The following is a 230,686-nucleotide window of genomic DNA, read 5'->3' as shown; positions in this document are numbered from 1 at the left end:
TGGGTCCAGTTTTCGTTCAACGATACTTAAAATCCAGTCAGTCAAGATAGCCATCAAGGCAGTTGGCAATGCACCTGCCAAGATCAAGGATGTTCCATCTGTCGCGTTGGTACCGCGGATGATGATATCACCCAAGCCGCCAGCGCCGACGAAAGCCCCGATAGCAGTGATCCCGATAGCGACCACTAGAGCGTTTCGAATCCCAGCCATAATGACTGAAACAGAAAGCGGCAATTCAATCATATAAAGCCGCTGCCAAGAAGTCATTCCCATACCAGTTCCGACATCCAGGGCGTTTTTATCGACTTGGCGCATCCCGGTGTAGGTGTTTTTGATGATTGGCAGTAGCGAGTATAAGAAGACGGTCAAGATTACGACGTTTACTCCGAGACCTAATCCGATCATCAAAATTGAGATCATAGCTAGTGAAGGGATTGTTTGGATCACATTAGCGATCCGAATCACCCAATTAGCCAACTTGTAATGTTTAGAAATAAAAATCCCAATTGGAATTCCGACGATTGCCGCAAACAATACCCCGTAGATCGAAATCAGGAAGTGACGTACAAACTGACTGAAAACATAGGCACCATTGGTTTGGAAATAGTCAATAAATTGTTGGAACGTATTCATGTTTTCCATTGTTGCTTCACTCCTTCTCGAAATAGTTGTGTTGTTTTAGGAAATCTTCAGCAATAACAGAAGGTTCCACTAAATCATTATCTGCACGATAGTTTAGTTTTTGCATTTCTCTAGTATTGATTGTTCCTTCCAGACGTTTTAAAGCTGTCCGAATTTTTGGATTTTTCGCTAATACCTCATCGGTGGCGATCGCCGCTGCATCGTAAGGCGGGAAGAAATGTAAGTCATCTTCCAGCATAACCAAGTCGTAGCTGGCAATCCGTCCATCTGTTGAGTAGCCTAAAACAATATCCATTTTGCCTGCTTCAACGGCATCGTAAACGAGACCAATCTGCATCGGTAAAATCGAAGAAAACTCAAAGCCATAGGTCTCTTTGAAACCATCATAGCCATCGCCTTCTCGAGTGATCCAAGCAGTATCGACCCCGGCCTTCAATTCGCCGGCATGTTTTTTCAAATCGCTGACTTTTTTCAAGTTGTATTTTTCAGCCGTGTCTTTACGAACTAAGAAAACATAGGTATTGTCAAAGCCGTAAGAAGAAAACCAAGTTTGATGATATCGTTTTTCGAATTCTGTTTTAACCGTATCAAAGGCTTTTTTCGGATCTTTTTCCGCTGGCAAGCCTAAGGTAGTTGTTAAGTCTGTTCCGGTATAACGAGCTGCCGAAATGGAAGCGTCTTTGTTCATCATCGCTTGATGATTGATCGTTGTTGTGGCCAAATTATTAATAATCGTAGTATCTAGATCGGTATAATGCTTGATCATTCCAGAAACCAAGTTCGCTAAAATTTGTGTCTCAGAAGTAATTCCGCCGGTGATCCCAATCGTGTTTTCGCTATCGTTAGAAGCTAAACCAGGAAAGGAGCAGCTACTTAGAAATAGGAGTGAAAGACCGAGTAAGGCGAATGTTTTTAATTTTTTCATGCATTACTCCTCCTTCCTTAAAGCTGCAGGGGTCATGTGGTCTTCTAGGAGACCTAATAACAGATCGACAATTAAAGCCATCAAAATAACCGGCACAGTTCCGGCAATAATCAACGGCGGTTGGAAGTTGTTCAGCCCGCTGAAGATTAAATCACCTAAACCACCTGCGCCGATATAAGAAGCTAAAGTAGCCCACGCGATAACATACACGGCAGCTAAACGAATCCCCGCCATGATTGTTGGGACCGCGATCGGTAATTCCACCGTAAAAATGGATTGCAGATTGGTCATTCCCATACCCTTAGCGACATCACGATAATTGCGATCGACATTTTTCATCCCGATAAACGTATTACGTAAAATCGGCAATAAAGAATAAATAAACAGAGCGATGATCGCAGGAAGCTTTCCGACACCGAAGAATGGGATCATTAATGCCAGTAAAGCGAGTGACGGGACAGTTTGTAACACGCTGGCGATCCCGATCACGAGTCCTGAGATTTTAGGCAGCCGAGTTAAGACAATTCCTAAAGGGACGGCGACTAAAATGCCAAGTCCTAACGCAATAGCAGAAATATACAAATGTTCAGCGCTTTTTGTCAGCATTTGCCCACCATATTCATTGATGAATGCTTGCATAATTACGCCTCCTCACTTGTTATGCTTTCAGCCGCATCTCCGAAAGTATCTTCTTCACCCCAAAGAACATCATAGATGATATCCACGAGCGATACCCTCGTTAGGATGCCGACTAAATGTTTGCTGTCATTTACGACGGGAACATATTTTACGCCGCGTTTCAGGATCCGTTGCAAACTATCGCGGACCAGTGCGGATTCTTTCACATAGAAAACATTTGGATTGATAATATCGCCGATACTGGTGGCCTTGCCATGACGGCGTTCGCGGTCGATTGTTTCAACATCAACAAAGCCTTTTAAAACATTGTCTTCATCGACGATCAATAAGGTATCTACCCGTTTTTCCCGCATCAAACGAATCGCATTTTGCAAACTCTTCTCTGGTGTAATAGAGACGGCAGTATGCATCATGATTTCACCCACTGTTGTGGTATCTGGTTTTGCTTGCAGCAATCGATCTTCACCTAAAAGTTCTTCTACAAATTCATTGGCTGGATGCTGCAAAATATTTTCCGGCGTATCAAATTGGATCACTTTTCCGTTGTCCATGATAGCGATCCGGTTGGCCAATTTCAGCGCTTCATCCATGTCGTGAGTAACGAAAACGATCGTCTTTCCTAGACGTTCTTGCAAGTCCTTCACAAGGTCTTGTAAAGAATCACGGGTTATCGGATCTAAGGCACCGAAAGGTTCGTCCATCAAGATGACGTCTTGGTCCGCAGCGAGCGCACGAACAACCCCGATACGTTGCTGTTGTCCACCTGATAATTCATGGGGATAACGATCCAGCATATCGCGCGGCAGTTCAACTAAGTCAATCATTTTTTCGGCCGTCTTGTTTTGCTCTTCTTTGTCTACCTTCAACAAACGTTGTACGAGAGTAATGTTGTCACGAATCGTCATATGCGGCATTAAACCAATATTTTGGATGACGTAACCGATCTGACGGCGTAATTCAACCGGGTTTTTCTTTTGGATATCTTCACCATTGATAGTGATTGTGCCTTTTGTGGGATCGATCATGCGGTTAATCATCCGCATTGTCGTAGTTTTTCCGCTACCGCTGGTTCCGATTAGGCAAATGAATTCTCCCTTATCAAAAGAGAGTGTAATATCTTCAACTGCTACTTTATTTCCATTGTATATTTTGGAAACGTGGTCAAATTCAATCATTTTTTCACTCCTTCTTCATATTAAAAAACTAGTCGTTCTAATGAAAAATTATTCCTGATTCCAATCCGTATGCTGAAATGTTCTCTCGGCCGAACAAGGTCTGCACCTGCGAAAATGAGAAAGGATTTTACAAAATTTATTCTCAAAATCGATTGCATATAATCCAACGAATCTTGTAAAAATATGCGGCGAAAGGCGCATCCTGAAACTAGCAAAACGGCATCTTGAATGTAAAAAATTTAACATACTTATAATTTAAGTATGCAACAAAGGACGATTAAAAACAAATAGACTGATTTGTTTTGGTCAATACATCGCGATGGAAATCATTATTTTTGATCATTAAATAACGTTTTCTTTGTCGTGTTTACATGGGTTGTTTATCATAAAGGAAGATTGAATGAGAGAATAAAAAAACAATTTTTTAATAATCGAAAGAATTCTTTTCAAATGGGATCATTTTTTTTTAATCCATTCATGAGAAAGGAAACGCCGCTGTACTTTTCAATGGGAATGCTCCGTGATAGAATAGCGGAGGAAAAGAGGAGAAGCTATGTTAACCACAGAAGATTTTGATTTTGATTTACCAGAAGAATTAATTGCCCAGACCCCTCTAGAAAAGCGCGACAGTTCACGATTGCTAGTCTTAGATCGAGAAACGGGTCATATTTCAGATAAGCATTTTGATGAGATCCTTGAGGAGTTGAATCCTGGGGACGCTCTAGTCATGAATGACACACGCGTTTTACCGGCTCGTTTGTATGGAGAAAAGCCTGAAACGGGAGGTCATCTAGAAGTCTTGCTGCTGAACAACACACAAGGAGATGAATGGGAGACCTTGATTAAGCCTGCACGTCGGGCAAAAGTCGGTACTCAGATCGTCTTTGGTGATGGTCGTTTGCGAGCAGAAGTTATGGAAGAACTGGAGCACGGCGGACGAATCGTGGAATTTACTTATGAAGGTATTTTCTTAGAGAATTTGGAATCACTAGGTGAAATGCCGTTGCCGCCTTATATCAAAGAGCGCTTGGAAGATCCAGAACGTTATCAAACTGTTTATGCAAAAGAGAACGGTTCGGCAGCAGCTCCGACTGCAGGGTTGCATTTTACCCCCGAACTACTAGAAAGAATTGCAGCAAAGGGTGTGAAGTTGGTCTATTTGACATTGCATGTTGGACTGGGAACCTTCCGCCCTGTCAGTGTAGACAATATTTCCGAACATCAAATGCATAGTGAATTCTATCGTTTGACGGAAGAAGCAGCGGCTCAATTGAATGATGTTCGTGCTGCTGGCGGGAAAATCATTGCGGTTGGAACCACTTCGATCCGTACTTTGGAAACAATCGGAACGAAATTCGATGGCGAGATTAAGGCCGACAGCGGTTGGACCGATATCTTTATTACGCCGGGATATGAGTTTAAAATTGTCCAAGCCTTTTCGACGAACTTTCATTTACCTAAATCAACTTTAGTAATGTTAGTGAGTGCATTTGCGGGACGCGAAGAAACATTAGCTGCTTACCATCATGCGATTGAAGAACGGTATCGTTTCTTCAGCTTTGGCGATGCAATGTTTGTTAAATAATAGAAGAAAGGCCAACGAATTTTTTCGTTGGCCTTTCTGAGCAGCAAAAAAGCCAGGCTCTCGACTGCCTGGCTCTTAGAATATCGGAAGGATTAGTTCATTCGAATTTTATATTACTTTTATGATACATGCAAAGTATTACATGAATTTCTTGACTATAAACATAAATATTTGTTTTTACTACGTTTTCACTTTTATTCAGTTTTAAAGAAACTTTTCTAACTTACGTATCTTTTTACTTGTGTGTTTGATGTACTACTCAACCTGTGATACGCATTCACTATTTATAAGGAAATACTTCACACGCATACTATTAACAACTTTTAGGTGAATCTTGTATTACTAACAATTTTTATTGTTTACTTTTTTCTACTTTCTTATCGAGAAATCCTTCGAATGATCTAAGTTCCTCCTTCCTTGTATCTATAATATAGCACAACTCAGTAGTTTTTGGAAGCGATTACACTTAGTTATTTTGAATGTTTCTTTTTGTTACTTTTTGACGAAAGGACAAGGTGTATACTTTGAGTTCTGTGTCTTTTCTGTGTTATAGTAAATATATAAAGAGGTTTTTTATAACGCAAGGAGGAATAGGATGGAACCCTACAAAGAGACGGTTGATGCCGTGATCAGTGAATATCAAGCTGATTTAGATAATGGACTGACAGAGAATAGTGTTGAAGAAAAAATAAAAAATAACGGAAAAAATAAATTTGAAGAAGCGCCGAAGGAATCATTGGCGAAAAAGTTTTTCCATAGTCTGACGGATTTCACTACGATTATATTATTGGTGGCAGCAGTGATATCGCTGTACACCGCGATTGCTACTGATCATGGCGACTATTTTGAGAGCTTTTTGATCATTGCGATTGTCGTGATCAACTCAGTTTTAGCAATTGTTCAAGAAGGCAATGCAGAAAAGGCATTATCCGCATTACAGGATATGAACAAACAAACGGCCACTGTTATACGTGACGGTAAGCAGCAGGAGATTGACGCTGAAGAATTAGTACCAGGAGATACATTATTACTGGAATCCGGTTCGATGATTACTGCTGACGCTCGTATTGCAGAAGCATCACAGCTGCGAGTGGAAGAATCAGCATTGACAGGTGAAAGCGAACCAGTCATGAAAGACTCGGAATATCTGGGAGAAGCAGATGATGCATTAGGCGATCGTTTGAATATGCTTTATAAAGGTTCGACTGTAGTCAATGGCCGCGGTAAGGCGATTATTACTGCAACGGGCATGGAAACCGAGATGGGAAAGATTGCTGGACTCTTAAATAGCGATGAAAATCAAAAAACACCTCTGCAAAAACGATTAAATCAATTAGGCAAACGAATCAGTTTGATCGCTTTGGCAGCTGCGGCTTTTGTGTTTTTCATCGGAGAGATGCAAGGCGAACCAATGTTGGATATGTTCATCACGGCGATTTCTTTAGCAGTAGCCGCTGTTCCGGAAACATTGACCGTTATTGTGACACTGACTTTGGCATTTGGCGTCCAGAAGATGGCACAGAAAAATGCGATTATTCGTCGATTGCCTGCGGTGGAAACACTTGGTTCAGCCAATGTCATTTGTTCAGATAAAACTGGTACCTTGACACAAAATAAAATGCGGGTCCGTCGAGTATGGACGCATGGCGATTCTGTCGTAGATACTGAAGAGGGTATGACGGAAGAGGCAATGGAAGTCTTAAGTATTGCGGCTTTGTGTACCGATGTTGTTGTAGAAAATGATGACAATGAATTGGAAATCAAAGGAAATCCGACAGAAGCTGCGATTGTTCGTGCAGTAGAAGAAAATTACCATACGAAAGCTGAATTGGAAGAAAAATATCCGCGAATTGGAGAAATACCTTTCGACTCTGAGCGAAAGATGATGACGACAGTACATAAGCGCGGGAAAAAATTTATTTCCATCACTAAAGGTGCTTTCGATGTTTTACTACCAAAATTTCATTATGGCGATGTAGATCAGGCTGCGATTGTTAATGACCGCTTTGGGAAAAAAGCCTTGCGGGTTATTGCTGTGGGCTATGCGATCCATGAAGAAGAGCCGAAAGAAATTACCTCGGAAGCGTTGGAAAAGAATCTGCGTTTGATGGGTCTGATCGGAATGATCGATCCGCCGCGTCCAGAATCAAAAGCCGCGATTGCGCGTGCTAAAAAAGCAGGGATCAAAACAGTCATGATCACAGGAGACCATGTTGTAACTGCTGGAGCGATCGCCAAAGAACTTGGCATTATGAAGAGTCGTAAAGAAGCGATTTCTGGGGCTCAACTGCAAAAAATGACCGATGAAGAGTTAGACGGCCGAGTGAAGAACTTGTCTGTTTATGCACGAGTGACGCCGGAAGATAAGATCCGAATCGTTAAATCTTGGCAACGAACAGGTGCGGTTGTAGCGATGACCGGTGATGGCGTAAATGATGCGCCGGCTTTGAAAGCTAGTGATGTAGGTTGTGCAATGGGGATTACCGGAACGGACGTGGCCAAAGGTGCGGCCGATATGGTATTGACCGATGACAATTTTGCGACGATCGTTGATGCGGTAGCTCGTGGACGGTCAGTTTATCAAGGAATCCGTAAAGCGATCAATTTCTTGTTGAGCTGTAATATCTCTGAGATCTTTATCGTAGTCATTGCGATGCTGCTTGGTTGGGGAGCACCGTTTACAGCTGTTCAATTGTTGTTTGTTAACGTAGTAGCCGATGGATTGCCAGGTTTTGCCTTAGGTAGAGAACCGGCAGAAGCTGGAATCATGGATGAAAAACCGATTCCTCGTGATGAGGGAATCTTTGCTCGCGGGTTATGGCAGAAGATCGGTCTAAATGCTGCGATCTTTACGGTTGTGACTTTGATTGGTTTTTACATTGGGGCATTTGTTGAGCATGTCAGCTACTTTACACCACCAAGCTTAGAAGTTGGTCAAACAGTGGCATTTCTAGTGTTGGCGTTCTCGTCGATCTTGCATGTCTTTAATGTACGCAGCAGCAAATCGATCTTCAAAATCGATTTGGCAACGAACAAATCATTGGCACAAATGGCTTGGTTAGCGCTTGGGATCACAACAGCGATTGCTTTGATTCCGCAAACTCAGGAACTGTTCTATCTTGTTCCGATCAGCATGAATCATTGGGTAATTGCGATCTTGCTATCCATAGTTCCGATTGTTGTGACTGAATTGATCAAGTTCCATAAAGCACCCGAAGTAGATCCGGAAAATATTTAAACTAAAAAACCTTCGATGACGAAAATCATCGAAGGTTTTTTTGCAGTGATGACCACTGCTTAGGAGTAAAACGATCCTGCCGTATTACGCTTTGTAATCGTAAGCTGTCACGATAATTCCTTTCAATTCGCTGATCAATGGTTCTTTTGGATTGGCAGTTGTACATTGATCTTCATAAGCCAATTCAGCCATCCGATCTACCGTTGAATCCAAGGTTTCTTGCGTCACGCCTTGTGCTTTCAAGCTCATGTCGATACCGACCTTCAAGCCCAGTTCATAAACTTCTGTAATTAATGCTTCCACTAATTCTTCTGTTGTTTTTCCTTTCAAGCCTAAGAATTTCGCGATATCTGCGTAATCAGTGTCTGCACGGAAGTAGTCATATTTAGGGAACATCGCATGTTTTTGCGGATCTTTGGCATTGTAACGGATGATATGAGGCAATAGAATTGCGTTCGTACGTCCGTGAGGAATGCCGTATTCTCCACCAATTTTATGTGCGATTGAGTGACAAATTCCCAAGAAGGCATTAGCGAATGCCATACCAGCCATTGCTGAGGCGTTATGCATTTTTTCGCGAGCAGTCTCATCGCCAGTCTTAACCGATTCTTCAAGGTAATCGAAGACGATCTTGATGGCTTGCAAGCTTAAGCCGCGCGTATAATCTGATGCCATTACTGAAACGTATGACTCGATTGCGTGAGTCAACACATCCATCCCTGTATCCGCCGCGATCGACTTAGGTAAAGTTAAGACAAATTGTGGATCAATGATCGCCACGTTTGGCGTTAAGGCATAATCCGCCAATGGGTATTTCACATGGGTTTCGCTATCTGTAATAACCGCAAACGGTGTTACTTCGGCACCAGTACCAGAAGTAGTCGGAATACAAACTAATTGTGTTTTTTCTGGAGGCGCAATACCGTAAGTCCGTTTACGAATATCCAAGAATTTTTGTTTCGCGCCGAAGAATGACGTATCTGGGTGTTCAAAGAACATCCACATGCCTTTCGCCGCATCCATCGCAGAACCACCACCAAGCGCGATGATCGTGTCAGGTTGGAAGTTTACGATCATTTCTAACCCTTTGTATACAGTATTCGTAGAAGGATTTGGTTCAACATCAGAGAAGACTTCTACTTTCACATCATTTTTACGTCTGCCGAGGGCTTCCCGTACGATGTCAGCATAACCAAATTGAACCATACCTGGATCACAAACAAGCATGACACGTTCCACATTTTCCATTTGAGCCAGATACAATAGAGAGTTCTTTTCAAAGTAGATCTTTGGTGGAAGTTTAAACCATTGCATGTTTTTTCTCCGTTTCGCTACAGTTTTGATATTGATCAAGTCAAGAGCAGAGACGTTATGAGAGACTGAGTTCTTCCCATAAGAGCCGCAGCCCAACGTTAGTGATGGAATCAATTCATTGTAGATATCACCGATGCCGCCTTCAGAAGATGGTGAGTTGACCAATATCCGACATGCTTTCATACGCAAACTGAAATCTAATTCAACATCGGGATCTTCTGTATGGATTACTGCTGTATGACCGAGTCCGCCTAACTCCAGCATCCCTTCAGATAAATCAAGACCATGCTCGGTATTATTCGATTTGATCATTGCTAGAACAGGTGATAATTTTTCACGAGAAAGCGGATAATCCGGGCCGACTCCGTCTAACTCCGCAATCAGCATCTTGGTGCCTTCTGGAACTCCGATACCTGCTAAGTCAGCAATTGCTTTAGCGGAGAAGCCGACGATTTTAGGATTAACTGCATACTTTCCTTCGTTCATGACAACAGCTTCTAATTGACGCAATTCATTTTTCTTAACGAAGTAAACCTGATGTGCTTGGAATTCTTTCTTCACACCTTCATAGATTTCTTTGTCAACGATGACCGCTTGTTCAGAAGCACAAATCATTCCGCTGTCAAAGGTTTTTGATACAAGTAAATCATTGACCGCGCGTTTGATATTAGCGGTTTTCTCGATATAAGATGGCACGTTCCCTGGTCCTACACCTAAAGCGGGCTTCCCGGTCGAGTAAGCCGATTTGACCATTGCGCCGCCTCCGGTTGCTAAGACAATCGCAATGCCGGGATGATTCATTAATCCTTGGGTTGCATCAAGTGAAGGTGTTTCAATCCATTGAATACAATTTTCAGGAGCCCCCGCCGCAACAGCCGCGTCACGCACGATTCGAGCTGCCTCTGCCGAACATTTTTGTGCGCTTGGATGGAAAGCGAAGACAATCGGATTACGAGTCTTAATCGCAATCAGCGATTTGAAAACAGTCGTTGACGTTGGATTAGTAGTCGGTGTTACACCGCAAATAACCCCCACAGGCTCAGCTATCTGGACAAGGTGCTTTTGTTTGTCCTCGTAGATCACCCCGGCGGTCTTATCGTGTTTGATATTGTTCCAGATGTATTCGGAAGCATACATATTTTTGATTGCTTTGTCCTCAACAACCCCACGACCCGTTTCATCTACTGCCATTTTTGCCAACAACATGTGTTTGTCCAGTGCTGCCATCGCCATTTCGTGAACGATATGGTCCACTTTTTCTTGATCAAAGCTAGATAAAACCTTTAATGCGTCGTTTCCTTTCGTTGCTAGGTCATTGACCATAGCCTCAACATCGATTGGTTCCTTCTTCTTCTCTGCCGCTTTAACCATTTCTTACCTCCTAATATTTTTTTACACATCCATCATAATTGGTATAGCTCTAAATGTAAACGCTTCCTTTAATTAAATATTCATTTCACAATAAGGAAATGTAAATATTATAAAATTAGAATAATATTAAAATAATTCCAGTTAAATAATTTGGTATAGGCTAAAAACGATCGTGAGGGGATTTTCGATTGCCAATAATCTGTTTAAATATTATCGAAAGAGCGGAATGTGCTATTTTGTTTTATTTGAATAAAATTAAAAAAACAAACTTTGTACTATTATGAACAATACTGTTTTTCTTCCTATAGGAAGTCTTAAGCTGCTCACGGAAAGTTGCAAAAGCAGGTTAAAACCAGTATTATGATACAAGTTGCAAACACATACATATAGAAGAAAGTAGGAAATTAAATGACTGAACCTGCCATTTCTTATCGTTTAATAAAGAAAGAAAAACATACAGGGGCGCGTCTTGGAGAAATCATCACGCCTCATGGAACATTTCCAACACCAATGTTCATGCCCGTAGGCACGCTGGCTACCGTAAAAACAATGTCTCCTGAGGATTTAAAAGAGATGGGAGCCGGTATCATCTTAAGTAACACGTACCATCTTTGGTTGCGTCCTGGCGAAGATTTAGTTGCTGAAGCAGGCGGACTGCACAAATTTATGAATTGGGATCAACCGATCTTAACAGATTCTGGCGGTTTCCAAGTTTTCTCATTAGCTGATATGCGTAATATCGTTGAAGAAGGCGTTCATTTTAAAAATCACTTGAATGGATCAAAAATGTTCTTGTCACCAGAAAAAGCGATCGACATTCAAAACAAATTAGGCTCAGATATCATGATGAGCTTTGATGAATGCCCGCCATTTGACGAAAGCTACGATTATGTCAAAAAATCGGTAGAACGTACTTCACGTTGGGCTGAACGCGGCCTGAATGCTCACGCCAATCCAGCAACACAAGGATTATTTGGAATTATTCAAGGTGCCGGTTTTGAGGATCTGCGTCGCCAAAGCGCGAAGGATCTAGTAAGCATGGATTTCCCTGGTTACTCTATCGGCGGCCTCTCTGTTGGTGAACCAAAAGAAGAAATGAATCGTGTATTGGAATTTACTACTCCGTTGATTCCAGAAAACAAACCTCGCTACTTGATGGGCGTCGGTGCGGCGGATTCATTGATTGACGGTGTTATTCGCGGTGTTGATATGTTCGACTGTGTATTGCCGACACGTATCGCTCGTAATGGGACATGTATGACATCTGCTGGACGCTTGGTTGTTAAAAACGCGAAGTATGCTCATGACTTCCGTCCTTTGGATGAAAAGTGTGACTGCTATACTTGTCGTAATTATACTCGGGCGTATATTCGTCACTTGATCCATTGTGATGAAACCTTTGGTATTCGTTTAACCTCTTATCATAATCTATATTTCTTGATCAACTTGATGAAGCAAGTGCGTCAAGCGATTATGGATGATAATTTATTAGAATTCCGCCAAGCATTCTTTGAAGAATACGGCTTTAACAAGCAAAACGCAAAAAGTTTTTAAAGGATAGATAAAAACTCTAGTGAAAGATTGAAAACTTTGTTACAGTTAAAAGTGGAATTACTAAGATTGCGAGGGGAAATTTAAAAATGGGAAACTTTTCAATGATTATCTTACTTGTGTTGATGCTGGGAATGTTCTTCATGATGAACCGTTCTCAAAAGAAACAACAGCAAGAACGTCAAGGTGTATTAGATGCAATGAAAGTTGGCGACAGTGTTGTAACGATTGGCGGCTTGCATGGTGTGATTTCTGAAATCAACAGCGGCGACAAGACAGTTACTTTGGACTGTGAAGGAATCTACCTAGTATTCGATCGTTCTTCAATCAGAACGGTTCAATCAGGTGTACGTCCTGCTGCAGCGCCTGTTGAAACAAAAGTTGTTGAACCAGAAACAACAGAGCCAGTTGAAACCGTAGTTGAAGAAACACCTGAAGATAAAACCGAAGATAAGTAGGAATTATTTCTTACATTAATATTTTCTGCTGGGAAGCGCGTATTTTTATACGCGCTTTTTTTGCGTTGTATAAAAAACCAGATTACTTACTAAGACTAAAAATTAAGAAAGATAAGATTTGAAAAACAGCTCAGTTACCCCTCATTTTTTGAGAAAATAAGGAAAAGCGATGTGTTAGACAGAGATTCATTAAAGACTGTTCATCGGAACAATGAATTTCAGGATAAATATTCTATTTTTGACTAGGAGAGAGGGAATTTATGGGAGGGGAAAAGAATGAGGAAAAGCATTTTGTCTGTTCTGATGTTGATTTTACTGCTAGGGTCCTATGCGGTGACTATGGGAACGATATGTCCGATAGTCTCGACCGCTGCAAACGATATTTCAGATAAAATCAGTCTTATTGATCTGAAGCTGGTAAAAGATACTGGCGGCGAAGTTTCGGAAGAAAACAAGATCCATGTGGATGATATCGTTCAAATGAATTACACAGTAAAAATCAATCAAGAGAAAAATGATGAGATTAGACCAGGAGATACCTTTACTGTTTCTTTGCCAGATGATCACTATTTTAGCAGCCACGAAAACCCGCCATCACTCCAACTAAAAGATGGGACGACGAATGAAATCTTTGGACTGGGCTCATTAAGTAAAAATTATTTTACCGTGACACTAAATAAACAGGCTGTCAGTCAGACAATGCTGAACAATCTGAAATTAACGGTCAAGCTGAAAGCGATAAAGGCAGGTAATAAAATCAACTTAGGCGGAAATGACTTTCTCAATAGTTCGACATTAGAAATTGTTGATTTACGGACTCCAATCGATGATTTGATTCAGGTGGTAACCAAAGTAGAAGGGGTTGAAGCTCTAAAGGATTTTAAAAACTTTGAATATGTACTTGTAGATAAGAGCGAATCAATAAATCCTATCGCTTATGGAATTACAGAAAGAAAGCTGAGTCAAAAAAATGATCCAGTCAATGTAGTTTTTTACAAAAATAAAACAGCTCAAGGAGAGTATCTAGATAGAATTGACGGAAATACGGGGGCGATGGGGTGGTCTTCGCTGTTAAAAGATAATCACAGCTATTTGATTCGGGAAATAACCAATCCAAGTTATTCAACGGTGATTACAGGAGGAGCGGGAGAAGGAGATCAGTACGAATACCAAATTGAAAACACTCAAACAGCCCGCTTTTTGATTTTGAATCGACCGACAGTGAAAGAACAGTTTTCAAATGAGTTTGTGGCTGTCCCTGCGCTGGCGATTCCTCAAATGAGAAAAGAACCCCAAGAGAAACCTGCTGCAAAACAAAAAGCTAAAGAAAATGCAATGAAGTATCAGGCAGCACCATCATCATCTTCTTCCACCTCTGAAGAAGAGACGAAAGATGAGAAAGGAATTACTTTAACCAAAATAGATTCATCGACAGGCGATAAACTTCAAGGAGCCAAGTTCGAATTGAAAAATGCAGAAGGAGAGGAGTTGTATCTTCGAAAAGAACTAATTACCGATGAAAATGGAAAGCTTCATATTAACCCGCTGCCTGCAGGTAACTACTCTTTGGTAGAAGTAGGGGCTCCAGAAGGCTATCAACTTGATAGTGACCCGCTAGAATTTACTTTTGATAAAGAGGATCAATTCTTGGCACTGACAAAGGAAAATACAAAGGAAGGAAAAGCTGCTCCTGTGAAAAAAGTATTCCCTAAAGAAACGGAAACTAGCCAAAAAGCAAGCGGCGAACAAACAAATGAATCACCTTCAAATTCAACAAAGAAACAGTATCCGCAAACTGGTATGGCGGAAAATAAGTTTCTTTCACTGCTCGGTGGCGGCTTACTCGCTGTAGTATGGATCTTTCTCAAAAAAAAATAGTTAAAAACGAAACTGGTTAGCAAAGGACGGCTGATCAGTTTTTTTATATTTATCTTTTTTGAATCAGATAGAAATCTGTCTGGTAAAAAAAAACATTGTGAAAAAAGTTCTTTGGAAGTCTCTATCTTTTTTGAATCTCTCAAAAAAACAGATGTTCCTTACTCATTGTTTTAATGGCATTTGTTAATAAAAAATATTAGTGTGAAAAATATCACAAAAACTGTTTACAAACAGGAATCAGTGTTGTATGATATCTATGTGAAAAGTAACACAAAAATTTTTAGGAGGATACACATGGCTAAAGCGATTGAAAAGGAAAAAAACACGGTTAGTGTTGAGCAAGTGATTGACGAACTAGCGACAAAAGCAAATGTTGCTCTGAAAGAAATGGAAGATTTCGATCAAGAAAAAGTTGACCATATCGTTCACGAAATGGCAATGGCTGCACTAGACAAGCACATGATGTTGGCAAAAATGGCGGTTGAAGAAACTGGCCGCGGAGTTGTTGAAGATAAAGCCATCAAAAACATGTATGCATCAGAATATATCTGGAACAGCATTAAACATGATAAAACAGTTGGTGTAATCGGCGAAGACAAACAAAAAGGCTTAATTGAAGTTGCCGGACCTGTCGGAGTTGTTTGTGGGGTAACGCCTACGACAAACCCAACTTCTACTACAATCTTTAAATCAATGATCGCATTAAAAACAGGGAATCCAATTGTATTTGCATTCCACCCAAGTGCTCAAAAATGTTCGGCTGAAGCTGCACGTATCGTTCGTGATGCTGCAATCGCAGCGGGCGCTCCTGAAAACTGTATCCAATGGATCGAAAAGCCATCGATCGACGCAACATCAATGTTAATGAACCACCCTGGCGTAGCAATCGTTCTTGCGACTGGCGGACCAGGCATGGTTAAATCAGCATACTCTACTGGTAAACCAGCTTTAGGTGTAGGTGCTGGTAACGTTCCTTCATATATTGAAAAAACTGCGAAAATCAAACGTGCAGTAAATGACTTGATCGTATCAAAATCATTTGATAATGGTATGATCTGTGCTTCTGAACAAGCGGTCATCGTTGACAAAGAAGTCTACGAAGAAGTGAAAGCTGAATTCCAAGCGCATCAAGTATACGTAGTGAAAAAAGCAGAATTAAAGAGATTAGAAGACGCTGTAATGAACGAAGGCAAATATGCAGTTAACCCTGCAATCGTTGGTCATTCAGCTGAAGATATCGCACAACGTGCAGGTATCAAGGTTCCTGCAGGCACAAAAATTCTGATTGCAGAATTAGACGGCGTAGGCGCTGATTATCCATTATCACGTGAAAAACTTTCTCCAGTTTTAGCAATGATCAAAGCAAACGATCATGTACATGGATTCGATCTTTGCCAAGGAATGCTTGAATTAGGCGGATTGGGACATACAGCGGTTATCCATACTGAAGACGAAGACTTGCAAGTGAAATTTGGTTTGCGTATGAAAGCTTGCCGTATCTTAGTAAATTCACCATCTGCTGAAGGCGGTATCGGTGATATCTACAATGAAATGATCCCATCATTGACTCTTGGTTGTGGTTCATACGGTAAGAACTCTGTATCTAAGAACGTATCTGCTATTAACTTAATCAATGTTAAAACTATAGCGAAACGGAGAAATAATATGCAATGGTTTAAATTACCGTCAAAAATCTACTTCGAAAAGAACTCTCTATTGTATTTGACACAAATGGAAAACGTTGAACGTGTTATGTTAGTTTGTGACCCTGGTATGGTTCAATTCGGTTACGCTGACATCGTTCGCGAAGTTCTTGGACGTCGTAAAAATGACGTGAAAATCGAAGTTTTCTCTGATGTTGAACCTAACCCTTCAACAAACACTGTTTATAAAGGCTTAGAAGTATTCAACGACTTCCAACCTGATACAGTAATCGCTCTTGGTGGTGGTTCTGCAATGGATGCGGCGAAAGGTATGTGGATGTTCTTTGAACACCCAGACACTTCATTCTTCGGCGCGAAACAAAAATTCTTGGATATCCGTAAACGGACGTACAATATCGGCAAACCTGAAAAAACTCAGTTCGTATGTATCCCAACAACTTCTGGTACTGGTTCTGAAGTAACACCATTTGCCGTTATTACAGATAGTGAAACACATGTGAAATACCCATTAGCAGACTACGCATTGACTCCAGATGTAGCGATCGTAGACCCTCAATTTGTAATGACAGTACCTGCTTCAGTTACTGCTGATACTGGTATGGACGTATTGACTCACGCAATCGAGTCTTATGTATCTGTTATGGCTTCTGACTATACACGTGGTTTAAGTTTACAAGCGATCAAGATCGTCTTTGAAAACCTTGATAAATCAGTGAAAACAGCAGATCCAGAAGCGCGTGAAAAAATGCATAACGCATCAGCAATGGCTGGTATGGCATTTGCTAATGCCTTCTTGGGAATTTGTCACTCAATCGCACATAAAATTGGTGGAGAATACGGCATTCCTCACGGACGTACGAACGCAATTCTATTGCCTCATATCATCCGTTACAATGCTAAAGATCCGCAAAAACATGCGATGTTCCCTAAATATGACTACTTCCGTGCAGACACTGACTATGCAGATATTGCGAAATTCTTAGGACTTAAAGGCAATACAACAGCAGAATTAGTTGAAGCGTTGATCGAAGCGGTTTACAACTTAGGAACAGAAGTTGGGATTGACATGAACTTGAAAGCGCAAGGCGTGACTCAAGAAACGTTGAATACAACAGTTGATCGTATGTCAGAATTGGCTTATGAAGATCAATGTACAACAGCAAATCCTAAAGAACCATTGATCAGTGAGTTGAAAGAAATCATCGTAACAGCTTACGATTACAAAGCATAGAGCTTAGCAAGGGTCCTCAATATGAGGGCTCTTTTTTTTGATAAATCGGAAGAAAGACAAATACGATACAATTTTTTGCGTAAAAATCTAATGGTATAAGAACAAGTTATCAAAGCCTAAAATTGATATTCAGCGACTAATTATAAAAAATTTTTCATATTTTTTAGAAAAAAAATAATTCTGATTTTTTTTATTTAAAATGTTCAGTTTTTTTAGACAAAATGAATCTCTTTGATTGTTATAGCCTGTGAAAAACGATAGACTAGGATTAGGATGAGAAGAAAGGTTCGAGGGCATGGAGAAACTGAAACGTGAGTTAGAAGAATTAGGAAACTTAAATGCGCGACTAGGTGCATTAATTGATTATTTAGTAAATGAAAAAAAATTGATGGCCAGTAAAGCCAATCATATCTTTATGCTAGACATGCAAGATTATGTCGCTGCGATGAATCAATTTGCTCCTTCAGAGTCGAAAATTTCTGTGACACCTCCTGAAATCAAACAAATCAATCATCTGCTGACACAACAATACGAATTGTTGAAGCTTGTCGAAAGAGATTACACTCGTCTCGAAGCTTCTGGAAAATTACCAGAGGATCTGACGTTTGATGAGAGTAAGAAAAAATATTTTAGACGTTTGAAAATTATTAATCAATTATTACTGCAAGACAATATCTTTTTTCAGTCAATGCTGGATGCCAAAAAAATTAGTGGAAACATCCGGATTGGTGAAAAGAAAAGTTGGCTTCAGCGAATATTTAGAAGGTAAAGAAACTCATTTGTGGGTTTCTTTTTTTGTGTGCCAAACTATTCACAGATAAAGAAGTTCCTAATAGAATTGTAAAGCTCCTTTCGGAATGATATGATGAATTTAAAATACATCAGATGAATTTCAAAAGGAGGTTTTTATGAAAAATAAAAAAATGGTTCTTGTAGTATTTATTGTGGCGCTGAATCTGCGATTGGGGATTTCTTCGATACCGCCCTTGATCGGATTGATCAAACAAGATTTGCAGCTGAACAATTTTCAAGTGAGTTTGCTAACGAGTATTCCGGTAATTTGTATGGGGGTCATGGCCTTTGGCGTTAAACGGATGCAGCAGCAAATAGGCCGTGACCGCAGTATCCTGTTCTGTTTGTTTATTTTAGCCATGGGTACGGCGAGTCGGATTATTTTCTCTAATTATCTAAGCTTAGTTATTTCAGCAGTCGTGATCGGATTCGCTATCGCAATTATTGGGCCTTTACTTTCAAGTTTGATCAAGGAATATTTTCCACGGCAAACGGGTCTGCTGATCGGTGTCTATTCCATCAGTATGGGTGTTGGTTCGGCCGCCGCATCGAGATTCAGTCTTTCTTTGGCCGATTATTCATGGCCCATTGCATTGGGGATTTGGAGTGTGTTAGCGATAGTTGCGGGTGTTGTTTGGTCTTTTGTCATGGGAAAGAAGACGATCCAGTCGTCAGCTTCTATTACTTCGAGCGGGTTCCCGCTAAAAAAACTGCAGGCGTGGAAGATGGTTCTATTCTTTGGATTACAATCAGGAATGTTTTACGGCGTGAGTACTTGGCTAGTGGAGCTGCTTGTTCAAAAAGGTTTTTCTCGCGGCGAAGCCAGTCAGTATTTGACTATTTTTGTAATCGTTCAAATGATTTTCAGCTTTGTTATTCCAGTCTTAATGGACCATTGGGGAAATACGCGGCGTTGGATTTTGATTTGCGGAGGTCTGATATTGTTAGGAGTTGGCTGCCTATTAACGAATACTCTTTTCTTATTGATCAGCGGAATCGTTCTGATCGGTTTTGGTTTGGGCGGCTATTTTCCAATCGCTATGTTGCTGCCATTACAAGCAAGTGAAGATCCGTTAGAGGCTAGTTTATGGACTGGAATGGTACAATCTTTCGGGTACATTGTCGGTGGCTTGATCCCAATTCTTTTAGGAATAGCAGTTGATATTTTTAGATCTTTCAATGTCTTTTTATATGTTATGATTATTTTGTGTAGCGGGATCTTGCTGCTGACAATACAAGGAAGAGGCTATGAAAATGACGAAAAATCGCAATCTGGTGAATGAGACGATTCAGCAAGTAGAAAATTATATTCAGCAAAACGAATTGATGATCGGGGATAAATTACCGATTGAAAAAGAATTGGCCGAAATTTTCGGAGTGGGTCGTTCGACTTTACGAGAAGCGGTAAAGATTTTAGTCTATAGCAATGTTTTAGAAGTGAAGCAGGGCTCAGGTACATTTGTCAAAAATGGCAGTATTGGAGAATTTTCAACGACGGATCTTTTACGAGCACGTTCAATGATTGAGAGTCAGGCGATTGTTCTGGCAGCGATGTATCGAACAGATAAAGACATGCTGCGATTAAAGGAAGTGCTGTTTCAAAGGAATCGGTTATTAGAGGCCGGAAATTTTTCCGAATATATCGAGGCAGATTTGGCTTTTCATCAACAAATCGTGGCGATGAGCCAAAACCCATTCTTGATCAAATGGTACAATGAGCTGCTACCGGATATCAAACTGCATTTAAGCCAACAGGTCTTGCGGATGGAAGATTATCAAGACAATACAAGTTTGCATAATACAATTTATCGAGCGTTGCTTGAGGGGAAAGCTGAAGAAGCGCAAGCAATGGTTCAAAAGAATATCTTTACAGATGAAGAGGATGAGATCGGTTGATCTCATCCTCTTATTTGCTGGTTCAGATTTAGCTGCGCGTTGCTAATTTTTTATAATCAATTCCACGGGCCTGGCACCATTCTTTTGGTGCGCCGCTTAGAATGATTGGATTATGAATTAAATCAGCGGTCGTAGCTTTATCGGTCATTAAATACAATCGGCGAAGCTGTGTTTTCCAGTCCTCGATCATTTCGACTGTAGCATCGATTCCGTTACTGAGAAGGTGATCCAAAATAGCAGCAGAGATACCAACCGCTTTGGCGCCTAAGCAGAGAGCTTTGAAAATATCATAAGCATCCCGGATACCTCCAGAAGCTAAAAGTGTCAGCTCATCAACCTCTTGGGCTTCTAAAAGGGAGATCACCGTTGATTGTCCCCAATCGTCCAAGTAGTTCAGTTCCCGTTTTTTACGGCGGGCATTTTCGATTTGCGAAAAGCTTGTACCGCCGCGACCGGAAACATCCACCGCCTTAACACCAAGTGATTGCAGCTGCTGAATGGTTTCTTTACTCATGCCAAAACCGACTTCTTTAATGATCACTGGAACAGGTAGTTGTTGAATAGTTGTTTGAATATTTTCAGGCCACTCATGGAAATCACGATCGCCTTCAGGCATGACCAGTTCTTGCGGCACATTCAAATGGATTTGCATACCATCTGCTTGAAGCAGGTCGACGATTCTTTTGGCGTCGTCGCTTGTTCTGCCGGCGCCCATATTTCCTAAGATCAACCCATTCGGATTTACCTCGCGGACAACAGTATAAGAGTCAGCCACAGCGGGATCTTTTAGGGCAGCACTGACTGAGCCCGTTGCCATCATTAAGTTGGTCTCGCGAGCGACGATCGCTAAATCGTGGTTGATCTTTTTGGTTTTTTCGCTGCCGCCAGTCATGGCGTTGATGTAAAAAGGCGCACTGAGTTTTAACCCCAGAATTTCTGTACTTAGATCGATGTCTTCTGGTCGTGCAGCAACCAAAGAAGAATGAACCAAACGAATGGCATCAAAATCATTCTCTTTTGGCTTCTGATGAAATGCGCGTGCCAGAGAAACGTGTTCATCTTTACGATTCATAGCGATCCTCCGTGAAGTGATAGACGTGCAAAGGCAAAGGAGTAATGCCCGCCTTTTCCCAAGAACTCATCAGAGGCAAGATTCCGGCACGTTTATCCACGATGACGATTCCGCAGTCGCCGCCGCCAGCACCAGAAGATTTTGCGGCACCGCCGTATTTCTCAGCGAGATCATTCAGACGTTTCAATTCCTCTGTTTCAATCGATACGTTGCTTAAACTAGTTAATTGATTTAACAAGCTGCGATTTTTGCGAATCATTTTTTGAATCAGCGAGATGTCATTCTGTTTAAAGCCTTGAATCATTTGGTTGACGCAATCTGTGCTGTCTTGTAAAAAATTCTCGTAGGATGTTTTCTTCTCATTGCGGGATTGATGAACCTGATCAACTAAATCAGAAGTCGACGCGGGACTGCCGGTCCAGCCAATTAATAAACGCAAATCTTCAGGAACTTGCAAAGGTTCGATTTGCAGGTTTGGCCAATCGCTTTCAATCAAAGTAGACATTTTCTCAGATTCTAATTTAGCTAGAACCCATTCGTGATCAAACGTGGAAAAAGCTAGCCAGCCGCCGTAACAGCTTGCCGCAATATCGCCGCAGGAGCCATTTCCTTGGACGTTCAAATGAGCTAAAGTTGCCAATTTAAACAGTTCAAGTTGTGAAAGCTGCAGATCGTAAAAAGCATTCAGGGCCTTGACGGTCGCCACAGTTACAGCGCCGCTAGAACCTAGGCCATATTTTCGGCCGTTGGAATTATCTAATTCGCTCGTTACTTTCAAATCAAAGAAAGCAAGTTTTTTTCCTTTTTCCTGTGCGAACTTTTCAGTAAAGTGGATCGCCGCTAAAATATAATGAAAAGGATTGTCGCGAATGTCTAAAACTAGTTCATTTTTGCGACGAGTCCAACGAACGGGCATGTCGCTATATTGAGCGGATTGGATGCTGCCGCTTTTTTTGGCGGGGCCGATAGAGACCGAAATAAATTGATCAATCGCCACGATGATCGCCGGATGTCCCGGTTCCACTACCGCGTATTCACCAGCAATGTATAATTTGCCTGGTGCAGTTACTTCGATCATTTACGCTTCCTCCTCTGACAAAATTTCAATTGCTGGACCTGTATGAGCGACAACGACTTGTTGCGCGTCAAACTGATCTCTTAGAGCATTTAATAAAGCTTCTTCATTTTTTCGTTCAACCAGAATTTTGACATTTGGACCTGCGTCCATCGTAAAATAGCAGGGCAAACCATCGTTTCTAATTTGGCGGACAAGATTCATCGCCTTCATACTTTCCGCAGACCAATAAGTAAAGGGCGGTGTAGCTGCTAAAGTTGTCCCATGCATTTTTAAAGCACTGGCTTCGGTCACTTCTCCAAGAGCAATGAAGTCTTTCTCGGCGATGGCCTTTCTTGCTTTAGCTAAATCTTGCGGTACAGTTTGCAGCCAGCCACCATAAAAAGCAGATGTTTCAACCGTTCGCTGCATTCCGTCACGACTGGAAATATCCTTTTGAGCGTCGTTGACCACGACGAAAATCATGCTAAGCTGATCTTCAAAACCGTCACTAGCAATTCCTACTGCATAAGAAGTTTCATCAGAAGTCCCTTTTTGCCATTCTGAAAAACCACCATAGATACTGCGGCAGGCAGAACCAGAGCCACGACGCGCTAAACGTGATAGCTCTTCTGAAGAAAGATCCAATTTTAATGCTGCGCTGGCAGCACCTGCTAAAGCCGCCAAGCCGCTAGCAGAAGAAGCCAAGCCAGCAGCAGTCGGTACAAAATTTTGACTGCGAACCGTTGCATACAGCGTACAATCGGCTTTTTTGCGCGCTAAATCAAGAAAGCGACTCACTTTTAAGGTCGCTTTCGAATCTTGCAGTTGATTATCCAAATAGAATTGGTCTTCGGTCAGGTCTTTTGAAAAGAGTACTTGTGTTTCAGTATAAAAAGCATCCAATGTTAATGATAAGCTATTGTTCATTGGAATAATCAGTTCTTGGTTTTCTTTGCCCCAATATTTAATCAAGGCGATATTCGTATAAGCCCGAACTTTACCACTAAACATGTGCGTACACACCTAACCCTTCAATCCATGTATTTCGCGCGCCGGCATCTAATAAGATGCGTTGCAGCTGACGACCGCGTGTTTCATTTTCTGCTAAAGCGATCATGCATCCGCCACGGCCTCCGCCTGTTAATTTGGCGCCTAGCGCCTGATTTTCTAAGGCTGTTTCGATCAGGTGATCTAAGTGGCGGTTGCTGGTGCCTAATAGCCGCAATAAACTTTGCGCTTGATTCATGCAGTCGCCTAAAATTTGTGGGCGGTTTTGTAAAATCGCTTGTTGCGCTTGACCAGTCAGTTTGCCTAATGTCCGCATTTGTTTGCTGATTTCATAGGGCCGCAGCTCCATCAGTTTTGCAATATCTTTGACGGCCTTGCGTGTTTGACCTTTGACGCCAGTGTCGGCGACCACTAAAAAAGCATCCATATTTAATTGGAAGGGTTGGAAGCCGATTCCTTTTTGGTAAAGGATCGGTTCGGTGCCGCTGATCGTTGTGGCATCAATGCCGCTAGGATTGCCATGGGCAACTGCTTCGGCTTGGTTTACAAAATGCAGCACTTTTTCCTGTGTTGCTGGTTCTTCCATCCAGTCGAAGACGGCGCGTGTGATTGCAACGGCAACAGCCGCGCTAGAGCCCATTCCGCGTTCTGCTGGAATCGAGCTTTCAATTTTTAAATAAAATGGTTCTGGAATTTTAAAATGTTTCACTAAATACCAAAGTAAGACCGTAACATTTCGCATCGTAGTTGGAGCTTCTGAAAGCGGTCCGTGGAAGAAGCTGGATTCGATCCAGGATTCTAATTTATTTGCGCGAATCGTCGCTTGGATTCCTGTTCCTGAAAAAGGAAAGGCGATCGCTGGTTCCCCGTAGACAACCGAATGCTCTCCCATTAATATGATTTTCCCGCTGGCATAACCCGTGCCAATCGATTTCATTAAAAAAACCCCTATTTCGTTTTAGAGTAATTATTTTCCCCCAGAGAAAATAAAAGTGATTACCAACGCAGCTCACTACTGTCTAGTAGTGATTCTAAAGCAATTAATTTTTTAGCGAAAGCAATACGTTTTTTGTCTTCTACCTGAATAAACAGGGCCTGTTTTTTACTTAATAGCAGTTATCCTTTTAAGTCTCTTTCTCATTTTACTCAGAGAATGGGGACAAGTAAACGAAACGACTGAAAAGTTTTTGAAAATCAACGATTTTTTAAACATTCCTTAGAAGAAAAAATTGAATTATTTTAGAAGTATTTCGTTTGACGACACAAGATATTGGGGGTATATTAAATAAGTTGAAAAATTCGCACTATATTTTGTATGAAACGAGTTGGAGGTTTATGAGCGTGATCGTATTAGCAGGAACTATTGGAGCAGGAAAATCAAGTTTGACCGCGATGTTGTCAGAGCATTTAGGCAGTCAGGCTTTTTATGAGTCGATTGATGATAATGAGGTATTGCCGCTGTTTTACGCAGACCCAGAACAATATGCATTTTTATTACAGATTTATTTTTTAAACAAACGTTTTGACAGTATTAAAAAGGCGATGCAGGATGATAATAATGTCTTGGATCGTTCAATCTATGAGGATTCCTTATTATTCCATTTAAATGCTGATCTTGGTCGAGCAACCGAGACAGAAGTGAAAGTTTATGATGAGTTGTTGGCGAACATGATGCAAGAATTGCCATATGCTGCTCACAAAAAGCATCCTGATTTATTAGTACACATTCGTGTCTCATTTGAAACCATGATGGAACGGATTCAAAAACGTGGCCGAGAATATGAACAATTAGAATTTGATCCGACACTATATGATTACTATAAAGAATTGAACAGCCGTTACGATCAATGGTATGAAGACTACAATGAGAGTCCTAAAATCCAAATCGACGGCGATCGTTTGAACTTTGTCGATGAAGCAGCCGCACGCGATGAAGTCATTCGAATGATCGATGAAAAAATCCTAGAAGTCCAAGGTGTTCCCGTAGAAGCGGAATAAGAAAAAAGCTTTGCCAAAATCTGGCAAAGCTTTTTTTGCGGACTATTTTGAGTGGTTCTGACTGATCACGCGATTGTGCTTGTTCAAACCTAGTGCGATACCCAGCAGTAACCCTAAACCAAGCATTAAAAAGAAGACGATACCAATCAATTCACCGCTATATAATATTTGTCCGAAGATCCCGATGATTGCGCCGATTACGATTCCGATGAACAAATTGCTGGCGTAGCCTAAGCCGATTGATTCTTCGATTTGCGGATCGATCGTTTGATAGTAGGCTTGGCGTTCTTGATTTCTGATTTCTTCGTCAGAGAGTGGCCGATCAGCTCTAAAAGTAGCCATTGCCTTATTCAAAGCGTCTTCTTCGCTTAAATTTTCTTCAGCCATTAGTTGAGTCATATACTCTTTGATGTAACCAGCGATTTCTTCCGTTTCTTCCTTCCGGTCGGGCTTCAAATTGTTTTTTGTCTTTTCTTGCAGTTCTTGTAATTTTAGAGCCATTCGTTCGGGATAGCTTAGCTGATCTTTACTCAAACTGGCTTTGACCATATTGTCTGCAAATTTTTGAATTTTATCATCGATTGATGTACTCATTTTATTCGTCTCCTTTATAAAAACCGTCCATTAAGTCTTTAATGAATTGCCATTCTTGTTTTTTATGCTGTAAGAAAGCCGCTCCCTTTTCGGTTAAGTGGTAATATTTACGCCGAGCTGCTTGTCCATCTTGCCAGTAGCTTACGACATAACCATTTTTTTCCAAGCGTTTGAATGCGACGTATAAGGTGCCTTCCTTCAATTCAAACGTTTCATTGCTCGATTTCTTTGCTTGACGAGCGATGTCATATCCGTAACTATCTGCTTTAGCCAAAATACTAAGAATAATCGGATCGATATATCCCCGCAAAACCTCTTTATCAATTTCCAAGCTAATACCTCCTTACACTTAATACATCACTACACGAGTATAATAAGACGAGGTATTGATTAAGTCAACAAAAAGGTTTTTTGTCAGAATAGATTTACTGGCAAAACAGCCTGCAAGCAGAAATGAATACGGAATGAAAGTTTTTGTTATACTGAGAGTAGGATGAATTCGCACTAGGAGGTTTCTGATGGACAGCAGACAAACATTTAATCAAGAGATGTGTTCGTGGATCAATGTAGACAGCACCCAATCACATGAAATAAAAAAATTAAGAGCCAGCTATGCGATCAGCGATGAAATGCTGACGTATGCACTGGATGATAATGAACGGGCTCGGGTGGAGTATGATCCAATGGAGAAGGCACTGCTGTTGATTTTTAATGTGCCTAATCTGTTAAAAAAAGATAATCACTATGAAACCAGTCCGATGGCCTTCATTTTGAAGGATCATTACTTTTTTTCTTTTATCAATGAACGAACAGCGTATGTTGAAAACATTATCGAAAACATCTTGTCCAATGAGCCAAATCAAAGTACGGCGAGTTTGCTATTCCATACTTTATTTTTAATTTCCGACTATTATTTCCCATTAGTGGAGGAAGTGGATAGTCAACGGATTCACTTGAACAAAAAGCTGAGGGAAAAAACGACGAATAAAAATTTATTGGCTCTTTCCGACTTAGAGATCGGGTTGGTCTATTTAGTAACCGCGACTAAGCAGAATGCGGTGCTGTTAGAACAAATAAAAGCGCAATCGATTTTCTCAAGCTTTACGGATAAGGAAAAAGAAGAACTGGACGATGCCTTGATCGAGGCCAAGCAAGCGGTAGAGATGACGAAGCTTTCCAGCGAAGTGTTGGATCAGCTATCCGGGACCTATAATAATTTATTGAACAATAATTTGAATGATACGATGAAAATTTTAACGATCTGGTCATTACTCTTAACAATCCCGACAATCGTGACTGGTTTCTTCGGCATGAATATGCCGCTGCCATTCACTCATTCCGAAATCGGCTGGATTATAACGTTAGTCATTAGTCTGGGTTTGTCCGTATGGTTGATCCTGATTTTATGGCGCAGAATCCGTTGAGGTAGTTCAGAAATATTTTTATTTCTTCGGGTGCTGTAATTAGGAACTTTGAGTTTCGGATATTGGTAGATTAAGTGATAAATTATTTTGATTGACCATTTTAAATCAGCCTAGTGAGGTGTTTGCAACCTAACTAGACTGATTTATTTTATTTATTCACACAGATACTGTTTTTTGTTATTATTAATTGGTTCTTATAAATAACTTAAAGGAGTTTCAACGATGGACGAACAATCGAACAGAATTATCCCTGATGAGATAAAAGGCTGGAACTGGGGAGCATTTATGTACAATATTACTTGGGGGATCGGTAATAAAAGTTATTTGCCTTTATTGTGTCTCATTCCGCTATTTAATATTATTTGGATTTTTGTGTGTGGTTTTAAGGGGAATGAATGGGCATGGCAAAAAGGTGATTATGAAGATATCGATACTTTCTTGGCTGTACAAAAAACATGGAATCGCGCGGGATTAGTCGGCTTTATTCTTTTCATCCTTCTGATGGTTGTGTATTTTCTTTTCTTCGCAGCAATAATTACATCTATTATCACTAGTTATCATTCATACTATTAATATTAAATAAAGCACTATCCCGTTTTGACAGGGATAGTGCTTTATTAGTGAAGCGATGTAAAGTTGAATAATAATATTTAGAGAATAAACGTTTCAATAACCTCCGCTACGGCATGGTTTTCATGGTCTGCCAAGGTTGTATGCTGCGCAGCATCTTTTACCGCAGGAACGGCATTTGCGACAGCGACGCCTAATTCGGCGGCATGAATCATTGCTAGATCATTCGTGTTGTCCCCGATAGCGATTGTTTCCTCCATAGGAATACTCAGGTGTTCGGCCAAAGTTTGTAATGCTACTCCTTTGCTGACACCTTTCGGATTGAATTCGATGTAGCGATTAGAAGAATAGCTGATTTCCAGCAGATCATGCAGATCCGCAGGCATGTCTTCTTCTAGCTTTTCTAAATAGCTGCGGTCCAAATTTTGGAACAAGGCTTTGTAGCAGACCTGATCTTTAAGAAACTGAATATCATCATCCAAACGTTTTTCGTGCGGGATTGTCGTTAAGTAGGCGTCTTCCTCAGGGTTGCTGTGATAGACATAGGTTTGGTCAAAAGTATAAAGATGGATCGCTACTTCATAGTTTGAGCCAAACTCGAATAAACGCGCTAGAATCTCAAAAGGCATTGGGAAATCTTTGATGATGGTGGGGCCATGATTCTCAACCACCACACCGCCGTTAAACCCGATCATGTAATGGTTGGCCTTATTAGCGACATCCAATTCTTCCAGCGTTTGTTTAATAGAATAAAATCCGCGTCCGGTTGCTGGTGCGAATACGACGCCTTCTGCTTCGGCCTTTTGTATCGTATCTTGCGTCTTATCTGATACATGTCGACCTTTGTCCAATAAAGTCTCATCCAAGTCGCAAGCAATTAATCGGTACATAGATGGTCCTCCTTCATTTTTTCTTGTTCTCATTATAGCAAAAAACCGAGTAGGCTCACTCGGTTTTCTGAAGATACTAGTTAGTTTGAATGAAATTTTCGATTGTAAAACTCTAAACTGGTACTCATAAGCCATCCGGCTAGAAGACCTAATAGACTGCCAAGCACGATTCCTAAAAAACGAAATTGAATCAAGGAGTAGAGATATTGTTGCCGCACTAGCATTGAGAGCATCAATGCCATCGGAGTGGTAAAGAATTGAGCGATCGCGTAATTGCGCTTAACGAAATATTCAACCGTCACAAACAAAACGGTGATGATCAGCAGTGTCTCGAAAACCGATAACGGTAAATACAATAGAAAGGCCGCAATTGCCAGACCGATGATCGTACCGAAAATCCGTTGAACATTGCGATGAGCCATAGCCCGAAGATTGTCGGCTTGTAAAATGGAGGCGCAAGAGACGACTAGCCAATACGGATTTTTCAGCTGCAAGCTCATACTCAAGTAGACGGCAAAAAATAGAAAGCCACTGTATAGAAGGCTGTCGATTACTACGGCGGGATCGTCATCGATACGCGATTTCACTGTCTTTCTTGCTTCAATTGCTGGCAACGGCTTATTTTCTACAAAATGCAAAATGGTAGCTACTAGCAAGGAGAAAAGTACACCGATGAAAAAGTAACCGCTCATTACTGGAATTCTAGTCAATGGTATTTTTGTACTGGCACCCATGGCTGTGACCATCACGATGAAAAAGGGACCTGGTTTAGCAATACCATATAGACGGAAGAAGAATCTTCCTAAAAAGCCGACAATCGCGACTACGATTGGGGCAGTCCAAGCGGCATGAGTAGAAAGCATCCCAAGAAAATTTGCCACAGTCAAAAAACTGCCTACGATAGACAAGCGCATGATTAATTGTTTTAGCGGAAGTCTTTGATAATAGAGAAAGGTGAAAATACCTAAAGAGCCGAAGCTAGAAATGGCTAGCTGGTGGGTTAAGTAGCCGGTGAATAAAACACTGATCATACAAAGGCCGGCGCCGAGCAAACGAAACGGTGATTCCTTTGGTTTGTTGTAATGAATCAATTCTTTAAAAAAAGATTGTTCCATCCAATCACTTCCTTTTTCTAAGAACTCATTTTTCGAAAAACCTGAAAAATAATTCTGAATGAATCTGAGAGGGTCATTGCATAGCAAACAGACACCCTTTTCATATATAGGTTAGCATACAAACTAAAGAAAGTTCAATAGAAAGTTTCTGAAAACGACTAAAAATAGGTTTGAGGAGGTTGACATTCCTTAGAATAGCTTGTATACTATTAAAGTTGAGAAATGAAAGCAGAAGCACCCGCTTCTCGCCTTACGCGAACATCTCGCTGGGCTAGATAGTTAATGACTGATCTTTTGGATAGTCATACTACGTGCGGGTTCGTAAAGAACTCGTTTTTTTATTCGCTTTTTTTCTCTCAAAAAATTTGGAGGTGAATGACCATAGCAAAGGATATGATGGTTAACGACGGCATTCGTGCTCATGAAGTGCGTTTGATCGGCCAAGATGGCGAACAACTAGGTGTGAAGTCGAAAGCAGAAGCATTAAGAATCGCTGAACAAGCAAATCTTGATGTTGTACTTGTGGCTCCAGGCGCAAAACCACCGGTAGCGCGTATTATGGATTACGGGAAATATCGTTTCGAAATGCAAAAGAAGAATCGTGAAGCTCGTAAAAAACAAAAAGTGATCAACATTAAAGAAGTTCGTTTAAGTCCGACAATCGATGTAAACGACTTTAATACAAAACTTCGGAACGCACGTAAATTCCTAGAAAAAGGGGACAAAGTGAAAGCTTCGATCCGTTTCAAGGGCCGTGCCATTACCCATAAAGAGATTGGTCAGAAAGTTCTTACTCGCTTGGCTGATGAAACAGAAGACATTGCGACAGTAGAACAAAAACCGAAGATGGACGGACGTAGCATGTTCTTAGTGCTTACGCCGAAAGAGAAAAAGGACTAACAATAATTTTGAGAATGCTCTTTAGCCTTAGTTGAAGAGTGTGCGAAATGAAAAGTAGGAGGAAATTTAGTCATGCCAAAACAAAAAACACATCGCGGTTTAGCAAAACGCGTAAAACGCACTGGTAACGGCGGTTTGAAACGTTTCCGCGCGTTCACAAGTCACCGCTTCCACGGAAAAACGAAAAAACAACGTCGTCAATTACGTAAAGCGTCTATGGTATCTAAGGGCGATTACAAACGTATCCGCCAACAATTGGCACGCATGAAATAATTGCGCAACCCGCTTTACAACTTAAAAAATTCAATGATCTATTTATTAGGAGGAATTAAACATGGCACGTGTTAAAGGTGGAACAGTAACTCGTAAGCGTCGTAAAAAGACATTAAAACTAGCTAAAGGTTACTACGGTTCTAAACACACTCTATTTAAAACAGCTAAAGAACAAGTAATGAATTCATACAACTACGCATATCGCGATCGTCGTCAAAAGAAACGCGACTTCCGCAAATTATGGATTGCACGTATCAACGCTGCAGCTCGTATGAACGGCTTGAGCTACTCAAAATTAATGCATGGTCTTAAAGTTGCCGGTATCGAAATCAACCGCAAAATGTTAGCTGATTTAGCAGTTAACGATGCAGCTGCGTTCACTTCACTAGCTGACCAAGCAAAAGATTCATTAGCTAAATAAGCTTATAAACGTTGATAAATCAACGTTAACCCCGCCTTTATTGAGCGGGGTTTTTCTTTTGACCCAGAGATTGACCCAGATTTTTACCATTCTTCATATAATTTCCGAAAATATCGGCAGTTTCTTCTTTGCCTTCTTTTGTTACATGGGCATATACGTTCATCGTTGTTTTGATGTTACTGTGACCTAATCTAGCTTGTACTTGCTTCATGCTTGCACCAGCTTCAAACAATAAACTACAGTGCGTATGTCTAAACCCATGCGGCGTTATCCGTTTCAGTCCTTTATGATGATTATAGAAGGTTTTCAACCATGTTTGAGGCGTTCTAGGGTAGATATATCCATTATCCTCAATTTTTGAGAAAACAAGCTGATTGACTGATGGCATAATGTTTAGCTTCCTTAATTCCTCTTTTTGTTTGATACGCCAAAACTTTAGTAACTCTATCGTTGAGCTATCTAAACTAATGGTTCGATTACTTGCCTTTGTTTTAGGTTGTTGAATCAATAAAGTACCATTTTTACCAGTAGCAAGGGTTTTATCAATAGTGATTGTTTGATTACTAAAGTTAATATCACGCCAAGTTAATGCCAAGGCTTCACCTTTACGTAATCCAGTATATGCGAGTACAGAGAACAGGGTATAACGTTTTGCTGGGAAATTATCTTTCATCTTTTCCAAAAAATCGAGCAGCTCATCTCTATCGTAAAAATTTTCTTCTTCAATATCGGTTGCGTTGCTACTGACTGATGGTATTTCAATTCTTTCAATGGGGTTTGTTTTGATCTCATCAATTGAAACGGCATACTTGAAAATCATACCAGCATAATTAATGTACCGTTGGTATCTATTAGGCTGCTCAGCCGCCCATTGGTTCGCTTGTTTTTGACAAGCAGTGACTGAGATTTTTTTTATCTTATAGCTCCCAAAAGCTGGTAGAACATGCTTATCAAAAGCTATACGAGTGTTCCAGTACGTGCTTTCTTTGACCTTGTGCTTGTACACTAATTCAAACCAATCATCAAATACCTCTTGATAACTTCGATTTGTGGGGCGCTTGTTGATTCCACCCTCAGCAATTTCAACATCTAGTCTTAATAAAGCTAATTTAGCTTCTTTGATTGATGAAAAACCTCGACGTGTCGTTTCTTTCTGTTTTCCAGTTAACGGGTCAACCCCTAGATATTTTTTGAACATATAGGCGGTTGAACCGTCTTTTTTTGTGTATTTTTTTATCTGTGTTGCCATTGTGTTTTCCTCCCAGTACCTAACGTGGGGCGATGGGTATGTATGGAGGGTGCAGCTATATCTCAACACAGAAAGTGAGTAAGTATTTTGGAAATCAGTGTCGGTTTAATTCACTAGGATTAATTATTTTATCTTCGTATTCCGATACCTCAGAAGTTGAAATATCGTATATGAATTCAAGCTTTCTTTTTGAATGCTTTTGATTGATTTCCCATAATATCTTAAAGTAAGCCACTGATGCCTTTTTGAAAAGTTCAATTTGTATTATTTTGTCTTTGATCAAATCAAAAATTATTTTTGTAATAATTTTTATGTTCTTATCAGGTTGTTTAGAAGTGTCACTTTCAAAGATGTTTTTATCTGGAAAACTCGTAAATTCAGGAGGGTCATCTACTGATTCTAAAAATTCTTCTGTTTTCTCTTTTGTGAAAAAAGTTGTCTCTGCTATCGCCATAGCTCCTTTATCATATCTGTTATCAAAAGAGAAGCCTGTGATATTGATTTGAAGTAGCGAGTAACGTATCTTGCTACCAATTTTCTTACCAAATAGAAACGTGTATTTATTAAAGTCATCGTTATACCAATAAGTTTGAATGAAATATTTTGATTTTTCCTGTTTAAACTCTAGCAGTTCGTCCAAAGATATACCAAAAAAATCGCATAAAGTATCTATTGTTTCGATTTTTAACCCTTTTACAGTTTCAGGATTATTCACTAAAGGGGTTAAGGTGCTCCTTGCAATACCAGTAGCATCACTTACTTCACTAATATTTAAATTATATTCTTTTAGCAAGTCTTCTAATTTTATTAAAATCATTTCTGCTATCTCTTTTCCTTTTTTTTCTATCATTATACATTGTTGTTGTTGTTTTGTGAAGCGTTATCGAATCACTAAGATTGATTTTGAAACGCTACTCTAATTAATAGAAATATTGTTGTTGACTCGCTACGTTTTTGTATGTATTATAATTGTATCGATAACGCTACAATTGAAATCGGAGCGTTATCGGTGATTTAGGAGGTGAGTAAATGAAAGCCAATCAAGAAATACGCGATCGTATTTTTATGAATCGATTACGAAATTGGGAAGTGGCGGAAAAACTTGAGTTGTCTGATAGTCGTTTTTGTGTTTGGTTACGAACACCATTGAGCAAGGACCGGAAACACCGTGTAGAAAAAGCAATCGATGAATTGTTAGCAGAACGAAAGGAGGGCTAAGTGATGCAGGAATTAGTATTTATTGAATCGGAAGACTTGAATTGTGAACCATTCACTACTGATGAGGTCATAGCGGAGTTTTCCGGAAATAGTCGTGATAGCGTCACACGGCTAATTAGAAACTATCAAGATGATCTAAAAGAGTTTGGGAAGCTCGGATTTGAAATCCGACCTATGCCAAGCGGTCAAAAAGCAAAAGTATTCCATCTCAATCAGCAGCAAGCAACTTTGCTGATAACTTACCTTGATAACACAGAGCCAGTTCGATTGTTTAAAAAAGAGTTAGTTAAACAATTCTTCGCAATGGAATTTGAGTTGAACGCTAGACGTTTGGAACGATCAAACGGCAAGATTAAACGGATCAAATTAACTGATGCAATCAAGCAGGCAGGGTTCAGCGTTCATTTTTACAAACACTTCACTGATTTAGTCTACAAAAAGGCGTTAGGCTTCAATGCTAAACAGTTACGTGAGGCAAGAGGAGCAAAACCAAAAGCTACACCGCTAGATTTTCTCACTACTAAAGAACAGGCGGCAGTCAATCAGATCGAGGAGTTAACAACAGGTCTAATCTTGTTAGGTCGCTCATATGATGATATTAAGCTGATTCTAAATGTTGGGGTAGTTATCTATCAGACGACACTCAAAATACCTGAGAAGGCTCATTAGGCGGGTGATCGTATGAAATTAAGTATTGATGAACTAGATTTATCACCAGCCATCTTAGAGATGGTCAAAGAAGCCGCTGCAGAAGAAGGCAAGCAACAGGCGATTATTTTTATTGATGAGTATAAGAAGAAGCTAGAACAGCCTGTAGCGATGAATTACACGCAGGCGGCTAAATATCTGTCAACGAGTTACAACACGCTTAAAAAGCTCATTAACAGTGGCTTAATTAAAGTAATTTTGGTTGATGGATACGAACGCATCAGCAAAGAAGAAGCTGATCGATTTTTAAGAGACAATGCAAAATAATTCCTAGCGTGGGGCGAAGGAACACTCCTTAAATCGAGAGCACATAAGTTGAAATGTCACTAAGTCAATCGTTAGTCACTAAAGTTAATCGTTCATAAAACGAACGAATTGTAATTGTCCAAAAAAATGGACGAATTGAATTGTGCACCAAATGCACGAATAGATTTTGCACTAAATGCAAAAATAGGAGGAATGTACCGATGGAAATTATTTATCCGCCGTTGGTGGAACAATCGTATCAATTTATTACACAACAGGGAATTAAGGTATCTAAAGCAGAAGTGTATCAAATGATGGTTCAAGAAGGAATGCTGACACAAACAGGCGAGCCGACTAAGAAGGCATTGGAGCAAGGGATTGTCACAGAATACAAGCAGCAACATCGCACCTTGAAAGAATTTAAGCAAGCGTATCCGATATTCAAAGGGTATCCAGTCAAAGAGTTTACGCAACAAGATGGTATTTGGTATGTGTCTCAAGATGTGATTGCAGATATTCAAGCGATTCTTGATGCGAACAATTGTGACGTTGACATCTTCAATCAGATCAACACGTATTTCAATTTCAGAAACTACGATAATCCGCACGGAAGTATTGCAGAAATTAAAGGTGTTTATCATCCGTTGTACACGCCTTATGATGATTCAATGTTCCAGTTTGTTAATGGACAAGTAGCAATCCCAAAAGAAGTCATGGCGGATATTATCCAGCGATGCGATGAAGGCAAGCTAGATGTTGATAGAGATACCGTAGAAGGCTTTAAGCACTTGTTAGCACAAATGGAACAGGAGCAATGATTATGATGCAGGACAAAAGAAAAAAGCCAATATCACCAATCGCCGTCCAAAGCAGTGTGATAAAGGCAATTAACGTAGGCAAATAGCCTGTATTCTTTTGTCCTTCAATTATAGCACATCTATTTATTGGAGGAAATTACTATGAAAAAAAGAACTAATTTAGTAATAGGAAGTATTTTAATCGGCTGGATTCTCAGCTTGTTACCGTTGATAGCAAAATTATTTATTTTTACTGGTTTAGCAGTCTATCTGTTCTTTGGATACGACGAATGGGCCTATAACCGTGATCACAAACAATCTGCTGGAGGTGCTGAGTGATGCATATTTTAGATGTAGGGACTCCCTATAACAATAATCTGAACGATTTCTTTCTACACAATAGAATGGCTCATAGTGGCTTGACTCAAGCTGTCATTCAACGAGTCTGTTTGGATCAGGGGATAGATTGGCATGAAGTAGATATTATGCTTGCTTTAGAAGTCGGTACAAGGATATTGAGTGAGTTAAAGCAAAACAATCGCATCACCTATACAGAAAAAGAACTTGTTACTATTCAAAAATATGAGAAACAAATTTCTTCATGTAAAGAGACGGTGACTGCAAATGTTTAAAGCCGGCGATGTTTGTAAAGTAAAGAAATCAAAATATCTTGCACCAGGATCACTTGTAAAAATATTGCTAGAGCTTCAAACAGACATTTATCTATGTGGCAACGAATCAGGTAACACGATTGTAGTTGCTGAAAATTTAGAATCGTTGGAGGTTGTAGCATGAAAAAACAACAAAATGAACATGTTATGTCGTTAGCTGAATATTCCGGCGAAGAATGTGCAGAATCAATTAAAGAGCTATACGCACAAGCGATGACGGCAAATCAGGAAGAACGTAAAGAAATAGCAAATTGTTTGCGCGAAGAAGCGGACAAACAAATTAAGGATACTGTACGTATTACTTTAATCAAGATTGCTGAACAAATCGAATCAATGGAGGTGTCCGAGTGATTTATATAGGAAACGCATCGCCTTCGGATTTGAAAGAGCCATTAAAACTACCTTTGCTGGACTTTTTTAGCAAGTACAAACCGCAAACGGTGAAAGTCACTGATGATAAAGAACAAATGATCGCATACAAGAAATATTCGGCACTAGGTTTCATTAGTGGTGAAATGAGTGAGCTTAAACGCACGAATAAGAATCTTATCCGACGTGATGCACTTATTCTTGATCTTGACGATATAGGCGACATCACAGAAAACGACTTAAAACAGAAGATACACAACATCTTTTATGAAGTTGATTATGTGCTCTATCCATCGGTCAGTAATGGAGTGAAAGGCGTGCGTTATCGGTTAGTATTGCCAATAACTGAACCAGTGGAAGAACAGGATTATAAACTACTTATCCGTTTTGTGACACATAAGATATTAGCAGACATTATTAAGAAGCCGGATGCTAGTAATGAAACGTGGAGTCAGCTTATGCTATTACCGATTGTGACGCAGTACAACCCGAGAGAGAGCCTGATTACTGTTTTTAAAGGGAAACAGCGATTCCCAACAGCAGACGGTTTGGCAAGTGCTAAGGCGTGGGAGAGAAACAATAAAACTACGGTTCGGCGGAATCAACAACGTGCAAACAATTACATGGGTGGTCGCGCTTCTTATTTAAATAATATGTTTGCTGAAGTGTACGGCGGCTGTGATGAAGGTGGTCGGAACAACCGTATCGCATTTTTAACAAAAAAGTTTGTTCGCCAGGGGGTGAAACCATCACTCATGCTTGAGGTGGCGTTAACAGCAAATATGTATTTTCAGCCGCCACTATCAGAAAAAGAAGTAAAAGACACCGTAACAAGTGTTTGTAAAACGATTTTAGGCATGAGGGAGTGAACGCCAATTGGATTTGGAAGAATTAGACAAAATACAATTAGAGCAGCGTGGAGTGACTAAAGGAGAGTTGGAGCCATTTCATATTGGAATAAAAATGAAAGAAATTTTGGAACAAGCCCATACGATGGGAATTGAAGCTGGTGGAGACTTTTTAGTAAAAGCAGTTGAAGAAATTAACGAAAAAACACCAGATTGGTATTGGTGTGTTGCGGAAGTAGGCGACAAGGAGCTTAGTTATTATGATAGTTTCGATCATGAAAAAATGGGTGATGAATTAATCAAGAAGTATCATCTTGTACGATTTCCTAAGCTGTTAGAGGGAGCGGTTTACGATTCCAGCCGTGGTTATTGGCGGTATTTTGGGAAAAATGAAATGAAAACTTTTGCTGAGAAAGAAACACTTGAGACGTTACAAGCATGGGGTTTTTATAATCAAAAATACATCCCATCAACACGTACCTATGTTTGGCAGAAAACTTATAATAAAAATTATCCCGATTCTACGCCTTTTGAAACAAGCAAGCCTGAGTTAGTTGTTTTCAAAAATGGTACTTACAACATTTTAAATGATACGATGCGGCCAAATGACCCGAACGATTATATTTTGAACGCTTATAACTACGATTTGGATATGAGCAAACGAGCCACACCGAAAACCATTGCACTATTTAGAGGCTTAGTGGGTGAAAACGCATTGTTTCTTATGCAGTATATCGGTTATATCTTTTATCGAAGTCATGCGCCCGCGCAAGAAATGCTCTTCTTAAAAGGAAAAGGTGGGGAAGGGAAAAGTACTTTCATTGGCTATATTATGAATCACATTCTAGGAAATGATAACTATTCCGTTGTGACGCCGCAGGATTTATCAAATGATCGTTTTCAAGTCGTCGAATTGTTAGGGAAGTCGGCAAATATCAGCGCAGATATTAAAGATGATTATATTGAGGATTCAAGTATTATCAAACGACTGACCGGAAATGACCGAGTCTATGCGCAATTTAAAGGCATCCAAGGGTTTCAGATTTTGAGTTATGCCAAAATGATTTTTAGTGCAAACAAATTGCCAAAGTTTCGGGATCAATCAGAGGGGTTTTCTGACCGCTTGGCAGTTGTGCCATTCATTAACGGCAATCAGCGTATAGAGGGTGCGACTTTTTGGCAACAGCATGATATGGACAAGGTAGAAGAGGAATCAGCAGCATTCGTTTATGCGTGCATTCAAGAGTTTAGAAAAATATTCGATGGCAAAAAAGCACAATTCACTAAATCTGAAAGTATGGAAAGGGAAAAAAGTAAGTGGCTTTTGGATAATGACCATATTGCCGAATTTGTCATTGAATCAACAGAAATAGATTTAAGCGATCCAAGAGGTGAAATTGCGACAACTGTTCAAAAAGAGTATACCCAATTTTGTAGAGATAACGGTTATCGAGTAAAAAATCCGCAAGCGATGCGTGATTATTTAGAATCGATAGGAGTTCCTAAAATAAAAAGTCGTCAGGGGTTTTCTGATGGCGGTAGCAGTCAGTGGCGTTATCAAGGGTTAAGGCTCACCATTTCTTATATTGCACAATTTGATTTTAATTCTGAGTAGTGTTCCAAAAGTTCCAAGGTGTTCCATCAGCGTTCCATAAAAAACATTGATATACCGCGCTTGTTCCAAAAGTTCCATAAATCTTCTATTTCTTTAAGGATGAAATAAAAAAAGAAGAAAAAAGTAAATATATAAAGGATATAGTGAAAAACATGGAACATTGGAACATTGGCTTCATATCAACGTTTATAGCATGGAACGGCATGGCACACAATGGAACACTTGGAACGCCGAATAAAAAAAGAGAGGTGTAACAATGAAAGTAAAAATATTTTCTGATTGTAATAAAGAAATTTTAACGAATATTGTAAACGAGTTTCTGGACTATTGTGTAGCTGATGTAAAACATGTTCTGCAGTCAGAAACATTATTAAATAATTCAGAAACAAAAATCACTATTTCAATCTGGTATGAATATGAGGAGGATTGTTAACATGAACCAATTATCCATCATCGAAAGAGCAGTAGCTGAATTACTCCCCATTGGTGGGGAACGCAAAATCAATATTACGGATATCACTAAGCTAGTAGACCTAGACCGTCGCGAAGTCTATGCGGTTATTCAATCACTAAGAAGCAAAGGCGTGCCGATTGTAGCGACTCGTGGCAAAGAAGGCGGCATCTTTGTGGCTACCAATGAATCAGAACGCCTACAAGGCCTACATCCGCTGAGAATGCAGCATATGACTACAGAAGAAACGATCCGCAATATTGAGCAAGCAGATTTAGAATCATGGAAGAAATTGCTAGCATAAATAAAGCGTAACCAATGTTTCAATCTGGTATGAGTAAATTGTTAATGATTGTTAAGGTTCACAATAAAAACAGAATCAATTGAAATTGTAAGGGATACAGCTATTGAGCGAAGGAATTTATCTAAAGCTCAGCGAGTAGATATTGTTTTAAGAAGTGATGATTTGATTGGCAAAATTCGCAATCAAGCGAAAGAAAATCAAGGTACACGCAATGATTTAACTTCTAGGTCCTTGGACCCAAAAGTTAAACAATATAGCACTAGAAAAAAATTAGCTGATATTGCAGGGATAAGTGAGTCCACTATGAAACGAGTTATGAGAGCTAAAAAAGAAGATGAAGAACTTTATAAGAAAGTCGTATCTGGAGAGGTTAGTCCAAAAAAGTCCCAAAAAATTTGCGGTCAGCATCTGCAGGTCCGCACGATAAAAGTGGCCTGTAAACAAAAGTTTAGACGACATTGCTTTCTCCGTCGGGATCTGTTGAGCCCATCGGAGAAAGCAATAGAAATACGACCAGTTAGTTGCCTATAAATCGCAGGTTAGAGACATGCCCCAGCTTATAGATCAAATTGAATCGGCTGATTTAGAGGGATGGCGCACATCGCTGTAAGAGAATAACTAGCAAAAAAGTACGATAAGTATTGGTTTCTCTAATGATTTAGGCAAATTCTGCATCTATGGTAGCAAGTGCAACAATGAGATTGGTAAAAAAGTGGTGAATATTATGTCGAATGTTCGAACAGCAGAAAACTATTTTAGCATTGGTATCAAGCAGTTTAAAGAATTACTGAAGATCGATAAAACGGTGAGATTTCCATACACTTTTACTAGGAGCCGAACGCGTGGCGGAGAGAAAGAAATACTCCATCAAGAAGAAGTCGAAGTAATACTTAACGGGGAAACGAACTACATGTTTTTAGGCGGCCGTAGAATTCTTATAGAGACGACTCCTTGCAACTATGGTAATAAGCGCTACTGGTTTGGTTGTCCGATTTGTGAAGGGCGAACCACTAAGTTATTTCTTCATGGTGGAGCTTATGCAATTTGGAAATGCCGAAAATGTGCAAATTTGGTTTATCGTAGCCAGCAAGAAACAAAAGGCGATTTTTGGACGTGGTATGACAAAGCTCAAGCGATCGCTCGGGAATTGGATTCGGATTATTGGGAGGATGGATTTTCTTATTTGTGTTCATCTCCGCATATCTTATTCCCTAATAAGCCTAAGAATATGCATTGGAGTGTCTATGAAAAGAAGCGAAAGAAATTTTTAGAGTACGTAGCCCGAGGAAATAAAATCAATGCGGCGCAACTTGGGGCGATAGTCAATAAACATCGAATAAAGGAGTAGATGAAAATGGATAAAGTATACATCGATAATACCCAGTATAAAGAAGCGATAGAATTCCAAGTTATGGTAAAGTGAAACTGATCGTAAAAAAGGTTGCAACGGAGCACACAAAAAAAGTGTACAGGATTACTGGTGCAATAAGTATTAGTCCGTGTAACGCAGAACGCAACGTGCAGTTTTCCTCTAGGGATTTAGGCAGAAAATCGGAGTGAGTAGAAATGAATGAACGAACTATCACGCAATACCCAAAATTGAATATAAAAGAAGCCACTAAAGTAGGGGAACTGCTAGAATCCGACGTGTTCCTTTTCGGAAAAATGTTCACTATCGAATATGTGGCAAGCAATCTAGGCATAGGTGTTGTTCCGTTCTTTGTCTGTCCGGAGTGTCAGCAGCGGCGTAGAGACTTATACAAGGTGCGTAAAGAATGGAAGTGCTGTAAATGCCACGATCTAGTTTATCGGAGTCAGCAACGTTCTAAAAACGATGGGTGGTATTGGTTCAATCGTGCCATTGATCAAGCAAGAAAGATCGATGAAGATTTCCGATTTAACAGTTTCAGCGAGCTATTAAACCATCCGCTCATGTTCCCGATGTTCAAGCCTAAGTATATGAAGCAGTCAGAATACGACAATATCCGATTTTGGTATGACATGTACATGTTTCGTAGTATGAAAATTATGGCGGAAGATATGCGCAAAGGATTGGCAAGGATGAGGAGAGGAATTGGTATACAAGATAAGGACTAAAGGGATTAGATTTACAGTAATTTAACTGTTTGTTGATATTCAAATTTTAATGGTGTTGTAATCGTTTTATCTAAAAGGTATAATTCCGTTGGTATGATCTTTTTGGTATGGGCGTTTGGAGGCGAGACTATGAACAAATTTCTGACATGATGTTGAGTAAAATCTATTCTTAGAGTTGCTAAGACCAAGTTTCGTTGTTTTATGAAACCAATAGTGAAGTATCTCACTATTAGACTAGTGAGAAAAGACGAGAGAGTACCATTAGTAAACTACCTTTTTAGACATACTGTGCGTTCAAACTACTAAATAAAAAGTATGGTAAATAATATGCAAAATATTGATTGGACATTTTTTTTGAAAACAATCCCGATAGCTTTTTCGGGTATTTATGTAACACTTTATGTATCAATAGTAGCTTTTTTGATAACGGTTGTTTTTTCAACTATTATATCTTTGATTCGTTTTTTCGATGTACCTATACTGAGCAAAATCTTAGGTGTTTTTATTTCATTTTTCAGAGCTACTCCTTTTATTGCGCAACTTTTCTTTTTATATTTTGGGTTGAGACAAATAATACCAATCTTTCAAGGACTATCGCCAACTTGGGTTTTGATAATGGCATTGATGTTAAATACCACAGCTTTTATGGCTGAGAATTTTCGAGCTGCTATTGAGGCGGTAGATATAGGACAATTTGAGGCCTCATTTGCTATGGGATTGACATATTTACAAACAATGAGAAGAATAATTTTGCCTCAGGCTTTTAAAATAGCTTTACCATCTATTGGGAATAACTTTGTGATGCTTTTTAAAGGAGCTTCTATGGGATTTACAATCGGTGTGATAGATATTTTATCCAAAGCGAAAGTTGAAGCTTCATTAACGGGAAATTGGTTTGAGGCCTATTTAGTAGCTATGCTAATCTACTGGGGAATCATATTAATTTTTGAGCAAATTCAAAAATTAATAGAGCGAAAGTTATCGAAAAGTTAAGGAGCACAACTATGATTGAATTAAGAAACCTTAGCAAAAAATTTGGCGAAAGAACTATTCTAAAGAATTTATCTATGAGAATTAATGAGGGTGAAACGATTTCTATTATAGGCCCCTCTGGTGCAGGTAAATCAACTTTTTTAAGGTGTATAAACCTGCTAGAGACACCCGATAGCCTTGAAATGGATATTGACAATTTATCAGTATCAGTTCCAGGCATCTCTAAGAAACAAACTTTAATGGTTCGCAGAAAAACTTCTATGGTTTTTCAACAATATAATCTATTCAAAAATAAGACAGCTATTGAAAATGTCATGGAGCCTTTAATTACTGTAAAAAATCTACAAAAAGAAGTTGCATATGATATTTCTTTGAAGGCATTAAAAAGCGTGGGAATGCAAGAGAAAATTAATTCGTTTCCGAAGCAGTTGTCCGGGGGACAACAACAAAGAGTTGGAATAGCTCGAGCAGCAGCAATTGAACCTAAAATAATGCTGTTTGATGAACCTACATCCTCGCTAGATCCGGAATCAATTCAAGGAATATTAGAGCTGATTAAAGAACAGCGCGACAAAGGGTATACAATGTTGATTGTAACGCATGAAATGAATTTCGCGAGACAGGTATCTGATAGAATATTTGTGATGGAAAATGGTTCGTTTATTGAATCTGGTAGCCCTGAAGAAATATTTAATAGATCAGATAATCCACGTATTAAAGAATTTTTAAAACAAGCAGATTAATGGGGGATTTAGAATGAAAAATTATAAAAAAATAGTAACTACAATTATCGTAGCTTTTACAATAGTATTTGTATTATCAGGTTGCCAAAAAAAAGATTCGAAGGAGTCTGATTCAACTGAAAAAAAGGATCCGCAAACAATTAAAGTCGCTATAAACAATAACGTTCCTCCATTTTCATATATGAAAAATGATAAAGTTGTTGGAGCAGAAGTAGATATTTGGAATTACATTGGAAAGAAACTAGATAAGAATATTGAATTTGATCCCGCTGGATTTGATGTATTGTTTGGTAAAATCGATAATAAGGAAGTAGATTTTTTATCTAGCTACTTGGCTATTAATCCAACAAGAAAGGAAAAGTATAATTTTACTGAACCTTATGCTCATGGTTTTATGAAATTACTTGTTTTGAATAAGACTAAAGATATTTCTGGTTTAGAAGATTGTGGTGGAAAAAAAGTTGCGGTTACTGCCACAAGTAACGCTAGGGAGTTCTTAGAACGGTACATTGAGGAAAAGAAAATTAACATCGAACCAGTCATTTTTGAAGATAAAGACACCGCCGCTGCAGCACTAAATAATGGTGACGTAGTTGGGTTCTTTGAAGGAGCAGGAACCAATATAGCATTGATTCAAAATAAAGTAGTGGATGGAAAATTTGTAGGCAAATCTGAAGATATCACTGATACAGCATTCTTATATAGAAAAGGTGACAAGGAGATGGATAAATTAGGAAAAGAAGTTTCTGATGTTATTATTGAAATGAAAAAAAATGGTGAATTGAGTAAAATTTATGAAAAGTGGGTAGGTGTAGATATTACTGATCCTTCAGCAGATATGAGTTATATTTCTAAATAAATTGCATTGGCGGCCAGAGATTTGGCTGCCTTTTTTTATGAGAGGGAGTGATCGTAATGCAACCAAGAGAGAAAAGAAGACGAGTTGATTGTATGCTGCTTGCTTTAAGCACAAATGAGTACCGTCTGAACCGTTCTGCTGGGAAAATAGCACTAACGATCCCGAAGAAACGAGGCGCGCCGTACGGCAATAAGAACGCCATAGGGAACAAAGGTGGCGGAGCACCCATAGGAAATATAAACACAGAAAAGCATGGATTTTATACCAATTTTGGTTATCGATTCCAAATGATGAAAATAGAAGAATCGCTTATGGAAAGTGGCCAGTATAATGTTGAACTTGTTCGGGATATTGCGGAGAAAGTAAAAAGCGGTGAGGTTCGAATAAAGTTTGATTTTAGCCCAGGGGGATAATTCCCGGGGCGTGAATTATGATAAACGGACGTATTTAGTCATGTAAGCTAAAGCGTACAAATTATTTAGTTTTCTTTAGTTGTGTGGGCTGTTTAAATTGGCGCACAAGCTTATGTATCAGCCGCCCTGAGTGATTTATAGCTTCGCAGACTAAAAGTAGTTGTTTTAAAACGACATCAGATTCGCTGTGATTCAAAACCGTAACAGATTTTTTGTTGTCACACAGAGTGATATCAGTTCGTTATGAATTAGAGCCAGATCGAATAGATAGCTACTGTAGTTCTAAAGTCACGTAACGCTACTTTAGAATATCCGTCAAAAGGGTGTCAAAATAACTCGTAGTCGATCCGAACGGCCACTATTTTTGGTTATATCTCAGAAGGATAAAAATGTAAAACAGATGGGGCTAAATCATTTTTTCCTGATCAATCAAATTGCCCCTAGAAGTGCGTAAAAAAGAACCTACTGTTTCCGCAGCAGACTCAAAGAATATAGTCGTTGAAAAGGTAGTTTATCATTTGGTTATATGGCTAGCAATACAAAAATACCCCCGAACTGCTGGGTTCGAAGGTAAGAAAGGAATTTCTAAGACAAGGTTAACATCATCCAGATACGCTTGCAACATAAAATAGAAAATACTCTGACAATTCAAACGGTATTTGGTGGTATTTAATAAAACTTTTGTCAGTATTGATATACTTGTGTACAATTAGTTGGCATCATTATTCTTGTTCATAGTAAGGAGCTGCTATATGGGGAAAAAACTTTCAATAAAACAGTACATCTATATAGGATCAATGCTTTTTGGTCTTTTCTTTGGTGCGGGGAACTTGATTTTCCCTGTAAACATGGGGCAATTAGCAGGAAGTAATATAGTTTTAGCTAATCTAGGATTCTTGGTTACAGGCATTGGATTGCCATTTTTAGGTATAATAGCGATTGGTGTTTCTCAAAGTAAAGGTGTTTACGATTTAGCGTCAAAGATTGGCAGAAAATATGCCTTTATTTTTACTTTCCTAATTTACTTGGTAATAGGCCCATTTTTTGCCCTGCCACGCTTGGCGACAACTTCTTTTGAGATTGGGATCGCGCCTTTTGTTTCAGGGAAGCATCTAGTTTTTGCTTTAGCAATGTTCAGTGTGTTGTTTTTTGCAACGACATGGTTATTTTCGCGCAAACCTACAAAAATTTTAGATTATGTGGGGAAATTTTTAAATCCAATTTTCTTAATTTTATTAGGAGGGCTACTTTTTTTAGGATTTACGCAACCACTAGGGTCAATTCGAGCAGCACCAGTTCAACCGGTTTATCAAAACGCAACTTTTTTAAAAGGATTTACGGAAGGTTATAATACTTTAGACGCTTTGGCATCTTTAGCTTTCGGGATCATTATTGTTACTACGATTCGTTCTATGGGAGTAACAAAACCTAATCAAATCGCTAGAGATACGATTAAGTCCGGGGCTATTAGTATTGTTTTGATGGGTATTATTTACACCTTGTTGTCCTATTTGGGAGCAATGAGTTTAGGCAAATTCGCCATTAGTGAAAACGGGGGAGTTGCATTGGCACAAATTGCGAATTATTATCTCGGGACTACAGGAAGCATATTACTCGCAGTGATTGTTATTTTAGCCTGTCTAAAAACCTCTATTGGCTTAGTAACAGCCTTTTCTGAAGCTTTTGTTGAGCTATTCCCTAAGCGTAGCTACCGTTTCTTTATCATTCTTTCTAGTGTGCTACCGTGTCTTTTTGCGAACATTGGTTTGACCAAAATAATTGAAATATCTTTGCCAGTACTGATGTTCATTTATCCTTTGGCCATGACATTGATTTTATTGGCAATTATGAGTCCATTATTTAAACACAGAAAGCTTGTTTATCAAACAACCACGTCATTTACAGTTATTGCAGCTCTTTTTGATGCTTTAGCAGCAAGCCCATCATCACTTTTAACTATTCCTGCGATAGAGTCATGGCTAAGTTTTGTTGGTCAATACCTCCCATTTTTTAATATAGGTATGGGCTGGGTATTGCCAGCTTTAATCGGATTCTTGATAGGATTAATATATTCACGATTTAAGGAAAGAAGCCTAGTTAGCTAAAATTATTATCAAGTCCATCATTTGGATTGGCTTTTTTGGTATACTAGTTTATGCTTGTAAAATGGATGACTAGGGGAGAATAACATGCGAGGAAAGCTTTCAAAAGACCAGCGAGTTTATCAATATGAGTCGCCTTTTTTAATGCAAGGAGAAAACGGTTTGACTTTAAGTAAATTGAGGTCAATTTTTATAAGAAGTTTTTTGAATAACCCACAAGCAAAGTATGTTTCAGAAAATTACGCACTTGAAAAAGAACAGCGTCAAATCCGTGTTTGGCGAAAAGATGGAAAGGTTCTTTCGGAAGATGAGATACTTAAATTAGACATTGTTGTTCCTCAAATCTTTGAGATGTACTAAACGATCAAATGATCTACTACTAGACAGGATTATTAATAGAGTATGAGGAGTTAACGCGATGAATTCATTAATAAATAAATTTAGGCAGAAATATAAGGACAGTTACTTATTAAGAACTGTTTTACTCGTAACTTTAGTTGCAATATTTGTGTCGGGATATGATGCATTATTCAAAAATTTTAGCTTTAGCACTTTACGAGTATATGTTGTATTTGTCGCTATATTCATTTTCTTCTATGTAATGACAATACGGTATAGAATCCGGTTGTTTTACCAATAGATTGAGGGATTTGCTCTTATTTTGATGTATTTTATAGGATCAGGTTATCTTAATAAAAGTACCGTCGACTGGACAAGTTATGTGATTTATATTTTAACAAGTTTAGCACTTTCCTTTTTGCTGATGTTGATACCCTTGGCAATAAAACAAGACAACAAATAATGATAGGTATGATAAATAAAAAATATCTTGGCGTTGGTGGTCTGTGAAAAGGTCTGTGAGTGTAAGTGAAACTATGTATAGCGCCCCACGCTAGATGAGAAATTTTTGACTAAGAAAAAGTAATAATTGAATCAATTTGACCCAGAATTGACCCAGATTGATTTTAAAATCTGTGAACGATAGTAAAAGCGTAATCAGCTAAATTTGTTGATTTAACAGCAAATTGTTACTCGTACAAATTTCAATAAAAGGACTTTGCTTGCTGACCAAGCTAAAGATTCATTAGCTAAATAATGAATGTTCAACCTCACTTATTTAAGTGGGGTTTTTTGTTTACCTTAATTGATCGCTAATCACGCAATATAAAATCGACCTATGACATAAAATTGAGTATTCACGTGGATCATGCCCGCTTAACTAATGGTTGACGAGGATGGTGATCAATCCCGTGAAGAACGACGCGAGAACTTAGCGAATAAACTTACTCAAAGTCGTGTCACCTCCCATCCGGATTAGGAGGAATAACGACTAGATCAGGCTTTTCTACGCATATTTAGCTTGAGAAAGGTGGAATTTAGTTGTTTTTAGATTTATCGGACATCATTCAAGAAGGATCTTCTTTATTTTTTCCTCTCTTGCCCCAGAATCGGGCGAATCTTTGCCTAAGACTATCGCCGTTCTTTTCAAGCGATTGATTCGGCGGCTGTAGAATTTTGTCAGAGGTCATATCATTCACCTTTACTGCACTATTTATTGATTTCGAATCATTACTTGTTGTTTGCGGCAAGCGAGTTGGAATACTAGAAACCTTTAATGTCGGCAGTGAGACAGCAGGGAAACTTGCAGAACTATTTTTACACGTCAATGTAGTTAATTCATCGATTTTGGGTGTGCTTTTTGTTAATAAATCGGGATCAACTTTCGCATTTATCGATAATGCTTTTTTTTCTGTGGTCACTGTCTCAATTTTTATGGGCAAATCATCGCGCTGTTGTTTTTTCTCTATTTTAGGATCGTTTTTTACATCGAAAATTTCAGTCTCCTTAGTCGTCACGATCTTCGCGGTGACAATAGAATCAAATAGTTTTACGCCATCTTGTTCAAAAATATCTAAGTTCGTCAGTAATTCGCAAGCATCTTTGATTACAGGAGTCGGCAGATCGGCGTTCACGTCTTTATATGTCCAATTGTGTTCTTTTCCAAGACCATTTGTAAATGTCGCAACTAAATCGTGTTTGTCATTTATCATTTAGATTGTCCTCTCTTTAAGATTTTCTGGATAGGTAGGTTATTTCAAGGTTCGTTGGTTTCATCAGGACGGGCAAATGACAGTAAGGAGCGGAAGAGTGTCATAGCTTTCTGACCAAAATTTCTTACAGGAAAAACCTTCGCGGTTAATGCGCGCCACTCAGGTGCCATGAAGTAATCTTTGAAGTAATAGAAAAAACGTTTCATGGTACGAGTAGTCTTCGTATTCATAAAAATCTTTCGGACAAGATCCTTCAGAAAGTGGGCAAACTCCTCCGCACCAAGCTGGTGCCTTACTCGTAGTGCTAGGATATATTTGATGGTTAGGCTGCTGTTTTGTGTTTCGTAATAATAGTTGGTAATTCTTTTTTCCAGTGTTTTTGATTTCAAATTGAAAAGTTGTCGATGAGACAATGTTTGTTCATTCATGAGATTCTTATCCTCCTTTTTTTAGTGAGAGGAGGCGATAAGATTGTCGCCATCCTCAATTACTTCCGTTAAAAATGTTTTTTGTTGTTTCGATATCCTTAGTGATGATGATTTTGTTGAAGAGTTTCTCATCGTCTTTTCAAATGGATGTAACAAAGCGAATCTTTCCAAGCTGCCTAGGATTTCTTCTTTCACCGTGATCGCTGTACTCCATATTTTTATTCCGGCCGGTGATTAAAAGATACTCGATTTTTTGAAAAAATACGAATCGCAATTTAACCGCTACTCCCCCCAAATTGACACGTTTTGGGGTGAAAAAGCCTGTTTTTGCGTTAAAATAGGTCAATTTTGGGGGTGTAAGTGTCAAATTGCGATTTGAAGATTATTTTGAATTGGTTTATAATAAAAGTTTTGCTGTCCTTCTCTTAACTACTAAGTGAAGGTAAGTTAAGTAATTGGATGTAAAATATATTGTAGTAAGCATATTAGAAGATACATCTACCTACTTGTGCTAGGATTAATTCATAGAGTAGTCGGAACAAGATTCTTTAGAAAAAAGCATGGGAGGTAGTCAGTATGAAATCATTTGTTAAGTTCGTAGTTGCTAGTACATTGATTGTCGGTGGCGTTTTAGTGGCAGGTACAATTTTGACGACTAAGAAGATCGATGAGTATGGCGATGATCTGCAAAACTTTTTACACTAGTCTTTCTATTATTGAATAGCCGCACTTCATTTAATGGGAGTGGGGCTATTTTTTGAATTTTGAAACACAATTATTTCAGTCCTCCATGAAATTATCGACCTTAAAAAATGTTATTTATCCGTATACTTAAGGTATCAAATAAATGATATGGAGGAACACATATGAAATGGTATAAATTATCAACCGAAGATATTTTACATAAAGTAGCATCACAAACTACTGGTTTAACAAAAGAACAACGTAGCGCTCGTCTAAAAAATAATGGGCCGAACAAAATGGAAGAGAAGGAGCAAGTTAAATTATGGCGTAAAATCGCCAAGCATTTTACTGATTTATTGATGGTTGTTTTGATCGTTGCGGCTGTGCTGAAATTTGCGACAGGCGAGGCGGTTGAAGGCGGAATTATTTTCTTAGTCGTGATCGTCAATGGTTTTGTTGGCTATTGGCAGGAGCGCAAGGCGGAAGAATCGTTAGATGGATTGAAGCAGATGATGGGCCAGGAAGCGACGGTGCTAAATGAAGGGCAGCCGCTTAAACTGGATTCAGAAGAGCTGGTTCAAGGGGATGTCGTGATCTTGAAAGCTGGCGATGTTATCCCTGCGGATCTGCGGTTGATTGAGGTTCATGATTTGACGGTGGAGGAATCGATCTTAACCGGTGAATCTGAGGCGGTCGAAAAGACAGTTGAGGTGATTTCGCAAGAAGCGATGGCCGGCGATCAGCTAAATATGGCTTTTTCGGGAACACTTGTACAAACAGGTTCCGCCCGCGGGCTAGTGGTGGAAACAGGCGATGCGACAGAAATCGGAAAGATCAATCACGCCTTGCAGTCGATCCAAACACAAACGACACCGCTAGTTAAAAAAATGCACCAATTAAATAAACAGATTTTTAGAGGAATTTTGGCTCTGATTGTGTTCTTACTATTCTTTACCAGCTTCAGATACGGGATGGACTGGAGCTTGATGTTCTCAGCGAGTATCGCGTTGATCGTTGCCATGATTCCAGAAGGACTTCCGGCTGTTTTGACGATGATCCTTTCGATGGGTGTCAAAGAAATGGCTGATGAAAATGCAATCATCAAAGGGATGCCGGCAGTAGAGACATTGGGCTCAATGACTGTAATCTGCTCGGATAAAACAGGAACCCTTACGAAAAATGAGATGACTGTACAGGAAGTCGTGACGGAAGAACTGCCGCTAGTAAAAGAGATCATGAATAATTGTCAGGAATTAAAGACGAAAGATGATCAGAAAATTGAAGAGATCCATGGCAACCCAACAGAACTTGCTTTATTGAATTATGTAGCGGAAGAAGAGCAGCAGTTGAAACCTGTGTTAGCAAAGATTCCTTTCAGCTCTAGTTACAAATATATGGCGACGATGCATGCGGAGGGTGAGGACCAAATCATTTTTGTTAAAGGTGCTCCTGAAGTGTTATTAGAAAAGGCTGATGCAACGAATGAAGAGAAGGCAAGATGGGAGCAACGCGGCTTAGAACTAGCTAGTAAAGGTCAGCGTGTGCTAGGATTCGGTTACAAAAAAGTTTCCGCAACAGAGTTAACCCATGAGTTATTATCGGGACTGACATTTGCCGGTTTGGCCGGAATCATCGATCCGCCAAAAGAGAGTGCTGTTCGAGCAGTTGAACAGGCGCAGCAAGCGGGGATCTCAGTGAAGATGATCACTGGCGATCATAAAGCAACGGCCCAAGCAATCAGTAAGCAAATTGGGTTGAAGCACACATCTAAAATTTTAGAGGGTGCCGATATTGACAGCATGTCTGATGAGGAATTGGTTGAAGTGGTTGGAAAAGTAGATGTATATGCTCGGACGACGCCGGATCATAAGCTGCGAATCGTAACGGCGCTTCAGAAAAAAGAAGAAATTGTAGGAATGACTGGTGACGGAGTGAACGATGCTCCTGCCTTAAAACAAGCGGACATTGGTATTGCAATGGGAATCAAAGGCAGCGAGGTTAGTAAGCAAGCAGCGGATATGGTATTAGCCGACGATAATTTTTATACGATCGTAAAAGCTGTTAAGGAAGGCCGCAGAATCTTTGATAATCTGCAAAAGACAATCAACTTCTTCTTGCCAACAGCGTTAGCACAAGGACTGATTGTAATCCTAGCTTTACTGATGAATCGGCCATTGCCATTGACTCCGATTCAAATCTTGTGGGTCAACATGGTAACGACAATCACGCTATCTTATGCTTTAGGTTTTGAAAAGGCAAATCGTGATACGATGAAGCGCCCACCAAGAGACACGAAAATGGGTATTTTATTAGGCTATAGTTTCTTTAGAATCCTGTATGTTTCCTTACTGATCATGATCCCGGCTTACTTCTTGTCCATGCATTTTGAAGGGACTGCTCTGCAACAAACGATTCTTTTACAGAGTATTGTTTTAGGGCAGGCGGTTTACATGATCAATTGTCGAGAGATGTTCGATCCAGCGATCAACCGTCGTTTCTTCGAAAATAAATTCTTGTTCATCTCATTAGGAATCCTCTTCGTTCTTCAAATGGGTGTAGTCTTCTTACCACTAGGACAACAGCTGATCGGAACAACGGCGCTTAGTTTGGCACAACAATTGGTCATCTTAGGCAATGCACTGCTGCTGTTTCTAGTCGTTGAAATCGAGAAGAGAGTCAGCAAAGGTATTTTCAAAAGAAAAGAAAAAGCGGTCAGCCACTATCAGAATGACTAACCGTTTTACTTAAAGATACGAATGGGAAGTGAGTTCAGTCAATTGGCTGAGCTCATTTTTTGTTGGAATGGTGGATAGATAGACAACGGGCAATGGCGCCGAATCCAACGGAATATTGGAGAGGATCAAATCTCCGGTTTGAATAATTTCAGCTCGCAGTTGGGACACCTCAAGAGAGACTAAGTTGACGCGTTTACCTAAAAGATCCGTCAGTTCCTGTTGTAAGAATGTTTTCCAAGCAGGTTCACTTTGGAAAATGAAGAAAACTGTTTTCGTATGTGGCTGGATCGAAAAAATCGACTGCTGACTTAAAAGGGAAAAGAGATTAACGAAATATGTCGTATCTCCAATCGTTGAAAACTGCGGCAGGCTATTAAAAAGTGCAGTGCTTTTTTCAGCTAAAACAGCATATTCTTCATTTCGTTGCAGCAATAATTCTTGATACTCTAGCTGAAATTGTTTGGACAGCGCCGGTGATTCAGCATATTTTAGTAGCAACAGTAACAAATTTGTCGATAAGTTTGTCTGCAGCAAGGCTTCCAAGTGCAGCTCTTCAGCGATTTCCTGCACTGTTTGCTGTGCTTTTTCCCGCAGGAGCGGATAGTCTTCACTCAATACGTCAGAAACCTTTTTTCCTAAAGGATTGTTGTAGTTCCAGCTTTCTAAAAAGCAGAAAAAGGCAAAAAAGATTTCTTCATCTTGCAGATAGACGCCTTCTTTTTCATATAGCTCTTTCAGAAGAGGGGCATAAAGAACAAATAATGGGTCATTTAGTTCAAAGCTGAAGTCATCAATGGGGCAACCGGCTTTGATACGAATACTATTGATAAAAAACCAGCAGATTCCAAAAATTTGTTCCGTATCCGCAAACAGGTCCTCAGTGAGTTCTTTCGTCAAGAAGCGCAAATAATGTTCCTCGTGGATCGAGTAATCTTCAAAAAAATAATTGTTGTGGGTGAAGGGCAGCAGCAGTCGATGGAAAAAAATTCGAATGGCGCTTTCTTCTCCAACTAGGTGTGCCTGTGTTGAGGTCAAACGAATTTTAATCTTAAACGGTTGGATTTGACGATTGATTTTGGTCCGTTGCCGTTTGAGTGTTTCATAGGAAACGCCGGTTTCGTCAAGAAAACGCGGGACATTCAGTTCTTTTGTAAATAATAATTTTTTGACCAGCTGCAGGCTGACGGAATGGGGCAGAAAAGCTTCCCAAATATCGTTGGTAAATGAATTATCCTGTGAAATTAAGCGGATACCGCTTTTGTCAGAGTCCAATTCCCATTGTTCTGGCAGATAGTCGCGAATCAGCTGCAAATCAGAAAAAATGGTGCGTTCGGTGGTGCCGATTTTTTCCGCTAATTCTTTAGCAGTTAACTGTGAATGATTAAGCAGCTGCTCTAAAAGCAAAATCTGACGATAAATGTCTTTTTCAGTAATGATTTTTTTCAGCATCGAATACATATAGGGACCCTCCTTTAAAAGTAAGCATACGAAAGAAAGGACGGCTGGGTCAAGTGCCAGCCGTTTCTAGTCTTGATAAGTCCGGATTCTAAGCGCTAGGGATTCTTTTTATCAGCGAAATAGTCTATACTTCTATAGGTAAGAAAAAATGTTTTATCAGAGAGGATGGACACGATGTTACAACGAAAAATCGGCAACAGCTACTGGGAAACTTCAGCAATTGCTTTAGGTATCATGCGAATGTCAGCGCTAACTTCAACTAAGGCAGCAGAGGTTTTGGATACGGCTTTAGAAAATGAGATCAATTTCATTGATTCAGCAGATATGTACGGCGACGGAAAATCAGAATTGGTTTTTGGTGCCGCTTTGAAAGAAGCCAAAATCTCTCGTGACAAATTTTTTATTCAATCAAAAGGCGGCATCGTAACTGGTGATGACAAACGCTATGATTTCTCAAAGAAACATTTATTAGCTTCTGTGGATGGTATTTTAGAAAGAATGGGTATCGACTATTTAGATAGTTATTTGCTGCATCGTCCTGATCCATTGATGGAGCCAGAAGAAATTGCAGAGGCCTTTGATCTTTTACAGGCGAGCGGGAAGGTCCGTCACTTTGGTGTATCAAACTTTAATCCAGAACAATTTCAGTTGCTGCAATCTCATGTGGATCAAAAATTATTGATCAATCAATTGCAATTCTCGATCATGCACACAGGGATGATCGATTACGGAATGCATACAAACATGACCGATACACGCTCATTCGATCATGATGGCGGCGTATTAGAATTTTCTCGTCGGAACGGTGTAACAATTCAAGCGTGGTCACCATTCCAATATGGATTTTTCGAAGGTGTCTTTGTAGATAATGAAAAATTCCCAGAATTGAACGAACTTTTGGCTAAGCTAGCTAAAAAATATGACACGAATAAAAATGCGATCGCGACTGCTTGGATTTTACGTCATCCAGCCAACATGCAGGTGATTCTTGGAACAATGAATCCAAAACGAATCAAAGAAAGTGCAGCAGGCGGCGATGTGACCTTAACGAAACAAGAATGGTACGATGTCTATTTCGCAGCAGGCAATGATTTACCTTAGATAAATAAAAAATAAGCCATGACTAACGATTTTCCATTAGTCATGGCTTATTTTCTCTCTTTTGTGGACTAGGAACAAAAAAGCAGTTTCGATTGTAGGGATTTCAGCTTTCCTTTTTTTCTAACAGAGACAGGAATCGATGTCCCGTTTTCTAAAGTGATCGAATCAAAGTTTTTGGTAATCGAATTGATCGCTTTGTTATTGACCAGAAAGCCTCGATGACAGCGCAGAAAACTATCTTGCAATTGTTCTTCCAAACTATTCAATGTCGTTTGATAAATTAAATAGCTGTTGTGCTTAGTATGTAATGAAAGAACGTGTCCTTTGTTTGATGAAAAATACAAAATATCATCAATAATAAAGGAAGCAATCTCATTTCCTGTATTTAACTTGATGGTTTGGCTGCTAGTCAATGAATCTAACCGCTGCTCAATTGTCCTTAGACAAGTATGAATACGTTCGCGAATATCTAAAGTAGGATCTTTGATAATAAAGTCTAACGCTTGAACGCGGTATTGGAAGGTCAAAAAGCTTAACTCAGACCGAATCGTGATAAAAATGATAAAACCAAACGGATCAAATTTTCGGATTTCTTGAGCCACGGCAAGACCATTGGCCATCTCCGCTTGTCCATCCAAATTAATATCCAAAAAATAAATGTTCCACTGATTTTTTCGATCGATATTCTTTAAAAATTCATCTCCAGAACCAGAGCTGTGAGCTAGTTCCAATTCCCAATCAGAAAATAATTGATAATTCATGATTGCCTGCTCCAGATTTGTTCGCTGTTCTAGGTTGTCTTCTACAATATAAACTTTAATGGCCATGTAAGTACTCCTTTTTTAGAAATAATGTTTGAGAAAATTCTTGTTCGTTTTGGGTCGTTTTCAAAGTAAGCTGATCAGAATGATCTTGTACGATGGAATGAACGATGCTCAATCCCAATCCACGATCTTTTCCTTTAGTAGAAAAATTTTCTTTTTGTAAAAGCAATGGAGAAATTTCGTCGTTCTTGGTTGCGTTGACTAAAATAAATAAGTATTGTTGTTCATCTTCAATGATTGCTAAACGAACATAAGGCTGCTCACTCTCTTCCGCAGCTTCTAAGGCATTATCGATTAAAATACCAAAGATGCGGGATAAGGTCAGCTGGTCAATAGGCAATGACTCAATCGGTTGTTCAATTTCTATATCGAATGGAATGTCCTTTTTTGTCGCGGTCATTATTTTTGTAAAAATTAATGTTTTTAGTTCAGGAATGGCCAAATTTTTTAGTTTGGATATCTCTAAAAAGTAATGATAATCTTCTTCAAAAGTCTGGGTCACACTTTCAAAATATTTTTTTAAATCTTCTTCATCAATAGGGGATTGATAAATATATCCGCCTAAAGAGAATAGCAAGTTGCTAAAATCGTGGTGGTTTTTCCGAATATTTTGAGTCACATTTTCTAAACTATTTACATATTGAGTCAACTCAAATTTTTGTTTTTCTTGTTCTGATAATCTCAATTTTGTCCGCTTGTTTAGAAAAAGTAGAAAAACGAAGGCGCCGATTGCCAGAGTATTGTGTATGACGAGTGTAGTAGCCAAATTGAAGAGCCTATCTACAGGTTCAACAATAAAATAGGCAGACGGAGCTAAACTTCGGATTATTGAGCTGCCTAGATAGTTATCAGATAAGAAAATTACGGAAGAATATCCCGGCTTATTCAATGGTTCTGCAATAGAACAAATTTGAATAAAAAGGAAAAATAGATTCAAAGCGATTGATACTGTCCACAATAAAATCAGGGCGGCTGTTGAGAAGTTTATGACAAATCTTTTGCTCCATACTAAAATTTTTTTTATTAGCGGCAGGAAAATTAATGAGAATAGAAAATACCAGTTGATTATATTTATAGAAAACAAAGGTGTAGTAGAGATATTCAACAAAAAAACGCGAATATATTCAAAGCCCGCGGCCGATAGAATAGTGAAGCAGGTGACTATAAGCAAATCCACTAGAAAAAGACGTTCGCCACGATTAAAAACGATGTAGAGAATCAGTACCATAACAAATTGACAGATAATACTAAAAATATTATGGATAACTAGTATCTCTTGAAAGTATCGGCGAACGATATCATTAAAAATCCACCCCAAGTTATAAGCAGGAATACTTATTAATAGGACGGAATACCTTGAGAATTTAGTAGGAAAGCAGTACTTCAATGTCACCAAATAAACAATCAAAGAAGGCGTCGTTTGAAAAAGATACGTCAAAATAGTACTACTTGTAGACATGTGCTCAGTATAGAAATAAATCATATATAATTCCTTCTGTAATTAATAATAGAAAAATCAAGCTAAAAAAACTTTTAATGAATAATAAGTGATTATCTTTATTGTATAACAGTTAGACTGAAATGAGTATACTTAACAACCATAAATAACTATAATATTTCATTAAAATGACACGACTATTAAAAAAGAAGATATAATTATTCAAATTAACTTAATGATAAATAAAAAATATGATAAAAATTAAAAAAGTGAAAATAGACCTGCGAATAACCAACGTTTACGCTGCATAAACGTTGGTTATTTGTGTTTTTTCGAACGCTTAAACGGCTATATTGCTATTCGCGAATATTTGTAAAGTTCATTAATTAATATTTTATAATAATTCTGAATTAGAAAACATTACAATTTTACGGATGAAATGGGGAGGTAGATATGAAAAAGAATAGAATTAAAGTTCTTTCAATGATAGTGCTGATTCTCAGTACGTACATCATCGGATTTTTCGGTTTGAATTCAGATAAAAATCTAGCAGCGACGACTCTGCAAGACAGTCTGAATATCACCGCTTATACAGCTGAAAAAAGCCCAGGCGGCGGCACTTCATTGGAGACTGGTCAACGCTTGAAGGTCCATATGGAATTTGAGATCGATCCTTTACCAGAAGGAACCAAAGCAGGCGATACCTTTGAAATAAGTGTACCGGATACATATTTGTTTGAATTTCTTGGGACGAAAGGGGTTTTGGGGAATGATCCGTCTGATCCTTATCTCACATATGAAATCAAAGATAATAAAGTGATTTTTACCATTTGTGATGCGGCAGTCGAAGCAGAAAGATTATATGCAGGGGTGCTAGATCTTACGGCGATTGCTCGAAGAACGGGTACAAATATTGATGGTGGAGGAAATGGAGAAGGACCAATCCTAGAAATTACACCAGCACCAGATCCGACCGTCAATCCACCGGAAGATCGGCCTTATCCGGATGAAAATAAGTACCTATATAAGGATGGAAAACAAATAGATGGAGAAAACGGAATTGCCTGGGCGATGCGGGCGAATTACCAAGATTATGGTGCGGCATTCGACAACTACACTAAGGATCAAGGACAAACGAAAATCGTCGACAAAGCTAATGGATTGTTGGTCGATCATTTAACACCCGGCACACATTTTAGAGAAAATTCCTTATGGGTGACTGTACCAAATTACATCATCACAACAGAGGATGCAGGTTCTCGTATGGGAGATCGTCAGTTGGGAGCAAATATTTCAGGTGAAAAACAAAAGGTTCCTTTTGCCGACTTTGTCATTGAAAAAGAAGGAAATGGGAATGCATTTGTAAAACTTGAACAAGGCAGTCGAAGTTATCAGGAGTTTCAAGATTACATTCAAGCTTTCCCAGATGCAAATAGCGGACAACGAGCATACGGGGTATTCAAACATGATGATGGGACAGAGACTGTTTTGATTGCTTTCGGAACAATTCCTGGATCGAATCATTATTATGAAGATTTGCGGGAAAACTTTACTGAGTTTGGTGAAGCAGGAATTCATGATGCAATCGATGCCGATGAATCTTTGTCGTCAAAACAAAAAGAGCAGCTTCATGATATTTATGGTAAAAGTGAGAAAAGTCCTTCGAACGGAGCGATTATTGCTTACGATGTTGCTTTTTTCGTTGATGTGGATGTACCAGAGTATGGTTCGGGGAAATACACGAACGATCTGAAATTTATCTATAACGACAATGATTCAGAGGATACACGCGGAGAATCGGATTTTGAAGCGATCTGGGGCGATGTCAAAGCCGACTTCTTGAAGGTTCGTAAAAAAGTCTCAGGTGATGAAGGGAAAGAGCTCTCAGAAGGAAAAACCTTCACCTTTAAAATCAGAGACCGTTATAACAATGTTGTAGCTTATGGAAAAACGAAAACCGCGGTTACTCATAAAGGGATCGAGGTCGAAGTCGTTTTCTATCGCGACGCTGCCTATACCATCCCAGTAGAGAATGTTAATGAATCTGATCCGAATCATTGGAGTAACTTTTTAGTCGACGGACGTTGGTATTATATCGAAGAAGTCGATGCGGATGGTTATGAAGTGCATATCCAAGATACAAGCGGAAATAAAACAAATCAATTTAAATACGATAGTAAGATCGATCGACATTGGAATTTTATTATCATCAATCAGGAACCAATCAAGCTGGAGGCCGAAAAGAAAATTATCGGAATCGGCAATCTGGCGTCCGATAAAGATTTCGAGTTTGAATTGAGGAGAGATACACGTGATGGATCAGTGGTTGCTTATGGTAAGACAACGATTACGACGACTGATGGAAAAAACAAGAATAAGCCGATCACTTTTTACACAGACAATACGTACACCGAAGAAATCACAAATTGGAAAAAAATGACCATCAATGGTGTAGAGACGGTCATTTTAGAAGACGGTGTGACATATGAATTAGTCGAAGTGGATAGTCAGGGATATAAAGTGACCTATTATACAAAAGATCCTTCTGGCGGTGACCCGGTTGAGGGGAACACTTACACAGCCGATTATGAAAATGGCGGGAAAATCAGCTTTGCGGTTACCAACCAAGATACGTTGGATTTTGAAGCCAATAAAAAAGTGGAAGGAACAGGTTTGCTTACACCGAACAAAACTTACGCTTTTGAGCTGAAGGATCTTTCAAGTTCTGGTAAGCCGGTTGTCGCTTACGGAAAAGTGACGATCAATGAAAAAGGCAAGAATCAAGCCATTGAATTTTTTACCACTAGCGATTACAGCGTAGCGAACAAGATCACCGATTGGGCGAAAATTTTGCACGAAGGCAAAAACTATCAACTAGTTGAAACGGATACGCAAAACTATCAGCCAATCTACTCTGGTGGAACGGGCGACAAGAACAATGAGTTTCAAGTTGTCTACAATGACACGTCCAAAAAAATCACTCTGAATACAGAGAATCAAAATACTTTTGATTTTTCTGCCAAGAAAAAAGTAGTCGGTGATGGTGTGTTTGAAGGCGAGATATTCAAGTTCCAATTATTGGATAGTAAGAATCAAGTTGTTGCTCACGGTAAAGCCGAAGTGACGGCTAAAGATGTCGATGTGCCAATCGTCTTCTATCAAGATCTAGATGATGAAAGTACAAAAATTACTGATTGGACTGACATCTTGACTGAAGGCGAGACGTATCAGCTGAAAGAGGTTGATGATTCAGGTTATGCAGTGACCTATAAAGATCAGGATGGAACGGAAACCAATCAATTCAACGTTCAGTTCAATACGGGGAAATCGATGAGTATTCAGGTAGAGAATCGTCGTGGAAAAGTACCACTTCCAGAAACTGGCGGCGAAGGATTAACCCGACAAGTAACTGTGGCTAGTGCCTTTCTTATCTTGCTGATCCTTATTGGTGGAATCATTGAGTATCGCAGAAAGGCGGGTGCTTAATATGAAGAAACTATCTATTGTACTCTCATGTTTCGCATCACTCATTTTTCTAACCATGAATCTATTTGATTCTCAACAAGCGGAAGCGGCAGAAGCTCAGACCGTTTATCTGCATAAACAAGCAACAAAAACAGATCAAACGAATCAGGGAATGCTGACGGAAAAACAAGGAGTGAATGGCGCGGAGTTCACCGTAGTCGACATTACGCATTTTGTTCGGACGCATTCAACTTCTCATGAAGAGGCATTAGAACAGGCCAAAGGAGTTGCCAAGTCCGAAGTCGCTGGATTAGAGCTTGGTCAAGCAGTACCAAATCGATTAGGGATGGAGGTCGTTGCCAAAGGGACGACGGCAACAACGGATGTTCCGAATAAACAAGGACAGAATGAGGCAACCGATGGTGTATTGAAATTAGCGCTGGCTAAGAAAAATAAGTCTCATGACGCAAGTTACTTATTTATTGAGACCTCTTCTGTGAGTCAGGCTGGACCTAGCGACAATATCATTACGCATTTACCTGTGTCTAATGAACTAAATGATGAGACATCAGCGGATGTACTCCACGTGTATTCGAAAAACGACAGCTTGCTAGAAATACCTAATAAGCCAGATATCAACAAGCAGCTGGCAGAGGATCATTCTGATTTTACTTATGGTGAAGCCATCAACTACGAGATTCAGGTAACAGTTCCAACGGCAATTGGAAACTACCAGTATTTTCAAGTAATTGATACACCGGATGCTGCTTTGCTAGCGGATATTGGTTCAGTAAAAATCATCGACCAAAAGGGTCAGCCAATCGCTGCGGCTAATTATCAAGTAAAAGCAAAAGATAATGGATTTGTCGTTGATTTTGTTCCGAGTGGGCTAGCGGCTTACCGCGATACAAAAATAAAAATTTTCTATCAATTGAAGATCAAGGAAGGTGCCGCGGCAGATACAGATTTTTACAATCAAGCCTTTCTGCACTACCACGATTCATTGAAGGAAGAGGAACTAAAAAGTTCGTCGAAAGAAGTTTTAACAGGGGGTTATCGCTTTGTCAAAGTCGACAAGGATAATCATCAATTGAAATTAAAAGCTGCGAATTTTTTAGTGAAGAACCAAGCAGGCTTCTATTTAACGAAGGAGTATAAGTGGAAAAAATCGGATACCCCAGCAAAAGACGAAGAACTGCTGAGGCTGGTTTCAAATCAGGAGGGCTTGTTCGAATTGAAAGGGTTGGCTTATGGCGACTATCAATTAGAAGAGATCGTCGCACCAGAGGGTTACCGTCTTTTGGAGAAAACGATTGATTTCAAGATTGAAAAGAATACCTACGTGGCTGGAGAAACGACTGGTTTGCTAGAAGTCGTAAATAGTAAATCAACCAAGAATCAACTGGCCGATACCGGAAACAAACAGACAACTGGCGGTGCTGGCAACACGAACCAGGTATCAGGAAGTCTTTCCCGCCGGCTGCCAAGTACCGGGGATCGAAGGTTAGATGTTGGTTTATTAGGACTCTTATTGATGCTAATCGTTTTTGCTACGTATGGTATTAGAAAAAACAGCAACAAGGAAACAACTAAATAGATAAATGGAGGAAATGAAATTGAAAAAGAAATTATTGGTTTTAATGGCGAGCCTTGCAATGGTTTTACCGCTTGCTTTAGGGCTTGGATCTTCGTTAACTGCGGAGGCAGCAGGAACGACGGTGGATATCAAGTTACACAAAAAACGTTTTAGCAGTGCACAAACAGAGATTCAAAATACTGGGGAAGAAATGACACAGTTCAATTCAGCTGCCGGCTTTGGCGGTGTGGAATTCAAAATTTACGATGTGACAGACGCTTTTTATGCATTGCTAAATACAATAAATCCAGCTACTACCGAAAAATATACGATGGATGAAGCTTTGGCAGAAGTTAAAGGAAAAAATTATAGTTCTGAAACACCTGTTGATACGCAAACCACTGCGACCACTGGAACAGTCGGTGACCTGACTTTTGCAGATGTGGATGCTAAAGTTAATGGCAAAAATGCTGTCTACGTAATTGTTGAAACGCCAATGGCCGGTGTATCGACAGCAGACAACATGGTGGTTGCTTTACCAATAAAGAACGCAAGCGATACAACATTAGATACGATCCACCTATACCCTAAAAACGTTGTTGAAACAGCAGGCATCGAAGTAGAAAAGATCTCTAATTTGAAGGATGAAGATGGCAACAAAGTACCGTTAGAAGAAGTGAAATTCGTGATTCACCGTAACGGTGTTTATAAAGCCAGTGGAACGGAATACTTAAGCGGATTTGATGGTTCGGGAACACCAACTTGGTCAACTAATTCGGCAGATGCGTATGAATTTGAAACAGATGCAGATGGTAAGTTCTCTGAAGATCGTTTGTTGTACGGCACCTATTATTTGACTGAGGTTTCAACCATTCATGGTTATGTGATCCAAAATGGGGCAATCAACCAACAATTTACATTAGATGCAACAAATAAATCAAAATCATTCGCAGGTGCGAATGCTATCGAAAACGATGATATTGAAGTGAAGAAAACTAATACGGGCGGTTCAGTCAATGTTGGCGATAAGATCGACTATAAAGTTGAAACAGTCATTCCAAATGGGATTAAAGATCAAATTGATAAAGATGGTGATGGCGTAAATGATGCACCACGCTATGTTAAATATGAAATCAAAGATACGCATGGGGCACATTTAGAATTAGATAATACGACATTAGTATTAACTGATGGCACGACAACCTTTGCTTCACCCGCCCACTATACTCTGGATGAAGCAACACCTGGTGAATTTACAGTGAAATTTACCGCAGCGGGGATTGCGGCAATGGCACCAAATGCGACGTTAACGATGACTTACAAAATGGAGTTATTGCAAACAATCGCACCGGGTGCAGAAGTGAACAATACAGCAAAAGTTGAAACGGATCACGATACAGATACTGGTACCGGTAGCGAAGTTTATACTGGCGGATACAACTTTGTTAAGGTTGATGGTTCAAATGATAACGAAGCATTGGCAGGAGCGGAATTTGTTGTACGCGACGGCGATAGCGATGCAGCGAAATATTTGAAAGTTGACACGAATGGCGAAATTTCTTGGGTAACGAACAAAACGGATGCGAAAGTATTCACTTCAAATGCTCAAGGTTATGTAACAATCAAAGGTTTGAAAGATGGCACCTATTATTTAGAAGAAACAAAAGCACCAAATGACAAATATGTATTACTAGCAAGTCGTGTGGAGTTTATTGTTAATCAAAATTCATTTGATAGTACCGACCCATTGGCAACAGGTACAGCGGAAACAGTTGTTAATAAGCAAAAAGGCAGCTTACCTTCAACTGGTGGTTCAGGAATCTACTTGATGATGGCAGCAGGGGTTGCTGTAATGGCAATCGTAGGGGTAGCTTACCTACGTTCACAACGTAAAGAAGCGTAAACGTTTCGCAGCGAAGGTTTTTGAAGACAGTAACGAAGAACTGTAAAGTCGTTGCTGTCTTCCTTTTTCAAAAAAAATACAACAGTCGTTATTAAGGAGGGGAGTTTTTATGACGAAGCGCAAAGAAAAATCAAAATCGTTGGCCGTGATGATCCAGCGACTCGTTATGCTGCTCTTCTTTCTTTTTGGGCTTGCTTTACTGATTTATCCGTTGGTCAGCCAAGGAATCAATGATTACATTGACCAAAAAACGGTCGAAAGATACCAAAAAGAAGCCTCTCAAAAGAACAAAACAGAGATTGAAAAGCTGCAGAAGCAAATGAAAGCACAAGACGAAAAAGCACAGAAGGAAAAAAATCCCGGATCTGATGGTGAACCCTTCTCGCAGCAGCGCAGAAATAAAGAGAAGAAAAGGAAACCATCGAAATCCTATGTTCAAGAGCACACGACTGGAACAATCATTATTCCAAAAATTGATGTAAAGCTTCCGATTTATGATGTGACGAATGATTTCTTCTTATCAAAAGGGGCCACCGTTTTAGAAGGGACTTCTTCGATCAACGGGGGAACAGGTTCTCACAGTGTCATCTCTTCTCACCGAGGATTAAAACAGTCGAAGCTGTTCACTGATTTGCCCAAATTGAAAAAGAAGGATCAATTTTATCTTGAAGTATTAAAAGAAACCCATGCTTATGAAGTGGACCAAATCAAAGTGATCGAGCCAACAGAGACAAGGGATCTTTTGATTGTTGAAGGGATGGATTATGTGACGCTGATGACGTGTACACCATACGGGGTAAATTCCCATCGGTTACTGGTTCGTGGTCATCGAGTTCCTTATACCAAAGCAATGGCAAAGAAAAAGGACAAGGTAGATGATCGAAAAAAACTTAAGCAAATAGTCATGCTGACGGCGATGATTCTTGGTAGCTTATTGATTGTTTGGATTTTTTATCGGATCATTCGAACCGCACTGATTGGGCGTAGAGAGTATCAGCTTATCTTCTATTTATTGGATCAAAACACGGAGCAACCGATCGTAGGTCAGCCAGTTTATTTGTCAGGCAAGCGTGGAAAAAATCCAATCATAAGTGAAGGGAAACCCGTAGTGGCATTGTCAGATGAAACAGGGAAAGTGGCGTTCTCAAAAATTCCGGGCAAGACTTACGGTTTAAAATTCTCAGAGGATACAGCTGTCTTTGCACAAACAAAAGTGAAGAAACTCAAAGCGTCTTATTTTTCATTAAAACCAAAAACGAAAAAAATCGTCATCAAGGATAAGGATCAAATCTCTGTTTTCAGGAGTGGTATATGAAGGCAAAACTAAAAAGACCGATCATTATTTTACTGTTCGGGGTTATTTTGCTGATTTTAGGACTTAGCTGGTGGAATAGTCAATGGATCATGAGAATCAACGGCCAGAAAATGACAGAGGATGAATATAGTTTTTATCAAAAAAGCAATCCACGGTTAAGTGAAAGAGCTTTGCAGCAAAAGATTGTTGAAGAAAAAGTACAGCTACAGCAAGCAGAAAAACAAAAAATCGATGTGATTTTAGATTATAAATCATTGAAGCGCGAATTGGACAAGATCAATCAGGAAAACGAGCAAAAAATCAAAGAGAACCAAGTCGTGTATGGGTTAAGAAAGTATGATGAAAGGACCTTCTATCGCTACTCTCTAAGTTTGGCTGTCAATGAACTAGAGAAGAAAGAGGCTCAAGAAATCACCGCTAGAATGGCTCGAAGCTACTATAAGAAGCATCAATCAGAATTTAAAGAGATCAATGCGAAGGAACTGTATCGTGTGTCTGGTAAACAAACGACGATTGAACAATTACGCAAAGAAGCAGTTACACAAGAGCAATTGACGGAACGTTCAGATGTTGATGCTGAATCCGTTTCTTTGAACGAGACGACTTTACGAGATTGGATAAAATATCGAGAAGTTGAATTATCTGTAGTAAATGATCTGAAAACAGGTAACTGGAGCGGCATGTTTGAAAATGCCGACAAGTCATGGAGTTATTATTGCTTATCAGACCAAGCAGGTGAGCTTCAATCTTTTGAAACGGTCAAGGAAAAAATTGTCTTGAAATTAGAAAAAGATCACTATCAGGCAAAAGTGAAAAAATGGGTGAAGCAGGCAGAAGTGGAAGTTAAATAGGGAGAAATGAATGAAAAAGAATCAGATATGGTCAGTCGTAGGATTACTGACACTGGTTATTCCAATGCTTTTTGGAATCTTACCGGAAAAAACAGAAGCTGCCGGAGCAGTTTATTATGTAAATGCTAATGACGGAAGTGATAATAACACAGGCTCCTCGCCAGATCAGGCATGGGCCACTTTAGACAAATTAGAAAAAACAAAATTCGAACCGGGGGATACGATCCGTCTGCATGAAGACAGTGTGTTTGAAGATACGCTTGTATTGGATGGAGAAGCGAATGGTGAAGGAGCAGAAGGCGCGCCGATTATTTTAGAAAGTTACGGTGATGCTGGCGGCAAAGCAGCGATCAATGGTAATGGTAAAGGTTATGTCGATCAAATGGAGAAGAAGGATATTTATTCGACAGTTACTTTATACAACGCGAGCCACTGGACGATTCGAGATTTGGCGATCACTAATATCGGTCCGGGTGAGGATATGAATGAGATGTCCAATAAAGATCGTGTTGGACTTTATGTATTAGCCAAAAATAATGGTTTAACGCAAGACATTCATGTAGATAATCTAGATGTCAGTGATGTGAATGGCAGTTGGAATGCCAAGGACATCGGCAATGGGGGAATCTTCTTCACTGTTACAGGAACACCCGCCGGTGAAGTCACGCGCTTCCACAATATCTCAGTGACTAATTGTCAGGTTGAAAATGTGACGCGTACAGGGATCTCTGTTGGGGCGACCGTTTATGGGGATATAATTACTCCTGAAAATGAAGCGACGACGATTGAAGAGAGTAAGATCCAGCAATATGGACATACAGATATTTTGATTGAAAATAATTATGTGAAGCAAAGCGGCGGTGACGCGATCGTTCCACAATTTTGTTACAAACCACTGATTCAGTATAACGTATCAGACACGGCGAGTTTTAGTCACTCAAAATGGGATTTAACCAGTAAAGAGAATGGAACTTGGCAAGTGAACGCAGGGATCTGGCCATGGCTGTGCTACTTCCCGAATTTCCAATACAACGAAGCGTTCAATACTGTCGACAACTATGATGGCGAAGCCTTTGATTGCGATTCTGGTACTGGAACGATCTATCAATACAATTATAGCCATGACAATGAAGGCGGATTTATGCTGATTTGTTCACCAAAAAATTTCGATAGTTTGATCCGCTATAACATCAGTCAGAATGACCGAAAACATCTTTTCCTTGTTTCGAATAGTTTGAATCCAGATTACAACGATCCTCGTTATCCGGGAATTTCAGAGGAAGAGACCGCTAATGTTTATAACAATACGTTCTATACGGGCGGAGGTTTGGATGTCACGGTGATGAGCCAAGAAGAACCAGGCTATGTACGAATGAAGAATAATCTCTTCTATAATGAAGGAACAAATACGACACCATATTGGCAACCCGCCCATTATGGGGATGAACATCCGGCAACGGTTAAATATGATCACAATCTTTATTATGGTTATACTAATCTGCCTAATAATGAAGAAAATCCGATCATCGTTAAGAGTCCGTCTGTAGAATTAACGGGAGCTTATAATGCCATCTCAATTCCTGGTGAACCTCAGCATGAACGAGGTGCAACCGAAGAAGAAGCAGTTGAAGGACAAGTAATGACAGCTCCAGGAACTGGTGGAAATGGAATGAATAGCGTAACGGGGTATCAATTAACCTCGGCGTCACCAGCAATCAATGCAGGAACATCACTTGCTGACAATGGGGGATACGATTATTTCGGAAATGCGCTAGCCGACGGACAGACAGATATCGGTGCACACGAATACAACGGCGAAATCACACCGCCAACAAGCAGTACAGAAGAAAGTAGTTCAACTGAAGAATCATCAAGCAGCGCGGAAGAAAGTAGTTCAACTGAGGAATCATCGAGCAGTACAGAAGAAAGTAGTTCGACTGAAGAATCATCAAGCAGTACAGAAGAAAGCAGTTCGACTGAAGAATCATCAAGCAGCACGGAAGAAAGTAGTTCAACAAAGCCATCTTCATCAAGTACGGAAGAGAGCAGCTCGACAAAACCATCATCAAGTAGTACGGAAGAGAGTAGCTCGACGAAACCTTCATCCAGCAGTACAGAAGAAAGTAGTTCAACGAAGCCATCTTCATCAAGTACGGAAGAAAGTAGTTCAACGAAACCATCTTCAAGTAGCACAGAAGAGAGTAGTTCGACAAAACCATCTTCAAGTAGTACAGAAGAAAATAGTTCGACTGAGGAATCATCAAGCAGCACAGAAGAAAGTAGTTCAACGAAACCATCTTCATCAAGTACGGAAGAGAGCAGCTCGACGAAACCATCTTCAAGTAGTACAGAAGAAAGTAGTTCAACTGAAGAATCATCAAGCAGCACGGAAGAGAGTAGTTCAACGAAACCATCTTCAAGTAGCACAGAAGAAAGTAGTTCAACGAAACCATCTTCAAGTAGCACGGAAGAAAGCAGTTCAACGAAACCATCATCAAGTAGCACAGAAGAAAGTAGTTCAACGAAACCATCTTCATCAAGTACAGAAGAAAGCAGTTCAACGAAGCCATCATCCAGCAGTACAGAAGAAAGTAGTTCAACGAAACCATCATCTAGCGGCACAGGCGGAACTAGCAGTTCAACTGTAGATTCTTCAGAAAATAGTGATAAAAAGGAACCAACAAATGATTCCAAAGGTAAAATAGGCGGAAATGGTACACCGAATACACCGGCTGGAGGTAACGGAGCTAAGGCAGGAAATGCATCGGTTCGGAATTATTCTGTAAACGAGGCATCTGAATCAAGTAAAAAAGAATTGCCTAAGACAGGGAACTCAAGTAATTATTTGCTTATCTGGTGCGGTGTTCTATTGATTATCGGGAGTATAGCATTGATGAGAAAGACAAATATAGTTCGAAAATAATGGTAGAAAGAAATGAGGTACAAAATGGAAAATGAAAACATTCCGCGCTGGTTTTTAGAATTGAATGATGAAGAAATTAAATTCGTAAAAAACTTCTTATTAGCTTCAGGATCAATTAAAGAATTAGCTGGGAAATATTCAACCAGCTATCCAACAATTCGAAAAAAGTTGGATAAACTAATTCAAAAAATTCAGGTAAATGAAAGAAAAGACAATGATACTGTTGTGAAATTGATCAATCAGTTAGAAGAAGAAGGGAAAATCGATCAAGAAATCGCAAAGACAGTTGTACTTGAATATAGTAAGTCATTAAACTGTCTAATTATTGATTAAAGCATAAGGCATATATTATTTCGATGAGTTAAGAACTGTAGACAAATCAAGCTTTAAATCTCGTATTTAGGGATTTAAGCCTGATTTGTCTTTTTTTATAATCCTAAATTAAATTTGTTTTTATTGTTGAAGATAGCAGCTAATAAAAGCTAAAAAGTTCAGCTTACAGGAAAACTTTTATATATTTTAAGGATTTTTTTAGAAAAACAGTTGAAGTAAGTTAACTTATAAATTATAAATAATTCATAATTAATAAAAAAATATAGCCTAAATGAATTTTATTAAATTTTGGAAAGAAAGCAAGATTATAAGTAAGTTGGAAATAATCCTATTTAGTTTCTTTAGTTAAAAAAGGAATAAGAATGCTTGTTTATAAAATAACTAAAGTTTTTTATAGAGGGGGAAAATGAGATGGTAAAAATGAAAAGGAATTACGCTGTTCTTTTATTTGGTCTTTTTTGTGGTGCTCTTTTATTTGGAGCAACAGGGCAAACAGCTCTTGCGGATGAAGTAACCGTGAATACAATAACTGATCTTCAGGATGCAGTGAAAAATGCTCCAGAAGACCGAAAAGTAATTTTGGGAGATTCTTTTCCAACAGATATTGGTGCAACGATTGCATTTAATGAATCGCCTTATCAAGTGGAGGTTGATGGTGGCGGCAAGGCGCTTCAATCTACTGCGGGAAAACAATTATTTTCTTATGGCGGTGGGACGGGAACAACGAGTTCAATCCTAAAACTTAAAAATTTCAATTTGGAAGGATTAGGTAATTCTGCTCGGGCACTAGTTGTTTCTGGCTATAAAGGAGAATTCATTTTAGAAAATACAAAGGTTAATAATTTTCGATCTTATGACGATGGCAGTGCCTTTTATACAGCGGGGAATACAACGCTCAATAATTGTACGTTCTCGAATAATGTAAATAACGCATCGGGATACTCTGGAGGTGCGATCGCATGTAAAGGGTACTCATCTAATTTTAAAGCATACAATTCAAAATTTATTGCCAACGAGACATTGCAAGCTGGAACGGGAAATGTGGGGGGAGAAGGCGGAGCGATCTATTTCTTCCAGCCAAGCGCTTCGGCCAAGTTCACTTTCAAGAATAATTATTTCGAAGGCAACAAATCTGTAGAAGATGTATCTGGCGGCGGCAAGGCCAAACTGGCTGACGGCGGAGCCATTGCCTTTTTCAATACAGTAAACGGCACAGATATTCTATTTGATGGCAATTCATTTGTTGGAAATATTGCCGGTGATGACGGCGGAGCGATCTTAATTCAAACGAATGACAATATTTCGAGTGCTGCTACTTTTAAGAATAATACTTTTTATCAAAATAAAGCTTTAGGGCAAGATTTGTCATCAAATAACGGCGGTGCTATTCAAATTTATGCGAATGGCGGCATCACTGAAGGCAGAAAAGCGGTTGTTGATTACATAAACAATAGTTTTGTTGAGAACACAGCAGCCTATGATGGCGGGGCCATTGGTAGTTCTGGTTACGTTACGAACCTTTCTGCTGGCCGCTATGCCAATAATTTATTTGCAGGGAATAAAGCTCGTACCGCTAGTAAAAATAATATTGCGGATTCCAAAATCGATGGTGCTGGTAATATTGAATCCAATCTTGGTTATGATAATGGCACGGCAACTTCAGTGACAATGGCAGATGCCTTTGGTACAGCACCTGTTGGTTTAGTGGAAAACTATAATAAAATCAAGGCGGGAACTTCTGACGATGCGATCATTTTACCAACGGTCCCGATCGCACCAGAAAAACTAGCAGATGATCAAGTTGAAAATTTGAGAGATGTGAACGAGGATCAACGCGGTTTGCCGAGAACTGCGAAAGCTGATATTGGTTCAGTTGAAATTGATTGGATCAAGTATGATAGTAATGGCGGTATCTTTGATTTAGGAACAGAACTTTCCAAATATGAGGGTACGATTTATTATGAAGGAACGCAACCAGAAACTTATTATCAAGTTGGCTATAAAGAGTTGAACCAAACGATTCCAGCAGGTACAGAGTTGAAGGCTACGCGGGAAAGTTATCAATTTGCAGGCTGGTCTAAAGATAAGGATGCCAAGGATCCTGACGATAATTTGGCAGCTGGACAAACGATGACAATACCAAAAGGCAACGAGACACTCTATGCCGTTTGGAAAAAATCAGAACCTGTCATCGTTCACTATATGACTTATGATGAAGACAAGCAGCTGGTTCAAATCAGTCCAGATGAAACCTTGACGGGGAGTCTGGGAGAATCCTATCATGCACAAATCAAGCAAATTGATGACTATGCTTTTTCTGGGGTGAAAGATGGGGATTCGATTACGGGTATTTTCAGTGATGAACCGAAAGAAATCACGTTGATCTATACAAAAGTTGCCAAAGAAAAAGGCATCGTCTTAGCTCAGTATCAAGATGAGTCTGGGAAACCTTTAGCTGGTGATGAGGTCTCCATGGGAGAAATCGGCAGTGATTATACGACCGTTCAAAAAAATATTGACGGTTATACATTTAAAGAAGTAAATGGTAATGAGGCAGGTAAATATGCGGCCGGGATTACACAAGTGATCTATATTTATACTAAGAATCCTGCTCAACAAGGAAAGGTTACCGTCCATTATCAAACAGAAGATCAAACTCCTTTATGTCCAGATGTGGAGCTGACAGGCGATGTTGACGATTACTACTCAGCTGAAGTGAAATCTTTTGATGAGTATGCGCTAAAGGGAATTCCAAGCAATGTTAGTGGGAAATATCAGACTCAGGATCAAGAAGTCACGTTGATTTATGAGAAGAAAGGGACTGGCATTGAAAAAGGTGTTCTGATCGTAGAATATCAAGATGAAACAGGCCATCCACTCCAAAATAGTGAAGTATCAATGGATGCGGTCGGAGAAACATATACTACGAATAAAAAAGAGATCGAAGGATACAGCCTTAAAGAAATCAACGGTGCCGAAACAGGCCAGTATATAGCTGGAATCACTAAAGTTACTTATATTTACAAGAAGAATGACGAGCCTGCTAAATCAGGAGAGGTAATCATTCACTATCAAGACGAAAAGGGAACAAAACTAGCGGATGATTTTTCTGAGGTAAAACCTGTTGGAACGTTGATCCCGCTAAACCAGTTGAATAAATCAATTGAAAATTATGTAATTAAAGAAGTCAAAGGTTTTACTACTGGTACTTATATAGAAGGAACGCAAGAAATTACCGTAGTCTATCGTAAAGTGTCGGGCAATGTGATCGTAAATTATATCAGTGATTCTGGGGAATCATTAGCTAAATCGATCACGATGAGCGGTGATGTAGGTACGGAATATGAGACTGCAAAGAAAGAGTTTAAAGACTATCGATTTAAGGAAGTTTTAGGCAACCCAACAGGTAAATATACTTCTGAACCACAAGTCGTTACTTATATTTATAGCAATAAAGGAACAATTACTATACGTTACGTGGACGAATCAGGAAATGAGTTGGCCCCAGCTGAACAGAAAGTTGGAAAAATTGGCGACGCATATGAAACTGAAGCGAAGACAATTGATGGCTGGAAGTTGAAAGAAACACCGAAAAACGTGAAAGGAAATTATCAAGCTAAAGAGCAGATAATTACTTACGTATATGTAAAGGAGAATAACCAAGGAACTGGTGGCGGCTCTGAAGCAGGCGGCAACACTGCTGGCGGACAAACGAGCACAGCTCATGTCGGTACCAATACCTATACGAGAACAGGAACTTTACCAAATACAAAACAAGAAAGCAGCAATAAACTTTTACCACGAACCGGTGAGAAAACGACGATGTCTACTACTCTAATGATAGTAGGTACAATAGTTATTGGATCGGTTGGATTAGCTTTTAGAAAAAGAAGAGTATAATAGCAATTTATAGGAAGGGTGTACCAATTCTATTGGTGCATCCTTTTTGTTATTCCTAAAATCAACATGAGAATAATAAAAAAACGACAAAAAGAAAACGCTTAAAAATCAGGAGGGAAGTTATCGAAGAAGAAGATGGATCAGAACAGATAATTTTTTTTTGAGGAACGACTCTTCTTTTTTTTATAGAAATTCGCTCCTTTTTTATAAAAATCGAGTAAAAAAAATGAAATTGTAGATTTATATGAAAATGATAACGCTTTTTATTTGAAAATGATTAGAATTTTATTTCCCTATTTAAATTCTCTATTTTGTTCCACACAGATACAAAGAATTATCCATTGTGAGTAAAAGATCTTACGGTTTGATGTTAGCAGGGCTGTCAGATAACTGTTTTTATAGAATCAAAAGCTTTTTTATTCTTTTATCATCAGCCTTTGTGAAAGCGCATACTTTAAATTTCAACGCTAAATTTGGATAAACAGTTTCCGTAAATTTAACCCAAAAAGTAAATAATCAATTATTAAATAAAATCGATTAGAAAGATTCTAACTTCTATTATAATTCAAGGAATTGTCGAGGCTATAAGTTGTAAACGTTGTCAAATGTGGATAAACTAAGCATGTAAAATACAAAAGCGCAAAAAAATAAGTATGCTATTCACTTTTTAAAAGCAGAAAAATAACAGCCTTAATTGCGCAATAATCAGTATGGAGGGAATAGTTATGAGTTCAAAGGTTCTTGACCAATTTCTAGAAACGAACTTGGCAGATTTAAAAGAAAAAGGGTTGTTCAACACAATTGACGTTTTGGAAGGAAGCAATGGTCCTATCATCACAGTTAATGATAAGAAAATGATCAACTTAGCTTCTAATAACTACTTAGGATTTGCTACTCGCCCAGAATTGATTGAAGCAGACGTGGCAGCAACGAAACATTACGGTGCTGGTGCTGGTGCGGTTCGTACAATCAATGGAACATTAGACATTCACCAAAAATTAGAAGAAAAAATCGCTGAGTTCAAAGGAACTGAAGCAGCAATTGCATTCCAATCAGGTTTCAACTGTAACATGGGTGCCATTTCAGCTGTAATGAAAAAAGGCGATGCAATTCTTTCAGATGAATTAAACCACGCTTCTATTATTGATGGCTGCCGTTTATCCGGTGCGAAAATTATTCGTATAAACCACCAAGATATGGAAGATTTGGAAGCTAAAGCAAAAGCAGCAACTGAAAGTGGCGAATACAACAAAGTAATGTACATTACAGACGGTGTGTTCTCAATGGACGGCGACGTTGCTAAAATTCCTGAAATCGTTGAAATTTGTGAAAAATACAATGTTATCACTTACGTGGATGACGCTCATGGAACTGGTGTAATGGGTAAAGGCCGCGGAACAGTTAAACATTTTGGTATGCAAGATCATATTGATTTCCAAATGGGTACTTTATCAAAAGGTATCGGTGTTGTCGGCGGTTATGTAGCAGGTACAAAACAACTGATTACATGGTTGAAATCTCAAGCTCGTCCATTCTTGTTCTCAACTTCATTAACACCTGGGGCAGCTGGAGCTTGTATCGAAGCAATTGATTTGATTGAAAATCATCCTGAATATGTTGAAAAACTTTGGGACAATGCAAATTACTTCAAGGCTGAATTAAAACGTATCGGTTATGATATCGGTCATGCAGAAACACCAATCACACCAGTTATTGTTGGTGATGAAAGATTAGCACAAGAGTTCTCTAAAAAATTGATTGAAAACGGCGTTTACGTGAAACCAATTGTTTTCCCAACAGTACCATTAGGAACTGGCCGTGTACGTAACATGCCAAATGCTGGTCATACAAAAGAAATGCTAGACGATGCAATCAAGGTTTATGAAACAGTCGGTAAAGAATTAGGAATCATCAAATAAAAAAAGAGGAACAGAGAGAGGACGACAAAGTCATGAAAAAAGTATTGATTACAGGATCATTAGGACAAATTGGATCTGAATTAACTGAGAGATTACGTAAAGATCTAGGTGTTAAAAATGTTATCTCTACCGATATTCGTACGATTGAAGGCAGCCCAGTTGTTGAAAATGGACAATTTGAAGAATTAGATGTAACAAACTACGATCAATTCTTAGATATTGCTAAACGTTACGAAGTTGATACTGTCATTCATTTAGCTGCATTGCTTTCTGCTACAGCTGAAAAACGTCCAGCATTTGCTTGGAACTTGAATATGACTGGTTTAATGAACGCTCTAGAAGTAGCACGTGAAATTGGACCTGAAACTAAATTCTTTGCACCATCTTCTATCGCAGCCTATGGACCAGATGCAGAACCAGACAACACACCGCAAGATACAGTGATGCACCCAACTACTATGTATGGTGTAACTAAAGTTTCTGGTGAACTATTGGAAAATTACTACCATACAAAATATGGTGTAGACACTCGTTCCGTACGTTTCCCAGGCTTGATCTCATATAAAGTAGAACCTGGCGGCGGTACAACAGATTACGCTGTAGACATTTATTACGAAGCATTGAAAAACAAATCTTATACCTCATTCATCGAAAAAGGAACTTACATGGATATGATGTATATGGATGATGCAATCGAAGGAATCGTGAAATTAATGAACGCGGATGCTAGTCGTTTAGAACACCGCAATTCATTCAATATCACTGCAATGTCTTTTGAACCAGAACAAATTGCTGCATCTATTCGTCGCCGTATTCCTGATTTCAAATTGAGCTATGATGTGGATCCTGCACGTCAAGGAATTGCAAATTCTTGGCCAAACTCAATTGATGACAGCGATGCTCGCAAAGAATGGGACTTCAGTCCAAGTTTTGATTTAGATAAAATGACTGACGAAATGTTAGAAAGATTATCAGCAAAATTTAAGGCAGAAGGAATCGAAACTAAAGTCTCTTTTGGGAAAGTTAATTCATAAAATTAGAAGTATTTCTTAACGTAACATGAGGAGGAAATAAGAAAAAAGGAAATGTTTAAAATAACGTTTCCCTTTTTCTTTCTCCATGTTAAAATAATGTCCGAGCAAATAGGTGAAGTTACTAAATAGTTGTTATATCGCAATTTTTTGTTCTATTTCTTTTATCTAATAACTTCAATTATTTGTTTTGCAAGTCAAGTTAAGAAGTGAACAAACAGTCGCTTCACAACAAGGAGGAAAAATTATGGCAGTCAACGAACATGATGTTGTCGGTTCAAATGAAGGTGAACTGAAACGAACAATGACGTTTTTCCCGGCCCTTTCGACAGTAATGGGTACTGTAATTGGTGCAGGGGTCTTCTTTAAAGCAGCAAGTGTCGCTGCAGTAACAGGATCGACCAGCTTACACATGCTCTCTTGGTTTTTAGGTGGTTTGATCAGTGTCTGTGCGGGTCTTACTGGTGCGGAATTAGCAGCAGCAATTCCAGAAACTGGTGGTATGTTACGCTATATCGAACGCGCTTACGGAGAATTTTGGAGTTTCTTACTTGGTTGGGCACAAGTAGTTATTTACTTCCCAGCAAACGTCGCCGCTTTAGCAATTATTTTTGCCACTCAGTTCAAGAACTTATTCGGTATGAGCGATGCAGCGATTATCCCAATCGCGATCGTAGCAGCAGCATCAATCATGTTAATCAACTTCCTAGGCTCAAAGGCCGGCGGAATGTTCCAATCAATCACTTTAGTCTGTAAATTAGTTCCTTTAGCATTAATCGTTATTTTCGGTTTAATCCGTCAAGGCGATGTATCTGTTAGTTTGTTCCCAGTCCAAGCTGGTACACAAGTTGGCGGATTTGCTTCAGCATTAGGTGCTGGTCTATTAGCAACAATGTTCGCTTATGATGGCTGGATCCACGTTGGGAATATCGCTGGAGAATTGAAAAATCCAGCACGCGACTTGCCTCGTGCCATCGCTGGCGGGATCTTAGGAATCATGGCTGTGTATTTATTAGTTCAATTTGCTTTCTTGCGCACATTAGATATCTCTGCATTAGCAGGAAACGAAAATGCTGCTATGGATGTTGCTGGAAAAATCTTTGGCGGCATGGGCGGGAAATTAGTAACAATCGGTATTCTAATCTCTGTATATGGAACAATCAATGGCTATACAATGACTGGTATGCGTCTTCCTTACACAATGGGGCTTGAAAAACAATTACCATTCTCTGACAAGCTAGTAAAATTAAACAAAAACCAAATCCCTTATATCGCTGGTATCTTAGAATTAGTGATCGCTATTGGTATGATGATGGTCGGCGGATTCGATATGTTAACAGATATGTTAGTATTCGTTATCTGGATCTTCTATACGTTAGTATTTATCGCGGTTATTAAATTAAGAAAAACAGAACCAGATTTGGTTCGTCCTTACAAAGTGCCGCTTTACCCAATTATTCCAATCATCGCAATCATTGGTGGTGTATTCATCTTAGTGATGACATTGATCAACCAATTCCAATTAGCAATGGTGGGTATCGTAATCACTGCACTGGGAATTCCATTCTACTTGTATTTGAAGAAAAAATATAAATAATTATATGAGCTAGCAACCGTTGTTGCTAGCTTTTTTGTTTGTCTTGAGGGCTTCTGCATAGCAACATCTAAGGTAGTTTGACACGCTGCCTTAGATGTTTTTTGCTGTGCAATTTTCGCAATCTGGGCACCTTTCTTCTATATAAAATAGAGGAACCAATAAATTGCCACAACGTTGTGGCAATTGTCTGTGTTCTAAATGTAAACGCTATCTCGTATGATGAAGATAGAAAAAGAAAGGATGGTAAATTTATGGCAGGATTTCCTAAAGACTTTTTGTGGGGAGGTGCAGTAGCTGCGCATCAGCTTGAGGGAGCTTGGCAGGAAGATGGTAAAGGAACGAGTGTTGCAGACGTGATGACAGTTGGTGGTCCGGGTATTTCACGAAGGATCACTGAGGGTGTTCTTGAAGGAGAGTATTACCCAAATCACGAGGGAATCGATTTTTATCATCGCTACAAAGAAGACATCGCGCTTTTTGCTGAAATGGGTTTTAAATGTTTTCGAACATCAATTGCTTGGACGAGAATTTTCCCTAAAGGTGATGAAGAAGTTCCTAATGAAGCCGGCTTAAAATTTTATGATGATCTATTTGACGAATGTCTGAAGTATGGTATCGAACCAGTGGTCACACTTTCTCATTTTGAATTGCCGTATCATTTAGTAACCGAGTATGGCGGATTTGCCAATCGTAAGGTAATTGATTTTTTTGTTAAGTTTGCGGAAGTTTGTTTTACGCGCTACAAAGACAAAGTCAAATATTGGATGACCTTTAACGAGATCAATAACCAGGCCAATTACAATGATCAATTTTTCCCATTTACGAATTCAGGGATCGCCTATAAAGAAGGGGACGATCGCGAGCAGATCATGTACCAGGCAGCCCATTATGAGTTAGTGGCTAGTGCTAAAGCAGTTCAGATCGGAAAAGCGATCAATCCAGATTTTGAAATTGGCTGTATGATCGCTATGTGTCCAATCTATCCAGCGACGTGCAAACCATCAGATGTCTTGATGGCGCAAAAGGCCATGGAAAAACGTTATTATTTCACAGATGTTCATGTGCATGGCACTTATCCGGGTTATATGATGACATACTTTGCTAGAAAAGGTTATGATTTAGATATAACATCTGAAGATTTAGCAGAATTAGAAAAAGGAACAGTCGATTATATCGGTTTTAGTTATTACATGTCCTTTGCAATCACACATAAAGAGGACAATATTTACTACGATTACCATGAACAAGAGGACTTTGTGCGAAATGAATACATCGGTATCTCCGATTGGGGCTGGCAGATCGATCCTGAAGGTTTGCGTTATGCATTGAATTGGTTCACTGACCATTATCGTTTGCCATTATTTATCGTCGAAAACGGCTTTGGTGCAATCGATGAAAAAGAAGCAGACGGCAGTGTTCATGATACTTATCGAATCGACTATTTCTGCGACCATATCAACGAAATGAAGAAGGCCGTTGTAGAGGATGGTGTGGATCTAATGGGCTATACCCCTTGGGGATGTATCGATTTGATTTCAGCTGGAACCGGCGAGATGAAAAAACGTTACGGATTCATTTATGTCGATCGAGATAACGAAGGAAATGGCACCTTAGAACGCAGTAAAAAAGATTCATTTGATTGGTTCAAAAAAGTTATTGCCTCAAATGGTGAAATTTTATAAAAAAAACGAACTCGATACAATTTTAAATTACGTTAAACTTAAATTAGAAGGATAAAAAAATAAAACGAATAGGGAGGAACAAACGATGAAAAAAGCATTAATTATCTGTGCCGGAGGAATGTCATCATCAGTAATTGCTAAAAAAACAACAGAAAGTTTACAAGGAAATGGTAAGGAGATCCAAGTAGATGCAACTTCTCAGTCTCAAGGAGCAAATACAATCGCGAAAGACGAGTATGATTTATACCTAGTCAGCCCGCAAACCAAAATGTATTTTGACAGCTTAGAGAAGAGTGCGAAGAAATACAATAAACCAATTGTTAACATTCCACCACAAGCATATGTACCGATTCCGATGGGTATTGATAAATTATCTAAAGTGATTCTTGAAAATATTGAGTAAGGATTGATAACTATGTTGAGCAAACGAGAAACACAAATCCTAAAACTTCTTTTTGATCATAAACACACGTATTTAACGAGCCAAGAGATTGCTTCAGGAATTGATGTTTCCAATCGAACAGCTAGAAAATATCTTCATCTGCTGGAAGATGCTTTAAAGAAAGAATCAATCGCCACTATTGAAGCAAAACAAGGAAATGGGTACCAGTTGAAAGTTGAGGACGCAAAAAAATTTGATGAGTTCTATCTTGAAGAGGTTAAGGATCAATCAACTTCAAAGGATATCACGACGATTCAAGAGTCAAATGATCGACAGTACTATATTTTAAACCGCTTGTTTTTTGAGCAGAGTGAAGTTTATGTGGATTCGATTGCCGACGAACTGTTCGTTTCTCGCTCAACCATATCAAACGATCTAGTTGAAGTAAAAAAACTGATCGCTCCTTACCAAATCGAACTTCAGAGCAAAAGTAATAAAGGAATTTTCATAGTAGGAAATGAACAGAATATTCGTCATTTTATTATGAACTATTTCTTTATGGAACGTTTGCATGACAATTTATTTGCTTTCTCAATGTATGCCAACCTGTTAGAAGGCATCAGTGTAGAGGAAATTGTCATTATTGTTTTAGATGAGTGTCGTGAATCGCAATTAAAGCTTTCCGATTTCATCGTTTATAATTTAGTACTCCACATCGGTTTGGCGATCAAACGAATACAGAATGGTTTTTTGATGGATATCCAAGCACCGATGACCTTTGATGAACGTTCGATTGAATATCAAACCGCACTAAAAATATTAGCAAGAATTGAAAACGCGATGGGAATTACGTTTTCTTCCGAAGAGGCCGATTTTATCGCACTTCATTTAAAAAATAAAATTACGGCCAAGACGATTTTTAAAAAGGCAGATGCTACAGAAGAAGAAATACGCACACAGTTAATTGAAACATTGAGGGCTATTGATCAAGACACACCGTTTGATTTGGAACACGATACAATCTTAGTTGACGGATTGATGATTCATTTTATTCCGCTGCTAACGAGGCTCCAAAATAACTCGAGTATTGAAAATCCATTACTTACGGAAATCAAGACCCAGTATCCTGATTTGTTTGAGTTGACGGTCAACTATTTTTCAAAAATGTCATTGTTCAAATCGTACCAAGTAACTGAAAGTGAGTGGGCTTATCTAGCGATTCATATAACGGCAGCGGTCGAACGTTACTTTAATGAACAGAAGACCCATGTATTAGTTATTTGCGCGACTGGATTAGGAAGCTCGCAAATGATCAAAAATCGTTTGGAACGAGAATTTGGAACGAGAATATTGATTGAAAAGGTCATTAGTTATTATGAAATAGCCGAACAAGATTTAAGTCAAATCGACTTGATTATCTCGTCAATCAATTTAGGAAACGTCGTTTTAAACGCACCGATCGTTAATGTCAGTGTTTTCTTAGGGAAAGAAGACATTAAAAAGATCAATCATGAAATATCTAGTAATAAGGGTGGTCATTTCAAAGGGTTTAAGGAAAATAAACAAACCGAAATGGTCGAAGAAAACGTTGAATTAATTAAACGAAGTTTCAAACCTGAGCTGTTTTATTTTGCTGAAGGTCAATCAACCAAAGAAACCGTGTTAAAGGAATTGATCGGTAAAATCGAAACAGTCGAAGAAACCGACTTGCAGGAAAGCTTTTTGAACCAGCTAAAACTAAGGGAATCCTATAGTTCAGTGGTATTTTCAGAATTTATGGCTGTTCCTCATCCAATTGAGGCCTTGACTAAAGAGGGGCATGTTGCGGTAGCAGTAGTACCCGATGGCATCGTTTGGAGTGAAAAGTGTCAAAGTATTCAGTTAGTTTTCTTGCTGTCACCAGATAAATTGGGGAAGTTTGAGATAGAGAAGGTTAGTCAAATGTTGGTAGAAATCATGGAAGATGATAACTTCAGGAAGGCATTGGCCTTCAGCGATACTTTTGATAACTTTATCCAAGCGTTTATTGATCAATTTGAAAAAAAAGCATAAAAGGAGAAAACAATGGACTCAGAAAAATTACAAGAAGCAGCATTTGAAATTATTTTGAGTAGTGGGGATGCCCGAACTCTTGTACATGAAGGCTTTAAAAGTATGCGTGAAGGAAACTATGAAGAAGCCGAGGTACATTTGAACGAAGCAAATGATTCACTAATCAAAGCACACAAAGCTCAAACCGAACTTTTACAGCAATATGCGAGCGGCGAGAAAATTGAGATGGAAATTATTATGGTCCATGCACAAGATCATTTAATGACAACTATGACATTACGCGAAGTCGCAATTGAAATGCTGTCGTTATATCAAAAAGTATCTCAATAGAAATTCAATACCTTAACACGAATAAGGATGTCAGTTGCCAGTTTTACTTCCTGCTTTAGCTGGTTAGTAAAATGGTATGCGAAACGACAATTAGATTCATTTTTCTCGATTTTAGAAAAATGATTTCTTAAATAGGAGTTAGCTTGGTCAATGAGTAACAAAATGATTTTTTGCCAAAAAAATCATTAGCTTAATATGAACAAGGATGTCAGTTCTGCTTTTCGCAGTGAAAAAGTTCGAATAAAACATCAGAAATTTTGAGTAATTTAGGAACGAGCACTTAAGCAGAATGATATACGGCGTGAGCAACAAACTGATTTTTTGTCAAAAAAATCATTAGCTTAATATGAACAAGGAGAGAACAGAGGATGGATAAAGAAACTGTTAGTCAATTAAAAAAAGAAACGGCACTAAAGAATTTTAGATTTAATCGTTTTCTTTTGCTTCGATATTTATTAGCCGGTTTTTTCTTTACTAATTTATATTGGTTGCTTTCTTTAGCTATGAGCAAAAGTATGTGGTCATTGTTGCCGCTGGGATTAATTGTACTTTCAGTCCCTGCTATTGCAGAGCATTTACGTCTGTACGGCTATCCATCAGATGATGTTCGCAACCAGCTAAAATGGCACAGACTGTATCAGATAACTCAAACGATAACAAATATTGTTTTAATGGTGTCTGTTTTGACCAATTTAGGGTTTGAACAAGTCTTTCCGTTTTTCACAAATAATGTAACGAGCAAAGGGTTTGTCAGTTGCATTCTGTTAGTCGGCATTTTGTTATCAGGCGTTATTTTGAAACGAATTAACAGCATTTATAGTCAAAAAGATAAGCATGCAACGTATATTACAGAATTTAGTAAACTAAATAATTGATAAAGGGTGATTAAAAAATGGACGGATCAAATAATAAAGTATTTGCTTTCTTAGAGAAAAACTTGATGGGCCCTATGGGGAAAATCGCATCACTAAAAGTAGTGCGGGCGATCATGGGTGCTGGTATGGGCGCAATTCCGTTTACGATCGTTGGTTCGATGTTCTTAGTATTCAATATTTTACCGATGACCTTTCCGTTTCTAGAAGACATCTTCAATGCAACATTTTTCAAATTCAGTGACCTTTATATGTTAGCCAACAGTACTACGATGGGGATTTTGGCATTATACTTTTGTGTTGGTTTAGGGTATGAATATACAAAAATCATTGCTGAAGAAGATGAATTGAACATGGCGCCGATTACAGGTGCGTTATTAGCGATGTTTGCATTCTTCCTTTCTATTCCTCAATTAGTATTGGATAACGGAACAGTGGTTCGTTTAACTGATGCTAAAGAAAATATCATCAACGGCTGGGCGATTGGTGGCGACGGTGTTTCTCGTCTAGGAACAGTTGGTATCTTTACAGGTATTATCATGGCAGTTATTGCCGTTCAGCTTTATCGTTTATGCGTATCAAAAAATTGGGTTATCAGAATGCCAGAACAAGTTCCTGAAGGTGTTTCTAGAGCCTTTACAGCATTAATTCCTGCATTTGTTGTTGCTTTTGTCATTTTAATTATTACTGGCGTATTAGTCTTCTTTAATACTGATATTTTCCAATTGATCGCTATTCCATTTGGTTTCGTAACGAATCTGACTAGTAGTTGGATCGGGGTTATGGTCATCTACTTCTTGATCCATGCTTTGTGGATCGTGGGTATTCACGGTGCCAATATCATTTCTTCCTTGATCGCTCCGATTACTCTAGGTAACTTAGCTTTAAATGCTGATGGTGCACATATTCCGTTGGCTGGCGAATTCCAAAATGCCTTTGTAACGATCGGCGGCTCTGGTGCAACTTTAGGTCTATGTATCTTCCTAGTTTACATGGCTAAATCAGAACAGTTGAAAGTATTGGGTAAAGCAGCGATTGTTCCATGTTTGTTCAATATCAATGAACCATTAATCTTCGGTATTCCATTGATTTACAATCCGTTTATGGCAATTCCGTTCTTCTTAGCACCAATGGTTTCAGCATCCATTGCATACTTCGCGATTCAATTAGAATTGATTCGTCCAGTAATCGCGAACATGCCTTGGCCTTCACCAGTTGGTGTCGGGGCCTTCATTAGTACCGGTGGTGACTGGAAAGCGGCATTGGTCGCAATTATCTGTGCGGCTGCAGCATTCGCAATTTATCTGCCATTTGCTCGTGCATATGATAAAAAATTGGTTGATGAAGAATCAGGCGCTGCAGAAGAAACAGCTGGAGAAAGCATTTCAGCATAATAAAAAAACTTAGTTAATAAAGAAATAGCCGTTGGCAATTGCCAGCGGCTATTTCTTTATTGTTCTGATTTTGTGGTTTCATAATAGTCCAAAAATAATTCATGCAGGGCAGGATGTGTTTTTCTCAACTGCACTAAACGATTCGTTTCATAGGACATGAAGCAGTGCTGGCTGGTTCCAGTAGTCACCAATTTTTCTCCATTATAAACCAAATATTCAAAATCTAAGCGAGTGCCAGTATATTTGGTGACGATGGGCTTGATCAAGACTTCATCACCGAAGCGGACCATTTCTTTGTACTCACAGGTGACTCCTAATACGGGGATCATAATACCGTCTGCCTCGATTTTTTCAAAGGGCCATTCCATGAAACTCAACGCGTCAACGCGGGATTCTTCAAACCAGCGAATGTAATTGGAGTGATGAATGATACCCATCTTATCGGTTTCATAATAAAAAGGCTTGCGCAAATAGCCGGGATATTTTTCCATAATTATTTCCTTTCGATTGCGTATTTTTTCATATAGCGGGGCAGTGCCTCGCTGATCGTAGTCGGCAAGACAACATAATTCTTTTCTGATAGGTCGTCACCGATCAGGCTGTGAAGATAGACAGCAGCGCCAATCGTATCCATTCCTTTTTCAAATTGTGCTAAAAATCCAGTAATCATTCCCGCTAAGGTGTCGCCCATACCGCCTGTGGCCATGCCGGGGTTGCCCAACGGATTTTGATAATAGGAGACAGCATCGTCATAAATCGTTGTACGATGGCTTTTCAATACAATTTTGGCTCCAATGAGCGCTTGCTGGGCACGATTATTTTCATCGGTCTGTTCAATAAAAGATAAGCCGCTTAATCTTTCCCACTCAGCTTGGTGAGGAGTGAAGACTGTCTGAGAGGGGAACTTCAAAGACAGGTTGTACTCGCTGAAGAGCGAGATAGCTGAACCGTCGATCACTAACCATTGCTGCGCCTTTTGGGTTTTTAAAACGCCTTTTAAGAGCGTGATTGCGGTTTTATCCAAACCAAGTCCTGGACCAATCAAAATAACGTCCGCTTGTTCCAATACTTGGTAGATCATCGTGGTTTCCCAAAAGGCCAAAACCATCGTCTCTGGTAAACGAGCATGAAGCGCGCTATGATTTTTTTCAGCCGTAATGACGGTGGTGAGTCCGGCACCGCTTTTGATACATGCTTCGGCACTCATGATGATCGCACCGCCGTATTGCTGATTGCCGCCGATCAAAACAACTCGTCCGAAGGTTCCTTTATGAGAAATTTCCGGTCGCTTCTTAATCACTTTATGTAAAATATCTTCGCTTAACTGAACCATAGAGTCACCTGCTTTCATCAAGAAAAATATCGGTTTATTTTTGCGAAAAGTAATAGTAGAAAAATGTATTATGGGTACCATTATAAGGGAAAAAGGAGAGCCTGTCCCAGCATTTCTTAAAGAGTTTTCATTTTTATTCTATTGAATAGAATGCTATCATGATAGTGGTTTTAATTAAAGGAGGAATCTTTCAATGACAATCGATTTTAAAAAAGAAGTCGAAGCACGCAAAGATGATTTGTTAGCAGATCTATTCACTTTATTACGCATCAAAAGTGAACGTGAAGACGACAAAGCAACCAAAGAAGCACCATTCGGACCTGGACCGGTCGAAGCATTAGAAAAAATGCTTGAGATCGCAGAACGTGATGGCTTCAAAACAAAAAACGTCGACAACTATGCCGGCCATTTTGATTACGGTGATGGCGATGAAACCTTAGGGATCTTTGGTCACTTAGATGTGGTACCAGCTGGCGACGGTTGGGATTCAGATCCTTACGAACCAGAAATTCGCGACGGCAAATTGTATGCTCGTGGTTCAAGCGATGACAAAGGACCATCTGTTGCAGCTTACTACGCGGTAAAAATCATTAAAGAACTAGGCTTGCCAATCTCTAAAAAAATCCGTTTCGTCTTCGGTACTGACGAAGAAAGCGGCTGGGGAGACATGGATTACTACTTCGAACATGAAGAAAAACCTGATTTTGGGTTCTCACCAGATGCCTATTTCCCAATCATCAACGGTGAAAAAGGGAATGTAACAATGATCCCTCACTTTGATGGCACAAATGGAACTTCTTATGTTTTAGTAAGTTTCGAAGCTGGATTACGTGAAAACATGGTTCCCGGCAATGCAGTCGCAGAAGTAAAAGTTGCGGATGCAGATGCTGCAGAAAAATTGGCTAAAGACTTTGACGTTTATGTAGGAAACAATCCAATTAGCGGAAAAGCGGATGTAGACGGATCAACCGTTACTTTACACTTAGATGGAAAAGCAGCTCACGGTGCCAGCCCTCAACTAGGTACAAATGCAGGGACATTCCTAGCAGTCTTCTTGAATAACTATGATTTCGATAAAGGGGCAAAAGCCTTCATCGAAAATAGTGCGAAATATATCCATGAAGATGTCTATGGTAAAAAATTAGGCGTTGAATTCAATAATGAAAAAATGGGCGAATTGACAATGAACGCTGGGATCTTCAGCTTCAAAGACGGTCAAGACAACGACAACCATATCACATTGAATTTCCGTTACCCTAAAGGTACGACAGCAGAAGACATCAAAGCAAAATTAGAAGAACTATTTGGTTCAGATGTTAAAGTAACTCAAGGCGGACACCACATGCTGCCTCACTATGTACCAGCAGATGATCCATTGGTAGCTACTTTATTAGATACCTTCGAAGAACATACTGGTATCAAAGGGGAAGAAAAAGTAATCGGCGGCGGAACATTCGGTCGTTTGCTAGAACGCGGTGTTGCTTACGGCGCTCAATTCCCAGGATTTGAAGATACTATGCACCAAGCCAACGAATATATGTCTGTTGAAGACATTTTGAACTCTGCGGTAATCTATGCAGATGCGATCTATCGTTTAGCTAAATAGTTTTAAAAATAGGGTCACGCTCAATTTGAGCGTGGCTTTTTGATTTAGTTGTTAGAAACTCGCGTGAGCAGAATAATTTCAATCTGCGCCATTTTCCTTTAGGGTTATAGATAGGAAGTGAGGAGATACAATGAACGAACCAAACTTAATCGATCCAAGAAATCTATTTCATGGCAGTCAATTTAAGAAGCAAGATCAAGAAACTCCTGCACTACAGGACGAAATGACACCTAAACCAGATTGTGGTGAGGAGAGCTATGTGGGAAGTAAAAAATTAGAAAATCGCCGTGTGTTGATCACTGGCGGAGATTCCGGTATCGGTCGTGCGGCAGCTATCGCTTATGCACGTGAAGGAGCCGATGTTGCAATCCACTATTTTCCCGGTGAGGATAAGGATGCAGAGGAAGTAGCGGACTATATCGAAAAAGCTGGAAGAAAAGCGTTGTTATTACCGTATGATCTGCGAGAAGACCATGCACCAAAAGAAATGGTTGCCAAGACCGTTGAGGCCTTTGGTGGATTAGATACCTTAGTCTTGAACGCCGCGCAGCAAATCTCGCATGAATCAATTGAGAAGCTGCCAGTTAAACAGGTCGAAGATACATTCAAGGTAAATATTGTTTCAATGTTTGCTATCGTGCAGGCAGCCTTGCCACATTTACCAGCAGGCAGCAGTATCATTACGACGACCTCAGTCCAGGCCTTCAACCCAAGCGATCATTTAATGGACTATGCCTCAACGAAGGCGGCAATTGCGAATTTCACGGTCAGCTTGGCGAGTCAATTGGCGAAGAAAGGGATTCGGGTGAACGGGGTTGCACCAGGCCCGATTTGGACCCCATTACAATTAGATCAAGGACAGCCGAAAGATGCTTTGCCTGATTTCGGTCAAAATTCATTATTAGAACGGGCTGGACAGCCTGTAGAATTGGCACCAGTCTATGTTTTTCTAGCATCAAATGATGCCAGCTATGTTACTTCGCAAATTTATGGAGTGACTGGCGGAGAACCGATCAATCTATAAGAGCAAGTCAAAAAAAAAACGTATGTCGATATTTTCGACATACGTTTTTTTTGCTGAAAGACTAATCATTAATGATTCGATCAATACTCAAAACAGTCCCCGTTTTGGCATCTGCTTTAAATTCGTAAGCGACTAAGTGATCGTCTTCCGTGCGGGTAATTCCGCCAGAAAGAATGTTCATTGTGATGGCGAATTTTTGCATGTGTTCAGTATCAAAAGAGATCCAAGAACCTTCAATCGGACCTTCTTTCAAAAAGGCTTTTTTGATTTGATCCAAGACCTTGTCTGGAGACATGTCTTGTTTTTTTCTGTAATAGTGATTTGCTGCAATGCCTGCAGCTAGTCCAATCGATGAACCGATGGCGAGACCTTGAGCAAATTTTTTGGCTTTGTCCATAATGCAAACCTCCTTGTTCGTGTGTTCGCTTTATTTTAACATAAAGTAGGAGGATTGCTGATAAGAAACAGTACGAGTTGCCTTCTTTCTCAAAAAGTCCGAAAAGTGTATAATCAGGGTAGTAAAAGAAAAGGTCGTGACGGAATGATTATCCCTAAAAGTATTGAAGAGTTAGCCGGCTATGCGGAAAAAGGAAAGAATGTTTTCTTCTTTACAGCTGATTGGTGCGGCGATTGCAACTTTATCAAACCTCAGATGCCCGAGATCGAAGCGGAATTTCCGCAGTTCAAATTTATTCAAGTCGATCGAGATGAGTATATCGACGTGGCAGCCGAGTGGAATATCTTTGGAATCCCTAGTTTTGTCGTAGTGAACGACGGCCAAGAATTAGGTCGATTAGTCAATAAAAACCGAAAAACCAAAGATGAAATTGCTGGCTTTTTACAACGAGTAGAAGGGTAGGAGATCAAGATGTTCACACAATCATATCAAAATGTTTTAGTTGGGATCGATGGCAGCGAACAAGCAATGGAAGCTTTTAAAAAAGCGTTGGCTGTTGCCAAACGAAATCAAGGGACTGTTTATGTCGCAAATGTGATCGATCATCAAATCTATACATTCATGAGCTATTCTCCACTGAATGAAAATATTATGGATCAATTAGCTGCGGATGCAAAAGAGTTGATTAACCAATGTAAAGCAATTGGAAAAGAATTTGGCTATACTAAGATTGAAGGTATTGTTGCTTATGGTTCTGCCAAAGAAGCAATGGCAAAAACATTACCAGAAAAGTATGACATTGATCTAATCATGGTAGGTCAATCTGGTTTAAATGCTGTGGAACGCTTTATGACCGGCAGTGTTGCCAGCTACGTGATCAAAGAAGCTCTGTGCGATGTACTGATTGTTCATCCGAGTGCTGAATAAAAAGCTGGCTTGCCCAGCTTTTTATTTGGAAAAAAAACGATTCTGAAGAATCGTTGCTTCTTTGACTAATTTAGAAATGAAAAAAATCTCATGCAAAAGTCCCATTAGATTTGTTAAGATACGAGAGGACTATGACTGGAGGTAAAAACGTGATTTTTGCGTATAATAAACAAAATGTTGGCGATACATTGATGGTAATCGTCAAAAATGATGAAAATAAAGAGAACAAATCCGAAAGAAAAGGTGCTGTTGCTCGCATCCAAACAATTGATGGAACAACCGTTGCTTGGAACTTTTTCAATGTTTCTGATTATTTAACAATCCACGGAAATGGACAAGTGGAATTAACAGAAAAAGATATAGATACATTGAATGAGCAATTGAAACTTGCTGGTTTTGAAGAACGTTTAGTAGCAGACCTTTCACCAAAATTTGTGGTGGGGTATGTGAAAACTTGTGTGGATCATCCTGATTCAGATCATTTGCATATTACTGAGACGGAGATCGATGGCGGCGAAACATTGCAGATCGTGTGCGGTGCATCAAACATCGAAGCCGGTCAAAAAGTTGTCGTAGCAAAACCTGGTGCGATGATGCCTGATGGTCAAATGATTTGGCCAGGAAACTTACGCGGCGTGGACAGCTTTGGTATGATTTGTTCAGCCAAAGAATTGCATTTGCCAAATGCACCAGAGAAAAAAGGAATCCTAGTATTAGAAGATGATGCTAAGGTTGGCGAAAAAGTTGAAATAGGTAAATAAAAAAATCTCCGTTTTGAAGTTCTTTTGAATTTCAAAACGGAGATTTTCTATTAACCATTAAAACAAAGACAAGAGAACAAGTCTCTGTCATTTAGGCTGTTTTTTCTACCATTTGGGATTAACCAATTCTATTCCTTTTTTTGAATGCTAAACTAAAAGCAATCATATATTACTTTTAGTTGGAAGGAGGAAAAAATTTGCTTTTACTTTTACTTGTATTATCCCTCATTAGCTTAGCTCTATCTTTGATTATGAATACGAAACTGAAAAGGGCGGCTTCAGGGGCACAATTTGGTATCCTGACTTTAATTCAGGGCGGGAGTCTAGGAGCAACAGTCGGTATATTACTTGTTTTATTGATCAAAGGACGTACACTTGGATAAAAAAGAAAATTGATTCCACCCAGAGAGAATGTTTTCTCTGGTTTTTTTGTAAAAAAAGCCACCGAAATGATGAAAAACAGTCATTTCGGTGGCTTTATCAGTATTCGGTTTTATTGATTACTTTGTTGCTGTGAATTTGATTTCAGTGAATTCGCATCAATGCTCAATTTAACTGAAACAGTATTTTTCTTGTCTTGACGATAGTAGGTAACTTTTACTGTGTCGCCAACTTTGTGTTTGTACAATTCAGATTGCAGTTCTACACCTGTCGAAACATCTGTATCATCAATTTTTGTGATGACGTCATATTTCTTCAAGCCCGCTTGATCAGCAGGAGTTGACGCTTGAACTTTTGCTACTACGACTCCTTGTGTAACTGAACTTGGTACTTTGACGATTTCACTCAACTGTTCAGTTGATAGATCAGAAAGATTAACCATCGAAACACCTAGCGCAGGTCGAATAACTTTACCGTCTTTTTCAAGTTGGTTGATGACATTTACAACATCGTTACTTGGAATGGCAAAACCAATTCCTTCGACGCTGACATTTGATTCTGTTTGAACGATCTTGCTAGAATTGATCCCGATTACTTGACCCGCCATGTTTACTAATGGGCCGCCTGAGTTACCAGGGTTGATCGCCGCATCCGTTTGAATCGCATTAATATTGACCGTTTGTCCATCTTCATTTTGATTGACTACTTGGCGATTCAAGGAAGAAATAATCCCTGAAGTTACAGAGTTCGCATATTGTGAGCCCAAAGGAGAACCTAAGGCAATCGCTGGTTCACCAACTTTTAAGTTACTGGAATCACCAAAAGTAGCAGGTTTGATGTCTGCGACTTTATCCGATTCGACTTTTAGAACCGCTAAGTCTGTATAAGAATCTGTACCGACTAACGTCGCTTTGACTTTTGAACCATCTTTCAATAGAACCTCAAGTCCATCTTGTTTTTCTACAACGTGATTATTCGTAACGATATACGCGGTCTTGCCTTCAAGTTTGTAGATGACACCAGAACCTTCGGACGCTTCTTCTAGCTGTCCGTTCTCATCTGATTGTGATTGCTTGTCTTCGTTGCCGTTACCGAAGATATCAGAGAAACCGCCTAAGCCGCTTTGTGATTGCTGCTTCTGCAAGTTGATGACAGAAACAACTGCGTCTTGAACTTTGCTGGCAGCATCAGTAACATCAGAATTCACGTCGACTTTCATGTTGCTGACTTTTGTGTTGCCGGCACTAGGCGAACCGCTGGCATTTTGATTATTTGGAGACAGCAGCGAACCATTCCCTACATAAAAAATCCCAATTGTTAAAACAGCACCAAGCACACCGCCTAGTAAACTAATCCCAAACCGTCTAAAGAAACCAGGTGACTTTTTGGGTGTTGGTGTAATATTTTTTCTAACCATATTTTCCTCCACCTCTACTATAATTTAAGTTATATTGAGTATAGTATTATTTTGTAAGATAAGTCTACTACACCGATTTGACTTTTTTATGAAAAAGTTTTGGAGGAAATTGTAGATAAATGATAAAAAAACTTGTTTTCCACAACAATGGTGGAAAACTAAGGAAAAAGTTTGTTAATTGTCCAAAAGGATTTATCCACACAAATGTGGATAAAGTGGATAACTTGGTGGAAAACATACGTTTGTATATAAAAATACCCCGAAAATGGGAAAGGATAATCCAAAATCTGGGGATAACCCTGTGATTAGTGTGCATAACTTAGTGGAAAAAGGTTAGCGGGTCCATTTATCGTAGTCCTAATCAGTGGAAAAGATTATGAACTAATTGAATACGACCAAATAAAAATAATTTAGTAGAATGATATTCGATTTGAAAAATGAGTAATTTCTTCTCGAAAAAGTTAATTTCTTTAAATAAAAAAGGGGTATAAGGATGAACATCAAAATTATTTCTGTGGGAAAATTGAAAGAGAAATATCTGGTTCAAGGAATCAGCGAATATACGAAGCGATTATCAAAATATTGCAAGATCACATTAGTTGAAGTACCCGATGAAAAGGCGCCTGAAAAACTCAGTGATGCCGAGATGATTCAGGTAAAAGAAAAAGAAGGGGAACGTATTCTTGCTAAGATCAAAGAACAGGAATATGTCTTCGCCTTAGCTATTAATGGAAAAAATCCCAGCAGTGAAGATTTTGCGGCCACACTGGATCAGCTGCAAACTAGCGGCAAGAGTCAATTCGTATTTGTCATCGGTGGATCACTCGGTCTGAGCGACGAGGTTTTAAAACGGAGTAATACTCAGATCTCATTTGGCAAGATGACCTACCCACACCAATTGATGCGCTTGATTTTAGTAGAACAGATTTATCGAGCTTTCAGGATCAATCAAAATGAGCCGTATCATAAATAGGGAGATTTTTTTGCGATTTATTATTTTAGGGCTGAATGAAACACAAACCGATTGTGTTGCGTTAGTTGATAAGGGGATATCTTACTAAGGTATAAATAAAGGAGCAAAATAATGGAGGAATTAACAGGATATAATTTACCAGAAGGTAGTTACTGGGTAAAAAAAGTACAACAGGATGAGAAGGGAACCCTGATAGTATTAGAGAGCAAACAATTTATGGTGAAAATTCTTTTTGCAGGTTTTGTCTACGCCATGTTATGTTCAGATGAATCTGGACTTCAAAAAAGAAATCATCAATGGCTCGAAAAATTTGCAGAAGTTAGTTTAATAGATGTTGCATTTTTCAAACTAACGGATTCAAAGTTCATTGACTACATTAAGGATCAAACTTTTGGTTATTATGAGGATTTCGACTTCAAGCATTTTGTCGCATGGACTGAAGACAATATTATTGAGATAATTGCCCACTATGAACCAGAAATAGAAATTCAGGAAAAGAAATGAGAATACAATATAAACTGTGTAAGTAACCATCAATCCTAGATAGATGGTTGCTTCGCGGTTTTTATTTTTCTAAAATAAGATCGAGTTGTGGTCGGATTAATTTTGGTAGTACATTTAGTGTATTTTCTGTTTGGAGAAGCTTAAAGTGAAGGTGAGTTGATAGAAAAAGATTTTCGCGAATTATGATTCAGTGGCTTTATTTATTATTGACTTTAATAAACTAACAATACATGGCTATTCAGTTAAAAATAAAACAGTGACCTTCTTGTGAGATGTCCATTACACTTCAAAAGATGGTAGTATAGGTAGACAAGATTTTTAGCTGGTTTGTTTCCAGAGAACGATTCAATTAGAAAAAAGATAATGGAGATAGTAGATGAATAATAATGATAGATTACTGCGTTTGAGATATGCGATAGATATTAAGGATACCGATCTGGTTAAAGCGTTTGATTTAGGCGGTATCACAGTGACCAAAGAGGAAGTACGAGAGATGTTAACAAGGGTGAAAGATACGGAACAAGAGGAAGATAATGTTTATTTAAAAGCCATCAACAATCAAGTCTTCGACTCATTTCTAAATGGTTTTATCATTCTTAAACGCGGCCCCAAAAACAATAAAACACCTGAGGAAACACCGCTCAAGAGTAAAGAGATCAAAAATATTAATAACATTCTCATTAAAAAATTGAAGATTGCCCTATTCCTGACAAGTGAAGATATGTTGGCCATTTTTGCCGAAGCAGGAGTCTATCCTTCAAAAGGGGAACTTGGAGCAATTTTGAGAAAAGAAGGTCATCGCAATTTTAAACCTTGTGGCGATAAATACATGCGCAACTTTTTAAAGGGACTAGGATTGTGCTATCGAAATGAAGAGAATAAGGATAATCGATAATAATTATTTCAATTGTTTATAGGATGTGGCTCAATAAAGCGAAGAAATGAATCTCAGGTGAAACAGGCAAAGCGATCCTTTATTTAAAAAATCTTTTATTCTTCTTTGCTGATTAATTTTATATTTGAATGAATAGATAAAAGAATTGGTGATATCGCCAATTCTTTTTTAGTTAATATCGACTGAAAAAGTGTGTATATTTGTTGAATTGGCGGGATGCTACAATATGTAGCTAGGTTTTTTAGCCCTTTTTTATTAGGCTTAAGTTAAAGGAGGACATTATGGATATCGGTTCAAAATTAAAACAACATCGAACACAGCGACAGTTGACCCAAGAAGCAGTGGCTGAAAAATTACACGTTTCTCGTGGAACGATTTCTAGTTGGGAAACGGGAAGAACATTTCCAGATATCGAGAAATTGATTTATCTCAGCGAACTATATGAGCTTTCTTTGGATCAGCTGCTAAAGGAGGAGCCTATAATTATGGAGACGATTGTTACAGAACGAAAGAAGTTGAAACGGTATAAATGGGTTAAGACTATTGGACTAGGATTACTTGTGTTTTTCCTACTGTACAATATCTATTGGTTTACAATAGTTTTTCCTCACAATGCAAAATTGAAAGACTGGACCCATACGTCGAGCAATAACTATTTGGAAAGAGATGGGTATATTTTCCAAGCACACGACCTCAAGTATCCGATGTTTTTACCAAACGGAAACATTTCAGTGGCTACTTATAAAAATGGCCCATTTTGGATCAGCATTGATGGAGATCAGGTTATGGTATCAGTCAATGAGAGTGATCCGTTGATAAAAGGATTGGAAAACAAAGAAGACTTTGGAATGATTCGAATGAACCGAAAGGATTTGAATAGTGCCGAATATACTAACTTGGATGGCGAAGATGGAAATTTAACTAAGCAGTTGTTAGCGAAGCACTCTGTGGAGTTCACTAAAGCCTATCAAGCGACCGAACGTGTATGGAAGGAAGTTAATGAGTAAAGTGAAGCGAACTTTGGGAGATTTAGAGACAGTTTAATAGACTAACTGAAATTTGAAGTCCAATCATCTTAATTGATGGTTGGACTATTTTTTTAATCTAACAGGAGGGATCAGTGCTGCTTAGAATATAAAAATAGTGAACATACGGGGATAAGAAAGGGTAAGTTGTCTCGAGAATAGTTGAATTCTATTGAGTATTTAATAGCTGTTGACCTAAATACAACATGAGAATCAACGTGTTGTTATGGTGTTGATCTCAGACAATGTGTTAATGAAATGGTTGGATAAAAAAAATATCAGTAATTATAAAACAAACAATTTGTGGATACTATATAAATAGATTATTATTATTCTAATTTGGGAAGAAAGCCCTTTACAGCTATTATTATGTGATTTCCTATTGGCTGTTTTGTGAATGAATGCATTTGAATATATCAAAATGCTTATGGTTATTACATGATTTTTTGCTTTAATCAAGCAATTTTATCTAGAAGTTAGTTGTCCGTATCTAACAAATTGGAGGAGAAAGTATGAATAGGAAAATAGTTAATATGTTAAGCAAGTTAGCGATAGTGACCATGATAATGAATGGTGTATTATCAACTTCGCTTTCACTTTCAAGGACAGTTTACGCAGAAACGAATACGACGGCTAAACGAACGGATTCATCCTTAAAAAACCAAGTAGATTTGAACAAAAATGAATCCCCCGCAAAAACAACTACTGATAGCACGGTACCAGATGCAGTACAGCCAACATCCTCTTCTTCTGAGAAGGAATCAGAAACACCGGCCGACTCGGACGTAATGACCGAAAAGAATGAAGCAAATGCATTCAAACTGAATAAATCTGCCGCGGCTAAAGTTGCGATTGGAGATCAACAGACCACCGGGGGGTTACATGTCTCAAATATGGATTTTTTCTGGGATGGCCACGCACTGGTCGCTCCTACAAAAGAAAATCCAGCGAATGTAAGATATACATTGACTCTCGACGAAGCAAATCGTCAAACAGGAACGACTCCTTTTAACGAAGATAATGAAGCGGGCCATGATAATGATGCATCAAATGCAATAATTCGTACAAATGATACTCTGGACTATCAAGTGAAAATCTCTATTGCGCGAATAGATGGAGGGACAGAACAAATTACCAATCTGCCTACTTTATATGCGGTTCCTATTTTTCAAGATGACATTCGTGTGGGAAGTAAAAATTATCAACCAACAGGAACTTTTAGAAATAGTACCTATAGTAATTCCAAAGGAACGGTGACCTTTGCTAAATCCGATGGAGAAAAGGTTTCTGGGTCTATAAGTACAATACGTGGAACGGATTACACAACGACTACTTCAACAGGGACCGCTGTGACCAGAGATGTGAAACTAAAGGTTGGCGTCTTGCCTAATGATTTTAGCTTTTCAGTCGGAATCGTTCTGGCGGCTAAAGCAGACAATCTAGCTGCCGATTCTACAATCTACGGTCTTGCAAATGACTTAGAGCCAATCGCAGTTTCACAAAAGAGCAGTGCTAGTTTATCTGGAGTCTCCGCATCAAACTTTACCAATACAGATTCATGGACAAAAGATGATAAAATCGGGCCTAAAAATGTTAAGTACTCTTATCGAGTATACTTTGGACCGCAGTCTTCATTAGGAGGAGGCTCGTTAGGATTTAAAATCAATAATATGGAAGTGGATCACACAGGAACCTATGCTTTCGAAAATCAAAAAACACAAGAAATACCTATGGATCCTAAAAGTAATGCTGAAAGATATAAAGGATATGTTCCAAGCGACTCAAAATCAGGAAACGTTACAATACAATATGCGTCTGATGATTTGGGGAATGATCCCGTAGGTTCTCCAGTAAATTTCACGACATCTAATGATGATTGGTTAAAAAAATCGACATGGGTACCAACTGATCCTGCCAATGTATTAATAAATCAATCAGCAATTTTTGCACAGATTACCTACGTGTTTAATGATTTGGACCCATACAATATCGGTGGCGAGTTAAATCCTGAAAATTTACGAGCTACTACTACCCGGTCGTTGACTTTATCACAGATAACTGCGAAGGACTTCTTTGACGATCCAGTTGTAGTAGAAAAGCAGCCGACTGTTACTACCTCTTGGACCTCCAATACACCAGGGATAATTGATGGAGCATTGCAGCTTACTAAAGATGATAGTAACACCATGACTTGGGATAAAAATACCGATGAGTATGGTAGGAATGTTCTAGCCTATTCAAGTAGTTCACAGCTTGCTCGTGTCGGTTTTTTGTACGCTCCTGAAAACTATAAAGAAGGAATGGAAGTTAGTGATGGAGTCCTTAAAGATACTGTTTTATGGGGAGCCTATAATAATGAAAGTTATTCACTGAACGAAAGGGATACTACACACAATTTTTACACAAAAGATGCTGATGGCAAGGTAACCGGTGAGGCTAAAGGAGTTTATGAGTATGGCGTACCGAAAGATCCTCAACAAAAAATTACTGACGAGTTTTTGCATAAGGCGACGCAAGATGATTTTATTTGGAAATATAAAGGTGATCCAGCTGGCGCAAATGGGGATAATCGAGTTGCGGCTTTCCGTGTGACATTACCAGAAACGGTATATGTTCAGTTCAAAAAATATAATGGAGAGATCAATCGTTGGGGAGCCTCGCCGCATATACAACCACTAAAGCCAACTCCAAAATTTATTGGTAATTCGGATAAAGAGGGAGTAACAAATCTAGTTGTGGCTTATGCAATTACGGCTTTTAACGGTGGCGAATCGAAAGACTATTTACGTCCCGACCCATCTACTCCTAAACAATATACAAGCTTTAATGCTGTTAAGAATAAGAATCCCGACACTTGGCTAAGTTCAAATAAGCAAACGCCAAGTAATTATTGGATTGATTGGCTTGCATATGGCGTCACTGCCTTAAATGTAACAGTAGGCACGAATGCAGAAAAGCCATCTGTCACCTTGGGAGATTCCGATAAATTCAATTACTCGATGAAATTATCGACAGATTACCTTGAAGGATTTAAATCGCTGTCAAAAGAAGATCTGAAAAACCAATTGGCTAAAACAAAAATTACGATTACTTCATATTCAAAAACGGATGATAAACAAGATAATTACACCTATATAGGTAGCGATGGTGAAAAACATCAGATGTCTGTGTCTGTGGGACCAAGTAACACAACAATAAACTTTGATGATCCTAAAAATGAAGACTTGTTAAATTATTTGACCGATTCGATGTATCAATCCTTTGTCACTGGGGATGCCGGTACTGTTACGCTAAATTTTTCAGGTGGAGAATTTGTCACTACGAGGGCAGAAAATACCTCATATATCAATAGCACGATTAATTTCTTTGGCAATTGGGATCATGATAATGCTTGGTCAAGAGTTACGGCTACTACGCCCAATGGATTTAGGTGTACTAGAAAAAATTGCACCAAAAACAGTAGGCAAACTAAGTTCAAATTACCAGATTCAGGTTTTTCCATACACCTTTAATGGTGGTTCGGAGAATAATATGCGCGGAATTGTTCCATTACCAGTTTCCAAACAAGATGGCAGTGATTTTGCCGGTGCTTCTACGTTGACCAACATCACTAACGTTAATAGCAATGGGAAAACAGTGACTTTTTATTACTCTCAAAAGCAGAATCTTGATGTGAATCCTTCAGAACCAATTCAGGAAGGAAATGATCAAGGGTGGATCAAATGGGATGGTAAATCTGACAGTCTAAAAAAGGCAAAGTCGATTGCTTATCAGATTACTGGACCAACGAATAATGAAATGTTGCAATTCAATCTTGATTTTCAAACTTCTGGGAATCAATATTGGGATCGGTATCGTCAACGTTCGTATGTCAATTCGGATTCAAAATATCATGAATTAGTTCCTTCTAACTATGTGCAATATGTTGTGTTCGAGCATGGTAATGTAGAACTAAGCAAGGTAGATGCTAAAACGAAAGCTCCACTCGATGGTGCGGAGTTTGTCATTACTTCGAGTAAAAGTGGATTGTCCAATATACAGAAGCGGCTTGCACAATATCAAAAAGAGATAGTGACATCACCTGAAAAAGCCACAGATCTTAAAGCTGCTTTGCTGAAAGATTTGGTTCCGCATTTAGTGCGCGGTGATTTAGCAAAATTATTTCCAGAATTGAATAATGAAGTTGTGAATTCAGATAATCTAGATCGGATGTGGCGTTACTTATCTAGTGATACTCGTTTGCAATCACCTAATAAACTTGATTTTAATCAGGACGGCGTGGTAAATGAGGCAGACAAGGCTCTCTTTATTGATGGAGCAATTGCGCCATATGTTGTGACCACAGCACAAGGAAGAGCCACTTTTGATAATTTGGAGGTTGGAGATGGAGGAGGTAGCAAAGATTATTGGATATTTGAAATCAATGCGCCAAGTAAGTATGTTAATACCTCAGAGCCGACACATGTGCTAGTGGATAAGGATGGTACAGCTAAGATTGAAGTTAACAATTCAAAATACTCCTTCGATGTTGAAAAAGAATGGAAAGATGTTCCCGCAGGAATCCAAACGCCGGAAATCACTGTCGATTTGTATGCGAACGATCAGAAAACTGATAAATCTATTCAATTGAATAAAGAAAACGGGTATCATGGTTCATTTAGTGATTTGGATGTAAGGGATAGCTCTGGAAATCTGATCCATTATACGGTGAAGGAACAAACACCGAGCCAGTATAAGGCAGACGATCAGCAAGGTGAAATTATCGACGGTATTGCTAAGCTAACGAATACCTATATTACAGAAAAGATTACGATCAATGGACAGAAAAAGTGGGATGATCAGAACAATCAGGATAATAAACGGCCAGCTGAAATTACCGTTAATTTGTTGGCAGATGGAAAAATAATTAGTTCTAAAAAGGTAACTAACGAAGATAATTGGACCTATGAATTCACCAATCTCGATAAATACAAAGCGGGAAAACCGATTGATTACACAGTGACTGAAAATCAAGTTGATGGGTATACAGGGACAGTTACTGGGACCACAATTACGAATAAGTACACTCCTGAGTTGACGACGATAAAGGGGACAAAAACGTGGCATGACAAAAATGATCAGGATGGTATTCGTCCTGAAAGCATCACGATCCATTTAATGAATGGGAATAAAGAAGTAGAAAGCCAAGTAGTTACGGCAGATAAAAATGATGAGTGGAAATATGCATTTGATAAGCTGCCGGTATATGAGAATGGCAAACAAATTTCTTATACAGTAAAGGAAGATTCAGTAAAAGGTTATTCTGAAACGAATAGTGGCTATAATATTGCAAATACCCATAGTCCAGAACTTACAAAAGTTGAAGGAACGAAAACTTGGAAGGACAACGAAGATAAATATAGTACTCGTCCCGATCAAATTAAAGTGACACTTATGGCTGATGGTAAAGAGATGATGGCCAAAGTAGTTACTGCCAAAGACAATTGGAAATATAGTTTCAATGATCTTGCGAAGTTTAAAGACGGCGGAAAAAAAATTAAGTATACAATTAGTGAAACACCTGTCAATGGCTATCAAAGCAAAATTAATGATGGAGATTTGACTAATACATTGCTGACGACTAACGTAGAAGGAAAGAAAATTTGGGATGATAAAAATAATAAAGCGAAGGTTCGACCAGAGTCGATTGATGTCGCCTTATTACAAAATGGAAAGCAGATTGATTCGATCGTTGTGAAATCCGAAGACGAATGGAAGTACCATTTTGTGAATCTACCCAAAGTGGATAAGGCTGGAAAAGAATATGTCTACTCAGTGAAGGAACTGAATGTTCCAAAATTCTATACCACGAGTGTACAAGGGTACACTATTAAGAATACCTACAAACCAACTGTACCGCCAAAAACATCAAAACCTCCTAAAGGGCCAAAAAGCAAGAATCACCCGCCTGAAAAATTAAAAAAACAGCACCAAAGTTATCCAAAAACGGGTTCTGTTGATAATCATTGGTTGGTTATTCTAGGTGGTATCATCGTTGTATTGTTAGTTTTCCAAAATGCTATGAGCAGACGCCGTAAAAAGAACTAAGGATTAATAAAGTATGTGGTGCAAAATTGCACTGCATGCTTTTTTGTAACGAAAGGTATGAAACTACTGTCTGTACGAAGGGAAGATAAGTTCAGCACAATGGTCAGTAATCTAATGAATAAGAAAAAACGTGAATACGACCGCACAATTAAAATAGCGGTTGTATTCACGTTTTTATATATAGAAATAATCAGCTGCTTTTCCTTAAGTAAGACAAAGAGAGCAGAAATTGAAAGAGTCGAGTTGGGGGACTGGTAAGCAACAATTTTTTCCCAGTTTTTTGTTCGATAAATAGTCCTGCTTACTCAGAATAATCAATTGTTTGTTGCAGAGTACCATCTTGTTTGTAGATTTTGACAGAAGAGTGCTTGTTTTTTGAGATTTCTTTTGCACGTTCAACCGCCTGTTCCTTTGTCTCGAAGGAATCACTGGCTTGATCGGCTTTCTCTGAACGAACCAGCCATTTGTCATCGTCATAGGTCACTTCAACATCGGCATTCATTAATTTTTTAGCATTTTTATTGGTAGTGTGGGAGTCATTCTTTTGCGGTGTCTTTGCTCTCTGAAAGTCTTTCTTTTCGTCTGCTGAAGCATCTTTGTACCATTTTTCTGCTTGGCTTGTTGCAATTGGAATCGCGCGATCATCAGGATAGCCATCGGCCAGTAGCGCATTGGCAATCGCAATCGCTTTTTTACGAATCAATGGGTCTAGGTTCTTCATCGAGGCAGGGTAATCAGTTAGGTTCCAAGGCATAAAACATCCTCCTTTAATTTTGTCTGTATCTCCAGCTTACTATATAAGTACTTGATTTAGAATTTATCTGTTTTGCTAATAGTAGAAAGGAAGAATAGTTTTCGTCACCTAGAATTTATTGTTTTCTTCGAGGGGGAAAAAATTCTTTTTGAAGACGTTTGCTTGCATTTGTCAAAAAATAAAAAATATTAGCTGATTATAGGAATTGATTTTCAAGACCTTTCTTTTCATTTTCATTTGCAAAAGGACTAGAATGAATTCAAATAAAGAACCTCTTTACTACTTTAGTTTATGAAAATCAATTTCTGAAAATAAAAGCTGTTTAGTAATTGTCTTTGATTGCTAAAAGAAAAATAATGATTCTTTTGTTGAAGAGGTCGCTTTAAGTTGATGGCTCAGTCGGGAAAACAGTAAGGGAGAGTATTGATATGGATAAGAAAACTCAAATGAAACTATCCAAACAAACAAAGCAAAGGGTTTTGGCAGGAGTGACGATAGTTGGAGGAACCTTATTAAGCTTGAACTTTTCTGCTGATAATGCTCATGCGGCCGAAAATGCCAACGTAAATGAACAATCAACCGCACTCGTTTCAAGTGAAAAGACGACTCAAACAGAATCTACAAACGAACTTTCGTCGAATAAGACAAGTGGGAATAGTGAAACTCCTGAAACAGCTACTGTTCATCAAGGAAATCAAAATGATGTCTCAGCATCTGGGAATACAGCAGCAAGTGAAAAAGTTTCAAGTGATCAGGATAATAGTGCGGTCTTGAATAATTCTGCAAACAGTTCAGCTGTCAATGATGAAGCAAAATCAACTCAAGACTCAACGGTAGTTCCAGACAAATCAACAGATCAAGATTCAACTGTATCTTCGGCTAATAATGGTCAAGTTGAAAATTCTAGCTCTAGTCAAACAACACAAAGTGGGAAAGTAAACTCAAATACTGTTAATACAAACGAAAAAAAAATCAGTTGAACAGTCATCCGATACTGAAGCTAATTCGTCTCAAAATAATAATACGGGACAAAAAAATACCGATTCATCGAAGAAGGCACAAAGTGATGATCGTTCTAATGCCTTAGAATTAATTCAAGCAGACAAGGCTGGAATTACACCTGAACCTGTTCATCAAAATTGGTCCGCATCGTGGACGCATTCTGTTGAGGGCCAGGAATATAAATATGTTTTACAAATAAAAAATGGGAAAGAAACCTATTCAGGACAAATTGTTACACATGGGGTCGGCTTGGATTGGGAACCAACGAATGACCTGATTCCTAAGGATGCAATTTTCAGAGAAGCAGGCTCTGCTGTTGGGAAATATCGTCTGTATTTAGGCGCTGACTTTTTAAAAATGCTGCAAGATAATAATCCGAATTTCAGTTTGATGTCTGATGAATGGATGAGTCATCCTGAGCCTGTTTGGTATGGAACATATTTTACTATTACACCTAGACCTGTGACGATAACAGTAGGCGATTATCAAAAATATGTCGGTCAAAAGGATCCTAGTTTTGCAGCTAACATAGAAAAAGCGGAGGATACTTCTAAAGCCAATACGGGACTTGTTGAAGGGGATCAATTGAACTATCAGCTTGTTCGCGAACCTGGAGAAACTGCAGGTACGTATAAAATCAATGTTGTACTGGGCGAGAATCCCAATTATATAGTGACAGTCAATGCAGGACAATTAACGATTAAGGCTACTCAAGTTGTTCAAGAAAGCAAAGATGTTACTCGGACCATCAACTATCGTGTGGAAGGGGATGCACAAGCCCCTAAGACGGTCATTCAAAAGGTTCGACTTGTCCGGGAAGTTACTGAAGACAAGGATACACATGAAATAATCAGTGCTGGTCACTGGTACGATGAAACGGCTACTTCTTGGGATAAGGTTTTGGCACCAAAAGTTGATGGGTATACACCGGACATTTCTGCTGTTGCACTGCAGGAAGTCAATGAAGACACTTCCGATACAGTGGTTCTTATTACTTATAAAAAGGACCCTAAGAACGAAGTACCAAATAAGGTGACCAAGCCCAATAAACCGGTTGAGCCAAACAAACCAAACAAACCAATTAAACCAAGTACCCCGGCAATGCTGGTTCATTCGAATAAAAATCAAGAAAACAGTAATCTTACTCAATTCTTGAACTCTTCCCAAAAAACGATCGGCAGAGAAAGCAGTACAAGTAACAGTGGAATGACCAAGCTTGCGACTGAAAAAGAATATCCTGCTACAGGGGAAAAAGAAAACAATATGACGATCATTGGTTTACTGTTTGTCTCGCTAGTTGGCCTTTGGGGTTATTTCAAAAACAAGTTAAAAAATAATTAGTTGAATTAAGAATAACGAACAGAAAAAAAGACAAATAAAACTGCGCGTCCATAGTGGATACGCAGTTTTATTTTATAAAGAAGTGTCAATCTTTTCGAATTTTTGAGACATGTTTGCTGCGTCCGCCGATTCTTGCGGCGAACTGATCAGATTCTCGTTTGCTTTGGAATACCCAAAGCTTCTCAGGGTCTTTTTCACGGGTGCGTTGACCTTCTTTACCAATGTAACCATGGAGTACTTTGACAACATACATAAGATCACCTGCTTTTTGAAGTTTAGCTTATAGTATACGGATCGGTGATATGAAAGCAATGTTTCTGCCTATTTTCTAACTGCGACATGTGCACATGCACAAATGAAGCTGTAAATATACCAATTTTATTTATTGGGCAGATCGTTAAAATGGAAACGTAAACAAAAAATAAGGAGATGTTTCACATGTCAGGTATTACTATCCCTTGGTATGCAGCGATAATTGGTTTGCTTTTCGCGATATTCTCAATTTTGAGAAAAATGAATCCGGTTTATTCATTATTTTTAGGCGCAATTGTTGGATGTCTGATTGGAGGAGCATCTTTAAGTGACACAGTAAATATATTGATTGCTGGTACACAAAGTATTATGGGCACGGCGATACGAGTGCTGGCAGCTGGAATGTTAGCTGGTGTCATGATGGAATCGGGCGCGGCCGAATCGATCGCTCATGCAATCGTCAACAAGCTTGGTGCCAATAAGGCGATTTTATCATTAGCATTGTCAACAATGATCATCACGGCAGTGGGTGTTTTTATTCCAGTAGCAGTATTGATTGTCGCACCGATTGCTTTATCCGTCGGTAAACAAACGGGTATCAGCAAATTAGCATTGTTGACTGCCCTATCCGGCGGCGGGAAAGCCGGAAATATCATCTCACCAAATCCAAATACGATTGCAGCAGCGAATGGCTTTAAGTTGGATTTGAGCAGCGTAATGATTGCAGGTTTCATTCCAGCAGTATTCGGCTTAGTTACAGCAGTTGTCATTGCTAGCTTGATCAAAAAGAAAGGGATGATGGTCCAGGACAGCGATATTGGAGAAGAAGGTGAAAAAAAATTGATGCCTTTAAACAAAGCGCTGATTGCCCCTGTTCTATCGATTGTTTTACTGTTGATCAATCCGATCGGGACAATGCTTCATATCCATGTCTTAGCTAATTTAAAAATTGACGCGATGTATATCTTACCTTTTGCCTCGATTGTTGGTACGATTGCGATGGGACATGCACATCAAATTCGAGAATATTCTAAGGCTGGAATTTATCGAGTAACCGATACAGTATTGATCTTGATTGGTGCTGGAGCGATTGCCGGACTGATCTCTGTTTCTGATTTATCGAAACAAGTTGTTCACTTGATTGCTATCACAGGAATTTCTGGAACCTTCTTAGCACCGATTTCAGGTATTTTAATGGGATTAGCCGTCGGTTCAACTTCTACCGCAGTTATTTTGGCGACCGGCTCATTCGGCCATGCGATATTAGCGACGGGAACTTCTTCCTTGGCTGCTGCGGTAATGGTTCATACAGGTGCAACGGTGATTGATAGTGTTCCTCAAGGAAATTATTTCCACATTACTGCGAATAGTATGCATATGTCGATTAAAGAGCGAATGAAAGTCATTCCTTATGAAATATGTGTTGGTGGTGTAATGATGATTGCGGCGACGATTTTATACGGATTCATTTTGAAATAAAAATGGCAAAATTGATTAACACAAACTATAGAAAAGAATTTTGAGTAATAGAAAATGTAACAGTATGCTGTATAGATAGCGAGTAAGTTGATTTTTTAAGTAGAGTAAGGAGAAAAGCGATGAAGAAAACTTTTGTATTAGCACCAGATTCATTTAAAGAAAGTATGAGTGCAAAAAGAGCCTGTGAAGCAATGGAACGTGGTATTCGTAAAGTTTTACCTGACGCGGAAATCCTTCACGTTCCAATGGCTGACGGTGGCGAGGGAACAGTCGATGCGCTAGTTGACGGCAGCAAAGGAACTAGAGTCGAAGTAGTTGTTTCCGGACCGCTCCCAACAGAAAAAGTTACAACTTACTATGGTTTGTTAGCAGATCAAAAAACGGCCGTGATGGAAATGGCAAAGGCAAATGGAATCGAATTATTGGCCGAAAGCAAACGCAATCCTTTGTTGACCTCTACTTACGGCACTGGTGAGATGATCAAAAGTGCTTTGGACCATGGTGTTGAAAAGATCATCATTGGAATCGGTGGGAGTGTCACGAATGACGGCGGGGCCGGAATGGCGCAAGCGTTAGGTGTTCGGTTGTTAGATGAAGCCGGTCGCGACTTGTCAGTTGGCGGTGGTGCATTGGCTAAATTAGCTAAAGTAGATATAACAAATGTTGATCCTCGTTTGAAAAACACTGAGATCACTATTGCAAGTGATGTGACCAACCCATTGACGGGGCCTACGGGTGCATCTGTTGTTTTTGGTCCGCAAAAAGGTGCGACACCAGCGATGGTGAATGAGCTAGACAGCAATCTTGTTCATTATGCTGAGGTTATAAAAAAGGATTTAACGATTGATGTCAAAAATCAGCCGGGAGCTGGTGCAGCAGGCGGGTTAGGCGCGGGATTGTTAGTCTTTACAGGTGCTAGTTTGCGGTCAGGAGTCGATCTTGTAACCGAATTGACGCATTTGGAAGATAAAATCAGTCAAGCTGACTATGTATTTACAGGCGAAGGTGGTATGGATTTTCAAACAAAATTTGGTAAAGCACCTTATGGAGTAGCAAAAGCCGCAAAAAAATATAATAAACCCGTTTTTGCTTGCGCCGGTTATATTGGCGAACAAGTCGAAGTTCTATATGACGAAGGTATAACTGCAATTTTTGGTATTTTAGGAAAGTCTGGTTCATTGGATGATGCCTTACAGGCGGGAGAAGCCAATTTGGAACGAACAGTGGAAAATATCGTTCGTGTCTTATGTGTTTGAGCGGTGCAAAATTTTTGTCATCTATCGGAATTTCGTTAAACTAAGAAACAAACAGAAAACTCTTAGGACGGGAAATCGATGAGTAATTTATTAACGAAGGAACAAGCAAATCTGATCGTACAGAAATTGATGGCTGATATTCCGTACAATATAAATATTATGAACGAGCAAGGCTATATCATCGCAAGCGGGAAAGAACATCGAATTGGACAGCGGCATCGTGGTGCAGAGCGTGCAATTAAGCAAAGACAAATGGTCGAGGTTTTTAGAGATACATCTTTAGAGAAGCGTGGGACTAATGAACCGATTATTCTAAAGGGTGAATTGTTGGGTGTCGTAGGAATTTCAGGTGAACCGGAAGAGGTTCGGCCGTTTACCAAACTAGTGAAATCTATTGTGCTGCTTCTAGTCGAAGAATTGAATGAGTTCAGTAAGAAAGAGAAGAAGAATCAACAAAAAAATGAGTTTTTAAAAGAGTTGCTTTTGGATAAAGAACACCGCAGTGAAGAGCTGATTCAAAGAGCGTTAAACGATTATGGCATCAATCTACAAAGACCCAATCGCTGTGTTTGGTCAACTGAACAAGAAGAATGCCGAAGTTTATTTCCTTTGCATGAGGTATTTGAATGGAATGGAAATTATTTGGTTTTTGTTGATATGGAAGTCAAGATTGATACAGGACCGGCGAAGTTGCTTGTTAGTCCTCCGCGTTTAAATGCAGGCCGGTGTATTAAGGAAGTCGAGAATACCTTTTTGTATTTGCAATTTTTGCAAATTCCAATCACACACACTTTTTTTACCGAAACCTATTATTTTGCTCAATTGTTTGATTTTCCAATGGAATTGGATCAGGCATTAATCAAAAATGTTGAAGCCATTTATGAAGAATATCATGAGACCTTAATTTGTTTTGCTAACAATAGCACGAATATAAAAGCGGGAGCAGAACAACTCCATATCCATCGGAATACGTTAAATTATCGAATTCAACGTATCTATGAGTTAACTGGAAAAGATCCGAAAACATGGTCCGATCTGTGGGTTTTGATGTATCATTTCGCTTACTGCTTTAAAAAAAGGTTAATTTAAAGAAGTTGTATCTCAGTTAGAAGATACGACTTCTTTTTTTGTTATTATAAAAAAATATATTCGTCAATAACATTAAATATACCACTTATTTATAGTAAGCGTATTCTCTCACATGAGTTTTTACAGTATTGATATTGTTTTAGCGAATAACGATTTTTTAACATAATTGAAAAAGTAAAAGCAGTAGATGGAAAGGATAAAAATGAGTTTAATCCGCTTTTATAAGTAATTTTTTTATATTTAATGACTAGAAAATAACAAAAGATTAATCGTTACTAAAATAACAATCCATCTGTTATTATTAGTAAGGAAACTAAATTATAGTCATTATTTCCTTTTAATCATTATATATAAGCTTATTGATATGGTTATTTTGTTTTTATTATTTTATGGCATATAAAACCGAAAAGGAGTGTTCTGAGTGCGAGGGGATTTTTTTAAGGAAAAGGATTGGAAACTAAATTTTTTTGGCTTACTAACTTTCATCGCGTTAACCATTGCTTTTTCTACACATGTGCTCACTGTTCAAGCTGTTACTGGAAACCCATCGGTCCCTAAAGGTGCGATCGTGGTGGACGGAATTTTTGCACCGCCGAATATCAAGATGAAGCCTGGCGGCAGTGGTGGGAATACTGGTGTAGTGCTTGGACCAAGCGATCAAAATAACGGGGTCCCGTTCTCGGAGGTTGTATTGTCTGGAAGTCAGAATGCTGTCTCTATTTGGGCGGATGACAAATACAAAATGGATTTTTCTAAAAGCTTTAACGGTCGTGAGTATGTCAATTTTGGTACTTCTCAAGCGGATGGTTTCGCTTTTGTTATGCAAAATGATGACAAAAAAACGACGGCTATTACGAACGCGTTGGCGAATACGGATGGACAGAACTTAGGTGTGTATGGCGGATCTGGTTCTTATGGTGCATTTTGGAATGTAACTACGCCAGAAAGTTTTGCTATTAAGAATTCGATCGCAATTGAATTTGATTTATATGCGAACAATAATGGCGGTTCAATGTATGATGCTGATTTTCCAAAGGTTCCCCACATCGCTTACAGCTTTCCAGGGAATTTAGCAAAGGGCTACACCCCTGTTGGATCAAATTGGCAGGGAATTATTGGCACAGGAGCAGTTGCTAAAATCCATCATTATAATCCGCAAGTCCTAAATGGAGTTGTTGGCGATAACATTCAGGATGGAACATGGTATGAGTTTCGGTATGACTTTGATAAAGCAACCTCTTCTTTTACTTACTATCTGTTGAATCCTCTAACTGGGGTAAAAACTCAGACGTTTTCGATTCCTTGGGCAGACTTAAGTTCTGAACTAAAATTGTCTGCTAATGCAAATAAGGCCTATTGGGGATTTACTGGTTCAAACGGCGCGGCCAACGGTCAGGTGAAATTTGTTTTCACACAAGTACCGGTTGATCTAGATGCGGGTGTGAAAAATGATGTGATCGATAACGCGGCTTCAATTGTTGATACGAATAATAGTGAAGAATACCAACAAAATATGCCGGCGGCGGAATATGGAGATCAAGTTACGTTGAAAAGTTCTTTCTCGCTAAAAGCTGGGGAAACATCATTGGCCGTCAACAACTGGGAAACTACGATCAATCCAGAGGTGTTTGATTTGGCAAAACCGATAACAGAGGTTAAAGCAGTAACAGACAATGTAGCGGTAAGCGGGAGTGCAACGGTAGATAGTGCTACAGGGAAGGTTCAACTAGTTTTTCCAGATTTAAAAATTGCCCCAGGCAAGACCGTTGATTTTCAATATACTGTTCAGACAAAGGCTGGCGGGAAAACTACAAAGACTGTTTTTTCTAGTTTGTTCCATACGACTGAGATAGGAAACAATACTGCAAAATCATTTCCGAGCAATCCTGTTCCCTTTTGGGTATTTATGGATTCTCCAACGAAATTGGCGTGGGAACAAAATTCAACGGAACAAAACAAATCGATTAGTTTGGATAAATCGGAAACTACTCAGGATTACCCAGGAAAGTTTCTTTGGAGTGATACAGACAAAAACGAAAAGCTGCAATTTTATCTAAAAAAAGGCAGTGAAATGATCCAAAAACTATCTCAAGTGTCAACAAGCGGAACGACGGATTTTCAAGAGGCTGCATTTACAATTCCAAAAGACAAGATTTCCTATGGTGAAAATGATTTTACTATCGAAGCGTATCATCTGGATCGTAATTCAAAGGAAGTCAAAGAAGCTGCAACACTAAATTTAAAAATAATCGTCAGTGGAAAGTTGATCTTTCAATCAGCGCCCAATGAACTTAAATGGACGAACCGACTGGCTGGGGATTCAAAAGGCACCTTGAGTCGCGATAGTGGAAATACGATGCGCTTGAGTATTATGGATAGCAGAGAAAAGGATCACAACTGGTCTCTGGGAGTGACTGCAAAAGCCTCAACGAATATGCCATTTGAGCTGGTCTGGCAAGGGAAAAACGAGGCTGAGAAGCAGACGATCACTGACAAGCCGTTAACAGTGATGAATTCAAGCAATGTTCCGGCTAATAACTATGTCTATTCCGAAGAATGGGGAGAGACGGAAGGCGTCCTGCTGCAAAGTAAAGAATACATGCATGTGGGCGACTATAGCGGGAAGGTCATTGTTCACTGGAATCTCTACGATACGGAATCACCAGAGTAGGAGGATGGATATGGATAAAAAAAAGGGAATACTATTAGTTCTTTTATTTGGGATTCTTTTCTTTAATGGAACGAAAACCTTTGCTTTAGACCAACCAAACTTTGATTCTGAAGAACAGACAGTGGTTTTTCATTTGATTGAAGAAAAAGGTGGTAACGCTTTTATGGATAAACAACCACCATCAGATCCTAATCAAAAAAATGAAGCATCCTCTAGTGAGTATGCTCTTAATAAAAAGAAGTCGATTTTCCAAAGGTGGCGCATGTTTCCTAGAACGAATGATACTAAGCTGCTGATTCTTTCCTTCATTGGTACATTATTTGTCGGTCTCGCTTTTTTGATCTTATGGAGTAAAAGGAGGGAGTCCGATGAAATGGAAAAAAATTAATTTTCTCCTATTAACTGGAGGTTGCTTTCTGCTGATTTTCTGCACTGCTGAAGTTGCTGCCCATGCACAGGTCGAGACCCCGGTTGCGATAAATATTATCGAAACACCAATTCGATTGGTAAAGGTGAGGGCCCCCACCTTTGAGACAGCTCATGTATCTTCAAAACGACAGACGCTTAAAGCCACAGGAAATTTTGAGATTCAAGTAAAGGATCTAAGGCAAAGTAAAACAACACCGTGGAAATTACTCTATCAGCTGACGAATTTTTCTAACGGTAAAAAGTATTCGGCAACGATTAATCTAGGAAAAGGAACTGTACGTGCATTAGGCGAAGAGAGTAAAATCACTGCGATGCCACATGCCGTATCAGTAGGTGCGAATGAAACAGGAACACTTGTGACTGCTCATTCCGCGGAAGCTTCTGATTACCTTTATCGGGTCGATAAACAGGCAATAGCTTTGACTATTCCAGGAAATCTTCCGGCAGGAAAATTTACAGGTAAGCAAACGGTTCTATTGCTAAACACCCCTGAGGTTAATTAGCTAATAAGCTGATTAATATAAAATAACTATTTAAGTATGAGGAGATGTGTAAAATGAAAAAATCAACAATCTTAGGTTCTTTAGTATTAGGTGCGCTATTAATAGCGGTAGGAAGTACTGGTGTACAGGCTGCCGAAGTTGCAGGACAAAAAGGTGAAACAACAACGATCGTCAAGATCAAAGACAATTCAGATCCGACAAACCCAACAGACCCATTAAATCCAGCGGCACCTGATCAAAAAATGCTGACATTGGAAAAGGTACCAAGCGGCTATACATTTGAATCTAAATTGCAAAATAATCAATATACAATCAGCAGCGGAACAATCACTGACCCTACAGTGGATGTCTTTAATGATCGAATTGATCGTGAATGGTCTGTAAAAGCGGCAGTCTTAAATAATAAAATCACTCGTTCTGATGCGAAAGACTTCACTGTTGATTCGTTCAAAATTAATGATAAAGAAATCTCTGCAACTGGAGCTGATGGCGTAGTAGCGAAAGCTCAAACTAGCAAGACAGAAGCGAATAACACTGGGGTCGTTAAAACACCTATTACAGCTATTGCAATCGGATTTACGGATAAGGACAAAGTTTTAAAAGTTGGGGATCAGTTAGATGGGAAGATTCAATACCAATTGTATAATACGGCAGACGCAAAATAAAACCTGTACTGACCGTTCTTCCATTAACAAGGAGATAAGGTAGATGTTCAAAAAAACAACGATTCGATTAGCAGGGCTTATTTTCTTGGCTTCCCCCATTTTATTTCCATTGGTATCTTATGCGGCAGATACTAGTGGAGAGGTTGGCTACAATATCCAAGCGGTCATTCCTGAAAACCAAGGAGATAAGACGAAAAGTTTTTTTGATCTGAGAATGACTCCGGGACAAAAACAAACGGTTTCTATTATGATCAATAACACGTCGAATCAAGATTCAAAATACCAAATCAATATTAATCAAGCGTATACGAGTGATCAAGGCTTTATCGATTATAGCGAGTCGAAGAAAGCACAAGAAAATAATTATCCTTATAAAATCAATACTATAGCTAAAACCGATAGTAAAGTTGACGTTGCCAAAAACAGCAGCAGAGAAGTACCAATTACTTTAACGATGCCAGATGAAAAATATGATGGTCAAATTTTATCAGCGATTCAAGTTGTTAAGGACAGCGAAGAGACTAAATCGGGTATTTCCAATAATTACGGCTATCTATTAGGTTTGAAATTGACCGAATCAGATACAGAGGTTCATCGTCAATTAAAGCTGAAAAAAGTGGAACCCGCTGAAAGTTTCGGCAAAACAAGTATTGCGGCTGTGTTGGAAAATCCAACGATGGATGCATATGGACATTTAAAATATGAAGCAACTGTCAAAAATTCAGCCACAAACAAAGTGGTTCGCACGGTTTCTTACGACAAAGATATGCAGATGGCTCCAAATTCCCGGTATCGTTTCGCAATCGATTGGGAGAAAAAGAGATTAGAAGCAGGGGACTACAGCCTGCATTTAAAAGTATCTGATGCTAAAAACAATGTTTGGGTATTTGATCGGAAATTTACTATCTCAAATAAACAAGCGAAGGAAGTCAATGCTGCGACTATTGATGCAGCAACTGAAGATAGCTTGCCGACTTGGGTCTTTATCGTGATTGGAATTTTATTAGCAGTCATTTTGCTGGGAATAATTTGGCTTATCTTAGCGAAGCGGAAAAAGGATAAAGAAAAAATGTAACTCATAAACAAAGAACCGCAGACTTGGGACGTGTTTGTCCAAGTCTGCGGTTCCCTTTTTTATGCTGCAACAGATAAATCTAAATTTTTTTCATTAAAGGTATTTCCATGATCTAAGTCCCCATATTTAAAACCGCGTTTGAACCAGTCGATTCGCTGCTGACTAGTACCATGAGTAAAGCTATCAGGGACAACATAGCCTTGATACTCTTTTTGCAGTGTATCGTCTCCGATCGCATTTGCCGCAGTGATAGCCTCATCGATGTCGCCTTCCTCCAAAATCGGCTGTCCCTGATAGGTCTCGCCAGCTAGATATTTAGAAAAACATCCGGCCAAATAATCGGCTTGCAATTCTAAACGAACACTGTACTTATTGTATTCGGTCTCTGAAACTCGTTTTCGAATTTTATCTAATTGAGCTGAGATTCCCAGTTCATTTTGCACATGGTGACCAACCTCATGAGCAATAACGTACGCCATTGCATAATCACCTGTTGCGCCATATTTGCTGGACAATTCATCTGCAAAGCTCAAATCTAAGTATACGTTTTGATCTGCTGGACAGTAAAAAGGTCCGACTTGTGAACTGGCCTGACCACAAGCGGAGCTGACACTATCTGTGAAAAGGACAAGTTTAGGATTTTGATATGACTCATTAAGCTGATCGAATTCGCCATTCCAATAATCCTCCAAGTGAGCAAAAACGACCGCCGCAAATTCTTTTTGATCGGTATATTCTTTAGTTGAAACATTTTCTGTTTCATAAGTTGCTGGTGTGATGTCACCACCCAGAGTATCCGTGACCGTACTTAAATCTCCCCCGGAAATGAAAAAAACAAGAATAGCAATTAAAAATACACCGATTCCACCACCGGCCGCTATTTTACCCGCAGGTCGCCCGCCACTGCCTGAACGATCTTCTACATTTGAACTTTGCCGATCTCCTCGCCAACGCATAGTGTTTCCTCCTTCTGTCTTTTATAATTATTTTAGACGAAAGGGACAACGAGCCAAAGAATAATGCTTTAAGAGAGCTGTGACTGTTCGTTGACAGGTTTATCTTTAAATTTATTTTTCACTTTTTTCAATCGGTCATGAAGGATGAAAAAATGGGTATTTTTTCTGTAAAACACTTAAATGGCGGCAATATGGAGGAAATATCGATCGTATTTCAATAATTTAAAAAATAATATTGAAATGTATTTGTAACATTCTTTTTATCTGCATGATATATCACTGTGTTAGAATTACTTCTGACGTTATGCGATCTATCATTTAAATCAACATAATAGCCGGAGGAATAATTAGTGAAAAAAAGTATATTAGCAGCATTGTTAGTTTGTACAATCGCTGTATCAGCAGTACCGAGTATTGCTTTAGCAGATAATTATGATCAGCAAATCCAAGAAAAAGATCAAAAGATCAGTGACCTACAAGGTAAACAATCGGATGTTCAAACACAAATTGACGGATTAACAAGTGAGATTGCAACGGTTAGTGGAAAAGTTAAAGACTTAGAAGCGAAGCAAGATCAATTAAATAAAGATACAATGAAGTTGCAAGATAAAATTGCTACATTGAAAGTGCGTATCGCAAAACGTAACGAAGTGATTAAAAATCAAGCGCGTGATACTCAAGTAAAAGGTCAAGCAACTAATTATGTTTCAGCTGTTTTAGAAGCTGATTCATTATCAGATGTGGTTGGTCGTGTACAAGCGATGTCAACTATTGTAAAAGCGAATAAATCTTTGATGGAACAACAAAAAGCCGATGAAAAAGCGGTTGAAGAAAAAGTTAAAGCTAATGAAACAAAGGTTGCTGAAATCCAAGCAAACCAAAAAGAGTTAGAAACACAAAAGAATGAAATTGCGAATAAGCAAGCAGAGCTAAACGTTGTGAAAGCAAATTATGCTGCAGAACAAGCAACTGCTGAACAAGATAAATCTAAATTGAAGAAACAACAAGAAGAAGCGAAAGCAGAACAAGCACGTGTCTTGAAAGAACAGCAAGAAGCTGCGAAAGCACAAAAAGCTGAGCAAGAACGTCAAGCGAAGGAAGCTGCAAAAGCGCAAAAAGCTTTTGAAGATTCTCAAGCGAAAGCTGCAAAAGCACAAGAAGAACAAGCGAAAGCAGCTACTGAAAGCTCAACAGCATCTTCTACTGAAGCATCATCAAGTGCCAGTGAAGAAAGTTCAACTTCATCTTCTTCAACAACAGAATCAAAAACAGAAACGACTACGACTGACAATAATGAAACTCCGGCGCCAACACCTGTACCAACACCAACAGGTGGAAAAACTGACCACACTGGTTCAGGTAATATGTACGCAGTAGGTCAATGTACTTGGTATGTGAAAAATGTTGCACCTTGGGCTGGAACTTATTGGGGGAATGGTTGCCAATGGGGAGCTTCAGCAGCAGCTGATGGTTTCCAAGTAGACGGCACACCAACTCCTGGTTCGATCGTTGTCTTTGGCCAAGGTCAATCAGTTGGAACATGGAATGCGGATCCCTCCTATGGACACGTAGCGTATGTTCAATCATACAATGCTTCAGACAACACAATCACTATTACTCAAGGTGGTATGGGCTTCCCATCACCAACTGGACCAAACACTGCAACATTGAGTGCAGCTGGGTTACAATATATTCACCCATAAGAAATAAAATAGAAACGAGTTTCCGAATCTTCGGAAACTCGTTTTTTTGCTATAAAGAAAGATCTTTTAGGAAACAGTCTTTTTTGAGCCGTTTATAATAGCGTAAATGGACAATAGTAAACAAATAACTGCTAGAAAGGCCATTATCCAAAAGATATTATGAAAGGCACGAATAAAATCCATCCCTAACTTTGGTGTGATATAGCGCACATTAGGCAGCTGACCGAACAGAACCGCAGATGAGATACTGATTCCTAAGCTCATTCCGATTGTTCTAAAAAAAGAAGTCAATGAACCAGCGACACCAGTAAATTCTTTTTCAACAAAAGACATCGCCATCGAATTATTTGGTGATAAAAAGCTTCCCATCCCGATACCATTCAAAATAATCGGAAATAATACTAGTGGCCAGCTAAAATGCAGTGGATAAAATGTATAACCAATTTGTGAAGCAATCAGGACCAGTGTCCCGATAATTATTAATTTGCTTGAACCGATACGGTCTGAGAGACGACCAGCAATGGGAGAAATTATCAACATTATTGCAGACTGCAGAATCATGACTAGCCCACTAATCAGTGGACTGATCCCATTAAAGCTTTGAAGATAAAAGGGCAGTAAGATATTGGACGCCACATTGGTAAGCATTGCTAAGAATAGGGCAAACATGGAAAGCATGAAGTGTTTATTCCTTAAGACACTTGGTGAGATCCAAGGATTCTTACTATGATCATCTTGGATAAAAGAATAAATAGTTAGTGCCGTTCCGCCGAAAAAGGCGATCATTCCTACTAAGAGCCGTCCATGTGTACTCTGAAAGAACAGACTGGAAAGTGATAAGCTGATGATTCCGATGGAAAAGAGTCCTTGTCCTAACCAATTTGCTTCTTTTAAGGGGCCTTCAACGGTAGCTTTAGACAGTTTTGGAAGTGGAAAAACTTTATATCCGATAATACTGAATAGTAATCCGATAGGTACATTAATCAAATAAATCCAGCGCCAAGAAACAGCGGATAAAACAACGCCGCCTAAAGCCGGCCCTGAAATGGAACCAACGGAAATGAACATTGAGATTATCGACATCGTCGTTCCACGAGTTTTAGGCGTTGAGTATTCTGTTGTGATTCCGAGTGAGTTGGCCATAATCATGGCAGATCCGATGGCTTGAACAACACGACCAATTAAGAGGATCAGAAAATTAGGAGCGAACCCATTGATTAGTGAGCCCACGGTAAATGATACACCGCCTAAAAGAAAAATAAACTCTTTAGAAATAAGATCGCCCAGATGACCAAAGGCTACCAGTAAAATAGTTGTGGTGATCAAACCGATTTGTACGATCCAAGTCGCTTGGTTATTAGAAATCAATAAAGCCCGGCTGATTGTTGGCAATGCCAAATTGGTACTTTCACCGGATAAAGCAGTAATAAAAGAAAACAGTCCTAAAATAATTATTTCTTTGCTAAGTATTTTTTGTTTTTCCATAACAATCCCTCCTAAAGTCGAGGATTCCAATTTTTCTTAATTATAGTGATTGTAGAATAAAAATACGAATGAAACGTTTTCTTTGAATTTTTAATCATTTGTAAAGAAAATTTCGCTGATTTTAGAGTGAAAGTACTTTTGTTTGAGCGAGGAGAGTCGTGGTGCTAATATGATTGGTGTGAATGAGAGAAAATGTTTTTTAGCTTGAAAGAAGGAATCACTCATGAAACAAGTATTAATATTAGGCGCTCATGGAAAAATTGCACAACGTGTCACAAAGAATCTTTTGGCACAGGACGTTCATCAAAAACTTTTTTTGCGTAACTCGGCTCGTTTGAGCATTGATGATCCGGTGAAAGAATCATTGATTGAAGGAAATGCGACAAGTCTATTCGATTTAGAACAGGCATTAACGGGAGTCGATATTGTTTACGCAAACTTAGCGGGAAAAATTGTAGAGGAAGCCCAAAATCTTGTTGCCGCTATGAAGGCTAAAAAGGTCAAACGTTTAATTTGGATTTCAACCTTAGGAATTTATGATGAAGTTCCGGGTAATTATGGAAAATGGAATCATGAACAATTAGATGGGGGCTATCTAGAAGCATATAGCAAAGCGGCCCGTGTGATTGAAGATTCTGGCTTAGATTACACAATCATTCGCCCCGCATGGTTAACCGATCAAGAAGAGGTCGATTATGAACTAACTAAAAAGGGCGAAGTGTTCAAGGGGACTGAGGTTTCTCGGAAAAGTATTGCGGACCTCGTTACAAAAATTATTGATACCCCGAATTCATTTGTGGGTGATTCTTTAGGTGTAAATAAACCAAATACCGATGGTGATAAGCCAGCTTGGTATCGTTAATAGGAAAACGGCCTGCATTATAATGCAGGCCGTTTAGCTTTGTAATCACAAAATCAAAATTATTAAGAGGCTGATTTATTATAAGTAAAATCTAGAAAACGGAAAATGAATAACTATAAACAACGGAAAAACGAAAAGAGGAATCCTTATTATTTTAGTGAGCTTTTTGACGACTCCAATATAAATAACCAATAGTTAAACTAACACCAAGGACAAGACACAAAGCAGAGATGAATAAGATTTTTTGGCCGGCTAAACTCCCCGTACTGGGCAATGTACCTACATGAGGTTCATTTTTAACAGTTACTTCAAGCTTATTTCCTGAAGCAGTGATCCCACCGATTCCTTCAACTTGCGGATGTGATTCAATCACGACTGTTCCTTGTGGAGTAATTCTAATCTGAATTTTTTTGTCCAGACCAATAAAACCATTGGGTGTCTTGGTTTCAGCCAGCTCGTAAGTGCCTGGTTCTAGTCCAGTGAAGGTAAATGTTGGACCGTTCTCAAGCGTTTTATTATACGTATTTTCGACACCTGTTAAACGGAAAGCGGCTCCTTTAAGGGCAGTATCCGTGTTATCAGTTTTGTGTACAACTAGTTCGAAAGGTTTTAGTTTATTCGTTTTTGTGACATCGGTATTTTTGCCGTCAATGGTTGCTTCGACTCCTGAGCCATCGTCTTTTTCAGAAACAGTGATCGCAAAATCCTTTATTTTGATATAGCCAGTAGGTACCGTTGTTTCTTCGACATTAAAAATACCAATAGGAAGATCTTTAAAAGTGACTGTTCCATCATCAGTTGGTGCCACATCTTTTTCTGCCACAATGTTTTTTTCTGTTAAAGTGGCGGTAAATTTCGGTTTATCATTTCCAGTGAAAGGCGTACTGCCATCATGACCGACTTTCTTAAAAGAAGTATCGGTTGTCATCAACCTGTTTTTGATAATGACTCCTTCTGTTGGCAAATCGTTTGAATGGAAATTATTGGGAGTGTAAGCTGGCTTAGCATATCCGATTACTTTATCTGAATTGCCGACTCTTTGGATCACGCGATAATTGATTGCAGGATCGCCTGGAACATCCATAAATTTTCCTTTCGTGCTGGCATCATTCTTCAAAGTAAGTTGTTTTTGATCGGTCCAGTTTGCCCCTTCTTTTTTCTGTAAGACGGCAGTTACATCCTCGCGCATCTTCCAATGATCTGCATTATCGTTTTCCCATTGTACTTCTACTGGTATATCGAAATCCTCAAACTTGATTGGTGCCTTTACTGAAGGAATACCAAAGTCTAATTTATCGGTTGTCCGTTCGGGTGTCGGACTAAAAGTGGAGCTCTTGTTAACTTGATACCAAGTTCCCGACTTGAAATTTGTATCGTCAGTTTTTAAACGAACACGATAGGTGAGTTGAACTTCTTGTCCGTCAGATAGATTGAGGTTGCTTACATTAATTGTTCGTTTGTTGTTTGCGGTTGCGATCTTCGGCATGTCGGTAGCAGTAATGTCTTTTTCCTGCCCATGCTTAATTTGCTTTGGATTTTCTGGATTTCCCACAAGTTCTACCATGTCGCCTAAGTCATCCGTGATTTCTCCTTGGTCAACGGTTCGAACGATGGTGTTGTACCATTGTTTTAAGTAATCTGCTATTTCTGAACTCCTTTTAGCTTCATAGAAGAAATAATCATTTTGTGTATCCCCTGCAGCATCGCGTTTTTTTGATGCCATTTTGTATAGTCCTCTTAGTAATTCGGCATCCGAATGCTTTTCATTAGGGTTGCTTCCCTTTGCAGAAATTTCAAGTGCCAGAGAATGAATCTCGATGTCTGACTCCTTAAGCGATTGCGCCATTGAGTTTGCCGGAGTCAGATGACTAGTAATTCTCAAACTGTTAGGTGGTATTGGCGGGTTTTGCGGATTATATGGAACTCTTATTTTGGTGGTCATTTCTAAGGGCAGATTTCCATTACCGAGAGTGGTGCCCACGCGATACTGATTCCCGACTTTATCGTTTACCTTTGTGATCCGAATCGGATCGAAATACATGCTATTATCAGCAATAGCTTCTGTAGGGGTCCAACTATGTGTCGGTCCGCCATCTGTTAAGAGAAAAAGTATTTTTTTTCGTTTGCCTGTCGCATCTGCCTTTTGAAATAAATCTCGTGCAGTGGCCAAGGCTCTTTCCGTATGTGTATTCCCATCAGGTTCAAGATTCCGATAATTAGTGTCCAAGGATTTCCATTTTGCCGGTGAGTTTGATATGTCGACAACTGTCTGACTATCGTTCCAGCCGATTTCGGGTTGGTAGGCGGCAAAGATATTCCCTCCTATTCGAATATTATCGGTATTCGCAACATGCATACTCTCCAATTGATTAATCAGACTGGTAAAAGCATTGGATGCGTCCGGTTTCCGCTTGAGCTCTCGCATCGAATAAGAATTATCTAACAAGAAAACAAGATCCACTCCAGGGTCGTAATTAAGATATCCGCGAATGTCCATTTGGACATCGAATTCATTTTCTACGTTTGTTTCCTTCACGAGTTTCCTTATAGATAAATTTGGCTTGGTCATCTGACCGTAGTGGATGTATGATTTGGTATGATCGTCTGCGGCTACATCCCAATGATCTACACCATCCCAGACATCCGCAGCTTGTTTTTCGTACCCGCCTTGGTGATTTATGACATTCAGCTGATTATTGGGGACCCAAGAATGTTCTGGATAATCGCCGATTGAACTGCCAAACAGATACTTCGGAAGTTTATTTTTGTACAAATCATTTTGTCCCGAAAGTGATGCTTGAGCAGTTGCTGGAATTTCTGGCCCAGCTTGAAGAAGTTTAGTTTTCTCCAATGAAATTGATGCATTTGTACTTTTTTCTGTCTCTTTATTTGGAGAGTATTGGTTTGAATTCGTTGCGACTTCTAACCAATAAGATTCAGTTTGGGCCAGAATATTTTTGTTTACTTTACGTTCATCTTGATTTGTGGGGTGTTTGACCCGTTCGTCCATTTCAATAAACATTTGCAGTTTTGTTTCCTCTTTTGGAAGAACGATGGGTATCTCTTTTTTTGCAGAAGACGTGAAGCCTTTTTCAATCAGCCAATCTTCCTCTTTCTCCATTTCATTAATTGGAGAGTAATCGATGACTCTTCCAGTTTCGCTTAAAAGTTTTATTTTTAAGCGTTGTTGAGTATTTTCCGTGGAAGCCCTGTGATCGAATTTTATTCGAAACACATTTTCTTTGTTCGACGTTTCGGTGCTGTAGGAAACCTTTATACCGCCCTTATCCATTAAGCAGATTTCTTTCGTTTCAGCAAAAACGATTGCAGTAATTGGTAAAATTTCCAAGCACGTTAGAAAAATAATCGCAAATACTGTCATTATAAAGCCGATTTTATTCCATACCATGATTTCCGCCTCTTTCATTTTTTATAAATAGTCTTTTTTATAGCATTCTCATTATAGAAAAAATGAAAAAAAATTTAATTTCTTAATTAAAACGATAGTTCGTTATTTATATGTATCAAGTGATTTATATAGTACTATTCGTTTGTGAGAAAAAATGAGATATGGTTATTTAAAGCGATTTGTTTATTTGGAATTAAGTTTTGGGGATTAATTTTTACCATAATTTCTTAAAAGAAATGATTTTTTATAAAAAGGTCGATCTTCGTTGCTATTTAAAAATAATGATTACTCCTTTTTTTTATAGCTTATAAAGAATGTGTTCAGTCTCCAACACGAGAAAAGAGGTATTCTTTGTTAAACTATTAATTAAAGGGTAATTATTGGTCATTTAATTTTTTACTATCACTTTGTCAGTTTTTTTAGAGGAGGGTACTTATGAAGAAAAGATGGATATGGTTTGGTGCGACAACAGCAGTCTTGCTATTAATTTCCGCGTGTGGAAGAGAATCTGCCGATGATTCTTCCAAGAAAAGTGATCATCAAACAGATGCTTTAGTCGTTGATACGAGATATGGTCCTGTAAAGGGAAGGAAAAAAGCAGATGTGATCAGCTTCAAAGGAATTCCGTTTGCAGCACCACCAGTTGAAGAATTACGTTTTTTACCTCCAGAGACACCTGAAAAATGGACGAAAACATTAGACTGCACTGAATTTCGGCCTTCCGCGATTCAGGTAGCAAAAAAGGAGGACGGTATAACCTACGATGAAGATTGCCTCTATTTGAATCTTTGGAAGCCTGCTAAACCGAAAAAAGAGAAATTACCGGTTTTAGTATTTATTCATGGAGGGGCATATACTCAAGGAAGTCCTGCAAAGACGATGTATGATGGTACTCGTTTTGCTAAGGACAATGTGATCCAGATTAATATTCCTTACCGGTTAAGTGCGCTTGGAAATTTGGCTTTTCCGGAAGTAACTGAAAAGTATGGAAACGTTGGGAATCTGGGAACGCTAGATCAAATCAAAGCGTTAGAATGGGTCAAAAAAAATGTTGCGGCTTTTGGCGGTGATCCGGAAAATATTACGATTAGTGGAGAATCGGCTGGTGCCTTCAGCGTTTCAAATTTAGTAATGAGTCCATTAGCAAAGGGACTTTTCCAAAGAGCCATTCTTGAAAGCGGCGGTATTGTAGGGCAACCCATGGTAGTACCAAAAAGTACAGGAGATAAGCAACAGGCATTAGCGAATGCAGAGCTTTTTCGTAAGCATCTGCAGGTTGGGACATTAGAAGAAGCTCAGCAATTGGATGCGCAATTACTGGCTGAAGAAAGTCAATTCAGTATTGATATTACAAAACCGACTGATTACAATCTATGGCCTACTTTTGATGGAAAGGTGATTCCAGAAAATCCTTATGAAGCATTGCAAAAGGGTGACTATAATTCAGTTGATCTGCTCGCTGGCTACAATACAGATGAAGGAACACTCTTTGTACCAGAAGGAATTTCCGAAGCGGAGTATCAACGGACGATTCGCTTGACCTTTGGAGACCAAGCGGAGGAAGTGCTGGCGAAATACCCTGTAGATGAAACACACAATGCAACACAACGTGCGCGTGATATTTTCTACTATGCTATGCGGTTAGGCAGTGAAAGTTTTGCCAATGAAATGGCTAAACAAGGTAAAAACGTTTATTATTATAATTTTGATCTGAATATGCCAAAGTTAAATGAACAGGGTCTGGGAACAGCTCACGCTATGGAACTATTTTTTGTCTTTGATACGATTCCAGAAGAAGTCGAATTGACGACAGAAAAAGAGCAGTTTAAAGAAGACTTGCATAATCGTTGGTTAAATTTCATTGTTTCAGGAGATCCGAATCAGGGTGAAAAGACCAGTATTGAATGGCCCAAATATTCTGAAGAAGAACAAGAAATTCTGGTTCTTAATGAAGACACCCAAGTTCGTGAACGTCCGAATCAAGCAGATGTTGATTTCTTTTTAAATAAATTTTGGTAGATCTAGCAACGGCCTGCTCGAACGAGAGTAGGCTCGTTTATACATTAATTACTATCAAAAATAAATGATTCCGTTATAATAGGTAAGTATGATTTTTTTTACATAGAAGGGACCATTTATTGATGCTTACTAAGCTTTCAAATTACATAAAATCAGATTTAATCGAAGCAGATCCAGAGGAAGATAAAGATACTTTGCAGCAATTGATCGCTAAAAACAGCGGTAATTCTTTTAGTGATGAACAGCTGGCGGCGATTCGATTTCCAATGCAGACGCATTTGCGGATTATTGCTGGTGCGGGAAGTGGAAAGACGCAAACGATTTGTGCGAAAGCCGCCTATTTGGTGCTGGAAAAATCAGTTGATTCCAAAACAATTCTAATGTGTACTTTTTCTCGTAAGGCAAAATTAGAGATGGAAGCTCGAGTGAATCAATACTTAGGCGGCTATGCCAAGATCAAAGTCCAGACCTTTCATGGCTGGTTCAATGCGGAATATAATGAGTTGATTCGACAAGCGCCTGAATTGAAGCGCTGGGGAATTGAAGGAACGATCAATGAGGGATTGTACTTGGAGACAGTCAATCAATTGATTAAAAAGTATCGTTTATATAATTTTGATAAATATGAGGATCGCAGTATTTTAACGCGCATCAGCTATTGGCGTAATCTAGGATATTCTGATCAAGAAATGACTCATTTTATCGCGAAGTATTTTGATAGCAAAGACTTGTTGCCTAACCAGAAATTAAGTGTTGTCTTCAAGCAATTCATGGCAGAATTATCGGCGATAAAAAAAGAGCAGCACTTCATTAATTTTGATGATATGCTGTTCAACTTAAAATTGATCTTAGAAAACGATGTCCAGGCGCAGCAAGAACTTCAACAAAAATATCGGTATATTTTTATTGATGAGTTCCAAGATATCAATCCACTGCAAAAGCAAATCGTGGCTCTGATTTGTCCACCTGATAAAAACACGAAACAAAAATCGGCTAGTAAGCTGATTATCGTAGGGGACGACGATCAAAGTATTTACTATTTCCGTGGAGCAGAACCTAAATACATCAAGGATTTTGATCAAGAATATCGACAAACATCACTGACACTGATGACGAATTATCGTTCGGAGGCGCCAATTGTCGCGGCTGGAAATCAATTGATCAAAGGCAATGCCCACGATCGTTTGGAAAAAACGATGACTGCCTATAAAACGGCGGGAGAGCATGACTGTTACAGCATCGGTTTTCCAGATGATGAAGAAGAGGCGGCTTGGATCGGTAGAAAAATTCAAGAGCTTGCTTCAAAAACTCCGACTGCTGCTGGTCAGCCAGATTATACGAATACGTTAATTTTATATCCAACGCGGGTTCAGCTTCGCTCATTGTTAAAACAATTAGCGAAAGAGAAGGTACCCTTTGTGACTCAAGCCAACGATGATTTGTTGGGGATTTTTGGGATTCCGTTATTCAAAAATCTATTCGAACAATTAAGAACCATCGATGGAGCGAAAACTGTCGAACAGAAGAACAATGCTTTAAAAAGCATCATTCAGCAATATGCTTTTTATCACTATGTAAAATTTGGGACAAGTGAAAAATTTACAGCAGAACTGTTTAGTAAAAACAAGTTCAAAATCAATGATCTGGTCGATTTTTTGATTGGTGAGAAGAAATTGAATTCAGCGGCACAAAGGTTAACGAAGGAATTTTTTAAGCAGATTTATCTGTTTTATCAACAGAAACAACTAAACCTGGTCGCTTTAGCGGAAGCACTGTTGGCAACACCAAAATTTAAGAAGGACTTGAGTGAAGAGGAAGCCGAGTGGTTGAATAAGGAGTTATCTGCGGCAGCCGATTGGCAAGGGTTGTTGGCGAATTTTGAGCATGCCAGCAAACAGACGCAAGGGATGAAGCAACGTTTAAATGATTACGATCAACAAAAGCTAAATGCTGTCTATCTTTTGTCGATCCATGCCAGCAAAGGTTTAGGCAAAAAGAATATCTTTATCAAAGGTGTTTATAATGATGCGTTGCCTAATCATCATACGGTGAAAAAAGCAGATTGTGATATCCAGGCGGCGATAGAAAAAGCAGATCCGCCAACAACGATGGAAGAGCAGCGTCGCTTGATGTACGTTGCGATCACGCGTGCAAAGGAAAATCTCTACGTGACTTTTCCTAAGGCAGTCAACAATAAAGTAACAGAGCCTTCTCCCTTTATAAAAGAGGCTGGATTGCCTGTGAAGGATTATCAAAAAACAAAATAACTTTTATACTCGTTCAGTTTTCAGTCAAAATAGTATAATGAGTTAAACAGGAGGGCATATGGAGGACTTAAGATTAGAAGTGGGCACTGCGGTTCACTTGCGGGCAGCAAGTAGTTATATTCGAATGAGGGTCTTTGTCTTGGAAAAATCATTGGCATTGACTGATGAGTTTGATCAAAATGACACTGCTGAAACAATCTACAGCGTTCTTTTTGATGGGAATCTTCCCGTTGCGACGGCCCGGTTTTTATTCGAAACAGACGAAGTTGCTCGCATCGGACGTGTAGCGACTTTGAAGGAGTATCGTGGAAAGCAATTGGGGAGTCAGGTAGTTAAAGCCCTAGAAGCTTTGGCAAGGAAGAAACAGATCAAACAGATTGTGATCCATGCAGAATTGACAGCGGCCGAATTTTATGAAAATTTGGGCTATTTAAGAGTTGGACAGCCTTATGAGGAAGATGGCGTACCTTGTATTACACTGGATAAAGGACTGTAAACTGAAAGGGTGAGCGAATCATGAATCATCAGGAGCAAGCGATGACTTATTTTCAAGCCGGTCGAAACTGTTGTCAAGCGATTGTCTGTGCCTATTGTACTGAAATGGGCATCACCGAGGAGCAGGCACATGAGCTTGCTGCCGAGTATGGTGGCGGGAATTATCAGGGTTTATGCGGGGCATTAGTAGGAAACTATATGGTGATTAATGCCTTAAAGGGAACAATGGAAGCGACTGATCCAGCCAAGTGTAAAGATGATGATGCTGGAAAAATACTTGTGGCAATGACGCAAGATTTTGAGCAGACATGCGGCTCACTCTATTGTACAAAACTCTTTGGAAAGCGTCCGTGCGCTGAATATGTCCGTGCAGCCTTAGCGATTCTTGAGGAAAATCTACCAGAATAAAAAGACAAGCAGATCAATCATTAGCAGAGTGGTTGATCTTTATTTTATTCATAAATCAAAATGAATTGGTTAAAAAAAGAGTTTGTAAAGCACAAAGCTCTATGTTACGATTTTCACTATCCAGATAGTAAAATTGACTGACAATTCTGGATCGTGGGGGTTAGTACATAGAATGGACAAGGAAACTATTCAAAAAATTAAAGAAAAACTTGTGGACTATTTGTTTAAATGGAAAAAACAAATTGCGGCAGCCTTGATGATTATTGGTATACTCCTATTACTAACCATCATTAACAAGCTGACACCTAATAATACAGCCTGGTTACAAGGGAGCTGGAGGAACCAATCAAGTGATTATTCCTTTAAGGCTACGAATGATCATTTCGATAGTTGGACGATTAAATGTAAAGGCACTTTAGCATTGAAGAAAGCGAAAATAGCAGTAAACTCGACCAAGAAAAGAGTCGTAATGACAGATGACGGAAACAATATTGAATATCATGCTATCCGAACGGGACGGAAGCAATTGAAGTTGAAAATAGTTAAAAATGGCAAATCAGAACGGACGATAGAACTAAAGAAAAATGAGTAAAGATCAATCATTTAATGAAGATGATTGATCTTTTTTATATGGCGAAAATCGCTAAGAACAATTCTTTGCTGGTCTTTTGAAAAAGGAGTACTATCAAAAAAGAATGACGGTTGTACGTTCTACTTGCTGAATCAATACTAGATCATAAATGAAGATAGCATGTGGATTGATATACGGCTTGAAAATATATTACGAGGAGATGTTACCGTGAAAATTGTAGTAATTGGCGGAGTTGCAGGCGGACCTTCATTTGCCACGCGTTTGCGTCGTTTGAATGAAGAGCATGAGATTGTGATTTATGAACGAGGGGAAAATATTTCTTTTGCTAGCTGTGCCTTGCCTTATTATTTAGGCGGTGTGATTGAAGATTTAGATTCGTTGATTGAACGAACACCAGAAATTTTAAAAATAAAAAACAATATTGATGTCCTTATAAAGCACGAGGTAGATGCGATTGATCCGGATAAAAAGGAATTGATCGTAAAAGATTTAACCACCGGAGAATCAACTACTACAAATTATGACAAACTAGTAATTTCTGCTGGTGCAAGACCAACTTTACCGCCAATCAAAGGTGCTGAAACGGCTAAAAATGGTTTTGTCTTGCGCAGCGTGACCGATGCGGCTGATATCAAATCGTTTATTGATGAACAGGACCCTCAGAATGTTTTAGTCTTAGGTGCTGGTGTGATGGGCTTAGAATTGGCTGAGAACTTTAAACACCGCGGGATGGATGTGACCCTTGTCGATCAATTACCGCAAGTGGCCTTTCCATATGATGAAGAAATTGCAGATTTGATTTATGACAAATTGATTGAAAAAGGTTTGAACGTTCGCTTGAGTACGCGGATAGAAGAAATCCATCAGGCTGGGAAAGAAGTGTTACTTTCTGATGGAACCAGTCTTTATCCGGAGATGATCATTTTTGCGACTGGAGTTGCGCCGAATAATGAGGTCGCAAAAACTGCGGGGATTGAACTATCCGATGATGGACAAATCATCGTCAACGATCAATTGGAAACGAATGTATCAGATATCTATGCGATTGGAGATATTATTAAAACGACTAGTGTCGTAACAGGTCTAGCGACATCCAGCATGTTGTCTAGTGCAGCTAATCGTCAAGGGCATATGCTTGCGGATATGATCAATGGAACACCAATGCGTTATCGCGGCTATATTGGTGCCGGTGTGGCGAAGATTTTTGATTACACGGCAAGTTACGCTGGGATGACCGAACATGCGCTAAAAGCTGCAGGGATTACGAATTATAAATCTGTTTTTGTTACCCCATTTGATCACGCATACTTTTATCCAGGGGCAAAGCGGTTGAATCTAAAAATTATTTTTGATGCAGCGAGTGGGAAAATTTTAGGTGGACAGGCCGTTGGTGAAAAAGGTGTCGATAAACGGATGGGTGAATTATCTGTTGCCATCACTGGAAATCTAACTGTTTTTGATTTGCCTGATTTAGAACTGCCTTACTCACCACCGTATTCAACAACGAGAGATCCATTGAATATTGCCGGTTATGTAGCGATCAATCAAATGACGAATGTCGTGGAAACAATCAAAGCGGCTGATATTCCGGCAGAAGATTTAGCAAATGCCTTTTTCCTTGATATTCGCGAACCAGATAAGGCGAAATCGGGCAGCATTGAAGCGACAAAAAATATCCCGATGAATGAATTACGTGAACGGATCAACGAGATCCCTAGAGATCGGAAAGTCTATATTACCTTTAGAAAAGGATTGAACACGTATACCTCGGTTCGTATTTTGGCTGGGTTTGGCATTCCCGCTGTCTTAATCGAGGAATAACGGATGAATGATTTTAAACAAGTCTTTAGCCAATCACAACAGTTTCTGATTTTGCAGGCCTATATTGATTCGCAACTCTCGTCGGATGAATTGATGAATTTTACATTATTGGAAACTGTCGACGAAATACCTGTCGTTTTCTATTCTGCCGGAGTGATGATCATTGATCCTGCCATCGACTTGGATCAGTTTACGCATGTGTTCTTTCCTATCACTAAGTTGGAGCTGCAGCAAAACGAAACAAATCTGACTTTAATTTTGTTTGATCGAAAACTACAGTTTCAATTTTCCGAGGTAGAAGAGACTAAACAAGTCGCAGAGGATCTGATCTATTTATATTCGAATAGGGAATAGTTGCCGTCGCAAAATCATCGTAGTAAAGTGAAGAGTAGATACTAAGAGGAGGATTTTGCTATGAAAAGTACGCAACTATTGATTGAAACTTTGGCACGTGGTCAAGAACGTCTAGAAGATACATTGGATCAAATGACGATTGAAGAAGCCAATACGATGCCTGCTCCATTGATCAAATCTGTGACTTGGTTGATTTGGCACACGGCTCGCGAGTTGGATCTGCAAATCTCAGGGCTTAATGGCAGCGAACCGCTATGGTTGAGTGAAGGCTGGTCAGAAAAATTTTCGTTGGACTTACCGAATGATACCGAAGATTGGCGCCATACCCCAGAGGAAGCAAAAAAAGTCGTTGTGAAAGAAAAAGAGCTGCTGTTAGGCTATTTATCAGCAAGTGTGGACTTTACGAATGTTTATCTAGACAGTCTAAAAGAAGACCAGCTTGATGAGGTCATTGATACCAACTGGACACCACCAGTTACTCGTCAAGTCAGAATTATCTCGGCAATTGATGATGCTGTGATGCATTCGGGACAAGCAGTCTACACAAGACGTTTAGTGATTGGAAAATAAGAATGAGATTGGAGCAGATAGATCGTAAAAGATCTATCTGCTTTTTTTTTGAAAACCGTTTAATAATTGATGAGTATTCTAGTAAGAAGTGCTTTTGATTGTCAGAAAAAATGGATAGTGCTATTCTGTCCTTGTAAGAGGGATGGTGCTCCCTCCTAACTGCTGAATTATTCAGCTGATGGCGCCTGTTGTAAGTTAAATACTTTTAATACTCCGATTATTTGTTTGGAGTGTTTTTAGAAGTCTTTAACTTGTAACAGGCTTTTTTGCGTCTTTAATTTTTCGCAGGTGTCAAAAATGGATGGGAGCGAAAATTGTGAAAGTAGGACATCGTTGAGATTTTTACGTTGACGTATAAGCAGGAAATACTGTTTTTAATTTTAAGGAGGAAAAAACATGACAGTCGTAATCGAAACAGTGAAAGCAAGAGAAATTTTTGATTCACGTGGAAATCCAACCGTTGAAGCGGATGTTATTCTATCTGACGGTAGCTTAGGACGAGCAGAAGTACCAAGTGGTGCCTCAACAGGGGATCGTGAAGCAGTCGAACTACGTGATGGCGGTGATTATTTGATGGGAAAGGGCGTTATGAAAGCAGTTAGAAACGTCAACACTGAAATCAATGATACATTAAAGGGTGTATCGCCATTTGATCAAGCGAAGGTCGACAAACTCATGATCGATTTGGACGGAACGCCGAATAAAAGCCGGCTGGGTGCCAATGCGATTTTGGGTGTTTCCATGGCCATTGCTCGTGCAGCAGCCCAAAGCCAAGGAATACCACTGTATCGATATCTTGGCGGAGTAGATATTGAATTGCCGCAGCCTTTCTTTAATGTAATTAACGGAGGCGTTCACGCCGATTCAGGAATCGATGTTCAGGAATTCCTATTGACACCAGTGAAACGCGACAACTTCCGAGATGGTGTAGAAAAAATCGCCAACACCTATAATACGTTGAAGAGTGTTCTTAGCAAAGAGGGATATGAAACGGCCGTAGGTGACGAAGGCGGGTTCGCACCTAAATTGGGTAGTACCGAAGCAGCAATCGAAATGTTGTATCGGGCCATCAAAGAAGCCGGTTATGTGCCGGGTGAAGAAATTGCTATCGCATTGGACCCAGCATCAAGTGAATTTTATAATGACAATACGAAGAAATACTCATTTGAAGGCAAAGAGCTGTCTTCAAATGAAATGCTGATATATTATCAAGAGCTAGTAAGAAAATATTCGGCTATCATTTTTATTGAAGATGGATTTTCAGAGCATGATTGGGAAGGCTTCAAGAAAATGACTGAAAAAATGGGAGATAAGATCCAATTAGTTGGCGATGATATCTTCGTAACGAATCCAGTGATTTTTTCTGAAGGAATCAATAAAAAGGTTGCCAACTCCATTTTGATTAAACTAAACCAAATCGGGACGGTGTCAGAATCAATCGAAACGATCAAAATGGCTCGTGCTAATGGATATACAACCATGATCTCTCATCGTTCTGGTGAAACTGGTGACACATTCATCGCAGACTTTGCAGTAGCAATGAATGCTGGACAAATCAAAACGGGTTCAATGGCTCGCAGCGAACGAGTTGAAAAATACAACCAATTCCTGCGGATCGAGGAAGAACTAGAAGGATATGCAAAATTAGCTCGTTTTCCTAAAAAATAAATAATACTTCTTTAGTGTTGAAAATCCGAACCTCCTTGTTGAGGCTCGGATTTTTTTATTAAAGGTCAGTTGAGTAAAAAAGGCGGCTCAAAAACTTACTGACATGATTAAAATTAGATGAATATTTCAACTTAATGGGGCCTAACTAACTAGGAGGTCCATGATTATTTCAAATCATTCATTTTTATTGTGAGGGTGTCTTATGGTTGTTACAATTTTGAGAGCAGTAGGTTATTGATAAAAAGAGACACGTTTTGCACTTGTGGTTGGAAAAAGTTCAACTTTTCTATTTGGAAGGGTTTTCTTATACTAAACGTGTAAATGATTGCGCTTGCAAAAAAAGCGATCTTAGTGGAAAAATAATTAGCACGAAAATAAATAGATGATTTATTCCTCATTGAGGAGAAAGGAGAGGTAGGATGCGAGAAGTACAAATACTGAATGCCTTAAAGGAAAACGACTACTTAAAAATCGATCAACTAGCGAAAATGATCGGTGTCTCCTCTCGCACGATTCGTAATGATCTACAAGAATTAGCGGAAATAGAGCAAGGTTTCACGATTGAAAAGTCCGCCAAGTTGGGTTATCGGCTGAGTATATCGGACAAGGAAAAGCTTACTTCGTATCTAGCAGGTTTTTCTGAGACGACGATTGAAATGCAAAAGGATCGGATCGAATCTTTACTGAGTCTGCTGTTGATCAACGAGAATTATCAAACAGTCAAACAATTAAGTGATGAACTGCTAGTCAGCGGCAGTCAAATAAAAAAAGATCTTTCAAAGCTTGAGCTATATCTGAAAGGAAGTTCCTTAGTTTTGGAACGAAAAGCACACTACGGGATTCGGGTTATCAGTGAATTAAAGAATCGACTTTTACTGTTATTAGATTGTTTTCAAAGAGGCAACGGAAAGTTATTGGAGAAATTAGAAACAGCTTTCAATTTTGAAAAACAAAAACAGTTAAAGGATAGTCTCTATCATCTGATCAGTCATCACAAGTGGGAAATTGATTACGTGGAGTTTCGTCGATTAGAAGAAGAACTATTTTTACTATTATTGATCAAAGGAACGGACACTCAAACGGAAGAACCGAAATCCTTTTTAACAGAGGTTCTGCAAAGCACTACAATTCCTGTTCCTAGACAAAAAGAGATTCATGAGTATTTTGAAGCTAGCTTATTAGCAAAAACGAAGAAGCTGGAAATCCTAAGCAATAAACAATTGTTGAAGGAAGAGATCACTGATTTTTTTCATCAGATGGATGAGGAGCAAAAAACACATTTTTCTGCAGACCAAGAATTTATTGATCTAGTTTATCTTCATGTAGCGGCGTTGATCGAACGATCGCGCAAGAATGTGAATTTCAGCAATCCTTATTTAGAAGATATCAGCAAGGACTATCCAGTAATTTTTAATTTTGCGGTGATCTTTTCTAAATGGCTGGAAGAAAAATTTCAATTAAAAATCGCTTCTGATGAAATTGGTTATCTGGCGACACATATGACGGTCCCTTATCATAAATGGCAGCAAAGCTTGATCGAAAATATTTATCGAATCGCAGTCGTTTGTTCCTCAGGAGGAGGAATGGCTTATCTTGTGGAAATGAAATTACGAAGAATTTTTCCTCGGGCGAAGATTCAGACCTTTTCGATGTTCGAAATCGAGAAAATCCAAACGTATTACCCTGATTTGGTTTTTTCAATTATCGAATTAACGATCGAGATCGATTGCCCGGTGATCTTGATGAGTGAGATTCAAAGTGAGTTGGACTATTTAGAAGTGAGTGAAAATCTTAGTCTATTGAAAAGTGATGAAAATTTTTCGATTGAACGGGCTTTTTTCGAATTATTTTCCGAGTCTTTGTTCCGCATTGAAAAAGAGCGAGCGTATTCCGAGATTCTACTGGAGTTGGCCGAACAAGTCGAGCAAGAGGTCGGCTTTACAGGATATAAAGATTCATTAATGGAACGGGAAAATTATTTATCAACGATCTATCAAAACGGGATCGCGATTCCCCATCCATTAATTATGTCTGGCAGGGAAAATCGGGTAGCCGTATGTCTCCTGCCGGAGGGTGCAAAAGAAACGGATCGAACGGCGAAAATCATTTTTATGGTTTCTTTGAAAGCCGAGCAATTAGACATTCATCAGATCATCTCAAAAGAATTGAGCAAGCTGATGAATCATCCAGCGGCGATCAACGCCTTAGTTGAAAGCGAAGATTATCATGAATTTTACTATACATTAAAACGAGTTTTAGGAAGAAGGAATCAGAATGAACATTGAATTTTTGAAAAACCTCTCTAATGCGGATGGGATTGCCAGCAATGAAAAAGAAGTCCGACAAGCAATTTTGACCGAGCTGGATGAATTATCTTATGAAAAAGGAACGGACGGTCTTGGCAGTTTGATCTTTACTAAAAAAGGAACAAGTCCAAAGAGCATCATGATCTGTGGACATATGGACGAAGTTGGCTTCATGGTTCGCAGTATTAGTCAGTTGGGCTTGATCCACTTAATGGTAGTCGGGGGAGTAAAACCGCTCGCTCAACGTCTGCAAAAAATTCGTATCACAACCTTTGATGGAAGAAAAATCAGTGGTGTTATCAACGGCGAGTATCGCGATGGGAAAACAGAAAATCTTTATTGTGACATCGGAGCCACGACTGCTGAAGAAGTCGCTGAGTTGGGAATTGAAGTTGGAAACATGGGTTGTTATGCGACTGAGTTTGAAGATTTTGCGATAAAAGATATCTATGCTGGAAAGGCTTTTGATGATCGTTTGGCCTGCTTTGTAATGGGCGAGTTGATGAAAAAATTAGCCGAAGAAGAATTACCATTGACTGTCCACTTTGCGAATACCAGCAGCGAAGAAGTTGGGATCAGGGGAGCGAAAACGGCTGTTCAAGCGATCAATCCAGATATTGTTTTTGTTATTGATGTGGCGACCTTCAGTACTGAATTTGTTCGTGATCATACCAATCAGCGGCAAATCGGCAAAGGACCGATCTTAACACATTTTGACCGAACATTAGCACCGAATTTGGAAATGGTCCATTATGTCAAAGAAACTGCGAAAAATCTGGAAATCCCATTGCAGCTGGATATGTTTAACTCTGGTGGGACCGATGGCGGGGAGGCGCATAAAGTGAATGAAGGCAAACCGACTGTCGTGACGATTTTACCCGTTCGCTATGGACATTGTGCTTACTCGATCGTAAATAAACAGGATATCCAAGAAATGATCGACCTGTATGCAGCTATGCTTAAAAATTTCACAGAAGAAACCTATCACCGCATGGTGGATTTTATTTAGAAGACCATTTGATGTAAAAACATTTTGAAAAGAACTTATTACATTCGTATGAACGAGGAGACGTTAACATGACAAAAGAAGAACAAGAAATCGTACAACTAATTTCAATTGCTGGTGAAAGCAAAGCCAAAGCTTTTGAAGCGTTGAAATGTGTGAAAACCAAAGATTTTGATTTGGCAAAGGACCTGATTGCGGAGTCTCGCAACTTAGATTTAGAAGCGCATAATATTCAAACGGATTTAATTACTCGTGAGTTGAATGAGGATGTTGAATCATCAAATGTTGGATTGCTGATGGTCCACGCACAAGATCACTACATGACGAGTCAATTAGCACGGGATTTAATCGAAACATTGATTTCGGTATTGCAATAATAAAATAAAACGATAAAGGGGAAAAAGATTATGAAAATTTTACTATGCTGCGCTGGAGGATTCTCTACCAATATGTTGATGCAAAATATGCGAAAAGTAGTTCAACAAAGCGAAAAATTAAACGAGGCGGATTTTGATTTTACTGCGATCCCAGCAGATTCGATTGAAAGCCAAATAGACGGCTGGGATATTGTTTTAGTCGGACCGCAAATCACTCACAAAATTGATTTCATTAAATCAATAATAGAACCGAGAGATATTCCCTATGCGGTGATCGATAAAGATGTTTATGGACAAATGGATGGGGCAACAGTAATGAAGCTTGCTTTAGTCACGCATAAAAAACATCAATTGGCTAAACAGGCCATTTAAACAAAATAGAAAAGAAATGCTCGTTTAACTTCATACAGAAATTAGAAATAGATACATTAATATGAACTAGGATGTCAGTTCCACTTTTCGCAGAATCATAAAACTTAAGGCTTTAGTGGAATGATATACGTGGAGAAAAACAAACCTATTTTTCTTGGAAAAATAGATACATTAATATGAACTAGGAGGAATACCATGTTCGCAAAATTCGAGGCTTTTATGAATCGTTTCTTCGTCCCGCTGGCGCACAAAGTTGATAATCAACGACATTTGAGTGCTATCAAAGCCGGGATGGTTGCTATGACACCATTTACTATTTTAGGAAGTTTCTTTGCTATCTTGCCGGCGTTGCCAAACATGTTGGGAGAATCCAACGCGTTTAGTCAGTTTATTCTTAATAATGCGGAATTATTTAATCTCCCGGTAACTTTATCGACAGGCTTGATCGGTCTCTATGCCTGTGCGGCGATTTCGTATAATCTAGGAAATCATTACAAATTATATATTCCCGGTGCTGTGACGCTATCACTTTTTGGTTTCTTGTTTATGACAGCGACCTTTGATAAAAATGGAATGCTGGATATTACTAATTTTGGTGCTAAAGGATTGTTTACATCAATGTTTGTCGCCTTGATCACCGTAGAATTATACAACTTCTGTAAAAAACACAATATGACGATTCGAATGCCAGATGGCGTTCCCGATTTTGTTTCGAAATCGTTTGAATTGATTCCAGTAACATTGATCGTCGGTGGAACCTTTATCATTGGGCGCTTTGCGTTGATGCAAACGGCTGGAGAATTGCCGCCAACAATCTTGACGCGCTTCTTGTCACCGCTGGTTGGTTCGATGGACAATCCTTGGTCCGTATTGGCGCTGAATTTCTGTATCTGTCTGATCTTCTTCTTTGGGATTCATTCGTCAGTATTCAGTCCGATCACGCGTCCAATCATGGTAGCTTTTATTGCAGAAAATATCTCAGCTTTCCAAGCAGGTCAACCGATTCCGCATTTCTATACAGCGGGCGCTTCAAGTGCATTCTTCGGATTTACTGGCTGTGGCATTTCGATCGGCTGTATCGTGGCTTGTTTGTTTTCAAAATCAAAACGGTATCGTCAAATTGGAAAGGTCTCTTTATTCCCAGCCTTGTTTGGGATCAATGAACCAATCTTGTTTGGTGCACCAATCATTTTAAATCCGTTGATGTTCGTTCCACATGTGTTTGGCGGAGCGATCATCGGAACCTTGCCGATGTTCTTCATGCATTGGGGCTGGTTGAACAAACCAATCTTTGATCCGCCGTATGTGGGTATCTTCTTGGAGGGCTTCCTGACGAATGGGGATTGGCGAACGATCCTAGTCAATGCTTTGCAGCTGGTTCTTGCAGTAGCTATTTATGTACCGTTCTTCAAGATTATGGAACGCAACGAGTTGAAAGATGAAGCGAAGAAAAAGGAAAAGAAAACGATCTTCGACCAAGGCGATACGGATATCCTGGATGGCTTGGATCTCGATTTCTAAAATTGGAGTGTGTCAGATGAGAATTGAAAAATTACAGCAACTTTTAAACGAGTCGGGTAAGGACGCAATCATCATCAAAAATCGCGAGAACAAAAAATACTTTGGTTCATTAGGAGGCAGTGGCATCTATTTAGTTGTCACGCCTTCTTCTCAAGTTCAGTTTTTTGATGGGCGTTACCGCCAAGAGATAAAAGATTTAACAAACGGTTTTGAAAATGTTGAAGTACCGCAAGGCAGTTATCTGCCGAAAATTTTCGATTGGCTGAATCAACAGAAAATGACAGATTTGGCGATTGAACCAAATGGATTGTCGATTCAAGAATATCGTGCGTTGGCTGATTCGTTTGACGTTGAGATTTGGTCGAGCCAAATTCAAGAACTTCGTGCAATCAAATCACAGGAAGAAATCCAACTGATCCAAAATGCTTGTGTGGTCACGGATGAAATTTTCGCCGAACTCATTCCTGAAATTAAGGTTGGGATGCAGGAAAATGAGCTTGGAGCTTTGATCCATTATCTTTCATTGAAAAAGGGTGCTACCGCGATGGCATTTGATCCAATCGTTGCCAGTGGGCCGCGAAGCGCATTGCCTCATGGTCGTCCGACGCAGCGGGTGTTTACAGCAGGTGATTTTATTACGATTGATTTTGGGATCGTGCTGGATGACTATCAGTCGGACATGACTCGAACTGTTTCGTTAGGTGAAGCAACCCAAGAATTAAGAACGATCTATCAAGTAGTAAAAGAAGCCCAGCAAGCTGCTTCTGATTTTATTCGTGAAGGTGTAACGGGTCAAGAAGTTGATGCGGTGGCACGAAAGATTATTAGCGCAGCTGGTTACGGTGATTATTTTAGTCATGGCTTAGGACATGGGATCGGAATGGGCGGCGATGTGCCGATTTTGAATCCGAAGAGTCAAATGGTCTTAAAAGAACATATGGTGATGAGTGTTGAACCGGGAATTTATCTTCCGGGTGTCGGCGGTGTGCGAATTGAAGATGATGTCGTGATCCGAAATGGTATTGGGGTTCCGCTAAATCAAACCACAAAAGAACTGTTAACAGTAGGTGAATGCTATGTATAATTTGGATAAGGTTATCGACCGCAAACAGGGAAATGCGCGGAAGTGGAGCAATCAGGTGTTGAAAGAAAAATTTGGCTTGAATGAGGATGCGATCCCGATGGATTTAGCGGACATTGATTTTGAAGTCGCACCAGCGATCCAAAAAGCTTTGATGAAACGTGCGAGTATTGGGGGTTACAGCTATTCTTATGTGCCGGATGAGTTTTATGAGGCGGTGATTGATTGGAATCAACGTCGTTATGATACGTACATCGAAAAAGACTGGATTAAGCTGACCTTTGGAACAGTTTCAACATTGCATTATATTGTGCAAGCCTATACGGAAAAAGGCGAAGGGGTTTTGATCAATACGCCTGCGTATGATCCTTTTGCTGAGGCGGTCGAACATAATGAACGAAAATTATTTTGCAGTTCGCTGATCAATCGCGACAATCGCTACTATTTGGATTTTGAAGATATGGAGCGGCAGATGATAGAAAATGAAATCAAGCTGTTCATTTTCTGTAGTCCGCAGAATCCATCTGGTCGAATTTGGACGAAGGAAGAGCTTTTTCAATTAGCGGAATTATGTATTCGGCACAACGTTCTTTTGGTGTGTGATGAAATTCATCGTGACATTGTTTATAAAAATCAAACCTTTACTTCGATCTGGAACGCTCACCCAGAAATTTCACAGCATAGCGTGTTGTGTCTTTCTCCGAATAAAGGATTTAATTTAGGCGGATTAAAAACGTCGTATGTCGTGATTCCAAACCCGGCGATCAGAGAAACGTTGCTGCTGCAACTGCAAAAAAATTCGATTACTTCTCCGCATGTGTTTGCTGTACCTGCAATCGTGGCGGCTTATAACGAGAGTGAAGATTGGCTGGATGAGATGATTGATTATGTAGAAGGAAATATGCAGATCATTGATGATTTCTTTGCAGAAATTCCAGAGGCTAAAGTGATGCCGTCAGAATCTTCATTCTTAGCATGGATCGATGTGCGTGATTGGTTCAAGGATGAAGCAGAAATGCAGAGATTTTTCCGTCGGGCTAATTTGACAATGGTGGTCGGCAGCTACTTTGTCCAAGATGGCGAAGGATTTGTCCGTTTGAGTATCGGAATGCCAAGAGAGCTATTGCTAGAGGCTTTAAGTCGAATAAAAAAAGAATACAACAAGAGCGTCGAACTTGTTTAACTTTAAAAGTCAGACCACTTTTCGGAGTGTTCTGGCTTTCTTTTTATCCTCTACACTAGGGCATCTCAGCGTTCTGTGGTACATTGGTTCAGTGTGAAACTTTAGAGGAGGATTTATCCTATGCGAAATATTAAATTAACCATCGAATACGATGGCAAGCGTTACCTTGGCTGGCAGCGGCTGGGTGATTCAGAGAAAACGATCCAAGGGAAAATCGAAAGTGTGATCGAGCAGATGACTAATGAAAAAATCGAGATTATCGGTTCTGGTCGAACAGATGCCGGTGCACATGCGAAAGGTCAAGCAGCGAATTTCAAAACCAATTCAGAAATGGCACGAAATGAAATGCTGGCGTTCTTCAATCGCTATTTACCGGGTGATATCGTGGTGAAAAAAGTAGAAGAGATGCCTGAACGTTTCCACGCACGTTATAATGTGAAGGGCAAACAATACAGCTACTATGTTTGGAATGATCCAATTCCAACGGCCTTTGAACGGTATCATAGTTTTTACTTTCCGCAAACGTTGGATATGGACAAAATGACTGCGGCTTGTGAGAAACTGATTGGCAAGCATGATTTCGCTGGTTTTTCGGCATTGAAAAAAACGAAGAAATCAACGACTCGAACGATTGATGACATTTCAATCGAACGCGAAGGCAGCATGCTGCATTTTACTTTTGTCGGCGACGGCTTCCTGCATAAAATGGTTCGAATTCTGATGGGCACGATTTTAGAAATTGGTGCGGGAAAATTAGAGTTGATAGTAATCGACGAAATTTTTGAGACAAAGGTTCGGGAAAATGCTGGAGAAACAGTACCGGCGCATGGTCTGTTCCTAGATGAAGTGTATTATTAGATTGAATAAAGCTAGTTTTGAACGGAAAAACGTTCAGGGCTAGTTTTTTTATTTGTTCTTTCGATAGCCGAGAGCGTTTATAATAAAGTTATGGATACCGGAAAAGAAGCGGGGGATCGCAGATGAAACGAATGTTTTTAGTGTCGATGTTTCAAAATGTTTCGGGGCTGCTAAAATCGGTTGAGGACGTTAAAGGACAAACAGTCACCTATATTCCAATTGCCAGCAAAGTTGAAAAGCTGGGCTTTTTTGTCAGAATCGGAAAATGGGCTTTGCGTTTCAGCGGAATGAAGGTAGAGGAGCTGGATATTGGTAAAGTGACGTATGAACAGAGTAAAGCTACATTAGCCAAGAACGAGATCATTTATATAGCTGGTGGAAATACATTCTTCTTATTGCAAGAATTACGCAGAACAAGAACGGATCAGCTCATTATTGAAGAAGTAAGAAAAGGAAAACTTTACATTGGAGAATCTGCTGGAGCGATCGTAGTTTGTCCAGATATAGGTTACTCGGCTGTAATGGACGATCCAAAACAGGCGCCTGATTTGACGGATTATGCTGGTTTAGACCTGATTGATTTTTATGTCGTTCCACATTATCAAAGTCGAGAATTCAAAGACGCGGCGGATAAAATGGTTCAATCAAATGAAGACCAGAAAGAAACAGTGGCGATCAAGGATCATCAGGCAATCTGGATCAATGATGATGAACGTAAAATTTTAGGGGAATGAAACACAGTTATCATTTTTAAAGTTCTTAATACAATGAGCAATCATTCTTTTTTTAGTTTGCTTATAAAAGATTGTGTTGCTTTATGACTCGGGAGATGATAAAAACAAGCTAACGACTCTTTGGGGGAGAAAACTATGAGAATTGATACTATTTTTGAATGTCTGTATACCTTCCATCAGCAGAATGAATTAGCCTTAAGCCAATTAAAGGGTTGCACCGTAAAAGATATTTGCGAGGTGACCGACTATGCTCGGACTGCGGTCAGTGAAGATTTATCAAAATTAACCAATAAACATCAGGTCATCAAAGTTAAATCACGTCCAGTTTTATTTTTTGCTCGTTCGGCTTTAGAAAAAACTTTCTTTTTTTCTCCGCGGAAAGATGAATACGCTTCACTTGAAGAATTGGAAATAGAGATCCGCCAAGAGTTAGAGAAAAAGGAGCAGCAGAAGCAAGAGTTTCGAAACAATCCATTTTCCAAAGTAATCGGCTACGATGGCAGCCTGGCAGATAGTATTAAAAAGCTGAAGGCAGCAGTCTTGTATCCACCTAAAGGCTTGAATATTATGCTGACAGGTGAATCTGGAGTAGGAAAAACGTTATTGGCGGAACATTTACATGAATTTTTTGAAGCCAAAACAGCGCAGAAAGTTCCTTTTATTTATTTTAACTGTGCGGAGTATTTCAATAATCCAGAACTGCTGACCTCCCATTTATTCGGTTATAAAAAAGGAAGTTTTACTGGTGCGGATAACGATCATCAGGGATTGGTCGAATTGGCGGATGGGGGATTCTTCTTTTTAGATGAGGTTCATCGACTGACTAATGAGGGACAAGAAAAGCTATTTACGTTGCTGGATAAGGGCTATTTTACCCGAATGGGCGAGGCTGAAAAGCAGCGGCATGTTTCAATTAAATTCATTTTTGCCACAACAGAAGAATTGGAAAAAACGTTTCTAAAAACGTTTTTGCGACGAATACCGGTAAATTTACATATTCCCAGCTTGTCCGAACGGTCGATCAAAGAGAAAATCCAGCTGATCCTGACCTTTTTCATGGAAGAGAGTCAGGGAATTCAAAAGGATATTTCTATTTCTTATAATACCTTGAAATATCTCGTTTTCTCCAAGTACAAAGCGAATGTCGGTGAATTGAAGTCAGAGATCCAGTTTATTTGTGCGCAGGCGTATCTTGATGCGATCGACTACGAGATCCAAGAATTGAACATCGAGGTACCGTTGGGGATGCTGGACGAAAACACGGTGGATACGAAGGATATCGTTGTATTGAATGAGTATGTTCCTAGTCGAGGGATCAAAATCCAGCATGACTATTTTTATCCTCATGTGGAGCAGTTGCTACAGGTGAAGGACAAGCAGAATGATCGTTTTTATAATTTCTTGTTAAAGGAGTATGCCGATCTTAAGAATGTAAATATTTCATCCAAAGATGCGGTAGCCATGATGCAAAATAAACTGGACCAGCTCTACGATATGGATCTTTTCAATCAATCCTTTTCCGAAGATCACGATATAGACGAGCAGTTCTATGAACAAATAAATCAGATTATTCACTATATCGAACAGGAGTTGGGCATTCTTCTGCCTGAGAATTTGAAAGATGTTTTAGCTGCGCATATTTACTCTAGTGTATTTTATTCGGCACAGATAAATGAAGATTTTTTTGATCTGACGAAAAATATTTTCTCCGGCAAAATAGAAAATTATCAGCTTGCGGAGAAAATCGTGGATTACATTGAAGACTATTTTGCCTTGAAGCTGCCGAATACAGAAATCATTTTTTATGATTTGTTTATACGGAAAATAAAAGCAACGGATCGCCGCTATGAGTTAGATGAAAAATGCGGGATTGTTGTGGTCGCTCATGGAAGTGCAACGGCATCCAGCATGGTAGAGTATACGAATGTATTATTTTCGACGAGTTTAATGAACTCCGTTAATATGCCGATCAATCAGTCCGTGGAGGAAACCCTAGATAAGGTTCGACAAGTCGTACGAGATAATGGCTACAGCAAATTGATTTTGATGGTTGATATTGGTTCATTGGTTTATTTCGGTAATGTAATCAGTAAAGAATTTCAGATAGAAGTGCTATTGATCAGCAATATCAATTTGCTGACTTTACTGGAGGTGGCTCGCGAAGCCATTTATGAATCAACTAATTTTGAGTATCTTCTGCCGGTTCTAAAGGAGAAAAATCATAAGGCGCTCATTTGCCGTAGAGGGAATTTTGAGGATTCCAAGGTATTAGTTATTTCTTGCTTAACCGGTTTAGGAACAGCATTGAAAATTGAGAAACTATTGTTAAATACTTTCCCGCAAGAATTATTGACCAACGTCAGAATCATCACGCTTGAGAAAAAAGAATTGGAAAATCTTAGTCGACTGCTTTCCTTTGTTCACGAAGATGAGAAGTTAGTGGGTATTATTGGGACTGTGAAGACGGAGATTCCGGATATTCCTTTTGTTTCGTTGGATAATTTATTGTCTGATCAAGGAATTCGGCTGGTGTTCCAGATGTTAGGCTTCGATCTAGCCAAGGATGAAAATCAAGCGGTGCTAAAAAAAGTTTCAGCCAAATATATCCAAGGATTGTCGATCGAAGCAATTACAGATCTATTGAGTATTTTAAATCCCAAAAGTATCACGATCGAATTGTCCAAGATTTATTCGGATATTTGTATGCAGACTAAAAAGAAAAGTGATGAGAAACGGCTGCTGCGCTTCATCATTCATTGCGCATGTATGATCGAACGGCAAATCCAACATCCAGAATATGATCATACTTCCTATGAACTGTCATATCGTGAGCTGCCGGAGCTGGCATCTGTCATCAAAATGGCCTTCCGACCGATCGAAGTGTCATATAATGTCATCATTCCGCCGTTGGAAGTGAAATATATTTATGAATTGTTGTTTGAGGTCAACGTGTAAACCGCGAAGAATAGCCCTTTTTTAAAGGGCTATTTTTTTGGCACAGCACTTGCTTTATAGAAAGGTGAAAACAATGTAAGGAGTGAGGGTATGGAAAAAGAACCGATTTTAATCTTGACTCATAATGGATGGGGAAGAGAGCTTTTAAAAAGTGTTCAAATGATTGTTGGGGAGATTCACAATGTTTATGAAGTTGCTTTGAATGCGGAAGATTCGTTGCCTGAGTACTTAGAACGAGTCAAGGCACAAATTGACCAACTAAAATGGAACGATAAATTATTGATCTTAACGGATATCAAGGGCGGAACACCCAGTAATGTCGCATTACGTTTATCAAAAGATTATGAAGTCGTAGCGATATCGGGATTATGTGCTTCGATGTTGCTGGAAGCAGTAATGAAACAAGGCGTCGGAGGATTTACACGAGAAACAGCAAAAGAAATTCATGCGGCCGTCATCGACAGCTGCCAAGTATTGGAATTACCAATAAAAAAGTAAAGGATGAGGAAAATGTCAAAAATCGTATTAGCTAGAGTAGATAGTCGCTTGATCCATGGTCAAGTTGTTACTAAGTGGCTGCAGCAATCCGCGGCCAATGAAATTATCGTAGTAAGTGATGAGCTGGAGCAGGATGAATTTTTGCAAAGTATTTACTTGATGGCGGCGCCTCCCGGTGTGGAAGTCATTATCAAAGGAACCGAATCAGTCAAAGCCTATTGGGAAAATGAAGCGGCGGCTAAAAATAGTAAAGTGCTGTTTCTAGTACCAGATTTAACAACGCTGCGGGAAATGGTCGAAGCGGGAGTTGTCAAAGAAGCGATTCAAGTTGGCGGACTTGGCGGTGGTCCCAGTCGTAAAAACGTAGTAAAAAATATTAATCTATCCGAAGATGACGTCGAGATTTTAGAAGGACTCTTAGCGAAAAATATGGAGGTTTATTTCCAAGCCATCCCAGAAGAAACACCAGTCCCAATTCATAAATTGATTGAAAAGTATAAGACATTATAAAAATAAATACAATAAAAAGAAAAAGGATGTCAGTCTAACTTTTAGCAGTCTGTTTAGTACGAACTGAAATTGAAATTATTCAATCAAAGACAAAAGAAGAACAGTTTAGTTAGATGATATACGGCTTGAAAATCAAACTTATTTTTCTGCAGGAAAAATAAATACATTAAAAAGAAAAAGGATGTCAGTCTAACTTTTGGCAGTCAGTCTAGTAAGAACTGGAAATGAAGTTATTGAACCAAAACAAAAGAAGAACAGTTTAGTTAGATGATATACGGCTTGAAAATCAAACTTATTTTTCTGCAGGAAAAATAAATACATTAAAAAGAAAAAGGAGTGTTTGAATTATGGGTGTTCTAGGTATTTCAATCGTGATGGGGTTGTACTATTGGTTTGCTCGGCTGCGTTTTGGTTATACTTTCTCGGGAATGCTGTCTCAACCGTTATCTGCGGCATTGGTTGCAGGGATTGCGACGGGCAAATTATCAGAAGCAATGGTGATCGGTGCGGGGATTCAGTTGGTTTATTTAGGAGTAACGTCTACACCAGGCGGGAATGTCCCTAGTGATCCAGCGCTGGCTTCAGCTATTGCGATTCCAATCGCTTTGGGTGTCGGCATGAATGCAGAAGCAGCGATTGCTTTAGCTGTTCCATTCGGTGTATTAGGCGTATTTATGGATCAACTACGCCGGACAGTCAATGCGACTTGGGTTCATATGGCAGACAACTATGCGGAGGATTTAAATTATTCAGGGATTTATCGTGCAGCTTTTCTTTATCCAGCAATTGCAGGTTTTGTTATTCGCTTTCCGCTAGTCTTTGCTGCGAACTTCTTTGGTCAATCGATCGTCAATCAAGTTTTGGATGTGATTCCAGAATGGTTGATGCATGGCTTTGAAGTAATGGGCGGCATCTTACCAGCACTTGGATTTGCTTTAACGATCATGGTGATTGGCAAGAAGCATTTGATTCCTTATTTCCTAATTGGTTTTGTGGCTGTTGTTTACTTTGGGGCAGAAGTTATGGCCGTAGCAATTATTGGTATTTGTGTAGCATTCTTGGTTAGAAACAAGGCGTTAGAAGAGGAGGCAGCGTAATGGAACAAATGACAGAAAAAAATGAACAGCAATTGGAACAAAAGAAAATTACCAAAAAAGAATTGTCTCGCTCGTTTTGGATCTATCAATTAGGGTGTGAATTATCCAATTCCTATGAACGATTACAGAGTTTGGTCTTTTGTGCTTCAATGATTCCAGCTGTAAAGAAATTGTATGCAGATGATGAAGAGGCACAGCGAGAAGCATTGAAACGTCATTTGAATTTCTTTAATACGGAAGGAACGATCGGCTCCTCTATCCAAGGGATCGTTATTGCGATGGAAGAAGAAAAATCGAACGGCGCGGCGATTACCGATACAGCGATCACTTCGATTAAGACTGGTTTGATGGGACCGTTGGCAGGAATTGGTGATTCGATCATTTGGGCAGCAGTTATGCCGTTGATCATTTCCATCTTTATTCCAATGGCTTCTAATGGGAATGCGATCGGCGGGGTTGGTCCGATTGTGATTTATACAGCCGTTACAATGTATATCAGCTGGCTCTTGATTAATAAATCGTATACGTTAGGTCGTAACTCTATTTTAAGTTTGTTGAAGGACGGGAAAATCAAGCAAGTGATCTATGCTGCGAATGTTCTTGGGATGATGATGATGGGTGCTTTGAGTGCGAGTTATGTAAATATCACCAGCCCAATGAAATTCAAAGTTCCAGGTGGCGCTACGATTATTTTACAGGATATTTTTGATCAGATCGTGAAGGGATTACTGCCGTTAGCTGCGGTATTTGCCATCTACTTCTTCATGGTCAAAAAAGGACCGAGATATGGGATCATTATTGGAACGATTGTTGTAATCAGTATTGTCGCGTCATTCTTTGGATTATTATAAAAATTATTGAAGGTGTAAAAATGATCAGCTATGAAAAATTTGGTTTAAAGGAAGTCATCAATGCTTCCGGACGGATGACGATTTTAGGTGTTTCCAAAGTATCGAAAAATGTATTGGCTGCCCAACGTTTTGGCGGGGAACATTTTTTTGAGATGAGCGACTTGATGATTCAAACAGGTAAATATCTCGCCGAATTATTGCAAACGGAAGACGCACAAATCGTTTCTTCTGCTTCGGCGGGAATTGCGCAATCCGTTGCGGCTGTGATTGGGGAAGGGAGTCTGTATCATGCCTACCATCCCTATACGAATAGAATAGCCAAAAGAGAGATTGTCATTCCTAAAGGGCACAATGTTGATTATGGCACACCGGTAGAAGTTATGATCCAGCAAGGCGGCGGCCGAGTCGTCGAGACTGGTTACGCTAATATGTGTTCAGCGGAGCATCTTGAGTTGATGATAACACCAGAAACAGCGGCGATTCTATATGTAAAAAGTCATCATACCGTTCAAAAAAGTATGTTGAGTGTTGAAGATGCAGTGAAAGTAGCTAAGAAGTACAAGCTGCCATTGATCATCGATGCAGCGGCAGAAGAAGATCTGTTTCATTATACGCAAGCAGGTGCGGATTTGGTTATCTATTCTGGAGCAAAAGCGATCGAAGGACCTAGTGCTGGATTGGTTATCGGCAAAAAGCAATATGTAGAGTGGACTAGGCTGCAAAGTAAAGGCATCGGCCGCGCAATGAAAATTGGCAAAGACAATGTTTTAGGCTTTACGCAGGCAGTGGCGGATTATTTAGCTCTTGGAAGCGAGTCTGGCGAAATGATGCAGCAGCGATTGGATCCACTCATAGCAAGTGTGAATCAAATTGCCGGCTTAGAAGCGAAAATCGTACAAGATGGTGCTGGCAGAGATATTTACCGAGCAAGTGTGAAAATTACTGGAGAAAAAAGTGCGCAGACGGTCATTACTGAACTGAAAGCAGAAAATCCCGCCATTTATACGCGTGAGTACCAAGCGAATAATGGCATCGTTGAATTTGATGTTCGTTCAGTCAATGAACAGGAACTAGAAAAAATTGTTCGGCGTCTGCAAGAAATTATGAAATAGAGGAGAGACGGTATGTCATTAACACCAAGCTATTTAGAAAATCGGATCTGTTTGAATGTGTTAGCAAACTCAGTTGAAAATGCCAAAGAATGTTACGAGGCGGCTGAAGGACATGTTGTGTTAGGAGTATTATCGAAAAAGTACGCGACGGATGCAGCAGCAATCGCAGATATGAAACGGTATCAAGCGGCAACAAATAATGCCTTATCCGTCGGCTTAGGAGCGGGCGATCCGAATCAAAGTCAAATGGTTTCGCGGATTTCAGCTATTTTACAACCGCAGCATGTCAATCAAGTTTTTACCGGAGTGGGGAATTCGCGCGCACTTTTAGGACAGAATGAAACAATTATCAACGGGTTAGTTTCACCGACTGGAAAAGTCGGGTATGTCAATATTGCGACTGGGCCATTAAGTTCGTCGGCACCAGAAGCAATCGTACCGATTGAGACAGCCATCAAGCTGCTGCAAGATATGGGAGGTAGTTCGGTGAAGTATTTTCCTATGAAGGGTCTGGCACATAAAGCAGAATACCAGGCTGTGGCGGAAGCATGTGCGAAGTATGATTTCTATTTAGAGCCGACTGGCGGAATTGATTTAGCTAATTTTGAAGAGATCGTTCAAATCGCTGTCGATGCGGGAGTCAAAAAGGTCATTCCGCATGTATATAGCTCGATCATTGATGCGGAGACAGGGGATACAAAAACAGAAGATGTTAAAACATTGTTGGGGATAATGAAGAAAATATTGAATTAGCATACAATAAAAAAAAGAGTTTGAGCAGTCAATTGCTCAAACTCTTTTTTTGTTTTAGCTTCTTAATCCACGACCGCGGTCGATCAAATACCAGCAGACGCTGTAAAGAACGACGATGAATAATACTAAAATAGACATCGAAACAACGATCGATACATCCATCACACCAAGGAAGCCGTAACGGAAACCAGAGATCATATAAACGATCGGATTGATTTTTGAGACGCCTTGCCAAAATGGCGGCAGCATAGAGATAGCATAGAAAACACCGCCGAGATAAGTTAAGGGTTGTAAAACAAAGGTCGGAACGATCGAGACATCATCGAATGATTGGGCGAAAATCCCGTTCAGTAAACCGGCTAAAGAAAATAAAATAGCGGTCATTAACAAGGTGATGACAACGATAAACCATGAGTACACATGCAGTGGAACGAAAAATAGTGAGATGATCGTCACTAATGTTCCAACTAAGACGCTGCGGCCGACACCGCCAATTACGAAGCCCCAAATAATGATGTGCGTTGGGACGGGAGCGACTAAGATCTCTTCGATATTTTTTTGGAATTTTTGCGAGAAAAACGAAGAGGAGACATTCGCATAAGAACTTGTGATGGCTGACATCATGATCAGCCCAGGCACGATAAATTCCATATAAGAAAAGCCGGCCATATCACCGATTCGTCCGCCGATTAAGTTTCCAAAGATAACAAAATATAAAGAAGTAGTGATAACTGGCGGGACTAAGGTTTGAACCCAAATGCGCATATAGCGATTGGTTTCTTTGACCGCCAGACTTTTAAGCGCGGTAAAATATAGATTAAACATGTTTTTCCTCCGTGATTTTTAGGAACAGTTCTTCTAAGCGGTTGGATTTATTTCGCATGGAAAGCACTTTGATTCCTTGATTCGTTAGCTGTTCGAATAGTTCATTGATTCCTTGATCGCGAACAACTTCGACTTCCAGCGTTTGCTCATCTGTAAAAGTATGGGCAAAGCCAGTGATGTCTGGTTCCTTATCAAAGGGCTCTAAGTCAAAAATAAATGTTTCAAATTGCAGCTTCGCCAATAGAGACTTCATACTAGTATTTTCGATTAATTCGCCCGATTGAATGATGCCGATGTTGCGGCAAAGCATTTCAGCTTCTTCCAAATAGTGGGTCGTTAAGATAATCGTCGTGCCATTCGCGTTCAATTCTCTTAAAAATTTCCACATTTCGCGGCGTAATTCGATATCGACTCCAGCCGTTGGTTCATCTAAGATCAGCAGGCGTGGCTCATGCATCAAGGCTCGAGCAATCATCAAGCGCCGTTTCATACCGCCGGAAAGCATCCGCGCTCTTACATCACGTTTCTCCCACAAGTCGGATTGTTTTAAGTATTTTTCGCTGCGGACTAATGCTTCTTTTCGCGGCACGCCGTAGTAGCCAGCTTGGTTGACGACGATTTGTTGGACCGTTTCAAACGGGTTGAAATTGAATTCCTGCGGCACCAATCCAATTTGCTGTTTGGCCATCACTAGTTCTTTGTCCAAGTCATAGCCGAAAACTTTTACGTTGCCGGAGGTTTTGTTAACAAGCGAAGTGATGATCCCAATAGTGGTAGATTTTCCAGCACCGTTTGGTCCTAAAAGGGCATAAAAATCACCTTCTTCAACAGATAGATCAATGCCTTTTAAAGCTTCGACACCAGTAGCATATACCTTTTTTAAATCGTTTATTTCGAGTGCGTAGGTCATTTAAGATGTTCTCCTCGTTCTTATTTATTTATACATTCGTTTTGCACGTTCCATTATCGTATTGAAATAACAATAGAACGTGTAAACGGTCAGCCTTATTTAGTGTGATTCCCCTATTTTATCATTCATTTTCATGAGCACAACTGGAAAAGCCTATTATTCCCCGATTCTTTTTTGTAAATAACTCTCGACAGACGTGCCTTTTAATAAGTAGAGCTGTTTAGCGTGACTCGCTGGACACATTTGTTAGAATGAGAATAAGAAGCGGAGGGGAAATCATGTATTTAGAAAAGTTGAAATACTTCATTGATCTGGTTCAAACAGGCAGCTTTACGAAAGCGGGCAAAAAGAATTTTGTCTCTCAAGTAAGTATTACCCAGCAGATTCATTTTTTAGAAGAATATTTTGGCTGTCAATTAGTCGACCGCTCGACAATTCCCGTAAAGCCGACGGATGCTGGAAAAATATTGTATCAAGAAGCACTTCATTTGGTGCAGCAATACGATCGTTTGACTCAGCGGATGTCTGATTATAAAGAGCAGCAGAATCGTATTCGAATCGAATATACCTCCATCATGGATATCCAATTGTTTTCCCAGATCATTCAGGAGCAGCAGATTGAACAGGAAAATATTTTATTAGATGTGGAAAAGGTACCATTAAAGGGAGTCGCAGAAAATCTTAGGAACCAGCGCTATGATCTGGCGATTAGTTTTGACTCGGAATTTTTTGAAGAGGAGCAGATCAGCACATTGCCTTTATATTATGGAAATTATTGTGCAGTCGTTGGTAAAGAGCACCCGTTTTTTGAAAAAGAGATGCTTTCAATGGAAGAGCTGTATAGCCAACCGATTATTATGCTGTCACCGGAGACTATCGGTAAATCCTACTATTTGATGTTGGAGAATGCTTTGAAGGATGGCTACGCCCCTAATATCGCGAAGGTGACCGATGATGTCGAGACCGAAATCTTTATGATTCAAAATAGCAAGTTGGTCGGTTTCTTCCCAGAAAATTATCCGGGAATTGCGGATGATATGGATTTGAAGGCTTTACCGATCAAAGAGTCGCATCACCAATTTGAAATTGTATTGGCGTATTTAAACACCGAGCAGAATTCAACGGTGCAGCGATTACTGGAATTGTTAAAGTAGGCACCAATAAGTTTTGCTTATGGGCTATTAAATAGATGTATTGGAACTTGATCAATAAATCACATATGATTAACTTATCAAAGATGAGGAGGTTTCATTCAATGAATAAGTTAATTTTGACTGGCGTAGATGGGAACTTAGGCGGACAAGCGGCTGAGTATCTATTAACGATAGCGGAAAAAGAACGTTTAGTTTTTTGCGGGTACGATGCAGCATCCTTAGAAAAGTTTTCTGCTCGCGGTGTTGAAACCCGCGAAACCAATTTCAATCATTTAGATGGTTTAGCTGAAAAATTTGCTGGCGGCGAAACAGTGGCACTGATCTCTATGCCATTCGTTGGAGAGAGACGGCAAAGAGCACATAAGAATGTCGTTGATGCGGCCAAAGCAGCCGGAGTAAAGAAAATCATTTATACATCGTTAGTTAATGCGGCAGATCCAAGTAATCCCAGCATTGAAAAAATTGACCATGCGTATACCGAAAAATACATTGAAGCAAGCGGACTTGACTATATTTTCTTACGCAATTCCCAATATGCAGAAGCGATGGTCACTAATTACTTCACCTATGTTAAAGGCGACGGTGTCCTAACTAACAGTCAAGGTGACGGGAAAATGGCCTATATCTCAAGAAAAGATTGTGCCAAAGCAGTCGCCTATGCATTGATCAATGAAACCTTGCATCACAAGATTTTGAATATCAATGGGAAAGACTTGATGACGATCAGCGAGTTTGTTGCTATCGGAAATGAAGTAACCAATAACCATGTGACTTATAAAGAAATATCAGACGAAGAAAACTATGCTGTATTCGATGCGATGGGCGTGCCTCGAACAACCGAAGGCAAATTCAAAGACGATTCGGAAGCACCGTTCTCTTCCGAGGGAATGGTCACCTTTGCGCAGGCTATCCGTGAAAATAAAATGGCTGAACATACGAATGACTTTAAAGAATTGACTGGGGATCTGCCAGTCTCTGTCCGCTACATGTTTGAACACGCCGAAGAATTTCAAATCGGCGAAAGACATTCAAAAGATGTTTAACTAGTAAAACGAGTACCTCCGGTGTGATTGCCGTGAGGTATTTTTTATTTACGCATATTCTAACTACCCCTTTTCGATGGTAAGATTACTTTATAAATAAAGTAGATTGTGAGGGTCAGCTGGTGGGAGTTATCGGGGTTTATGGAATTGTTTTCGGGATTGTTGGGCTCTTTTTTCTGTTCTATTTTTATTATGTGTATCGGCGAAATCAAAAAATCAAAGCTCAGATCAGAGCTGAGTATGGGAAAGTACCGGAGTGGAAACTGGATGGACGGGATTATGCCAGTATGAAAAAGTACTATCATCAAAAGCAGTTTGAAGGAGCAGTGCTTGATGATATTACCTGGACAGATTTGAATATGGACGAGATTTTCAAACAGGTGAAAAATACACAGTCCAGTATTGGCGACGAATATAGTTATTATTTTATTAGAAGACAGAAAAATCCAGATTTGCAGCATTTTGAAGAAGCTGTCCAAAGTATGGATGAAAAGGCCGAAGCGCGTGAACGGCTGCAGTTTGCCTTTTATCGAATTGGGCGCAAAACAAATAATCAATTGATTGATTTACTCGTAGATCCAAGCAAGTTTCCTAAAATATCGATGCTGCTGATTTTTTTAGCGACGATCATAAGTATTGGAAGTCTAATCTGGCTGGCAATTGATATTGATTATGGAATTTTAGCTGTTTGTCTTAGTTTTTGTTTAGGCATGATTCTATTTTCTATCGTATTGCGAAAAATTTATCAGGCTTTTGAAGCGCTGGGAATGTTTACCCGGATGGTTCGCGCGGCAAAATTAATGGTAAAACTAGATCCTCCTGTTTTTGAGAAAGAAACGGAGCTGATGCGTAAAAATCTTAATGTGTTTAAGAATATTACCGCCTTAGCCGACTACATCATTCAAGTTTCTGGATCTTCGAACAGTTTAATGATGATCATCACTTCTTATTTTTCTTTGTATGGGTATGCTTATTTTGCGATGGTCAAGCTGTTTCGAAAATATCGAAGTGAAGCGCTGGAACTGTATGAAACTATCGGGTATGTCGAACTGTGCATTGCGATTGCTTCTTATCGAAACAGTCTGACGTATTATTGCCAGCCTGATTTTACTGATCAGAATCAAATCGAGTTTGAAGAAATCATTCATCCGTTGTTAAAAAAAGCTGTCCCAAATACGCACCGTATGGATAATAAAATTTTGATCACGGGTTCAAATGCAAGCGGCAAGTCGACTTTTGCTCGAACTTTGGCAGTCAATGCCGTTTTGGGACAGCTTTTCAATACTTGTCTGGCAAAAAGATATTCTTTTAAGCCCTGTGCTATTTATAGTTCCATGAATCTTAAGGATGATATCGTTACAGGTGACAGCTTTTATATGGCGGAGATAAAATCACTGAAGCGTTTGTTAAAAATAGCAGAATCGACCGAATATGCCATGATTTTATGGATGAAATGTTTAAGGGCACCAATATGATCGAACGAATAGCTGCAGCATCAATTATCCTGAAAAAATTTGCCGCTTTAAATTGTTTCATTTGTTTAGCGACACATGACGTTGAATTAAGTCGAATTTTAGGCGATCGTTATGAAAACTATCATTTTCGCGAAGTGATTACAGCGGAGGATATTCTATTCGATTTTACGCTGCGTGAAGGTGTGACAACCGGCAGTAACGCCATCAAACTATTGGCTTATTGTCACTACGATCAGGAAATTGTGTCTCAAGCTGAGGCATACGCCGAAAAATATCGGGCTTCCGGAGAATGGAAAATTCTATAGAAATACTAAAGCCGTATCCAATAAAAGGATACGGCTTTTTTTGTTTTTAAAAACAGTTTATTTTCAAAGAACTATTATTTATTTTTAAGCAAACTACATAATTATCTTTACATCGTCAAGATAATTAAAAATTAATTTGAATAGAAATATATTCATCAACATAATAAATGTTTTAAGAGTTTATTCTTAAATTTAATCAAAAAAGAATGTTTTTATGACTTAATTTTAACCTCTTATTCTGTTCTGACGCATCTTGTTCCAAAAATATTGTCTTACAAAAATAGTAGAAATATAATAAAAATGATTCTAAAATGATTTTCTGTATTTATTTTCGTAAGCCGTAAAATTGAATATTCCTATTAATGAATAATCAAAATCATTTTATTGTTAATGGCTTTGAAATGGATGCATTAGGAGATGGAGTGGGGGGAGTGCTGATCGAAGGATTTAAAAAGCTATAAATGAAAGGAGGGTAATATGAATAAGTTCAAAAAACATTGGTGGTCGCTTCTTTCAGTCTTGCTGATTGTGTTATCCAGTTTTCCGCTTCAAACAATTGCTGAAAATTTATCAAGTTCAGAGGAATGCCGCGTCAATAATATGCAGCTAACGACGCTTGAGGGAAAAGCACTTCCGCAAGAAAATGATCCAAAGGCTTCAATTGTGGCACAGTTTGATTTAGTAGTTCCTGAAAATAAGAAGACGACATTCGGACTTCCTGCAGAAATTATAGCGAATAATCAAGAACTGTATCACCAAAACGAGACCATCGTTTCGATTGAAGAAAATCAGTTAAAGATTGTGAATGACAGCGACCAGCCAGCTTCACTTGAAGGAGTGAATTTTGAATTTAAATTGGCTGAGCCGGCACGTTCGCTAGCTGAGGTAACGTTGAACTTTTTCAATGAGTTTGAGTTCAAGCTGAACAATAAACAGACAACTGCAGCAAAAGACGCAGCAAGTAAAAAAAGTTCAACTGAGAGCGGAAAACAGTCGAAGGGGTCAAATGGTGAGATCACACCTTTTGCGGCCACTGATAAAACTAGTGCAATCGATGATATGAAGTTGAATGATATTTATATCAAGAACGGAAGTAATCCGCCAGCCTACATTGTGAAGAATGGCGTAAAACAAAATCCGCAACCGACCGTAAAAGTTGGAGACGGTGTGTACTTTGATTACACCTTTTCCGTTCCGTCGGCCGCAAACTTAAAAGAAGGCGACTATATTTATATTGCTTTGCCGGAAGAATATTTCACCTTTTCTAGTGTGAGTAATTCGGTCCCATTCTATGAGAATTCTGGTGAAAAGATTGGGGATATGACGTTAGAAACGATTTCAGGAAAGAAATTTTTGAAAATCACTTTTAACGACGCGGTCGAAACAAATTGGAACGGTCTGCAAGATTGCTTTGCTACTGCTTATGGAACGGCCAATTTGGAAAGCAGCGGCGGATCTACGGGAAATACCGAAACAGGGCGTTTTCCAATCGAGATCGAACCTAAACCATCGGAGTCGGTTTCCGATACACCGATCGGTGATCAAAAAACGTTCACAAAAAACGGCTCTGCTACGAACAATAGTAATGAAGTCTATTGGAATATGCCGCTGATGATGGACAACTACAAAAAGGCTCTTGAAGGCGACACACCTGCGTTGTACAAAAAAGTCGTCCTAAAAGACCAGCTTGATCCATCGCTAACATTATCCAATTATGGTATTTACATGAATATCTATGCGGTGAATGACGATGGGAAAATGACAAAAGATCCCATCGGACAAATGCAGATGATGGGCCAAGACAATGCGCCAAGCACGATGCCTTTAAAATTGCTGGAACAAGGTGATTCTGAATCTGATAGTGATTTTGAAGCACGAATTGAAAGTCATAATTATCCTTGCTATGGGGTAACATCAGGCAATAAATTAATTATGAATTTTAAGGATCTGCCGAATCTGACCAATGATAAAAGCAACGGCCTGCTTTTATTTGGTAATGGGACAAAAGATGCGAAAGAGCGGATTTGGGATATTATCCAAGCAGCGGTCGATCAAGGGAAAATGACTGCTTCACGTGGAGATAAGACCAAAGAAGCTTACGAAAAATATTTTAGCCATGATAGTGGAGACACTTATGATAATTATCCATTTAACTTGGTTACGCGAATTTATGCGCGAACTACTTTAGGGGAAGGCTCAATCATCGAAAACAAAGCGACACTATACTGGGAGACCAATACGGCCGGTGAAGATAGTGAAATCAGTAAAGTCACTGTCAGCAACTGGGGCGGCGGTGCAACCCGCGTACCGCCAACCACGTTCCGTTTGAAAAAAATGGATAAGGATACTCAAGTGGCGCTAAAAGATGTTGAGTTTGAGCTAAAGAAAGAAACACCCGCTGGTTCAAATACGTATGTCACAATTTCAGGCGGAAAAAAGAAAACGGATAGTAACGGAGTCTTGCTCTATGAGAACTTGACCGATGGAAAATATTGTTTGGTCGAGTTGAATAATCCTGATCCACACTACACAGACAAGCTGGAGATCATTCCACCAGATGGGATTAATGAAGCAGGGAAATATTACTTCACGATCAACAAGAATGCGGAAGAAGGCGTTGCAGTCAGTGCCTACAATCATTTGGCCAAAGGGAAAATTACTTTGATCAAAAAAGATGAAGATACCGGTGAGAAATTGAACGGTGCCAAGTTCACCTTGCGTAAGAAAAACGGGGACGAGCTGGTAACTCCGCGAGTCGTATTGGAAACAGGCAAAAATTATCTTTATCAATACAATACAACAGACAAGAAATACGAGTTGGTAGAAGACACTGGATCAACGGGGCAAAAAGGAAAAATCACCGTATCAGGTCTGCCGATCGCAGAGTATTATTTCCAAGAAGAAGCAGCGCCAGATGGCTATTTGTACGACGACAACGGAAAATCTGATCCTGCAGAAATTACCGCGGACGGGGACACGGTCAGTGTAACAAGAGAAAACCGGCAAAAAGTCGGAAAACTAAAATTGACCAAGAAAAATCCGGATGGTGAAAAATTAGATGGTGCGGAATTTGAGCTCTATTTGGTTAATCCAGATAGTTCAGAAAGCAAATTGGGCACGAAATTTATTACTGGTAAGGATTATGAGTATAAGTACAATACCACCAATAAGAAATATGAGTTTATCGAAAGCTCAGGGACTAAAGGGGAAATCAATATTACCGGATTGCCTTTAGGAAAGTACTACATGCTAGAAACGAAAGCACCAGATGGTCACAAAATTGTCGGTGACGGCAAAACAACAGTCGGTGAAATTGCTGATGAGGGCTTAACGATTACTTATGAAGCTGTCAATGAGCGAGCTGAAGGCGGCGTGACACTGGAGAAAAAGGATGCCACGAATGATAAGAATTTGAAAGGCGCGAAGTTTAAAGTAGCCACGGACAACGCGGGAATTACTTGGTTTGCTCCCGAAGAATTGGAAGTTGGCGATGGAACAGCTGCCAAAGGAACCTATAAAGCAGTCAAAACGGGTGCCAATTGGAGTTTCCAACTAGAAAACGTCGTGACACCTGCCGGAAAATTAGTGATTACTGGTATGCCGGAAGGGGATTACTATTTCGTAGAGACCCAAGCGCCAACGGGTTATGTAAAACCTTCAACAACAGTCAAGTTCACGATCACTGGCGGACAATTGGCAGCTGTCAATGTGGTAACAGTCAAAAATGATCCCAAAGGAACCCTGCCAGAAACAGGTGGCAATGGTCATTCGTTGATTTTCGCTTCAGCCGCCGCTTCTTTCTTAATTATTATCATCTATTTTGCGCTCGAACAATTTAAGCAAAAAAAGGTGGGTGATGGACGATGAAAATGAAGCATCTTCTTTCCTTGCTGCTGGTGTGTATGGTCGGCATTTTCTGGACACAGACAGCTGACGCCGCAGGAGCAGAAACGCAAGTCCATCTCCATAAACGTTTGTTTGTGAATCAAGAAGCGCCTAGTCAAATCAATCAAGGTGGAGAAGTAGGAAATGCCGCTTTGCTGAAAGATTCTTATGGAGTTAATGATTCGACCTTTGCGATCTTTGAGGTTGGCGAGTATCTTCGGCGTTTGAACCCCAATTTGGATCAAGCGAAGGAAATGCTTGCCGATGAGGCAACCGTTTTACGCAGTGAGCTGGAGATTTTGGCAACGCCTGGACATGCGGAACTTACAGCCATGCAAGATCGCTATCAAGGCATTAAGTTTGTTCAAACGAAAAAGACTGCCACTGGCAGTTTTAATGATAGCACTGGCAATATGGTGACTGAAGACGGTTTGCTGACGGTTTCTTTAAAAGCGGATAAGCAGCAAATCTATCTCATTGCTGAGTTAGACAGCGGTGACAGTTTACCAGTTGATCAAGCTGGGTTGTCCAATTATCTGGTTTTGGATAGTGGACTGTTCACAGCAGGAACAACGCACGTCTATACCAAAAATAAAGGCTATGTTCGTGAGCCTTACTTCGTCAAAATGGCAAAAGAAAGTGACGGGTCCACGAGACCATTAGCTGGTGCCAGCTTTGTTTTATCGAAGAATGAGAATGGTGAAAAATTCTATTTGAGAACTACGGCAGGTTCAGTCAGCGATTGGCTTTCCGAAAAAGAGATCAGCGATTCACCCTTAAAAGATTCACGTGTGAAAAAAATGGTTTCTGATCAGGAAGGTATCGTTAGAACCAATCTAGGACTAAAAAGCGGCAGATATCTCTTTGAAGAGGTCGCCACTGCAGAGGGGTATGAAATTTCTGAGCAGGCGCGTCAAATAACGGTCGAGATTCCTAAAGATCAGCGGCAACTGATTTTGATCAATGGGACCGAAGTAGGGGCATTGACGCAAAAAGACAAATTACCAGTCGTATATAACCAACGCGTAGCAGGAAAGAAAAACTTCCAAAAAGTCGATGAAAAATCCGGCGAGGCGTTAAAAGATGCGAACTTTGTCGTCTCAAATAAAGACACGCATTATCTAACGAAACAAAAACAATGGGTCACAGCTGACTATGGCAATACGCATCCAGAGGAGTTATTGCTTTTGACTTCCAATGACCAGGGAATTTTTGAGTTAGCCGACATGGAATACGGCAGCTATTCCTTATTAGAAGTTAAGGCACCAGAAGGCTACTTTTTACCAGAAAATCATTTTATTGATTTTGAGATTAATGAAGCCAGCGGCGGAACCAAAGAACCGCTGAAAATCGTTAATAAAAAAGGTGAAAATAGAGAATTGCCGACTACTCGTACAAGTGAACAGATTGCTTATCATCTGCCTAGTCGACGGTTGCCGCAAACTGGGATGAAACATTCGATGTATCTGCTAGTTATCGGTTTCATCTGTGTGCTCGCAGTAATGGTTATAAGAAAAAGAATAAGAATCTAACTTATGAATGAAAAAGGATGCCAGTCCAACTTTTCCCAGTTCATATTATACAAAAGCAACAAAAGAAACAATGAGTATAAAAGACTAGGAAACCTAGTTGGATGGTATACGGCTTGAAAATCGGACTTATTTTTCTGAAAGGAAAAATAAATACATTAAAATGAAAAAGGAGTATGAGGCATGAATTTTAAGAGAAAAGTTTTGGGGTTATTGGGTGTTCTTATCTTCATGGCGAGCAGTTTTGCTGGATTATTAGGCAATGGGCTTGTTGCAGAAGCGGCACCAACAAATGTCGATGTAAATATCTATAAAGGGGCTTATGATACAAAACCTACGGATATTCAGAATACCGGGGAAAAGAATGAAGCTTGGCATACTAGTCAAGGTGGTCGTCCGTTGAAAGACGTTGGCTTTACGGTTTATGATGCGACGGAATCTTTCTACACATTAGCTGCGGCAAATCCATCTTGGACAGTCAATCAATTGCGCGATGCAATTGCAACAGCTGGTTCTGCTGGGCTAACTGAAGCGAAGGCGGAACAAACAACAGATGCGAGCGGTCACACGAAATTTACATTACCAGATAAAGTGACTGTCGGAGCAGCGGAAAAAGATGCGGTTTATCTATTTGTGGAAACATCCGCACCAAGCAATGTCACTACAAAAGCGGATAATATGGTAGTGATTTTCCCAGTCTACAAGATGAACGCAGATGGAACGCCTACGAATGATAAACTTTCTGAGCTTTTCTTATATCCAAAGAACGTTCAAACAGATGATATCGATGTAGAGAAAGAAAAAGAAATTAAAGACGATTTCACTGTCGGCGAACCAATCGAATACAAAATCACGTTTGATGTACCAGTAGGGATCGATGGTTTGGCAAATAATGATCCTTTGAATCCTGTATATCGCTATACGCAATTCTTCTTACGCGATGAATCACAGCCGAACTTGCACTATTTAGATAATCAAGGGTTGTATGTTGTTGAAACAGATGGTTCGTTGACAACAATCAGCGATGTTGATTTCTCGGTAGTAGCTGATCCAAGCGGCACACCAATCAAAACAGGTTATGACAATATTTTCCATGTATTCTTCAATGATAAAGATAGTTTGGCAAACCAAACACCAGATGTAGCAAAACTTGGTAAATACGCTGGGAAAAAATTAGTATTCAAATACCGTATGTATTTAGATGAAAATACAACTCCGGATGAATGGATCGATAACCAAGCAACATTGCAATATGAAAACAATCCAACCAATGGTTTAGAAACTTTGCCTTGGACTGGTGACGACGTGATCACTTATGGTCGTCGTTTTGAAAAGGTTGACCAAGATAATGGCTCTTCATTGGATGGCGCGGAATTTATCGTAAAACGTAAAAACAATGGCGTGACTGAATACATGATCGCTAAAGCGACAACTACAAGCCCATCTCGCTGGTCTACGACGAAAACAGATGCTTTAGTATTAACTTCTGCAGGTGGCGGTCTATTCACAGTTGAAGGTCTTGAAGGAACAGTTAGTCATGACTCAGCAGGGACAGCATTACCATTAGAAACAGTACCAGGCAGCTCTTCTGTTGGTGATCCATCACATCCAGCAACTGTAGGAAAACCATTGGTTCAATACTGGTTAGAAGAAACAAAAGCACCAAGTAATCAATATGTGGCATTAACTTCAGACATTCCGTTTACAGTTGACTATGGAACATACACCGCAACAATCAAAGTTGGCGATGAAACTGAAGTAGAAAACAAACGTAAAGGGACTTTACCAGGTACAGGGGGCAATGGCATTTACGCGATTATCGCAGTTGGTGCTGTAGCCGTGCTTGCAGTTGGTGCATACTTCTTGCGCAACAAAGAAACAGTTGAAGATTAAAACGAACAACTGATTAGTCATAGGCCGGGATATCAATCACTTGTGATTTGAATCTCGGTCTTTGTATTAAAAGAGGTGGAATGGCTCAATGAAAAAATGGCAGAGAAAAATCATCATCGACGTCATTATGATGTTGATTCTAATTTTTGGGATTGGAGCCATTGCGTATCCTTTTGTCGGAAATACCGTCATGTCTTATCTTGATCAGCGAATCATTGAAGAGGCACAGGATAAGGCAAACCGGGAAGATCAAATAAACTTGGCGTCGGCTCAAAAGAAGATGCAGGAGAAAAATGCGAAGCTGGCCTTAGAGGGAATCAATGCGGGCGGCGACCCATTTTCCGGAAAAGAGGAAGAAAAGGATTTTTCCAAAAATCCTGATTATTTAACGGATCATACGATTGGTACGATCTCGATTCCTAAGATTGATGTTAGCCTGCCGATTTTTGATCGAACCAGCGATTTTTTCCTTGAGCGGGGGGCCTCCTTGTTGGAAGGAACCTCATATCCGATCGGCGGGAAAAATACCCATTCGGTGATTTCAGCACATCGAGGCCTGTCAAAAGCCAAGTTTTTTACGGATTTGCCTGAACTTAAAAAGAAGGATCTTTTTTATATTGAGATTGGCGGGAATACCTTCGCGTATAAGGTCATGAATGTTCAAGTGGTCAAACCGGAAGAAACCGAACAGCTGCGGATCGAAGAGGGAAAAGATTTAGTGACGCTGCTTACCTGCACGCCATATATGGTCAACTCACATCGTTTATTGGTGACCGGTGAGCGAACGAAATTGCCAAATCAGGCGAAACAAGAGCTTGCTGGCTTGAAGCAAAAGCAGAAGTGGCTGTTACTTGTGGTTGTGATTGCAGGGATTATTGTTCTTTTAGCCATCTTGTATCTTTTTTGGCGGCGTATCAAAAGACGCATTATCGCACATCATTACTACGATGTTTCAATTGATAATGCCAAAAATGATAATTATAAGTTGTATTATAAAAAAAGAAATAAATTAGTTCTTGAAAATAAGGAACCAGTTATATTACAATCAAACTCTGAATCAATGTTGATCAAGCCCGGCTTAAGGGGCGGAAAGTACGTATTAAAAGGCGAAAATCAACATTATCTGCTCTGGATAGACAAAATCAATCAAGCGGATTTTTCATATAAAATAAATAACTAAAATAATTAAAAGAATAATATTTATTTTTTATGTATAATATTCTGGTAAGGTTGGGAGGTTTTTTCTATCAAAATTAAAGTAGATATCATTGATCAAGGAGAGGAAGAACTTATCCTAAAAGTGAAATCACTAGATGATGATTTGCTGCGCTTAATCAATTCTCTGCAGGTGAAAAATGCTTTTTTATGGGTAAATAAGGATGAACAGCTGCATAAGATCACATTGAAGGATGTGTATTACTTTGAGGCTGTAGAGAAAAAGGTTTTTTTATACACGAAAGATGAAGTCTTCGAAATCAAAGAAAAACTCTATCAACTAGAAGAAAAATATAAAGATACGCAGTATATCCGAGTCTCTAAGTCTGTTATTCTTAATATTGAAAAAATTGAGCTGATCAGTCCGACATTTAATGGCCGACTGATTGTAAAGTTGAAGAACAATGAAAAAATTTCTATTTCAAGAAACTATGTTCGAAACTTAAAAAGTCAATTAGGGATGGAGGAGTGAGTATGAATAAATGGGTAATTATTCGGGAAATAACGATCATTTTCTCCTTCATATTTAGCTTGAGTATCATATTTGCGCTCTTTACCGGTGCGAATCTAACAAGCGAAAGTGTTTTTTCCATCCTGGTTTTCTCAATAGTATTAGGTATCGGCTGCACGATCTTTTATATTGATCCTTTAGTGGATTTCTTAGGGATTTTTTGGGTGCAAGTAGTCTATCTCTCTTTGATCTTCACGGCATTCATCGTTTGCAGTCAGGTTTTTGTTTGGAATGTTCCGCCGATGATCATAGGATTGGCTTTTGTCGTAATGGTAGTTGGCTTTTTTATCGGAAAAACAATTTTGTTCAGCGTCAGTGTGAAAATGACCGAGCAAATGAATAGACAACTAAAAAAGAAATTTCAAAAACGGGATAATGAGTAAATCAATGGAAACTCAAGGTATACACCAAAGAAGAGGTGAAAGAATGATATCTGTACTACTTTTAACGAAGAATATTTTAGTGGAACAGAAACTCCAAGAAAAATTACAACGATTAAACTATGAAGTTTTTTGTTGTTCAAACATGTTTTATTTAATGACTCAGCAAACGAGAAAGCTGCCGATGATCAATTATTTTGATTACATCATTCTTAGTGAGACGATCACTGAAAATGAGATGCGGCAAATCTTAGCCGTTCTGCCGGAGTCAAAAATTGTTTTGCGTAAACTGGAGAAAGATCCAGAAAGACAATTAGAGGGAATTCATGGCTGGATCAGTGAAGAGTCCACGGTTGAAGAGCTGCGAGAAGGACTTTGTCAATGGGAAAGACGTCCTATATCTCAAGAAGTTATTCTCTCTCTTGTAGGAAACAGAATTGGTAGTGAAGGGGAAGGCACTCCAACTGGATCGCTGACCTTGTCAAAACTAGAGCGTCGAGCGCTAGAAAAACTGTATCAAGCAGAAGGAAAAGTGATTTCCCGCGAGGATTTATGTGAATATTTGTGGAAGGATGGGGCAACAAAATCTCGTCTGGCACAGCTGTCGATCTTGATCAAGAAGCTGCGGATCGCCTTTAAAAAAGATGGTGTAGCCGGCGAGACCGTCCAGACCTCTTGGGGAGAAGGATATCTACTAACGACGACGGCACTGGATTATTACGCACAGGAGAAAGAGCAGGAAAGACTTCTTTCGTAAGCTAGATTTCCTGAATTAGTTAAAAGGTCATTCTCAGTTGAGAGTGACCTTTTATTAGTATAAAAAAAAGCCGATGAAACCGGTTATGACCATTAATAAGATTGGATTGGGCTTGAATTTTCGTAAGAGTGTTAAGGATATCGCGAATAAGATAGCGGCCTGCCAATCGAAGGCAGCAAGTCCGATCGTTGATAAATCGGATGATTCAAAAAAGGTCAGCAGCAGGATCGTGAAGCCGGCCGACATGATTAAACCAACGGATGAAGCCTTTAAACTTTTTAAAGCGCTTGAGACGTAAAGCGATTCGTGATGCTTTTGGAAAAATTGATACAAGCTGATCGAAATGACACAACCGCCTAGAATACAACCAATTGTTGCCACTATGGCACCGGGTATCCCATCTATCTGCATACCTACAAAGGTCGAGGTATTAACCGCCAGTGGTCCGGGAGTCATTTGTGAGATGGTGATAATATCCGTAAAGGTCTTTTCAGTCAGCCAGCCTTGCTGATGGACGACTTGTTCTTGGATCAAAGGAATGATGGCATAACCTCCGCCAATACTAAATAGTCCGATTTTTAGGAATGTCCAAAATAGCTGCATCCTTAAACCTCCCTCGTGTGTTGAAAGTAGGTCTGAATAAGACAGACACCAACGCTAAACAATAAAATGTAGATCACATTTAGATTAAAAAATGCATTAGCGATAAATGCGATTGGAACGAGGATGCTTAATAATTTCGAGTCTTCCTGCCGAATCAGCTGATACATGTCGATGACAAGATCAATGATCAAGGCAGTTACACAGGCCTGCATGCCTTTCAGAACGGCCATAACTGTTTGGTTTGCGGCAAAAGCTTCGTACCAGTTAGAGATTAGTCCCAAGATTATTAGAGGTGGAAGGATCGAACAAACGACACTGATCAGTATGCCCAGTATTCCTGCGACTCTTTTTCCCGCTAGGACGCTCAAATTGATCGCGATAGCACCGGGTGAAGATTGAGCAACTGCGGACATCTCCATCAACTCGTCATTGGAGAACAAGGATTTTCCTTCTACATAGTATTTACGAATCATCGGGACGACGACATAACCACCGCCAAAGGTAAATGTGCTGATGAATAAATTAATCATGGCCAACCATAAATAAAACCTGATTTTCGTCATAAAAACAACCTTTCTTTCCATTCTATCTATAGTATAAAGTTTGGTTTGGCATGTGTGAAATGATAATATTAAACCATAGACATGAATACAATTCATAGGAAAGGAGCCATTATGAACTTTAAACAATGTATGATCTTTCGTGAAATCACGAAAACGAAAAATTTTACGAAGGCAGCCAATAATTTGTATTTAACTCAATCGGCCGTTTCTCATGCGGTTAAGGATTTGGAAGTTGAAGCAGGTACTCAGCTTTTTGAGCGGCTACATCGCAGTGTAAGGCTGACTCCTGCCGGCGAATTATTTTTACGAGAGATCCAGCCAGTGTTGGAGGAGTTTGAGTCTGTCGAGGCTCGTTTGACGAATTTAGAAAAGCGCCCGCCATTAAAAATTGCGTCGTGTATTACTTATGCGCAAACGGAATTGCCCCAGCTTTTGCAAAAATTTAACGATCACTATCCAGAGGCCCATTTCAATGTTCAGGTTTTTCCAGCAGCAGAATCTATTGCGCGGTTGGAAACGGGGGAAGTCGATTTAGCATTTATTGAAGGTCATATTCTGCAGCCTTCCTTCAACGCGAAAAAAATCACTGATTATCGATTGTGTGTTGTAGCGGCTCCAAGTGTTGTTGAATCAGAATTGAGCTTTCCAGAACTATTGAAACGCCCGCTCCTGTTGCGAGAGCATGGCAGCGCGGTGCGAGAAACTTTTGAATCAGCCGCCGTTTTACAAGGATTCAAACTTTTTCCAGTTTGGGAAAGTGTCGATTCACAGGCGCTGATTTCAGCAGTCAAGGCCGGGTTCGGCTTTTCCGTGCAGCCCTATCGCTTAGTAAAGGAAGAAATTGTGCAGGGAAAGTTAAAGGAAATCACCATCACGGATTTGCAGTTAACCAACGATATTACGGCTCTAGTTCGAAAAAGCCGCTACCAAGCCAGCTGGCTCAGAGAATTTTGGGAAATGTTGAATCAGTCGAAGTGACAATTTTGGAAGCCTCTTTTAAAAGACTTTCGAAAAAAGATACTATATAATAAAGTATTCAATAGAAAGGGGTTAATTAGTTATGAAAACAACTGCTGAATTAAAAGCAGAGGCGAAGGAAGCGCTGAGAGGAAAATGGGGACAAGCGGTCATCATGAATCTTATCCCGACGTTATTGACCATGGCTGTGCTATTTTTTGTCGTATTATCTGGAATTATTTGGTTCTTTATTAATGGGTCAGGCGATGGAATGATTGCTTCCGTTTCGGACTATCAGCAAAATCATGCCGGCGGCAGCGGATCAAGTCTCGTTTCTTCCATTATCAGTGCCTTATTTATGAGCGGGATCTCTTGGACTTATTTGGATTTAATTCGTGGAGAACGGACAGAAATTGATCCATTGAAGGATGCGTTTCGCGGGTTTCAAGGTGTATTTATCGGCGGAGTCATTCTGCTGTCGCTGCTTACCAATATCTTCACTTCTTTATGGATGATCCTATTTATCATTCCAGGGATCGTAAAGGCTTATGCCTATTCTCAAAGCTATTTCATCTATTATGATCAAATTCAAAAAACAGGTGAAAAGCCTAAAGTGTTAGATACGATCACAGCGAGCCGCCGTTTGATGGACGGTCATAAAGGACGTTTGTTCTGGCTTGACTTGACCTTTATCGGCTGGTATTTATTGACGGCGATCACCTTCGGAATTGCTTACTTATGGGTAGCACCATATACGTCTGCTACTAAAGCGGCATTCTATGAAGATCTGCAAAATAATATCTAAAAAAAGTCTGACTCATTCAATGTTGAGTCAGACTTTTTTTTAGGAGAATTTCTTTTTGTTTTGAAGAGACAGCAGTATCGGCAAGAGATCTGTTTCATAGTTAGTATTTAGAATGTTTAATAAATAATAGGAGGTATTTTGTGTCGGCAGCAGTTCTTTAAAAGTCGTGATGAATAAATCGATCTTATCGCTTGATTGAGGCTGAAAGACAATTTCAATAAATTTCAAACTTTGTAAAAATTTGACGATATGCTGCAAATAGAGGTAGTTGGGTATGGATAATAAGCCGACGCGAATCTTCTCATCGTTGACGACAAACAAAGGTAAGAGATTCAAACAGAGTGTTTTTGAGAGAGAATCACTGACAGGGGCCAACCACTCTAGCTGTTTTCGCCGGCTCAATTTTTTGACCGCCTTTTTAACTGCCGGATAGAGTTCACTATATAATTCCGATTGCAAAAATTTTTCTTTATTGCCTGTTTCAAAGAGCAGCGGGATTTTTTTCTTCTGAATCGAGTAACCTAAAAAGGTTCGGGCAATATTATTCAGTAATATTTTTTCCTCCTGCTCACCTAAAATATTCTGCAGCAGTTCCCTTGAACAATAACGATAGAAGCTGTCGATCGCTAAGCATAGGGGGTCGCGTTCTTCGACATTTTTGGAATAGTAAAGCATCAAAGGATTGATCATTTGCGGATTTTTCTTGATACAATATGGATAGTAATAAAACAGGTAATTGAAAAATTCGACATTCCTTTTAACCTGTACAGAGGACTCCAAGGTCTTGGATAGATAAACCTCAAGCAGCGGCGTTGTCTGCGAAAATAGCAGGTCATCAAAAGGTGCCTCATTGAGGTATCTTTTTTGATCATTACGCAATCTGCAGACACAAAGCATCAGGCGAATCAATTTTGTGTGGATTGGCAAAGGAAAAACCGACATCAAGTCTCTGAGCAGATTCTCTTCAGCTGTGAAATCCAACTCGCATTTTACCAGATCGTCACCTAAGGATGCTGACCAAAGTGCTTTGATATAGAATAAACGAATGACTGCTTCGTGACCGGTGAGTTCCATTTTTGACAGGTTGACTCGAATACTGCACTCTGCTAAATAATCGATTACTGGGCGCATTCTGCGTAGAACGGTGGATTCACTGACGAAGGTTTCTTTACAAAAGTCGGCTAATTCTTGCTCGGGCCGATATAGCGTAGTCAATAAGAAGCGATAAGGAAGGGAACGTTTCACTTGTGTGATCAAAAATTTATTGGACCGATTAGAATCACTTTCCCAATAAATGTCTGAGGTGGTGACGAACAGGGGTGTTTCGTTCAGTTTAATGAGCGTTTCATTGATCTCCTGTAGCATTTGCAAGAGAGACTGATAGCTGCAATCTAGTTTTTGACTGAGAGTACGGACTGAGTATTCGCCTGCGGGGTATCCTTCCATTAATTTAAAAAAATGGATTTTTTTCTGTTGCCGTTTAGTCAAGAAAAGTTCTCTAAACATACGAGCCACACCTTTCTATTTTGATGGTTTCCGATGAAAGCTGCTGAGAGATTCAGTGGCGTTGTTTTTACAAAGTGACTATTTCTTAATAAAGAAAGGTTATTTATAAGTTGATTTTAGCATAGCTTTAATGATTGAAATTTCATGGAAATGGTCATGCCAACAGTGATTATTCGGTAATTGGCTCGATAATCTATAAATATCGAAACTTGTTTGGGGTTAAATAGTCATTTTTCAATAAAAAAAATCGTTTTAAATCATTAAATGTTCGGATTTGAAAAATGAACCCAAAAACATTACGTTCGGTTCGAAATATGGGATTTATTGGAAAAGTGATGATATCAGCCTTTATTACGGCTAACAGCGTGTTTGTCAGTCGATTTGTGCTTCTGGAAATGATAATAATTTGATAATTATGATAAGTATGGATGTTTCTTTTGTTATGTTTTTCAGGATAGGCTGTATTGTCTGCCAAGGGATTTTTCAAAGCATCCAGAAAGGACTGGGGGGTTCTTTTGAACAAGTAATATAAGAGAAATCGCTCCTAAATTTCCTTGGATGCAAACGTTTTTTCGGCTATACTAAAACTAATTAATTGAAGGGATGGTGCAGTGTGTGATTGATCATTTGAGTATTGGTGTCAGCGATTTAGCAAAGAGCAAAAAGTTTTATGAAGCAGCACTGAAACCGCTGGGGTATCAGGTGAAATTTGAAATGGATCATGGTGTTTGTTTTGGTTCTGACGATGGTGACCTTTGGATCATAAAAAGTGAACCAAGCAAGATCCATCTGGCTTTTCGCGCAGAGGAACGAGCGATTGTCGATCAATTTTATCAAGCAGCGATGGCGGCTGATGGTGTGGACAATGGAGCGCCGGGCTTACGACCCCAGTATCATGAAAATTATTATGGAGCTTTTGTCTTCGATCCTGATGGTTACAATGTTGAGGCGGTTTGCCGCAAAGAAAGTTAGAGTAAATGCTGGCTGAAAAGCCAGCTTTATTTGTATGATAGGAATGGAAAAAAGGAGGTGATATGGACAATGAGTAAATCTCAATGGTATAGCGATCAATGGGGGACAAAAACGCAGGATGATCAGATGCTGTTCCTATTACTGACGGTAGGAGTATTTCAAGCGGGGTTAAGCTGGCAAGCAGCAGCCAGTAAACGGGAAGCCTTTGAAAGAAATTTTTGCGGAATGGATTTTCGCAAAGTGGCGGCTTTGTTTCCGGAGGATATCGAACGGATCGCTAAAGATCCTGAGATGATTCGCAATCCGCGGAAAATCAAAGCGGTCGTTCAAAATGCCCGCGCAATCGTGACTCTCCTTGAAGATTATGATAGTTTTGCTGATTATCTCTGGGACTTTGTGGGCGGAGTGCCTATTGTTCGGGATTATGAGCTGGCGGAAGATGTGCCGAACACATTGCCGGAGGCCACTGTGATTGCTAAAGATATGAAAAAAAGAGGTTTTACTTTCGTTGGTCCTGTAGTCACCTGTATGTTTTTGAAAGCAGCCGGGATCATTCAAGACCAAGTATGGAGTAAAAATTAAAAAGGATTTACGAGTGTGGTTCTTTTTAGGGACTTTTTCGCAGTTTAATTCTATCTATAGAGATTAAAAATATAAGTAATAATAGCTATTAAAAAAACGTTTATGATCCTGCGTAGGCAGAATGATAAACGTTTTATTTGTCATAAACCTCACCAAAAAAACTTTTTACTATATATTCTAATTATTTTCACTCGTAATAATATACATCCAGTAAAATATGCTTGCTATAATAATGAAATGTTATAGAAAGTTGTTTTGGGAGGAAGAAAGTGGATAAATTAGGAAGAGTAAAAAAAATCAATCGTTGGCTGCCAGTACTTGTTGCAGGAATGGTGTTGAATAGTGTCTTTCCTGGACAAGTTCTTGCAGCAGAAAGTTCAACGGACGTTTCTGGAATTGAAAATAGAGTACAGGAGACAGAACGATCTTTTGAACCAGGCGCAGCAGGTCAATCAACTACTACCGGTGAGGAAACGAATTATTCAGAGCAGAAGACTATGGCTTCGTATCAAGCGGCGGCTGTAGAAACCTGGATGCCTGATGCTAATTTACGTAAGGCAGTCGCTTATTATCTTAGCGATAAAGTCAATACCATCAATCCAGAGGACATTACGAAGGAGTCCATGGCAAAGCTGAAAAACTTGAATTTCAATTTGTATTTATTGAATATTGCTAGTGGAACGGTGGTCGATCTGACCGGACTGGAATATGCTGGGACGCTTGAAAGTTTTGACAGCAGCAATATAGTTGCTGAAAATACCCCGACTATTCAAATGATGGATGGCGGAACGGCGACTGTGCAGCCCAATGTGCTCCCTTATCTTAAAGTGAATGGCCGGTTGAAACAATTATCCTTGGGAACTGCTTATGGTGTTGGAATTCCTGCCGCTGAGCTGACCGGGGTTGCAGCAGATATCAATCGTTTAAATCCGACTGATGTCATTCGTGTTTATTCGGCGGATATGCTGGATTTTTCGACTTTGGGAATAACAACTGAGACCGAGACGGGGGTTTTCAGCAGTTTGAGTTACAATGCTCAAACACCGTATCAGCTTCCGCCGTTGACTATCGTTGAAGGACAAACGGGAGAAGTTTCGTATACGCAGGATGTTTTAAAAGCGTATGATGGCGCACCGCTTATTTCTAATCAAGTGAGTGTGAGTAATCCATTATATGTGCGATTTGTTGATGAAAACATGCAATCTGTCGGGGATAGTCAATGGCAGTTAACGGACGAAGGGATCACCTTTGCTCAATTTCCTCAAAATGTTGCCTATATTGTGTTTAACTATTTAGCACCGCCAATCAGATCAGCGATACCAAAAACAAGCTATTTATTGAGTGCGATGATCCCGATTGTGCGGGCGACACCAGCGGAAGATGTAACTGTCAGCTATCTGAATGAAAAGAATGAGGTAGTTCGTCCTGCGAAAACCATTAGCGGAAATGTAGGCGACAGTTTTGATGCAGCGACCGCCGAGTACAAATTCGATGTGATTGGTGACTATGAGTTGGATACGACTAAATTACCGACGAACGCTGCGGGAAATTTTAGTGCTCAAGCCCAAGCGGTTGTCTATCATTACAAAAAAAGAACAGCTGCAGACGTTACCGTGAAATATGTGGATGAAGCAGATAAAGAAATTCGTGAAGCGAAAACGATCAGCGGGAAAATTGGGGATAGCTATGATGCAGCGACCGCCGAATACAAATTGGGAACAATCGATGCGTATGTCCTAGATGAAAGTAAACTACCGGCAAATGCTCAAGGTTCATTGGATGATACAGCGAAAACAATCGTTTATCATTATAAGAAAGAGAGCAAGCCGGTTACCAGCAAAGTCAGCGTGGTCTATATCGATGAAGCCGGAAAAGAAATTCAAGCAGCGAAAACGATCAGCGGCAATGCAGGGGAAACCTATGATGCGACGACCGCGGAATACAAATTGGCCGCGATCAAAGAGTACATTTTAGATGAAAATAAGCTGCCGACCAATGGAAAGGGAACGTTTGCCGCAGCCGATCAAACCGTGACCTACCATTATTATAAGAAGAACGTGGTACCAGCCGCGAAGAATGTGACTGTGAAATATGTTGATGAAGCAGGGAAAGAAATTCGGGATGCTCAAACCATCAAAGGGCAAACGGGCGAAGCTTATGATGCCACGACTGAGAAATATAAACTAATTCAAATTGAGGATTATCAGTTAAATGAAGACAAATTACCAAGCAATGGCAAAGGTCAATTTAGTGAAACCGATCAGGTAGTGACGTATGTTTACCAAAAGACTGGGAAGTTAGCTATTACATCGACTAAATATTCTATTTATGGCACACGCTCAGTAGCAGCGAGAGGACATGCAGCCGGTCAGAAAAATTTACCAAAAACAGGTGAAGAAACTTTCTTGGCAAATATCTTGGTGTTGCTAGGCAGCGTTATTCTTGTTTCAGCCTTGATGGTTTTAGTGAGAAGGCGCAAAGTCTAAAATAGATCGAAAAATAAAAAGCAAAGAGTTGGGACTAGTCCTGAACTCTTTGCTTTTTTGCGTTTGCTGATTTTAGAAAACGGGATTAAACACTCTCGATCCGTTTGATTCCATTTTTATACATCTCATCAATCAATTTTTGCTCTGTTTGATTATCCGTAATAAGCAAGTCGATTTGATCAATCGGAAGAAAGGTGTACAAGGCTCGGCGCCCGATTTTTGTATGATCGGAAACGACGATTTTTTTAACGGAGGCATCGATCATATTTTTTTTGGTCGCAATCAGTAATTCATTGAAGTGGGTCAACCCTTTTTCCACATTAAGAGCCGGCGTTGCGATAAAAGCCTTATCAACACTCAGCTGGTGCAGTGTTTCATTGGCGATCTGCCCATTTAGCATGTAGCTGTCGTGAAAAAGCGTTCCGCCAGTCACGATTGTCGTGATATTTCGGTTGGATCGCAGAACAGAAGCGATATTAACATCATTAGTAATGATCGTGATGTCTTGAAGCTGCGGCATATCATTTAGTGTTTTAGCGATCTGCAAGGTAGTGGTTCCCGAATCTAAAATGATCGCTTCGCCGCTCTTTATATATTTAGTCGCGTATTTACCGATCCGAGTTTTTTCAAGCATGTTTTCAGTGGCTCGATCTTCGAAGACTGGTTCGTCATGTTTAATACTTGCTGGAACAACACCACCGTGAATTCGAACTACTAAACCTTGAGATTCTAATTCGTCGAGGTCTCTGCGGATCGTTGTTTCATGGACTTGAAAGATCTCCGATAGCTGGGCTACAGAGATAAATTGTTTGTTTTCAATGGCTTCTAATAATTTCATTCTTCGTTCTTCGGTTAACATTTCATTTCACCCTCTCACTTTCTCAGTTAATAAGAGCTATATCAACATTCTTGAAAGGCGTTCTCATCCTTTAGTCTAGGGAAAATAGCTGGAAGTGTCAATATATACAGCTAAGTTTCGTGCATAAACGAGCTGTTTCGAGCTTTTGTTTAAGGGCAACGACAGTTAAGGTTTATTAGGTATAAAGTACCATAATAAACTCGAAGAAATGAAGAACTTTGTTTTTTTAATCTAGTTAAAGGTATCATGTCTAGCGATATAAAACAGAATCGAATGCTATTTTAAAAATAAAGCGTTTACAAAAGTGTTTCGCGGTGATATACTCGTAAACGAGCAACAAAGAGTGTAAACGAGCGCTCGAAAATGAGGAGGAAAATGAAATGAATAATTCGGTTGAATCAAGAGTTTTTAGTCTTGTTAAGCCAGGTGTCATTGAAGAAGTTCATAAAACCAGAACGATTCCAGATAGATGGGTAGCGGTAGAGTCGACGTATGCAAGTATCTGCCACGCTGATTTAAGATATTTCGCTGGCTTGCGGCGTCCAGAAGCATTGGCTAAAAAATTACCAATGGCACTCTTACATGAAGGGATCGGAATTGTAAAAGAGACGCGTTCAGAAAAATTTTCGGTAGGCGATCGGGTTGTCGTTGTTCCGAATATCCCCGGGCAAATCTTACATCCAGAGATTGATCAGAAACCGGATGTTCCCGTGAACTATTCAAAAGGAAATGCCTTCTTAGGCAGCGGGTATGATGGACTGGCTCAGAGCCGTCTGGTTCATCCAGAGGAATGTTTGGTGAAGATCCCGGATGAGATTCCGAATGAGATCGCTGTTTTGGCAGAACTTTCTTCCGTTTCCCATCACGCGCTTAGTCATGTGGAAGACAAGTTGAAACAAGCGGATACTCGGGTCGCTCTTTTTGGCGATGGACCTGTCGGTTACTTTACCGCAGTTATGTTGAAATATTTGTATGGTGTCGATGCAGAACGTTTCGTCGTTTTTGGTGCGGCGGATGACAAGCTAGCTCATTTTGATTTTGCTCGAACCGAGAATGTATTGACTTATGATTTTGATCATTCACAGGAAAAATTTGATGTCTTGATCGAATGTACGGGCGGAAAATTCAGCGAGAGTGCATTAAATCAGGCGATCAACAGTGCGGATTCGTTAGCAGATATTATTTTCATGGGTGTGACAGAAGAGCTGGTTCCAATCGATACACGCGATATTTTGGAAAAGGGAATCACTGCCCATGGAAGCAGTCGTTCATCAACCGTTGATTTTGAAGCCGTTGTCGCTGGGATGGAGAAACCAGAATATCGAGCAGCATTGAGCAAAATCTTGCCGGAACAAATCGTGGAGATCGCGACTGGTGATGATTTTAGAGCAGTTATGGAAAAATTTGTAGAGAATCCTGGCTGGAATAAGACCGTAATGCATTTTCATTGGTAAGGGTCGGAATGTTCAAATTACAGAAAGAGGTGGAGAATGTGACAGGAATTCTAGTGGTCACTCATGGTGAAATGGCGACGGGCTTGATGGACAGTTTGAGTCTTATTATGGGTGAGCAGGAAGATTATCAAACATTAGGGTTGAAGCATGGCGACGATATCGTTGAATTTAGTGAAAAGATTCAGGCGGGTATTTGTCAATTGGATAAGGGTGATGGGGTCTTGGTTTTAGTCGATCTATTTTCGGCAAGTCCTTATAACCAAACGGCATTATCGTTTAACAAATTGAAGGATCATAGCTATCGTTTGATTTCAGGCGTGAATCTGCCAATGCTGATCGAAGCGTTTAATCAGCGGATGATCGGTGCGGATTTGGAGACGATGTACCAAGCGGCAATGGCTGCTGGAAAAGAAGGCATCAAAGAATTTTTAGAAGAAATGGCAAAGCTGCAAAATAATTCGAACAGATAAAAATTAGGAGTGTGCAGAGATGGGACAAATCGTTTTAGCAAGAATCGATGATCGTTTGATTCATGGTCAGGTCATGACGGCTTGGCTGCAATTTACTGGAGGCAATCATATCGTGATTGTGGATGATGCGACAGCGGGGGATGAATTCACTAAATCAATTATGTCGATGGCAGTGCCGAATGGGATCAAATTGTCTATTTTAGGGATTGATGATGGCGCGAAACTGCTTGCTGATATTCCAGAGCGGCATAAGATCATAGTGCTAGCAAAGGAGCCGCAGACATATTGGCAGCTGATTGAAAAAGGTGTGAGGTTTGATGAGATCATTATTGGCGGAATGGGTGCACGAAAGGATCGTAAAACCTTCCATAAAAATATCTCGGCCTCAGAAGAAGAAAAAGAGACCTTCCGAAAAATTGTTGGTCAAAATGTCAAAATGAAGATCCATGTAATTCCTGACCAAGGTTCGCAAGCAATTGAAGGATTGCTTTAAAAAAATAGTTTAGCAAAGGAAGTGTAGGAATGAAAATAAGCCTAATCCAAGCAATTTTAATCGGTGTCGTTTACTATCTTGGGATCAATGGAACGCCTTGGCTTTCGTTAGTCGGGACACATGGTTGGATGCGTCCGTTAGTGAATGGGACTGTTGTAGGGTTGATCTTGGGAGATCCGGTGCAAGGATGTATCATTGGTGCAGCAATCAATTTACCGTATTTAGCATTTATTTCAGCCGGAGGAACAGTCGCAATGGATCCGGCACTTGCGGGAACTCTTGGAACCGCTTTAGCAATGGCTGCGAAGGTTGAACCAGCGGTTGCTGTAACGTTGGCCGTGCCGATCGGTTTGTTGGGAACATTAATCTGGGTAGCTCATATGACGGTCGATATCACCTTTGTTCATATGGCGGATAAAGCTGCTGAAGAAGGAAAAATTGATCGGATCAATTGGCTGCACATCGTACCGCCGCAATTATTTTTACTATTAATTACAGTTGTGCCTGTTGCATTGGCTGCTTATTTAGGCGCCGATGCAGTCGAAGGAATCGTTGATGCTTTGAGCGGTCGTCCGCTGGATGTTCTTTCAGCAATCGGAGGGATTCTGCCCGCGTTAGGGATCGCAATGAACTTACGCGCAATGAATGGCAAGGGGACATTATTATTCTTTACCTTTGGCTTCATGTTCGCTATCTATTCCGGTCTGCCATCTGTGCCGATCGCTGTATTTGCCCTAATTATCGGGTATGTCTTCACTGAATTGTACTTGAAAGACAAGAATGGAGGGTTAATTTAATGGAGCAGACTGCGGAAGTAAAACAAGATAAGCTGTTGACTAAAAAGGATATCGTCAAAGCGTTTTGGCGCTGGACCTTCTTTTCTCATGCAAACTACAACTACGAACGGCTGCAGGCTACGGGGGTCGTCCATGCCTTCAGTCCAATCTTGAAAAAGCTGTACGGCAAAGACGAGGCTGAGATGAAGGCCGCGTTGGAAAGGCATATGCAGTTTTTCAATACCGAACCCTCATTTGGCGGTCCGATCTTATCTATGACGATTGCGATGGAAGAAGAGCGGGCGTCGGGTGCGGATATTAATGACCAAACTATCAACGGTTTAAAAACAGGTCTGATGGGTCCGTTGGCCGGAATCGGGGATACCTTGTGGCAAGGAACATTAATTCCGATCCTGCTGTCGTTTACTCTGCCATTCGGGGCTAAAGGAAATATTTTTATGGGGCCCGTTTTATTCTTTGCGCTTCACTGGATCATTATGACTGTTATCGCGTACTTCTTATGGATTCAAGGGTACGAGCAAGGCAAAGAAGGTATTCAGAAAATGATGGCCGGCGGACGGTTGTCGTATATCATGACGTTCTCGCAAACGCTGGGTGCGATCGTCATTGGTTCGTTAGCCGCGAATTTCGTTAAGATTGCCACACCGCTGAGTGTCCATCTGAGTGGAAAAGAAAGTTTGTCGATTCAGACGGATGTGCTGGATGCTTTGGTAAAAGGAATCTTACCACTAGGCGTGACCCTGTTAACGTACTATTTGTTGAAGCATAAAAAATATACACCGACCAAAGTATTGGTCATCCAAATTGTCGGCGGCGCGATTCTCGCTGCATTTGGACTGATCGTCAATTCGATATAAAAGCAGTCGACGCTAGAGAAATTCTGGCGTCGCTTTTTTGTGTATTCGCTAATAGATAAGAAGAAGGCTGACTTTGCGGTCAGCTTTTTTTGTGCGAGAAACATCAATTAACCAAAGGGTTTAGCAGCTTTTTGAGTAGGATTGCGAGGTTTAAAAATAAATTTTCTTTTTTGATGTTGTTTTATAATTAACATTAATTTATAATGTATTGATTGATAATAGTTATATTTTAATTATTTATATAAACAAAATTAAGTCATAAATAACTGTTATAACGAGAAGGTGTTCATTGATGTTGCTGTGATCGCTTTCGTTCATTAAGAAATCAGGAAAGGTGTTAGTGGTTATGAAAAACAAATTAGTAGTTCTTGGGTTGGTTGCGTTACTTGTTTTACAAATTCTCAGTCCTGCTTTTGTCTATGCAGAAGGCACGACAGACTCGACAATAAATTCTACGGAGGCCAAAGAAGCAGTGTCTTCTTCAGCAAAACCGTTAGTACCAGCGATCTCTTCTTCAAGCAGCGAGAAAAAAGCAACGGAGGAGACGCACACGACAGCCTCTAGTGAATCTGCGAAGGCGACAACAGAGACGGAAAAGAAAGAAACACCGAAACGACAAGCACGCGGGGCAATTGCTGACAATATTTTCAGTTCAGTAAAAATGTATAAAATCAATGGCGATGAAGTACAGCCGAATGATACTCTGCCGAATATGACAGGGGTAAAATTAGCACTGAAGTTCTCTTTCTCAAATAAGGATTATCAGACTGGTGATACCTTTACTACCCAATTGCCTGCGCAAGTAGCAATCGCTAAAGACTTGTCTGGCGACTTTAGTCCGATGACTTCAGCAAATTGGTCGATCAATGCGGCGACTAAAGAATTGACGATTACTTTTTTAGAAGATAATGTTTCCTCCGAAGTCTATGATCTAACCTTGACCACATCCTTAGAAAAAGTGACGGGGGTCGATGAAGAAAATCAAAAAATTATTTTTGATACGGCACCAACGCAAACCGTCTTCTCAATCGAGATGACTTCAAGCGTTGATCCGGGAAAAACGACTACCACGACAACGATAGATACACTGAATCCAAAAAAATCTGAAATTACTTCCGTCTTTAATTTGGATCGTACGGATAATGCCAACCGCACGTATCAAATTGAGGCGTATAACAGCACTAGTAAAATCAGCTTTGATTCAATTAAAGTCTATTCGAACGACGTTGATTTTAACGGAGCACTTTCTGGCGGAAAAACCCTGTTAACAAAAGGGGACGATTATGAAATCGCCTATAAGAATCCCGGGACGATTCGAGCGACCGCAGAAATTAATCTGCTTAAGCCAATCGCAAAGAAAGCCATCATCGCGGAATCCGTTGTTTCTGGAGTTGATGGAAAAAACTATGTGGATGAATCAATTGCAGGGAATGAATACAACTATTTCTATGCCTATTCTTATACGAATGTGAATGGGACACAATTAAACTATTCCAGTGCCAGCAAAAATTTTGTGACTTTGCAGCCGTTGGAAGCCAAAGGGAAAATCAATCAAGATACTGGCGCGATCGATTGGGAGATCAAGTATAACTTCAATGAACAGCCGCTGACGACTGCATCTCAAGTCGTTACGGATTTAACTGATCAAGGCGTCGAACTAGTGCCTGGATCGGTCAGTATTGAAAAAGTCGGTTTCAACTACACTAGCGGCAATAGCTACGATGTGGTATCGCAGGGTGACGGAAGCGGGGACTTTACGGTTTCGCCTGACAGCTCCGGCTCAATGACGTTCACTTCTAAGGGAGATACGACACAGGCTTACGTGATCAAGTATTCTACCAAAATTACTGATCCAACTGAACGCGTGATCAAGAACAAGGTAACGAATGGAACGGTCAATAAAGAAGCACAAGTAAGTCTGATTCCGAATCTATTATCAAAAGAAGCAGGCACGATCGATATCTTCAATCGGACGATGGAGTGGAATATCACCATCAATGCCGAAAAATATACGATGAAAAAACCGGTTGTGCATGATTACTTTATCGGGGCGGTCAAAGACTACACTGGATTGGTCATCAATAAAAAAGTTTCCGATACGGAACTGGTTCCTTTAGTTGAAAATGTTGATTACAAAATAACTAAGTTTGACGAAAATGGTTCGCCGGTTGGTGCGCAGCCGAATGTCAACGGCGCGCCGGATAGTTTTAATGGCGGTGTCCGAATCGATTTTCTCGGTGATTATAACGAATTGAAGGATACGTTAGTGATCACGATTAAAACGAAGATCGAAACCTCCGATCAGAAAACAGAAATCAAAAATAAAGCAACTTTAAACTACGGAGATACTCCAGGCGTAATCGAGTATGAAGCAAAAGGAACGTTCGTCGATCCTTATTACACTGGTGGGGCAAAACTAGCGAGTAATGCGACGACTACTGGCAACTATTTGTATCAAAACTGGCTAGTCTTTTTAAATTCTACTGGGGCGAACTTCAACATGACCAAGATGGAAGACAGCTTGCCGGCAGGTACAGAACTGGTTCCTGGCTCTCTGCGTTTTGAAGAGGTCACGAGTCAATCAATGATCGACAACATGCAGCGTTATCTAGCAACTGATTACAATCTAGTTCCTGAAGGTTCGGATGTTTATCCGACAAAAATCGATACAACGAACAACCAAGTCAATTTAGAATTTGGCAAGTTAGGCGCGAAACGAGTCTACGTGAAGTACAAGACACGGGTCAAACGAGATTGGTATGTCTACAGTCGATTAGATAATGTCGCCAAAGTGACCTATGATACCAAAGCGCCAGCAGAATACAAGGCATCACTTTATGCGTACAACTATGAATACGCGCTGTTAAAATCAGTCGCGAAAGATCCTGAAAAAGAAAATGTGGCAAATTGGACCGTTACGACAAGAAATATTTCTGCCGATCTGCCTGTCCAAGATCCTGAAATTACGGATACCTTGACACCAGGAACGACAAATGCGGCTTATGACCCAACTTCCTTTGTGGTTACTGATACAGCAACTGGCGAAAAGATCAGTACGGATCATTATCGTTTGACGATCACAGGGAACACATTCAAAATTGCCTTTTCTGATTACAAGGCCGAGAGCAACATCCAAGTGAAATACAATACCGTCAGTGAGTTCCCAGGCGGCGTTAGAAATCTTTCTCAAGTGAACTCCACAAGCTATGGCAGTTTGTATACTAGCTATCGTCAAGCCTCTGCAATCGTCAATTTGAGTTTTACCAGCGGAAGCGGAACCGGGGTAGTGAAGACAGCTGATCTATCCGTGCTGAAAGTGAATGAAAAGGATGAGAAGTTAGCAGGAGCGACCTTCGAGATTCTTAAAGCGGATGGAACTGAAACAGGACTGAAGGCCGATACGGATGATACTGGTGAAGTAACCTTTAGCGGATTGCCTCTAGGAGAATATCTGGTAAAAGAAAGCAAAGCGCCGAATGGCTATGAGGTCAATTCCGAGTACAAAGATGGAAAAGCAATCACTTTGACTGAGGATATGGATACGATAAAAGTAGTCAATAAGGAGACTATTCCAAATAGCGTTGAGCTGACTAAAACAGATGAACAAACCAAAGAAGTTCTAGCAGGCGCCAAATTCAAATTGGAAAAAGCGGATGGAGAACTAGTCAGCGATGACCATATAACAGACATCGATGGACAATTCACAGTGACTGGACTGCCGATCGGTGATTATCAATTTGTCGAAACTGAAGCACCAACTGGTTATGAAAAAGATCAGACACCGGTCAAATTTGCGATCACTGAACGTCAAGGACAAGTCGTCAATCTTAAGAAGACCAATAAATTAACTACTGGCAAAGTAAGATTGACAAAAGTTGATGACCAATCAAAACAAACATTAAAAGGTGCGATCTTTGAGTTGCAAGATAGCAGCGGGAAGATGCTGCAAAATGATTTAGCAACTGATGGAATGGGGCTATTAGAGATAAACGATTTAGCTCCAGGTGATTATCAGTTTGTCGAAACTAAAGCGCCAACTGGTTACGATAAGGATCAAACACCAGTTGAATTCACGATCACAAAAGCCCAATCAAAGGCTGCGGAAGTGGAAATGACGAATACAAAAACACCGTTGAAACCAGGCTCAATCATTTTGACAAAAACGGATGAACAAACCGGCGAAGCATTATCTGGCGCTGCCTTTGACTTGCAGGATAGTAAAGGAAAAGTTTTAGCATCTGAGGTTACTGATAAATCAGGGAAAGTGCTATTTGAAACATTAAGCCCGGGAAGTTATCAGTTAGTGGAAACAGCAGCCCCAACTGGCTATGAGAAGGATTCAACGCCGGTCAAATTTACAATCAAGGATCAAGCAGAAACGATCGAATTGACCAAGACGAATAAGGCAGTCGATAGCGTTATTTTAGACAAAATCGATGAGACCACCAATCAGCCGTTAGCTGGAGCGGAATTCATTTTGCAGACGCAAAAAGGCAAAACGATTCGGACTAAGAAAATGAGCACAGATGATAATGGTCGTTTAGCGATGAAGAAGCTAGCTCCAGGCGACTATCAATTTGTAGAGACCAAAGCTCCTGCTGGCTATGAACTGGATGCCAAACCAGTGACCTTCAAGATTAAAGCGGATCAAACAAGTCCTGTTCGAGTGAAGAAAACGAATAAGGGCAAAGCTTGCACAGTCGTGCTGAGAAAAGTAGACAGCAAAACCGGTGAAGGACTAGCGGATGCTACGTTTGCTTTGCAAGACCAGCAAGGCAAAGTCTTAAAAGACAAATTGAAGACGGATAAAACAGGATCACTTGTCGTGTCGGAAATGAAACCGGGCAAGTATCAATTAGTAGAAACAGAGGCGCCTAAGGGTTATGTACTGAATACGAAACCAGTCACTTTCCAATTGACCAATGCGAAGAAACAAATGGTGACAGTCAAGAAAGAAAATGTGAAGGAAGCAACGAGCGGGAAAACTGGAGGAACAAACAGCTCCCGAATCACTTCGAGCACGATCTTCACTGGACGTGGTCATACGTATCTGCCGAAAACAGGTGAACAAAAATCGACTGTTTTAGTTGTAATCGGCGTAATCGTACTGATAGCACTTGGTGGATTTATCTACTTTAAACGTAAAAAATAAGCTTTGATCAATCCGGTTAGCGCATCTGCTAGCCGGATTTCTTTTTGCTCTTCCCCTCATTCTATTTTATAGTTGAAGGATAAAATGAAATGAGGAAGGTGTCGAAATGGGAAATCAGTTTGTTCGGATTGATCAAAAAAATTGGAAACGTGCGATGCATTGCCAAGTGTTTAGAGAGAGTGTGGAGCCGGCTTTTTGCGTGACCTTTGAGCTGGATATCACGAATTTCTTAAAACGAATAAAGGAGAAAAAGCTGTCCTTCACTTTTTCAATGATTTACGCTGTGACTGTTTGCGCCAATCAAATTGAGGAGTTTCGTTATCGATTCGTGGATGGCGATGTAGTGCTGTTTGATCAGATCGATACGGCGTTTACGTATCTCGATCAGGAGACGGAACTGTTCAAAGTAGTGAATGTCCCGATGGAAGACACAATTGAGGCGTATGCGGCTTCCGCGGCGAAAACGGCGGAGGATCAGAAGGAATATTTCACGGGACCGTTAGGAACAGATGTCTTTCAATTTTCACCTATGCCATGGGTATCCTTTACTCATATTTCTCATACGAACGCTGGCAAAAAGGATAACGCAACGCCGCTGATTGATTGGGGAAAGTATTTCCAACGAGGGGATCAGATCATTTTGCCATTTTCAGTCCAAGCACATCACTCCTTTGTCGATGGTCTGCATATCGGGAAATTGGCGGATGCTCTACAAGCTTATTTGAATGATTTCTAATATAATTGATAGCGATGAAAAGCAAATCAACTACTGGTGAGGAAAAAATGATCATAAACATTGAAGAATTATATACAGCGTTTAGTCAGATAATGACACACAAACGCTGGTGGGACACGGATAATAAATGGGAGATTCTGCTTGGTGCGGTGCTGGTCCAAAATACCAATTGGCGCAATGTTGATTACGCGTTGGTCAATTTAGAGGAAGCAACCCAATTTCTGCCGGAAAAGGTTTTGGCATTGGATAAGGAACAGCTGCAGGACTTAATTCGACCAAGCGGTTTTTATAAAGGAAAAGCCAATACGATCATGGCCTTATTAACTTGGCTGGAGGGCTATCACTTTGATTTAGCGCAGGTAGCGCGCAAAGAATTTTCAGCGCTGCGGAAGGAACTGTTGGCAATCAAGGGTATCGGTGAAGAGACCGCCGATGCATTATTAGTCTATGTTTTTGACCACTCGACCTTTATCGCCGATAAGTACGCCCAGCGAATGTTTGAAAGATTTGGCTTTGCTGCTGCAGGCTATAAGCAATTAAAGAGTCAGATAATGTGGCCCGAGACGATGGATACACTCAAAGCGCAAAATCTTCACGGCTGGATCATCGAATATGGTCAAGTCTATTTAAAAAATGACGAGCTTTGGCAGAGCGGACCTTTGAAAGATTTTAAGCTGAAATTAAGAACGACGAGCGATTAATGACCTAAAAGTGTCTACACTTTCCTTCAAAAACATTTCGTGGTATAACATTTCAGTGTTGTGAGTGAATAATAGATAGAAGAAAAAATGAAACAAAAAAAGATGTCAGTCCCTCTTTTCGCAGATATTTTGGCTCAAAGTTGACACATAAAGATTTTCAGAACCGAAGCCAGAAAAGTTTAGAGGAATGATATACGGCGTGAGAATCTAACTTATTTTTCTTGAAGAAAAATAAATACATTGAAACGAACAAGGAGCGATTAAATGGTCACATTGAAATCAAGCAGAGAAATTGATCAAATGAAGGAGTCCGGCGCTATTTTAGCTGGTATCCATAAGCAATTACGGGATATTATCGTTCCGGGAATCACGACGAAGGAAATCAATCAATTCGTTCAAGAAAAGGTTGAAGCGGCCGGAGCAACTGCCGCACAAATTGGCTTTGAGGGCTATGAATTTGCGACTTGCACAAGTGTTAATGATGAGATTTGTCACGGCTTTCCGTCAAACTATCGTTTAAAATCAGGGGATGTCTTGAAGGTTGATTTTTGTGTTGATTATCATGGAGCAATTTCTGACAGCTGCTGGACCTATGCAGTCGGAGAGATTACCCCTGAACATCAAGCTTTGATGGATGTCACCAAAGAAGCGTTGATGATCGGGATCGCACAAGCTCAAGTCGGCAACCGAGTAGGAGATATCGGTCACGCTATCCAAGTATATGCGGAAGGCAAAGGCTATGGCGTCGTACAAGATTTTCTAGCACATGGCATTGGACCAACGATCCACGAAGAACCCTTTTTCCCGCATTTTGGGACAGCAGGCAAAGGTCCGCGACTGAAAGAAGGCATGACAATCACGATCGAGCCGATGATCACCACAGGAACATGGGAAGCTGGAATCGATGGCAATGGATGGACTGCTCGTACCTTAGATGGCAGCTTCTGTGCACAATATGAACACTCGATTGCGATCACTAAAGAAGGTCCGATCATCATGACGGAACAAGACGCCTAGTATTTTTTATCAGTGAGGATTCAGAAAAAATCTGAATCCTCTTTTTTGTTATTTTTTTTGAGATCGAGGAAAATTAGCTAGATGAATCATCTGGTTTATTCAAAGCGTTAATAACTTATTAAAAATAAAGGTATTTCGATAAACTATTTACATTCTAGTTATTTTAGTTATATTATAAGCATATAAATTTATGGAAGCGATTTCCAGAAAAGGTGAGGATGTGAAATATGGGTGGATCGGACTTAGGGCAAAGACAGATATTCTTGATGAAAAAGGAGAATTTAGCTAAAAGGGTGCAGAATTTTTATGAAACGAATAAAAATAGTGAGCATTTGATTCAGTATATGGTGGCTATTCTTGTACGCAACGCACTTAGTCAAGGTACATTTACTGAGCAGCTGAAGGATCTAATTCGTGAAGTGTATCTTACAACGGAGCCTAATGACACGATGCGTCAGTATAGTCCATTTTTCAAGACTTGCTTTAACGGAGGCGAATGGAAGACAATCATTAAAAGATTATTCAAGAAAGAGTCAAATTATTACGCTGCTACAGAGGAAGCGCGTTTTTATAATAATTATTTAGAAAAACAAGGGACGCTCGATAATCGCAGAGAGGGTCTTGTTTATCATGTGGAATCTATCTTTGAGGATGCCAGCGGTAAAAAGCATAAATTAACCCTTCGTGATACGGATCCGACAAAAGACGAGGAGCTGACTGCGAATATTTTGCGAACCTTGACGACACTGACCATTTTTGAAAATACCGGAGTAAGAAAATTTGTCGAATTGATCAGCTATAAAACACCAGGAGTGGTCATCGCAACTGCATACAATTGCCGAAAAGAAGAGAAGGCAGCGGCTCAAGCTTCCTTAGATGAAAAGGACTCTATTGAGGCTTCACCAAAAGTTTCACAACGAAAAATAATAGAGAAACAAGCCGTTCAAAACGGACCAGCGAAAAGCGGAGCGGGTCAAACATTATTAGCTGAGCGTGATCCTGACAAGAAACAAAATGCTGAAATAACTCCTGTAAATGAAGGGCTGCCAGAGACTCCTTTGACTGAATGCGTCGCATCACCAACAAGTCAAGATACAAAACGAACCCGCAATAAATCTACTTCTTCAAGTAAAGATGATTTATCTGATAATAGCAATTTGCCTAAGCCCCAATCAATCAAGGGCGACTCAAAGAAAAAATCGACTAACGCAGCCACATTGATCCAAAAGCCAGATACTGCTTATAAACGTATAGGGAAAACGGCGGAACAAATAGCGAAAGGGAGGGAAGATAAACGGATTAAGCGAGAAGTGGACAGGCTGAACGGTAAAAAGAAGAAAAAGAAAAAAAGAAGTAGCTGTCCTTTTTGGGATAAGAGCTCTTAAGTAAGGCATGACGAAACACGGATATAGTCAGGCTTCTTTAGCGTGGAAACGAATCGAGGGAAACAAAAGAGTTTCTTTGAGGTGAACTGAATACGGCATGATGAATACTAAATGTTAGGAGGAATCCAGCATTTAGTATTTTTTTTTCGGAAAAAATATGCTATTGCGCGTAATAGTCAGGGTTTTTAGACAAATCACTTAAATAGTCTAACTTTTGCACCGGCAGGAGGCGTCTTGTTTTCAATTATTTTTTTGAATTGGTAAGCTGAAGATAGTAAATTGAAGGGGGAAACATCATGAGATATACGAATGGAAATTACGAAGCATTTGCTAGACCGAGAAAACCAGCGGGCGTTGATGAGAAGAGCGCTTATATCGTGGGTGCAGGCTTAGCTGGATTAGCGGCAGCAGTTTTTCTGATCAGAGATGGCCAAATGAAGGGTGAAAATATCCACATTTTTGAGGAACTATCTTTATCCGGCGGATCATTGGATGGAAAATTTATTCCTCACGATGGCTTTGTTACACGCGGCGGACGTGAAATGGAAAATCATTTTGAGTGTCTATGGGACTTGTTCCGCTCTGTGCCATCACTGGAAGTCGAAGATGCCTCAGTCTTAGATGAATTTTATTGGTTGGACCATGATGATCCCAACTCATCAAATTGTCGGATCATTCATAACCGCGGTGAACGTGCGGCGGATGATGGCGACTTCACGTTATCGAAAAAAGCGCAAAAAGAACTAGTCGAACTCTTTATGACTTCGGAAGATCAATTGATCGGCAAGAAAATCGAAGACGTTTTTGGCGATGAATTCTTTGCCTCAAACTTTTGGTTGTATTGGTGCTCGATGTTTGCCTTTGAAAAATGGCATTCAGCGATCGAAATGCGCCGTTATGTGATGCGTTTTATCCATCACATCAAAGGGCTGCCAGACTTCACGGCATTGAAGTTCACGCGTTACAATCAATATGAATCCTTAGTAAAACCACTATTATCATTTTTAAATGATCACGGAGTGGATTTCCAATACGAAACGAAGATCAACAATATTCAAGTTGAAGCAACACCAGATAAAAAGGTTGCGCAAAAGATCTTGCTGACGCGTGCAGGCAAAGCAGAAGAAATCGCGTTGACAGAAAAGGATTTGGTCTTTGTTACAAACGGCTCAATCACGGAAAGTTCTACTGAAGGCGACCATCATACACCAGCACCGATCACTCATGAATTGGGCGGCAGCTGGAACCTATGGAAAAATTTAGCGAAACAATCAGCTGAGTTTGGTCATCCAGAAGTCTTTTGCGATAATTTGCCAGACGAAAGCTGGTTTGTTTCAGCGACTGTAACTTGGGAAAACTTTGACATTGAACCGTATATCTCACGCTTAACTAAACGGAAACTACGGACAGGTAAAGTTGTGACCGGCGGGATCATTACGATCAAGGATTCCAATTGGATGATGAGCTTCGCGACACATCGTCAACCGCATTTCAAAGAACAAAAAGACCAACAAACAGTAACTTGGGTTTACGGACTTTTGTCTAACACACCCGGAAACTATATCAAGAAACCGATCGAACAATGCAGCGGGCAAGAAATCGTTCAAGAATTGATGTATCACTTAGGTGTCCCAGAAGACGACATTAAGAAATTCTCTGAAGAATCTTGTGTAGTGGTTCCTGTCTACATGCCATTTATCACATCGTACTTTATGCTACGCGAACCTGGCGATCGTCCTTTAGTGATTCCGAATGGTTCAGAAAATCTAGCCTTCATCGGAAACTTTGCCGAGACAGAACGTGATACGGTCTTCACCACAGAATATTCTGTTCGGACAGCGATGGAAGCTGTTTACTCATTCTTGGATATTGAACGAGGCGTACCAGAAGTTTATGCTTCCGCCTATGATATAAGAACTTTAGCTAACTCGGTCTACTATTTAAGCGATCGCAAAAAACTTTCCGAAATGGATCTGCCTTTTGTTGAGAAAAAAGTGTTGGAACACTTTGTGAAGAAAGTCGAAGATACGTATATTGGTGATGTATTGAAAGAGAATCATTTGTTGCAATAGCTTCTGATAAGAGCGGATCAATTAATTTTGGTCCGTTCTTTTTTTATCAAACCTCTTGCCCTAAACCATAGTTTAGGGTTTAAAGTAAAGAAAAATTGATGGAGGTCTTCACTATGGCAGACAAAGTATTGGTAACAGGCGGAACAGGTTTTTTAGGCATGCAAATGCTTTTACAACTATTAAATAAAGGCTATGATGTTCGAACAACGGTCCGTTCATTGAAAAGCAAGGACAAGGTAATCAATACCTTACGCAAAAACGGTGTCACAAATTTTGAACAGCTTTCATTTATCGAAGCAGACCTTTCAAAGGATGACAATTGGACTGAGGCGATGGTGGATCGCGATTACGTATTGAGTGTCGCTTCACCCGTGTTCTTTGAAATTCCTAAGGATGAAGCAGAAGTGATTCGTCCCGCAGTCGAAGGAATCCTTCGCATTTTGAAAACGGCTAGTCGTACGAAAGTTAAACGAGTCGTTATGACATCAAACTTTGGTGCAGTAGGATTTACTAATCAGGATTGGCATTCGGTAACGACTGAAAAAGATTGGACTGATGAAAATGCCAAGGGTCTTTCAGCCTATGAAAAATCTAAACTGCTGGCCGAAAAAGCCGCATGGCGGTTTATTGAAACGGAAGGTAAGGGCTTGGAATTTGCGACGATCAATCCAGTAGCTATTTTTGGCCCTTCCTTAGATAGTCACGTTTCCGGCAGTTTTGATTTATTGAAGGGGGTTGCCAGCGGTTCGATGAAGGTAATACCGAATATTCAGTTGAATGTGGTGGATGTACGAGATGTCGTTGATCTGCATATTCGAGCAATGAGCACACCAGAAGCTGCGGGCCAGCGTTTTATCGCCTCAACGGATGGAATGATCTCAATGCCGGAAATCGCGGAGCTGTTGCGTAGAGAACGTCCTCAATTAGCAGCTACTTTGTCGAAAAGAGTCATGCCCAATTGGATGTTAAAAACGGCATCTTACGTAAATGCAACGGCCAAAGAGGGGCAGTTCATGGCTGAGATAAACCGTAATGTCAGCAACGCCAAAGCGAGAGAAATCTTAGGCTGGAAACCGATTGGAACCAAAGAAGAGGCTGTATTGGCAGCCGTTGACAGTTTGATTGAATACAACCTAATTTAAAAGGCGGACCAAGAAACAAAGAGTTCCTTGGTCTTTTTCATTGTCGGTTCTAAGTTATCAAGCTGTAAAAATATTAGAATGAGATTTTCTTAATATTCGCTATTTTTTTGTAGTATAATTTTAATAAATAGTATTAGGAGGAATTGCGGATGATCAAAATTGCGATTGTAGGTTATGGAAATTTGGGACGCGGCGTTGAACGAGCATTGAAACAAAATGCGGATATGGAATTGGTGGGAGTCTTCTCTAGAAGAGACCCGGCAGCGGTTCAAACAGATGGCGCGTCCGTTTATGTATTAGATGAGTTAGAAGCGCAAAAGGAAAACATCGATGTGTGCATTTTATGCGGTGGTTCAGCGACGGATTTACCGGTTCAAACGCCTGCGATTACCAAGAATTTTAATACGATCGATAGCTTTGATACCCATGCGAAAATCCCAGAACATTTCGCCAATGTCGATCAAGCAGCTAAAGAAAATCAGACGGTTTCGATTATCTCGACCGGTTGGGACCCAGGCTTATTCAGCTTGAATCGTTTATACGCGCAAAGTATTTTGCCGGAAGGCGAGACCTATACATTTTGGGGCAAGGGTGTCAGTCAAGGACATTCAGATGCGTTGCGAAGAATCGATGGCGTCGCCGATGCGATCCAATACACGATTCCTAAAAGTGAAGTGATCGAGAAATTGAAGGCCGGCGAAAAAATGACGTTGACGACCAGAGACAAACATCTGCGGGAATGTTTTGTGGTCTTAGAAGAAAACGCTGATGAAGCGGCGATCAAAGAGGAAATCGTGACGATGCCGAACTACTTTGATGAATACGATACGATCGTTCATTTTATTTCAGCTGAAGAATTAAAGCGGGATCATCACGCGATGCCTCACGGCGGAACCGTGTTGCGTACGGGAACTACCCACGAAAATACGAAACAAGTGATTGAATACAATTTACAATTAGAAAGCAATCCTGAATTCACTGCCAGTGTTCTTGTAGCCTATGCTAGAGCCTGCGCTCGGTTGGCCGCAGAAAAACAATTCGGGGCATTTACGGTATTAGATATTGCGCCAAAATATCTATCTCCCGTCGATGATGCGACCTTGAGAAAAGAATTATTGTAAGCAAAAAGCGAAGTATCCTCTTTTAACAGAGGTGCTTCGCTTTTTAAATATCACTGATTAATACGACTAGTGAAAACAGCTCATCATCATAATGAATATCTAAGGTTCCATTGTAGCTTTCAACGATGGAGCGGACAGCCTGCAAGCCGATGCCATGCTCCTGCGGTTTGGTTTTCGTTGAGAAGAAACGGGAACCATTCTTTTTTATCTGATGTTTTTTCGTATTTGTAATCTCATAACTCAGAAACCCGTTATAATATCTAGCCTTCATTGTGATTTCTTTTATCGGCGCTTGTTTGGCGGCCTCGATCGCATTGTCTAGGGTATTGACAAAGAGGGAACACAAATCGATGTCATCGATCGTGATCAGGGTGTCGATATCTAACTGCATCGAGCAGTCGATCTGATAGTCCTGCATCACTTGGTATTTGGCATTCAATACAGCGTTGACGATCGTATTTTTACAGAAAATGTGATTCGAGAGAATGTGCTGCTCGGTTAAGTTTGCCAGATAATTCTCTACTTGCTCCGGCTGCTTTTCACGAATCAAATTCAACATGACACCAAAGTGATTATTCATATCATGGTGAACTTTGCGCAATTGCTTTTGATTGCCTTCCAACTCCTGATAATAATCCTTTTGCAGCTGCAAGTTTTGATTTTCTAGTTTATAACGAAAACTTTTCGCAATATGAGCGGTCATGTAGAGACTGCAAATACTTGTTAGGATACAAGCAAAAGCAGTAGGATACACAATTCGTGTCTCCGCTGGGGTAAAAATGATGAAACTAATCATAGCAAATAACGGGGTCAAACAAATTAAGTCAATGACCACCCACAGCTTCGTAGTGATCTGGGTCTTTGAATATGGAACGGCAAAACGAAAGAGCTGATACATTCCAAACCAAATAAGCCCGCGCAGCAAATGCATGCTGCCGTGTAGAAAGAAGTCTAGCGCAAATCCCTTGCCGCCAGCCTGCCAAAGTCTTAAGCCGATATCTTCCACCAAAAAATTGAGTGCGATGATAAAGGGAAATAGAATAAGGGTCAAGGAGGCTTTATGAATGAACGGACCTTGCAAAAAGAGCAGGTTAGACACCAAAAAAAAGAGAAAAAGAAAAGTCACATTTGATAAATCATTTGGGTAAATCGGCAGCGCGATGGAGCAAAAAAGTATGAAGATAAAGATCAGCTTAAAAAAAGAATTCTTTTTAACAGCAATGAATTGTCTGATTAATTGGTACAAAAAGTACGTGCCGATTACACCGAATAGCTGGTTGAGTACGCCCACTACAAAATTCATTGAACCACCTAACCTAACATATTTTTAGCAAAGCTGACCATGAGCGACTGGCGATATTTTCGACTGATGGGCAATTGCTCTTGGTTGCAGGTCAGAGACCCTGCTTCTACTTGATCCACATAATGCAGATTGACGACATAACGATTATGGATGCGGAGAAAGTGATCCGGCAGAACCAAGTCATTCAATTTTCCATAAAAGGTGATGGGATCTTTGGCAGTCACAATCGTTACTATGCGGCGATCACTGGTAAAATAGCAAATCTCTTTTAGCGCCACTCGAGTGATGCCTGATTTTTGCTCAATCACAAAATACTTCGGGTGAGCCGTTTCCAGCTCATCTAATGCTTTATGTAGGACCTCAACGATTTTTTTCTCACCATAAGGCTTCAAGATATAATTTAAGGCTTTCACTTCATAGCCTTGAAAGACAAAATCCGCAAACGCTGTGACAAAGATGATCACAGCATGTTGATTAATTTTTCGTAATTGCTTGGCCGTTTCAATGCCATCTAAAGCTTTCATCTCAATATCTAAAAAAAGAAGATCAATCGACTCCAGCCGACTGCTGAGTAATTCTTCCCCCGAAGAAAACTCACGCAGCTGATACTCAATACCTTGCAGCTGCAACTCCGGCTCGATTATTCTCATCAATGCTTTACGCATTTCTTTTTCATCGTCACAACAGACAACCTCTAACATTCAACCACCCTCCATTTTTTTCACCATTATATCATTAAAGGGATGCCAAAAATGACGGTAAACGAGTCAAAGTTTACAAAATGCCCCATGGGTAAGTGAGGCGGAGTTGCTTAGAATAAGGGTATAGAAAACAAGGGGGAGTAAATAATGTTAACAGTGGATCATTTGTATAAAAGTTTTCATACTGGTGGGGTTCAGTATGACGTGTTGAAAGATGTATCTTTTACAGTGGATGAGAGCGAATTTGTTGCGGTGATGGGGCCGTCAGGAAGTGGAAAAACGACCTTATTAAATTGTATTTCTTGTTTTATTCCATATGAAAAGGGTGAGATTCGTTTAGATGACACTTTATTGGCGAATCTCGATGAAGAGGCGATGGCCGAGGTGCGCAATAAGAAACTCGGTTTTGTCTTCCAAGATTTCATGTTGTTGGATGGTCTGACAATTTTTGAAAATGTTTGTGTACCAAAGGTGATCACTCAAGCACCATATCGTCCAATGGAACAAAAGGTCAGCAAATTACTTAAATTATTTGGAATTGACTCAATCGCCAATAAGTATCCGGTCGAGATTTCCGGAGGACAAAAGCAGCGAACCGCGGTGGCTAGAGCCCTGATGAATGATCCGCTGATCTTATTGGCGGATGAACCAACTGGAAATTTAGACAGCAAATCAAGAGACACAGTGATCGAAGCGTTTATAGAAGCCAAAAATACTTTAGGAGCGACGATTTTCATGGTGACTCATGATACTTTTTCAGCGAGTTATTGTGATCGCGTATTAGTTATGAAGGACGGCACTATCTTCACAGAGCTGGTACGGACGGGGACCAGACAACAATTCTTCGATGAGCTGCTCCATGTCCTGAAAGAATTGGAGGGGAATCCTGATGAAGCTATCGCTATCTGATTTATTAAAAAAGCTGCGAAAATACAATCAGCGGAATTACCTGCAATTTATTTTCTGTATGACGTTTTCAGTGTTGCTGATCACTTCGTACGCTGTGATGCTTTACAGTACGATTGTTCAACAAACATTGCCAGTCGGCGGGGACAGCCGTAAACAGGTAATGATGATTTTTGCGATCGCGATCGCAGGCTGTTTGATTTTCATCATGTACGCGGCCAATCTGTTTCTAAAATATAAAAGTCGAGAAACAGGTGTCTTTCTAGCCTTAGGCGCAAAGAAAAAATACTTGTCGCAAAAACTGACGATCGAGCTGCTGCAATTGATGATCGGCTGTATTGCGGCAGGCGTAATTCTTGGGATTGGTCTAGCTTTTCTGATCTGGCAGATTTTCCGGCTCATTTTGGTGAATCTAGGTGAGATGTCGTTGGGATTGACCGTCGAAGGTATCGCGATTGGTCTGGTTTTTGGACTCGTTTCGATGATCCCGGTATTGTTTCAGTTGTACAATTTTGTTCGCCGCACCGATATGATGGAGATTTTATACCATCAGCATAAGAGTGAACCACTGCGGCCAGCCACTGCTAAATATGGCGTGTCTGGAATCATCTTATTGATTGCAGGGATTCTGCTGGGTTTTGTAGTACCTAGTATCGTATCCAATACGATGGGAGTATTGCTTCCAGGTATATGGAGCGCTACCTACTTGCTTTCATTGATCGGAATCTACCGTATCATGACGTACACTATTATGAAGAGCAAACGAGGAAGAAATCCGCAGAAGTATTATAATGACCTGATTGCTTCCAACATGATGAAATTTCAGGGCCGACAAACCGTTCGGAATATGTGTATTATCGCTTTGCTGCTGTCGGCCAGCTTATTCGCTTGTTTTTATCCGCCGCAGTTGGCTAGTTCTACCAATGCGATTGCCAATAGCCCAGCAGATTACGAGCTGCACTATAATCATGCTGAAGATGAAGTAGACCAGCAAGACCTTTATCGTTTGGCAAAGAAGCACGATGTGAAAATCAAGAATTATCAGGAAATAATTTTTTCAGAACTGCTGGCTAGTGGGGTAGAGCGTGATTGGACGGATGATGGCAAATTGATCGAGGATTATAGGAAAGATCATCGGTTAGCCGATTTTATCGATGCTGCTACCTTTAATCGGGAAACGAATAATACGCTCGAAATCCCTCAAGGCCACTATTATCGAGTGAAAGGACAAGAAGAGGCAGAATCCTTTTTCGAAAAAGATGACGACATGGATCAAGTGACAAATCCGGTCACAAAAGAAGCGTTTCCGTTGAAGTTTAAGGGAATCGTTCGCTGCCAGCAGCTTGTCAGTCAAGGAAGCCGCCGGTATGTTTTGAACGATCAAGACTATCAAAAAGTCAAAACAAACCTTACTCAAGAAAATCAAACGAAACAGATTTTGTTTAATGTTGCGGATGTGGAAGCCTCTTATCCATTCGCTCAGGATGTTTATCAGGAGTTTATTGAGAAGGCGTCACCTAAAATGGCGGTTTACAATACCTATGATGCCTATCAGTCGGCAAAAGCCAAGGCAAATAATCAAGACTATGGGTATGATAGAAAGATTGAGCTGACACCTAGCAACACTGGTTTGATGGATGATTGGAAGTATTATCCAGCAATGAAAGTGCTGGTGGAAAACACCTTTTTCCAAAGTGTCGCAGTTTTCTTCTTAGTCTTCATTTTTGTTGCGATCATTTGTTTAGCCGCGGTTGGCGTGATCTCTTATACTCGCAGTATCACGATCGGTTTATCTAACCAACAGCTTTTTGAAGATTTAAGACGCTTAGGCGCAAACAATCACTACATTCGAAAATGTGTGGTCAGTCAATTGAATAAATTATTTATTCTACCGACTGTTCTCGCTTCGATTCTGATCTATGGATTTACCCTGTTGATGTTCAGTACAAATGATGGTCAATTCACCAGTAATGAAATGAACGCACTGATGATGGATAGTGTGCTGCTGATTTTAGTCATTCTTTACCAAGTGATTATCTATGGCGTGTCATTCCGGAAAATCAAAGGGATTTTGAAAATTTAAGATTGAGATTCGATTGAAATATCTTTATATTCGATTAAAATTAGAAGCTCGAGGAAAAACCAGATAGGTTTGTTCCTCGGGTTTTTCTTTTTGCATAATTTTAATGATTTGGGTACGGTACAAGTAAGAAATTTAGAAAAGGAGGAAATGGTATGAAGTACGAAAAAATATCGCCAACAGATAATTATCCTTATAAAATTTTTTCATTCCATTCGAAGTCATCAGATCGTTTGATTCCACCTCATTGGCACGAAAGTTTAGAGCTGCTTTTTTGTTTTTCCGGAGAGTTAGAAGTTATTTTTGCTGGACAAACCTATCACTTGAAAGCGCAGGAATTCATTATTATCAATTCGAACCATGTTCATTCAACAAGAAGTCCCGTTTTAGGTGAATGTCTGGTGATCCAGTTTCCTTTGGAATATCTGCAAAGGATCACTGAGGAGCAATACTTAAAAAAATTCCTATTCAAAGCAATTCCAGATCAGCAAAACTCAGAGGTGCTCGCTTGTTTACTGTATATCTATCGAAATTTTTCTTCAGAGGAGCTAGTGAATCATTTATATGTAAAGGCCAAGATATATGAACTATTAGCGATTCTCTGTGAAAGTAATACATTTTCTAGTACAGACATGTATGAAATCAAATCATTCAAATATTTAGACAAAATGAAAGTGGTCAACCAGTATATTCAGGATCACTATACGCAAAATTTGATGATCGAAGAGGTGGCAAAAATATTTAATTATAATCCCTCCTATTTTTCGCGCTTTTACAAAAAATTCATGGGTATCACCTTTACGGAGTATCTCAACTCCATCCGGTTGGATGCGGCCTATAAAGAAATGCGAGACACAGACAAAACGATTCTGGAAATAGGTTTGAATAACGGCTTTGCCACGAATAAAACGTTCTACAATGTTTTTCGTAATAAATTCGGAATGTCACCGCAAAAATTTCGTAAGCAATTTCTAAAAAAAAGTAATTAAGTTTCCACTTTGTCGTAAAAAAGCGGAACGACTTAGAAGGCCTAACGCCTCTATAATGAAAGCGTTATAACAATCGTTTGATGAGGAGGAGAAACATTGAAAGAGAAAATTACAAATTTATTTAACAAACTGAATCCATGGTTTGATAAGTTGGGAGCCAACCCATATCTACAAGCGATTTCTGGCGCTATGATGGCAACCTTGGGTCCACTTTTCATTGGTTCAATGTCAGTATTAATCGTTGTTTTGATGGGGATGGTTCCATCATTGGCCAAATTGGATAAAGTAACTGATCTGTTGTCTAAAGTAAATACGATGACACTTGGGGCATTAGCTGTTTATATCGCTGTTTTGATCGCCTATCATTTAGTTAAAAAATTAGATGAGGACGAAGATCCGATTTCTGCATCAATTATCTCATTGGTCGGTTTTCTGATTATCACCCCTTTAGGTAAAATGGCTGATGATTCAATGGGGATTCCAACTAATTGGCTCGGTGCTCAAGGGGTGTTCTCAGCTTTGATTGTCGGAATTGTAAGCGCTCGTTTATATTTAGCAATTAAGCATCGCGGCTGGACGATTAAAATGCCGGCAGGAGTCCCTCCAATGGTGACAAAAACATTTGAGGCATTGATTCCGACGATTTTGATTGGTCTTTTATTTGCAATTGTTGATTTATTGTTTAGTTTGACTGCGTTTGGTAGCATGCATCAATTTGTTTACAGCATCATTCAAGAACCTTTGAAAGGGATAGGCGGTTCGATTGCAGCGATGATTTTATTAAGTCTTTTGCAGCAAGTGTTGTGGTTCTTCGGGATTCACGGAACAAATGTTATTATGCCGCTGGTTACACCGTTGTGGTTAGCAATGGACGTTGAAAACTTGAATGCCGTCCAAGCCGGATTAACTCCACCAAATATCGTTGGGTTAGCATTCTTTAATATCATTACTTGGAGTGGTTTAGGTTTAGGACTGGTTTTGCTGATGTTGCGGGCTAAGAGCAAGCAGTATCGCCAAGTTGGGAAGATATCAATCGTTCCGGCTTTGTTTGGAATAACCGAGCCGGTCATTTTCGGAACTCCTTTAGTACTGAATTTTGATTTGGCGTTTCCATTCATTACAAACAATACAATTGCATTGATCATTGCCTATGTATTGACAAAACTGGGGATCGTCGCCAAATTTATTGGGGTTCAGGCAATCTTTGGCTTGCCAATTGGTTTCCATGCGGCCGTTGAAGGAAGTATATCAATTATCATATTACAGTTATTTATTCAATTAGTGTTGTCGCCAGTTTTGTGGTATCCGTGGTTTAAACGATTAGACTTGCGTACTTACAAGGATGAACAAGCAGCCGAAGGAGTTGATGAGTAATGCAAGAAGCAAAATTAAAAGAACTATTGGATTCGTTGACTTGGACGGAAAAAGTCGGACAATTGGTTCAGTTATCAGGTGATTTTTTTCATAGTGAAGAGTTAGCGGTTGGTCCGAAAAAGAAGTTGGGAATTACTCAGGAAACGATTGACGTTGTTGGTTCTGTCTTGAATGTGACAGGTGCGGAGACGACACGAGACGTTCAGGGAAAATACTTGAAAAATAGTCGGCATAAAATTCCTCTGCTGTTTATGGCTGATATTATTTATGGCTATCGTACGATCTTTCCAATCCCGTTAGGTTTAGGGGCAACTTGGAACCCTGAGCTGATTGAAGAAGCTTATGGTGTTATTGCTCGAGAATCACGCTCGGCAGGTGCTCACGTAACCTATGCACCGATGGTGGATCTAGTTCGGGATGCTCGCTGGGGGCGTTGTTTAGAGTCAACAGGAGAAGACCCTCAGTTGAATGCTGATTTCGCAGAGGCTATGGTTCGCGGATTACAACAGGAGCGTGGCGGGAGACTTGAAGGAATCGCATCTTGCGTGAAGCACTTTGCTGCTTATGGGGCTGCAGAAGCGGGACGGGAATACAATACCGTTGATATGAGTGAACGTCGATTAAGACAAGACTATTTAAGTGGATATAAGTCAGCAGTTGATGCAGGAGCAAAATTAGTTATGACATCCTTCAACACCTATGATGGGATGCCTGCGACAGGTAACGAATTTTTATTGAAAGAAATCTTACGCGAAGAATGGGGCTTTGATGGTGTGATCATCTCTGACTACGCTGCTGTTCAAGAATTAATTGCACATGGTGTAGCAAAAGATGAACGTGAAGCAACACTTTTAGCAATGCAGGCAACAAACGACATTGATATGAAAACGGGTTGTTATGCCAATGAATTGGAGCCGTTAATCAGTGATGGAGCGATTGATACTGATCTAGTCAATGATGCGGTATGGCGGGTCTTGAAATTGAAGAATGATTTAGGCTTGTTTGAAGATCCCTATCGAGGTAGTACTATCGGGCAAGAACAACAGACCTTGTTAACAGAAGAAAATAGAAGACTGGCTCGAAAAGTTGCACAAGAGTCAATTGTACTATTGCAAAATAAAGAAGAACTGCTTCCGTTGACACCAAATAAAGAAAGAATCCTATTGGTCGGACCATACGGTGATGAACAAGATCTGATTGGCCTGTGGGCAGTTCATGGGAAAAGTTCAGATGTTGTTTCGATCAAATCAGCACTTGAAAAAGAACTTTCAAGTGAAACATTCTCATTTGAAAAAGGCTGCGGGCTATTAGCGGATTATCAGTTTTTAGGTGAGTTTGGAGCAACCAAAGAACAGATTCATTCGTTAGGAATGTCGGATGAAGAACAAGGTATTGCTTTAAAACAAGCCCTTGAGGCAGGCGAACAAGCAGACATTATCATATATGCGATGGGTGAACACACGATGCAAAGCGGAGAAGCAGGCAGTCGAACAGATATCTCTCTTCCTACGGTTCAAAAAGAATTTATGGAGAAGATGGTTTCATTAGGCAAAAAGAATATTTTGATTGCAATCAGCGGTCGGCCTTTGACGTTTGCAAAAGAAGTCGAGCAGATGGATGCAATCATTCAAGCGTGGTTCCCAGGAACTGAAGGTGGAAATGCATTAGTAGATATTTTATTTGGAAAAGTAAATCCTTCGGGGAGACTTAGTATGGGATTTCCAGAAAATGTGGGTCAATTGCCAATGTCCTACAATGAATTCAAAACAGGCCGCCCGTTAAACAGTAGTACGCACAGAGGTCGGTTCGTTACGAAGTATTTAGACAGTGCTAATGCGCCGTTATTCCCTTTTGGATTTGGATTAAGTTATGGGACAGTTGTTTATAGTGAATTAACATTAAACTCAAAACAAATGACTGAGGACTTGAACATCTCGATTAAGTTGAAAAACACTTCTTCCTATGAATATCTGGAAACTGTTCAATTGTATATTCAAGATATTACCGGCTCAGTAGTTCGTCCGGTCAAGGAGCTGAAAAAATACCAAAAGGTAAAATTATCACCGAATGAAGAGAAAATTATCGAGTTCCAACTTCAACGAAATGATTTATATTACTATATGAAGGACATGCAGTTTGGCACTGAACCTGGTGATTTCATCGTATTTGTTGGCAGAAATGCAAATGATACACAGCAAGAACAATTTGAATTACTTTAAATTTTAAAAGAAGAACTGCAAATTTTGCGGTTCTTCTTTTTTACCCAATCCAACTATTCGATTATTCAAGTAAATTGTGGTAAATTGCAGATGATTTCAGACATTTATCATCGAGTAAGGGGATGGAAACAATGCAATTGACTCAAGAAGAAGTGCTGCAAAGGATTTATAATCTGATCTTGAATCCGAATACTCGTGAGTGGGAGCGCTACTTATTAACGACGACTAAAAACGCGTTAGCTGACCAAGGAAATTTCAAAGAACAATTGGCGAAGCTGGAGGCAGAATTGCGTCCATTGGCTTTACGAAATAATTTGACACCGGATGTAACGGACTTTTATCAAGAAATCACTGGAAATGATCCGGTCGTCGAGGAAGCTGTGAAGGAGAAGCATTTTGTGACTGATCCGGCTTATCAAGAGCGGGCAATTCTTGCTGGCGGCTGTTTCTGGTGTATGGTGGAACCTTTCGAAAACCATCCGGGAATTGTCTCCGTTCTTTCAGGATATACCGGCGGGACGATCGAAAATCCTAGTTATGATCAGGTCAGCAGCGGCGCCACAGGTCATGTTGAAGCGGTAGAAATCATTTTTGACACACGCGTTGTGCGCTATCAAGAATTGATTGATCTATATTGGCAAATCACTGATCCAACGGATGACACTGGTCAATTTCAAGATCGGGGTGCTCAGTACCGCCCGATCATATTTGTAACAAATGACGAACAAAAGAGGATTGCGGAAAAAACGAAACAAGCTGTGATTGACTCTGACAGATATAGTAAACCGATTGTTACAGAAATTAGAGCAGCGGAAACTTTTTGGCCAGCAGAAAATTATCATCAAGAATTCTATAAAAAGCAGCCTAAGCGTTATAAGGCAATCAAGCGAGAACGGCAGCAGTTCCTAACCTATCAGCATCTGAAGGGGAAACTGCGAGTAGGTTTGCGGCGAAAAAAATCGTTTTAAATGAATTTTTCAAAAATTGTTGACAACCAAGGTGAAAGGGATTATATTATATACATACCAACCGAATGTATGAATAGGAGGCAATCGTCTTGGCACGTAATAAATATCCTGAAGAAACGATCAATAAAATTTTGGATGTGGCCGCGCAGCTCTTTTTAGAAAAGGGATACGAACATACTTCGATTCAAGATATCGTCAATAATCTTGGCGGCTTATCAAAAGGGGCGATCTATCATCACTTCAAATCCAAAGAAGATATTTTGGATGGTGTGATGGACAAGCTTTATCAAAATAATGAGAACGAGCTGGAACATATTAAACGGCTTGAAAAAAATAAGAATATGACCGGTTTGCAAAAACTACAAGCCTTGTTCACTTCAGCATTAGAGAATCCCCGCCAAGAGGATATGTTTCAAATGGCACCGGATTTTCTTAAAAACCCGCAGATGCTGGTTATGCAGCTAGAAGGGATTTTCAAAGAATCGGCGCCGCATTATGTTCAGCCGATCATTGAAGAAGGAATCGCGGATGGCTCCATTCAAACAGAGTATCCCAAAGAATTGGCCGAGGTCATCTTATTACTCATCAATATTTGGTTAACGCCATTGATCCATGATGATGATCCAAGCAGTGTCGCTAATCGTTTCGCGCTTTTTCAAGAGATGATGGATAAATTAGGAATTGAAGTATTTGATGCTACTGCCGTCAAAAAGCTGGAACAATTCCGCAAGTTATATGAACAAAAAAAATAATCTCTGCCTGCACAGGCAGTTTTATTTTAAAGTTATACATACCATCGTTCGGTATCTAAAGCTGGAATCATCGTTTTATTTATAAAACCTATAAAGCGAATAAAAAATAAAAAACAAAAAAAGAAGGAGTGTTTAAGATGGAACAAAAAATGAACAAGCAAAGTAGTTATGGTGTTAATGGAGGAAATAAGGAGGAGAGAAATATGTTTGAAAGAATTGGTAGTGGTGTAGCGGTGGTCTTTTCAGGAATCTTTATCTTGCCGATCTTGTCCGTTTTAACAGGAGCTTTTGGTATGATTGGTGTCGCTTTGCCGGCGATTTCTATGCTGAATCTTTTTGGCATTCTGCATATACCGTTCAACGTCTTATTCGTTACGTTGACTGGACTTCCGCAAGTTTTCGTTGGATTTTTAGTTGGTTTGATCTTCTTGGCCTTATCATACGTCTGCGGAAGTATCTTGAAAAAATATATCACGATTGCAAAACGAACGTTTTAATCGAAATGTGCGATCGGGTTACACTAAACAGGAAACAATACTTTCAGATTTCTTAGAAGCGCCGCCTTTTTCGCTGAATAGATCAAGAACTTGAAAAAATAGTTTCACTTTGGCAGAAATCTATCAGGCTTTGAGTATATTTATTACTGACGAAAGTCAAAAGGAGGAGCTAGTATGTTAAAAGTGTTGTTGGTATTATCAATCGTTGGACTTGTCCTATCATTTATTTTGAATATCTTCGCGAGAGGCAAAAAAATCAATGGAATGTATCTTGTATTATCTCTGCTTCAGGGAGCGTGCTTAGGTGCGATGGTGGGACTCTTGGTTATCTTATTGATCAAAGGCAGAACATTAGTATAAAAACAAAAACAGAGGAATTTCCTCTGTTTTTTTGTATTCTAAGCCAAGAATCCTACCAAGAAGGCCAAGGTATCGAACATAAAATGAACAAGAAAAGAGGCCCATATGGATTTTGTTCGAATATAGGCAGCCGTTTCAATTGACCTGCCTAACCCGATCACAAAGATGACCTGCAGCCAATTCCATTGGTAGGTCGGTAAGTGCAGCAAACCAAAAATAATCGAAGATAAGAGCAACGCCATGGCGATACTTTTATTACGAGACCAATGCGCTCTTTGGTAGAAGAAATACAAGAACGCCAAGAAGGGCAGCAGTGCGAGAAATTCCTCACCTAAAAGATTAGGGATATTACTCAATGTGTTGATCAAAAATAATTCTAGACCATGTGCTTGAGTGGACGAAACCTCCGCTGGATTGGCTTTTGCCGGATCAAATAGGTTGACTATCACGACCGCGGCACCTGCATAAAGAAAATCAACGATCAAAATACCTGCTAAAAATAGTAAATCTTTTGGTTTAAACTTCCTAAATAATAGAAAGGCATCCTTTCCAGCAAATAGAGCCAAACTTCCTATTCCAAAAAAAAGCTTCATAAAACTAAAAACGATGATTACTAAAAATGCTAAAGAAGAAGAGGTATTAGGATCCCAAAAAGATGAAATAAGAAAACCGATAAAAAGTATTCCAAGAATAATTGCCCATTGTGCCGTATTAATAGTTTTAGGTTTTCCATTGTAAAAGGGAAAATCTAGGGAATCATTTTTCTTCTCAATAAAAAAATGTTTGTCCATATCAATAGACTCCTCTCAAATTGAAATTATTTTTAGCATAGTGATTGTAAAAGAAAATGTAAAAGAATTTGTTCTAGAGCTGTTGAGTTGGATTCTTAAATGAATGAGTCAGGCAAAACGGGTGACCTCAGTTATCAAAAATATTAACAGAAAATAATTATTTTTTAACTTATGTCTTTTCTCATTAAATAAGTTTTAAAAATGAGCAAGGTACCATAAAGTAAGCATATAATAAAAGAACAAGGCATATATTTTGTTGTTTTGCCAAATAAACATATTATATTTTTAAATTTTATTAATAATATGTTAATATTGAACTATAGATTCAAAGTGATTTGCATTATGCAAATCTCTTTTTTTTGTGCGAATAAAAAAAAGTAAGGACAAATTGATTATTTTGCTAATTAAAATGTATCGATTTGGATAATATAATTAAATAAAATTAGTTAATTATTAATCGTGGTATGAAAGGAGCGAGAGATGCAGGCAAACGATTTATTGATAGATGATGACCGCTATAAATGGTACTTACTTCAGTACTTAGAATTAAATAAGAATGCGTATTGCTCAATTGAACAGCTCGGAGATATTTTGGAAATTTCTCGCTATAAATTAGAAAAGTACCTGCAAGAACTCCAAGCAGAGCTAGAGGAAAATCACTACGATGCGACGATCGAACTGCTTGAAACAGGTGAAATCGAGGTTCATCGATTGACCCATGCGATTGTAAAAAAAATGCGGCTTTTTTTGGTAAAGCGTAGTTTGACGTATCAGATTTTTCATCGGTATGTGACCAATGAAACGAGTTTGGATAAACAAATTGAAGAGCTGCATGTAAGCCGTTCAAGTACTTATCGCTTATATAAACGTCTAAAAGAGCAGTTGACGGATGAAGGATTTCAGTTAAAGAAAAATCAATTAATAGGAAATGAGTTTTCGATTCGAAGTTTTTTGTTTGGTTTATATTATGAGATTTTCAACGGGTTAACGAGTCCTTTTGATGAAGAGATTCAAAAACAAGCCAAAGAAATTTTTCGCTATCTGGAACATTACTTAAATCTGTCGCTGCCTAAAACAAAGGAACATAAATTTCTTTTCTACATGAGTGTTGCATTGATTCGGCTGAGAAAAGGACACGGGATAGCCGATAACTACATTGATTATCAGGAAAATGCGGCGACTGAGTATCTTTCAAAATGGCTGTACAATCATTTTACGTTGACGCAAGTAGAAAAGCGCCGCGAGATCGCTGCGTTGCTGCTGTTTTGCCAAATGATGGAGGTTGATCTGCAACAGGAACTGCAATTTATCAAGCAAGATGAGAACCAGCAGGCGGAAGTATTGGTGGAGGAGTTTTTGCAATATTTAGCTAACCATTCACGATTTGAGTTAGCTCGATTGAAAGAGGATCGGTCATTAGTAGCTGGACTGCTGCGAATTAATCGGAAGTGGCTAATCTATCATTTTCGCGAAACGACTTTTGTGACGAAAATCCAGCGCCGCTACTTTCAAGAGATCAATCCTAAGTTGGATGAGCTGATCCAAGATTTCATCGAACGAATTGGTCAACAGGGACTTTTTCATTCTGAACAGGAACGGAATAAATTGTACTATGATTATTTGTTTTTCCTGATCACGAAAATTTCAGTTGAGGAATTAGAAGACCCTGTCTATATTTGCATCGATTTTTCTCACGGCAGCAGCTATAACGAATACATTCAAACGATGCTGCGTTCGTTGCAAAGTATGAATATCTGTTATGAAGAAAAATTAAGTACGAAGACCCAAATCTATTTGTCTGATTTTTTGATTGATACATTACCATGCCACCAAATGATTTGGAAGCGGCCGCCAACACCGGAGGATTGGGCCGAATTTGGGCATTTATTATTAACGGTTAAGGGAGGCGCTTATGAATAGAAGTTTATTGATCGCGATTGCATTGCCTTCAATGATGTTTTATCAGTCCAATGCGCCGATCTTATACAGCAGTGAAAAATTGATCGAGCAGGTCAAAGAGGAACAGGTCAGACGATCGTTTGATTTATCGGAAAGCGGCAATATGTTGATTATTACCAATGATCGAATAGAAGAAAATGCAGAGACGGTTCCCGCCGATGAAGCGGTCGAACCGGAACAGCCGCCCGACCAAGTAAATGAAGAAACGTCATCAATTGGAGAACGCTCCTCAGATGAAACGTCTTCAACAAGTGAAACAACGCAATCGCCAACGACTAAATCCACGCTTCCAAAAACCGGCAAAAAAGCCTCACGGCAAACAGAGAAGACGAAAAGTACGGAAGCGTTGGAAACAATCGAACAGAAGATCAGCGCGCTGCCTTTGGCAGAACTTCCGACCGATAAGACAGGCGAGCGGGAACTTGTTCGAATGCTGGCAAGTATGTCAGGAACGATTTTATATGGTACGAAAATGACGGAAACCAACAAGCAGGAATATATTACGTTTTAAAAAGGGGATGAAAACGAATGAATCGTTTAAAGAAATTATGGTCACTAACAGCAATCTGCGGAATGATGATTGGGATTTTCCCAATGTCGATCTTTGCAGAAACCATCGAAGAAGCAAATGTGGTGGTTAACGAAGCAGCAATCACGGATATGGACGATCAAGCAATCACAGAGGACCAGCGCATCAATCACAAGGATTCGGTAAAAGTGAAATTGAATTGGTCGCTGGCTAAAGCGGCATTGATCGAAGCAAATACGATGATGTCAGTTGCTTTGCCCGCCAATCTAACTTACCCAGATCAATCCGGTAGTTTAGGCGAGATGGGAAATTATCAAGTCAGCAACCAACAATTGATTTTTCAGTTTAACAAAAACTATCAAGAAACAGAAGATGGTCGTGCACCGGATTTTGCCAGTGCCAAATTTTATGAAGGCTTAATTGAACTGACCGCAGAAACAACTTCAGAAGAGTTAGAAACAGAAAATGTTGATTTTGGGAATAATATCATCTCAACCTTGTACTACGACAAGAAAGTTGATCCGGCAGCGGATCCAGTAAATGCCGAGACAGATAGCGAACAGAAAATTCAATCGCGAGCCCACAATCCGAACTTAAATGATCGTGGTGTCGATTTATTTAACAATATCAAAATCACTGACCTGGCAGGAAATGAGTTCAGCGCAGCAAATCCCGCCGTTAAAGACGCGGATATCAAGATCCACTTTGATTGGGCGTTAGATAATGATGAAGATATTTTAGATGGTGATTCGTACACGTATCAGCTGCCGGATTATTTTTCAGTCCACAATCGGGTCGAAGGGGATCTGAAGGATGTTAATCAACTTGTTATGGGGAAATTCGTATTAGATCAAACCGGAAAGCTGACAGTTACCTTTAATGGAGAGGGAACCAGTCTAAGTGAACGTAAAGGAACGATTGATTTAGAGACTGAGTTGAAAGTGACAACGGAAACAGAGCAAATTGAAATCAACACAGATATCAAAAATGAAGATGGTCATGAGATCATCATCAAGATCCCAGTTGTCAAAGGGGATATCGTTAAAGAGGGGATAATCGATTCGGATAATACAGTCATTTGGACGATTACCGCCAACCGCGATCGTCGAGCTTTGAAAAATGTAGTGATTACCGACTATCTGCCTGAAGGATTATCTGTTTGGTACACCAGTTATTATGAACAGACTAATAATGGTGATTGGGTGGCAACAGACAAGTTTAAAAGCAGTGCTCCAGAAAAAGGCATACTCAAATTTACCTATTCAGAAGAATTGAACGTTCCAGTAAAAATAGTGATTCGAATGAAAATAGAAGATAAAACTAAGACGGAGTTCTTGAACAAAGCGACAATCGAAGGAGATAATTTCCGACCGAACGCCTCTGAATCAAGCATTTCATACGGCAAGAAAGATAATTATAAACGATTATTAGACTATAACTTGAATCAAGGAATTTTCAATTGGGAAGTAAAGGCGACCTATACTCAAAACGACGGTATTTTTAAAGACTGGATGTATGCGAGATATGGTGATTCAGAAACTGCCGTCCATTTTCTAAAAAAAGAAACGATGGAAATTTTTGATGAGAACGGACAGAAAATTGCTGATGGGGATTGGGAATTTTTGACGACTGCCGCTGATTTCAAACAAAAAGATGGAGAGTATGTCCATTTTACTCTGAAATTCAAAAATCCTGGTGTTTATACCATCAAGTATTCGACACAAGCATTTGAAACACCAGTCAAACCTGGCACCGCAGTTGCCAACAATGCGTTGGTGAAAGATGGAGCTAATGAAGAAGGATTAACTGCCGGGGAAACGGTCAAGGTCAGCAGCGAACTTGGTGTAAAAAAATGGGCGGATAATAAGAATTACACGGACTCAACGATCGATTACAAGGTCGAAATCAATACGAATAAAATTTTGATGAAGAATGCTGTGATTACTGACCGCTTTGAAGCATTAAATGGGAAGTATAAAAGTGCGCTGCAATTACTCGAAACTACCTTAAAACTAAAAACAGCTGGCGGAACAGAAATAAGCAGTTCGGATTACGAGCTGGAACATTTAGCAGGTGATCCTGATTATCGAACAGGATTTGTTGTTAAGCTTAAGGGCACCTACGCTGAGACCAAAGAAACAATCATTATGACCTATACGGCTAGGTACTTTATTGACGAACAAGAAAAGAATGAATATGGCAAACCAAGTATTCGATTTGATAATAGTGCGATGGTTTCCTTTACCGGCGAAGATGGTAAAGAACACACGGATGGTTCCGAAGTCGCTTTTTGGGTTGATTCAACGATGGCACAAAATGGCGTCAAGTTTGGTACGTACGTCGCTAAAGATGCCGATGTTGAGAAAAAATTAGATATCTATAACTTAAATCCATTTAGTGATACCAAGGCCCCCGTTGACAGTGTCTATTGGTCAGCCATTTTCAACACATGGAATACCAAGATACCAGAAAATACGACGATTCGTGAGGCATTAGGCGAAGGGCAAGATTTACGCGAGATCGTGATTTATGATGTTGGCCTTTCCAGTGCGGCAATGAAAATAAATAAACTAGGCGATAAATGGCAGCTGGGTATCGATTATGAAATCAACGATGATAATGGTGTGCCGGTGATCAAATTATTAAAAGAGAAAACTAAAATGTTCGCGATCTTTGTATCTGCCGATGCTTCTGAAGATATCTACAAATACAAAAATGTAGCGACCATGACCATCCCTGGAGAAGAGCCGCTAAAAGTGGAGGGAATGGCAGAAAAGAGTGACAAGGATGCATGGATCGATAAAAGTGGACAGCAAGGCACGGACGATGACTATCGCTTGATCAACTGGACCGTCGTGTTAAATAAGGATGGTCATAAAGTTAATCAACCATATATTGAAGATACGATCGATATGGCGGATCAAACGTTTGTTTACGATGCAGATAAAAATGTCGTAGTTAAGGTTTATAAAGCCAAAGAAGAAGGAGAAGGTAACTTTGTAAAAGACGGCGATGCGATTGTTTTTGACGAAGCGGATAAACCATTTGTCACAACCGACTCGGCAGAAGGAACACAAACCTTAACAATCAAATTAGGCGAGTCCATTCATTCGCCGTACATTGTTGAATATCAAACCATGTTGGATCCTGGCATTAGCAACAATGAAAAGGTCAGCAATAAAGCTACGTTGTTTGGTAAAGATGTAAGTATTCAGGAAACATCAAAAGAGGTTATTGTGAAATCTACCAATGGCGAAGGGACCTCAAGCGGGAAAAACGGGTCATTGAAATTTAAGAAATTAGATGAACATCAAGAATTAATCACGACTAGCTCCGCCCTTTTTGATCTTTACCGAAAAGATAAAGACGGCAATCTGACGCTGATGTTGTCAAATATTGAGGTAAAAGGCGACAAGATCATAGAAGACGGGAAAGAAGTCACCAGCCTTTCCAAATTACGCTACGGTACGTATGTTATTGTGGAAAGCAAAGCACCAGACGGCTATGTGAAGAATGAGGAAGAACACGAATTTGAGATTTCAACAAGTAATGTTGAACATACCTTCACATTAGAAAATAAAAGTGTAACAAACAAACTAGGAACCAAAATTGAGTTAGCGGCAGAAAAAGAGTTATCTGGCCGCCCGCTAAAAGCGAATGAGTTCAGCTTCAGCTTAAAAGGTGATGGTGTCAATCAAACTAAGAAAAATGACGCTGATGCCAAAGTTACATTTGATGAGATCACATACACCGAAGAAGGCGAACACGTATATACGATCTCTGAAATCATCCCATCAGAAAAAGAAACGGGTCTAACGTATGATGAAACGGAATACAAAGTCACAGTAACGGTTGAAGAGAAAGCTGGGGAACTGAAAGCAACCGCAGTATACGAAAACGTTAAAACTGGAGAAGTTCCAATCTTCAAAAATGTGTATAAAGTATTACCAACAGATATCCAACTTGAAGCGAAAAAAGAATTGTCTGGTCGTCCAATCAAAGCGGATGAATTCAGCTTCAACCTAAAAGGTGAAGGCCTCGACCAAACAGTGAAGAATGATGGAAACGGTAAAGTCACTTTCGATAAAATCAATTACGATAAAGCCGGAACTTATGAGTACACGATCTCAGAAGTGATTCCAGCAGAAAAAGAAACTGGATTGACTTACGATGAAACAAACTACAAAGTTACGGTTACCGTCAAAGAAGAAGCTGGGGAACTGAAAGCAACCGCAGTATACGAAAACGTTAAAGCTGGAGAAGTTCCAATCTTCAAAAATGTGTACAAGGTTTTACCAACAAATATCCAACTTGAAGCGAAAAAAGAATTGTCTGGTCGCCCAATCAAAGCGGATGAATTCAGCTTCAACCTAAAAGGTGAAGGCCTCGACCAAACAGTGAAGAATGATTGAAACGGTAAAGTCACTTTCGATAAAATCAATTACGATAAAGCCGGAACTTATGAGTACACGATCTCAGAAGTGATTCCAGCAGAAAAAGAAACTGGATTGACTTACGATGAAACAAACTACAAAGTTACGGTTACCGTCAAAGAAGAAGCTGGGAAACTGAAAGCAACCGCAGTATACGAAAACGTTAAAGCTGGAGAAGTTCCAATCTTCAAAAATGTGTACAAGGTTTTACCAACAGATATTAAAATTGAAGCAAAAAAAGAATTGTCTGGCCGTCCAATCAAAGCAGACGAATTCAGCTTCAATCTAAAAGGCGAAGGCCTCGACCAAACAGTGAAGAACGACTCGGAAGGCAATGTATTATTCGACAAGATCGATTACGACAAAGCCGGAACTTATGAGTACACGATCTCAGAAGTGATTCCAGCAGAAAAAGAAACCGGATTGATTTACGATGAAACGCAATACAAAGTCACGGTAACGGTTGAAGAGAAAGCTGGGAAGTTAGAAGCGTCTGCAGTATACGAAAACGTTAAAGCTGGAGAAGTTCCAATCTTCAAAAATGTGTACAAAGTCTTACCAACAAATATCCAACTTGATGTTCAAAAAGACTTAACAGGTCGTCAATTGAAAGATAAAGAATTCAGCTTTAACCTAAAAGGTGAAGGCCTCGACCAAACAGTGAAGAACGACGCAGATGGCAAAGTATCATTCGACAAGATCGATTACGACAAAGCCGGAACTTATGAGTACACGATCTCAGAAGTGATTCCAGCAGAAAAAGAAACGGGTCTAACGTATGATGAAACAAACTACAAAGTTACGGTTACCGTTAAAGAAGAAGCTGGGAAATTAGAAGCGACCGCAGTATACGAAAACGTTAAGGCTGGAGAAGTTCCAATCTTCAAAAACAGGTACAAAGTCTTACCAACAGATATCCAACTTGAAGCTCAAAAAGACTTAACAGGTCGTCAATTGAAAGATAAAGAATTCAGCTTCAATCTAAAAGGCGAAGGCCTCGATCAAACAGTGAAGAACGATGCAGATGGCAAAGTATCATTCGACAAGATCGATTACGACAAAGCCGGAACTTATGAGTACACGATCTCGGAAGTGATTCCAGCAGAAAAAGAAACTGGTATTACTTATGACGATACAGAGCATAAAGTGACTGTGACGGTTGAAGAGAAAGCTGGGGAATTAGAGGCTGTTGCCAAGTATGAAGGCACAGAGTCGAACGAAATTCCGACCTTTAAAAATAGCTTCACACCTGAAAAGAAAGTTCCGGCTGGCGAGATTCTTTTGAAGAAACTCGACAGTAAAACGGGAAGAACTTTAGCTGAGGCCGAATTTAAAGTGGTGGATGAAAAAGGACAACCGGTAGCTGGGCAAGAAAAGATAGTAACGGGTGAAGATGGTTCGATCTTTATCAAAGGATTGACTGATGGAAACTATCAACTAATTGAAACAAAAGCACCAAAAGGCTATCAGATAGATGAGACGCCGATTGAATTTTCAGTTAAAAACAGTCAGCCAAGTAAAAAAGAAATCAATCAGAAAAATGATCCGATTGGGTTGCCTGAAACCGGCAAGACTAACAATCAAAAAACAAATGTTCAAACGACTTATCGAAATACGGGTGGAACTAGTTCAACGACCGCAAAACGATTGCCATCAACCGGCAGCATTAGAAGTAATGGACTGATCATTTTAGGATTATTCTTCTTAGCGATGATTGGATTGGTAGCATTTAGTAAACGAAAAAAAGCTTAGCATCAACTAGCAGAAATGAGGGGGATTATGAAAACTAGCGGAGAACCAAGTTGGATTTCAGATTTAAACGAAGAGGAAATCGAGTTTATAAAATTCTTTATTCTTTCGTCGGGGTCGATCAAAGAACTGGCGACCATCTACTCAACCAGTTATCCAACACTTCGGAAACAATTGGATAAGCTGATTCAGAAGATTCGAATCAGTGAGCGCAAAGAAAATGACAACATTATTCAATTGATTCAGCAGCTTGAAAAAGAAGGCAGAATCGATCAAGAAATTGCGGATACTGTGGTACAAGAATATGGCAAATCATTAAACTGTTTGATTGTCGATTAACTAAAACCTTCGATTCATTTCATGTTGAAATGGATCGAAGGTTTTTTATTGAGGGGCACTTTCTTTCTCGCTGAAGATTAAGGTATGATGAATAAAAGTATCGACTAACTTCAATGGAGGTGACTAAATGTTTGTTCATGAATTGAAACTATCGAATATGAAAAAAGGAATAGGCTACCCGTTTGATGTTTTTGCGATTCAAGAAATAGCGCATAAAGGTAGTTTGGTGTTTGATAGTCCTGTTACTTTTTTATCTGGCGACAACGGGACGGGCAAGTCGACGATTTTAGAAGCACTCGCTGTGGCATATGGGATTAACCCGGAAGGCGGCAGTCAAAATTTCACGTTTCACACGGTCGAAAGTCATTCAAACTTACATGAATCGGTTCGCTTAGTCAGGAAGGGAAATCTTCCTAAATCCAAATTTTTCTTGCGATCAGAAACGTATTATAATGTTGCTTCGGAATTGGAATATATGGCCGAAGAGGATGGCGAAGTGGCGTATGCTTCCTATGGAGGGAAATCTTTGCATACCCGCTCGCATGGAGAAGGCCTGCTGACGATTATTGAAAATCGTTTTGGCAAAGAAGGTTTTTATTTACTGGATGAGCCGGAAGCTGGATTAGCAACTAGCCGGCAATATACCTTGCTGCAGGAAATTCATCGTTTAGTGCAGGCAGGCAGTCAATTAATAATCGCTACGCATTCTCCGATCCTGATGGCTTATCCTGATGCGACGATCTATCAGTTTTCAGAAGATGGGCTAGAAAAGCTGCCTTTGGAGGAAACGATCGCCTTTAAAGAAACGAAACTGTTTTACGATGATCCGAAACGAATGCTGCATTATCTCCTGAATTGAACAAAGGGTTTCTTTTTCTCGTTAAGAAGTTCAATGCTAAAATAGTATTAGCTAAGATTTAAGGAGATGGGAACATTGAACGTCTTGAAGAAATATGGCTTTCATTTTTTGTTAATAGGTGTCATCAGTGATTTTTTGACACCCTATGTATTGGGAATCTTTTATCCGGAACTCCATCAGATGACTGCTGTAATGAGCTTGTTTGGTGATGTCGGCAGTCCGGTTCGCGGAGCTTTTTTGATTTGGTCGGTGGTTGCGGGTTGCTTTTACACGTTATCTTTACCAGCTATTTATACGACCTTTAAAGAAACATCGCGTCCATTGGCCGGACTGACTGCCGCAGCGATTGGTACCTATGGAATTGGAGACTGCATTTTCACCGGTCTTTTTAGTGTAGACACTGCGGATGCACAGTGGAATTTTTCGACTTGGGTCCACAATATTGGATCGGGAATCGGTTATGCTGGTTTTCTGCTTTTTCCGTTGTTTCTTTATTTGATTTATAAAAAGCAAAATAAGCGAGAATTAAGCCGACGTTATTTTGTCCTATTGCTTTTAAGTTTGACTGTTGCGGCTATTTACGGTTTGGCACGTATTCCGCAGCTGAATCAATTGGTCATTTTTAAGCAATTAGGTTTTTGGCAGCGGCTAAGCTTTGTTTTCAATTATTTGCCGATCGTTGCTCTGACGATGGGAGAAATAAAGAAACGATCTCGTTAAAGTTAGAAGAATAGGTAAAAAGGAACGCTCGCCATTGGTTGAGTGCTTTTTTGTTCTTCTGAGCAAGCAAAGGGAATTAATTTATGTAGCCAACGAATGAAATCTGGAATAGACGGAGTAACGAAACAATGGTATAGTACCCTTGTCTATCAAACCATGTGATTTATATCACATTTTTTCTAGCTATAAATCAAGTCATTTTAATCATAAAACGAAGAACGATTTAGGAAGGAACAGGAGAATGAGTCAGTCTTTAACGAAATTGATGACAGACGATATCACGACATTGTTTGTAACAGACAGGGACGGAAATATTTTATTAGCCAATGATTTCACGGCCATGACTTTGGGAATTACGTTAAACGAATTATTGAATTCAAATGTTTATGACCTTGTCGCCAGTGAAATCTATGATACTTCTGCGACGATCGAAACTTTGAAATCAGAAAAAAATTCTGAAGTAACCCTGACTACACAAGCTGGGTATCATATTCAATCAAAATCGACGCCTATTTTTTATCCAGATGGCACGATGCATTTAGTCGTGACAAAATCAGAACCGCTGACCCAGGAAGAATTTGAGGAGCTATCAAGCAACGAAAGAACTCAGCCGGAAAAAGCTGAAGAACAAGTCGAGATAGCGACGTCAGTGATCGCTGAGAGTAATGAAATGAAGAAGATCATTCGCGTTTGTAAACAGGTTGCCTCGTACAATAGCCGGATTTTACTATTAGGGGAATCAGGTGTCGGGAAAGAAGTAATTGCGAATTTCATTCATCGGCATAGCCAAGTCGCCGATGATAAATTTGTCGCAGTAAACTGTGCGGCGATACCTGAAAGTTTGTTTGAATCCGAATTCTTTGGCTATGAGAAGGGGACCTTTACCGGGGCAGAGAAAAGCAAACCGGGATTGATCGAAAATGCCGATGGGGGAACGCTGTTTTTGGATGAAATCTCAGAAATGCCTTTGGAGCTGCAGGCGAAACTGCTGCGCGTTTTAGAAACAATGACGGTGCGTCGAGTCGGAGGCATGAACGAAATGCCGGTTGCGTTTCGCTTGATCTCTGCCTCTAATCAAAACATGTTCGAGTTGGTCGAACAAGGAAAATTTCGTCGGGATCTGTATTATCGAATCAACGCGATCCCTGTAACGATCCCTCCGCTTAGAAAAAGGAAAAAAGATATTTTAGCCTTAGCTAATTACTTTTTAGATTCCTTCAATCAAAAGTACGAAGCCAATGTGACATTGTCAAAACAGCACCTGCACCATTTAATGTCTTCTGATTGGTTGGGCAATGCCCGGGAACTAAAGAATTATATTGAGTATGTAGTGGTGACAGCCGAGCTGCCGATCCTTTTACAAGAAAGTCTTGTTGATGAAAGTATTGGGGAAAGTGATGAGCTGCAAGCCTTAGCAGACGTTTATGATTACCCGGATTTTATTGACTATGTTGAAAAAATCTATTTCCAGCAGAATCTGCAAAAAAATCAATGGAACATTAGTAAGACAGCCGAGGACAGTAATGTCAGCCGTCCGTTTGTTTATAAAAAGATACGTGAGCTCGAATTGGAAAGAAACGATACAGTATGAGGGAAACAGTGGTCAGAGTGTAATGATCGATTACACTTTGGCTGCTTTTTTTTGCCTTCTTTTGCGAAAGGATAAGGTTTGTTATTTTGGCACAGCATTTGCTTAATAGAAAAGTAGCAATTAATGTGATTGATTTCACTATATTTGAAAACTTAGTCAAAAGGTCAGTTTAATCTTGCTAAGTAATAGAGAACGAAGGGAGTAAACGAAAGTGAAAGTAATCACCAAAGAAGCAGCAGCTTTGCTGATTGAAGACAATGATACGTTAGCTGTCAGCGGTTTTGAATTGGCCTGTGCCAATGAAGAAGTAGCGTTGGCTCTGGAGGATCGATTCATTAAAACAGGAAGTCCGCAACAGTTGACGGTCATGCACTCTAGCTGCTGGGGAGACCGGCAAGATAAGGGAATGTCGCATCTTTCCCACAGCGGCTTGTTAAAACGTTGGATTGGCGGCATCGTTAAAGCGTCTTCACCAAAGCTTTCGGAGATGATCCAAAACAATGAGTGTGAAGCCTATAATTTTCCGCAAGGTGTTTTAGCGCAGCTCTATCGGGAGATCGCCGCTAAAAGACCGGGTCTGATCACCAAAATAGGGTTAGAAACCTACATTGATCCGAGGCAAGAAGGCGGAAAAATGAACGAAGCTACCACGGAAGAGCTGGTAAAAATCATTGATCTGCTTGAGGAGGAATGGATGTTTTATCCAAGTTTCCCTCTGCAAATCGGGTTGCTCCGTGGAACAGTCGCCGACGAAAACGGCAATGTGACATTGGCAAAAGAAGGTCTCCATATGGAAGTTTTACCAATTGCCCAAGCGGTCCACAACAGTGGCGGAAAAGTCATCGTTCAAGTTGAACGGGTAGTCAAAAATGGAACCCTGCATCCTAAAGATGTAAAAATACCGGGAATCCTAGTGGACTACGTGGTGGTATCGGAACCAGAAAATCATTTTCAAACGGGTACAACATTGTTTGAACCTTCCTTCAGCGGTGATGTAAAGCTGCCGATTGAAAGTGTTCCAAAATTACCGCTGGATAATCGCAAAGTCATTGCTCGACGTGCAGCGATGGAATTGAAAAAGGGAACGGTCTTGAATTTAGGCGTTGGTATCCCTGTAAATGTTTCAACGATTGCCGCTGAAGAAGCGATTGATGATCAAATCATTTTGACGACTGAAGCAGGAACCATCGGCGGCATTCCAGCCGGATTAAAAGATTTTGGTCACGCGTACAACAGTGAAATGATTATTGACCATCACGAGCAATTTGATTTTTATGATGGCGGCGGATTGGACTTATCGGTTTTAGGACTGGCTGAAGTTGATCAGTCCGGCAATGTAAATGTCAGTAAGCTGGGCAATCAAGTGATTGGCTGCGGTGGATTCATCAATATTTCTCAAACGGCTAAGAAGTTGGTTTTCGCTGGAACATTTACAGCCGGGGGACTGAAAACAGAAGTAGCGGAGGGCCGCTTAACGATCACGCAAGAAGGGAAACATAAGAAATTTGTTCCGGCAGTGAATCAAATTACTTTTAACGGGAATTATTCTGCCAAAACCGGGCAGGAAGTGCTTTTTGTAACAGAAAGAGCGGTCTTTACATTAGAGGATGGGGAACTTCTATTGATCGAAATCGCACCCGGGGTTGATCTAAAAGCAAATATTTTAGCTCAAATGGAGTTTGAGGTTGCCGTATCAGAGAATCTAAAAGAAATGCCGAAAGAGTTGTTTATGGAAAATTGGGGCAAGTTAGCTGGAATAATGGAGGAAGATCATGGAAAGAACTAAAAGTATCGAACAGGCTACTACAAAGGTGAATCGTTGGGTTGTTTTATTTGCATCAGTCGGCATTATTATTTGCCAAGGAGGGATCTACGCCTTTAGTGTTTTCTCTTCACCTTTAGCAGCGGCAAACGGCTGGTCTGTTCCAGATGTGGCATTAGCTTTTACAATCGCTGTAGGGATTTCACCGCTGCCAATTATTATCGGCGGGCGAATTTCGGATAAAGGAAAGTCACGAGAATTAATTTTATTTAGTTCACTATTGCTGGCGGCTTCGTTTGCGCTGGCAGGATTGTCAACACAATTATGGCAATTATATCTAACCTACGGATTGCTGGGCGGATTTGGATTGAATCTGGGCTATATCGCTTGCGTCAACAATTCGCAACGCTTTTTCCCTGATAAACGCGGGTTGTGTTCCGGGATCGTTATTACCGGGATTGGTGCTGGTACGATGATCTTTGCACCATTAGGCAGCTGGTTGATTGAACAATTTGGTGTGCGGACGACCTTCATTCAATTAGGCGCGATCTTTTTGGTTATCTCTTTGATCTGTTCAGCGTTAATTAGAAATGCGCCAATCGAAGATTCTGCAGAGGCAAAAGAAGAAACAAGCGAGGCGGTTAGTCCAACGATCGAAGAAAACTTTGATTGGAAAGGCATGATTAAAACGTTACGTTTCTATTTAGTTGCGATGCTGTACGCGACAGGCTGTTTTTCTGGACTAGTGATTTCTTCAAATGCAGCGGATATTGGACAAAACATGTTTGGTCTTACACCGATGGTAGCAGCGACTTTTGTTAGTATCTATGCAATGTGCAACTGCTTAGGTCGGGTATTGTGGGGCGCGCTTTCTGATAAATTGACTCGAATTAATACCTTCATGCTCTTATTTATGTTTATCGCGGTATCTTTATTGAGTATGATCTTTATAAAGGCAACTGTTGGTTTTGGTATCGGATTGATCGGATTAGGCCTTTGTGAAGGCGGCGTGGCGGCGATGATGTCTCCCTTGACGATCGAAAATTTTGGTTCGAAAAATCAAGGGGTAAACTACGGCTTCGTCTTCTTAGGTTTCTCTGTGGCGGCATTTATTGCACCGCGTTTGACTGCTTTTATCGGTGAAAAGAATAGCGGCGACTTTACTTCTGCGTTCGTCACGGGTGTCATAGTCGCAGTAATCGGCTTTGTCTTAGCCTTTTCACTGAAACAAATCAATGCAGGGTTGACTAAAAAGAAAAATAAGAATGCTTAATGTATGGAAATCAATCAAAAAAATAATAGCTAAAATTCTATCGATCGCAAAGTATGGTCGGCAATTTTAGCTAAGGGATGTAACTGGGAGGATAATAAATGAAAGCAATTGTTTTAGATGGTTCAAGCCTCACGTTAGAAGATGCTTGGCTGGTTGCTGAAGAAGCAGTCAAGGTCACAATTACTGATGCGGCGTTGAAACGGGTGGAACGCTCTTACGAATTATTAATGGCCGGTGCTGTATCTGGAACACCGGTTTACGGATTGACGGTTGGGGTTGGTTTGAATAAAGATCAAAAATTATTTGATGCATCGGGCGAATTATCACCAGAAGTCCTGACCGCTTCAGAAAGCTTTAACCGCTCCATGCTGAGATCGCATTCAGCAGGTGCGGGTGCGATGATGCCGGATCACTTAAGCCGATTATCGATGGTCATCCGACTAAACACCCTGCTTCAAGGGCAAGCAGCAGTTCAACCAGCGGTGGTCGAATTGTATAAAGCGTTCTTGAATCAAGGAATCTCGCCATTGATCCCTAGCCGCGGCAGTATGGGTGAAGCCGACATCATGTTGGCAAGTCATATCGGTTTGGTGATGATGGGAGAATGGCAGGCAAATTACCAAGGCGAAACAATCAGCGGAGAACTGGCACTGCAAAAATCTGGTTTAGAAAAACTGACACCGATCGGAAAAGATGGGTTAGCTATTTTATCGACCAATAGTATCTCAACAGCCTACGCGATAGCCGGAGCACGCAATGTTCGGCAAACATTAGACGTTAGTCCGCTGGTTTTCGGATTGAGTTTAGAAGGATTGAATGGAAACGTTGCGCCGATCCTTCCTCAACCAATCAGTGTTCGACCGTTTCCTCTATTAAAAGAGACCGCGGAGACGATGCGGGATGCTTTATCCGGGTCTTATTTATGGAAATTGAACGACGAAAGACCGCTGCAAGATCCGTTATCCTATCGAACGACTGTCTACACCTTATCAGAGGCACAACGAGCGCTAGTAGATTTAGAGGAAATGCTGACAATTCAGATCAATAGTTCTGACGACAATCCTAGTATCATTGAAGATGCGAGTGAAGAGTACAAAGAATATGATCAAATCGCTCAATATTTCGTTGAGACTGAAACGATCTCTGGCGGAATTTTTCCATCAGCCAATTTCGAATCCTTACCTGTTGCATTAGCTGTTCAACGGCTTAGTTTAACGTTAGGGCACATCTCACACAATGTCATTCAACGGTGTCTGCGTTTAGAAGAAGCAGAATTCACTGGCTTGCCGCGTTTCTTGACAGTGCCTGAAAACAAAGGGCATGGTTTTGGTTCGCTGCATGTCCCAATCGTTGCATTGCATGGAGAGATCATGTCATTAGCGAACCCAATTTCATTGAATGTTCAACCTGTCGCGGGCGGTGTGGAGGATACTGGGACGAATACTTTGCAGGCAGCGCAGCGTTTGTTAGAAATCAATGAAAGCTTGAACTATATCTATGGCGTCGAATTAATGCATGCCAGTCAGGCGATTGATTTGAGGATGGAAGAAGCTGCTCTACCTTTAGGAAAAGCTACAAAGCTATTCTATCAGGCTTACCGCGAGGTTGTGAGTTTTGTTAAAGAGGATCGGATTTTTACGATCGATATGGAAGCATCAAAAGGTTTCTTAGAATCATATAAATAGCAACACAAAGAATTTTTGCAGAGAAGGGAAAATAATAATGAAGAAAATTACCGAGATTTTAGGCATTCAGTACCCCATTTTTCAAGGCGCGATGGCGCAGGTTTCGAAACATCAATTAACGGCAGCCGTATCGAACGCTGGAGGACTGGGAATTATTGCCGCTGGCGGAATGAGTGAGGAGCAATTACGGGAAGAAATTATTAACTGTAAAAAATTAACGGACAAACCCTTTGCTGTAAATATTATGCTAATGGCTCCAAATGTTCCAGATATGGTGAAAGTAGTCATCGAAGAAGGCGTCAAGATCGTAACGACTGGAGCGGGAACGCCGAAAAATTATATGGAAGCTTTCAAAGCGGCGGATGTAAAAGTGATCCCAGTGATTCCCAGTGCAAAACTAGCTAAGAAAATGGAAGCACTTGGAGTAGATGCGGTCGTTGCGGAAGGCTCAGAAGCTGGCGGACACATCGGTGAACTGTCAACGATGGTTTTATTGCCTCAGGTGGTTGAAGCAGTAAGCATTCCAGTCATCGCAGCAGGTGGTATTGCCAATGGTAAGGGGATGGCGGCGGCCTACGCATTAGGCGCACAAGGCGTGCAAATGGGGACAGCCTTCATGCTGGCAGAGGAATGCCCAATTCCACAAAATGTAAAAGAGTTTGTCGCCAATGCTGAAGAAATGGATACAGCAGTGACTGGTCGTAACGGCGGCGCCCCAGTCAGAAGTCTAAAAAATAAAATGATCAATCAGTACGTTCAATGGGAAAAAGAGAATATGCCTAGAGAACAACTTGAAGAATTAACAATGGGCTCTGCTAGAAAAGCGGCTGCTGGCGATATTGAAAACGGCTCAGTTATGGCTGGACAAGTCTCGGGCTTAATCAGTCAAATAAAACCAGCAAAACAAATTATCGCCGGTATTATGACCGACACAGAACAAACGATTAAGGGATTGAGTTTAGTATAAGATTCGTTTAGTTTTCTGAAGAATATATTCAAGAGAAGATCAGCTAAAACAATTGTTTTGGCTGATCCTTTTTGTAAAAGCATAAACATGAAATAATTTGATTTATTTTTTATTTTCAGCATTATAAAATCTATTGGCTAAATAATTTGTATTAAACAATCGCTACCTATATGATGGAATAAAGATATTTTTGTATACGTTTCTTTATTTTTAATATAGGAGGAAACCAAATGAAAAAGTTAAAACTGGTTATGGTTGCAGCGCTAGCGTTGATCATTTTTGCCGGATGTAAGAAAGAGACACAGAAGGAATTCACCAGCGCTTTGGCAAAGCAAGCTGAAATGAATGCTGGCGACTACTCTATCGTGATTGATAAAGTGTCGATCAAGGCAGAAGATGCAGACGCACCGACACGCACTTCGATGGAAATGGCTTCAAAAATGATCAGCGGAACTAAAATCTCCGGGGATTATCTTAAAGACAGCAAAAAGAATTTACTTGCGATGAATATGGAATTCGATGCTCTAGGACAAAAGATTCCAATCGAATTTTTTAGCGATCAAAAGAACAAATCCGTTTATCTCAGCACCGAATTTTTGACAGAGGCGACCGAAATCGCCAAAGAGTTTGGTAAGGAGATTCCGATTAATGATCAGGACTTGAAAGAGCTTCAAGGAAAATATGTTCATATCACAGAAGAGGATATGAAGAAAACGGCTGAAGGTAAGACAAGCAAAGCAGCAATTAGCGGAAACATCGATTCGAAACTTTTCAGTGACTATCTTGATACGTTAGATTCGGATTCTTTTGAGAAAACAGACGATACGATCAAACGAACATTCACTAAGAAAGATATTCAAGGCTTTATCAAGTATGCGAAAGAAAATGGCAATAAAGACGAGAAAAAGGCCGCGAAAGATTTTGAGAAAAATATTGATCAATTGACAAAATATGAACAAACCACGACCTTAAATACGAAAAAGAATACGCAAAAAACAACGCTGAAACTTGCTGCGAAAAGTGATGGCGCAACAGTGACTGTCGACTTGACAATGAATAATCAAGCAAAGGATTCAAAGAAAAAAATCCAGTTACCTAAAAAGGCTGATACGGTTTCAATGGAAAAAATAGAGGAAATTCTTTCTTCTGCTCAAAGCAGCAGCGCGCTTATTTCAGAAACTGATTTCAACGATCTATTAGAAGCGATCCGCAGTAGCGGAAGTCAGTTGACACAAACTCAGATCGATCAGATCAAGCGGACCTATAAACCTTATTTGACGGAAGAACAATACAAACAGCTTGAAGAGGCGTTAGATCAAACCAGTCAGATGGCAACTTAAATCAAAGGATCAACCATAATGTGTGGTTGATCCTTTTTTATGGATTATGCTAAAATAAAACAGACGACAATCACATTAAAAAAGATTAGAGGGGATTTCGGTCCGGCGCACTACTCATTACGCAACTGAAGTAATTTAGTGAAACGTGGAAAAGGATTCTGACATTGAATAGACTGAAAATTTTCGCAAGAAAAGACAGTTTATTTGGTGTGCAGAACTTTTTCTACGTTTTTTTGTTGCCTTTGGGATTGTCGTCAGTCAGAAAGAGGAAAAGAAAATGATCAGAGAGATTAAAATGGAAGTACCAATGTTTAGTCAGAGCCAAGATTCAATTTGGTTGGATGACCACATAGCACCCAAAATGTTAGCTGCTCACTTAGACAGCGAGTTTGATGGAGCGACTAGAAATTCAGAATATATTAGTCAGTCTATGAAGTGGTTGACGCAAAAATGTCCGGTGCAGGAATTTCCGAAACTGCTGGATCTTGGTTGCGGACCGGGAATTTATGCAGAGAAATTTTGTGAGGCGGGTTACCAAGTAAAAGGAATCGATTTTTCAGAATTGAGTATTGCTTATGCGAAAAATTCGGCTAAGGAAAAGGATTACACCATCGACTATCAGTGCGGGGATTATCTAACAGCAGATCTTGGAAAAGAACAATATGATGTCATCGTACTGATTTATTGTGATCTGGGTGTCTTTTCACCTACGGATCGACAACGGATTTTTCAAAAGGTCTACAGAGCACTAAAACCAGGCGGACGATTCATTTTTGATGTCTTCACACCGCAGAAATATGCCGCGTTTGAAGAGGCAAATACATGGCAAGTCGAAGAGGATAATTTTTGGACGAAGGAGAAGTGTATCCATCTCTCTGCACAAAAAACTTATCCTGGAACAACCACCTATTTGGATCAGCACTATCTGCTTTATCCTGATTCTTTTAAAGAGTTTTTTATATGGGAAACAGTGTTTGCTGAAGAAGAACTACTAGCGGAATTGAAAAAGATCGGATTTGCATCTAACGAAATTTGCGGAGATCTTCTCGGGCGTCCATCTATGGTCGAGTCAGAGACACTTTGTTTTGTGGTTGAAAAATAATAGGCGGAATCGTGTGAGACTGTTTTTCTTGCTATAATGAAGAAATAATTAAGTAAGAAGAGGTGTGTATATGAAGACGATCGGTTTGCTAGGTGGTATGAGTTGGGAAAGTACGGTGACGTATTATACTCGAATCAATGAAATAGTAAATCAAAAATTAGGCGGTCTGCATTCAGCCAAAATCAAGTTGGCAAGCGTTGATTTTGAAGAGATCGAAAAGTGTCAGGTAGCAAACGAATGGGAAAAAAGCGGTGAGATTTTAGGAAAAGAAGCACTGCAATTGGAGCAAGCAGGGGCGGATTTTCTAGTGATCTGTACCAACACGATGCATAAGGTTGCACCGCAAATCGCGGATTATTTATCGATTCCAATTTTGCATATTGCAGACGCAACCATCGCTGAGCTGCAGGAGGAAGGTATCAAAAAAGTCGCGTTATTAGGAACCAAATATACGATGACGCAAGATTTTTATAAACAAAAAATTATCGAGAGTGAAATTGAGGTATGGATTCCGACTGAAGAAGATATCGAAACGGTTAATCAGATAATTTTTGATGAACTGTGCCACGGTAAAATTTTATCAGAATCGAAAGCGAAATTTATTGCCGTGATCGAACAGGCCGTCAAAGCGGGAGCGGAAGGCGTGATTTTAGGCTGTACCGAAATCGGTTTGCTGATTCAGCAAATGGATGTCACGATTCCTGTGTTTGATACGACCGAGATCCATTCTCAAAAAGCCGTCGAACAAGCTTTGGCAGAATAATCGAGGAGAATGATGAAGACGATTCTTTTTGCACCCGCAACGTTTAACCTAGCCGAAACAACTCGCATGCTCGAGATTGCCAAACAATTACGACAGGATCATCATTGTGCCTTTTGCGGCTTCTCTGAGAAATATCTTGATCTGATCAAAGCGCAGAATTTTGCAGTTTATTTGCTGAGTCCAAAGCTGACGCCGCAGCAAGAAGATTCAATTATGAAATTTGATCAAGGGAAAAGTTTGAAAAATCCTTTTACTACAAAGATGGTCGCGGAACGTGTCGAGAGTGAGTTGGCGCTGATCAAAGAACTAGCTCCGCAGGTAATCGTGACCGGCAGCAATGTTACGATTTTCATGTCTGCTCGTATCAGCAAGATTCCTCTGGTATATGTCAAGCCAGTTGCGATGTCGCGGCCACATTTCAATAATGCAGCGTCATGTGCGCTGCCTAGCCAGTTGAATAAGCCGTATCTTCCGGCGAATACCCTTTGGAAAGCATTTCTTGGAGTTGCTAAACATCTAACCTGGAAGCCAGCTGCCTTTAAAAAAGTTGCTCGAGGCTATCAGTTGGAGCTGCCAAAATATACGATAGATATGTTAGACGGTGATTTGAATTTAATTACCACGCATCCGGCATTCACGGCAGAATTAGATTTTCCAGTCAATTACCAATCCGTTGGTCCGATTTTTGCTCATCTGCCTTATACTATTCCGGATGCAGTTCTTCAAGTGATCAAAGAAGCGCGCAAGAAAAAGAAACTGGTCGTGTATTTTGTGATGGGAAGCTCAGGCAATCGCTCCTTGATCAAAAAAGTGTTGAGCTATTTCGAAAATACAACTATTGAGGTGATTGCACCAATCAAAAATTATTTACAGGTCGATCATTCGGCAAGCAATATCCATGTTTTCGATTGGCTGCCAGCTTTGGAGGTATCTGAGCTAGTTGATTTTTCTGTGATTCACGGCGGTGAAGGAACTGTGCAGACGGCTTGTTCCTCTGGTAAACCATTTATTGGGATCGGGCTGCAGTATGAACAAGAAGTCAATGTTGCTTATTGCGAAAAATTTGGCAATGCACTCGCATTAAGTCCGAGTAAGGTTTCTGCTCAAACCTTGGATAAGGGAATCGAAATACTCCAAACACCTGAAATGTACGAAAAGGCAGAAGAGATGAGAGAATTAATGAGAAAGACAAATGGTACTAAGAATGCGGCGGAAATCATCGAAAGACAGTATCTTGAATAGGGCGCTTGACCTTCCAGCAGATGAAAATGACGTAGATAGTTATTTGCTAGTAAAAATAAATTAAGCATAAAAAAGGCATCCAGTTTGATTGAACAAACGCTGGATGCCTTCATTTTTTATTAATTACGTTTACGCATAAAGAGCCCCGCGATCAACCCTAGACCGCCACAAGCTAACAGCGTAACAATGGTAATAAAACTCATTTCAATAATGTTATAAACAGTTGTTTGATTAGCGATGGTATTGGTAATCAAAACTGCCGGAATTGCTAACAGTGAGGCGATACCTAGACAGGAACCCATATTCCAATGTAAAATTTTGCGAACCCCGATATTGGCCCAGAAATACGCGATCCAAGTCAGTGCGATTGGCAACCCAATCGGAAAAAGCCAGTAAATCGGCGCATCCAAGAAGTAAGTGTTGACCGTCCGTTCAATAACCATGAAAAACGGGACAATTAAAACGGTGAAAACTGAGACTGAATGAATCACACGATAGTTCTTACTGAAAAGCAAAGCATCCAATAAGGAACCGCCAAAAATCAAAGCGCTGCCGACAATTCGAAACCAAGTAAATTGATGATCAATCGCAAAGTTTGTAAAACCCGTAATCGCAAATGCTAAAAAGAATAAAATCCAGAAGAATTTTCTACCAACATTCACTTTTTTATCTGAATTCTTCATTTATTTTCCTCCTCGTGACCTTTTCTAAAGTATACCAGTCTTGTAATTTCCTTAATATCAGACTTACGTCTCATTTTTCGATACGACCGCTAAGTTGTATAAAAAAACCAATATCAGTTTGCTAGTCTGATATTGGTTCTGTTTTTATCGAAAGAGATTATTTTAGTTCGCCGTAGATTTCTAGAAATTCTCCTTGATGAGAGTTGCCATCTAAAAGAATGTCCGAGATTTTTTCAGCAACATCATCAGGTGTATGGAATCCTTCCGCGGTAATATTCCCGTTTAGATCGGTCGTGGTTGGACCGGGATGGATACTGAAAATCTCCAATTTTTTATGTTCCTTTTCGAAATCAATTGCTAATGCCTGCATCATCACGTTTTGTGCAGCTTTAGTTGACTTGTAGGCGAAAGGATTCCAAAAAGGATTTGCTTCAGTTGGGATCGTAATATTCACGATACGACCATTGTTTTTTCTAAAATTGGCAGCAATCCTTGGGTTAATTGAAATGTACCAAAGAAATTGACCTGCATTGTCGTTTGAAGATCCTCAATGCTTTCAGTTAGGCTTGAACCGTGTCCGCCAGGGATTCCGGCATTATTCACTAATAAATCGATCGTTGAAAAATCTTGCTGGATTTTTTTTACTGCTTCTTCGATCGTTTCAATCTTGCTAAGATTGATCAAGACGTAGTCAACATGCGACACGCCTGCTTCTTGAAGTTTAGTCACCGCCGTTTCAGCACGTTCTTTGTTGCGAGCACCAATGATGACATGCCATCCTTTGATCCCCAATGACTTGGCGATCGCAAAGCCGATCCCTTTATTTGCGCCAGTGATTACTGCTGTTTTCATAATAAATTC

At 39.7% G+C, this 230,686-nt stretch carries 196 protein-coding genes, 1 pseudogene, 1 riboswitch and 1 other annotated feature (1 of these 199 only partly in view); of the genes and pseudogenes, 156 read left to right on the top strand and 41 right to left on the bottom strand.

Features of this window, described 5'->3' with window-relative positions; all coding sequences use genetic code 11:
- The 4 genes in view from I585_RS08205 to I585_RS08190 are tightly spaced (at most 7 nt apart) and all read right to left on the bottom strand, a layout consistent with a single transcriptional unit that may run on beyond the window.
- On the bottom strand, positions 1-642 hold the 5' portion of the coding sequence (locus I585_RS08205; RefSeq protein WP_010742843.1) for an ABC transporter permease. The gene continues 21 nt to the left of window position 1, outside the view; only the first 642 of its 663 coding nucleotides appear in the window; its start codon is at positions 640-642; its stop codon lies off the left edge, out of view.
- A gap of 7 nt (positions 643-649) precedes the next feature.
- Positions 650-1,567 (bottom strand): osmoprotectant ABC transporter substrate-binding protein, encoded by a 918-nt coding sequence (locus I585_RS08200; protein WP_010742844.1) that lies wholly within the window; start codon positions 1,565-1,567, stop codon positions 650-652.
- A 3-nt stretch (positions 1,568-1,570) separates the two neighbouring features.
- Entirely contained in the window at positions 1,571-2,206 is a 636-nt protein-coding gene (locus I585_RS08195) for an ABC transporter permease (RefSeq protein WP_010742845.1), read from the bottom strand.
- Between the two features lie 2 nt (positions 2,207-2,208).
- Positions 2,209-3,381 (bottom strand): betaine/proline/choline family ABC transporter ATP-binding protein, encoded by a 1,173-nt coding sequence (locus I585_RS08190; protein WP_010742846.1) that lies wholly within the window; start codon positions 3,379-3,381, stop codon positions 2,209-2,211.
- Positions 3,382-3,934: 553 nt separating this feature from the next.
- On the opposite strand from I585_RS08190, the gene queA reads away from it, so the two are divergent.
- Both queA and I585_RS08180 read left to right on the top strand, forming a co-directional pair.
- Positions 3,935-4,966, top strand: a complete 1,032-nt coding sequence (queA, locus tag I585_RS08185) for a tRNA preQ1(34) S-adenosylmethionine ribosyltransferase-isomerase QueA (RefSeq protein ID WP_010742847.1) — start codon at positions 3,935-3,937, stop codon at positions 4,964-4,966.
- Positions 4,967-5,561: 595 nt separating this feature from the next.
- Positions 5,562-8,204: a cation-translocating P-type ATPase gene (locus tag I585_RS08180; protein ID WP_010742848.1), complete on the top strand. Its 2,643-nt coding sequence runs from the start codon at positions 5,562-5,564 to the stop codon at positions 8,202-8,204.
- A gap of 84 nt (positions 8,205-8,288) precedes the next feature.
- On the opposite strand, the gene adhE (I585_RS08175) is transcribed toward I585_RS08180, so the two are convergent.
- Positions 8,289-10,889: a bifunctional acetaldehyde-CoA/alcohol dehydrogenase gene (adhE, locus tag I585_RS08175; RefSeq protein ID WP_010742849.1), complete on the bottom strand. Its 2,601-nt coding sequence runs from the start codon at positions 10,887-10,889 to the stop codon at positions 8,289-8,291.
- A 408-nt stretch (positions 10,890-11,297) separates the two neighbouring features.
- Between adhE (I585_RS08175) and tgt the strand changes: the two genes are divergently transcribed.
- The 7 genes from tgt to I585_RS08140 all read left to right on the top strand — a co-directional run bounded on the left by tgt (position 11,298) and on the right by I585_RS08140 (position 20,359).
- Complete coding sequence (tgt, locus tag I585_RS08170) at positions 11,298-12,443, top strand: tRNA guanosine(34) transglycosylase Tgt (protein WP_010742850.1); 1,146 nt, start codon at positions 11,298-11,300, stop codon at positions 12,441-12,443.
- Positions 12,444-12,529: 86 nt separating this feature from the next.
- Entirely contained in the window at positions 12,530-12,898 is a 369-nt protein-coding gene (yajC, locus tag I585_RS08165) for a preprotein translocase subunit YajC (RefSeq protein WP_010742851.1), read from the top strand.
- 276 nt (positions 12,899-13,174) lie between these two features.
- On the top strand, positions 13,175-14,776 hold the full coding sequence (locus tag I585_RS08160) for a prealbumin-like fold domain-containing protein (RefSeq protein ID WP_010742852.1): 1,602 nt from the start codon (positions 13,175-13,177) through the stop codon (positions 14,774-14,776).
- 294 nt (positions 14,777-15,070) lie between these two features.
- Positions 15,071-17,671: a bifunctional acetaldehyde-CoA/alcohol dehydrogenase gene (adhE, locus tag I585_RS08155; protein ID WP_010742853.1), complete on the top strand. Its 2,601-nt coding sequence runs from the start codon at positions 15,071-15,073 to the stop codon at positions 17,669-17,671.
- Positions 17,672-17,966: 295 nt separating this feature from the next.
- Positions 17,967-18,440, top strand: coding sequence for a hypothetical protein (locus I585_RS08150; protein ID WP_010742854.1), 474 nt, complete (start codon positions 17,967-17,969; stop codon positions 18,438-18,440).
- A 139-nt stretch (positions 18,441-18,579) separates the two neighbouring features.
- On the top strand, positions 18,580-19,746 hold the full coding sequence (locus tag I585_RS08145; protein ID WP_010742855.1) for an MFS transporter: 1,167 nt from the start codon (positions 18,580-18,582) through the stop codon (positions 19,744-19,746).
- Positions 19,718-20,359, top strand: coding sequence for a FadR/GntR family transcriptional regulator (locus tag I585_RS08140; protein ID WP_010742856.1), 642 nt, complete (start codon positions 19,718-19,720; stop codon positions 20,357-20,359). Before I585_RS08145 ends, I585_RS08140 begins: the two co-directional genes overlap by 29 nt.
- Positions 20,360-20,387: 28 nt before the next feature.
- On the opposite strand, the gene fni is transcribed toward I585_RS08140, so the two are convergent.
- From fni to mvk, 4 genes are read right to left on the bottom strand one after another with little or no spacing between them, the layout of a single operon-like run.
- A complete protein-coding gene (gene fni / locus I585_RS08135; RefSeq protein ID WP_010742857.1) occupies positions 20,388-21,431 on the bottom strand; it encodes a type 2 isopentenyl-diphosphate Delta-isomerase in 1,044 nt (347 codons plus the stop codon).
- Entirely contained in the window at positions 21,421-22,509 is a 1,089-nt protein-coding gene (locus I585_RS08130) for a phosphomevalonate kinase (protein WP_010742858.1), read from the bottom strand. Before I585_RS08130 ends, fni begins: the two co-directional genes overlap by 11 nt.
- On the bottom strand, positions 22,510-23,499 hold the full coding sequence (gene mvaD / locus I585_RS08125) for a diphosphomevalonate decarboxylase (protein WP_010742859.1): 990 nt from the start codon (positions 23,497-23,499) through the stop codon (positions 22,510-22,512). It abuts the gene before it with no gap.
- Positions 23,492-24,433 carry a mevalonate kinase gene (gene mvk, locus I585_RS08120; RefSeq protein WP_010742860.1) on the bottom strand — a complete coding sequence of 314 codons (942 nt, stop codon included), beginning with the start codon at positions 24,431-24,433 and terminating at the stop codon, positions 23,492-23,494. The genes mvaD and mvk overlap by 8 nt, the downstream gene beginning before the upstream one ends.
- Positions 24,434-24,831: 398 nt before the next feature.
- On the opposite strand from mvk, the gene I585_RS08115 reads away from it, so the two are divergent.
- Entirely contained in the window at positions 24,832-25,494 is a 663-nt protein-coding gene (locus tag I585_RS08115; RefSeq protein ID WP_034708522.1) for a deoxynucleoside kinase, read from the top strand.
- A gap of 42 nt (positions 25,495-25,536) precedes the next feature.
- On the opposite strand, the gene I585_RS08110 is transcribed toward I585_RS08115, so the two are convergent.
- The gene (locus I585_RS08110) at positions 25,537-26,088 is read right to left on the bottom strand and encodes a hypothetical protein (protein ID WP_010742862.1); all 552 of its coding nucleotides are present in this window, start codon (positions 26,086-26,088) and stop codon (positions 25,537-25,539) included.
- A 1-nt stretch (position 26,089) separates the two neighbouring features.
- Complete coding sequence (locus I585_RS08105) at positions 26,090-26,419, bottom strand: PadR family transcriptional regulator (protein WP_010742863.1); 330 nt, start codon at positions 26,417-26,419, stop codon at positions 26,090-26,092.
- Between the two features lie 187 nt (positions 26,420-26,606).
- On the opposite strand from I585_RS08105, the gene I585_RS08100 reads away from it, so the two are divergent.
- Positions 26,607-27,512 carry a magnesium transporter CorA family protein gene (locus I585_RS08100; RefSeq protein WP_010742864.1) on the top strand — a complete coding sequence of 302 codons (906 nt, stop codon included), beginning with the start codon at positions 26,607-26,609 and terminating at the stop codon, positions 27,510-27,512.
- Between the two features lie 222 nt (positions 27,513-27,734).
- Entirely contained in the window at positions 27,735-28,085 is a 351-nt protein-coding gene (locus tag I585_RS08095; RefSeq protein ID WP_010742865.1) for a hypothetical protein, read from the top strand.
- A gap of 77 nt (positions 28,086-28,162) precedes the next feature.
- Here I585_RS08095 and I585_RS08090 read toward each other — a convergent pair whose 3' ends face one another.
- Together I585_RS08090 and I585_RS08085 are read right to left on the bottom strand one after the other, a co-directional pair.
- Complete coding sequence (locus I585_RS08090) at positions 28,163-28,972, bottom strand: Cof-type HAD-IIB family hydrolase (protein WP_010742866.1); 810 nt, start codon at positions 28,970-28,972, stop codon at positions 28,163-28,165.
- An 80-nt stretch (positions 28,973-29,052) separates the two neighbouring features.
- Complete coding sequence (locus tag I585_RS08085) at positions 29,053-30,087, bottom strand: FUSC family protein (RefSeq protein ID WP_010742867.1); 1,035 nt, start codon at positions 30,085-30,087, stop codon at positions 29,053-29,055.
- Between the two features lie 220 nt (positions 30,088-30,307).
- Positions 30,308-30,435: a sequence feature (ribosomal protein L20 leader region), on the top strand.
- 27 nt (positions 30,436-30,462) lie between these two features.
- Here I585_RS08085 and infC point away from each other — a divergent pair.
- The 3 genes from infC (at position 30,463) to rplT (ending at position 31,681) form a co-directional block, all read left to right on the top strand.
- Positions 30,463-30,987: a translation initiation factor IF-3 gene (gene infC, locus I585_RS08080; protein ID WP_010742868.1), complete on the top strand. Its 525-nt coding sequence runs from the start codon at positions 30,463-30,465 to the stop codon at positions 30,985-30,987.
- A 72-nt stretch (positions 30,988-31,059) separates the two neighbouring features.
- Positions 31,060-31,260, top strand: coding sequence for a 50S ribosomal protein L35 (gene rpmI, locus I585_RS08075; protein ID WP_010742869.1), 201 nt, complete (start codon positions 31,060-31,062; stop codon positions 31,258-31,260).
- A 61-nt stretch (positions 31,261-31,321) separates the two neighbouring features.
- The gene (rplT, locus tag I585_RS08070) at positions 31,322-31,681 is read left to right on the top strand and encodes a 50S ribosomal protein L20 (protein WP_010742870.1); all 360 of its coding nucleotides are present in this window, start codon (positions 31,322-31,324) and stop codon (positions 31,679-31,681) included.
- A gap of 37 nt (positions 31,682-31,718) precedes the next feature.
- Here rplT and I585_RS08065 read toward each other — a convergent pair whose 3' ends face one another.
- Complete coding sequence (locus I585_RS08065) at positions 31,719-32,930, bottom strand: site-specific integrase (RefSeq protein ID WP_010742871.1); 1,212 nt, start codon at positions 32,928-32,930, stop codon at positions 31,719-31,721.
- 94 nt (positions 32,931-33,024) lie between these two features.
- Positions 33,025-33,747: a helix-turn-helix domain-containing protein gene (locus I585_RS08060; RefSeq protein ID WP_010742872.1), complete on the bottom strand. Its 723-nt coding sequence runs from the start codon at positions 33,745-33,747 to the stop codon at positions 33,025-33,027.
- A 212-nt stretch (positions 33,748-33,959) separates the two neighbouring features.
- On the opposite strand from I585_RS08060, the gene I585_RS08055 reads away from it, so the two are divergent.
- The 19 genes from I585_RS08055 to I585_RS07970 all read left to right on the top strand — a co-directional run bounded on the left by I585_RS08055 (position 33,960) and on the right by I585_RS07970 (position 47,724).
- Entirely contained in the window at positions 33,960-34,148 is a 189-nt protein-coding gene (locus I585_RS08055; protein WP_010742873.1) for a hypothetical protein, read from the top strand.
- 3 nt (positions 34,149-34,151) lie between these two features.
- A complete protein-coding gene (locus I585_RS08050) occupies positions 34,152-34,817 on the top strand; it encodes a Rha family transcriptional regulator (RefSeq protein ID WP_010742874.1) in 666 nt (221 codons plus the stop codon).
- 12 nt (positions 34,818-34,829) lie between these two features.
- Positions 34,830-35,123: a helix-turn-helix domain-containing protein gene (locus tag I585_RS08045; protein ID WP_010742875.1), complete on the top strand. Its 294-nt coding sequence runs from the start codon at positions 34,830-34,832 to the stop codon at positions 35,121-35,123.
- 200 nt (positions 35,124-35,323) lie between these two features.
- On the top strand, positions 35,324-35,920 hold the full coding sequence (locus I585_RS08040) for a hypothetical protein (RefSeq protein WP_010742876.1): 597 nt from the start codon (positions 35,324-35,326) through the stop codon (positions 35,918-35,920).
- A 141-nt stretch (positions 35,921-36,061) separates the two neighbouring features.
- Positions 36,062-36,238, top strand: a complete 177-nt coding sequence (locus tag I585_RS23360) for a hypothetical protein (RefSeq protein WP_010742877.1) — start codon at positions 36,062-36,064, stop codon at positions 36,236-36,238.
- On the top strand, positions 36,238-36,531 hold the full coding sequence (locus tag I585_RS08035) for a hypothetical protein (RefSeq protein ID WP_010742878.1): 294 nt from the start codon (positions 36,238-36,240) through the stop codon (positions 36,529-36,531). Before I585_RS23360 ends, I585_RS08035 begins: the two co-directional genes overlap by 1 nt.
- A gap of 159 nt (positions 36,532-36,690) precedes the next feature.
- On the top strand, positions 36,691-36,921 hold the full coding sequence (locus tag I585_RS08030) for a hypothetical protein (RefSeq protein WP_010742880.1): 231 nt from the start codon (positions 36,691-36,693) through the stop codon (positions 36,919-36,921).
- Positions 36,918-37,808 carry a primase alpha helix C-terminal domain-containing protein gene (locus I585_RS08025; protein WP_010742881.1) on the top strand — a complete coding sequence of 297 codons (891 nt, stop codon included), beginning with the start codon at positions 36,918-36,920 and terminating at the stop codon, positions 37,806-37,808. Before I585_RS08030 ends, I585_RS08025 begins: the two co-directional genes overlap by 4 nt.
- 7 nt (positions 37,809-37,815) lie before the next feature.
- On the top strand, positions 37,816-39,402 hold the full coding sequence (locus I585_RS08020; protein ID WP_010742882.1) for a DNA primase family protein: 1,587 nt from the start codon (positions 37,816-37,818) through the stop codon (positions 39,400-39,402).
- Between the two features lie 434 nt (positions 39,403-39,836).
- The gene (locus tag I585_RS08015) at positions 39,837-40,157 is read left to right on the top strand and encodes an HTH domain-containing protein (protein WP_010742884.1); all 321 of its coding nucleotides are present in this window, start codon (positions 39,837-39,839) and stop codon (positions 40,155-40,157) included.
- A gap of 48 nt (positions 40,158-40,205) precedes the next feature.
- Positions 40,206-40,688 carry a hypothetical protein gene (locus tag I585_RS08010; protein ID WP_028020534.1) on the top strand — a complete coding sequence of 161 codons (483 nt, stop codon included), beginning with the start codon at positions 40,206-40,208 and terminating at the stop codon, positions 40,686-40,688.
- A 193-nt stretch (positions 40,689-40,881) separates the two neighbouring features.
- A complete protein-coding gene (locus I585_RS08005; RefSeq protein ID WP_227131755.1) occupies positions 40,882-41,505 on the top strand; it encodes a hypothetical protein in 624 nt (207 codons plus the stop codon).
- A gap of 218 nt (positions 41,506-41,723) precedes the next feature.
- Positions 41,724-42,254, top strand: coding sequence for a hypothetical protein (locus I585_RS08000; RefSeq protein WP_010742886.1), 531 nt, complete (start codon positions 41,724-41,726; stop codon positions 42,252-42,254).
- Positions 42,255-42,581: 327 nt separating this feature from the next.
- Positions 42,582-43,247, top strand: a complete 666-nt coding sequence (locus I585_RS07995; protein WP_010742887.1) for an amino acid ABC transporter permease — start codon at positions 42,582-42,584, stop codon at positions 43,245-43,247.
- Between the two features lie 11 nt (positions 43,248-43,258).
- Positions 43,259-43,990: an amino acid ABC transporter ATP-binding protein gene (locus I585_RS07990; RefSeq protein WP_010742888.1), complete on the top strand. Its 732-nt coding sequence runs from the start codon at positions 43,259-43,261 to the stop codon at positions 43,988-43,990.
- A gap of 13 nt (positions 43,991-44,003) precedes the next feature.
- Positions 44,004-44,849, top strand: a complete 846-nt coding sequence (locus I585_RS07985) for a transporter substrate-binding domain-containing protein (protein WP_010742889.1) — start codon at positions 44,004-44,006, stop codon at positions 44,847-44,849.
- A gap of 56 nt (positions 44,850-44,905) precedes the next feature.
- Positions 44,906-45,262 (top strand): hypothetical protein, encoded by a 357-nt coding sequence (locus tag I585_RS07980; protein WP_010742890.1) that lies wholly within the window; start codon positions 44,906-44,908, stop codon positions 45,260-45,262.
- A gap of 752 nt (positions 45,263-46,014) precedes the next feature.
- Positions 46,015-47,367, top strand: a complete 1,353-nt coding sequence (brnQ, locus tag I585_RS07975) for a branched-chain amino acid transport system II carrier protein (protein WP_010742891.1) — start codon at positions 46,015-46,017, stop codon at positions 47,365-47,367.
- Between the two features lie 84 nt (positions 47,368-47,451).
- Positions 47,452-47,724 carry a hypothetical protein gene (locus tag I585_RS07970; protein WP_010742892.1) on the top strand — a complete coding sequence of 91 codons (273 nt, stop codon included), beginning with the start codon at positions 47,452-47,454 and terminating at the stop codon, positions 47,722-47,724.
- A 1,046-nt stretch (positions 47,725-48,770) separates the two neighbouring features.
- Here I585_RS07970 and I585_RS22875 read toward each other — a convergent pair.
- The 3 genes from I585_RS22875 to I585_RS23185 are packed head-to-tail and all read right to left on the bottom strand — an operon-like array spanning position 48,771 to position 50,038.
- Positions 48,771-49,415: a DUF2922 domain-containing protein gene (locus I585_RS22875; RefSeq protein ID WP_010742894.1), complete on the bottom strand. Its 645-nt coding sequence runs from the start codon at positions 49,413-49,415 to the stop codon at positions 48,771-48,773.
- 44 nt (positions 49,416-49,459) lie between these two features.
- On the bottom strand, positions 49,460-49,843 hold the full coding sequence (locus I585_RS07955; RefSeq protein ID WP_010742895.1) for a hypothetical protein: 384 nt from the start codon (positions 49,841-49,843) through the stop codon (positions 49,460-49,462).
- Positions 49,844-49,864: 21 nt separating this feature from the next.
- Positions 49,865-50,038 carry a hypothetical protein gene (locus tag I585_RS23185; protein WP_155856985.1) on the bottom strand — a complete coding sequence of 58 codons (174 nt, stop codon included), beginning with the start codon at positions 50,036-50,038 and terminating at the stop codon, positions 49,865-49,867.
- Between the two features lie 381 nt (positions 50,039-50,419).
- Between I585_RS23185 and I585_RS23835 the strand changes: the two genes are divergently transcribed.
- Positions 50,420-50,548: a hypothetical protein gene (locus tag I585_RS23835; protein WP_010742896.1), complete on the top strand. Its 129-nt coding sequence runs from the start codon at positions 50,420-50,422 to the stop codon at positions 50,546-50,548.
- Between the two features lie 161 nt (positions 50,549-50,709).
- A complete protein-coding gene (locus tag I585_RS07945) occupies positions 50,710-53,262 on the top strand; it encodes an HAD-IC family P-type ATPase (RefSeq protein WP_010742897.1) in 2,553 nt (850 codons plus the stop codon).
- Positions 53,263-53,271: 9 nt separating this feature from the next.
- On the opposite strand, the gene mafR is transcribed toward I585_RS07945, so the two are convergent.
- On the bottom strand, positions 53,272-54,720 hold the full coding sequence (gene mafR, locus I585_RS07940; protein WP_010742898.1) for a global transcriptional activator MafR: 1,449 nt from the start codon (positions 54,718-54,720) through the stop codon (positions 53,272-53,274).
- Positions 54,721-54,894: 174 nt separating this feature from the next.
- Here mafR and I585_RS07935 point away from each other — a divergent pair, with 174 nt between their 5' ends.
- The gene (locus I585_RS07935) at positions 54,895-55,821 is read left to right on the top strand and encodes an aldo/keto reductase (protein ID WP_010742899.1); all 927 of its coding nucleotides are present in this window, start codon (positions 54,895-54,897) and stop codon (positions 55,819-55,821) included.
- Positions 55,822-55,889: 68 nt separating this feature from the next.
- On the opposite strand, the gene I585_RS07930 is transcribed toward I585_RS07935, so the two are convergent.
- Positions 55,890-56,648 carry a LytR/AlgR family response regulator transcription factor gene (locus I585_RS07930; RefSeq protein ID WP_010742900.1) on the bottom strand — a complete coding sequence of 253 codons (759 nt, stop codon included), beginning with the start codon at positions 56,646-56,648 and terminating at the stop codon, positions 55,890-55,892.
- Positions 56,638-57,330, bottom strand: a complete 693-nt coding sequence (locus I585_RS23630; protein WP_232089378.1) for a sensor histidine kinase — start codon at positions 57,328-57,330, stop codon at positions 56,638-56,640. Before I585_RS23630 ends, I585_RS07930 begins: the two co-directional genes overlap by 11 nt.
- 1,206 nt (positions 57,331-58,536) lie before the next feature.
- Between I585_RS23630 and I585_RS07920 the strand changes: the two genes are divergently transcribed.
- From I585_RS07920 to celB, 17 genes are all read left to right on the top strand, one after another.
- Positions 58,537-61,569: a hypothetical protein gene (locus I585_RS07920; protein ID WP_010742902.1), complete on the top strand. Its 3,033-nt coding sequence runs from the start codon at positions 58,537-58,539 to the stop codon at positions 61,567-61,569.
- Between the two features lies 1 nt (position 61,570).
- Positions 61,571-63,145, top strand: a complete 1,575-nt coding sequence (locus I585_RS07915) for a SpaH/EbpB family LPXTG-anchored major pilin (RefSeq protein WP_010742903.1) — start codon at positions 61,571-61,573, stop codon at positions 63,143-63,145.
- 19 nt (positions 63,146-63,164) lie between these two features.
- Positions 63,165-65,027 (top strand): SpaH/EbpB family LPXTG-anchored major pilin, encoded by a 1,863-nt coding sequence (locus tag I585_RS07910; RefSeq protein WP_010742904.1) that lies wholly within the window; start codon positions 63,165-63,167, stop codon positions 65,025-65,027.
- Positions 65,028-65,136: 109 nt separating this feature from the next.
- The gene (locus I585_RS07905; RefSeq protein ID WP_010742905.1) at positions 65,137-66,342 is read left to right on the top strand and encodes a class C sortase; all 1,206 of its coding nucleotides are present in this window, start codon (positions 65,137-65,139) and stop codon (positions 66,340-66,342) included.
- Entirely contained in the window at positions 66,339-67,193 is an 855-nt protein-coding gene (locus I585_RS07900; RefSeq protein ID WP_010742906.1) for a hypothetical protein, read from the top strand. The genes I585_RS07905 and I585_RS07900 overlap by 4 nt, the downstream gene beginning before the upstream one ends.
- Before the next feature lie 10 nt (positions 67,194-67,203).
- Positions 67,204-70,116, top strand: a complete 2,913-nt coding sequence (locus tag I585_RS07895; protein ID WP_016249941.1) for an LPXTG cell wall anchor domain-containing protein — start codon at positions 67,204-67,206, stop codon at positions 70,114-70,116.
- Positions 70,117-70,140: 24 nt separating this feature from the next.
- Complete coding sequence (locus tag I585_RS07890; RefSeq protein WP_010742909.1) at positions 70,141-70,449, top strand: DUF2089 family protein; 309 nt, start codon at positions 70,141-70,143, stop codon at positions 70,447-70,449.
- Positions 70,450-70,860: 411 nt separating this feature from the next.
- Positions 70,861-74,349 (top strand): MucBP domain-containing protein, encoded by a 3,489-nt coding sequence (locus I585_RS07885; protein WP_010742910.1) that lies wholly within the window; start codon positions 70,861-70,863, stop codon positions 74,347-74,349.
- Positions 74,350-75,074: 725 nt separating this feature from the next.
- Entirely contained in the window at positions 75,075-76,268 is a 1,194-nt protein-coding gene (locus tag I585_RS07880; RefSeq protein WP_010742911.1) for a glycine C-acetyltransferase, read from the top strand.
- A gap of 32 nt (positions 76,269-76,300) precedes the next feature.
- Positions 76,301-77,302: an NAD-dependent epimerase/dehydratase family protein gene (locus I585_RS07875; protein WP_010742912.1), complete on the top strand. Its 1,002-nt coding sequence runs from the start codon at positions 76,301-76,303 to the stop codon at positions 77,300-77,302.
- 244 nt (positions 77,303-77,546) lie between these two features.
- Positions 77,547-78,896 carry an APC family permease gene (locus I585_RS07870; RefSeq protein ID WP_010742913.1) on the top strand — a complete coding sequence of 450 codons (1,350 nt, stop codon included), beginning with the start codon at positions 77,547-77,549 and terminating at the stop codon, positions 78,894-78,896.
- A gap of 251 nt (positions 78,897-79,147) precedes the next feature.
- Positions 79,148-80,578 (top strand): 6-phospho-beta-glucosidase, encoded by a 1,431-nt coding sequence (locus I585_RS07865; protein WP_010742914.1) that lies wholly within the window; start codon positions 79,148-79,150, stop codon positions 80,576-80,578.
- A gap of 85 nt (positions 80,579-80,663) precedes the next feature.
- The gene (locus I585_RS07860) at positions 80,664-80,981 is read left to right on the top strand and encodes a PTS cellobiose transporter subunit IIB (protein WP_010742915.1); all 318 of its coding nucleotides are present in this window, start codon (positions 80,664-80,666) and stop codon (positions 80,979-80,981) included.
- 12 nt (positions 80,982-80,993) lie between these two features.
- Positions 80,994-83,012, top strand: coding sequence for a BglG family transcription antiterminator (locus I585_RS07855; RefSeq protein WP_010742916.1), 2,019 nt, complete (start codon positions 80,994-80,996; stop codon positions 83,010-83,012).
- Positions 83,013-83,024: 12 nt separating this feature from the next.
- On the top strand, positions 83,025-83,342 hold the full coding sequence (locus I585_RS07850) for a PTS cellobiose transporter subunit IIA (RefSeq protein ID WP_010742917.1): 318 nt from the start codon (positions 83,025-83,027) through the stop codon (positions 83,340-83,342).
- 368 nt (positions 83,343-83,710) lie between these two features.
- Positions 83,711-84,217 (top strand): hypothetical protein, encoded by a 507-nt coding sequence (locus I585_RS07845; protein ID WP_010742918.1) that lies wholly within the window; start codon positions 83,711-83,713, stop codon positions 84,215-84,217.
- A 17-nt stretch (positions 84,218-84,234) separates the two neighbouring features.
- Entirely contained in the window at positions 84,235-85,608 is a 1,374-nt protein-coding gene (celB, locus tag I585_RS07840; RefSeq protein ID WP_010742919.1) for a PTS cellobiose transporter subunit IIC, read from the top strand.
- A 56-nt stretch (positions 85,609-85,664) separates the two neighbouring features.
- On the opposite strand, the gene I585_RS07835 is transcribed toward celB, so the two are convergent.
- Both I585_RS07835 and I585_RS07830 read right to left on the bottom strand, forming a co-directional pair.
- Complete coding sequence (locus tag I585_RS07835; protein WP_010742920.1) at positions 85,665-86,099, bottom strand: acyl-CoA thioesterase; 435 nt, start codon at positions 86,097-86,099, stop codon at positions 85,665-85,667.
- A 2-nt stretch (positions 86,100-86,101) separates the two neighbouring features.
- Positions 86,102-86,941, bottom strand: a complete 840-nt coding sequence (locus I585_RS07830) for an NAD(P)H-hydrate dehydratase (protein WP_010742921.1) — start codon at positions 86,939-86,941, stop codon at positions 86,102-86,104.
- Between the two features lie 193 nt (positions 86,942-87,134).
- Between I585_RS07830 and pepV the strand changes: the two genes are divergently transcribed.
- Positions 87,135-88,547, top strand: coding sequence for a dipeptidase PepV (gene pepV / locus I585_RS07825; protein ID WP_010742922.1), 1,413 nt, complete (start codon positions 87,135-87,137; stop codon positions 88,545-88,547).
- Positions 88,548-88,677: 130 nt separating this feature from the next.
- Positions 88,678-89,571 carry an SDR family oxidoreductase gene (locus I585_RS07820; RefSeq protein WP_010742923.1) on the top strand — a complete coding sequence of 298 codons (894 nt, stop codon included), beginning with the start codon at positions 88,678-88,680 and terminating at the stop codon, positions 89,569-89,571.
- A 61-nt stretch (positions 89,572-89,632) separates the two neighbouring features.
- Here I585_RS07820 and I585_RS07815 read toward each other — a convergent pair whose 3' ends face one another.
- Positions 89,633-89,968 (bottom strand): hypothetical protein, encoded by a 336-nt coding sequence (locus I585_RS07815; RefSeq protein WP_010742924.1) that lies wholly within the window; start codon positions 89,966-89,968, stop codon positions 89,633-89,635.
- Positions 89,969-90,112: 144 nt separating this feature from the next.
- Here I585_RS07815 and I585_RS07810 point away from each other — a divergent pair, with 144 nt between their 5' ends.
- The 3 genes from I585_RS07810 to ytpR all read left to right on the top strand — a co-directional run bounded on the left by I585_RS07810 (position 90,113) and on the right by ytpR (position 91,656).
- Positions 90,113-90,430, top strand: a complete 318-nt coding sequence (locus I585_RS07810; protein ID WP_010742925.1) for a thioredoxin family protein — start codon at positions 90,113-90,115, stop codon at positions 90,428-90,430.
- 9 nt (positions 90,431-90,439) lie between these two features.
- The gene (locus I585_RS07805; protein ID WP_010742926.1) at positions 90,440-90,895 is read left to right on the top strand and encodes a universal stress protein; all 456 of its coding nucleotides are present in this window, start codon (positions 90,440-90,442) and stop codon (positions 90,893-90,895) included.
- A 149-nt stretch (positions 90,896-91,044) separates the two neighbouring features.
- Positions 91,045-91,656 carry a YtpR family tRNA-binding protein gene (gene ytpR, locus I585_RS07800; RefSeq protein WP_010742927.1) on the top strand — a complete coding sequence of 204 codons (612 nt, stop codon included), beginning with the start codon at positions 91,045-91,047 and terminating at the stop codon, positions 91,654-91,656.
- Between the two features lie 493 nt (positions 91,657-92,149).
- Here the strand turns inward: ytpR and I585_RS07790 are convergent, their stop codons facing one another.
- Positions 92,150-93,454, bottom strand: a complete 1,305-nt coding sequence (locus I585_RS07790) for a S1C family serine protease (protein ID WP_010742929.1) — start codon at positions 93,452-93,454, stop codon at positions 92,150-92,152.
- A gap of 493 nt (positions 93,455-93,947) precedes the next feature.
- Between I585_RS07790 and rlmH the strand changes: the two genes are divergently transcribed.
- From rlmH to I585_RS22600, 6 genes are all read left to right on the top strand, one after another.
- Entirely contained in the window at positions 93,948-94,427 is a 480-nt protein-coding gene (rlmH, locus tag I585_RS07780) for a 23S rRNA (pseudouridine(1915)-N(3))-methyltransferase RlmH (protein ID WP_010742930.1), read from the top strand.
- 111 nt (positions 94,428-94,538) lie between these two features.
- Positions 94,539-94,931 carry a hypothetical protein gene (locus tag I585_RS07775; protein ID WP_010742931.1) on the top strand — a complete coding sequence of 131 codons (393 nt, stop codon included), beginning with the start codon at positions 94,539-94,541 and terminating at the stop codon, positions 94,929-94,931.
- 376 nt (positions 94,932-95,307) lie between these two features.
- The gene (locus I585_RS07770) at positions 95,308-95,826 is read left to right on the top strand and encodes a YehS family protein (RefSeq protein WP_010742932.1); all 519 of its coding nucleotides are present in this window, start codon (positions 95,308-95,310) and stop codon (positions 95,824-95,826) included.
- A gap of 281 nt (positions 95,827-96,107) precedes the next feature.
- Positions 96,108-96,833 (top strand): helix-turn-helix domain-containing protein, encoded by a 726-nt coding sequence (locus I585_RS07765; protein ID WP_010742933.1) that lies wholly within the window; start codon positions 96,108-96,110, stop codon positions 96,831-96,833.
- Between the two features lie 530 nt (positions 96,834-97,363).
- A complete protein-coding gene (locus I585_RS23625; protein ID WP_010742934.1) occupies positions 97,364-100,363 on the top strand; it encodes a hypothetical protein in 3,000 nt (999 codons plus the stop codon).
- Positions 100,272-102,938 (top strand): Cna B-type domain-containing protein, encoded by a 2,667-nt coding sequence (locus I585_RS22600; protein ID WP_051104557.1) that lies wholly within the window; start codon positions 100,272-100,274, stop codon positions 102,936-102,938. The genes I585_RS23625 and I585_RS22600 overlap by 92 nt, the downstream gene beginning before the upstream one ends.
- Positions 102,939-103,239: 301 nt before the next feature.
- Here the strand turns inward: I585_RS22600 and I585_RS07750 are convergent, their stop codons facing one another.
- A complete protein-coding gene (locus I585_RS07750; RefSeq protein WP_010742936.1) occupies positions 103,240-103,692 on the bottom strand; it encodes a DUF2188 domain-containing protein in 453 nt (150 codons plus the stop codon).
- Positions 103,693-104,120: 428 nt separating this feature from the next.
- Here I585_RS07750 and I585_RS07745 point away from each other — a divergent pair, with 428 nt between their 5' ends.
- On the top strand, positions 104,121-104,672 hold the full coding sequence (locus tag I585_RS07745) for a hypothetical protein (protein ID WP_010742937.1): 552 nt from the start codon (positions 104,121-104,123) through the stop codon (positions 104,670-104,672).
- Between the two features lie 271 nt (positions 104,673-104,943).
- A complete protein-coding gene (locus tag I585_RS07740) occupies positions 104,944-106,035 on the top strand; it encodes a mucin-binding protein (protein WP_010742938.1) in 1,092 nt (363 codons plus the stop codon).
- A gap of 85 nt (positions 106,036-106,120) precedes the next feature.
- On the opposite strand, the gene I585_RS23355 is transcribed toward I585_RS07740, so the two are convergent.
- Positions 106,121-106,288, bottom strand: coding sequence for a hypothetical protein (locus I585_RS23355; RefSeq protein ID WP_010742939.1), 168 nt, complete (start codon positions 106,286-106,288; stop codon positions 106,121-106,123).
- 185 nt (positions 106,289-106,473) lie between these two features.
- On the opposite strand from I585_RS23355, the gene I585_RS07735 reads away from it, so the two are divergent.
- The 8 genes from I585_RS07735 to I585_RS07700 all read left to right on the top strand — a co-directional run bounded on the left by I585_RS07735 (position 106,474) and on the right by I585_RS07700 (position 115,454).
- A complete protein-coding gene (locus tag I585_RS07735; RefSeq protein WP_010742940.1) occupies positions 106,474-107,766 on the top strand; it encodes a GntP family permease in 1,293 nt (430 codons plus the stop codon).
- Between the two features lie 119 nt (positions 107,767-107,885).
- The gene (locus I585_RS07730) at positions 107,886-109,022 is read left to right on the top strand and encodes a glycerate kinase (RefSeq protein ID WP_010742941.1); all 1,137 of its coding nucleotides are present in this window, start codon (positions 107,886-107,888) and stop codon (positions 109,020-109,022) included.
- 78 nt (positions 109,023-109,100) lie between these two features.
- Positions 109,101-110,111 (top strand): CdaR family transcriptional regulator, encoded by a 1,011-nt coding sequence (locus I585_RS07725; protein ID WP_010742942.1) that lies wholly within the window; start codon positions 109,101-109,103, stop codon positions 110,109-110,111.
- Positions 110,112-110,532: 421 nt separating this feature from the next.
- The gene (locus tag I585_RS07720) at positions 110,533-112,782 is read left to right on the top strand and encodes an L-type lectin family protein (protein ID WP_010742943.1); all 2,250 of its coding nucleotides are present in this window, start codon (positions 110,533-110,535) and stop codon (positions 112,780-112,782) included.
- A gap of 10 nt (positions 112,783-112,792) precedes the next feature.
- Positions 112,793-113,170: an LPXTG cell wall anchor domain-containing protein gene (locus I585_RS07715; protein WP_010742944.1), complete on the top strand. Its 378-nt coding sequence runs from the start codon at positions 112,793-112,795 to the stop codon at positions 113,168-113,170.
- On the top strand, positions 113,151-113,714 hold the full coding sequence (locus I585_RS07710; protein ID WP_010742945.1) for a hypothetical protein: 564 nt from the start codon (positions 113,151-113,153) through the stop codon (positions 113,712-113,714). The genes I585_RS07715 and I585_RS07710 overlap by 20 nt, the downstream gene beginning before the upstream one ends.
- A gap of 53 nt (positions 113,715-113,767) precedes the next feature.
- Positions 113,768-114,379: a hypothetical protein gene (locus tag I585_RS07705; RefSeq protein WP_010742946.1), complete on the top strand. Its 612-nt coding sequence runs from the start codon at positions 113,768-113,770 to the stop codon at positions 114,377-114,379.
- 43 nt (positions 114,380-114,422) lie between these two features.
- Positions 114,423-115,454: a WxLIP family cell surface protein gene (locus I585_RS07700; RefSeq protein ID WP_010742947.1), complete on the top strand. Its 1,032-nt coding sequence runs from the start codon at positions 114,423-114,425 to the stop codon at positions 115,452-115,454.
- 59 nt (positions 115,455-115,513) lie between these two features.
- Here I585_RS07700 and ypfJ read toward each other — a convergent pair whose 3' ends face one another.
- Positions 115,514-116,410, bottom strand: a complete 897-nt coding sequence (ypfJ, locus tag I585_RS07695) for a KPN_02809 family neutral zinc metallopeptidase (RefSeq protein ID WP_010742948.1) — start codon at positions 116,408-116,410, stop codon at positions 115,514-115,516.
- 350 nt (positions 116,411-116,760) lie between these two features.
- Between ypfJ and I585_RS07690 the strand changes: the two genes are divergently transcribed.
- Positions 116,761-118,113, top strand: a complete 1,353-nt coding sequence (locus I585_RS07690) for a CHAP domain-containing protein (protein WP_010742949.1) — start codon at positions 116,761-116,763, stop codon at positions 118,111-118,113.
- 66 nt (positions 118,114-118,179) lie between these two features.
- On the opposite strand, the gene I585_RS07685 is transcribed toward I585_RS07690, so the two are convergent.
- A complete protein-coding gene (locus tag I585_RS07685; RefSeq protein WP_010742950.1) occupies positions 118,180-119,598 on the bottom strand; it encodes an MFS transporter in 1,419 nt (472 codons plus the stop codon).
- A 223-nt stretch (positions 119,599-119,821) separates the two neighbouring features.
- On the opposite strand from I585_RS07685, the gene I585_RS07680 reads away from it, so the two are divergent.
- Positions 119,822-120,460 (top strand): SDR family oxidoreductase, encoded by a 639-nt coding sequence (locus tag I585_RS07680; protein WP_010742951.1) that lies wholly within the window; start codon positions 119,822-119,824, stop codon positions 120,458-120,460.
- Positions 120,461-120,614: 154 nt separating this feature from the next.
- Here I585_RS07680 and I585_RS07675 read toward each other — a convergent pair whose 3' ends face one another.
- Complete coding sequence (locus tag I585_RS07675) at positions 120,615-123,869, bottom strand: VWA domain-containing protein (RefSeq protein ID WP_010742952.1); 3,255 nt, start codon at positions 123,867-123,869, stop codon at positions 120,615-120,617.
- Between the two features lie 435 nt (positions 123,870-124,304).
- On the opposite strand from I585_RS07675, the gene I585_RS07670 reads away from it, so the two are divergent.
- The 25 genes from I585_RS07670 to dagF all read left to right on the top strand — a co-directional run bounded on the left by I585_RS07670 (position 124,305) and on the right by dagF (position 151,277).
- Positions 124,305-125,888 (top strand): carboxylesterase/lipase family protein, encoded by a 1,584-nt coding sequence (locus I585_RS07670; RefSeq protein WP_010742953.1) that lies wholly within the window; start codon positions 124,305-124,307, stop codon positions 125,886-125,888.
- Positions 125,889-126,010: 122 nt separating this feature from the next.
- Complete coding sequence (locus I585_RS07665) at positions 126,011-128,155, top strand: ATP-dependent helicase (RefSeq protein WP_010742954.1); 2,145 nt, start codon at positions 126,011-126,013, stop codon at positions 128,153-128,155.
- A 58-nt stretch (positions 128,156-128,213) separates the two neighbouring features.
- Entirely contained in the window at positions 128,214-128,651 is a 438-nt protein-coding gene (locus I585_RS07660; protein WP_010742955.1) for a GNAT family N-acetyltransferase, read from the top strand.
- 20 nt (positions 128,652-128,671) lie between these two features.
- Entirely contained in the window at positions 128,672-129,058 is a 387-nt protein-coding gene (locus I585_RS07655; RefSeq protein WP_034708507.1) for a C-GCAxxG-C-C family protein, read from the top strand.
- Between the two features lie 172 nt (positions 129,059-129,230).
- On the top strand, positions 129,231-129,650 hold the full coding sequence (locus I585_RS07650; RefSeq protein WP_010742957.1) for a hypothetical protein: 420 nt from the start codon (positions 129,231-129,233) through the stop codon (positions 129,648-129,650).
- 207 nt (positions 129,651-129,857) lie between these two features.
- On the top strand, positions 129,858-131,471 hold the full coding sequence (locus I585_RS07645) for an FAD-dependent oxidoreductase (RefSeq protein WP_010742958.1): 1,614 nt from the start codon (positions 129,858-129,860) through the stop codon (positions 131,469-131,471).
- Positions 131,472-131,474: 3 nt separating this feature from the next.
- On the top strand, positions 131,475-131,825 hold the full coding sequence (locus I585_RS07640) for a hypothetical protein (protein ID WP_010742959.1): 351 nt from the start codon (positions 131,475-131,477) through the stop codon (positions 131,823-131,825).
- Between the two features lie 60 nt (positions 131,826-131,885).
- The gene (locus tag I585_RS07635; protein ID WP_010742960.1) at positions 131,886-132,395 is read left to right on the top strand and encodes a DinB family protein; all 510 of its coding nucleotides are present in this window, start codon (positions 131,886-131,888) and stop codon (positions 132,393-132,395) included.
- A 129-nt stretch (positions 132,396-132,524) separates the two neighbouring features.
- Positions 132,525-132,590, top strand: a riboswitch (Fluoride riboswitch).
- A 201-nt stretch (positions 132,591-132,791) separates the two neighbouring features.
- Complete coding sequence (gene eno / locus I585_RS07630) at positions 132,792-134,063, top strand: phosphopyruvate hydratase (protein WP_010742961.1); 1,272 nt, start codon at positions 132,792-132,794, stop codon at positions 134,061-134,063.
- Between the two features lie 419 nt (positions 134,064-134,482).
- Positions 134,483-136,348, top strand: a complete 1,866-nt coding sequence (locus I585_RS07625) for a BglG family transcription antiterminator (protein ID WP_010742962.1) — start codon at positions 134,483-134,485, stop codon at positions 136,346-136,348.
- Positions 136,338-137,378, top strand: a complete 1,041-nt coding sequence (gene ypdE / locus I585_RS07620) for an aminopeptidase (RefSeq protein WP_010742963.1) — start codon at positions 136,338-136,340, stop codon at positions 137,376-137,378. Before I585_RS07625 ends, ypdE begins: the two co-directional genes overlap by 11 nt.
- A gap of 68 nt (positions 137,379-137,446) precedes the next feature.
- Positions 137,447-137,752, top strand: coding sequence for a PTS sugar transporter subunit IIA (locus I585_RS07615; RefSeq protein WP_010742964.1), 306 nt, complete (start codon positions 137,447-137,449; stop codon positions 137,750-137,752).
- Positions 137,753-137,782: 30 nt separating this feature from the next.
- Positions 137,783-138,124: a PTS sugar transporter subunit IIB gene (locus I585_RS07610; protein ID WP_010742965.1), complete on the top strand. Its 342-nt coding sequence runs from the start codon at positions 137,783-137,785 to the stop codon at positions 138,122-138,124.
- A 195-nt stretch (positions 138,125-138,319) separates the two neighbouring features.
- Entirely contained in the window at positions 138,320-139,645 is a 1,326-nt protein-coding gene (locus I585_RS07605; RefSeq protein ID WP_010742966.1) for a PTS sugar transporter subunit IIC, read from the top strand.
- Between the two features lie 16 nt (positions 139,646-139,661).
- Positions 139,662-140,729, top strand: a complete 1,068-nt coding sequence (locus I585_RS07600; protein ID WP_010742967.1) for a M24 family metallopeptidase — start codon at positions 139,662-139,664, stop codon at positions 140,727-140,729.
- Positions 140,722-141,909, top strand: coding sequence for a MalY/PatB family protein (locus I585_RS07595; protein ID WP_010742968.1), 1,188 nt, complete (start codon positions 140,722-140,724; stop codon positions 141,907-141,909). The genes I585_RS07600 and I585_RS07595 overlap by 8 nt, the downstream gene beginning before the upstream one ends.
- Before the next feature lie 120 nt (positions 141,910-142,029).
- On the top strand, positions 142,030-142,767 hold the full coding sequence (truA, locus tag I585_RS07590; protein ID WP_010742969.1) for a tRNA pseudouridine(38-40) synthase TruA: 738 nt from the start codon (positions 142,030-142,032) through the stop codon (positions 142,765-142,767).
- A 122-nt stretch (positions 142,768-142,889) separates the two neighbouring features.
- Positions 142,890-143,501, top strand: a complete 612-nt coding sequence (locus I585_RS07585; RefSeq protein WP_010742970.1) for a Type 1 glutamine amidotransferase-like domain-containing protein — start codon at positions 142,890-142,892, stop codon at positions 143,499-143,501.
- 135 nt (positions 143,502-143,636) lie between these two features.
- Positions 143,637-146,456, top strand: a complete 2,820-nt coding sequence (locus I585_RS07580; protein WP_010742971.1) for a sigma 54-interacting transcriptional regulator — start codon at positions 143,637-143,639, stop codon at positions 146,454-146,456.
- Between the two features lie 90 nt (positions 146,457-146,546).
- A complete protein-coding gene (locus tag I585_RS07575; RefSeq protein WP_010742972.1) occupies positions 146,547-146,954 on the top strand; it encodes a PTS sugar transporter subunit IIA in 408 nt (135 codons plus the stop codon).
- 12 nt (positions 146,955-146,966) lie between these two features.
- Positions 146,967-147,464, top strand: a complete 498-nt coding sequence (locus tag I585_RS07570) for a PTS sugar transporter subunit IIB (RefSeq protein ID WP_010742973.1) — start codon at positions 146,967-146,969, stop codon at positions 147,462-147,464.
- 347 nt (positions 147,465-147,811) lie between these two features.
- A complete protein-coding gene (locus I585_RS07565) occupies positions 147,812-148,561 on the top strand; it encodes a PTS mannose/fructose/sorbose/N-acetylgalactosamine transporter subunit IIC (protein ID WP_010742974.1) in 750 nt (249 codons plus the stop codon).
- Entirely contained in the window at positions 148,561-149,412 is an 852-nt protein-coding gene (locus I585_RS07560) for a PTS system mannose/fructose/sorbose family transporter subunit IID (protein WP_010742975.1), read from the top strand. The genes I585_RS07565 and I585_RS07560 overlap by 1 nt, the downstream gene beginning before the upstream one ends.
- A 20-nt stretch (positions 149,413-149,432) precedes the next feature.
- Entirely contained in the window at positions 149,433-150,524 is a 1,092-nt protein-coding gene (locus tag I585_RS07555; RefSeq protein ID WP_010742976.1) for a DgaE family pyridoxal phosphate-dependent ammonia lyase, read from the top strand.
- A gap of 12 nt (positions 150,525-150,536) precedes the next feature.
- Positions 150,537-151,277, top strand: a complete 741-nt coding sequence (gene dagF / locus I585_RS07550) for a 2-dehydro-3-deoxy-phosphogluconate aldolase (protein ID WP_010742977.1) — start codon at positions 150,537-150,539, stop codon at positions 151,275-151,277.
- 54 nt (positions 151,278-151,331) lie between these two features.
- Here dagF and I585_RS07545 read toward each other — a convergent pair whose 3' ends face one another.
- Both I585_RS07545 and I585_RS07540 read right to left on the bottom strand, forming a co-directional pair.
- Positions 151,332-152,102 carry an ABC transporter permease gene (locus I585_RS07545; RefSeq protein ID WP_010742978.1) on the bottom strand — a complete coding sequence of 257 codons (771 nt, stop codon included), beginning with the start codon at positions 152,100-152,102 and terminating at the stop codon, positions 151,332-151,334.
- Positions 152,095-153,012 (bottom strand): ABC transporter ATP-binding protein, encoded by a 918-nt coding sequence (locus I585_RS07540; RefSeq protein WP_010742979.1) that lies wholly within the window; start codon positions 153,010-153,012, stop codon positions 152,095-152,097. Before I585_RS07540 ends, I585_RS07545 begins: the two co-directional genes overlap by 8 nt.
- A gap of 278 nt (positions 153,013-153,290) precedes the next feature.
- Between I585_RS07540 and I585_RS07535 the strand changes: the two genes are divergently transcribed.
- From I585_RS07535 to I585_RS07490, 11 genes are all read left to right on the top strand, one after another.
- Complete coding sequence (locus I585_RS07535; RefSeq protein ID WP_010742980.1) at positions 153,291-154,166, top strand: LysR family transcriptional regulator; 876 nt, start codon at positions 153,291-153,293, stop codon at positions 154,164-154,166.
- Between the two features lie 101 nt (positions 154,167-154,267).
- On the top strand, positions 154,268-155,209 hold the full coding sequence (locus I585_RS07530) for an NAD(P)H-binding protein (RefSeq protein ID WP_010742981.1): 942 nt from the start codon (positions 154,268-154,270) through the stop codon (positions 155,207-155,209).
- Between the two features lie 122 nt (positions 155,210-155,331).
- A complete protein-coding gene (locus tag I585_RS23830; protein ID WP_010742982.1) occupies positions 155,332-156,684 on the top strand; it encodes a MutS-related protein in 1,353 nt (450 codons plus the stop codon).
- The gene (locus I585_RS23825; protein WP_010742983.1) at positions 156,681-156,989 is read left to right on the top strand and encodes a P-loop NTPase family protein; all 309 of its coding nucleotides are present in this window, start codon (positions 156,681-156,683) and stop codon (positions 156,987-156,989) included. Before I585_RS23830 ends, I585_RS23825 begins: the two co-directional genes overlap by 4 nt.
- Positions 156,990-157,466: 477 nt before the next feature.
- The gene (locus I585_RS07520) at positions 157,467-160,856 is read left to right on the top strand and encodes a SpaA isopeptide-forming pilin-related protein (protein WP_010742984.1); all 3,390 of its coding nucleotides are present in this window, start codon (positions 157,467-157,469) and stop codon (positions 160,854-160,856) included.
- Complete coding sequence (locus tag I585_RS07515; protein WP_010742985.1) at positions 160,853-162,406, top strand: SpaA isopeptide-forming pilin-related protein; 1,554 nt, start codon at positions 160,853-160,855, stop codon at positions 162,404-162,406. Before I585_RS07520 ends, I585_RS07515 begins: the two co-directional genes overlap by 4 nt.
- A 180-nt stretch (positions 162,407-162,586) precedes the next feature.
- A complete protein-coding gene (locus tag I585_RS07510) occupies positions 162,587-164,296 on the top strand; it encodes a SpaH/EbpB family LPXTG-anchored major pilin (protein ID WP_010742986.1) in 1,710 nt (569 codons plus the stop codon).
- 88 nt (positions 164,297-164,384) lie between these two features.
- On the top strand, positions 164,385-165,476 hold the full coding sequence (locus I585_RS07505; protein WP_010742987.1) for a class C sortase: 1,092 nt from the start codon (positions 164,385-164,387) through the stop codon (positions 165,474-165,476).
- Between the two features lie 120 nt (positions 165,477-165,596).
- Complete coding sequence (locus tag I585_RS07500; protein ID WP_010742988.1) at positions 165,597-165,983, top strand: LytTR family DNA-binding domain-containing protein; 387 nt, start codon at positions 165,597-165,599, stop codon at positions 165,981-165,983.
- 2 nt (positions 165,984-165,985) lie between these two features.
- Complete coding sequence (locus I585_RS07495) at positions 165,986-166,405, top strand: hypothetical protein (RefSeq protein WP_010742989.1); 420 nt, start codon at positions 165,986-165,988, stop codon at positions 166,403-166,405.
- 43 nt (positions 166,406-166,448) lie between these two features.
- Entirely contained in the window at positions 166,449-167,159 is a 711-nt protein-coding gene (locus I585_RS07490; protein WP_010742990.1) for a winged helix-turn-helix domain-containing protein, read from the top strand.
- A 54-nt stretch (positions 167,160-167,213) separates the two neighbouring features.
- On the opposite strand, the gene I585_RS07485 is transcribed toward I585_RS07490, so the two are convergent.
- Positions 167,214-167,762, bottom strand: coding sequence for a chromate transporter (locus I585_RS07485; RefSeq protein ID WP_010742991.1), 549 nt, complete (start codon positions 167,760-167,762; stop codon positions 167,214-167,216).
- Positions 167,763-167,764: 2 nt separating this feature from the next.
- A complete protein-coding gene (locus I585_RS07480) occupies positions 167,765-168,325 on the bottom strand; it encodes a chromate transporter (RefSeq protein WP_010742992.1) in 561 nt (186 codons plus the stop codon).
- Between the two features lie 111 nt (positions 168,326-168,436).
- Between I585_RS07480 and I585_RS07475 the strand changes: the two genes are divergently transcribed.
- Entirely contained in the window at positions 168,437-169,303 is an 867-nt protein-coding gene (locus I585_RS07475) for a LysR family transcriptional regulator (protein WP_010742993.1), read from the top strand.
- An 82-nt stretch (positions 169,304-169,385) separates the two neighbouring features.
- Positions 169,386-170,087 (top strand): DUF975 family protein, encoded by a 702-nt coding sequence (locus I585_RS07470; protein ID WP_010742994.1) that lies wholly within the window; start codon positions 169,386-169,388, stop codon positions 170,085-170,087.
- A 39-nt stretch (positions 170,088-170,126) separates the two neighbouring features.
- On the opposite strand, the gene I585_RS07465 is transcribed toward I585_RS07470, so the two are convergent.
- Positions 170,127-171,593, bottom strand: a complete 1,467-nt coding sequence (locus I585_RS07465) for a helix-turn-helix domain-containing protein (protein ID WP_010742995.1) — start codon at positions 171,591-171,593, stop codon at positions 170,127-170,129.
- A 615-nt stretch (positions 171,594-172,208) separates the two neighbouring features.
- Between I585_RS07465 and I585_RS07455 the strand changes: the two genes are divergently transcribed.
- The 3 genes from I585_RS07455 (at position 172,209) to I585_RS22595 (ending at position 175,633) form a co-directional block, all read left to right on the top strand.
- Positions 172,209-172,565, top strand: a complete 357-nt coding sequence (locus I585_RS07455) for a VOC family protein (RefSeq protein WP_010742996.1) — start codon at positions 172,209-172,211, stop codon at positions 172,563-172,565.
- A gap of 69 nt (positions 172,566-172,634) precedes the next feature.
- Positions 172,635-173,147 (top strand): DNA-3-methyladenine glycosylase I, encoded by a 513-nt coding sequence (locus tag I585_RS07450; protein ID WP_010742997.1) that lies wholly within the window; start codon positions 172,635-172,637, stop codon positions 173,145-173,147.
- 269 nt (positions 173,148-173,416) lie between these two features.
- A complete protein-coding gene (locus I585_RS22595; protein ID WP_010742998.1) occupies positions 173,417-175,633 on the top strand; it encodes a MucBP domain-containing protein in 2,217 nt (738 codons plus the stop codon).
- 85 nt (positions 175,634-175,718) lie between these two features.
- Here I585_RS22595 and I585_RS07440 read toward each other — a convergent pair whose 3' ends face one another.
- Positions 175,719-176,471 (bottom strand): DeoR/GlpR family DNA-binding transcription regulator, encoded by a 753-nt coding sequence (locus I585_RS07440; protein WP_244265977.1) that lies wholly within the window; start codon positions 176,469-176,471, stop codon positions 175,719-175,721.
- 401 nt (positions 176,472-176,872) lie between these two features.
- Here I585_RS07440 and I585_RS07435 point away from each other — a divergent pair, with 401 nt between their 5' ends.
- From I585_RS07435 to I585_RS07375, 13 genes are all read left to right on the top strand, one after another.
- On the top strand, positions 176,873-177,946 hold the full coding sequence (locus I585_RS07435) for an alcohol dehydrogenase catalytic domain-containing protein (protein ID WP_010743000.1): 1,074 nt from the start codon (positions 176,873-176,875) through the stop codon (positions 177,944-177,946).
- An 8-nt stretch (positions 177,947-177,954) separates the two neighbouring features.
- On the top strand, positions 177,955-178,416 hold the full coding sequence (locus I585_RS07430; protein ID WP_010743001.1) for a PTS sugar transporter subunit IIA: 462 nt from the start codon (positions 177,955-177,957) through the stop codon (positions 178,414-178,416).
- A gap of 19 nt (positions 178,417-178,435) precedes the next feature.
- Entirely contained in the window at positions 178,436-178,909 is a 474-nt protein-coding gene (locus I585_RS07425; protein ID WP_010743002.1) for a PTS sugar transporter subunit IIB, read from the top strand.
- 29 nt (positions 178,910-178,938) lie between these two features.
- Positions 178,939-179,706, top strand: coding sequence for a PTS mannose/fructose/sorbose/N-acetylgalactosamine transporter subunit IIC (locus I585_RS07420; protein ID WP_010743003.1), 768 nt, complete (start codon positions 178,939-178,941; stop codon positions 179,704-179,706).
- A complete protein-coding gene (locus I585_RS07415) occupies positions 179,706-180,563 on the top strand; it encodes a PTS system mannose/fructose/sorbose family transporter subunit IID (protein WP_010743004.1) in 858 nt (285 codons plus the stop codon). The genes I585_RS07420 and I585_RS07415 overlap by 1 nt, the downstream gene beginning before the upstream one ends.
- A 346-nt stretch (positions 180,564-180,909) precedes the next feature.
- Positions 180,910-185,715, top strand: coding sequence for a SpaA isopeptide-forming pilin-related protein (locus I585_RS07410; RefSeq protein ID WP_034708489.1), 4,806 nt, complete (start codon positions 180,910-180,912; stop codon positions 185,713-185,715).
- A gap of 106 nt (positions 185,716-185,821) precedes the next feature.
- On the top strand, positions 185,822-186,451 hold the full coding sequence (locus I585_RS07405) for a CatA-like O-acetyltransferase (protein ID WP_010743006.1): 630 nt from the start codon (positions 185,822-185,824) through the stop codon (positions 186,449-186,451).
- A gap of 47 nt (positions 186,452-186,498) precedes the next feature.
- A complete protein-coding gene (locus I585_RS07400) occupies positions 186,499-187,152 on the top strand; it encodes an endonuclease III domain-containing protein (RefSeq protein ID WP_010743007.1) in 654 nt (217 codons plus the stop codon).
- A 264-nt stretch (positions 187,153-187,416) separates the two neighbouring features.
- The gene (gene map / locus I585_RS07395; RefSeq protein WP_010743008.1) at positions 187,417-188,169 is read left to right on the top strand and encodes a type I methionyl aminopeptidase; all 753 of its coding nucleotides are present in this window, start codon (positions 187,417-187,419) and stop codon (positions 188,167-188,169) included.
- A gap of 227 nt (positions 188,170-188,396) precedes the next feature.
- The gene (locus I585_RS07390; RefSeq protein ID WP_010743009.1) at positions 188,397-189,554 is read left to right on the top strand and encodes a hypothetical protein; all 1,158 of its coding nucleotides are present in this window, start codon (positions 188,397-188,399) and stop codon (positions 189,552-189,554) included.
- 296 nt (positions 189,555-189,850) lie between these two features.
- Entirely contained in the window at positions 189,851-191,626 is a 1,776-nt protein-coding gene (locus I585_RS07385) for an oleate hydratase (RefSeq protein WP_010743010.1), read from the top strand.
- Positions 191,627-191,739: 113 nt separating this feature from the next.
- Complete coding sequence (locus I585_RS07380) at positions 191,740-192,768, top strand: NAD-dependent epimerase/dehydratase family protein (RefSeq protein ID WP_010743011.1); 1,029 nt, start codon at positions 191,740-191,742, stop codon at positions 192,766-192,768.
- Positions 192,769-192,917: 149 nt separating this feature from the next.
- Positions 192,918-193,889: a diaminopimelate dehydrogenase gene (locus I585_RS07375; RefSeq protein ID WP_010743012.1), complete on the top strand. Its 972-nt coding sequence runs from the start codon at positions 192,918-192,920 to the stop codon at positions 193,887-193,889.
- A 43-nt stretch (positions 193,890-193,932) separates the two neighbouring features.
- Here the strand turns inward: I585_RS07375 and I585_RS07370 are convergent, their stop codons facing one another.
- Together I585_RS07370 and I585_RS07365 are read right to left on the bottom strand one after the other, a co-directional pair.
- The gene (locus tag I585_RS07370) at positions 193,933-195,192 is read right to left on the bottom strand and encodes a sensor histidine kinase (protein WP_010743013.1); all 1,260 of its coding nucleotides are present in this window, start codon (positions 195,190-195,192) and stop codon (positions 193,933-193,935) included.
- An 8-nt stretch (positions 195,193-195,200) separates the two neighbouring features.
- Positions 195,201-195,893 carry a LytR/AlgR family response regulator transcription factor gene (locus I585_RS07365; protein ID WP_010743014.1) on the bottom strand — a complete coding sequence of 231 codons (693 nt, stop codon included), beginning with the start codon at positions 195,891-195,893 and terminating at the stop codon, positions 195,201-195,203.
- A 147-nt stretch (positions 195,894-196,040) separates the two neighbouring features.
- Here I585_RS07365 and I585_RS07360 point away from each other — a divergent pair, with 147 nt between their 5' ends.
- The 9 genes from I585_RS07360 (at position 196,041) to I585_RS07320 (ending at position 206,038) form a co-directional block, all read left to right on the top strand.
- Positions 196,041-196,802 carry an ABC transporter ATP-binding protein gene (locus tag I585_RS07360; protein WP_010743015.1) on the top strand — a complete coding sequence of 254 codons (762 nt, stop codon included), beginning with the start codon at positions 196,041-196,043 and terminating at the stop codon, positions 196,800-196,802.
- A complete protein-coding gene (locus tag I585_RS07355) occupies positions 196,783-198,882 on the top strand; it encodes an FtsX-like permease family protein (protein WP_010743016.1) in 2,100 nt (699 codons plus the stop codon). The genes I585_RS07360 and I585_RS07355 overlap by 20 nt, the downstream gene beginning before the upstream one ends.
- A gap of 152 nt (positions 198,883-199,034) precedes the next feature.
- On the top strand, positions 199,035-199,868 hold the full coding sequence (locus tag I585_RS07350; protein WP_010743017.1) for an AraC family transcriptional regulator: 834 nt from the start codon (positions 199,035-199,037) through the stop codon (positions 199,866-199,868).
- Positions 199,869-199,964: 96 nt separating this feature from the next.
- Positions 199,965-201,242 carry a PTS sugar transporter subunit IIC gene (locus tag I585_RS07345; RefSeq protein WP_010743018.1) on the top strand — a complete coding sequence of 426 codons (1,278 nt, stop codon included), beginning with the start codon at positions 199,965-199,967 and terminating at the stop codon, positions 201,240-201,242.
- A complete protein-coding gene (gene bglX, locus I585_RS07340) occupies positions 201,242-203,461 on the top strand; it encodes a beta-glucosidase BglX (RefSeq protein ID WP_010743019.1) in 2,220 nt (739 codons plus the stop codon). Before I585_RS07345 ends, bglX begins: the two co-directional genes overlap by 1 nt.
- A 131-nt stretch (positions 203,462-203,592) precedes the next feature.
- Complete coding sequence (gene msrA, locus I585_RS07335) at positions 203,593-204,429, top strand: peptide-methionine (S)-S-oxide reductase MsrA (protein ID WP_034708484.1); 837 nt, start codon at positions 203,593-203,595, stop codon at positions 204,427-204,429.
- Positions 204,430-204,518: 89 nt separating this feature from the next.
- Positions 204,519-205,181: a TetR/AcrR family transcriptional regulator gene (locus I585_RS07330; RefSeq protein WP_010743021.1), complete on the top strand. Its 663-nt coding sequence runs from the start codon at positions 204,519-204,521 to the stop codon at positions 205,179-205,181.
- 137 nt (positions 205,182-205,318) lie between these two features.
- On the top strand, positions 205,319-205,678 hold the full coding sequence (locus tag I585_RS07325) for a hypothetical protein (protein ID WP_010743022.1): 360 nt from the start codon (positions 205,319-205,321) through the stop codon (positions 205,676-205,678).
- 174 nt (positions 205,679-205,852) lie between these two features.
- The gene (locus I585_RS07320; RefSeq protein ID WP_010743023.1) at positions 205,853-206,038 is read left to right on the top strand and encodes a hypothetical protein; all 186 of its coding nucleotides are present in this window, start codon (positions 205,853-205,855) and stop codon (positions 206,036-206,038) included.
- Positions 206,039-206,076: 38 nt separating this feature from the next.
- Here the strand turns inward: I585_RS07320 and I585_RS07315 are convergent, their stop codons facing one another.
- Entirely contained in the window at positions 206,077-206,829 is a 753-nt protein-coding gene (locus tag I585_RS07315) for a CPBP family intramembrane glutamic endopeptidase (RefSeq protein WP_010743024.1), read from the bottom strand.
- A 480-nt stretch (positions 206,830-207,309) separates the two neighbouring features.
- Here I585_RS07315 and I585_RS07310 point away from each other — a divergent pair, with 480 nt between their 5' ends.
- The 16 genes from I585_RS07310 (at position 207,310) to I585_RS07235 (ending at position 229,142) form a co-directional block, all read left to right on the top strand.
- On the top strand, positions 207,310-208,749 hold the full coding sequence (locus I585_RS07310) for a helix-turn-helix domain-containing protein (protein WP_010743025.1): 1,440 nt from the start codon (positions 207,310-207,312) through the stop codon (positions 208,747-208,749).
- Positions 208,742-209,299, top strand: coding sequence for a hypothetical protein (locus I585_RS07305; RefSeq protein WP_010743026.1), 558 nt, complete (start codon positions 208,742-208,744; stop codon positions 209,297-209,299). The genes I585_RS07310 and I585_RS07305 overlap by 8 nt, the downstream gene beginning before the upstream one ends.
- A 17-nt stretch (positions 209,300-209,316) precedes the next feature.
- Positions 209,317-213,729: a Spy0128 family protein gene (locus tag I585_RS07300; RefSeq protein ID WP_016249940.1), complete on the top strand. Its 4,413-nt coding sequence runs from the start codon at positions 209,317-209,319 to the stop codon at positions 213,727-213,729.
- 24 nt (positions 213,730-213,753) lie between these two features.
- A complete protein-coding gene (locus I585_RS07295) occupies positions 213,754-215,502 on the top strand; it encodes a Spy0128 family protein (protein ID WP_111945097.1) in 1,749 nt (582 codons plus the stop codon).
- A gap of 27 nt (positions 215,503-215,529) precedes the next feature.
- The gene (locus I585_RS07290) at positions 215,530-215,838 is read left to right on the top strand and encodes a DUF2089 family protein (RefSeq protein WP_010743029.1); all 309 of its coding nucleotides are present in this window, start codon (positions 215,530-215,532) and stop codon (positions 215,836-215,838) included.
- A 127-nt stretch (positions 215,839-215,965) separates the two neighbouring features.
- Complete coding sequence (locus I585_RS07285) at positions 215,966-216,697, top strand: AAA family ATPase (protein ID WP_010743030.1); 732 nt, start codon at positions 215,966-215,968, stop codon at positions 216,695-216,697.
- Positions 216,698-216,772: 75 nt separating this feature from the next.
- The gene (locus I585_RS07280) at positions 216,773-217,417 is read left to right on the top strand and encodes a DUF998 domain-containing protein (protein WP_010743031.1); all 645 of its coding nucleotides are present in this window, start codon (positions 216,773-216,775) and stop codon (positions 217,415-217,417) included.
- Between the two features lie 241 nt (positions 217,418-217,658).
- The gene (locus tag I585_RS07275; protein WP_010743032.1) at positions 217,659-219,008 is read left to right on the top strand and encodes a sigma-54 interaction domain-containing protein; all 1,350 of its coding nucleotides are present in this window, start codon (positions 217,659-217,661) and stop codon (positions 219,006-219,008) included.
- 211 nt (positions 219,009-219,219) lie between these two features.
- On the top strand, positions 219,220-220,794 hold the full coding sequence (locus tag I585_RS07270; RefSeq protein WP_010743033.1) for an acyl CoA:acetate/3-ketoacid CoA transferase: 1,575 nt from the start codon (positions 219,220-219,222) through the stop codon (positions 220,792-220,794).
- Entirely contained in the window at positions 220,781-222,043 is a 1,263-nt protein-coding gene (locus I585_RS07265) for an L-lactate MFS transporter (protein ID WP_010743034.1), read from the top strand. Before I585_RS07270 ends, I585_RS07265 begins: the two co-directional genes overlap by 14 nt.
- A gap of 98 nt (positions 222,044-222,141) precedes the next feature.
- A complete protein-coding gene (locus tag I585_RS07260; protein WP_010743035.1) occupies positions 222,142-223,728 on the top strand; it encodes an HAL/PAL/TAL family ammonia-lyase in 1,587 nt (528 codons plus the stop codon).
- A gap of 37 nt (positions 223,729-223,765) precedes the next feature.
- On the top strand, positions 223,766-224,695 hold the full coding sequence (locus I585_RS07255) for a nitronate monooxygenase (RefSeq protein WP_010743036.1): 930 nt from the start codon (positions 223,766-223,768) through the stop codon (positions 224,693-224,695).
- A gap of 230 nt (positions 224,696-224,925) precedes the next feature.
- Positions 224,926-226,035: a hypothetical protein gene (locus I585_RS07250; RefSeq protein WP_010743037.1), complete on the top strand. Its 1,110-nt coding sequence runs from the start codon at positions 224,926-224,928 to the stop codon at positions 226,033-226,035.
- Positions 226,036-226,312: 277 nt separating this feature from the next.
- Entirely contained in the window at positions 226,313-227,137 is an 825-nt protein-coding gene (locus tag I585_RS07245; RefSeq protein WP_010743038.1) for a class I SAM-dependent methyltransferase, read from the top strand.
- Positions 227,138-227,207: 70 nt separating this feature from the next.
- Entirely contained in the window at positions 227,208-227,900 is a 693-nt protein-coding gene (locus I585_RS07240) for an aspartate/glutamate racemase family protein (protein WP_010743039.1), read from the top strand.
- Positions 227,901-227,912: 12 nt separating this feature from the next.
- Positions 227,913-229,142 (top strand): glycosyltransferase, encoded by a 1,230-nt coding sequence (locus tag I585_RS07235; protein WP_010743040.1) that lies wholly within the window; start codon positions 227,913-227,915, stop codon positions 229,140-229,142.
- A 119-nt stretch (positions 229,143-229,261) separates the two neighbouring features.
- Here the strand turns inward: I585_RS07235 and I585_RS07230 are convergent, their stop codons facing one another.
- On the bottom strand, positions 229,262-229,825 hold the full coding sequence (locus I585_RS07230) for a hypothetical protein (RefSeq protein WP_010743041.1): 564 nt from the start codon (positions 229,823-229,825) through the stop codon (positions 229,262-229,264).
- A 157-nt stretch (positions 229,826-229,982) separates the two neighbouring features.
- Positions 229,983-230,677 (bottom strand): annotated as a pseudogene (locus tag I585_RS07225) (SDR family NAD(P)-dependent oxidoreductase).
- Positions 230,678-230,686: the final 9 nt, after the last annotated feature.

Origin of the sequence: Enterococcus malodoratus ATCC 43197 (genome assembly GCF_000407185.1) — a bacterium.
In the GTDB taxonomy this organism is placed as follows: Bacteria; Bacillota; Bacilli; order Lactobacillales; family Enterococcaceae; genus Enterococcus_A; species Enterococcus_A malodoratus.
The sequence above is the reverse complement of the archived record's forward strand: the minus strand, read 5'-3'. Positions and strand labels throughout refer to the sequence as shown.

Bases quoted from the DNA above. Each gene is read 5' to 3' on its own strand.
- I585_RS08200 (WP_010742844.1), bottom strand. From the start codon at position 1,567: ATGAAAAAATTAAAAACATTCGCCTTACTCGGTCTTTCACTCCTATTT.
- I585_RS08195 (WP_010742845.1), bottom strand. From the start codon at position 2,206: ATGCAAGCATTCATCAATGAATATGGTGGGCAAATGCTGACAAAAAGC.
- I585_RS08190 (WP_010742846.1), bottom strand. From the start codon at position 3,381: ATGATTGAATTTGACCACGTTTCCAAAATATACAATGGAAATAAAGTA.
- queA (WP_010742847.1), top strand. From the start codon at position 3,935: ATGTTAACCACAGAAGATTTTGATTTTGATTTACCAGAAGAATTAATT.
- I585_RS08180 (WP_010742848.1), top strand. From the start codon at position 5,562: ATGGAACCCTACAAAGAGACGGTTGATGCCGTGATCAGTGAATATCAA.
- adhE (WP_010742849.1), bottom strand. From the start codon at position 10,889: ATGGTTAAAGCGGCAGAGAAGAAGAAGGAACCAATCGATGTTGAGGCT.
- tgt (WP_010742850.1), top strand. From the start codon at position 11,298: ATGACTGAACCTGCCATTTCTTATCGTTTAATAAAGAAAGAAAAACAT.
- yajC (WP_010742851.1), top strand. From the start codon at position 12,530: ATGGGAAACTTTTCAATGATTATCTTACTTGTGTTGATGCTGGGAATG.
- I585_RS08160 (WP_010742852.1), top strand. From the start codon at position 13,175: ATGAGGAAAAGCATTTTGTCTGTTCTGATGTTGATTTTACTGCTAGGG.
- adhE (WP_010742853.1), top strand. From the start codon at position 15,071: ATGGCTAAAGCGATTGAAAAGGAAAAAAACACGGTTAGTGTTGAGCAA.
- I585_RS08150 (WP_010742854.1), top strand. From the start codon at position 17,967: ATGGAGAAACTGAAACGTGAGTTAGAAGAATTAGGAAACTTAAATGCG.
- I585_RS08145 (WP_010742855.1), top strand. From the start codon at position 18,580: ATGAAAAATAAAAAAATGGTTCTTGTAGTATTTATTGTGGCGCTGAAT.
- I585_RS08140 (WP_010742856.1), top strand. From the start codon at position 19,718: ATGACGAAAAATCGCAATCTGGTGAATGAGACGATTCAGCAAGTAGAA.
- fni (WP_010742857.1), bottom strand. From the start codon at position 21,431: ATGAATCGTAAAGATGAACACGTTTCTCTGGCACGCGCATTTCATCAG.
- I585_RS08130 (WP_010742858.1), bottom strand. From the start codon at position 22,509: ATGATCGAAGTAACTGCACCAGGCAAATTATACATTGCTGGTGAATAC.
- mvaD (WP_010742859.1), bottom strand. From the start codon at position 23,499: ATGTTTAGTGGTAAAGTTCGGGCTTATACGAATATCGCCTTGATTAAA.
- mvk (WP_010742860.1), bottom strand. From the start codon at position 24,433: ATGAAATCGATTGGCACGGGTTATGCCAGCGGGAAAATCATATTAATG.
- I585_RS08115 (WP_034708522.1), top strand. From the start codon at position 24,832: ATGAGCGTGATCGTATTAGCAGGAACTATTGGAGCAGGAAAATCAAGT.
- I585_RS08110 (WP_010742862.1), bottom strand. From the start codon at position 26,088: ATGAGTACATCAATCGATGATAAAATTCAAAAATTTGCAGACAATATG.
- I585_RS08100 (WP_010742864.1), top strand. From the start codon at position 26,607: ATGGACAGCAGACAAACATTTAATCAAGAGATGTGTTCGTGGATCAAT.
- I585_RS08095 (WP_010742865.1), top strand. From the start codon at position 27,735: ATGGACGAACAATCGAACAGAATTATCCCTGATGAGATAAAAGGCTGG.
- I585_RS08090 (WP_010742866.1), bottom strand. From the start codon at position 28,972: ATGTACCGATTAATTGCTTGCGACTTGGATGAGACTTTATTGGACAAA.
- I585_RS08085 (WP_010742867.1), bottom strand. From the start codon at position 30,087: ATGGAACAATCTTTTTTTAAAGAATTGATTCATTACAACAAACCAAAG.
- infC (WP_010742868.1), top strand. From the start codon at position 30,463: ATGACCATAGCAAAGGATATGATGGTTAACGACGGCATTCGTGCTCAT.
- rpmI (WP_010742869.1), top strand. From the start codon at position 31,060: ATGCCAAAACAAAAAACACATCGCGGTTTAGCAAAACGCGTAAAACGC.
- rplT (WP_010742870.1), top strand. From the start codon at position 31,322: ATGGCACGTGTTAAAGGTGGAACAGTAACTCGTAAGCGTCGTAAAAAG.
- I585_RS08065 (WP_010742871.1), bottom strand. From the start codon at position 32,930: ATGGCAACACAGATAAAAAAATACACAAAAAAAGACGGTTCAACCGCC.
- I585_RS08060 (WP_010742872.1), bottom strand. From the start codon at position 33,747: ATGATTTTAATAAAATTAGAAGACTTGCTAAAAGAATATAATTTAAAT.
- I585_RS08055 (WP_010742873.1), top strand. From the start codon at position 33,960: ATGAAAGCCAATCAAGAAATACGCGATCGTATTTTTATGAATCGATTA.
- I585_RS08050 (WP_010742874.1), top strand. From the start codon at position 34,152: ATGCAGGAATTAGTATTTATTGAATCGGAAGACTTGAATTGTGAACCA.
- I585_RS08045 (WP_010742875.1), top strand. From the start codon at position 34,830: ATGAAATTAAGTATTGATGAACTAGATTTATCACCAGCCATCTTAGAG.
- I585_RS08040 (WP_010742876.1), top strand. From the start codon at position 35,324: ATGGAAATTATTTATCCGCCGTTGGTGGAACAATCGTATCAATTTATT.
- I585_RS23360 (WP_010742877.1), top strand. From the start codon at position 36,062: ATGAAAAAAAGAACTAATTTAGTAATAGGAAGTATTTTAATCGGCTGG.
- I585_RS08035 (WP_010742878.1), top strand. From the start codon at position 36,238: ATGCATATTTTAGATGTAGGGACTCCCTATAACAATAATCTGAACGAT.
- I585_RS08030 (WP_010742880.1), top strand. From the start codon at position 36,691: ATGAAAAAACAACAAAATGAACATGTTATGTCGTTAGCTGAATATTCC.
- I585_RS08015 (WP_010742884.1), top strand. From the start codon at position 39,837: ATGAACCAATTATCCATCATCGAAAGAGCAGTAGCTGAATTACTCCCC.
- I585_RS08005 (WP_227131755.1), top strand. From the start codon at position 40,882: ATGTCGAATGTTCGAACAGCAGAAAACTATTTTAGCATTGGTATCAAG.
- I585_RS08000 (WP_010742886.1), top strand. From the start codon at position 41,724: ATGAATGAACGAACTATCACGCAATACCCAAAATTGAATATAAAAGAA.
- I585_RS07995 (WP_010742887.1), top strand. From the start codon at position 42,582: ATGCAAAATATTGATTGGACATTTTTTTTGAAAACAATCCCGATAGCT.
- I585_RS07990 (WP_010742888.1), top strand. From the start codon at position 43,259: ATGATTGAATTAAGAAACCTTAGCAAAAAATTTGGCGAAAGAACTATT.
- I585_RS07985 (WP_010742889.1), top strand. From the start codon at position 44,004: ATGAAAAATTATAAAAAAATAGTAACTACAATTATCGTAGCTTTTACA.
- I585_RS07980 (WP_010742890.1), top strand. From the start codon at position 44,906: ATGCAACCAAGAGAGAAAAGAAGACGAGTTGATTGTATGCTGCTTGCT.
- brnQ (WP_010742891.1), top strand. From the start codon at position 46,015: ATGGGGAAAAAACTTTCAATAAAACAGTACATCTATATAGGATCAATG.
- I585_RS07970 (WP_010742892.1), top strand. From the start codon at position 47,452: ATGCGAGGAAAGCTTTCAAAAGACCAGCGAGTTTATCAATATGAGTCG.
- I585_RS22875 (WP_010742894.1), bottom strand. From the start codon at position 49,415: ATGATAAATGACAAACACGATTTAGTTGCGACATTTACAAATGGTCTT.
- I585_RS07955 (WP_010742895.1), bottom strand. From the start codon at position 49,843: ATGAATGAACAAACATTGTCTCATCGACAACTTTTCAATTTGAAATCA.
- I585_RS23835 (WP_010742896.1), top strand. From the start codon at position 50,420: ATGAAATCATTTGTTAAGTTCGTAGTTGCTAGTACATTGATTGTCGGT.
- I585_RS07945 (WP_010742897.1), top strand. From the start codon at position 50,710: ATGAAATGGTATAAATTATCAACCGAAGATATTTTACATAAAGTAGCA.
- mafR (WP_010742898.1), bottom strand. From the start codon at position 54,720: ATGTATTCGATGCTGAAAAAAATCATTACTGAAAAAGACATTTATCGT.
- I585_RS07935 (WP_010742899.1), top strand. From the start codon at position 54,895: ATGTTACAACGAAAAATCGGCAACAGCTACTGGGAAACTTCAGCAATT.
- I585_RS07930 (WP_010742900.1), bottom strand. From the start codon at position 56,648: ATGGCCATTAAAGTTTATATTGTAGAAGACAACCTAGAACAGCGAACA.
- I585_RS07920 (WP_010742902.1), top strand. From the start codon at position 58,537: ATGAAAAAGAATAGAATTAAAGTTCTTTCAATGATAGTGCTGATTCTC.
- I585_RS07915 (WP_010742903.1), top strand. From the start codon at position 61,571: ATGAAGAAACTATCTATTGTACTCTCATGTTTCGCATCACTCATTTTT.
- I585_RS07905 (WP_010742905.1), top strand. From the start codon at position 65,137: ATGACGAAGCGCAAAGAAAAATCAAAATCGTTGGCCGTGATGATCCAG.
- I585_RS07900 (WP_010742906.1), top strand. From the start codon at position 66,339: ATGAAGGCAAAACTAAAAAGACCGATCATTATTTTACTGTTCGGGGTT.
- I585_RS07895 (WP_016249941.1), top strand. From the start codon at position 67,204: ATGAAAAAGAATCAGATATGGTCAGTCGTAGGATTACTGACACTGGTT.
- I585_RS07890 (WP_010742909.1), top strand. From the start codon at position 70,141: ATGGAAAATGAAAACATTCCGCGCTGGTTTTTAGAATTGAATGATGAA.
- I585_RS07885 (WP_010742910.1), top strand. From the start codon at position 70,861: ATGGTAAAAATGAAAAGGAATTACGCTGTTCTTTTATTTGGTCTTTTT.
- I585_RS07880 (WP_010742911.1), top strand. From the start codon at position 75,075: ATGAGTTCAAAGGTTCTTGACCAATTTCTAGAAACGAACTTGGCAGAT.
- I585_RS07875 (WP_010742912.1), top strand. From the start codon at position 76,301: ATGAAAAAAGTATTGATTACAGGATCATTAGGACAAATTGGATCTGAA.
- I585_RS07870 (WP_010742913.1), top strand. From the start codon at position 77,547: ATGGCAGTCAACGAACATGATGTTGTCGGTTCAAATGAAGGTGAACTG.
- I585_RS07865 (WP_010742914.1), top strand. From the start codon at position 79,148: ATGGCAGGATTTCCTAAAGACTTTTTGTGGGGAGGTGCAGTAGCTGCG.
- I585_RS07860 (WP_010742915.1), top strand. From the start codon at position 80,664: ATGAAAAAAGCATTAATTATCTGTGCCGGAGGAATGTCATCATCAGTA.
- I585_RS07855 (WP_010742916.1), top strand. From the start codon at position 80,994: ATGTTGAGCAAACGAGAAACACAAATCCTAAAACTTCTTTTTGATCAT.
- I585_RS07850 (WP_010742917.1), top strand. From the start codon at position 83,025: ATGGACTCAGAAAAATTACAAGAAGCAGCATTTGAAATTATTTTGAGT.
- I585_RS07845 (WP_010742918.1), top strand. From the start codon at position 83,711: ATGGATAAAGAAACTGTTAGTCAATTAAAAAAAGAAACGGCACTAAAG.
- celB (WP_010742919.1), top strand. From the start codon at position 84,235: ATGGACGGATCAAATAATAAAGTATTTGCTTTCTTAGAGAAAAACTTG.
- I585_RS07835 (WP_010742920.1), bottom strand. From the start codon at position 86,099: ATGGAAAAATATCCCGGCTATTTGCGCAAGCCTTTTTATTATGAAACC.
- I585_RS07830 (WP_010742921.1), bottom strand. From the start codon at position 86,941: ATGGTTCAGTTAAGCGAAGATATTTTACATAAAGTGATTAAGAAGCGA.
- pepV (WP_010742922.1), top strand. From the start codon at position 87,135: ATGACAATCGATTTTAAAAAAGAAGTCGAAGCACGCAAAGATGATTTG.
- I585_RS07820 (WP_010742923.1), top strand. From the start codon at position 88,678: ATGAACGAACCAAACTTAATCGATCCAAGAAATCTATTTCATGGCAGT.
- I585_RS07815 (WP_010742924.1), bottom strand. From the start codon at position 89,968: ATGGACAAAGCCAAAAAATTTGCTCAAGGTCTCGCCATCGGTTCATCG.
- I585_RS07810 (WP_010742925.1), top strand. From the start codon at position 90,113: ATGATTATCCCTAAAAGTATTGAAGAGTTAGCCGGCTATGCGGAAAAA.
- I585_RS07805 (WP_010742926.1), top strand. From the start codon at position 90,440: ATGTTCACACAATCATATCAAAATGTTTTAGTTGGGATCGATGGCAGC.
- I585_RS07790 (WP_010742929.1), bottom strand. From the start codon at position 93,454: ATGGTTAGAAAAAATATTACACCAACACCCAAAAAGTCACCTGGTTTC.
- rlmH (WP_010742930.1), top strand. From the start codon at position 93,948: ATGAACATCAAAATTATTTCTGTGGGAAAATTGAAAGAGAAATATCTG.
- I585_RS07775 (WP_010742931.1), top strand. From the start codon at position 94,539: ATGGAGGAATTAACAGGATATAATTTACCAGAAGGTAGTTACTGGGTA.
- I585_RS07770 (WP_010742932.1), top strand. From the start codon at position 95,308: ATGAATAATAATGATAGATTACTGCGTTTGAGATATGCGATAGATATT.
- I585_RS07765 (WP_010742933.1), top strand. From the start codon at position 96,108: ATGGATATCGGTTCAAAATTAAAACAACATCGAACACAGCGACAGTTG.
- I585_RS23625 (WP_010742934.1), top strand. From the start codon at position 97,364: ATGAATAGGAAAATAGTTAATATGTTAAGCAAGTTAGCGATAGTGACC.
- I585_RS22600 (WP_051104557.1), top strand. From the start codon at position 100,272: ATGGATTTAGGTGTACTAGAAAAAATTGCACCAAAAACAGTAGGCAAA.
- I585_RS07750 (WP_010742936.1), bottom strand. From the start codon at position 103,692: ATGCCTTGGAACCTAACTGATTACCCTGCCTCGATGAAGAACCTAGAC.
- I585_RS07745 (WP_010742937.1), top strand. From the start codon at position 104,121: ATGGATAAGAAAACTCAAATGAAACTATCCAAACAAACAAAGCAAAGG.
- I585_RS23355 (WP_010742939.1), bottom strand. From the start codon at position 106,288: ATGTATGTTGTCAAAGTACTCCATGGTTACATTGGTAAAGAAGGTCAA.
- I585_RS07735 (WP_010742940.1), top strand. From the start codon at position 106,474: ATGTCAGGTATTACTATCCCTTGGTATGCAGCGATAATTGGTTTGCTT.
- I585_RS07730 (WP_010742941.1), top strand. From the start codon at position 107,886: ATGAAGAAAACTTTTGTATTAGCACCAGATTCATTTAAAGAAAGTATG.
- I585_RS07725 (WP_010742942.1), top strand. From the start codon at position 109,101: ATGAGTAATTTATTAACGAAGGAACAAGCAAATCTGATCGTACAGAAA.
- I585_RS07715 (WP_010742944.1), top strand. From the start codon at position 112,793: ATGGATAAAAAAAAGGGAATACTATTAGTTCTTTTATTTGGGATTCTT.
- I585_RS07710 (WP_010742945.1), top strand. From the start codon at position 113,151: ATGAAATGGAAAAAAATTAATTTTCTCCTATTAACTGGAGGTTGCTTT.
- I585_RS07705 (WP_010742946.1), top strand. From the start codon at position 113,768: ATGAAAAAATCAACAATCTTAGGTTCTTTAGTATTAGGTGCGCTATTA.
- I585_RS07700 (WP_010742947.1), top strand. From the start codon at position 114,423: ATGTTCAAAAAAACAACGATTCGATTAGCAGGGCTTATTTTCTTGGCT.
- ypfJ (WP_010742948.1), bottom strand. From the start codon at position 116,410: ATGCGTTGGCGAGGAGATCGGCAAAGTTCAAATGTAGAAGATCGTTCA.
- I585_RS07685 (WP_010742950.1), bottom strand. From the start codon at position 119,598: ATGGAAAAACAAAAAATACTTAGCAAAGAAATAATTATTTTAGGACTG.
- I585_RS07680 (WP_010742951.1), top strand. From the start codon at position 119,822: ATGAAACAAGTATTAATATTAGGCGCTCATGGAAAAATTGCACAACGT.
- I585_RS07675 (WP_010742952.1), bottom strand. From the start codon at position 123,869: ATGGTATGGAATAAAATCGGCTTTATAATGACAGTATTTGCGATTATT.
- I585_RS07670 (WP_010742953.1), top strand. From the start codon at position 124,305: ATGAAGAAAAGATGGATATGGTTTGGTGCGACAACAGCAGTCTTGCTA.
- I585_RS07665 (WP_010742954.1), top strand. From the start codon at position 126,011: ATGCTTACTAAGCTTTCAAATTACATAAAATCAGATTTAATCGAAGCA.
- I585_RS07660 (WP_010742955.1), top strand. From the start codon at position 128,214: ATGGAGGACTTAAGATTAGAAGTGGGCACTGCGGTTCACTTGCGGGCA.
- I585_RS07655 (WP_034708507.1), top strand. From the start codon at position 128,672: ATGAATCATCAGGAGCAAGCGATGACTTATTTTCAAGCCGGTCGAAAC.
- I585_RS07650 (WP_010742957.1), top strand. From the start codon at position 129,231: ATGGACAAGGAAACTATTCAAAAAATTAAAGAAAAACTTGTGGACTAT.
- I585_RS07640 (WP_010742959.1), top strand. From the start codon at position 131,475: ATGAATGATTTTAAACAAGTCTTTAGCCAATCACAACAGTTTCTGATT.
- I585_RS07635 (WP_010742960.1), top strand. From the start codon at position 131,886: ATGAAAAGTACGCAACTATTGATTGAAACTTTGGCACGTGGTCAAGAA.
- eno (WP_010742961.1), top strand. From the start codon at position 132,792: ATGACAGTCGTAATCGAAACAGTGAAAGCAAGAGAAATTTTTGATTCA.
- I585_RS07625 (WP_010742962.1), top strand. From the start codon at position 134,483: ATGCGAGAAGTACAAATACTGAATGCCTTAAAGGAAAACGACTACTTA.
- ypdE (WP_010742963.1), top strand. From the start codon at position 136,338: ATGAACATTGAATTTTTGAAAAACCTCTCTAATGCGGATGGGATTGCC.
- I585_RS07615 (WP_010742964.1), top strand. From the start codon at position 137,447: ATGACAAAAGAAGAACAAGAAATCGTACAACTAATTTCAATTGCTGGT.
- I585_RS07610 (WP_010742965.1), top strand. From the start codon at position 137,783: ATGAAAATTTTACTATGCTGCGCTGGAGGATTCTCTACCAATATGTTG.
- I585_RS07605 (WP_010742966.1), top strand. From the start codon at position 138,320: ATGTTCGCAAAATTCGAGGCTTTTATGAATCGTTTCTTCGTCCCGCTG.
- I585_RS07600 (WP_010742967.1), top strand. From the start codon at position 139,662: ATGAGAATTGAAAAATTACAGCAACTTTTAAACGAGTCGGGTAAGGAC.
- I585_RS07595 (WP_010742968.1), top strand. From the start codon at position 140,722: ATGTATAATTTGGATAAGGTTATCGACCGCAAACAGGGAAATGCGCGG.
- truA (WP_010742969.1), top strand. From the start codon at position 142,030: ATGCGAAATATTAAATTAACCATCGAATACGATGGCAAGCGTTACCTT.
- I585_RS07585 (WP_010742970.1), top strand. From the start codon at position 142,890: ATGAAACGAATGTTTTTAGTGTCGATGTTTCAAAATGTTTCGGGGCTG.
- I585_RS07580 (WP_010742971.1), top strand. From the start codon at position 143,637: ATGAGAATTGATACTATTTTTGAATGTCTGTATACCTTCCATCAGCAG.
- I585_RS07575 (WP_010742972.1), top strand. From the start codon at position 146,547: ATGGAAAAAGAACCGATTTTAATCTTGACTCATAATGGATGGGGAAGA.
- I585_RS07570 (WP_010742973.1), top strand. From the start codon at position 146,967: ATGTCAAAAATCGTATTAGCTAGAGTAGATAGTCGCTTGATCCATGGT.
- I585_RS07565 (WP_010742974.1), top strand. From the start codon at position 147,812: ATGGGTGTTCTAGGTATTTCAATCGTGATGGGGTTGTACTATTGGTTT.
- I585_RS07560 (WP_010742975.1), top strand. From the start codon at position 148,561: ATGGAACAAATGACAGAAAAAAATGAACAGCAATTGGAACAAAAGAAA.
- I585_RS07555 (WP_010742976.1), top strand. From the start codon at position 149,433: ATGATCAGCTATGAAAAATTTGGTTTAAAGGAAGTCATCAATGCTTCC.
- dagF (WP_010742977.1), top strand. From the start codon at position 150,537: ATGTCATTAACACCAAGCTATTTAGAAAATCGGATCTGTTTGAATGTG.
- I585_RS07545 (WP_010742978.1), bottom strand. From the start codon at position 152,102: ATGTTTAATCTATATTTTACCGCGCTTAAAAGTCTGGCGGTCAAAGAA.
- I585_RS07540 (WP_010742979.1), bottom strand. From the start codon at position 153,012: ATGACCTACGCACTCGAAATAAACGATTTAAAAAAGGTATATGCTACT.
- I585_RS07535 (WP_010742980.1), top strand. From the start codon at position 153,291: ATGTATTTAGAAAAGTTGAAATACTTCATTGATCTGGTTCAAACAGGC.
- I585_RS07530 (WP_010742981.1), top strand. From the start codon at position 154,268: ATGAATAAGTTAATTTTGACTGGCGTAGATGGGAACTTAGGCGGACAA.
- I585_RS23825 (WP_010742983.1), top strand. From the start codon at position 156,681: ATGATCGAACGAATAGCTGCAGCATCAATTATCCTGAAAAAATTTGCC.
- I585_RS07520 (WP_010742984.1), top strand. From the start codon at position 157,467: ATGAATAAGTTCAAAAAACATTGGTGGTCGCTTCTTTCAGTCTTGCTG.
- I585_RS07515 (WP_010742985.1), top strand. From the start codon at position 160,853: ATGAAAATGAAGCATCTTCTTTCCTTGCTGCTGGTGTGTATGGTCGGC.
- I585_RS07510 (WP_010742986.1), top strand. From the start codon at position 162,587: ATGAATTTTAAGAGAAAAGTTTTGGGGTTATTGGGTGTTCTTATCTTC.
- I585_RS07505 (WP_010742987.1), top strand. From the start codon at position 164,385: ATGAAAAAATGGCAGAGAAAAATCATCATCGACGTCATTATGATGTTG.
- I585_RS07495 (WP_010742989.1), top strand. From the start codon at position 165,986: ATGAATAAATGGGTAATTATTCGGGAAATAACGATCATTTTCTCCTTC.
- I585_RS07490 (WP_010742990.1), top strand. From the start codon at position 166,449: ATGATATCTGTACTACTTTTAACGAAGAATATTTTAGTGGAACAGAAA.
- I585_RS07485 (WP_010742991.1), bottom strand. From the start codon at position 167,762: ATGCAGCTATTTTGGACATTCCTAAAAATCGGACTATTTAGTATTGGC.
- I585_RS07480 (WP_010742992.1), bottom strand. From the start codon at position 168,325: ATGACGAAAATCAGGTTTTATTTATGGTTGGCCATGATTAATTTATTC.
- I585_RS07475 (WP_010742993.1), top strand. From the start codon at position 168,437: ATGAACTTTAAACAATGTATGATCTTTCGTGAAATCACGAAAACGAAA.
- I585_RS07470 (WP_010742994.1), top strand. From the start codon at position 169,386: ATGAAAACAACTGCTGAATTAAAAGCAGAGGCGAAGGAAGCGCTGAGA.
- I585_RS07465 (WP_010742995.1), bottom strand. From the start codon at position 171,593: ATGTTTAGAGAACTTTTCTTGACTAAACGGCAACAGAAAAAAATCCAT.
- I585_RS07450 (WP_010742997.1), top strand. From the start codon at position 172,635: ATGAGTAAATCTCAATGGTATAGCGATCAATGGGGGACAAAAACGCAG.
- I585_RS07440 (WP_244265977.1), bottom strand. From the start codon at position 176,471: ATGAAATTATTAGAAGCCATTGAAAACAAACAATTTATCTCTGTAGCC.
- I585_RS07435 (WP_010743000.1), top strand. From the start codon at position 176,873: ATGAATAATTCGGTTGAATCAAGAGTTTTTAGTCTTGTTAAGCCAGGT.
- I585_RS07430 (WP_010743001.1), top strand. From the start codon at position 177,955: ATGTTCAAATTACAGAAAGAGGTGGAGAATGTGACAGGAATTCTAGTG.
- I585_RS07425 (WP_010743002.1), top strand. From the start codon at position 178,436: ATGGGACAAATCGTTTTAGCAAGAATCGATGATCGTTTGATTCATGGT.
- I585_RS07420 (WP_010743003.1), top strand. From the start codon at position 178,939: ATGAAAATAAGCCTAATCCAAGCAATTTTAATCGGTGTCGTTTACTAT.
- I585_RS07415 (WP_010743004.1), top strand. From the start codon at position 179,706: ATGGAGCAGACTGCGGAAGTAAAACAAGATAAGCTGTTGACTAAAAAG.
- I585_RS07410 (WP_034708489.1), top strand. From the start codon at position 180,910: ATGAAAAACAAATTAGTAGTTCTTGGGTTGGTTGCGTTACTTGTTTTA.
- I585_RS07405 (WP_010743006.1), top strand. From the start codon at position 185,822: ATGGGAAATCAGTTTGTTCGGATTGATCAAAAAAATTGGAAACGTGCG.
- I585_RS07400 (WP_010743007.1), top strand. From the start codon at position 186,499: ATGATCATAAACATTGAAGAATTATATACAGCGTTTAGTCAGATAATG.
- map (WP_010743008.1), top strand. From the start codon at position 187,417: ATGGTCACATTGAAATCAAGCAGAGAAATTGATCAAATGAAGGAGTCC.
- I585_RS07390 (WP_010743009.1), top strand. From the start codon at position 188,397: ATGGGTGGATCGGACTTAGGGCAAAGACAGATATTCTTGATGAAAAAG.
- I585_RS07385 (WP_010743010.1), top strand. From the start codon at position 189,851: ATGAGATATACGAATGGAAATTACGAAGCATTTGCTAGACCGAGAAAA.
- I585_RS07380 (WP_010743011.1), top strand. From the start codon at position 191,740: ATGGCAGACAAAGTATTGGTAACAGGCGGAACAGGTTTTTTAGGCATG.
- I585_RS07375 (WP_010743012.1), top strand. From the start codon at position 192,918: ATGATCAAAATTGCGATTGTAGGTTATGGAAATTTGGGACGCGGCGTT.
- I585_RS07370 (WP_010743013.1), bottom strand. From the start codon at position 195,192: ATGAATTTTGTAGTGGGCGTACTCAACCAGCTATTCGGTGTAATCGGC.
- I585_RS07365 (WP_010743014.1), bottom strand. From the start codon at position 195,893: ATGTTAGAGGTTGTCTGTTGTGACGATGAAAAAGAAATGCGTAAAGCA.
- I585_RS07360 (WP_010743015.1), top strand. From the start codon at position 196,041: ATGTTAACAGTGGATCATTTGTATAAAAGTTTTCATACTGGTGGGGTT.
- I585_RS07355 (WP_010743016.1), top strand. From the start codon at position 196,783: ATGAAGCTATCGCTATCTGATTTATTAAAAAAGCTGCGAAAATACAAT.
- I585_RS07350 (WP_010743017.1), top strand. From the start codon at position 199,035: ATGAAGTACGAAAAAATATCGCCAACAGATAATTATCCTTATAAAATT.
- bglX (WP_010743019.1), top strand. From the start codon at position 201,242: ATGCAAGAAGCAAAATTAAAAGAACTATTGGATTCGTTGACTTGGACG.
- msrA (WP_034708484.1), top strand. From the start codon at position 203,593: ATGCAATTGACTCAAGAAGAAGTGCTGCAAAGGATTTATAATCTGATC.
- I585_RS07325 (WP_010743022.1), top strand. From the start codon at position 205,319: ATGGAACAAAAAATGAACAAGCAAAGTAGTTATGGTGTTAATGGAGGA.
- I585_RS07320 (WP_010743023.1), top strand. From the start codon at position 205,853: ATGTTAAAAGTGTTGTTGGTATTATCAATCGTTGGACTTGTCCTATCA.
- I585_RS07315 (WP_010743024.1), bottom strand. From the start codon at position 206,829: ATGGACAAACATTTTTTTATTGAGAAGAAAAATGATTCCCTAGATTTT.
- I585_RS07310 (WP_010743025.1), top strand. From the start codon at position 207,310: ATGCAGGCAAACGATTTATTGATAGATGATGACCGCTATAAATGGTAC.
- I585_RS07305 (WP_010743026.1), top strand. From the start codon at position 208,742: ATGAATAGAAGTTTATTGATCGCGATTGCATTGCCTTCAATGATGTTT.
- I585_RS07300 (WP_016249940.1), top strand. From the start codon at position 209,317: ATGAATCGTTTAAAGAAATTATGGTCACTAACAGCAATCTGCGGAATG.
- I585_RS07290 (WP_010743029.1), top strand. From the start codon at position 215,530: ATGAAAACTAGCGGAGAACCAAGTTGGATTTCAGATTTAAACGAAGAG.
- I585_RS07285 (WP_010743030.1), top strand. From the start codon at position 215,966: ATGTTTGTTCATGAATTGAAACTATCGAATATGAAAAAAGGAATAGGC.
- I585_RS07275 (WP_010743032.1), top strand. From the start codon at position 217,659: ATGAGTCAGTCTTTAACGAAATTGATGACAGACGATATCACGACATTG.
- I585_RS07265 (WP_010743034.1), top strand. From the start codon at position 220,781: ATGGAAAGAACTAAAAGTATCGAACAGGCTACTACAAAGGTGAATCGT.
- I585_RS07260 (WP_010743035.1), top strand. From the start codon at position 222,142: ATGAAAGCAATTGTTTTAGATGGTTCAAGCCTCACGTTAGAAGATGCT.
- I585_RS07255 (WP_010743036.1), top strand. From the start codon at position 223,766: ATGAAGAAAATTACCGAGATTTTAGGCATTCAGTACCCCATTTTTCAA.
- I585_RS07250 (WP_010743037.1), top strand. From the start codon at position 224,926: ATGAAAAAGTTAAAACTGGTTATGGTTGCAGCGCTAGCGTTGATCATT.
- I585_RS07245 (WP_010743038.1), top strand. From the start codon at position 226,313: ATGATCAGAGAGATTAAAATGGAAGTACCAATGTTTAGTCAGAGCCAA.
- I585_RS07240 (WP_010743039.1), top strand. From the start codon at position 227,208: ATGAAGACGATCGGTTTGCTAGGTGGTATGAGTTGGGAAAGTACGGTG.
- I585_RS07235 (WP_010743040.1), top strand. From the start codon at position 227,913: ATGAAGACGATTCTTTTTGCACCCGCAACGTTTAACCTAGCCGAAACA.
- I585_RS07230 (WP_010743041.1), bottom strand. From the start codon at position 229,825: ATGAAGAATTCAGATAAAAAAGTGAATGTTGGTAGAAAATTCTTCTGG.